The organism is Rhodococcus sp. W8901, from assembly GCF_013348805.1.
Lineage (GTDB): Bacteria > Actinomycetota > Actinomycetes > Mycobacteriales > Mycobacteriaceae > Prescottella.
The window spans coordinates 5,542,837-5,713,496 of the sequence record NZ_CP054690.1; the positions used below are offsets into that span (position 1 = coordinate 5,542,837).

General features: G+C 67.0%; 150 protein-coding genes and 3 pseudogenes. 68 read left to right on the forward strand and 85 right to left on the reverse strand.

Annotation, left to right across the window (positions count from 1 at the left end; genetic code table 11):
- Positions 1 to 350 precede the first annotated feature (350 nt).
- Positions 351 to 2,120 carry a DUF6924 domain-containing protein gene (locus HUN07_RS25845; protein ID WP_174914089.1) on the reverse strand — a complete coding sequence of 590 codons (1,770 nt, stop codon included), beginning with the start codon at positions 2,118 to 2,120 and terminating at the stop codon, positions 351 to 353.
- A gap of 938 nt (positions 2,121 to 3,058) precedes the next feature.
- Here HUN07_RS25845 and HUN07_RS25850 point away from each other — a divergent pair.
- The 6 genes from HUN07_RS25850 (at position 3,059) to HUN07_RS25875 (ending at position 9,510) form a co-directional block, all read left to right on the forward strand.
- Positions 3,059 to 4,150, forward strand: coding sequence for a hypothetical protein (locus HUN07_RS25850; protein WP_174914091.1), 1,092 nt, complete (start codon positions 3,059 to 3,061; stop codon positions 4,148 to 4,150).
- Positions 4,151 to 5,023: 873 nt separating this feature from the next.
- The gene (locus HUN07_RS25855) at positions 5,024 to 6,076 is read left to right on the forward strand and encodes a D-lactate dehydrogenase VanH-O (protein WP_063856707.1); all 1,053 of its coding nucleotides are present in this window, start codon (positions 5,024 to 5,026) and stop codon (positions 6,074 to 6,076) included.
- On the forward strand, positions 6,073 to 7,113 hold the full coding sequence (gene vanO, locus HUN07_RS25860) for a D-alanine--(R)-lactate ligase VanO (RefSeq protein ID WP_063856714.1): 1,041 nt from the start codon (positions 6,073 to 6,075) through the stop codon (positions 7,111 to 7,113). Before HUN07_RS25855 ends, vanO begins: the two co-directional genes overlap by 4 nt.
- On the forward strand, positions 7,110 to 7,718 hold the full coding sequence (locus HUN07_RS25865) for a D-Ala-D-Ala dipeptidase VanX-O (RefSeq protein WP_063856778.1): 609 nt from the start codon (positions 7,110 to 7,112) through the stop codon (positions 7,716 to 7,718). The genes vanO and HUN07_RS25865 overlap by 4 nt, the downstream gene beginning before the upstream one ends.
- Positions 7,719 to 7,750: 32 nt before the next feature.
- A complete protein-coding gene (locus HUN07_RS25870; RefSeq protein WP_147283483.1) occupies positions 7,751 to 8,359 on the forward strand; it encodes a hypothetical protein in 609 nt (202 codons plus the stop codon).
- Positions 8,359 to 9,510, forward strand: a complete 1,152-nt coding sequence (locus HUN07_RS25875) for a UDP-N-acetylglucosamine--N-acetylmuramyl-(pentapeptide) pyrophosphoryl-undecaprenol N-acetylglucosamine transferase (RefSeq protein ID WP_174914093.1) — start codon at positions 8,359 to 8,361, stop codon at positions 9,508 to 9,510. Before HUN07_RS25870 ends, HUN07_RS25875 begins: the two co-directional genes overlap by 1 nt.
- On the opposite strand, the gene vanS-O is transcribed toward HUN07_RS25875, so the two are convergent.
- The 7 genes from vanS-O to HUN07_RS25910 all read right to left on the reverse strand — a co-directional run bounded on the left by vanS-O (position 9,443) and on the right by HUN07_RS25910 (position 17,761).
- A complete protein-coding gene (vanS-O, locus tag HUN07_RS25880; RefSeq protein ID WP_070064533.1) occupies positions 9,443 to 10,543 on the reverse strand; it encodes a vancomycin resistance histidine kinase VanS-O in 1,101 nt (366 codons plus the stop codon). The two genes, HUN07_RS25875 and vanS-O, sit on opposite strands and share 68 nt — an antisense overlap.
- Positions 10,536 to 11,228: a vancomycin resistance response regulator transcription factor VanR-O gene (gene vanR-O / locus HUN07_RS25885; protein ID WP_077043363.1), complete on the reverse strand. Its 693-nt coding sequence runs from the start codon at positions 11,226 to 11,228 to the stop codon at positions 10,536 to 10,538. Before vanR-O ends, vanS-O begins: the two co-directional genes overlap by 8 nt.
- A 1,805-nt stretch (positions 11,229 to 13,033) precedes the next feature.
- Positions 13,034 to 13,567, reverse strand: coding sequence for a hypothetical protein (locus HUN07_RS25890; protein WP_147283484.1), 534 nt, complete (start codon positions 13,565 to 13,567; stop codon positions 13,034 to 13,036).
- A 217-nt stretch (positions 13,568 to 13,784) separates the two neighbouring features.
- Positions 13,785 to 14,765 carry a hypothetical protein gene (locus HUN07_RS25895; protein WP_174914095.1) on the reverse strand — a complete coding sequence of 327 codons (981 nt, stop codon included), beginning with the start codon at positions 14,763 to 14,765 and terminating at the stop codon, positions 13,785 to 13,787.
- Between the two features lie 170 nt (positions 14,766 to 14,935).
- Positions 14,936 to 15,493, reverse strand: coding sequence for a GtrA family protein (locus HUN07_RS25900; RefSeq protein ID WP_174914097.1), 558 nt, complete (start codon positions 15,491 to 15,493; stop codon positions 14,936 to 14,938).
- A 110-nt stretch (positions 15,494 to 15,603) separates the two neighbouring features.
- Complete coding sequence (locus tag HUN07_RS25905; RefSeq protein WP_174914099.1) at positions 15,604 to 16,137, reverse strand: hypothetical protein; 534 nt, start codon at positions 16,135 to 16,137, stop codon at positions 15,604 to 15,606.
- Positions 16,138 to 16,840: 703 nt separating this feature from the next.
- Positions 16,841 to 17,761: an NAD(P)/FAD-dependent oxidoreductase gene (locus HUN07_RS25910; RefSeq protein ID WP_174914101.1), complete on the reverse strand. Its 921-nt coding sequence runs from the start codon at positions 17,759 to 17,761 to the stop codon at positions 16,841 to 16,843.
- A 144-nt stretch (positions 17,762 to 17,905) separates the two neighbouring features.
- Between HUN07_RS25910 and HUN07_RS25915 the strand changes: the two genes are divergently transcribed.
- Positions 17,906 to 18,322, forward strand: coding sequence for a MarR family winged helix-turn-helix transcriptional regulator (locus tag HUN07_RS25915; protein WP_254622683.1), 417 nt, complete (start codon positions 17,906 to 17,908; stop codon positions 18,320 to 18,322).
- Positions 18,323 to 18,520: 198 nt separating this feature from the next.
- Positions 18,521 to 18,949 (forward strand): HIT family protein, encoded by a 429-nt coding sequence (locus HUN07_RS25920; RefSeq protein WP_174914104.1) that lies wholly within the window; start codon positions 18,521 to 18,523, stop codon positions 18,947 to 18,949.
- A gap of 96 nt (positions 18,950 to 19,045) precedes the next feature.
- On the opposite strand, the gene HUN07_RS25925 is transcribed toward HUN07_RS25920, so the two are convergent.
- Positions 19,046 to 19,519 carry a hypothetical protein gene (locus HUN07_RS25925; protein WP_174914106.1) on the reverse strand — a complete coding sequence of 158 codons (474 nt, stop codon included), beginning with the start codon at positions 19,517 to 19,519 and terminating at the stop codon, positions 19,046 to 19,048.
- Between the two features lie 170 nt (positions 19,520 to 19,689).
- Positions 19,690 to 20,706, reverse strand: coding sequence for a methyltransferase (locus tag HUN07_RS25930; RefSeq protein ID WP_217487164.1), 1,017 nt, complete (start codon positions 20,704 to 20,706; stop codon positions 19,690 to 19,692).
- A 188-nt stretch (positions 20,707 to 20,894) separates the two neighbouring features.
- On the opposite strand from HUN07_RS25930, the gene HUN07_RS25935 reads away from it, so the two are divergent.
- Both HUN07_RS25935 and HUN07_RS25940 read left to right on the forward strand, forming a co-directional pair.
- On the forward strand, positions 20,895 to 21,341 hold the full coding sequence (locus tag HUN07_RS25935; RefSeq protein ID WP_114720075.1) for a DUF4362 domain-containing protein: 447 nt from the start codon (positions 20,895 to 20,897) through the stop codon (positions 21,339 to 21,341).
- A gap of 238 nt (positions 21,342 to 21,579) precedes the next feature.
- Positions 21,580 to 21,732 (forward strand): hypothetical protein, encoded by a 153-nt coding sequence (locus HUN07_RS25940; protein WP_174914108.1) that lies wholly within the window; start codon positions 21,580 to 21,582, stop codon positions 21,730 to 21,732.
- A 69-nt stretch (positions 21,733 to 21,801) separates the two neighbouring features.
- On the opposite strand, the gene HUN07_RS25945 is transcribed toward HUN07_RS25940, so the two are convergent.
- Positions 21,802 to 23,667, reverse strand: coding sequence for an APC family permease (locus HUN07_RS25945; RefSeq protein WP_441346790.1), 1,866 nt, complete (start codon positions 23,665 to 23,667; stop codon positions 21,802 to 21,804).
- A gap of 1,134 nt (positions 23,668 to 24,801) precedes the next feature.
- Between HUN07_RS25945 and HUN07_RS25950 the strand changes: the two genes are divergently transcribed.
- From HUN07_RS25950 to HUN07_RS25960, 3 genes are all read left to right on the forward strand, one after another.
- Positions 24,802 to 26,043 (forward strand): fatty acid desaturase family protein, encoded by a 1,242-nt coding sequence (locus HUN07_RS25950; protein WP_114720436.1) that lies wholly within the window; start codon positions 24,802 to 24,804, stop codon positions 26,041 to 26,043.
- Positions 26,044 to 26,353: 310 nt separating this feature from the next.
- Complete coding sequence (locus HUN07_RS25955; RefSeq protein WP_174914110.1) at positions 26,354 to 26,536, forward strand: hypothetical protein; 183 nt, start codon at positions 26,354 to 26,356, stop codon at positions 26,534 to 26,536.
- A gap of 249 nt (positions 26,537 to 26,785) precedes the next feature.
- Entirely contained in the window at positions 26,786 to 26,989 is a 204-nt protein-coding gene (locus HUN07_RS25960) for a cold-shock protein (protein ID WP_114720079.1), read from the forward strand.
- Between the two features lie 87 nt (positions 26,990 to 27,076).
- Here the strand turns inward: HUN07_RS25960 and HUN07_RS25965 are convergent, their stop codons facing one another.
- Positions 27,077 to 27,364, reverse strand: coding sequence for a MerR family transcriptional regulator (locus HUN07_RS25965; protein WP_368077027.1), 288 nt, complete (start codon positions 27,362 to 27,364; stop codon positions 27,077 to 27,079).
- Positions 27,365 to 27,464: 100 nt separating this feature from the next.
- A complete protein-coding gene (locus HUN07_RS25970) occupies positions 27,465 to 27,692 on the reverse strand; it encodes a hypothetical protein (RefSeq protein WP_147283487.1) in 228 nt (75 codons plus the stop codon).
- 620 nt (positions 27,693 to 28,312) lie between these two features.
- Between HUN07_RS25970 and HUN07_RS25975 the strand changes: the two genes are divergently transcribed.
- Positions 28,313 to 28,717, forward strand: coding sequence for a MerR family transcriptional regulator (locus tag HUN07_RS25975; protein ID WP_174914113.1), 405 nt, complete (start codon positions 28,313 to 28,315; stop codon positions 28,715 to 28,717).
- 129 nt (positions 28,718 to 28,846) lie between these two features.
- Here HUN07_RS25975 and HUN07_RS25980 read toward each other — a convergent pair whose 3' ends face one another.
- Entirely contained in the window at positions 28,847 to 29,242 is a 396-nt protein-coding gene (locus HUN07_RS25980) for a hypothetical protein (protein ID WP_174914115.1), read from the reverse strand.
- Positions 29,243 to 29,743: 501 nt separating this feature from the next.
- On the opposite strand from HUN07_RS25980, the gene HUN07_RS27220 reads away from it, so the two are divergent.
- Entirely contained in the window at positions 29,744 to 29,959 is a 216-nt protein-coding gene (locus tag HUN07_RS27220; RefSeq protein WP_254622684.1) for a hypothetical protein, read from the forward strand.
- Positions 29,960 to 30,351: 392 nt separating this feature from the next.
- The gene (locus HUN07_RS25990) at positions 30,352 to 31,008 is read left to right on the forward strand and encodes a hypothetical protein (protein ID WP_174914119.1); all 657 of its coding nucleotides are present in this window, start codon (positions 30,352 to 30,354) and stop codon (positions 31,006 to 31,008) included.
- A 296-nt stretch (positions 31,009 to 31,304) separates the two neighbouring features.
- Here HUN07_RS25990 and HUN07_RS25995 read toward each other — a convergent pair whose 3' ends face one another.
- Together HUN07_RS25995 and HUN07_RS26000 are read right to left on the reverse strand one after the other, a co-directional pair.
- Positions 31,305 to 31,988: a YqeB family protein gene (locus tag HUN07_RS25995; protein ID WP_174914121.1), complete on the reverse strand. Its 684-nt coding sequence runs from the start codon at positions 31,986 to 31,988 to the stop codon at positions 31,305 to 31,307.
- 13 nt (positions 31,989 to 32,001) lie between these two features.
- Positions 32,002 to 32,622, reverse strand: a complete 621-nt coding sequence (locus HUN07_RS26000; RefSeq protein WP_217487165.1) for a TetR/AcrR family transcriptional regulator — start codon at positions 32,620 to 32,622, stop codon at positions 32,002 to 32,004.
- Positions 32,623 to 32,816: 194 nt separating this feature from the next.
- Between HUN07_RS26000 and HUN07_RS26005 the strand changes: the two genes are divergently transcribed.
- Both HUN07_RS26005 and HUN07_RS26010 read left to right on the forward strand, forming a co-directional pair.
- A complete protein-coding gene (locus HUN07_RS26005; protein WP_217487166.1) occupies positions 32,817 to 33,155 on the forward strand; it encodes a hypothetical protein in 339 nt (112 codons plus the stop codon).
- Between the two features lie 4 nt (positions 33,156 to 33,159).
- On the forward strand, positions 33,160 to 33,519 hold the full coding sequence (locus HUN07_RS26010; protein WP_174907161.1) for a hypothetical protein: 360 nt from the start codon (positions 33,160 to 33,162) through the stop codon (positions 33,517 to 33,519).
- A gap of 1,325 nt (positions 33,520 to 34,844) precedes the next feature.
- On the opposite strand, the gene HUN07_RS26015 is transcribed toward HUN07_RS26010, so the two are convergent.
- On the reverse strand, positions 34,845 to 35,492 hold the full coding sequence (locus HUN07_RS26015; protein ID WP_174914123.1) for a flavin reductase family protein: 648 nt from the start codon (positions 35,490 to 35,492) through the stop codon (positions 34,845 to 34,847).
- A 1,151-nt stretch (positions 35,493 to 36,643) separates the two neighbouring features.
- A pseudogene (locus HUN07_RS26020) lies at positions 36,644 to 37,886 on the reverse strand (IS256 family transposase).
- A 454-nt stretch (positions 37,887 to 38,340) separates the two neighbouring features.
- Between HUN07_RS26020 and HUN07_RS26025 the strand changes: the two are divergent.
- Entirely contained in the window at positions 38,341 to 45,015 is a 6,675-nt protein-coding gene (locus HUN07_RS26025; protein WP_174914124.1) for an ATP-binding protein, read from the forward strand.
- 238 nt (positions 45,016 to 45,253) lie between these two features.
- Here the strand turns inward: HUN07_RS26025 and HUN07_RS26030 are convergent, their stop codons facing one another.
- Together HUN07_RS26030 and HUN07_RS26035 are read right to left on the reverse strand one after the other, a co-directional pair.
- Complete coding sequence (locus tag HUN07_RS26030) at positions 45,254 to 46,714, reverse strand: AAA family ATPase (RefSeq protein WP_174914126.1); 1,461 nt, start codon at positions 46,712 to 46,714, stop codon at positions 45,254 to 45,256.
- The gene (locus HUN07_RS26035; RefSeq protein WP_174914128.1) at positions 46,707 to 48,395 is read right to left on the reverse strand and encodes an ATP-dependent nuclease; all 1,689 of its coding nucleotides are present in this window, start codon (positions 48,393 to 48,395) and stop codon (positions 46,707 to 46,709) included. The genes HUN07_RS26030 and HUN07_RS26035 overlap by 8 nt, the downstream gene beginning before the upstream one ends.
- A gap of 339 nt (positions 48,396 to 48,734) precedes the next feature.
- On the opposite strand from HUN07_RS26035, the gene HUN07_RS26040 reads away from it, so the two are divergent.
- Positions 48,735 to 49,109 (forward strand): hypothetical protein, encoded by a 375-nt coding sequence (locus HUN07_RS26040; protein WP_174914130.1) that lies wholly within the window; start codon positions 48,735 to 48,737, stop codon positions 49,107 to 49,109.
- Between the two features lie 51 nt (positions 49,110 to 49,160).
- Here the strand turns inward: HUN07_RS26040 and HUN07_RS26045 are convergent, their stop codons facing one another.
- The 9 genes from HUN07_RS26045 to rpsF all read right to left on the reverse strand — a co-directional run bounded on the left by HUN07_RS26045 (position 49,161) and on the right by rpsF (position 60,884).
- The gene (locus HUN07_RS26045; RefSeq protein WP_174914132.1) at positions 49,161 to 51,710 is read right to left on the reverse strand and encodes a TniQ family protein; all 2,550 of its coding nucleotides are present in this window, start codon (positions 51,708 to 51,710) and stop codon (positions 49,161 to 49,163) included.
- A 16-nt stretch (positions 51,711 to 51,726) separates the two neighbouring features.
- The gene (locus HUN07_RS26050; RefSeq protein ID WP_174914134.1) at positions 51,727 to 52,890 is read right to left on the reverse strand and encodes an AAA family ATPase; all 1,164 of its coding nucleotides are present in this window, start codon (positions 52,888 to 52,890) and stop codon (positions 51,727 to 51,729) included.
- Positions 52,824 to 54,890, reverse strand: coding sequence for a Mu transposase C-terminal domain-containing protein (locus tag HUN07_RS26055; RefSeq protein WP_174914136.1), 2,067 nt, complete (start codon positions 54,888 to 54,890; stop codon positions 52,824 to 52,826). The genes HUN07_RS26050 and HUN07_RS26055 overlap by 67 nt, the downstream gene beginning before the upstream one ends.
- A 59-nt stretch (positions 54,891 to 54,949) precedes the next feature.
- Positions 54,950 to 55,681 carry a TnsA-like heteromeric transposase endonuclease subunit gene (locus HUN07_RS26060; protein ID WP_174914138.1) on the reverse strand — a complete coding sequence of 244 codons (732 nt, stop codon included), beginning with the start codon at positions 55,679 to 55,681 and terminating at the stop codon, positions 54,950 to 54,952.
- A gap of 693 nt (positions 55,682 to 56,374) precedes the next feature.
- Positions 56,375 to 58,693 carry a replicative DNA helicase gene (gene dnaB / locus HUN07_RS26065; protein ID WP_114720440.1) on the reverse strand — a complete coding sequence of 773 codons (2,319 nt, stop codon included), beginning with the start codon at positions 58,691 to 58,693 and terminating at the stop codon, positions 56,375 to 56,377.
- 510 nt (positions 58,694 to 59,203) lie between these two features.
- Complete coding sequence (gene rplI, locus HUN07_RS26070) at positions 59,204 to 59,659, reverse strand: 50S ribosomal protein L9 (protein WP_114720109.1); 456 nt, start codon at positions 59,657 to 59,659, stop codon at positions 59,204 to 59,206.
- 17 nt (positions 59,660 to 59,676) lie between these two features.
- Positions 59,677 to 59,919, reverse strand: a complete 243-nt coding sequence (gene rpsR, locus HUN07_RS26075) for a 30S ribosomal protein S18 (RefSeq protein ID WP_114720111.1) — start codon at positions 59,917 to 59,919, stop codon at positions 59,677 to 59,679.
- Between the two features lie 39 nt (positions 59,920 to 59,958).
- The gene (locus HUN07_RS26080; protein WP_114720113.1) at positions 59,959 to 60,492 is read right to left on the reverse strand and encodes a single-stranded DNA-binding protein; all 534 of its coding nucleotides are present in this window, start codon (positions 60,490 to 60,492) and stop codon (positions 59,959 to 59,961) included.
- Positions 60,493 to 60,596: 104 nt separating this feature from the next.
- Positions 60,597 to 60,884: a 30S ribosomal protein S6 gene (gene rpsF / locus HUN07_RS26085; RefSeq protein ID WP_114720115.1), complete on the reverse strand. Its 288-nt coding sequence runs from the start codon at positions 60,882 to 60,884 to the stop codon at positions 60,597 to 60,599.
- A gap of 185 nt (positions 60,885 to 61,069) precedes the next feature.
- On the opposite strand from rpsF, the gene HUN07_RS26090 reads away from it, so the two are divergent.
- Together HUN07_RS26090 and HUN07_RS26095 are read left to right on the forward strand one after the other, a co-directional pair.
- The gene (locus tag HUN07_RS26090) at positions 61,070 to 62,407 is read left to right on the forward strand and encodes a glycosyltransferase 87 family protein (RefSeq protein WP_174914142.1); all 1,338 of its coding nucleotides are present in this window, start codon (positions 61,070 to 61,072) and stop codon (positions 62,405 to 62,407) included.
- Positions 62,408 to 62,463: 56 nt separating this feature from the next.
- Positions 62,464 to 62,889 carry a DUF2752 domain-containing protein gene (locus HUN07_RS26095; protein ID WP_174914144.1) on the forward strand — a complete coding sequence of 142 codons (426 nt, stop codon included), beginning with the start codon at positions 62,464 to 62,466 and terminating at the stop codon, positions 62,887 to 62,889.
- Between the two features lie 83 nt (positions 62,890 to 62,972).
- On the opposite strand, the gene HUN07_RS26100 is transcribed toward HUN07_RS26095, so the two are convergent.
- From HUN07_RS26100 to HUN07_RS26110, 3 genes are all read right to left on the reverse strand, one after another.
- Positions 62,973 to 64,559 (reverse strand): glycosyltransferase family 87 protein, encoded by a 1,587-nt coding sequence (locus HUN07_RS26100; RefSeq protein ID WP_254622685.1) that lies wholly within the window; start codon positions 64,557 to 64,559, stop codon positions 62,973 to 62,975.
- A 23-nt stretch (positions 64,560 to 64,582) separates the two neighbouring features.
- A complete protein-coding gene (locus HUN07_RS26105) occupies positions 64,583 to 66,721 on the reverse strand; it encodes a transglycosylase domain-containing protein (protein WP_441346836.1) in 2,139 nt (712 codons plus the stop codon).
- Positions 66,722 to 67,253: 532 nt separating this feature from the next.
- A complete protein-coding gene (locus HUN07_RS26110; RefSeq protein WP_174914146.1) occupies positions 67,254 to 67,673 on the reverse strand; it encodes a DUF5318 domain-containing protein in 420 nt (139 codons plus the stop codon).
- Between the two features lie 148 nt (positions 67,674 to 67,821).
- Between HUN07_RS26110 and HUN07_RS26115 the strand changes: the two genes are divergently transcribed.
- The 7 genes from HUN07_RS26115 to abc-f all read left to right on the forward strand — a co-directional run bounded on the left by HUN07_RS26115 (position 67,822) and on the right by abc-f (position 74,797).
- Positions 67,822 to 68,688 carry a DUF1707 SHOCT-like domain-containing protein gene (locus HUN07_RS26115; protein WP_254622687.1) on the forward strand — a complete coding sequence of 289 codons (867 nt, stop codon included), beginning with the start codon at positions 67,822 to 67,824 and terminating at the stop codon, positions 68,686 to 68,688.
- 2 nt (positions 68,689 to 68,690) lie between these two features.
- Positions 68,691 to 69,533: a DUF1707 SHOCT-like domain-containing protein gene (locus HUN07_RS26120; protein ID WP_174914148.1), complete on the forward strand. Its 843-nt coding sequence runs from the start codon at positions 68,691 to 68,693 to the stop codon at positions 69,531 to 69,533.
- 90 nt (positions 69,534 to 69,623) lie between these two features.
- Positions 69,624 to 70,472, forward strand: coding sequence for a DUF1707 SHOCT-like domain-containing protein (locus HUN07_RS26125; protein ID WP_114720129.1), 849 nt, complete (start codon positions 69,624 to 69,626; stop codon positions 70,470 to 70,472).
- On the forward strand, positions 70,469 to 71,134 hold the full coding sequence (locus HUN07_RS26130) for a DUF1707 domain-containing protein (protein WP_254622688.1): 666 nt from the start codon (positions 70,469 to 70,471) through the stop codon (positions 71,132 to 71,134). Before HUN07_RS26125 ends, HUN07_RS26130 begins: the two co-directional genes overlap by 4 nt.
- Positions 71,135 to 71,241: 107 nt before the next feature.
- Positions 71,242 to 71,808 (forward strand): PadR family transcriptional regulator, encoded by a 567-nt coding sequence (locus HUN07_RS26135; RefSeq protein ID WP_022598568.1) that lies wholly within the window; start codon positions 71,242 to 71,244, stop codon positions 71,806 to 71,808.
- Complete coding sequence (locus tag HUN07_RS26140; protein ID WP_114720131.1) at positions 71,801 to 72,898, forward strand: inositol-3-phosphate synthase; 1,098 nt, start codon at positions 71,801 to 71,803, stop codon at positions 72,896 to 72,898. Before HUN07_RS26135 ends, HUN07_RS26140 begins: the two co-directional genes overlap by 8 nt.
- Before the next feature lie 288 nt (positions 72,899 to 73,186).
- The gene (gene abc-f / locus HUN07_RS26145; RefSeq protein WP_174914150.1) at positions 73,187 to 74,797 is read left to right on the forward strand and encodes a ribosomal protection-like ABC-F family protein; all 1,611 of its coding nucleotides are present in this window, start codon (positions 73,187 to 73,189) and stop codon (positions 74,795 to 74,797) included.
- Positions 74,798 to 74,822: 25 nt separating this feature from the next.
- On the opposite strand, the gene HUN07_RS26150 is transcribed toward abc-f, so the two are convergent.
- The 4 genes from HUN07_RS26150 to HUN07_RS26165 form a co-directional block, all read right to left on the reverse strand.
- Positions 74,823 to 75,413 carry a M23 family metallopeptidase gene (locus tag HUN07_RS26150; RefSeq protein ID WP_174914152.1) on the reverse strand — a complete coding sequence of 197 codons (591 nt, stop codon included), beginning with the start codon at positions 75,411 to 75,413 and terminating at the stop codon, positions 74,823 to 74,825.
- Between the two features lie 185 nt (positions 75,414 to 75,598).
- Positions 75,599 to 76,360 carry an SDR family oxidoreductase gene (locus HUN07_RS26155; RefSeq protein WP_174914154.1) on the reverse strand — a complete coding sequence of 254 codons (762 nt, stop codon included), beginning with the start codon at positions 76,358 to 76,360 and terminating at the stop codon, positions 75,599 to 75,601.
- Complete coding sequence (locus tag HUN07_RS26160; protein ID WP_174915039.1) at positions 76,360 to 77,430, reverse strand: phosphotransferase family protein; 1,071 nt, start codon at positions 77,428 to 77,430, stop codon at positions 76,360 to 76,362. Before HUN07_RS26160 ends, HUN07_RS26155 begins: the two co-directional genes overlap by 1 nt.
- A gap of 8 nt (positions 77,431 to 77,438) precedes the next feature.
- Entirely contained in the window at positions 77,439 to 78,671 is a 1,233-nt protein-coding gene (locus HUN07_RS26165) for an acyl-CoA dehydrogenase family protein (protein ID WP_174914156.1), read from the reverse strand.
- A 92-nt stretch (positions 78,672 to 78,763) separates the two neighbouring features.
- Here HUN07_RS26165 and HUN07_RS26170 point away from each other — a divergent pair, with 92 nt between their 5' ends.
- Positions 78,764 to 79,378 carry a TetR/AcrR family transcriptional regulator gene (locus tag HUN07_RS26170; protein ID WP_174914158.1) on the forward strand — a complete coding sequence of 205 codons (615 nt, stop codon included), beginning with the start codon at positions 78,764 to 78,766 and terminating at the stop codon, positions 79,376 to 79,378.
- Between the two features lie 84 nt (positions 79,379 to 79,462).
- Here HUN07_RS26170 and HUN07_RS26175 read toward each other — a convergent pair whose 3' ends face one another.
- The 3 genes from HUN07_RS26175 to HUN07_RS26185 form a co-directional block, all read right to left on the reverse strand.
- The gene (locus HUN07_RS26175) at positions 79,463 to 81,052 is read right to left on the reverse strand and encodes a hypothetical protein (protein WP_174915041.1); all 1,590 of its coding nucleotides are present in this window, start codon (positions 81,050 to 81,052) and stop codon (positions 79,463 to 79,465) included.
- A gap of 162 nt (positions 81,053 to 81,214) precedes the next feature.
- Entirely contained in the window at positions 81,215 to 82,792 is a 1,578-nt protein-coding gene (locus HUN07_RS26180; RefSeq protein ID WP_441346837.1) for a hypothetical protein, read from the reverse strand.
- A gap of 176 nt (positions 82,793 to 82,968) precedes the next feature.
- Positions 82,969 to 85,122, reverse strand: a complete 2,154-nt coding sequence (locus HUN07_RS26185) for a transglycosylase domain-containing protein (protein WP_174914160.1) — start codon at positions 85,120 to 85,122, stop codon at positions 82,969 to 82,971.
- 175 nt (positions 85,123 to 85,297) lie between these two features.
- Here HUN07_RS26185 and HUN07_RS26190 point away from each other — a divergent pair, with 175 nt between their 5' ends.
- From HUN07_RS26190 to HUN07_RS26205, 4 genes are all read left to right on the forward strand, one after another.
- On the forward strand, positions 85,298 to 85,699 hold the full coding sequence (locus tag HUN07_RS26190) for a GntR family transcriptional regulator (protein ID WP_174914162.1): 402 nt from the start codon (positions 85,298 to 85,300) through the stop codon (positions 85,697 to 85,699).
- Complete coding sequence (locus HUN07_RS26195) at positions 85,696 to 86,553, forward strand: ABC transporter ATP-binding protein (protein ID WP_174914164.1); 858 nt, start codon at positions 85,696 to 85,698, stop codon at positions 86,551 to 86,553. Before HUN07_RS26190 ends, HUN07_RS26195 begins: the two co-directional genes overlap by 4 nt.
- Positions 86,550 to 87,608, forward strand: coding sequence for an ABC transporter permease (locus HUN07_RS26200; RefSeq protein WP_174914166.1), 1,059 nt, complete (start codon positions 86,550 to 86,552; stop codon positions 87,606 to 87,608). The genes HUN07_RS26195 and HUN07_RS26200 overlap by 4 nt, the downstream gene beginning before the upstream one ends.
- Before the next feature lie 366 nt (positions 87,609 to 87,974).
- Positions 87,975 to 89,519 (forward strand): MFS transporter, encoded by a 1,545-nt coding sequence (locus HUN07_RS26205; protein ID WP_174914167.1) that lies wholly within the window; start codon positions 87,975 to 87,977, stop codon positions 89,517 to 89,519.
- Positions 89,520 to 89,568: 49 nt separating this feature from the next.
- On the opposite strand, the gene HUN07_RS26210 is transcribed toward HUN07_RS26205, so the two are convergent.
- The 7 genes from HUN07_RS26210 to HUN07_RS26240 all read right to left on the reverse strand — a co-directional run bounded on the left by HUN07_RS26210 (position 89,569) and on the right by HUN07_RS26240 (position 97,499).
- Entirely contained in the window at positions 89,569 to 91,746 is a 2,178-nt protein-coding gene (locus HUN07_RS26210) for a transglycosylase domain-containing protein (RefSeq protein ID WP_174914169.1), read from the reverse strand.
- A 338-nt stretch (positions 91,747 to 92,084) separates the two neighbouring features.
- Positions 92,085 to 92,240, reverse strand: a complete 156-nt coding sequence (locus tag HUN07_RS26215) for a hypothetical protein (RefSeq protein WP_174914171.1) — start codon at positions 92,238 to 92,240, stop codon at positions 92,085 to 92,087.
- Positions 92,241 to 92,290: 50 nt separating this feature from the next.
- Positions 92,291 to 93,106, reverse strand: coding sequence for a carbohydrate ABC transporter permease (locus tag HUN07_RS26220; protein ID WP_174915045.1), 816 nt, complete (start codon positions 93,104 to 93,106; stop codon positions 92,291 to 92,293).
- Between the two features lie 155 nt (positions 93,107 to 93,261).
- Positions 93,262 to 94,353 carry a carbohydrate ABC transporter permease gene (locus HUN07_RS26225; protein WP_174914173.1) on the reverse strand — a complete coding sequence of 364 codons (1,092 nt, stop codon included), beginning with the start codon at positions 94,351 to 94,353 and terminating at the stop codon, positions 93,262 to 93,264.
- A 35-nt stretch (positions 94,354 to 94,388) separates the two neighbouring features.
- On the reverse strand, positions 94,389 to 95,675 hold the full coding sequence (locus tag HUN07_RS26230) for an ABC transporter substrate-binding protein (RefSeq protein WP_174914175.1): 1,287 nt from the start codon (positions 95,673 to 95,675) through the stop codon (positions 94,389 to 94,391).
- A 134-nt stretch (positions 95,676 to 95,809) separates the two neighbouring features.
- A complete protein-coding gene (locus HUN07_RS26235) occupies positions 95,810 to 96,904 on the reverse strand; it encodes an ABC transporter ATP-binding protein (protein ID WP_114720159.1) in 1,095 nt (364 codons plus the stop codon).
- A gap of 100 nt (positions 96,905 to 97,004) precedes the next feature.
- The gene (locus tag HUN07_RS26240; protein WP_174914177.1) at positions 97,005 to 97,499 is read right to left on the reverse strand and encodes a nitroreductase family deazaflavin-dependent oxidoreductase; all 495 of its coding nucleotides are present in this window, start codon (positions 97,497 to 97,499) and stop codon (positions 97,005 to 97,007) included.
- An 86-nt stretch (positions 97,500 to 97,585) separates the two neighbouring features.
- On the opposite strand from HUN07_RS26240, the gene HUN07_RS26245 reads away from it, so the two are divergent.
- The 4 genes from HUN07_RS26245 to HUN07_RS26260 all read left to right on the forward strand — a co-directional run bounded on the left by HUN07_RS26245 (position 97,586) and on the right by HUN07_RS26260 (position 103,256).
- Entirely contained in the window at positions 97,586 to 98,380 is a 795-nt protein-coding gene (locus HUN07_RS26245; RefSeq protein WP_114720161.1) for an LLM class F420-dependent oxidoreductase, read from the forward strand.
- Positions 98,381 to 98,407: 27 nt separating this feature from the next.
- Positions 98,408 to 100,210, forward strand: coding sequence for an ABC transporter substrate-binding protein/permease (locus HUN07_RS26250; protein ID WP_174914179.1), 1,803 nt, complete (start codon positions 98,408 to 98,410; stop codon positions 100,208 to 100,210).
- A 4-nt stretch (positions 100,211 to 100,214) separates the two neighbouring features.
- Entirely contained in the window at positions 100,215 to 100,958 is a 744-nt protein-coding gene (locus tag HUN07_RS26255; protein WP_174914181.1) for an amino acid ABC transporter ATP-binding protein, read from the forward strand.
- Positions 100,959 to 101,162: 204 nt separating this feature from the next.
- Complete coding sequence (locus tag HUN07_RS26260) at positions 101,163 to 103,256, forward strand: PhoX family protein (RefSeq protein WP_174914183.1); 2,094 nt, start codon at positions 101,163 to 101,165, stop codon at positions 103,254 to 103,256.
- 70 nt (positions 103,257 to 103,326) lie between these two features.
- Here the strand turns inward: HUN07_RS26260 and HUN07_RS26265 are convergent, their stop codons facing one another.
- The 6 genes from HUN07_RS26265 to HUN07_RS26290 all read right to left on the reverse strand — a co-directional run bounded on the left by HUN07_RS26265 (position 103,327) and on the right by HUN07_RS26290 (position 108,282).
- Positions 103,327 to 104,118 (reverse strand): SDR family NAD(P)-dependent oxidoreductase, encoded by a 792-nt coding sequence (locus HUN07_RS26265; protein ID WP_174914185.1) that lies wholly within the window; start codon positions 104,116 to 104,118, stop codon positions 103,327 to 103,329.
- A gap of 36 nt (positions 104,119 to 104,154) precedes the next feature.
- Positions 104,155 to 104,889, reverse strand: coding sequence for a glycoside hydrolase family 25 protein (locus tag HUN07_RS26270; RefSeq protein ID WP_174914187.1), 735 nt, complete (start codon positions 104,887 to 104,889; stop codon positions 104,155 to 104,157).
- Between the two features lie 96 nt (positions 104,890 to 104,985).
- Positions 104,986 to 106,323, reverse strand: a complete 1,338-nt coding sequence (ggh, locus tag HUN07_RS26275) for a glucosylglycerate hydrolase (RefSeq protein WP_114720168.1) — start codon at positions 106,321 to 106,323, stop codon at positions 104,986 to 104,988.
- A 16-nt stretch (positions 106,324 to 106,339) separates the two neighbouring features.
- Positions 106,340 to 107,365: a PHP domain-containing protein gene (locus HUN07_RS26280; protein ID WP_174914189.1), complete on the reverse strand. Its 1,026-nt coding sequence runs from the start codon at positions 107,363 to 107,365 to the stop codon at positions 106,340 to 106,342.
- Between the two features lie 36 nt (positions 107,366 to 107,401).
- Positions 107,402 to 107,824 (reverse strand): organic hydroperoxide resistance protein, encoded by a 423-nt coding sequence (locus tag HUN07_RS26285; RefSeq protein ID WP_174914191.1) that lies wholly within the window; start codon positions 107,822 to 107,824, stop codon positions 107,402 to 107,404.
- The gene (locus HUN07_RS26290) at positions 107,821 to 108,282 is read right to left on the reverse strand and encodes a MarR family winged helix-turn-helix transcriptional regulator (RefSeq protein ID WP_174914193.1); all 462 of its coding nucleotides are present in this window, start codon (positions 108,280 to 108,282) and stop codon (positions 107,821 to 107,823) included. The genes HUN07_RS26285 and HUN07_RS26290 overlap by 4 nt, the downstream gene beginning before the upstream one ends.
- Before the next feature lie 113 nt (positions 108,283 to 108,395).
- Between HUN07_RS26290 and HUN07_RS26295 the strand changes: the two genes are divergently transcribed.
- The 3 genes from HUN07_RS26295 to HUN07_RS26305 are packed head-to-tail and all read left to right on the forward strand — an operon-like array spanning position 108,396 to position 109,856.
- Entirely contained in the window at positions 108,396 to 108,758 is a 363-nt protein-coding gene (locus HUN07_RS26295) for a hypothetical protein (RefSeq protein WP_174914195.1), read from the forward strand.
- A gap of 14 nt (positions 108,759 to 108,772) precedes the next feature.
- The gene (locus HUN07_RS27225) at positions 108,773 to 109,144 is read left to right on the forward strand and encodes a hypothetical protein (RefSeq protein WP_254622690.1); all 372 of its coding nucleotides are present in this window, start codon (positions 108,773 to 108,775) and stop codon (positions 109,142 to 109,144) included.
- Positions 109,145 to 109,166: 22 nt separating this feature from the next.
- Positions 109,167 to 109,856, forward strand: a complete 690-nt coding sequence (locus HUN07_RS26305) for an SDR family oxidoreductase (protein WP_174914197.1) — start codon at positions 109,167 to 109,169, stop codon at positions 109,854 to 109,856.
- A 43-nt stretch (positions 109,857 to 109,899) separates the two neighbouring features.
- Here HUN07_RS26305 and HUN07_RS26310 read toward each other — a convergent pair whose 3' ends face one another.
- The 4 genes from HUN07_RS26310 to HUN07_RS26325 all read right to left on the reverse strand — a co-directional run bounded on the left by HUN07_RS26310 (position 109,900) and on the right by HUN07_RS26325 (position 115,038).
- Entirely contained in the window at positions 109,900 to 111,501 is a 1,602-nt protein-coding gene (locus tag HUN07_RS26310) for a long-chain fatty acid--CoA ligase (protein ID WP_254622691.1), read from the reverse strand.
- A gap of 142 nt (positions 111,502 to 111,643) precedes the next feature.
- Positions 111,644 to 112,696, reverse strand: coding sequence for a 3-keto-5-aminohexanoate cleavage protein (locus tag HUN07_RS26315; protein WP_174914199.1), 1,053 nt, complete (start codon positions 112,694 to 112,696; stop codon positions 111,644 to 111,646).
- Positions 112,697 to 112,771: 75 nt separating this feature from the next.
- On the reverse strand, positions 112,772 to 113,599 hold the full coding sequence (locus HUN07_RS26320) for an SDR family NAD(P)-dependent oxidoreductase (RefSeq protein ID WP_174914201.1): 828 nt from the start codon (positions 113,597 to 113,599) through the stop codon (positions 112,772 to 112,774).
- An 80-nt stretch (positions 113,600 to 113,679) separates the two neighbouring features.
- The gene (locus HUN07_RS26325; protein ID WP_174914203.1) at positions 113,680 to 115,038 is read right to left on the reverse strand and encodes an MFS transporter; all 1,359 of its coding nucleotides are present in this window, start codon (positions 115,036 to 115,038) and stop codon (positions 113,680 to 113,682) included.
- 311 nt (positions 115,039 to 115,349) lie between these two features.
- Here HUN07_RS26325 and HUN07_RS26330 point away from each other — a divergent pair, with 311 nt between their 5' ends.
- Positions 115,350 to 116,363 carry an AraC family transcriptional regulator gene (locus HUN07_RS26330; RefSeq protein WP_174914205.1) on the forward strand — a complete coding sequence of 338 codons (1,014 nt, stop codon included), beginning with the start codon at positions 115,350 to 115,352 and terminating at the stop codon, positions 116,361 to 116,363.
- A gap of 22 nt (positions 116,364 to 116,385) precedes the next feature.
- Positions 116,386 to 116,469: pseudogene (locus tag HUN07_RS27230) on the forward strand (short chain dehydrogenase); the annotation flags it as partial.
- Between the two features lie 15 nt (positions 116,470 to 116,484).
- Here the strand turns inward: HUN07_RS27230 and HUN07_RS26335 are convergent.
- Together HUN07_RS26335 and HUN07_RS26340 are read right to left on the reverse strand one after the other, a co-directional pair.
- Positions 116,485 to 117,057, reverse strand: a complete 573-nt coding sequence (locus HUN07_RS26335) for a HutD family protein (RefSeq protein WP_254622693.1) — start codon at positions 117,055 to 117,057, stop codon at positions 116,485 to 116,487.
- A gap of 182 nt (positions 117,058 to 117,239) precedes the next feature.
- A complete protein-coding gene (locus HUN07_RS26340; protein WP_174914207.1) occupies positions 117,240 to 117,611 on the reverse strand; it encodes a nuclear transport factor 2 family protein in 372 nt (123 codons plus the stop codon).
- 163 nt (positions 117,612 to 117,774) lie between these two features.
- On the opposite strand from HUN07_RS26340, the gene HUN07_RS26345 reads away from it, so the two are divergent.
- Positions 117,775 to 119,286, forward strand: a complete 1,512-nt coding sequence (locus tag HUN07_RS26345; protein ID WP_254622694.1) for a lipase family protein — start codon at positions 117,775 to 117,777, stop codon at positions 119,284 to 119,286.
- A gap of 80 nt (positions 119,287 to 119,366) precedes the next feature.
- Here HUN07_RS26345 and leuS read toward each other — a convergent pair whose 3' ends face one another.
- Positions 119,367 to 122,237, reverse strand: a complete 2,871-nt coding sequence (gene leuS / locus HUN07_RS26350; RefSeq protein WP_174914209.1) for a leucine--tRNA ligase — start codon at positions 122,235 to 122,237, stop codon at positions 119,367 to 119,369.
- A gap of 114 nt (positions 122,238 to 122,351) precedes the next feature.
- Between leuS and HUN07_RS26355 the strand changes: the two genes are divergently transcribed.
- Positions 122,352 to 122,747: an SdpI family protein gene (locus HUN07_RS26355; RefSeq protein WP_114720192.1), complete on the forward strand. Its 396-nt coding sequence runs from the start codon at positions 122,352 to 122,354 to the stop codon at positions 122,745 to 122,747.
- Positions 122,748 to 122,774: 27 nt separating this feature from the next.
- Entirely contained in the window at positions 122,775 to 123,782 is a 1,008-nt protein-coding gene (locus HUN07_RS26360) for a DUF1648 domain-containing protein (protein ID WP_254622695.1), read from the forward strand.
- Positions 123,783 to 123,785: 3 nt separating this feature from the next.
- Here the strand turns inward: HUN07_RS26360 and HUN07_RS26365 are convergent, their stop codons facing one another.
- Positions 123,786 to 124,628, reverse strand: a complete 843-nt coding sequence (locus HUN07_RS26365; RefSeq protein ID WP_174914211.1) for a LysR substrate-binding domain-containing protein — start codon at positions 124,626 to 124,628, stop codon at positions 123,786 to 123,788.
- An 84-nt stretch (positions 124,629 to 124,712) separates the two neighbouring features.
- Between HUN07_RS26365 and HUN07_RS26370 the strand changes: the two genes are divergently transcribed.
- The 3 genes from HUN07_RS26370 to HUN07_RS26380 all read left to right on the forward strand — a co-directional run bounded on the left by HUN07_RS26370 (position 124,713) and on the right by HUN07_RS26380 (position 128,248).
- Positions 124,713 to 125,699 (forward strand): bile acid:sodium symporter family protein, encoded by a 987-nt coding sequence (locus HUN07_RS26370; protein ID WP_174914213.1) that lies wholly within the window; start codon positions 124,713 to 124,715, stop codon positions 125,697 to 125,699.
- Positions 125,700 to 125,804: 105 nt separating this feature from the next.
- The gene (locus HUN07_RS26375; RefSeq protein ID WP_174914215.1) at positions 125,805 to 127,196 is read left to right on the forward strand and encodes a glutamate decarboxylase; all 1,392 of its coding nucleotides are present in this window, start codon (positions 125,805 to 125,807) and stop codon (positions 127,194 to 127,196) included.
- A gap of 80 nt (positions 127,197 to 127,276) precedes the next feature.
- On the forward strand, positions 127,277 to 128,248 hold the full coding sequence (locus tag HUN07_RS26380; RefSeq protein WP_174914217.1) for an alpha/beta hydrolase: 972 nt from the start codon (positions 127,277 to 127,279) through the stop codon (positions 128,246 to 128,248).
- A gap of 39 nt (positions 128,249 to 128,287) precedes the next feature.
- Here the strand turns inward: HUN07_RS26380 and HUN07_RS26385 are convergent, their stop codons facing one another.
- The 4 genes from HUN07_RS26385 to HUN07_RS26400 all read right to left on the reverse strand — a co-directional run bounded on the left by HUN07_RS26385 (position 128,288) and on the right by HUN07_RS26400 (position 130,403).
- Positions 128,288 to 128,893, reverse strand: a complete 606-nt coding sequence (locus tag HUN07_RS26385) for a YqgE/AlgH family protein (RefSeq protein ID WP_114720198.1) — start codon at positions 128,891 to 128,893, stop codon at positions 128,288 to 128,290.
- A gap of 53 nt (positions 128,894 to 128,946) precedes the next feature.
- A complete protein-coding gene (locus tag HUN07_RS26390) occupies positions 128,947 to 129,219 on the reverse strand; it encodes a YgaP family membrane protein (protein WP_114720200.1) in 273 nt (90 codons plus the stop codon).
- Between the two features lie 29 nt (positions 129,220 to 129,248).
- On the reverse strand, positions 129,249 to 129,578 hold the full coding sequence (locus tag HUN07_RS26395) for a rhodanese-like domain-containing protein (protein ID WP_114720202.1): 330 nt from the start codon (positions 129,576 to 129,578) through the stop codon (positions 129,249 to 129,251).
- A gap of 126 nt (positions 129,579 to 129,704) precedes the next feature.
- Complete coding sequence (locus tag HUN07_RS26400) at positions 129,705 to 130,403, reverse strand: TetR/AcrR family transcriptional regulator (RefSeq protein ID WP_174914219.1); 699 nt, start codon at positions 130,401 to 130,403, stop codon at positions 129,705 to 129,707.
- A 141-nt stretch (positions 130,404 to 130,544) separates the two neighbouring features.
- Between HUN07_RS26400 and HUN07_RS26405 the strand changes: the two genes are divergently transcribed.
- Both HUN07_RS26405 and HUN07_RS26410 read left to right on the forward strand, forming a co-directional pair.
- A complete protein-coding gene (locus tag HUN07_RS26405) occupies positions 130,545 to 131,492 on the forward strand; it encodes an NAD-dependent epimerase/dehydratase family protein (RefSeq protein ID WP_114720206.1) in 948 nt (315 codons plus the stop codon).
- A 9-nt stretch (positions 131,493 to 131,501) separates the two neighbouring features.
- Positions 131,502 to 132,803: an MFS transporter gene (locus tag HUN07_RS26410; protein WP_114720208.1), complete on the forward strand. Its 1,302-nt coding sequence runs from the start codon at positions 131,502 to 131,504 to the stop codon at positions 132,801 to 132,803.
- Between the two features lie 4 nt (positions 132,804 to 132,807).
- Here HUN07_RS26410 and HUN07_RS26415 read toward each other — a convergent pair whose 3' ends face one another.
- Positions 132,808 to 133,353 carry a hypothetical protein gene (locus HUN07_RS26415; RefSeq protein ID WP_174914221.1) on the reverse strand — a complete coding sequence of 182 codons (546 nt, stop codon included), beginning with the start codon at positions 133,351 to 133,353 and terminating at the stop codon, positions 132,808 to 132,810.
- Between the two features lie 162 nt (positions 133,354 to 133,515).
- Here HUN07_RS26415 and HUN07_RS26420 point away from each other — a divergent pair, with 162 nt between their 5' ends.
- Complete coding sequence (locus HUN07_RS26420) at positions 133,516 to 135,048, forward strand: DUF4185 domain-containing protein (protein WP_174914223.1); 1,533 nt, start codon at positions 133,516 to 133,518, stop codon at positions 135,046 to 135,048.
- A gap of 42 nt (positions 135,049 to 135,090) precedes the next feature.
- Here the strand turns inward: HUN07_RS26420 and HUN07_RS26425 are convergent, their stop codons facing one another.
- The 3 genes from HUN07_RS26425 to HUN07_RS26435 all read right to left on the reverse strand — a co-directional run bounded on the left by HUN07_RS26425 (position 135,091) and on the right by HUN07_RS26435 (position 137,510).
- On the reverse strand, positions 135,091 to 135,363 hold the full coding sequence (locus HUN07_RS26425; RefSeq protein ID WP_174914225.1) for a hypothetical protein: 273 nt from the start codon (positions 135,361 to 135,363) through the stop codon (positions 135,091 to 135,093).
- Between the two features lie 117 nt (positions 135,364 to 135,480).
- Positions 135,481 to 137,190: an alpha/beta hydrolase gene (locus HUN07_RS26430; protein ID WP_174914227.1), complete on the reverse strand. Its 1,710-nt coding sequence runs from the start codon at positions 137,188 to 137,190 to the stop codon at positions 135,481 to 135,483.
- Entirely contained in the window at positions 137,187 to 137,510 is a 324-nt protein-coding gene (locus HUN07_RS26435) for a hypothetical protein (protein ID WP_174914228.1), read from the reverse strand. The genes HUN07_RS26430 and HUN07_RS26435 overlap by 4 nt, the downstream gene beginning before the upstream one ends.
- A 113-nt stretch (positions 137,511 to 137,623) precedes the next feature.
- Between HUN07_RS26435 and HUN07_RS26440 the strand changes: the two genes are divergently transcribed.
- On the forward strand, positions 137,624 to 138,034 hold the full coding sequence (locus HUN07_RS26440; RefSeq protein ID WP_174914230.1) for a hypothetical protein: 411 nt from the start codon (positions 137,624 to 137,626) through the stop codon (positions 138,032 to 138,034).
- Between the two features lie 19 nt (positions 138,035 to 138,053).
- Here the strand turns inward: HUN07_RS26440 and HUN07_RS26445 are convergent, their stop codons facing one another.
- On the reverse strand, positions 138,054 to 138,470 hold the full coding sequence (locus HUN07_RS26445) for a MarR family winged helix-turn-helix transcriptional regulator (RefSeq protein ID WP_254622696.1): 417 nt from the start codon (positions 138,468 to 138,470) through the stop codon (positions 138,054 to 138,056).
- 155 nt (positions 138,471 to 138,625) lie between these two features.
- Between HUN07_RS26445 and HUN07_RS26450 the strand changes: the two genes are divergently transcribed.
- Entirely contained in the window at positions 138,626 to 138,934 is a 309-nt protein-coding gene (locus HUN07_RS26450) for a cupin domain-containing protein (protein WP_254622697.1), read from the forward strand.
- A 46-nt stretch (positions 138,935 to 138,980) separates the two neighbouring features.
- On the opposite strand, the gene HUN07_RS26455 is transcribed toward HUN07_RS26450, so the two are convergent.
- The 5 genes from HUN07_RS26455 to HUN07_RS26475 all read right to left on the reverse strand — a co-directional run bounded on the left by HUN07_RS26455 (position 138,981) and on the right by HUN07_RS26475 (position 143,565).
- The gene (locus tag HUN07_RS26455; RefSeq protein ID WP_174914234.1) at positions 138,981 to 140,054 is read right to left on the reverse strand and encodes a sulfate/molybdate ABC transporter ATP-binding protein; all 1,074 of its coding nucleotides are present in this window, start codon (positions 140,052 to 140,054) and stop codon (positions 138,981 to 138,983) included.
- A complete protein-coding gene (locus HUN07_RS26460; protein WP_174914236.1) occupies positions 140,051 to 140,857 on the reverse strand; it encodes an ABC transporter permease in 807 nt (268 codons plus the stop codon). Before HUN07_RS26460 ends, HUN07_RS26455 begins: the two co-directional genes overlap by 4 nt.
- Positions 140,854 to 141,615, reverse strand: a complete 762-nt coding sequence (gene modA, locus HUN07_RS26465) for a molybdate ABC transporter substrate-binding protein (RefSeq protein ID WP_174915054.1) — start codon at positions 141,613 to 141,615, stop codon at positions 140,854 to 140,856. The genes HUN07_RS26460 and modA overlap by 4 nt, the downstream gene beginning before the upstream one ends.
- 5 nt (positions 141,616 to 141,620) lie before the next feature.
- A complete protein-coding gene (locus HUN07_RS26470) occupies positions 141,621 to 142,028 on the reverse strand; it encodes a TOBE domain-containing protein (protein ID WP_114720232.1) in 408 nt (135 codons plus the stop codon).
- A gap of 67 nt (positions 142,029 to 142,095) precedes the next feature.
- Positions 142,096 to 143,565, reverse strand: coding sequence for a CCA tRNA nucleotidyltransferase (locus HUN07_RS26475; RefSeq protein WP_174914238.1), 1,470 nt, complete (start codon positions 143,563 to 143,565; stop codon positions 142,096 to 142,098).
- Positions 143,566 to 143,676: 111 nt separating this feature from the next.
- Between HUN07_RS26475 and HUN07_RS26480 the strand changes: the two genes are divergently transcribed.
- The 5 genes from HUN07_RS26480 (at position 143,677) to HUN07_RS26500 (ending at position 152,454) form a co-directional block, all read left to right on the forward strand.
- Positions 143,677 to 144,231, forward strand: coding sequence for an NUDIX hydrolase (locus HUN07_RS26480; protein ID WP_114720236.1), 555 nt, complete (start codon positions 143,677 to 143,679; stop codon positions 144,229 to 144,231).
- Positions 144,228 to 146,660 (forward strand): DUF6049 family protein, encoded by a 2,433-nt coding sequence (locus HUN07_RS26485; protein WP_174914240.1) that lies wholly within the window; start codon positions 144,228 to 144,230, stop codon positions 146,658 to 146,660. Before HUN07_RS26480 ends, HUN07_RS26485 begins: the two co-directional genes overlap by 4 nt.
- Positions 146,661 to 147,220: 560 nt before the next feature.
- On the forward strand, positions 147,221 to 150,970 hold the full coding sequence (locus tag HUN07_RS26490; protein WP_174915056.1) for a lipid II flippase MurJ: 3,750 nt from the start codon (positions 147,221 to 147,223) through the stop codon (positions 150,968 to 150,970).
- A 61-nt stretch (positions 150,971 to 151,031) separates the two neighbouring features.
- Positions 151,032 to 151,613 (forward strand): RNA polymerase sigma factor SigM, encoded by a 582-nt coding sequence (gene sigM, locus HUN07_RS26495; RefSeq protein WP_114720242.1) that lies wholly within the window; start codon positions 151,032 to 151,034, stop codon positions 151,611 to 151,613.
- A gap of 64 nt (positions 151,614 to 151,677) precedes the next feature.
- Entirely contained in the window at positions 151,678 to 152,454 is a 777-nt protein-coding gene (locus tag HUN07_RS26500) for a hypothetical protein (protein ID WP_174914242.1), read from the forward strand.
- 7 nt (positions 152,455 to 152,461) lie between these two features.
- Here the strand turns inward: HUN07_RS26500 and HUN07_RS26505 are convergent, their stop codons facing one another.
- Complete coding sequence (locus HUN07_RS26505) at positions 152,462 to 153,082, reverse strand: TetR/AcrR family transcriptional regulator (protein WP_114720246.1); 621 nt, start codon at positions 153,080 to 153,082, stop codon at positions 152,462 to 152,464.
- 92 nt (positions 153,083 to 153,174) lie between these two features.
- On the opposite strand from HUN07_RS26505, the gene HUN07_RS26510 reads away from it, so the two are divergent.
- The 8 genes and pseudogenes from HUN07_RS26510 to HUN07_RS26545 all read left to right on the forward strand — a co-directional run bounded on the left by HUN07_RS26510 (position 153,175) and on the right by HUN07_RS26545 (position 160,929).
- Positions 153,175 to 154,149, forward strand: a complete 975-nt coding sequence (locus HUN07_RS26510; RefSeq protein WP_174914244.1) for an NAD-dependent epimerase/dehydratase family protein — start codon at positions 153,175 to 153,177, stop codon at positions 154,147 to 154,149.
- On the forward strand, positions 154,146 to 155,369 hold the full coding sequence (locus HUN07_RS26515; RefSeq protein WP_254622699.1) for an NADH:flavin oxidoreductase: 1,224 nt from the start codon (positions 154,146 to 154,148) through the stop codon (positions 155,367 to 155,369). Before HUN07_RS26510 ends, HUN07_RS26515 begins: the two co-directional genes overlap by 4 nt.
- A 125-nt stretch (positions 155,370 to 155,494) precedes the next feature.
- Positions 155,495 to 156,608 (forward strand): annotated as a pseudogene (locus tag HUN07_RS26520) (ABC transporter permease).
- 32 nt (positions 156,609 to 156,640) lie between these two features.
- Positions 156,641 to 157,339, forward strand: coding sequence for an ABC transporter ATP-binding protein (locus HUN07_RS26525; RefSeq protein WP_397484504.1), 699 nt, complete (start codon positions 156,641 to 156,643; stop codon positions 157,337 to 157,339).
- 27 nt (positions 157,340 to 157,366) lie between these two features.
- Positions 157,367 to 157,960, forward strand: a complete 594-nt coding sequence (locus HUN07_RS26530) for a TetR/AcrR family transcriptional regulator (RefSeq protein WP_174914246.1) — start codon at positions 157,367 to 157,369, stop codon at positions 157,958 to 157,960.
- 216 nt (positions 157,961 to 158,176) lie between these two features.
- On the forward strand, positions 158,177 to 159,166 hold the full coding sequence (gene trxB / locus HUN07_RS26535) for a thioredoxin-disulfide reductase (RefSeq protein ID WP_174914248.1): 990 nt from the start codon (positions 158,177 to 158,179) through the stop codon (positions 159,164 to 159,166).
- 68 nt (positions 159,167 to 159,234) lie between these two features.
- Positions 159,235 to 159,558 (forward strand): thioredoxin, encoded by a 324-nt coding sequence (gene trxA, locus HUN07_RS26540; RefSeq protein WP_114720255.1) that lies wholly within the window; start codon positions 159,235 to 159,237, stop codon positions 159,556 to 159,558.
- A gap of 168 nt (positions 159,559 to 159,726) precedes the next feature.
- Entirely contained in the window at positions 159,727 to 160,929 is a 1,203-nt protein-coding gene (locus tag HUN07_RS26545) for an N-acetylmuramoyl-L-alanine amidase (protein ID WP_174914250.1), read from the forward strand.
- 48 nt (positions 160,930 to 160,977) lie between these two features.
- Here the strand turns inward: HUN07_RS26545 and HUN07_RS26550 are convergent, their stop codons facing one another.
- The 4 genes from HUN07_RS26550 to rsmG (HUN07_RS26565) form a co-directional block, all read right to left on the reverse strand.
- On the reverse strand, positions 160,978 to 161,676 hold the full coding sequence (locus HUN07_RS26550; RefSeq protein WP_114720259.1) for a GNAT family N-acetyltransferase: 699 nt from the start codon (positions 161,674 to 161,676) through the stop codon (positions 160,978 to 160,980).
- 217 nt (positions 161,677 to 161,893) lie between these two features.
- Positions 161,894 to 163,060: a ParB/RepB/Spo0J family partition protein gene (locus HUN07_RS26555; protein ID WP_174914252.1), complete on the reverse strand. Its 1,167-nt coding sequence runs from the start codon at positions 163,058 to 163,060 to the stop codon at positions 161,894 to 161,896.
- Between the two features lie 2 nt (positions 163,061 to 163,062).
- Complete coding sequence (locus HUN07_RS26560; RefSeq protein WP_174914254.1) at positions 163,063 to 164,070, reverse strand: ParA family protein; 1,008 nt, start codon at positions 164,068 to 164,070, stop codon at positions 163,063 to 163,065.
- A gap of 70 nt (positions 164,071 to 164,140) precedes the next feature.
- Entirely contained in the window at positions 164,141 to 164,821 is a 681-nt protein-coding gene (gene rsmG / locus HUN07_RS26565) for a 16S rRNA (guanine(527)-N(7))-methyltransferase RsmG (protein ID WP_174914256.1), read from the reverse strand.
- A gap of 760 nt (positions 164,822 to 165,581) precedes the next feature.
- Between rsmG (HUN07_RS26565) and HUN07_RS26570 the strand changes: the two genes are divergently transcribed.
- The gene (locus HUN07_RS26570; protein ID WP_174914257.1) at positions 165,582 to 166,508 is read left to right on the forward strand and encodes an esterase/lipase family protein; all 927 of its coding nucleotides are present in this window, start codon (positions 165,582 to 165,584) and stop codon (positions 166,506 to 166,508) included.
- Between the two features lie 50 nt (positions 166,509 to 166,558).
- Here the strand turns inward: HUN07_RS26570 and rsmG (HUN07_RS26575) are convergent, their stop codons facing one another.
- From rsmG (HUN07_RS26575) to rpmH, 6 genes are all read right to left on the reverse strand, one after another.
- Positions 166,559 to 167,245, reverse strand: coding sequence for a 16S rRNA (guanine(527)-N(7))-methyltransferase RsmG (gene rsmG, locus HUN07_RS26575; protein ID WP_174914259.1), 687 nt, complete (start codon positions 167,243 to 167,245; stop codon positions 166,559 to 166,561).
- Between the two features lie 102 nt (positions 167,246 to 167,347).
- Positions 167,348 to 167,911 (reverse strand): Jag family protein, encoded by a 564-nt coding sequence (locus HUN07_RS26580; RefSeq protein WP_114720267.1) that lies wholly within the window; start codon positions 167,909 to 167,911, stop codon positions 167,348 to 167,350.
- A gap of 20 nt (positions 167,912 to 167,931) precedes the next feature.
- A complete protein-coding gene (yidC, locus tag HUN07_RS26585) occupies positions 167,932 to 169,035 on the reverse strand; it encodes a membrane protein insertase YidC (protein WP_174914261.1) in 1,104 nt (367 codons plus the stop codon).
- A gap of 75 nt (positions 169,036 to 169,110) precedes the next feature.
- Complete coding sequence (gene yidD / locus HUN07_RS26590) at positions 169,111 to 169,452, reverse strand: membrane protein insertion efficiency factor YidD (RefSeq protein ID WP_174914263.1); 342 nt, start codon at positions 169,450 to 169,452, stop codon at positions 169,111 to 169,113.
- Positions 169,449 to 169,826 (reverse strand): ribonuclease P protein component, encoded by a 378-nt coding sequence (gene rnpA / locus HUN07_RS26595; protein WP_114720273.1) that lies wholly within the window; start codon positions 169,824 to 169,826, stop codon positions 169,449 to 169,451. The genes yidD and rnpA overlap by 4 nt, the downstream gene beginning before the upstream one ends.
- A gap of 27 nt (positions 169,827 to 169,853) precedes the next feature.
- On the reverse strand, positions 169,854 to 169,997 hold the full coding sequence (gene rpmH, locus HUN07_RS26600) for a 50S ribosomal protein L34 (RefSeq protein ID WP_005516618.1): 144 nt from the start codon (positions 169,995 to 169,997) through the stop codon (positions 169,854 to 169,856).
- Positions 169,998 to 170,660 lie beyond the last annotated feature (663 nt).

Below are 170,660 nucleotides of genomic sequence, written 5' to 3' on the forward strand. Positions count from 1 at the left end.
ACGCCCGAACCGACTGACTTCGTAACGGCTTTCGCGATGTGTCTCAGGAACCCGCCTCATACTCCTCACGTCCTCTCGACCGCGGAACAGTCCCTCGCTGACCAGAGGAAGCCCGAAGCTATCGATTCCGGCCGCCGGAGGCCGGCTGGCCCGAACCGATCTGCCGGAACCGGCCCGAAACTCCTGGCCGAAACTGGTTCACCCGAATCCTCGAACCGATTACCTGCCACCGGGCGCTGTCCTGTTTGACGATGGTCTGTCAGGACGGTGTGCGACGGTTCAGGACCGGCTGCGGCCCGGGCCGCAAAAGCGCGAGGCGCATCGGCTGGTGCCTGGGCCGTGGTCATCGTTCAGTCCTCGCCTGGGCCGACTACCCGCAGCCCCTCGGGTGGCACCTCCCGGACGATGAACTTGTCGTCGATGTCGGTCACGATGGCCACATAGAACACTGGCCGGCCGTCGATTTGAACGTGGCATCCGATGTTGAAGCCCAGGAGTCGGGGGATCCGCTGGAGGACTGGTTCGCCGCCCACGATGTCGCCGTCGGGGTGCAGCCGTGCAGCCTCGGCCAGAATGGCTCGCTGCACGACGTCTCGGTCGATCAGGTCGTCGTCATCGGTCAGCATCGAGAACGATACCGGTTCAGTGCATACGAACGGCACCTCGAGCTTCATCGGTTGCGACACTCCGTCCTGTGGTGCGGGAGGGACGTAGGGTGCGAACGTGATGCGGTACGCCGCGATCGGCCGATGGGAGCCACGGTCGATGACGAACGTCCAGTAGCCGTTGTGTGTCGGCACGGTACCGCGCAGCGCTGGTCCCCCGCTCGAGGTCGCGCCCAGGAACTCGTCGTAGCCGAGAAGTTCAGCGTGCGTTCCATGTTCGGCGTCGCGGGTGTGAGCATGAACCTCGGCCAGTTCGACTTCGAACAGAGACACCGGGTAGCGATACTTCCACCCGGCGATCTGGGCGTGGAACTCCCTGAGGGCGTCAGTATCCAGATCGTCTGCGATCCAGTGCGCGATCTCGCGTGTGGTCACTTCCTCGATGGGACGGACGGGTTCCGGGAATCCACGAAACACTCCGTCCTCGTCGACGCTGTCCGCGAACGATTCGAAGTCCATGTTCGCGATCGACAGGTTGTTCTCCACGCCACACATCTCCGAGGGAATGACGCGGAAGGTTCTTCCACGAGGCCGTTCCGGTTCGTCGGGCCCGGTGTAGACGGCGACGATGGGCATCTCGGGGTTCTTCACCGTCTCGGCGTCGACGAGAAACACGTAGTAGGGCGGCGGTTCGCCGATTGCCTCGAGAAGTCCGTCGACGGTCAACCCGTCGTACTCCGGATTGTCGACGCAGGTGAGGTAGGCGGCGAATTCGGTGTCGCCTTCCTGCGGTACCGGAGCCATGGCTGCTACGGCAATGTCCCGCCAGGCGGCGTCGTCGCTGAAATCTGTACGGATGAGCAGTGACTCGTCCTCGAGATGGTCGGCAAGGACTCGTCCCGTTCCGAGAGTGGCGAGCACCTCCGCTTCGCGGCGATCGTGCTCCTCGATGGCTAGTTCGGCCGTGATATCAGCGGGATCGCGATCAGGTGGGTCGACTGGAACGATCGAGTCCACGATCCGAACACAGTCGTCCCGGTTGATCTCCTGGTAGCTGCGGATTTCGTATGTCCAGTCACCGATGGACTGGCGGTAGCGTTCCGGTGTCGAATCGTTCGGCCACTCGGCTTTCGGTTCGCCGATCGCTGTCACCCATCGGCGCAGTGTGAACTGTGGCGTATACCCGCTGATCGACAGACTCAGTTCGCCGGCGCGAGCATCGCCGGATTGAGGCTGCACGTTTGTCGTCATCGGCAGCCACGTCGGAAGCGCCTGAGGAATCCCGGCCAGAACGCGCTGACGTTCCTCGTGCTCGCGGTGGAATTTCGCGATGTCGTCCTCGGCCGGGCGTGACGGGCCTGTCCATGTGAACAACGTGGGCTCGAATGCGTCGTCCAGGCTGGGGTTTTCGAGCTCCATCCAGTCCTCGCCCTGCTGCCACCGCACTGCGATACCGAGTTCCGCGTCGAACACGTAGGTGACCGTTTCGTTCGCATGCTGGTCGAGGGCGCTCACCTCCCAACCGTCGCGGCCACGAACGCGGACTGCTCTGGGTGCACTCGGTCCGACGAATCGTTGGTCGTCGAACCCGCGAGTTGTCTTGGCAGGAAACACGCCGTAGGCGCGTAGAAGAAGGGACGGCGAGCCAGTACCCATGGTTGCGTAGATGGTGTTGGGGGACTTGACGGCGTGGACCATAGTGCCGTCCTCATCGCGCGACCATCTGTCGGTGGTGTTCTCGATGAAAGTGGGCTCACCGGAGTCGTTCTCGTAGCGCCAAGCCTCCTCAGGCGCGTGCCACACGCGTTCCCGAGATCCGTCTGGCCGGTGGACAGTTCCGCGAGCGGTCCGTCCCATCGTGCCGTAGTTCGAGCCTCGGACCTGTTCCCACGTCGGCGTCATGATCGGAACGTACCCGACGGTATTCTTCGTCGTTTATTGGTGTCCGTACTGCACGCTACAGGGCGACCTTCGAGCTACAGGAGCGATGATCTGCCGCACCTTCGGTCCGAGGAGCACGCTGCCCGCATCCGCTCGCTGGGACTCCCGGAGGTGGTCGTGCGCATCGCCCTCGAGGGGGGGCGAGACCGTGCACCCGGTTCTGCAGAACATGGCCGACTCTGTTTGGGCGCCAGCCTGGTCGATCGTCGAGCGGCACCCCTAACTCGTGCCGTTGTGGAGCAGGGGCACCAACGCGGTGCTCGCCGCGACCGACGGCACCGTGCACTGGTGGAGCGCTCACGTCTGCGCCTACCCTCGAGGCCCGTCGCCGCGGCTCGGGCACCGCACTCACGTCTGTCGTGAGTGCGGGCGCCGTCACCTACGCGCCGCCGTACACCGGACCGGCGCCGCAGCGAGACCGGTGGGCGGGCGGCTTCTCGAATCGGCCGCCACAAAGCGGACCGGCCGGTACGGTCATGCGGCATTGCTCCTCCACAGACAGGACATCTTGTATGAAGCGCACCACCCGACTACTCGCGGGAGCGTTCGCCGCCCTGGCCATGACCGTGGGGCTCACAGCCACGACGACCAACACCGCCGCGGCGGTCGGCACAGACGCAAGTCCACGGGATTACCAGCCGTACGATCCGGCCACAGTCAGCTCGGTCCCCATCGCGTATCCCGGCATGTTCATCGATTTCACCGGCGACATGAGTCCCAAATCTGCCACAGATACCGCGTTGAAATACTGGGGTAAGTACTGCACGCTCGGCGTCGTCGGAACCGATTCGGCAGGCCGAAAGATCGGAATCACCGCAGGTCACTGCAACGAAGCGCAACTGGTGCCGGACCCCGCGAATCCTGGACAGCTCAAAAAGCCCGGACTAGACGCGAACCTGGAACCGTGCACCACCAGCCAGGCGGCCTGCACCTATCCGGACTACCCCAAATACCCCGGTGTCAAACCCGGCACATCCGTTACGAACAACGATCACCCCGTTTACGACTTCAACGCCGTCAAGTATGCGCAGAAGAACAATAAGCCACAGGTGAACCCCATCGGATGGGTCCGTTGGGTAGATGCGAATGGTCTCCTGCCGGACGGCGAGCAGAACCTGGAGACAACCACCGACTACATGGTCATCGAGTTCGCCCCCGAGGTCCAGCTGTCGAGTCAGGTGAGGGACAAGGACGGCAATGCCGCTCGCCAGTCAGGCGGGGGTCTCTTCAAGGTCAATTCGATCTACAGCGGTGCCGGCGGGGCTCCTGCCCTGCCTCCGATTGCCATCGGGCTCAATACTTCCACCTGGATCGAAAACTACGGCGCACGCTCTGACCGCACCCCCGACATCTTCTCGGTCGGGGTTAATCGAGGGGCGGTAGGCGCGGTCAACAACGGCATCATCCGTTCCTACGCCGCCAATAAGAACGGCGATTCCGGCGGGCCTGTTGTTATGAACGGCACCGGCAAGTGGGTCGGAATCACATTCAGTGCGGTTCCCGGACTTGTGTCGCCGTACAGCTCCACGTCCGCCAAGAACATCCTCGACAACCTGAACTCGCGCAACGACGTCGGCAGCGGCTTCGTCATCACCAACAACTGACATCTAGTGTCGCCATGAGCCCCGCAGGACCGCGTCCGGGCCTGCGGGGCTCGTCGCTGTAGCGGCGGCGAGCTGACGACTGTGATGTTCGCGGTCGTCGTCGAGCCGGGCGAGCCTGGATGGGTCTCGCCGGTTCGGGCACCTCAACGAGGCCCTGCCACTTCGGCCTTCTTCGATATCCGTGCAGCCACAACAGATTGAGTCGTTCGACCTTCCCAAGACCCGTGAAGATCTCGTATCGCCATTCGACAGCCGCACACGCCGAGCGGGTCTTGTCCGCCTGCAAGGTGAACTTTTCATCCAGCCGCCGCGGATTCCGCACACCCCATAGGGTTACGGCGCCATCAGCATCGGTAGACAACAGGTCCGGCACGTGACGGAACTTGCGCGGCTCCGTCCAGCGCAGCTCAACCGGTTGCGCAACCAGCCAGGTGATCGAAGACAGCCGATCGAGTCTGCGCAGCAAATCGTGCTCAAGCCCGGACTCGAGCGCGAGGTGCCCACCCGTGGTGGTCGAGAAAGCGGTCGAAGGCAGCGATTCGGTAGATCGGCTCGCTAAAGTAGCGTCGCGTTTCGCTAATCTTCGCTGCAGGTCGACAACAGACAGAAGAGGCTCCGTCGGGGAGTACGCCGCAGCCCGCGCAGACGTAGTGCTCGTCAAGGCCTCCCGCGGGGCCCGCCTTGACGAGGTCGCCGCCGCGCTCACATAACTCGTGAGCGCGAGCTTCTTCAGGCTACGGCGCCGGCGCGGACATCTTGCCGCTGTTTCGTTCCGCGTATGCCGCTTCCGAACGCAACCCCACGGGCGGCATATCGTCCGCATATCGAAAATTGCATACGCGCTGGCAACACCGCGTTGTCTTGACTTTCGGCATGTCCTACAGAGACCTGGGTTTGATCGACAGCGAAGTGATCGCGGAGCGACGCGTCCGAGCGCTCGACGATTCGTCACCCTCGGCCGTCCCGACCACTGGGGTCAGAGTTTTCGGATGCGGTCACGACGAAGCCGTTTTGTTCCGCGAGATGGGAACCCGCCTCGGGATAACGCCAAGCATCACCGAGGAAGCGATCAGTGAAACCAACGCTGAACTGGCGCGTGGCAACCGATGCATCAGCGTGAGCCACAAGACGCAGATCGACAATTCCACGCTGCTGGCGCTGAGCCGAGTCGGAGTGGAGTACATCTCCACCAGAAGCGTCGGGTACAACCACATCGACGTGGAATTCGCGGCGAGCATCGGCATCTCGGTCGGCAACGTCGACTACTCGCCCGACAGCGTGGGCGACTACACACTGATGTTGATGCTGATGACCGTACGCCACGCGAAATCAATTGTCCGCCGCGCCGATACGCATGATTACCGGCTGAATGACACGCGCGGCAGGGAGCTGCGCGACTTGACCGTCGGGGTGATCGGAACAGGGCGCATCGGCACAGCAGTCATCGACCGGCTGCAGGGATTTGGCTGCCGCGTGCTGGCACATGACAGCGGGCCTCACGCCTCCGCCGACTACGTTCCGCTCGATGAACTGCTGCGGCAGAGCGACATTGTCACGCTCCACACTCCACTCACCGCGGACACACACCATCTCCTCGATCGCCAACGCATCGACCAGATGAAGCACGGCGCGTACATCGTCAACACGGGTCGCGGACCGCTGCTCGATACCGAGGCCCTCCTCTCCGCATTGGAGAGCGGCCGGTTGGGCGGCGCGGCGCTCGATGTCGTCGAAGGAGAGGAAGGGATCTTCTACGCCGACTGCAGGAACAGGCTCATCGAGAACAAGGCCCTGGTGCGGCTACAGCGCCTGCCGAATGTGCTGATCAGTCCGCACTCCGCCTACTACACAGACCACGCCCTGAACGACACCGTCGAAAACAGCCTCGTCAACTGCCTGAACTTTGAAAGTGGGAGAACAGCATGAGCAGATTGAAGGTCGGGGTCATCTTCGGAGGGGCTTCCGAAGAACATCCCGTCTCCATCAAGTCGGCGCGAGAGGTGGCAAGAAGTCTCGACACGGAGAAGTACGAACCGTTCTGGATCGGCATCACGACCGGCGGCGAGTGGAAGCTCTGTGACGGCCCCGACGCGGATTGGGAGAATCGCAGCGCCCGTCCCGCCGTGCTGTCACCCGATCGAAGTGTGCACGGCCTGCTGGTCATGGAGCAGGGGGGCTACGAAACCGTGCGCCTCGACCTCGTCTTCCCCGTACTTCACGGCAAGCTCGGCGAAGACGGCGCGATCCAAGGCCTGTTGGAGCTCGCCGGCATCCCCTACGTCGGCTGCGACATCCAGGGCTCGGCTGTGTGCATGGACAAGGCCCTGGCCTACATCGTGGCCAAGAGCGCGGGAATCGCCACGCCGAGCTTTTGGGTTGTCGCGGAGAACGAGAAGGTCGACGCCGATCACCTTCGCTATCCGGTCTTCGTGAAGCCGGCCCGTTCGGGTTCATCTTTCGGCGTCAGCAAGGTCACCCGAGAAGACGAGCTGCCGAACGCGCTGAGCGCGGCGCGACAGTACGACTCGAAGGTCCTGATCGAAGAAGCCGTGGCCGGCAGCGAGATCGGCTGCGCGGTCATGGGTGAACTATTCGGCCTGATCACTGGGGAGGTGGACCGCGTCGACCTCTCGCACGGATTCTTCAGGATCCACCAGGAGGACTCACCCGAAACCGGATCGGAGAACTCGACGTTCATCGTTCCCGCCGACATCTCCGACGAATCGCGCCGGCTCGTCCAAGAGACCGCCAAGGCCATCTACCGCACCCTGGGCTGCAAGGGACTTGCCCGCGTTGACATGTTCCTCACCGACGACGGACGGGTGGTCCTCAACGAGGTCAACACCATGCCCGGCATGACGTCGTACAGCCGGTACCCGCGGATGATGGCCGCCGCGGGACTGCCGATCTCCGACATGATCGACCGGCTCATCTCGATGACAATGCACGGGAAGAAGCGATGAACGACGACTTCGTCTACGTCGACGACTGGGTGCCCGGAGTCCGCTGGGATGCCAAGTACGCCACGTGGGACAACTTCACCGGCAAACCGGTAGACGGCTACCTCGCGAATCGAATCGTCGGCACCCGGGCTTTGTGCGCGGCCCTCGAGCAAGCACGCGAGAAGGCAGCTTCCCTCGGCTTCGGATTGCTTCTCTGGGACGGCTACCGTCCTCGACGCGCCGTCGACAGCTTCCTACGCTGGTCAGAACAGCCGGAGGATGGCCAGACGAAGCAGCGACACTATCCCAATATCGACAGACCCGAGATGCTCGAAAAGGGATACGTGGCAACCCAGTCGGGCCACAGTAGGGGCGGCGCCGTTGACCTGACGCTCTATCACCTTGCGACCGGTGAACTTGCTCCTATGGGTGGCGACCACGACCTCATGGACCCGATCTCACATCATCGAGCGCGAGGAATCAAGCCAATCGAGTCCAAGAATCGTGAGCTTCTTCGTTCCATCATGGAGGACTGCGGATTTGATCGGTACGACTGCGAGTGGTGGCACTACACGCTGAAACGCGAACCATATCCAGATGTCTACTTCGACTTTCCGATCACGTGATGGGTCTCCATTGTGTCTCGCAGTGGGGGCGTTTGGCGAACAACGACGAGGTCGTGATGCGGCGCACCGGCCCATCGGGGCTGGAGGTCTTCTTGCGACACACCGATCCATCGAAACTGTACGACTGGGCCTCCGACGGATACCCCTCGAGCGAGGAGTACCTGTTCTGGTCCCGCAAGGTCTGCGGCTTGGCGTGTCTCCAGTCGCTGCTCCACGGCTGGACTGACGTCCGACTGTCGATGGGCGAACTCCTTGCGCTGGCCGTCGAGTGGGGTTGCTATGTGGTGGAGCCTTCGGGCAAGGTCCACGGCCTGCTCTACAGGCCATTCATGGCGTGGGTCAGCACACAATTCGGATTCGACTGCCAACTGGTCGAGCACACCCCGATTCAGGTATCGGCCCGAGAGCTGCGGCCCGGGCAGGTCATGATCGCTTCGGTATCACCCGAGATTCGCGATCCCAACACCTACGAGCCGCGACGAGGAGGCCATCTTGTGCTGATCTATGCAGTCGATGATGGAGTGGTGCGGTTTCATAACCCGTCGGGCTACTCCCACAATTCAGACTCTGCATCGCTGCCCATGCATGTGTTCGAGCGGTTTCATGCCAACCGAGGAATCTTGGTCAGAGGGGCATCGTGATGCTGGCTGGCGAACCCGCACCGCGCGTCGTTGTCGCGGGCGGCCATTCGGCCGGGCACATAGAGCCCGCGATGAACTTCGCCGACGCGCTGAGCCTGCTGGAGCCCACGGCCGAGATCACCGCGCTCGGCACTGTCCGTGGCCTGGACACCACGCTCATCCCTGCCCGCGGCTATTCGCTCGAACTTATCCCGCCCGTGCCACTGCCGCGCAAGCTGAGCCGCGACCTGCTGCACACGCCGGGCAGACTGCGCGACTCCGTCCGGGCGACCGGAGCCGTACTCGACCGCGTGCGGGCCGAGGTCGTGGTGGGCTTCGGGGGCTACGTGGCCATGCCCGCTTATCTTGCCGCACGCCAGCGGGGAATGCCGATCGTCGTCCATGAGGCGAATGCCCGGCCTGGAGTGGCGAACCGACTGGCGGCCCGGATGACGACCCACGTATTTACCGCCGCGCCCCGTGTCCACCTGGCTCACGCCAGCGCGATCGGCATCCCGCTGCGGCCGGCGATCACCAGGCTCGACCGGGCCGCGCTGCGCGAGGCGGCTCGGCAACGGTTCGGCCTGCGCCTGGACGAGCCGGTACTGATGGTCACTGGCGGTTCGCAGGGAGCTCAAGCGATCAACGCCGCCGTGGCCGGCGCTGTAACAGCGTTGCGGGCGGCCGGCGTGCAGGTGCTGCACATCACCGGGCCACAGCGCATGGTCGAGCCGCCCGACGGCAACCCCGGCGACCCGCCCTACGTCGTCGTCCCGTACGTCGATGAGATGCAGTACGCCTACGCCGCAGCCGACTTCGCGATCTGCCGCTCGGGGGCGATGACGTGCGCCGAACTCGCCGCTGTCGGCTTACCGGCCGCCTATGTGCCGCTGCCGCTGCGCGGCGGTGAGCAGCGCTTGAACGCCGAGGCGGTCGTTGCTGCCGGCGGGGCAGTGATCGTCGACGATGCCGATCTCAACGCAGGATGGATCGAAACCACTCTGATCCCGCTGCTCGCCGATACCGAGCGGAGAGCGGTGATGTCGGCTCATGCGTTGGCAGCCGGCGCACCCGACGTGGGCTCGCTGCTGGCCCGGCACGTGCTTACGGTCGTCGCTGAGCGGCGGGCAGTCGCACTGCTACGGAGAGCCCGCCGGCAGCTCGGGGGCTGAGCGTGAGGGATCCGTCGTGTGCCTGCGTGATGCTCTTGACGATCGCCAGGCCAAGGCCCACCCTCGCATCGTCCCCGCGGGTGCGAGCAGTGCCGCGCTGAAACGGCTCGGTGAGTGTCGAGACCAACTGTGGACTGAGCTTGTCGCCGGTGTTCTCGACCGTGAGCATGACGGACTCGGAGCCGATGGCGGTGCTGATCTGCACGCTGCCGTGCTCGGGGACATTGTGGACGATCGCATTGTGCAGAAGGTTCGTAGTCAACTGCAGCAAGAGTGCGTGTGAGCCGATGACCGGCGCGATGTCCCCGGAGGTCTCGATGCTGACGCCGTGCTTCTCCGCGAACGGGAGGAGTGTCTCGGCGGCTTCTTCCGCGATGAGCGACAGATCGACGTCTTCTCGGCTGAAGGACCGTTGGTCGGTACGGCTGAGCAGGAGCAATGCCTCGGTGAGCTCGATCGCCCGTGCGTTGACAGCGCGGAGGCGTTCGTCGAGCTCGCCGCCGTCGCGGTTCGGATCGTTGCGGGCGACATCGAGAAGGGTTTGTGTGATCGCCAGCGGGGTGCGCAACTCGTGGGAGGCGTTGGCGGCGAATCGCTGCTGCGCGGCGTCTCGTGCTTCGAGCCGTGCGAGCATGGCGTCGAAGGCATCGGCAAGTTCACGGAACTCGTCGTTGCGTCCCTCCAGTTCGATCCGGTACGACAGCGAGCCACTCCCCGCCTCCCGCGCGGCGCGCGTAATGCGCGCCAACGGGGCAAGCATTCGGCCCGCGAGAATCCAACCACCCACAAGGCCGAACACCAGCAAGAACCCGAGCGCCAAGATCGCTGCCGGGACAAACACCACGGGACCGAAGTTGCTCGGGTCGAAGACCCGGGCAAAGTCGGCCAGAGCAGGGAATTGGAAATTCGTGGACCGCCCTCTCAGCAGGAAAACCCAAACCGCCGCAAGGAGCAAGACACCAGCGAGCATGAGGAACCCGGCATAACTGAGAGTGAGTTTGAGGCGAACGCCCAACCCAGGCGCTCTATCCACCGTCGCCCCCGCCTCTGGCGTCCGGTTCGGTATCGATGCGGTACCCGACCCCCGGCACCGTGGCGATCAGCCACGGTTCGCCGAGCCGCTTGCGCAACGTCGAGACCGTGATGCGCACGGCATTCGTGAACGGATCGGCGTTCTCGTCCCACGCCCGCTCCAGCAACTCCTCGGCGCTGATCACACCGCCCTCGGCAGCGACGAGAACTTCGAGCACCGCGAACTGCTTCCGGGTCAGCGCGACGTACCGGCCGTCCCGGTAGACCTCGCGACGGAACGGGTCCAGCTGCAGACCAGCGATCTCCCGCACGGGCGGCCTGCTGTGCGCGCGCCTGCGGTCGAGGGCCCGGAGACGGAGCACGAGCTCCTGCAGCTCGAAAGGCTTGGTGAGGTAGTCGTCGGCACCGAGCTCGAACCCGGAGGCCTTGTCGTCCATCCGGTCCGCGGCAGTGAGCATCAGGATTGGTATGCCGCCACCGGAAGCGACGATGCGCTGGGCGATCTCGTCACCGGAGGGGCCGGGGATATCACGGTCGAGGACGGCGATGTCGTAGGCGTTGACGCCCAACAGATCCAGGGCAGTGTCCCCATCACCGGCGATGTCGGCCGCGATCGCTTCCAGGCGCAGCCCATCGCGGATGGCTTCCGCCATGAACCGCTCGTCCTCGACGACCAACACACGCATGCTCGCCATGTTAGGCGGCCGCGTATATCGCCGGCGTATCAAAAATCGCCTTCGGGCTGGCAACAGCGAGCAGTATGGGCCAGACCGCAGCACGACCGAAGACCAGCAGGACTCCCAGACCGACCATTGTCGGCCTGGTCCTCGTCATCTTCGCTATGACCGTCGGGATCGTCGTAGACCGGTCGGCATCGCCATCGGGGACGACTGGACCTGGTGCAGTGCAGGTCTGAGGTAGCACCAGAGATACGCGGACCGATGCCGATGGCGACATGACTGAATCTGACGGAGCCCTCCCCCGACGGCGCGACAGTTGATCGCCTCCCCACCACGGGCGAGGTCTTCTGCGAGGTCCCCGAAGGTGGCTATCTGATAGAGGTCAATGGCCGTGGGTTCGTCAACTACGGCTGGCCCGAACCACTAATCCAGGCGATGTGTGGCGGATCCGGCTGCGGCCCAACGATGGAACCGCACCGCAGCCGGGTCAGATGTGGGACATGCCCGGATACGGGATCCCCGAGGACAGCCCGCTCCCGAGCCCACAGTGGAGTCGGTGGAATCGGATGAGCCGAAGTGGATCACGGTGTCCGGGCCAGGAAGCGTCAGCCGCACGGTCAAACCGTCCGAACTTTGAGCCGAGTCCGCCGAGAGGGAACGTCGGGCATGGGGCGGCGGTGACCCAATCCCCGAACTGCTTGAGTACGACGGCGGACAGCACCTCGCCAAGTACGACCGCGCCCTCGTGCTCGCACTCATCGACATGGACGACACCCGGCTACGCGAGGTCGCGCGATGGTGCGTCACCAAGGCGTACAAGTTCGCTGGCCTCCCCGACCGACCCTGGACCGCACCCGCATTGGCGACGCTGCACGCCGGTGATCCACTGCCATCGCCGTTCGCCGACCCGGCCACAGCATCCGCACACTTCGAGGCCGAGCGCCGACGAGAAGCGCCGGACCGTGTGAGTAACAGACAGGGCGTGATCTACTCCATCGGGGAGTTCGACCCGTTCGACATGGGTCCGATCAGCCGTCCCGCGTTTTGCGCTCCCCACGATCTTCGCGGCCGCAAAGCCGGACCCGAGGCAGGCCGCGTTCGAGGCGCTTTACGGCGCCTCGGTTACATACCAGGAAGATGCACGCGAACTGCATGGCCAGCTCCGGGCGGCATTCGGGATCGCACCCGGCCAGCCGTAACCGGTATCAGCGAGTCAACGCAACTGGACCGGAGACAACCTCACCTGCTGGTCATTCGGGATGCGTCCGTCTCATCGGATCACAAAACCCCAGGTTCTTGTCTCAACATCTCAACATGTCCGAATTCTGTCTCAAGATTCGGTGTCTGCGGCAGTGTAGGTTCCGGATCTACTTGTCCGAGCCACCTGGGATTTCCAAGATGATCTTCCACGACACTTATCTACGAAATTCCGCGCAAAAATGTCCTTTCCCACAGCCCTGGTCCGAGTCGATGCCAGATCATCGCGGCCACACATACTCCCGGTCTCCACCGTCACCCTTCCGCAATCCCAAGAAACCACCATCGCGGCCGCCACAGGCACTCGGTGCCGGTTCCTGCCACCCCTCCGGGTCTCCGGCAGCCCTGCGATCGGCGCAAACATCGGCTTCCGGCTATGGCGTGGCGGCGCGCGCTCGAACCGACGCGCTCAACTCCGCCATCCACATCGTCACCTCGCGCAAACACGAACACTCCGCACCGGCCGTGCGACATCACAGGTCAGTCCTCAGCTGACCAGCACCAGAGCGCCCCGGTCGATAAGCTCGACCGGGGTGGTTCAGCACGGAGGGCCGCTAGCGGACGAGTGCGATGCCGACGCTGGGGCCGCCGTTCGCAAGCCGGACGAGCGGGCTGTTCCACCACGTTTGCGGCGTCGCGTCGTAGGTGAGTCTTTGGTAGGGCTGTGGGGTTGCAGGTGGGCGCACGTTGACCACGATTGGTTCCGCATCCTGGTGGACGACGGCGAAGCGGTCTGGCGCTGTGGCGCCGACCCCGACGAACTTCGTTGTCGGCGAGTTCAGAGCGTCGATTTCATAGACGCGCCGGTACTCGGTCGCGTATGTCGTGCCCATCTTCGATGCGTAGACGGCCACCTCTTGAATGGCCTCGTAGATCGGGAATCCCGCGTTGCGGGCAGCGACCAGTGTCTGAGTGGTCATTCCTTGTGGGGCGGCGCTGTCGCCGGAGGCGAGGCTGGCTGCTGCAGAGGTGATCGGCGCCAGCAGATCTGCGTTCGGTGTGGCTGCTGCAGGCACGGCCCCACCCACGACCGCCGCTGCGGAAATGGCTGCCGCGGCGAGCAACTGCCTCAATCCACGTGCCTTCATGATGATCTCCCCCCATGTGTTGTGGCGTTGGGTGGCCGCGGGAGACGCTAGCGCCCCTCCCCGCTCCTCCCTCTGATGTCTCGTCACGTCGCCTGACTTCATTACTGACCCTCTACCGAAGGAGGGCCGTACCGGATTCTGCGGATGAGTCCTGTTGACGACTGGCGTACACGACAAAGACCCTCTTCACGGCCTGGACGAGGAAGGTCCCCCGTTGTCAGCTTCCGAACGGGAGGGTGATGCTGCCGGTCCCGGGCTGGGGCGCGGTGGCGTTCACGGGCAGGGACAGAATCTGCCTGTGTCCCGAGTCGGCGATGTAGACGCGGTCGCCGTCGAGGTCGATGCCGCTCAGTCCACGGAAGCCGCTGAACGGCAGGGTTACTGGGGTCGAGGTGCCAGCGGGAACTTTGCGGACCGTTCCGCCCGGTCCGGGCTTGCCGAGAGAGCCGAAACCGCCTTCGTACGTATTCGACTCGTCGACGTAGTACACGTCACCGTCGCGGACGGTCAGACCGGTGAACGTGCTCTCAGCGCCGTACGGGAGGACGGTCGATTCCAGGGCTCCGGCCGGAAGCGTGAACAGTCTCTTCGAGTACATGTCGCTGGCGTAGACGTCGCCGCCATCGACCGCGATCTGGACCGGCCCGCCGTCGAGGCCGCGAAACGGTAGCTCGGTCGGGGTCGACGCCCCCGCGGGCAGTTCGAGGACTCGCTGGTTGAACGTGTCTGCGACGTAGACGTTGCCGTCCTCGACCGCGATGCCCAGCGGCTGGTGCAACCCGGCGAACGGTAGAACCGTCGGCGTCGACTGTCCGGCGGCAAGGAGGAGGACCCGGCCCTGGTCGAGGACGTACACGTTCCCGTTCTCGACTGCGACGGCCCGAACGTCGGTGAGCTCGCCGAGCGGCAGAACGGATGGTGTGGAGGCGCCGGCGGGAAGCACGAGAACTTCCTTGGCGGTGTCACTGTTGTTCGCCACGTAGACGGCACCGTTCTCGGTGGCGACGCCGACGAGGTAGTTGGCCGTCGGAAACGCGAATGCCGTCTGCCCCGGTACCGGTACCCCGATGTCGAGCAGGAAGGACTGAACGGCCACGCCGGCATCGGCGAGTGGATCCGCCGCTGCCGGAGCCGATCCCATCCCCGCGATGACCACCGCGGCTGCGACGCCGACGGCACACTTCTTCACATCAGCCATGCTTCCCCCTCGGTCGAATGGACCACCCCTGGAGTGCGTGACGCTAACCGTATGAGCGACCTGCACATCGCCAATGTCGTTGTGCGGTCGTTGATTGTTACCGACCCTTGACCGGTCGAGGCGGGCTCAGCGGCTGTGGTTGACCGCTGGACACCGTGGCCAGCCCACTGTCATTCCGTTCCGCCGCCCCCGCCGATGCGTTCCGCTGGTTGTGCGATTCCGTCTCCCGGTGCTTGTTCGGTGGGGCTCTGGTGGGGAAAGACGAAGCGGCGCATTGCCCACCACCGGAAGGCTGTCGCCATGAGTGTTCCGATGATGGAGCCGCTGACGAAGTCGGAGATATTATCGACGACGAGCGACACGTGGGGCACTCTCAGGTCGAAGACGTATCTCGCAATCCCGAGCGGGATCTGGTTGATTGCGACGCCGATTCCGGCCACGGTGAAGTACAGGGCGGCCTCGTGATGTCGCGGGCGGCGTGCGCGCTCGGCGAAGGACCATTCTCGGTTCAGGACGTACGACAGGATCGTGGCGACGAGGACCGCGAGCACGTTGGCGGTGACGGGCTTGTCGGTGAGCACCGTCCACTTCAGGCCGAAGAACAACACCACTGTCGTCACGAACGTGATGGCGCCGACGACGAGGAACTTGAGTATTTCCGCGCGTTTGAGCAATCGCGCGACCCAACGATCTGGGAGGTGCTCGATAATCCGTTCCGAAAATTGCATCAGCAGGAGGTCACCTTTCGCGGTAGTCGATGCAACGAGTGAGCTTCCACAAGAAAGCTGAACCGAGGTCCGCGAGCGGGTGCCGCTCGGGATCCTCCCAGCCGGGCTAATCAGCTGCCGAAGGGGACTCCGATGCTCCCTGTATTAAGGCCGGCCGCAGGAGTGTCGACAGGAAGCGCGAGAACACGCTTGTTCTTCTGGTCGGTGATATAGACCTTGCCACCATTGACCGCGATCCCCGCGAGTCCTTGGAATCCTCGGAAGGGCACCACAGTGGAGGACTCCGTGCCGCCGGGGATCTTGCGGACAGTTCCGCCGGGCGGTGTCGGCCCGAATGACCCGAACTCGGGCGTGTACGAGTTGGATTCGTCGGTGACGAACAGATCGCCGTTGTGCACGGCAATCCCGCCGATCATCGCGTCAGCCCTGAAGGGAAGCGTGGTCAGTGTGGCCGTGCCAGCGGCGAGCTTGAAGACCTGGCGGCGGTCGAGATCACTGATGTAGACGTTGCCGTTCTCGACTGCGATGAGCGACGGGTTGTTCGGGGTGCCGAACGGCAGCGTCGTCGGGGCCGATCGGCCGGCTGCGAGCTCGAGTACCCGGTTATTGAAGGTGTCGGTGACGTAGACGTTGCCGTTCTCCACCGCGGGGCGAGTTGTCCCGGAGGCTGGGGTGGGGGACTCCGGGCACATCGCAGGCCGTCTTGCGCCTGGAGCCCCGCCACACCAACGGCGCAGGCTCACTGAAGCGATCAGCTTCAGCACGAGGGGCTCCGACTATCGCCTCTATCGTCACGGCGCCGCTGGCCGGCCGAGCTTTGTGAGGATCAACGGTCAGGCACTTGCGATAGTGGCTGTTCCGCCTGCGAACAGCATTCCGACTATTGCGGCCCGCCGTGGGAGTCCTCGGCGGGCCGCCACAGCCACCACGCCCGCGTCGAAGACGTCCATCACGATGCCAGCTTGCAGCGTCGCACGTCGGACCGTGTTGTCAGGATGTAGTGCAGCGGCGCCCAGAATGATGTCGCGGATTCCGAACGCTTTGATCCAGATCCCTTGGTCGGGGCCGGGATATTCGACCCCGAGTGCCTGGTGGACGGAGCGCGGGGCGAGTGCGGTCGTGGCGCCCCAGAGGATTCGTCCAATGCCTATAGCGGCGAGAACGCGCCTCTCGGCTGACTCAGCAGTCGTCATGGGCGACCGATCCTCTCCATGTTGCTGGCTCATCGTGCCGACACCTTATCGGCGATGCGCTGCAGGGTGTTGTCATATCCAAGGGCTTCGTTGTCGGCGACAGGCGCGGTGACCGCGGCCTCGTTCCAACATGTGTCTCCGGCGCGGCCATCCCTCAGTGGCCGCTCGTATGGTCGAGTGACCGGATGTCCTGGTCGAGCAGGTAGTGGTTTACCGCGATGCCGGCCCGAGCCCCTTGTGCGGCAGCGTGAATGATCTGTGCGGGGGAATCGGCGACGTTCCCTGCGGCCCAGACGCCGGCGACCGATGTCGCACCGGTCTCGTCCGCCGCGATCCAGCCGTCATCGGTCCTCACACATCCCAGGTCGCCGAGTAGGGCATCATTCGGAACGAACGTCGGACCGACGAAAACCGTGGACCTGGATACGTGCTCGCCGTTTGCGAGTTCGATCGTCAGCTCCGATTGATCCTCCCGTACCTGCCGCACACGGCCGTCGACGATCCGGACGCCCCAGCTCGTCAAGCGACGCCGCTCGTCCTCCGAAAGCTCGATGGTGTTCGGGAAGATCGCGACGTCGTCAGACCACAGCCGGACGAGTGCCGCCTGATGCAACGTGAACGCGCGATTCTCCCCGCCGACCACGCCTAACCTGCTGTTCCGCACCTCGTACCCGTGGCAGTACGGGCAGTGAATGACACGATTCCCCCACAGTTCGTCGATTCCTGGGATTGAGGGCAGTACGTCGCGCAGTCCCGTCGCGACGATCACCGAGCGGGCGTGGTGCCCTCTGCCGCCGCTATCCCGCACGGTAAAGCCGCAGCCGTTGCGTTCCTGGACGGAAGCGACCTTCCCCTGAACCCATTCGCAGCCGTAGCGTTGAGCTTCGTCGCGGCCGCGCGTGTTGAGTTCGGTCGGTGCCAGCCCGTCCAGGCCGAGGTAGCCGTGCAGGTGGTTAGCGGGCGCGTTGCGCGTTGCGCCCGCGTCGATCACCAGCACGTGTCGCAGCGCACGCCCGAGCAGTGTCGCTGCGCTTGCCCCGGCGGGCCCGCCGCCGATCACGATCGCGTCATACATGAATGCCCCCTTCACTCTTCGATCCTGCTGGCACGCTAGAATAATTGTCAACTAGTTAACAATGGAGGGTTGATGGGCGATTCGCTCCGCGATCGAACCGAGCAGGCGTGGCGTGGTGCGCGCCCGGACCTAGACACGTCACCGATGGCCGTCGTCGGCCAAGTGCACCGCATCGCGGCGGCGTTGCGCACGTCGGTCGAACAGATCTACGACGAGGCGGGGGTGACCGCGACCGAGGTGGAACTGCTTGTCCCGCTGCGATACCCGACAGATGGGTTGTCAGCTATCCGGCTCGCCGAGCTGCTCGGGATGACCCGCGCGGGCGTGGCCAAGGCGCTCGCGTCGCTCGAAGGCCGCGGTTTGGTCGCTCGTAGGCCGAACCCAGCGGACCGCCGCAGCGCCGTCATCGACCTGACCGATGCCGGACAAGCACTGATCGACGAAGTGTTCCCACGCGAGCTCAAGGTCCACGCCGATATGCTCGCCAATCTCGGTGGCGACCGCGAATCCGTCAGCCGATCGCTCCGACACCTCGCTGACGCCGTGGCACCGCCGGAGTAGTGATCCGGTTGGGCGCGCCGGCCCCAAGCCGTGTGCGATCGCCGTTTCGAATTCCGGGTCGCTATGACTGGACGATCTGTCCTGTCCTGTAAGGCGATCGCTCTACGGCACGAATCAGCGCCCTAGCCTGCGGTTCGGCGCGTAGCCTCCAACTTCGGTGCGCAGCGCCGCGTCTGCACTGCGATAGCGTCGCCCACCATGAGCGATCAGTGCGTGTTCTGCGAAATCGTTGCCGGCAAGGTCCCCCACGCGAAGGTGTTCGAGGATGACATGACCTACGCCTTCATGGACATCAACCCGGCTTCCGACGGCCACCTGCTAGTTGTTCCCAAGCGGCACAGCAAGGATCTGTTGGAGATTCCCGCCGATGATCTGACTGCCGTCACCCTGACCGCCCAACGAATCGCCAAGACGGCCATCAAGGAGCTGGGCGCCGACGGGGTGAATCTTCTGAACTGCTGCGGCGCGGATGCATGGCAAACCGTGTTCCACTTCCACCTGCATGTGGTGCCGCGGTATGTCGACAAAGCGAAGGATCGACTGGTCCTGCCTTGGCAACCGGGGGTCTCGGGCTATGCGGACACGATCACCGCATTGGCTGATCAACTTTCGCCCGCCCTGGATTGAGGGGCTGAAGCTCGGGCGGTCCTTCTCGGTACGAAATCCCCGACGGCGCCGCACAAGGGTGTCCTGTTTGACGATCATTGGTCAGGGCGATTGGTGCTAGTCCTGCTGGAAAAGGTGGTCATAGCCGATGGCGAAGGTGAGGTCGGACGGTTCCACCATCACCGTGCGCCGGTCACCGACCTGCGGTCGCACGCTACCTGTGGGCACCTCACAGCCCGCGTCGAACGTGTCAAAACCCGGGCCACTGATACGGACCGTCAGTTCGGCGATGTCCTGGCCCTCGTCGCTGCCCCGGATCCGGTTGACGGCGAGGATCTCCGCCGTCGCCGCGATCCCAGCGGCCCGGAATCGCTTTTCGTCCCAACGCCACCCGTAAGTACTGACTGCAAGCCCGATTCCGATCGGGAGGGTGAAGACTCCCCACCACAAGCCGGTCGCCAGCGAACCGTCGGCCCACCCGGCAATCGGCCCGGCCAGGATGAGACCACCCGCGATCGAATACGTCATCACCCCGCCGGCGGGACCGATGAGCTCGACCTGTCGCGGCCCCTTCGCGTTCTTGTTGGACACCTCGACACCCTATGTGTGGCACCACGCTTACAACGCGCCGTTCGCTTCCCGGGCTCGGATCCGGCCAGCGGGAAATTCCTGTACGCGGGCTCCCCGCCCCGCCACGTGTCCTGTCGATCGCCGATCAGGACACTCTGCCGGGTCGGGAGATCCAGCGAACCCACGGCGGTTCATCCGTCGGTTTGGTACGCGACGCTGAACTCCACCGCGATACGTCCGTCCGACACTGGGACCGAGGTGTGGAACTCGAGTCCACAGTGGGCGGCAAGCTCGATCAGCTCGTCGACCGTCCTCTCCTTGCCTCCGAAACACATCAGCATGAACAGGTCCATGCCTGTGCCAACGCCGTGCCCTCGTACCGGCTCGACAACCACCACTGAGCCGCTCGGGGTTGCCGCCCGCCTGCACTCGGTCAGGATCTTCCGGGCGTGCTCGTCGTCCCAGTCGTGGAGGATGTCGGAGAGCAGGTAGGCGCCCGCTCCCGCGGGCAACGGGTCGAAGAAGCTGCCGGAAATGGCGCTCGCCCGATCCCCGAGTCCGCCGGCAGCGAACCGTTCGGCGGCCGCGGTCGCCGTGGGCGCCAGGTCCAGGACCCGGCCCTTGACCCCGGGATGGGCGTGCAGAATTTCGCTGAGTAGCTGCCCGTCTCCGCCGCCGACGTCGACGATGTCGGGAAAGCGGCTCCAGTTCAAGCTCTTCGCGATCTGCGGTGCCTGTTCGCGGAACCGCCAGTTCATCTGGGCGTCGAAGGTGCTCCGCAGTTTCGGCTCGGCGTCGAGATCCGCCCAGAAGTCGTGGCCGTACCGGTGCGGATAGGAGGGTGCGCCTGTGGTGACCGTTTCGAGAAGATCGACGAAGGCGAGTTCGGCGCGACCGCCTGCGCAGGTGATGTCGAGCAGGGGTTTGACCCCTTCCGGGGCGTCCTCGCTCATCTGGGCACCGAGGCGCGTGGGCCGGTAACGGGCGGGCTCGGCATCGAGACCGAAGACGCCGATCGTGACCAGGTGGTCGAGCAGGCGGCGCAGTGCCTGTGTCTCCGTTCCGGTTGCAGTGGCGAGTTGCTCTGCCGTTGACCCCTCGGTGCCTGCGTGTTCGACCAGGCTCAGGGTCGCCGCTACTCGGATCGCCATGGGTGTGGCCAGATCAGCCAGCGCCATGATCGACGGTGTTGCCGCTGGTTTGTCCACGGCACAAACCTACTCATGCCGGCGCACCTCCCAGTGAGAAGTGTCCTGTTTGACGATCGCCGAACGGGACACTTGTTCGAGAGCTGCGGAATGGAGTGTGACCTTCAGGGATAGATGGCGGTGATTCTTCAGACGCAAGTGGCGGGCGCCGAGTGCCTAGGCGTCGATGCTGCATCTAATCTGTCGTCATGAGGGCGGGGAAGACGCAGGTAGCGATGCGGTGTGTCCCCTTCGCCATTCTTCTCGCCACCGTCGCCGCGCTTGTCTACTTCAGCCAAGAGCGTCCGTCCACGCCGACGCCGGCCGAAATCATCTGGCGCTCCGCACTGCCGGGTTGCGGCGCCGCGGCGCCGCGCCCGGGGACCGAGTCGCAGGAGCCATTCACCCCGGCGGTGATCGATTGCCTGTCGGGAGGCAGAGAACGCAGTGGCGGCGAGTTCGCGCTCACTTCGTATACGACCGAGGGCGACCCCATCGTGTACTACCTGCGTACCGCGCCCGGCACGAATGACGTCGAGGTGCTGGTCGACTCGTCTCAGGACAAGTTCGGAGGCGGGCCTGGCTGGCGCAGAATCACCTGCACAATCGCCGAACTCTCACCTGACCTGCTGCGCGACTGCATGTCCAGGTACTGAGCACCACGGTGCGGAAGATGTGGGCCCCCGTGATGTCGCACGGTGAAGTTCTGGTCCGCAACCACCGTCGAGGATGGGCAGTTCGAGATCGGGCACGGTCACTGATGGTTCCGCATGGGTGGGCGCCGATAAGTGTAGTTATCGCACCCAAACCGGAAAGCGCCTGGCCGTGCGGTATTCGTGTCCCGGTCGGTCATTACTGTTGTCTCTACCGGAGTTGTCCGGCAGCGTGGAGACCGTGCCGACCCGGATAGCAGTGCAGGTTGCCTGCGTTGCAGCGCTGGTGTCGGTGGGAACGATGCTCCTGCTGGTTGGCGCGTACGGATCCGGGTCGCTGTGCCTGTTCGGCGCGGTCTTCTGGTTCTGGCGCCTGTACCGCGACGCTGTGTGAGTGGAGCGGTCCTCTCTCGCGCCACCGCGACATCTACAGTGCCCGGATCGAACGATGTGAAGGCCGGAGTCATGCGCGCAGCGCCGGGTTGTGGATTGGCGCGACGTGGAAAGTGATCCGACAGACGACGGCGTCGGTGTCCTTCCGCAACCGATGTGCGATCTCGTCGGCTCGGTGCGAGGGAAGAAACTGGTGCCACGTCGTGGCGGGATCGATGGTGGCGATCACCACGAAGGTAGGCCGGCGACCCGACAGGTGTCTGTGGATGTAGTGGGCGAGTGATCCTCCTACGGAGTGGCCAATCTCCTCGATCAGAATCAATCGCACATCTGGATAACGCTTCTGCCATGCTCGTTGCAGTTCCTGTACCGCCTGCGGTCGGGAGCACACGTGGATAGCCACGGGCTCGGCAGTCATGGCGGAAGCCACCGACAGCGCCCGTCGTGTCAACTCGTTGACACCCGAGACCGGCACCAGCACGGTGGCACGGTCGGCGGGGGCCGACTGTGGCATGGTCTGCACCGAAGCGGTGGTGAGTTGTTCGCTGATGTGACTGTAGGCGGCACGTACGCGTTCCATGCCGGCCACCAGCAGGGGCAGCGCGAGAACGATCAGCCACGCCCCCTCGGTGAACTTCATCCCCGCAGTGACAAGCGCCGCGGTCCCGGTCAAGACGGCGCCGACCGCGTTGAGCGTGGCTCGCCACGCCCACCCTGTGCTGCGAACCTCTCGCCAGTGCCGAACCATGCCGGCTTGAGCGATTGTGAAGCCGACGAACACCCCGATCGCGAACAGCGGGACGAGGGCGTTCATGTTGCCGCCGGACCCGATCAGGAGCAGTCCAGCTGCGATCCCGAGTGCGACGACGCCATACCCGTACACGTCGCGTTGGTTTCGACGGGAGAACCGGTGCGGTAAAGCGTTGTCGTCAGCCAAAATTCGCATCAGCGTCGGCAGGCCACCGTAGGACGTGTTCGCGGCCAGCGCCAGCAGTATCACGGTCGCAAACTGGACGACGTAGAAGCCGACACCGTTCCCGAGCGCGGCAGCAGTCACTTGCGAGAGGACAGTCGCGTTCGTCACCGGGACGATGGAGAACTTCTCGATGAGCACCGCTAGGCCCAGCAGCATCACCCCAAGGAGCACCCCCAGAGTGACCTCGGCCCGCTGCGCGTTGGCGACCCGAGGTCTACGGAAGCTGGGGACCGCGTTGGCGATCGCCTCGACCCCTGTCAGCGCAGCACACCCACTTGAGAACGCCTTCAGCAGCAGAAGCACACCAATGGTCTGAGACTGCAGCACCAACTGCTCCTGACTCAGAACGCTCGCCGGTTCGGACCGCCACAACCCCACGATGATCACGGTGAAGATACCGGCGACGAACACGATGGTCGGGGCCATGAACGTGCGCGCGGAGTCCGCGATGCCCCGCAGGTTCAATGCGGTGATACCGGCGAGAATCGCCAGGACGATCCACAGCGTGTGGGGCGCAAGACCCGGGAACGCCGACGTGAGCGCGGCGACTCCCGCGGCGATCGACACCGCGACATTGAGTACGTAGTCGACGATCAACGACGCGGCGGCCGTCAGCGCAGCTCTGTCACCGAGGCGGCGGCGCGCGACGGCATACGCGCCACCCCCGGCGGGAAACGCGGCGATGACTTGCCGATAGGACGCCACCAACACGGCAAGAAGCACTGCAATCGCCGCGGTCACAGGAAGTGTGAAACCGAGCCCGACACCGCCCGCAGCAGCCAGAACCAGGACAATCGCCTCGGGGCCGTACGACACCGATGCCATCGCGTCGAGAGACAGGCCGGCCAGACCCGTAGCGACGGACAGCTTGCGCTTGCCCTCGCCACCATCCGCGGTACCCGTACGGAGTCCGCCTGCCCTGGTGCGACCCGCGTGAACTCGGCGATCCTGCACAAACACGGGCCTCACCGGACACCCCCGGACCGGCGTCGGGACAACGGCGCCCGGTCACTGGCGTGTTCCTTGGCCGCCACATCACCGCGCTGCGAACCGAAACGGTCTACCGGGGTCGCGTCAGCGCTCCCGATTGCTACGGGCGCCGTGCGAGTGACCACTGCCCGGTCGCAGCCATCCCAGCGCGCATTGGCGCGGCGGAATATCAGGGCAATCAACAAGAACGACACGACCACCAGGATCGAAGCGAGTGACTCACTCACGGCATGGCTCCCGCACGAGACAAGCGAAATGGACAAGACCAAGCTTCGGCGGACAGCGGCGGTCGACGAAGAGCCCGGACGCATTCTTGGCGGTATCCATACGCCACCGCGCCCAATGCGTTCGCTGTCGCGTGCATGAGCGGCTCCGTCCAAACCTGGGCCTGGGGATCGAGGCGAGCCTCGGCTCGAAGCAACTCGATGCGCAGATCGGCCGTGTATTCGAGCATTCTGCGAGGGCAGAAGGATGGCCCCCGCGCAGAGGCGGCTTGGAGAACGAGATCGTGCGGATCCTGGCCGAACGGTGGGGTCAGGCGACTGGCCCTACCGAGATGGTGGCGCCACAGCTTGCCGCGATCTCGAACGCTCACGACGCCGCCGCCGTGGTCGTCGGATCCCGCGGACGCTCCGCAAACTCAGGTCACCGTCGCCAGTGCCGATGAGCGCTTTCACCTATCCGTGCAGCAGTCCAGGTGCTCGAGCCGCTCGGTTGGATCGACCCCGGCATCCAAGAATGGGTTCGCACCCGCAGCAACGTTCCGGCTCTACTCCGCGCCCGACCTCGCTGACCGCGGGTGTTCGGATGCGGTTCGGCAGCCGCGGGGGATCTGTCAGCGGCAGGTGATTCGCTCGCTTTCCGGCCATGCCGGGCGATCCGGGGGCGGCGGAACAGAGCCCGTCGAGGAGCGAGCGCATCCGGGCCGTGTCTTTCTGCTGCCGGTGCTGCGTTCTGGGGTGTGACTCGGGTGCGTGCCGCTTGGTGTGACGTCGGTTCGGTCGCACCGCAGTCGAGGCCCGATTTCTCATATCCTTGTACTCAGTGACCTGCGTCGACAGTCGACGCCGGGTGAATCGATCTACCCCAATGGAGGACCCCTGGGTGGCCATCACCAACATCAACGAGTTCGCTCATCTCACCGACGCCGACGTCGACGCCCTCGGACGCGAGTTGGATGCGATCCGTCGCGACGTCGAAGAGTCCCGGGGCCTACGCGATGCCCGCTACATCCGGCGGGTCATCCGCCTGCAACGCTCCCTCGAACTCGGCGGGCGCGCAGTGCTCTTCGGCAGCCGACGCAAGCCCGCGTGGGTTCTCGGCACGGCGATGCTCTCGCTGGCGAAGATCATCGAGAACATGGAGCTCGGGCACAACGTGATGCACGGCCAGTGGGACTGGATGAACGATCCGGAGATCCACTCCACGACATGGGAGTGGGACCAGACCGGGCCGTCCGAGCACTGGAAGCGCGCCCACAACTACGCGCACCACACCTACACCAACATCGTCGGGATGGACGACGACGTGGGATTCGGCATCCTGCGGATGACCCGGGACGAGAAGTGGCGGCCGATCAACCTGCTGCAGCCGATCGCGAACGTGATCTTGGCGGCGACGTTCGAGTGGGGCATCGCGCTGCACGACCTCGAGGCGCAGCAAAAGCGCGAGGGCGTCGACCCGATGCGGTGGAACTCGGGGCCCCACAAGCAGTTCGCAGTCAAGATCGCACGTCAGGTCGGTAAGGACTTCGTGCTGTTCCCGGCGCTGTCGGGCCGGGCGTGGAAGCACACGCTGGCAGCGAACGCGACGGCGAACCTGGTCCGCAATCTGTGGGCGTACGCGGTGATCTTCTGCGGACACTTCCCGGACGGTGCCGAGAAGTTCACCGCCGAGCAGTTCGAGAACGAGACCCGCGCCCAGTGGTACCTGCGACAGATGCTCGGCAGCGCGAACATCGACGCCGGCCCGATCATGGGATTTTTGACCGGAAACCTCAGCTACCAGATCGAGCACCACCTGTTCCCCGACCTGCCGTCCAACCGGTACCCCGAGATCGCGGTGCGGGTGCGCGCGCTGTGCGCCAAATACGACCTGCCCTACACCACCGGTCCACTGACCCGGCAGTACCTGCTGGCGCTACGCACGATCCACAAGCTCGCACTGCCGGACCGGTTCCTCACACGGACCTCCGACGATGCCCCCGAGACGTCGTCGGAGCACAAGTTCCACGCCACCGGTTCGCGGATCGACGCCGACACCGGGCGCCGCCGCGGGCTGGCCTCGGCGCTGCGGGCGCACGCCGAGGCCCGCGTAAAAGCACGCAGGTTCACCCGCGGGAAGTGATGGGGGCCGGGAAGCGCCGGCAGGTCCGGCGAGGATCCCGGCCTCCTTCCGAGGTGGCGCGGAGGACAGAAGTTCGTGGCCGGCTGCCGGTTCTTCGGGCGAGCCGTACAGTGGGGGAAGGCGCCCGGAGACTTGCTTGTTCCCGCGCCGACCTCTTCACACCCCAGACAGTGGTGATCGAGCACACGAGTCAGCCGCGGCGTATACCTGCGTCGGCGGCGGGGCCATCGATATCCTCGCGCGGAGGTGCGCCCGGTCGACCGGGCGCCCGCCGCTTTCGTGCGATACCAACAGATAAAAGGGACACGCCGTGAACAGCAAGCATGATCCGGTCAACGGACGACTTTTCTACGATCCGCGGGCCGAAGCGGAGGGCGATAGCGGCGCGAACCACACGACCACCGAAAAGCTCACCAGTATCGCCACCACTGCTTCTCGCCCGGTGTCGAGAAGCAGCGAGGAGATCCATCGCGCACTCTTCAGCGCCCGATAGTCTTCTGCGGCAACACTTTTCGTCATCTCTATCGCGTCCGACCATAGCGGCGTTCCGGCCGAATGCGGGACTTCCCGTCGAATGTGTGGTTGACTGTGTTTGGTCGTAGTTTTTGTTCGCGTTTTGCCACGCTCGCAAATCCTTGTTGCGGGCGGATGGATCTCCTGTTCAGGAATCGCCGTCGTGTGATACCGGCCCAGCCCTACCCATTTTCGGTAGAGCTGTTGAGCATGACAAGAGGAGAAATACATGGCAGAGGGCACCGTGAAGTGGTTCAACTCCGAGAAGGGGTTCGGCTTCATCGCACCTTCGGACGGTTCCGCTGACGTCTTCGCGCACTACTCGGAGATTCAGAGCGGCGGGTTCCGCAACCTCGAAGAGAACCAGCAGGTGCGGTTCGATATCGGCCAGGGCGCCAAGGGCCCCCAGGCGACCGGCATCACCGTAATCTGATCCACCCCGCTTTCCCCCTCGCGGGGATGTGAGGCAGCGTCGGGCCCCGCCCCCCTATGCAGGGGGCGGGGCCCGACGTGTTTCGCGTTATCGGGAAAACTCCAGCTGCGCAGCCGAATTCGCGAGGAGCGCGTTTTCCTCGATCAGACGTGCGCGGGTGTCTTCGAGTTCGAGGATGCGGGCGATGCCGGTGAGGTTGACCCCCAACCCGACGAGCTCGCTGATCCGTTCGAGGCGCCGCAGGTCGTTCGGGCTGTAGCGGCGGGTTCCCCCCACCGTGCGGTCCGGCGAGATCAGGCCCCGCCGCTCGTACAGCCGCAGAGTCTGCAGGCCCACCCCGGACAGCTCCGAGGTAACCGAGATATCACCCGACACCTGACACGATAGACCGCCCACGCGGGGACTGCCCGGCTCCAGGCGTGCACCGAACCCGGGCCACCGCCGCGTCGCCGAACCTTGTCGGGCGAAGCGTCGTTCAGGGGTGAACGACCCCGTGCAGGTTCTCCACGGCCCGCGCCACGGCGGCCAACTCCGCTCGTGCGGAGTTCATCGCGGCGGCACGACTGAGCGGGACCGCCCGCACCCCGTAATCCCCGGCCGGCCGGCGTCTGCCTGTTCGGGTCACCCGTTCCCGCTCATCGTGCACGCGCTGCCGATCCGCATATACGCGGCGCCAGAACGCTGCATCGAGGGTGAGGGGCATGGGTTCCATTCTGCCAGTGAGCGGTTCACCGAAGCGAACCGGAGGCGGGATATCCGCGGTCCGCCCCTGACTCCGCGGATACGCCACCGCCGGAACCGCTTTCGATGCCGTGACCTGCACATTCGCGCGGGTGACGACTGTCACAGAAAGTCTGTAGCGGCGACTGTAGACAATCCTGATTGCCCGTTGTACTGTTCCTCTTGTCGATACAGAAGGATCCGAGAAGGCAGGTAGAGGACGAACTACCTGCATGAAGGAAAGAACTGGTGAGTAGGGCGGGACGCGTCGAGAAGGTGTGTTGATGTGTTTGTTGAAGGACTCGATGCGTCCCGCCGTCTACCGGGCAGCTAGATCGCCTCGGTGGAGAAATGCAGGGAATGGGTAGTTGCAGGACCTGCGGCGCCGGTGAGTTGGGTGCCGCATCCGGGGTGGTAGCGAGATCGCTGCCCCGGAACGTCGAAGGAAGATCCCCACTTGGGAGGTGGTGCACGGTCAGCTGTTACACGATCGCGTCCCGTCCGCCGAGGCGGGGAACAGGTAAGGATGCCGGCCTGATGGCCGGTCTGGGTAAGTAGATCCCCTCGGGCCCCGGCGCCGTACAGGCGCCGGGGCCCACGTCCGTGCATACGAAAGGCGTCACGCACATTCCGCCGAACCCAGATAGCAGCAGCCCGAACGCCAGCGGCCCTGGAGACAAGTTCGACGACGAGGACTTCCCGGCCTACAGCATGGGCCGGGCCGCCGAACTCCTCGGTGTCACCCAAGCCTTCCTCCGTAGCCTCGACACCGCGAAACTGATCACCCCGCTGCGATCCGAAGGCGGCCACCGCCGCTACTCCCGGTACCAGCTCCGCATCGCCGCCCGTGCCCGCGAACTGATCGACCAGGGCACCCCGATCGAGGCCGCCTGCCGCATCATCATCCTCGAAGACCAACTCGCCGAAGCCCAACGCCTCAACACCGAACTCCGCCAGGCGCAACAACACTCGGGCCAGGCTGAGCCCCCGGCGGATACCACCGACTGAGCATGGCCGGTGACACATGAACGTACTGATGGGGCGATCCGGGAGATTGCTCTGACCGACGTCACCGTTCTTCCGCACCGGCTCGAGGAACCTCGGTGCATGGGCAGCGCCGGATGTCGGTGGGGGCGTTTAGCCTGCAGCTGTGATGCTGCGTGACACCGATGGCGGTGCTGATCCGAGTCTGGCGCCGGTAGCGACAACTCGCACCTCGGCCGCGCCGGTGGCATTGGCGGCCGAATCCGCTGCGCTGGTCAGCCGGGCGGTAGGGGTATCGAAGGCGGAGAACACCCGGCGGGCGTACGTGTCGGATTGGCGGCGGTTCGAGGAGTCCGGTAGTACTCGGTGCCCGACCGGTCGTCGAGTCTGTAGTTCGCGATCCTCGCGGTCGAGTTCTGCCAGCAGCTCCTGCTCGGGAACCTCCTCGCCGGCGAGCCGCAGAATTCTCGCGCTCCATTTCAGGTGCGCGGTCCACTCCTTCGGCGGCGGGCCGACGTAGGCGAAGTTGACGCGTCTCGGTCCGGTCATGTCAGTGAGTCAACCACCTCGCTACGGCTGTCCTATTTGACATCAGTTATGGACACGGGTTTCGGAACACACGTCGGCTCTGGTCGCTTGTGTGACTTTCAGCGATAAGTGGCGCTGTTCTGACGGCCGAAGGTGGCGGAGCTATTGCAGCTACGCTCGTCGACGCCGGATGGACTCGACCAGGTGATTCATGGTCGGGGTCACCCGGTGCGGACGTAGGCTGACAGCATCCTTCGGCCGGCGCCGGGTGTTCGTGACCGGGAGCGGGCCACCAGGCAGGGAGGTCCGTCGATGAGACCACGCCACCGTCTACGCCGAGCATCCATCGTCGCCGGAGCCGGCGTTGTACTGCTTCTCGCGGCACACCCAGCCGCCGCCGCACCGACCGACACTGTCTTCCCCATTCCCGTCGCCGCCCTCGGTCTCAGCGTCGGTTCGAGCGAACTCCCGAGGTCGGGCTACACCTACGTGACCGCCACTACCGATACTGACACTCCGGGAGTGACCCGTTTGGGGCCGTACATCGGTGTCCACGTCCACTGGCGAAACATCTCGACCGGTGCAGCGGGTGTCGCATACCTCGGCAACCGCGACGGCACACTGGTCGAGACCGGTTCCGGGACGGTGGTCGCCGTGGCCACGGTGCCCCAGCCCGATGGGATCTTCTTCCTGATAGTCGTCAGCACACCCGGCGCCGGTGTCTGGACGGTCCCCTGACCGACTCGGCAGCCGCACCCGGACCGTAGCTGGAGCTGCTCGAGGCGTTGAGCGGGGGCCTCACCGGCGTGGCCGCACCGCCGACGCCGGCACACTCCCAGGCTGTTCGCCGACCACGGCCCAGCAGCGGATCGAGGGAACGTCGAGGCTGCCGTACGGGTTTCCGAACGGCGCTGGGTTGATCTGGAACGGAACGATGACCGCGGCGGAGGCGATGGCTGCCGGGGCCAGAACCGAACCGGAGCTTTCGACGCAGCGCCAGGGTGTCCTGTTTGACGATCGCTGAGCAGGCCGCCCGCCGCATGCCCTAGGCGTGGGACCGTCGATGCAGCCGTGGAGAGCGCCGGGCGCCGCTACGCTCGCGGACGCAGGGACGGACTCAAGGGAGCTCGGTGACGAAGATCAGCAGGACAAGAGGGATCCAGGTCGACGGCGGGTGGAGTGTCGACTCCAATGCGTTCGTCGACGAGCACTACAACGCACAGGAGGTGCCGTTCGATGACACCATGCTGTTCACCGCGGTGAACAGCATCACCGGCGAGACGGTTTCCCTCTCCTATGAGAACGCAGCCATCGGCTACTCGCTCGAGCAGATTTTGCTGTCGAGATCGTTGGGCCGATGGATGTACGACGAAGACAGGAGTGTCCACACGACGATCGCAGCCGGCCACGACATCGAGGCCATCTATGGCCTGCTCCCCCGGTTCCTCAACCCACTCAACAAGGACCTGATTCCTCTCCGGCTCTCCAGTTGGACGGTTGTCGTCAACAATCTGACTGAAACAGAAGCTGCGCACCACGACGTGGAACTGGTCTTCTCGGCGACTCATGGGAAGCTCTTCATCGACGTCACTTACACCCGGATCGAAGATCGGCCGTACTGCGTCTACATGGGGATGTCGAAGCATCCCTACACCGAACTCACCTACAAGCTCGACAAGCCGACGACGACGCGGAAGGTGATCCACCTGAACGAGGTGGACGCTGTTGCCGCGTTGATCGACGATTTACTGACGGGACTCGAGCCCTTCTATGCGAGCGTCAGCTGACCATGGACGCCCCGGGCACGGCACTTTGACCTCGCCGGGCGCCTTGTCGCGCAGTCCCTTCCAGCTCGGATGACGAAGGCTCCGCCGGCATGCTCGCGGTACTCCGCCTCTCATACCAGTAGCGGTTCCACCCATGCACGCCCCGGATTCGCGGCCTCAACGTGCGTCCTGTTTGACGATCGGCCTGCGCGACACGAAGAGTGCTGAACACGGAAGGACACCATGGCAGTCCATGGGGGCCTTCCGGGGAAGATGTCGGGTGGTCGTCGCCTTATGTTGCCCGAGTATGGAGGCATCTAAGTCACGCGTCGGTATTCCTGGTGTTTTTTGCGGTCCCGGACGGTGAGGCCCTGTTTCTGGAGACGACGATGGACGTCGGCCGCGGTGTCGGGTTCTTCGTCGGATATGGCTTTTCGGCGTTGGCGAAGAAGGGCGTGGGTCTCTTCGTCGAGGTCGGGGTGCCCGTCGATCCAGCGGGTGAACGTGCCTTCATGTGGATTGGTGTCGGTCCAGGGATAGCCATGTGTGGTGAACGCGGCGACGATCGCCCGGGGGTTCAGGTCGTCGGCGCCCCGTCGTGCAAGTTCGCGCTCCGTCGAGTCGATGAGGACCAGGTCCTTGCCGTCGCGGAACACCGCGCGCACCTTTGATCGAGGAACATACAGTTCGTCCTCGTCATTACTCAGAAGTGCACCGTCGGAATCGACAGTGACGATGAGGGATTCGCCGAGAACGCTGAGAGCGAGCGCGACGCCTGCAGCGACACCGAGGACTGTGAGGACGGGGACCGACCATGTGGTGCTGAGTTCGGCGAGTATTTCGACTGGTCCGGGTACGGCGGGCAGGGTGTTGACCGCCCAGCGAGACACCGGGGGTGCAGCGAAGCCGAGCCCGAAGCCCGCGAGGGTGCAGGCTATGCCAAGCATCCAGGGGACGGCACGGGAGATGGCCACTCTGGTTGCGTTGTCCGCCTCGGTCATGGGTTGTCCCTTCCTAATGTCCGGTGAGGTAGCGCAGAACGATCGTGCGGATGGTGTCGACCGGATTCACTGCATTGGGGTGGTCGGCATACAAGAACGCCGAATCGGTGACTGCCCGAATCCATGTCGCGGTTGCGACGGGGTCGAGCGCGGGGTCGATCCGGTCGCGCGCCCGACCCAGCAGGTGCGTCAGTCCCGCGTTCACGATGACGTCGTCCTCGTCGAGGATTTTGCCGAGGGCAGGATCGCGTCCTACCTGCCGGATTACCTCGACCACGAGTCCCGCTGCGGCGGGATCCCTGGAGGGGGCGACGAGTTCGGCCACCATGTCGAGAATGGCCGCGAGCGGATCGTCGGCGTCGCGGTAGCGGTCTACGAGTGCTCGTGAGTTCGGGAGATCCTGCTCGAAGATCGCCCGGAACGCTCCGCGTTTGTCGCCGAAATAGTGGAACACCGTCGCAGAGCTGACGCCAGCAGCCTTCGCGATTGCTGCCACAGGGGTGGCGTCGAAACCATGCTCGGCGAACAGTGCGGCCGCGGCGTCGGTGATTGCGGCGCGGCGTTGAGCTTGGAGGGCAGGGTCAGTAGTACGGGCCACGCCGCCAGAATAATAATTGATTGACGCATCAGTCAATTAATTTGTGGGTTGATTGCTGAGAGCAAGCTCGTCGACCGCGGGCTGATCGTCGCACTGCCCAGCGAAGATCGCCGGCGCCCGTACGAGATCACCCCGGCCGGGCGGGAGGCGCTGGCGGCGCACCTGGAGAGTTGGTCGCGCGTAGTGAGCACCGGAGGGAGGCGGCTGGGATGGGCATGAGGGATCTGCTCGTGGCACTGCACCCGAAGCCGTGGCGCGAGCGCTACGGCGAAGAGTTCCGCGCACTCCTCGACGACACCGACCTCACCCTGCGCGCCCTGATCGACGTGGTCACCCACGCCGCCACCCAGCAGGTGCGGGCACGCTTGACACTGGTGCTGGTCATCGTGGCGATCGTGATGTCCGCCAGTGTCACCCACCTCGCGCGGCAGGCCGGACTGACGGACAACATCCTGTGGGCCCCCACTACACCGCGCCGAGCGCTGGCGCTGTCGGCCACCCTCGCTCCCTGGGCCGGGCTGCTGGTCCTCGCTTATCGCCGTCACCGCAAGCCGATTGGGAAGGACTGAGCTCGTGTTCATCGCCGTCATTTGCGTCTTTCTCGCGCTTGTGGTCTGCTCAGTGGTGTGTGTGGTCTCGCCGCGGTCCCGGCGCTGGGTCCTCAGAGCGGCCGCGATGCTTGTCGGTGGGCTCCTGGCGATTTACCTGATTGCTCGGGGAATCGCTGAGTTCTTCATCATCGACTACTCCGATCCTGAGAGCTATGCGCAGGACTGGGGCGGCCCACACCTGCTGGGCGTCCTCGCCGTGCACTCTGGTCCCGGCCTGGTCATCCTGGGCGCGGCAGTTACCTACTTCCTTCGGCGCCGCACCCACCTGCGTGCCGCCGTCCAGCAGTCACAAGAGCATCGGTCCGCCGTGCGGCGGGTCTGAGGCCGTGCATCGAATACCGCGTCCCGACCGGTGATCGTCGGTCCTCGACGCTTCGAGCGGTCCAGCCGTGGAAGCCGCCGCAGCAGGCCTGCCATCTTCAGCGACACAAACCGTGCCACTTACCACTGAAAGTCACACAGTCCTGGTTACCCGTCCTGCTAGCTGATCCTGCAAGGGTTCCCTATCCAAGATTTCGGCATAGCGCCGAGTTCACTGCCACACCCAATGAACACACTCGATCGGTCGGACCCACGAGGACGAGGTCGCCGCGCCTCCCTCTCCTGCCTGGCACTCAGTGCCCACGCCCGTTACCGAAACGCGGCCAAAATGGACATATAGGCTGGAATCATGACAAGTGAGGGACATATAGGCCCGGAAATGGCCAACTAGGTCCGGAACCTACAAGATGTAGGTTCCGGATCTAGATGTCCGAGCCACCTGGCACTTTCAAGAACTTCCACGACACTTGTCCTCGAAATTCCGTGCGAAGATGCACCATTCCCACAGCCCTGGTCCGAGTCGATGCCACACCATCGCGGCCATGCTTACTCGCGATCTCCACCGTCACCGCTCCGCGACCGCAAGAGACCGTCATCGCGGACGCTGCAGGCACTCGGTGCCGGTTCGTGCCAAGCATCGTGGTTTCGGGCAGCCGTGCGACCGACCGACAACGATCGCTAGCCCGGCACATTCGGGCGATGACGACCTTCACCGAGGTATGGCGTGCGTATATGCCGCTCCTTCGTGACGTCGCACTGGCTACTGCGGCGGCTGTTCGCCCGCCACAGGGCCTGCTGGATCGACAAGAAGCGGAGAGGGCGACAACCCCCGTGGACAGAGGAGTTGCGCGAGGTCTACTCCCTCCACGACGGAGTGGACGTGCCCGGCATCGTCGGCGCAGACACCCGCTCACCGGCCTCGTCGCTCGGTTCCGCAGCCTCCGCGAGATACGGGCCACCACCAACGGATCCGCCGGCAACACCTGATATCTCCACGCCGAGCAGCAGCGTTCGAAGCGTCGCCAATCCGACACGTACGCCCGCCGGGTGTTCTCCGACTTCGACGCCCCCACCGCCCGACCCACCAGCGCGGACTCGGCGGTCAACCCCACCGCAGGTGCACTTGCGGTGGGGTTGACCGCCACCAGTCCCTGTCTGGGGTCGTCACCACCATCGGTGTCGCGCAGCATTACCCGAGCAGGTTTGACGGTCACACCGACACTCCCGCGGACGACCAGACAACTTCCGCGACTGGGTCGCGATAACTGCAAGACGGGGCCGAGTGATGGTTAACCATGAGTACCATCACTCTGGCCCATAGATCATCTACTCGGACATGAAGGCGATGGACTCTGGCGTTCTCATGCTCGCGGTGGGGGGGTGAACTGTCTTCTCGACGACCGTGAAGTCAAGGTATCCCAGGCGTGCAAGCGGACGCATCTTCTCGATGTCGAGCATACCGTCGGTGAGGAAGTTCTCATCGATGTGGATTCCGATCACCTGGGCGATCAGCAGGTAGGTGGACGACTCAGGTGTGGCACCAGGCAGGAAGATCGATTGCTGAAGCTTGCATTCGAACTGCACCGGGGCTCCGGCCACGAGCGGAGCCTTGATTAGCGTCGACGGGACGGACTCCAGCCCTGCGTAGTCGAACTCACTGACGGCAGGGGGGAGGTCATGATTGGTCATGACGATCTCGTCGAAATGACGCTCGGTGGCCATGCTCCAGCCCAGTTCGCCGGTTGCCATCGCGTTGGCGGCGGTGTCCTTCGGGCGACCGTCCGGTTGGCAGTTCACCGCCACTGAGATCGTCGGCGGGTCCCACGTCACGTTCTGAAATTGACTGTAAGGGGCTAGGTTCGGCACTCCGTTCGCGTCCACCGTCGACATCCAGCCGATAGGTCGCGGCACACAGGACGCCTTGAATGGGTTGTACGGCAGTCCGCTCGATTCGACTTCCGGCCTGTAGAACATCTGCATCTCCTGTCCGAAACCGGCACCATGCCAGCAACCAGCTAACTTCAGTATTTGTAGCAGAGTAGCGACATCAGTCGTTCGATGTTAAACAAAGCGCGCAAAGCTGACTCTTCAGCACAGGCGTCCACGCGACCCAACGGATCCGACCATATGGCGACGGCCGGGCCTAAACGAACGTTCCCGACCGAAACTGAATGAATGCAGTCGATCGTCGCGACACCCCGATGACTGAGGTGTTGATGAGAAGACAGGCGGGATGGATGAATGAACTCACTGGCCGGGCGCGATGAATTGACTAGGTTCATCACCGCCGTTTCGGCGCGGAATCCAGCCCTTCAAATAACCAGTGGGGCTTGATCATCGAGTCGTCAGAAGTAGTCCCCAATCCGGTTCACTGTCCGCGACGGCGCAGCGGTAGAGCTTGCGTTTCACGGCGCGGTTTCCGGTGAGGTCGGCCAGTCGCAGCTCGTTCGGTGCGCGTGCGCGGCGGAGCCTCGCGCAACCAGGTCGTCGGTGGGTCGGCGGGCCTCAACCGGCCTCTTGGAGTCGCTGACGGTCACTCTGATCGACAAACGCCCGCACTCAGAAGTAGATACTGTTATTGAAGTGACCTGGAGCTCACAGGTGGGACTCAGACCAAGTGCGACTTCCAATGCACGGTAGTCGTGTTCGAGGGGCAAAGCTTCGCCGCGACCAGCCAATCGACAAACCTCAGTGGCGGACCGGCGACATCACAGGGGCACCGGCAACGGGCCTCAAAGACGCTTGGCCAAAGATGAGGCGCACCACGGAGGAGCCCCTCGTCTCATCGGGGAAGCAGCGAGCGCAGCGTCAGGATCAGGAAGATTGACATCGCTAGAGCCGAACAACGGGCGACGGCGCGGTGGCCTTCTTCAATGTAGGCAGATCGTTCGGATCTACGAGAGTCTGGATTCACACGAGCAGCTCGAGCTTGAGGCTGCACTTCCCGAGAGTCACACGGGTTTCAGATCGGGGCTACCTGGACCGGGCATCTTCCGATGCTGGGTGCGATAACTACATCTATCGACGGTCACCCACAGAAACCCACGTGAGGATAGTGCCCCGCGGGGTGGTGGACTTCGGATCAGGTTCGACATCGCATAGTGATCAACGAGTCAGGTTGAATGCTAACTGATTTCGAGTGTGGTCGACATCCTCTTGGCGGGTGTGGTGGCGGCGTGTTCCTTCGTGGCGATCACGGCTCGGAGTTCGTCCATGCTGACGTCGGAGACGTAGCGGCGGGTGACCTGCCATTCGTCGTGTTGCTCGATCACCACCGCGGTCGCCAGGCGTAGGAACGCGGCCGGGTTGGGGAAGATCTCCACGACGTCGGCTCGGCGTTTGATCTCTTTGTTGAGGCGTTCGATCGGGTTGTTGGACCAGATCTTCTGCCAGTGCGCCCGCGGGAACGCGGTGAACGCGAGCACGTCGTGTTTCGCGGATTCCATCATCGCCGCGACCTTCGGGAACGATGAGGTGAGGGTGTCGACGACCTGGTCCCACTGGGCGGCGACCTCGACGGGGTCGGTGTGCGCGAAGATAGTTTTGACCGCGGCAAATCACGGGCGGCACGTGCTTCGAGTGCACGGCGCCTTGTAAGTTCCGCATGAAGTGCACCCGGCAGCGCTGCCATGCGACACCGGTGAACTGTTGCGTGACAGCGGCTTTCAAGCCAGCATGGGCATCGGAGACGACCAGGTGCACTCCCGACAGACCTCGGGCCTTCAATCCGATCAGGAACTCGCGCCAGAACTCGAAGGACTCGCTGTCTCCGACGGCGATGCCGAGGACCTCGCGGGTGCCGTCGATCGACACCCCTGTCGCCACGACAAGGGCCTGGGAGACCACGTGCGCACCCACCCGCACCTTGCAATACGTCGCGTCGAGGAACACGTGCGGGAACGTGGTGTGCGTGAGAGTGCGGTCGTGGAATCGGGAGATCTCGGCGTCGAGGCCTGCGCAGACGCGGGAGACCTCGGACTTCGACACTCCAGAGCTCACGCCCAACGCGGCGACGAGGTCGTCGACACTGCGGGTCGAGACGCCGTGGACGTAGGCCTCCATGATCACCGCATGCAGGGCCTTGTCGATCCGTCGGCGGCGTTCGAGCAGCGAGGGGAAGAACGAGCCGGCCCGCAGTTTGGGGATCTTGACCTCGACGTCGCCGCTGGTGGTCGAGATCGTCTTGCTGCGGTGTCCGTTGCGGTGCGTGGATCGGGTGTCGGTGCGTTCGTAGCGGCCGGCGCCGAGAGCCTCGGTGGCCTCGGCTTCGATCAGCTCCTGCAGGCCGGCGCGGATCAGTTCGGCGAACACGGACGCCACATCGGCGCCCTTGAGCGTGTCCAGACGACGCCTAGGCCAGGCCGGCAGCCAAGATGTAGGTTCCGGGCCCACTTTTCACGATCGACCTGCGATCTCCGAGGTTTCCGCGACAGTTGTCGCTGAAATTCCGGGGAAAGATGCCCTTTTCCACGGGCTGAGAGCAATCCTAGAAGCCGGCGGGCAAGACTGGCTATTCTATCGAGACTCGACGCGATGAACCTGTTAGAAGCGGCGATCAACGAGGCACGGAGTGTCACAAGCAGCCAGTGGTCGATCCGCTGGGGACGCAACTGCCGATAGAATCTGTGAGAGCAGAAAGACGCGATGACTACACACCACTCGACCTCGCTACACAGTGACACTGAGGCGCACTATTTCGTCCAGACACTAACCTCGCGTGCTGCACACTTCCACTGCAACATCCTATCCGAACGATCCGACAATGTCAGCGGCGTCCTGCATGATGTAGCGACCACCCTTCGAGAGGACCCATACGCGAATCATGTCGTCAGCTCCGCCGAAAGACCCGATCCCCAGCGACGGTGAACGGAATGCACTGGTCGGATTCAGTGCGCAGTTCGCGCTTGCAGCGAAGATCGTTTACCGATACATACCGGCGTTGCGATGGATTCGTGTCGCAGACCCCAGCGCAGGTGTTGCGGATGACTTTCAATTTGTGGAGGCCGGGCATCGGCACGCGCTGCAAGTCAAGTGGTCACAATTTCCCGGTCCGTTCACGTGGAGTGACCTATTCGGCAGTGTCAAAGGAAAGCCGTCTTTGTTCGCGGGGCTCGCAGAGGCATGGCAGCGCCTCCGAGATGAGTGGGACGGACCCCTCACAGTTCACCTCTGCACGAACAACTTCCCCTCGGTCACGAGACCGGACGCCAAAAGTGTCCTAAAAACCGCTACAGACAGCCAACGGCATTTCGCGGCGTTCTTGTCTCGATCGTTTGTGCCCGTACAAGAGCACCTTCGACTGAACCCGAAGGACGGCTGGGAGCAGATCGCCGTACTTGGCCTTGTTACATCCTGGTCGGATGCGTGGACGATGATTAAGGACAGCACAGGGCTGGCCCAGAACGAACTTACGGACTTCGTCCGCGATTTCGACCTAGCCTTCATTCCACTCGATCAATCAGAACTGTTGTCGCCGCGCGACATCAACGATCAGAACCACCTCGCGGCGACTCTTCAAGGGGTAGTCGTGGATCCCGCCCGAATTGTCGAACTCGACCGATCCGCGCTCATGGCCAGGCTTGACTGGTCCTCACGAACTCGGTACCAGAACCCGCATCGCTTCCCAGTCCCCGTTACCTACGCCGCCAATAGCGTCGCACGCACCGCGCTCGAAGAATCACTAGCTCGTCATAAGAGCGGATATCTTGCGCTCGTCGGACCGCCAGGTTCCGGCAAGTCCACCCTTGTGGAGAAAGTCTCAGTCGCGGGCCGCCTCATTAGGTATTACTCGTTCGTCCCGGATGCTCCAGACCCTTTAAGCGGGCGCGGCGAAGCGCAGAGCTTCCTGCACGATCTTTCTCTGGCGCTAGAGGAAGCCGGCATCTACCGCAGAGGCTTCGGCGCCGACCTTGCCGGGCAACGTGCAGTGCTGGTCGACCAGCTAGATCGCGCCGGAGACAAATACGCCAAGGACGGCACCCGAACCACGATCATCGTCGACGGACTCGACCACATCCCGCGCGAGCAGAACCCGACGCGGTCCCTGCTCGACGAACTTCCCTCCCCTGCCACGCTGCCGCTAGGTGTGTGCATCGTCTTGAGCTCGCAGACCACCTCGATTCTTCCCACACTGGTCCGCGATACATTGACCGGCGACATCGACGGCGCCCGCGTCATCGATGTCCCGCCACTAGCAAACGATGAGGTCGAATCGATCGCGACCATGGCCGGAGTCGCCGACTGGATGCTGCCCGGGCAAGTAAGCGATCTGGTCGAAATCAGCGAGGGCCACCCTCTGGTGCTCACGTACATGATTCAAGACCTACGCACTCTCGAGACCGAACCGAACGACGAGACACGCCGTAACCTTGCCGGCCACATGCTCACGAGCGCCGCCGAACACCGCGGCAGTATCGACCAGCGGTACAGCCACTACCTCGGATCGCTGGCGAAAGACGATGACGCCGTCTTTGCAATTCTGGGCACAGTGTGCAGGCTTCGGATCCCGGTCGACCTCAAGTGGTTGGAAACCTGGGTCGACGCTTCGGCCGTGACGCGGTTCGCAGACCTTACGCACACGTTTTTCCGCCGAGAAGGCAATGAGTGGACCTTCATCCACAACAGTTTCCGCCGGTTTCTGGTCGATCAGACTGCGATGGTCGGTGGACACATCCGCGACTGGCGGTCTCGCGAACTTCACGAGCAACTTGCTGACCAGTGCGCTGCAAGTGCGAACTGGCCCCAGTACCAAGATGAGGAACTCGTACAGCGCTACCTCGCAGGACAATTCCAGAAAGTCCTCGATGCCGCCACCCCTGCGGATCTGCGGGCGAACCTATTCTCCGGCAGACCCTTTGGAGTCGTCCGCGACCAGGCCGTCGTCGTCCTTCGGGCGGCTACAGGAGCCCGCGATTACCGCGCCATGATTCGCTCGCTCATGTTCCTTAACGAATTGCAGCAACGCGACTACGTGATCGATGCGGACACGATGGCAAGAGCCATGAGTACCGTAGACCCGGACCGGGCTGTAGAACACGTCGTTCAGGGCCGAAGCCTGCGCATCAAGACCCCTGCAGCTCTCGAAATTGCTGCTGAACTGGCCGCCAATAACTCTCTCGAATCGGCCGAGTCTATTGTGCGCGCCGCCGGCGGGCTCCAGGGCCTTATTTCTGACCTGGGTCACTCCCACGTGCGACCGCACGAATTGGAGGCGAGTATTGCTGACTGGGCCGAAGTCTCATGGCACCGATCGGGACTTGAGCGCGTACTCGACGAGTTGGACCACTTTCTTCCGTTCCCCGGGCCAATCGTCGAGGCAAACAGCACCGGAACAAGCGGGAGCGACGATCACAGCGCCAACGACGACGGTAGAGACGACCTCAGTGTCTGCGCCGAGGACGCTGTTGCGAACTCCGCCCTGATCAGGGCCGATAGCGAACCTGCTGACGACGCCGATGATGACACGCCTGACAACCCGGCCAGTGATCCGGCAGGCCGCTTTGATGAAGGCGCTGCCAAACCGAGCAAGGACAGCGCAGCGACCGCGGTTGACGGTGCCGGAGGTAGCATCGGGCGGAAGGTCGACGATGACCGCTGGAAAGCCGAGCGCGAAGCACGCGAGGCGAGAGAAACACGGGCAGCAGTCATCTCCGCACGAAACGCGGTTCACGCGCGTTGCGTCGACCTCGCCGACAGCGTCCGCGACATCGAATCATTGTCCCGGCTGGCTGAACGGATCAACGCCGAGTCCAGTCCCGAGTGGCGCGCGCGCATACATGCTGTGGCGGCTCGCACTGCCCTAAAGGACGGGGATCCCGTCGAAGTGCTACGCCAAGTCCAGCTGCTCCTCGCGGTTGAGACCCCCGCCAGCGCTCAGTCTCCGAATTCGAGTCGAGACGAGACACCCATCCCGGCCGCGCAACAAATGAACGTTGACGCGCCCGCTGTCCAGACCGACTCGGTGGGCCAGGTCAAACAGGTCGAGGGGGCCCAGACCGTGATCGACGTCGACCACGACAAACGTTCTGCTGGCGGTGCTGGAGCCGACGGCGCCAGCGACATCGAGGTAGACGAAGAGGAGGCCACCTCTTCGAGCAGACGCCTTCCCCTGACTCTCCGAGTCTTTGCTGCGAACGCGCTTGCAATGTCCGGTCAAGCACGCACCGAGGAGTTCCGCGAACTCCTACCAGCCGAGACGAAACCATCTTGGCCGAGTCTCTTCGGGACCTCGGACGGGTTGAAGCCCTACAAGACGATCCTTCTCGTACTCCGCATGCGCGAACTGCATCAGCTGATCGGCATCTACGACACGATCCCCGAAGCTGGACTCGATGTTCCCGGCCCGGGTCACGACCCGGGCCGCACAAGATTCATTGCAGCAATGACTATTGTCGCTAAACTTGAGGCACAAGCTGCGGCTTTTGCAATGGGTCTCGCCAGCGCACCCGACGTGCCAGCGGTCATAGAACCCGTCATCCGGCTCCTGGAAGTGCCGCACACAACGACACGAAACTGGACCGGGTGGTACCAGATATCCGACGCAGGAATTGAGCTCATCGCCGCGTTGGTGCCCCTGGCCTACCGGTGCGGAGGCGGGTCGCAAGTCGAACGGCTGCTCGCGCGGTTCAAGGCGGCTTGGGACAACCCTGACCGGGCAACCTACTGGCCAGCACGCAGACGCGTTGTGGTTATTCGTGCTGCAGCAGCCTACGTCGAAGCCACCGAATGGTGCCGCACCGAACTAGACGGGGCAGAGGCACTCGTGGTCGACGAGGGCGATCCCTACGGTCGGGCGACCACCTGGCTTGAGTTCGCCAGAGCGCGAACCGATATCGCAGACCACGACAGCGCAATCGCAGCAGTCGAACACGCCCACCGCAACGGATGGGGTCCAGGACAAAGCGACAAAGATTACCAACTGGTGACCTGGCTGTCCTGGTTGACCGAAGCAGCAGATCTCGCTGTCATCGACCGGGCCACCTTTTTGACGGACGCTTGTGCCTACGCTGCCCGGCTCCTCGCCGCCACCGGCGAAGCAGACTGGCAAGCCAGCGAAGCCGCCAGTGACCTCATCATCGCCGTATTCCAGCGAGATGCTGGACTCGCCATCAGTATGGCTGAAGCGCTGTGTGACCGCGGCGTCATTACGGAACCGGACACAATCACAGCTCTCCTCACCGCTGCAGCCCAATGCCCGGACGTAGAACCGGAACTGGTTGCCTCTCTACTGACCGAACTGCTCATGCCGCTCAGTCTCGAGACACCGCATGAAATCGAAAAGGCCCTCCTGGACAGGTGCACAAACGCGGGAGCGCTGACTGAACAATTTGCGAACGCTCGTTCGCTCTGGTCGGTCTCCGACTCCCAGATCGCCGACGAAGGCGTTGCCGCACCAGCCGCAGGCCCGTCGGCCGTTGCAGAAGATGGCCCTGCGCTGCCGCTCGCCACTGTCCTGGGCCAGATGAGGTCCTATCGGGATCCGAACGTCCCGGCGGACACGGCTCGACGCTGGTCGCAGTCGATCGAGCAGTGCAACGGCAGTGTTTCACGTGCTGTTGCAGTCGCCGTCCTCGAGCAGGTGGAACGACTCCATCTTGGCAATCTTGACGCGGCACGAGCCGCAGGTATCGCATCCCGGGCCGGCGCGGCGAATGAGGCTCGAGAAGCGCTCAGTTGCATCCTTGCTCGAACCACTCCCTACGGTTGGCAACGCAATTGGGACGGCGGAAGCCGTATTCAACTGTTCGAGGCCGCTATCCGCGACTGCACAGACGATCTCGTCGACCTTGCGGCACGCGACTTGGCCGGTCTTGTTGCCTCGAAAGCCATTGCGGCTGAATTCTCTCCACGAGACCTTAAACGCTTCGCCGAACTGTTCGGTGGGCCAGAACTGGTCGCAGAGTGCTGGGCTGACATCCGCGACTACCTCGACGTGTTTGTGCCAGCCCACGACGAGCTCGCCGGACTGCGGCCCACCACTTCAAGCCGCCCCGAACTCGAACTCATCACCTGGACGGCACAACACCTCGGACACCCGATCAGGATCATCGACTTCGGTGTCCGTCGGGTGCTCGCCCAGAACTACGCGCAACATCGAACCGATATCGAGCTTGCCCTCGCGGAACCCGTCTCAGCCGGCGGTTGGTTCGCCGAGGCGGCTCTGAACGTCCTCGTCAGGGTCGGCGCCGAAACATCCACTGCCGTAACGGACCCCGCCGTAACCTCGGCGACACCCACAGGGCTGTCACCTGCACTCATCTCCGCTCTAGAAGACGCAGCCGTCAGCAACGATGCAATCAATCGACACCTCGCCTCTCGTGCCCTAATCTTCGAGGGGGTGCAGCCCCCCATCGCCCCCACAGCACAGCTCCCGGCGCTCTACGGAATTGAACTGCCCCCTTTGCCCAAACGTGAGATCCCCGAACTGGATCGTCGCGGCGTCCCATTCGTCGATACCAGCAACCCCCAACAAATCATCGCACCCTACGACGACGCACTACGCTACGTCGCCGACGACGTTGATATCGACGCACACACCCTCTATCACCGAGCCGCATCTCTGGGACAGGCAATGCCCGACCGGTGGACCGACGGCGGACACAATGCCCACTTCGAACGTCTTTCAAGGAGAGGCACCCGGCACGTCTATCGCCCCTGGGCCTATATGGTCGGCCGTCGAGGGTGTGCACGCGTCCTCGCAGAACTTATCGATGCCCAAGTCCTGCCCCGCGGACCGTACTCACTGTGGCTCAGCATCCTCTTCGACGACATCCTGAACTGGATCGCTCCGCATCCACTCGATCCATCGACACCCCTACCTTGGCGCGCACCCGACAGTAAGGACTACGCATCAGAAGAATGGTGCGACCAAACTCAACCCGCAGCCGAACACTACGCCGCACAGTTTGCTGACAACCACGTACTCTGCGAGAACTCCCAATGGCGCTGGCTCACATGGGAAACACCTGACGAGATTCGCCGTGTACGAACCCGGCACGGCAAAGTCAGCACCTCAAAACTCTTCACCGCTAAGCCGGTTCCAATCACTATCGAAACGACTGTCTACAGAGCGACGGATTACCCTGTGTTGCCCGACCTGAGGTGGTCTAACGAAGAACTAGTTGTCGGAGGACGCTCGTATCACTCCGACCCAGAACGACTCGACGAATGGCTCGCCCTCCACCCTGCAGCAGCAGACGCTCTCGGTTGGATCGCGAGCGACACTCCATTCGAGTGGATCGGTAGCGACGGTGACTGGCGTGCCCGGAGCGTCTTCCGCGTCCGAGGACAGCTCAGCCACCAACCACCCTCGGATACCACTAGCGCTGATGTCTGGCAAGTTGTCCTCAGCGACCAGGGATGGTTTGAACTTGCCGCGAAGTTCACCAACCTGCAACGCACCGTCACCGTAAAACGTGTCCTGGAAGCGAACCAGAAAAAACAGCGAGGTCGACTCCAGAAGAGCGCCGCAGTAACCATTGCAGATACCTCAAGCTGATCGGGGGGACTGCGCGCCAGGATGTTCGTGTCGAGGACGACGATTGATGTGCTCACATCGGATGATCCCGCCCGACGTGCGCTGAGCTACCTCGCACGCCAGGCCGAATCTCGAGACGGTCCGCAAACCGGTGCCGAGCAGGCCGGCCAGTTGGACACCCGTGCGCCTGCGTCGCTGCTGACCTCGGTGGTTCATCCATCGTGGTCAGGCTGCCCCCGATGACGCACGTCGGCTGGCTTCAGACCGAGGCGGGGATGGCGGGCCGCGTCGCCATTGGAGCAGCGGGAAGGACGGCCCTGTCGCTGATGATCGTCACCGACTTCGATCCCCGGGTGAGCGCGACGTATAGCTCCTGGGCGCTGTAAGCGGTGGGATTCAGGATGATGACATGGTCGTACTCCAGGCCTTTGACGAGCAGTGGCCTCGACACAACGTGTTTGCTTGGTCGACGCCCAGCGACCCGTGTTTGGTTTCGGATGCGCTGGAGTGCCTCCGTCACCGTGTAGTCGTCGGTCACGGCGATCGACAAGGACCGTGTGATCTCGTTCCATGCCTCACGGCAGTGGATTGTGACACCGGGGAGCTTCCCGAGTAGGTCGAGTGCCGTGCGCACAGCGCTCGTTGTCGGTGTGCTTCGCACTCGGAGCACGGCCTCGTAGGCTGGCTTTAGCTCGTCGCTCCTGGTGGTGAACGACTTTCCGTCGCCGAGTCGGCGCCGCTTCTCGGTCGAGATGTGTTTCGGGATGCCGCTGCTGCAATCGATCGCGAACTTGACGATGGCCTGCGCGACCTCGGCGCCATCCTGCGCATCGATCATCTTCGCCAAAGCAACGGTGACCTTCTCGTCGATGGCTTCCATAACGGAGTACGAACCGCCGAGCTTGCCCGCAGCGTGGACACAGTCGTGGCGGAACTGTCCCAGGACGGCAATGGTCCCGTCGAGCTTGAGCGCGTCGTAACACCGACCGACGAATGTTTGTCCGTCCCGGCGGTGCACCCACGCGACCGGCGCCGAGGTGAGATCTATCGGCTGGCCGTTCATCAAATTGTCGCGGATGTTCACGAGCCAGGCGCCCAGGGGTTCGTGATGGGGCTCCCAGCGGCGCGGTCGATACGCGACTGCAACTGCCGGGAAGTTCGGCAGTACATCGGCATCCCAGTCGACCGGCTGGTGCTTGCCGAAGTTGAACAGGCTCTGGAGGGGGTCACCCAGCACGGTCGTGGGAAGCACCTTGGAGAGTGCTACCGCCAGCTCTTGTTGGCCGGTCAGACAATCCTGGTACTCGTCGATGAAAAGGTTGGAATAGCTGAGCTCTAGCATCCGCCCGACGGCCTTGCTACCCACCGCGCGAGCGGCGGCGTGGTGGTAGTCGCCGGCCTTGCTCCAGTCTGGGGCGGGGGGGACAGCGAGCTGAGCGAGCGTCGGGAAGTGGGCGATCAAGTTGTACGACCACGAATCAATGGTTCGTACAACGACCTGCTCATGCCCGATCCCGAACTTCTTCATCCGCTTCCGGAGGGCATCCACACCAGCATGCGTGTGTGTCAGAACCAGGCTCGTGCCGCCGTTCGCAGCGATCGTGGCCACCGACGCTGCGATCAACTCGGTTTTACCGGCCCCGGCCGGGAGCGTGACCGAGCACGGCGACGAGCCGAGCACCGCCTGTACGGCTACCTGCAGGGGCGGATCATCAGTCATCGGTGGCCCCTGCCCCGTCCAGAGCAGCCGGCGGCTCTGGGACAGCCGGGTAGACGAAAGCGCGCAGCTCACCGAGCACCTTCATCAGGTGCGTGCTCTCCAGCCCTCGCAGGTGGGCGATGACGACTTCGGCAAGGTCCTCGCCACGATCCTCACGCTTGAACCATTCCTTGTCTTTCGCGGTGGCGGCGTCCGCGATGGCCTTGCGCATCGTCAGATCATCGGCACCGGCCTGCATCCGCCATTCGGCAACATTCGTTCCGACGAGCTTCTTGCCGCCTAGTTTCGCGCCGACTGTCGCCTGTATCGACTGCTCCCCCTTGATATCCACGGCAACATCAACGACGGCCTGCAGGCCGTCTGCGGACAGGGTCTGGATTACTTCGTCCTCAAGTGCGTTTCCGAATGTCCAGCGGTACACCAAGACACCGAGAGTCTCGGCATCCGCAACTGACGGATCTATGTTGCGATCGTCGTTGTCGACGAGCATGCAGGTCGGATACCCGAGCTGATGGAAGTTCTGGGCACGCTGTGTCGGTTGGGTTCCGCCCTGGCCGTTGACAAGGACTGTGCCGATCGCGGCTGCAGGAGCTTGATCTGCGGCGATCCGTTGGATGTCCCAGTGGCGGATCATTCCACGCAGGAACCCGACCTCGGTTGCTCCTTCGCCGACCAGCACACGGCGACCCAGCAGCGCGTGAGGGGCGCTGCGGAACGTGCCTTGCACGTTGTCGAGGTCTGGGGACACGGGCTGGCAGTTCGTTGTCCCGGTCCCGTCTGTGTTGACGATGGCGAGGTCGACAGCGCTCAGCGTTGTCACCGTGATGGGCGAGTGCGTGGTCATGAGGACTTGCAGTTCACCGGCGTCAGTGCGCTTCTTCAGATGGCGAAGCGTCTGCGCCAAGCGATGCGGCTCCAGCCCGTGCTCTACCTCGTCTATCGCGATGATCGAACCGCCGTCCATCGCCTCGTCTTGGATCGAAAGGCTGGTAAGCCGCCGCGTGCCTAGTCCGAAACTCGACAGCGGCACGTCGCCGTCGTGCAACATCAAGGCGTGCGAGGACGTTGCCGAACCGGGCTCAAGCCCGGGACGCAGCTCGCCGAACACTGCCGCACCGAAGTTGCCCGCAGACTTCTGCACCGTAGCGGCAGCTATGTGCAGGGCATTGGGATCAGTGCTGAACACTGCTGACCGAGCGTGGCGGTGCGCATCAAGGATCACGGAAGACGCACCCTCACTTCCGGCGGTCAGCCCCGAAAGCGCCGATCCTCGCGCCCAACGCAGGTGGAAGTTCGGCCGTTCACCAAGCCTGAAGAACCCAAACTGCCGCCGCTGGCTCGCGCTGATCGGCCGGACGTCTTCGGACTCGGGTCGGATGATCTCCCAAGTCGAATCGAGCTCTGGGGTGACGGTGAGTCGAACAACCAAACATTCCTCAGCTTCGTCGACGGGATCGTGAACAAGCGTCCCGTCCGGCATGATTCCGGAGCGGTCCTTGCCAAGTTGGTTCTCCTTGACCAGGTTGTCCGGGAGATCGGTGATGACAGCCTCGACGACGATGTTCTTGCTGAGATCGAATCCGTAGAAGTCGGCATCCGTGAACTGGGGGTTGCTGTTCGGGCTAAGCACTAGCCCGATTGCATCGAGGAGCGTCGTCTTTGTGCTGTCGCCGGCACCCACGAGCGCTACCAGACGGCGGTGGATGGCCCACTCCGCTGACTTGATTCCGCGAAAGTGTTCAATCCGGAGTCGACGGAGCATCATTGGGCAACCTCGCTGCAGGGACATTGCTGTGGGGGAGCTGGATTCTTGAAGCGCGCTGAGGATAGCCGTAAACGGGCCAAACCGCCGCAGTATTGGGCAAATAACCCAAAGGCGGCACAGCGGCCGACGACGGCGTGCGAGCGCGGTATCGGGGGATCAAGGGCAGTTCCGGCGTCAAGGTCACCCGGCCGTGGCGCGGCTTCGCCCGAGTATCGTCGCGATTGGGGACGTACGAGTGTGCCGAGGAGTTGGGCGATGGCCGGCGCGAAACCAACGTCAGAGGTTGCCGCACGCCGACTCATCACCGATCTGCGGGAGCTGACGGGTGCGAAACTGGTCGCCTACCTTGCCGGTGCTCGCGACACCCGCGTTGTTAGGACATGGGCGGACGGCACCGGTCCCGTCCCTGATCAGTCAGTCATCAGCCGGCTACAGGCCGCACTGGCAGCAGCCCAAACGGTGGCGCAACGTGACAGCCCTGCCGTCGTACAGGCATGGTTCCTGGGGCGCAATCCGGCACTCGGAGATCGGCCCCCCGCTGAAGTGTTGCGCACCGCCGACGTCGACCGAACACTGGATGCGGTGATCGCGGCCGCGCGGGAGTTTGCCGCGGGCGGCGCCAATTCCTGAGGGGCGTCTGTCTGATGGGATGCATGTTTGCAGCGGACAGAGTCTTGTCGGTCAGCGCGGCGCCTTCTCCTCGATCGCCGCCTGGTACTGCGCGAGAAGGACACCGCCTTCCCTAGTCGGTGTTCCCGCTGCTCGATCCCATAACGGAGATCCTGCTTCGTGTTCGAGACGGGTCAGCTGGACACTCAGGACCGATGCATGGCAACCAATCTCGTCAGCCGCACCTCCCATCGAACCGCGAGCGACGATCAAGCTAAAGCGTTCGAGTCGCGACCATGCTCCGCGCCCCGTGAGGACTCGTCTCAGTGGCGCTCGATAATGGGTGGCTTCTCGTCGAGTGCGGATCGCTTCGATTCTGCTTCCACCGCCGCGTGTTCGGTTCGGGATTCCGTATGCGGCAGTGAGTCGTTCGATCGTCGACTGACTGACATGCGCTTCGGCGGCGATCTGCCCGTGTGTTCGTCCCTCGATGACATAGCGACGGTACAGCCAGTCTCGATCGATGGCGTACCGTGCCTGACCCCCTGGGTCGAGTATGGGCATGTCGAGTTCATGGAGTCGACGCGCAATCAATCTTCGATCGATACCGGTTTTGACAGACAGTTGCCGTACGGACCGCACGCCCCGCGTCGCCCATTGGTCGAGCGCGCTCCGACTGAGCACCGACCGGACCTCACGGTATCGGCGTGACGAGTTCGGAACCGTCCGAGGTTTGGGTTCTTGATAGGGGCGCGGATGGTCGGCGAGTATGCACCGTATGTGTTCACGCGTCGTCCCGAACAGCTCGGCGACGGCCCCGCAGGACGGCACCCCTTCTGCGATGGCGGTGTGGACGGCGTCCACATCGCGCGAGTCGGGATGGGTGCCGGGCAGATCCAGCCCGTCGAGGATGGAGGTCGGGGGCTGCCAGGTGATGGGTTCGTCGGTGATGCCGAGGCTGGCGAGGTAGTCGCGGCCGTAGCCGTGCAGGGCGCCGGCGAGCCGGGCGTCCATACGGTAGACGAACGATTCGTAGTGCATGCGCAGGGCGTTCGAGGGAAGGTAGAAGCCCTTCGGAGCTTGGATCAGTGAGGTTCCGGTGAGGGTCGTGTAGAGGTAGCAACGAGCTGCGCGGAGTTTGGCACCTCGCATACCGGATTCGAGATCGTGGTCCCGGCACAGCGCGAACCAGGTGCGCTCCGGGAGGAGTCGTGGCCCAACCAGTTGGCGTCGCCGTCGGTAGTCGATCACTGGTTCGCTCTCGTCGAGGTAGTCGGCGACGCGGCAGATGGCGTCGAATCCAGCCTTCCCGCTGTTCTGTCGTAGGCGCTGGAGCATGTAGCTCGTGCGCCCCGGATAGTGCGACGACAGTCGCGAGGCATGTTTCTCGAGTTCACGTTCTAGGCTGCCGGGTAGCAGTAGCGCGACGCTCAAAGCTTCCCGAAATATCTCGGAGGTGATCCCAGGGTTGAGCATCAGCGAGATCCTTCGCCAGCAGAGTTCGGGAATCTTGCGGTGTCGTGTCGCCACTGTCGCCGACTGCGTTGGGCGGCGGGGAGTGAGCGAAAAGGCACGTAGGCGTAGGGCATCGACGTGCGCGATGGTGTCTGCGTAGATATCGATGACCGCTGACCGGAGCTCGTCCGTGGCGAAGTTCCAGTCGTCGACGTATTCCAGGGGTGTGGTTGCCGAGCGGGTATCGAGGTCGGCTTTGACGAGACTGCGGAGCGACGGCGTTGGTCGCTGTTGGATGACAGCATCGACGACCTCCACCGCAGCGGTGAGAGCAGCGGCCGCGAGGACAGCATCTTGTTCTGGAAAGAGACCTCTCAGACGTTTGATCCGTCCCGTCGTCCGAGCCTCGGTCAGGGCGGCAGCGAATCGTGCGCCACATTGCCTGACCGACTCCGGCCGCGCCTGTGCCAGGATCCGTCCGCTCACAGTCGCCAGATCAGCCAAGATGGCTCGCGCTGCAGCGTCGTCGGGTTCCTGCGCCTCGATCAGGTCGCTGATCCACCGTTGGGCGGCGAGCACGCGACTGCCGACCCGCAAGGTCGGCGTCTTGGCGCGAGAGAGGTCAGCTCGGCATCGATCCTTCCGTGGTTGCCCCGGGATCTTCGCGGTGCAATGTCCGGGCGCAATGAGGTACCCGATGCCGCGATTTCCGCGGGGAACAGCCCCGCAGTCCGGACACCGGTCGACGAGCAGGCATCGGTGAATCGGGCACGCGAAGGACCAGGACAACCGCCACGAGAGCCGCCATCGTCCACCGGTGTCTTTCAAACACTTCGGGCAGAATCGTCCACCCGTGACCCGTGGCATGAGTTCGAATCGGCATATGCGCCGGTCTCCTTCGACGAGCGTAAGGGCCCGGCCGTCGTATCGCGCGAGGGTCATTGTCTGCAGGGCATCGGTCTCGATCCCCGTCACCCAACTGATGTCCGCGGCTTCACTGGGGAACAGCCGGACGGTGTAGTCGCGATAGGCGTTCCCGCCCGGGATTCCGATGGCAGTCAGTAATTCTCGTGGGAGCACCTGCAGTCGGTGGGCATATGCCGACAGCCAGCTGTCGAGGGACTCGCCGTCGCTCGGCTCGACATGGATCGGGATTGCTCGCAACACCAGCTGCTCCAGCGGCTCATGAGGGAGTGTTAGACACGTGCGATGTCCGTGAGGAGCGGCGGGCGGATGCTCTCTTGCGGCTGGATGTGACCGGGTCACGTGTGGTCAGTAGGCCCTGTTCCATCGCGGATTGCAGGGCCAGCCTTGCCCGCTCCGATGCTTGATCGTTCTTGACCCCGTCGAGCAGCATCACGGTCAGTCGCTCTTCTCCCACGCGCATGGCGCGGTAGCAGCCACGGTTGATCAACGTCATCAGCGATCCGATGTGGCCAGTGCTCCTGGCGAAGAGATAGTCGGACAGCTCGTCGGCAATCATGCCGGGACGGGCCCTGGCCAGGATGACGTTCTTCTCGATTCCCAGGAGAAGACGTCGCCAGTCGGTACGGCCCTTTCGGCTCGACACATCGAAGGGCTCCACAGTCAGCCGGGTCCAGCGGCGGGCTGTCTGGGCGCGGGCGGAAGTCGACGCTGACAGGCCTTCGGTCATGAGACCTCGCGCCTGTAGGTCCACACCGATGTACAGGAATGTGACCGGGAGTTCGTTGGCCAGCCACTTGAAGTGGTTGACCACAGCAAGCCCGTCCTTGCTGTGGGCGTTGAGGAAATGGACGTCATCGACAATGACCAATTGTGTGTCGCAGGAGAGGATGCAGTCCAGCGCCCGAGAAGCGAAGAGGGCCGCTGTGCCGGTGGCTGCGGGATGCCCGTAGAAGTCGCAGATCATGCGGTTGAGCGTGCGCAGGGTGGTGTTCGAGGTCAGACCGACGTGGCAGACGGGTATGCGGTCGTTTCCCTCTTCGGTGCTCGTCCCATGACGTGCGAGTAGCGCGCGGTGGTATGCGAACCCGAACGAGTCGGCGATCGTGGTCTTGCCGAGCCCGGGATACGCATCGAGCGCGATCGCTCCCTTGGCATGCCCGGTGTCCTGGCGGTTGCTGTCGACGATCTCCCACATCGATTCATGTGCCGTCAGCAGTTGGGGTGTCGCCAGGGGCCCGATGTTGGAGTGCCAGTTGCGCCGATTCTCGTCGTAGGCGAAACGGTCGGCGTCGCCGAGGGCGCTAAGTTCCTGCCAGGAAAGGTGGGGCGGGCGGACCCTGGCAGGTGCTTCGGCTAGTCGGAACCATCCTTCCTTGCGGGAGAGGGGGTTGCGTGCTGGGGGCTGTCGGACGGCACCCATGGCGTCACGACCTCCGTTGCATCGTTGTAGTAGTCGTCTGAATCGAGTGGCTCGTCACCGTCGCTCTCGTGGTCGTCGTCGGATGTCAGTCCCCCCATGTGCTCGATGAGAGACCTGACGGGGTTGCTGTCGGCGGCACGGTCGCCAAGGGCAAAGCGGAGGGCGCCGGCCGATGTGTCGTCCAGCATTTGTACGGCGATCTTGTGCTCGCGTCGGTTGAGGGTCGAATCCCGACTCCACTGTTCGAGCAGGTCGGTCAGGGCCAGCCGGTCGTCGGGGAATCGGTCGGGATCGCGCTGCGCGGCCAGCTTCCTCGCGTACGTGAGCGCGTCGAGGCTGAACGGCTGGCGGAGTTCATCTGCATGGATCCACCGGATCTGATGCCAGGTCAGGCGATCGGGATGTTGAAAGTAGATGCGGCTGATGTCGGCCGGGTCGTATCGGATCGGATATTTGCCTTCGTGGGCTCCGGTGTAGGGGCTGGTTCGCTCAGCAAACTCGTAGAGAATGTCGTCGTCGTATTTGAGCCCGTGGAACTCGATGCCGTAGTGGTTGATTCGGCGCCATTCGACGGGCAGGAAGTCGTACACGGTGTCCCGGTTGGTCGGGATCCGCTGATAGCCGGTGGTCGCGACTCCGATGTCGTACATGGCGTTCGGCGACAGTCGAAGACGGGGATCGGCCGGGAGGACGAGACCGTCATGGGGGCGCTTGTGGTAGATCTCGCGAATCCAGCGCCGCATGATCGTTTCCAACTCATCGACGAAGTAGAAGGCGCCGGCCTCTGCGTCCTTGCCGCGGGAGTACAGGTCCGGTCCCATGTAGCCGTCGAGGTACTCGAGCAGACCCTCACGAAGGGTCCGGAACCAGCGTTCGAGGGGGCCTTTGTCGGATCCCTTGTAGGTCCGTACTGGCTGGACCGAGATACCGAACCGCTCCAGCACCGCCCGGATGTGCTGGGAGACGAACACCTTGCCGTGATCGACGACCACACACTCGATGGGTATCGCCGCGCATGCGGCTTTGCCTTCGGGGCCGTCAGTTGGCACCAGCAGACTTTCGGGTAGCCCGATGAACGGCAACTGTGTCGGATCGTCAGCCGATCTCGGGCAGACGACCTCGAATAGCACCGACGCAACATCGGCGGACTTGGTGGACAGCGGCGCCAACCGCAACCCGCAGATGATCCGCCCGTACACGTCCATCGCGGCGGTGAGTTCGGTGTTCACCCACTCGTGAGTCAGCCGGTCCATGGCGTAGACATCCAGGCGAGTCGTATCCAGGATGACGTACTCGCCCAGTCGGGTGGCCCTGAGATGCCCGTACAGGCCTTCCGGCCGCTCAGCTATCTCCCGTCGCCCCTTCGCGCTGCCGTGGAACATGTTCGTCCCGCGCGTGATCTCGTTCAAGGCGTCATAGGCCGTGGTCCTCGCGGGCAGGTCCACCACGCCGGTTCCGTACTCGGCGCACAACCGCGACTCAACTTCGAACAGCACATATTTTTTCGTGTGCGTGGCTTCGTACCTCAGCTCGTCACACACCACCCGGCACATGTCGATCCACCGCTGGTCGAGCGTATCGAGCACGGGGCGAAGTGCGGTGCCACGACGGTCGATCAACCCCGTGGGCCCCTCCCTGCGATACGCCTCCACCCAACGACGAACCGTGCGCACGGACACACCGAGCTCACCCGCCTTCGACTCGCATCGCGCGGACAGCGCGACCCCCGGCGAATACATGGGCCTAGGTTCCCCCGGCTCGGGGTCCTCGCAAAACCCTGATCTGTAGCTCGTGAGCACCTCACGTACATGGCCGACCTTATCCAGCCATGCCGTTCGCTCCCCACCCGTGAGATCGTCAATCAGCACCCCGCAGTCGTCGCCGGCGACCAGTCGCTCGTCGGCGAAAGTCGTGTCCACGTCGTCTACGAGATCATGGATCGACACCACGGCCGCTGTAGTCGTCGAGCGCAACAGAACTCGGTCGGCATGCAGCTCCACGACAGTCCATAACCGCCCATCCCGCTGAACGCGGCTCCCAACGCGAAGAGATGTGGTGCTCAGGCGCACGACGATCCCTCCAGAAATGTGCCGGCGGACAGCGGCTCATCCAGGGAGCATCGCAGATCATGTCTCCATAGCAGATGAAAAACCGCAGGACGCAACGAAACGCGCGTACAGCGACTGCCGAGAAGCTGCTCTGTCTCGGAAATGGTGTGCCCAGGTGCCTCACATCTGATCAAGCCCAGAAGCTCACCCCGCGGGAGTGGACGGCGGAATCCAGCGAGGAACCGTACGTTCGACAGCAACGTCGCATCGCATTCCGACCACACCTCGTGGCGCCAAGCATGTGCAGCAAGAGCATTGGTCACCCAGTCGAATGCCGATCGCACTTTGTCATTCGCGAGGGCTTCGCGTGTCTTGACGTTGACGACCGTCACCGTTCGATCCGCGTGCACAAGGAGAAAGTCAGGAATCTGGCGTCGCACAACCTCCGAACCGGCACTCTCCATAAGCTGGAAAGGTTGCGCAACAATCTCTTCCACGGAGGGGTCGAAGTCCGCCAACAGCAGTCGCGACAACTCAAGTCGCGAATCGTACTGGACATGCGCACGCATCGTCGCCGACCAGTACCAGCCCGGAAAACTCTGCTGGCCGGTGTACCAAGTCAGCGACCGGATGGGTTGGATGCCGGCAAGCTGATCGACCTGGACAGCCGCCAATGGCAGTGTCGACAACCGGCCAGACTCAACCCTGACTCGGAGAGCTAATCCATCCACATAGATGCCCATCACAACGCCTCGACAACAAGCATTTCACCTACTTACCGACGCCGCCACAGCGTGAGGCGTAGCTATCGAATTGAAACACACTAGCCCTCAATGCATTTGGCCCTAACGTGGCCTCTCCGACGGTCTAGCTTGACCTCAATAGGGTTCCGCTGTGAAAATTTGGACCCAACTCAGCGGACGTTAGGGCGGCACTCGAATCGCATCGTCCCGCTACCTTCTCTGCTGTCATCTGACACAACGTCGCGCTCGAGGACGGTGGGTAATCGCCTCATCGTCCGCCCAGCGCGGGAAACCACCGGTTCGACCCCAGGCCAGGGGCGATCAGATCATGACCTCCAGACTGCCCCCACCAGCGCGAGGCATGGTCAGAACCAAGCACATTGACGCTTCCGCCGGACGCCGCAGCACCTCGGCCAGGACGCGTCCCACGAAGACCGATACCAGCTGCCGCCAAGCACCCTTGACGACCGCCCTCGCCAGCCGGGATTTGGCGCCTTGCCACCTCGAAAACGACTGCCGCCGAAGTAGTCGTTGCCTTCGGATCTAGAAGGAATTCCAGACTCGGGCGACACTCAGTGCCTACGCCTGTTACCGAAACGCGACCAAAATGGACATATAGGCTGGAATCATGACAAGTGAGGGACATATAGGCCCGGAAATTGTCAAGTAGATCCGGAACCTACACAAGAGGCCCTACCCCCGCGCCATGTCCACGAACCGCGACAGGTGCAGCTGGTGCGCGACAGTGATGGTCGCGGTCGGACCGCCACGGTGCTTGCCGAGAATGATGTCGGCCTCGCCGCCGCGCGGGTCGTCCCGTTCGAAGGCGTCAGGGCGGTGCAGCAGCATCACCATGTCGGCGTCCTGCTCGAGCGAGCCGGACTCACGCAGGTCGGAAACCTGCGGGCGCTTGTCGGTTCGCTGCTCGGGACCACGGTTGAGCTGACAGATCGCGACCACCGGCACCTCGAGTTCCTTCGCGAGAAGCTTGAGGCTTCGCGAGAACTCGGAGACTTCCTGCTGACGGGACTCGACCTTCTTGCCCGACGACATCAGCTGCAGGTAGTCGATCACGATCAGCTTGATGTCGTGCTTCTGCTTGAGCCGGCGCGCCTTGGCCCGGATCTCCATCATCGTCAGGTTGGGGGAGTCGTCGATGTACAGCGGGGCCTCGCTGATCTCGCTCATCCGCCGCGCCAACCGCGTCCAGTCGTCGTCGGTCATCTTGCCCGAGCGCATGTCCGAGAGCTTGATCTTCGCCTCCGCCGACAGCAGACGCATCACGATCTCGGTCTTGCTCATTTCCAGCGAGAAGATGACGCTGGCCATGCCGTGCTTGATCGAGCACGACCGCATGAAGTCCATGCCGATGGTGGAATTGTGCGTCGGCACCATCGACCGGCCGGCCAGGTACAGGTGGTCTGCGTTGTCGACCTCGACGCACCGCACCGGAACCGAGTCGATCTTGCGGACGTCGACGATGTAGCGCGAGCCGGACCGGGCCGTGCCGTGGCCGGCGCGACGCTCCTTGTGCAACAAAGCCTTCCGCGGCAGGCCGAACACCTCGTCGTCCGTCGCGAAGGTCAGTGTGAATGCGGTCGAGGACGCGTCGGTCCGGCCGTTCACCCGCTTGGTGCTCAGCTGGCAGCGGTAGCCGAGGCTGACGATCAGCTCCTCGACATCACGCACCAGTCGCTCACTGGTCACGCTGAACTGCACCGAGCCACCGTGGGTGACAGTGCCGTCGGTGTCCAGCAGTCCGGCGAGCACGGCCCGCCGCTGCGTCTCCGAGCCACGCAGGTACTGCACCGGAATGTGCTTGTTTCCCAACACTCCGAGAGTGCGCAGCCCGAAGGCCAACGTGTCCGAGGACAGGTCGTATTCGGCCTGCTCGCCCTCGATCCGCATGACGATCTCCGGATCGACAGACTCCGCATCGCCGAGCCACGCACCGAACGAGTACGGGGGTACGGCCAGATCCTGCGCCGGCAGCCGCAGTGGCCGCGTGTTCGTCACCGAATGCGCGCGCTCGCCGTCCAGACTTCGCAGACTCGCCGCGATCTCACCGGTGGTTCGTACGGACTCGTCGGCGAGGGTCTCCGTCAGCCACTGGTGCTGCTCGTCGGCGACCAGGACGGTGCCGTCGGAGAATTCCACCTCGTAGCAGGGGCGGTCGGTCATCACCTCGGTCGCGGCGACGACGGTGGTCGGCTTGCCGTGGGCGTCGATCAACTGGTCACCGACGGCCACCTCACCCATCGTCGTCCAACCGGTGGGCGTCGCGAGCGGGGTGTCGAGGGCGAGCGCCTTGCCCACGCCAGGCCGCGCCGCGACGATGATCATCTGACCGGGGTGCAGGCCGTTGGTGACCTCGTCGAGCTCGGCGAATCCGGTGGGCACGCCGAGGGACAGGCCGCCGCGGCTGGCGATGGAGTCGATCTCGTCCATCGTGGGCTGCAGCAACTCCTCGAGCGGCATGAAGTCCTCGGTGGTGCGACGCTCGGTGACCTCGAAGATCTCCGCCTGTGCACGGTCCACCACCTCGGCGACGTCCTGGCCGTCGGAGCCGGCGTAGCCGTACTGCACGATGCGGGTGCCGGCGTCGACCAGGCGGCGCAGCACCGACTTCTCGGCCACGATCTCCGCGTAGAAGGCGGCGTTGGCCGCGGTCGGCACCGTCTGGGTGAGCGTCACCAGATAGGGGGCGCCGCCGATGCGGCGCAGCTCGCCACGACGGTCCAGTTCGGCGGAGACCGTCACCGGGTCGGCCGGCTCGCCGCGGCTGTACAGGTCGAGGATCGCGTCGTACACCGACTGATGCGCGGGGCGGTAGAAATCGCCCGGCCGCAGGACCTCGAGCACGTCGGCGATCGCGTCCTTGCTCAGCAGCATGCCGCCCAGCACCGACTGCTCCGCGACCATGTCTTGCGGAGGCTGCCGACCGAACTCCTCGCTGGGCTCCTCCGGGGGTCCCGGGTACTCGGAATGACCACGATCATCTACAACCGCCAACGCGACCGCCTTCTCCGCACGAGGCTTTCGATCCCGTCCGAACAACTCGCCGGACGGCACCATTCACACTCTTTGTACCCGTATCCCCCGACAATCTGTCGCCGCCCCGCGGGTGGCTCGAGAGACACGCTCGGCCCGACGGTAGGGGTCTCGAGTACCCCATATCAAACCGGCCTGTGGACAGAGTTGTGGATGAAGTGGGGACGCAGAACCCTCGAGTGTTAACCGGCTGGGGAAATCTGGGGATAACCTGGGGATCGACGAATATCACACTCGACAATCTGCAGGTAGAAGCGGGTTTTTCTTTTCACAACCCTGTGGATGAAGGCCAGTTCGGCGTGTCGCCTAGGTTGACAACCCGGGCGTGTTGGGTAAACAGCCGCCCAATAGAGGTATGTCGCAGGTCACAATACTGGCACCGGGTGGCGAATCTATCCACAGCCCGTCCCCAGCCGACGCGAAGGGCCCCGCGGACCGGAGTCCGCGGGGCCCTTGGAGAGAACGGGTCGACTATGCGCCGACGACGTTCAGGTGGAACTTGGCAGCAACCTCGGGGTGCAGGTTGACCACGATCTGGTGCTTGCCGGTGCTCTTGATGTGAGCCTTCGGCAGCTCCAGGCTGCGCTTGTCGACGACCGGGCCGCCGGCAGCCTTGATGGCGCCTGCAACGTCGGCCGCGGTGACGGAACCGAACAGCTTGCCCGAGTCACCGGCGGTCTTCACCGACAGCGACACACCCTCGAGACCCTCGATGGCAGCCTTGAGCTCCTTGGCGTGGTCGAGGCCACGGACCGCGCGCGCGTCCTGCGCACGACGGATGCCCTCGACCTGCTTCTGGGCGCCACGGGTGGCAACGATCGCCAGGCCGCGGGGGAGCAGGTAGTTACGGCCGTAGCCGTCCTTGACCTCAACGGTGTCGCCGGGCGCACCGAGGTTGTCCACGTCAGCGGTGAGGATCAGCTTCATGTCGTCCCTCCCTTTCCTTAGCGAGCCGTCGAGACGTAAGGCAGCAGGGCCACCTCACGCGAGTTCTTCACGGCAACGGCCACGTCGCGCTGGTGCTGAACGCAGTTGCCGGTGACACGGCGGGCGCGGATCTTGCCGCGGTCGCTGACGTACTTACGCAGCAGCGTCGTGTCCTTGTAGTTGATCTGCGTGTTCTTTTCCTTGCAGAACGTGCAGACCTTCTTCTTCATAACCTTGTCGCGCAGCGGCGGCTTCGGCATGTCTTTCTCCGTTTTCTGGATGTTCCGATCGGGTACGGATCAGAACGGCGGTTCGTCGTCTCCGCCACGGGCGCCTCCGAAGGAGCCCGCCTGCGGCGCGCTGCCCCACGGATCGTCTCCGCCCTGGCTGTAATTGTTGGACGCCGGACGTCCGCCGCCGGATCCGCCGGAGGAGCCACCGAAGCCGCCCCCGCCACCGCCGCCACCACGGTTGGCCTTGTTGACCTTGGCCGTGGCGTAACGGAGCGAGGGGCCGATCTCGTCGACCTCGAGCTCTACGACAGTGCGCTTCTCACCTTCACGAGTTTCGTAGGAGCGCTGCTTGAGCCGGCCGCTCACGATCACTCGCGAGCCGCGGGTCAAACTCTCCGCAACGTTCTCCGCTGCCTCACGCCAGATGTTGCAGCGCAAGAACAGGGCCTCGCCGTCTTTCCATTCATTGGTCTGACGGTCGAAGGTGCGGGGCGTGGACGCGACGGTGAAGTTCGCGACCGCGGCACCCGCGGGGGTGAAACGAAGCTCGGGATCAGCCGTCAGGTTTCCGATGACGGTGATTACGGTGTCGCCTGCCATGTGGTTCCTCCTGCTGTGTGTGGAGTTCCTGTTGTTCCAGAGCCTAGGTGCTGGTACCGACGTCGCCGGTACCGACTGAAACCTGTGCCTGGATCAGACGGGAATCACTTGCCGTGGCGCAGGACCTTCGTACGAAGCACCGACTCGTTCAGACCCAGCTGACGGTCGAGCTCGTTGACGGTGGCCGGCTCGGCGGTGATATCGATGACCGCGTAGATGCCTTCGCTGTTCTTGGCGATCTCGTACGCGAGACGACGCTTACCCCACACGTCGACCTTGTCGACACTGCCGCCATCCTTGCGGACGACATTGAGGAACGTATCCAGCGACGGGGCGACGGTGCGCTCGTCCAGGCTGGGGTCGAGAATGACCATCAATTCGTAATGACGCATAAGACCTCATCACCTCCTATGGACTGTGAAACGGCCACGGACTGTCCGTGGCAGGAGGGTCGTTGCGTCAGCAACCTTTGCAGGGTACACGAGCAGCCTTTGACCTGCGAAATTGGTCCGGACGGTCGCTTCCCGCCGATGTCGCCGATCCCACCGGCCGCCGGGATCGCCCTACGCTGGATTTCATGCGGGCGGCGGCGAACATCCGGACCGGAACGACGGTCACCATCCTCACCGCCTGCCTGCTGACGATGATCCTCGGATACCTCGACAAGTCCCGCTGCATCGGTCCGCCGTTCGGCGCGGACGGCCGCAGCCTGATCTTCGACAGGATCAAGGACCGCGACGTCTGCTACTCCGATATCCAGCTCCTGTGGCTGGGCCGCGGCATCGACCAGCACCTGTTCCCGTACACCGGCGGCATCACCCCGGACGGCGTGCTCACCGGCAGCACCGTCGAGTACCCGGTGCTCAGCGGCCTGCTGATGTGGCTCGGCGGGATCGGCGCCCACACCGACGCCGCGTTCCTGCTGCATTCGGCGCTGCTGCTGGCGCCGTTCGGGCTGCTCACCGCGTGGATGCTCGGACGGCTCGCGGGACGCGCTGCGCTGCTGTGGGCGGCGAGTCCGCCGCTGCTGCTGTACGCGTTCCACAACTGGGAGCTACCCGTCGTCGCGACGTCGGTCGGGGCGATCGCGGTGATGGCCTCGCACCGCTGGTCGCTGCGCACCCGCGCGGCGCTTGCCGCCGTCCTGCTCGGGATCGGGTTCTGCCTCAAGCTCTATCCGGGGTTGTTCGTGCTGCCGCTGGCGCTGTACGTCCTCACCGAGGGCCGGGACCGGAACCGCCTCGACGTCCGGGGCGCCGCCGCGGTACTCGGGGCCGCGGCGGCAACGGTGGTCGCGATCAACGTGCCGTTCGCGCTGACCCACTACGACGGCTGGCGGGCGTCGTTCACGTTCCAGCAGCTGCGCACGGCCGATCTCACCAGCAACAGCATCTGGTACTGGGGCCTGCGGCCACTGATGGGTGTGGACCTGCACGGCTCCGACACCTACAACCACGTCGTGGGCATCGTGTCGCCGCTCGCGCTGTGCGCCGGTCTGGCCCTCGCGGTGTGGCTGGGCTGGAAGCATTTCGAACGCCACGGCAGCTATCCGTGGATCGGCGTGAGCGGCGCGATGCTGTGCGCGTTCCTGCTGCTGCACAAGGTGCACTCGCCGCAGTACACGCTGTGGCTGATCCCCTTCCTGGTGCTGCTGCGGGTGCCGTGGTCGCTGGTCGCGGCCTACCTGGTGGCAGACCTGACGCTCGGCATCGGGGTGTTCCGCTGGTTCGACACCCTCGCCACCCGATCAGACACCGGCACCACCGAATTCGTCGTCAATCTCGGCGTGTGGGGGCAGGCCGCCCTGCTCGTCGTGCTGTTCTTCGTCTTCGTCGGCGCCCCGCTGCGCCGGACGGAGCGCGGCGATCCCCTCCCCACGAGGCCGCCGGCGGCAGTCCCGGCCGCGGCGCCTTGACCGCGCGCAGCCGGACCACTCCGTGTCGGGCTGTCCCGGGGTACGTTTCGGATTCCATGGAGTCCACACCGAAGCGTCTGACGCTCCGCCTCGCCGCACCGGCGGCGGTGGCGGCGGCCGCGGTCGCCGCCTGCGGGTTCGTGCTCTGGGCCGATCCGACGATGCCGGGCGGAGTCATCCCGGTGTGCCCGACGAAGGCGCTGCTCGGAATCGACTGCCCGCTGTGTGGCGGCACGCGAATGCTGTACTCGCTCCTCCACTTCGACCTCTCGGACGCGTGGCGGTACAACGCGTCGGGAGTCGTCGTCGCGGTCCTGCTCCTCGCCGGGTACGGCGTCTGGACCTGGGGCCGGGTTCGGGGTCGACGGGTACTGGACGCGCGGCATCTCCGACGGATTCCGGCAGTCGCGCTCGCTGCGGCCGCGATCTGGTTCGTGCTCAGGAACATTCCGATCGCACCGTTCACCGGCCTGCAGGTCTGATCGGTCACGAAAAGCCCTCCGATCGAACGACTCCCGCGCCCCAGCAGTTCGGCGACAGAGCACGCTCCAGCGGAAGCAGGACCTCACTCGGCGCGCACTGGAACCCGGGGGCGCAGCCATGCCGGCAACCATTTCGGTGGCGCGTCCTCGGCCTGGTCGAGGACGCCGCCGACGGGGTCGTCGATGAAGCCGAACCGCACCAGATCCTCCGACGGCCGGTAGATCTGACGCAGGATCAGTGCGCACAGCGCGAGGACTGCGAGGTCGCGCAGCACGACGGCGCCGGTGAACCACTGCTCGGGCAGTCCCTTGTTGGACACGCCGAGGTAGTACATCATCCGCGGCACCCAGACGAGGGCGTCGATCGTCATCCACGCCAGCAGGATCCGACGGTGGGGGAGGGCGAGGACCGCGAGCGGCACCAGCCACAGCGAGTACTGCGGGCTCCACACCTTGTTGGTGAGCAGGAACCCGGCCACCACCAGGAAGCACAGCTGCGCCACCCGGGGCCGAGTCGGCGCGGTCAGGGCCACCCAGGCGACACCGGCGCAGACCGCGACGAACGCCAGCAGCGACACCGCGTTGAGCACGCTGGGCGCCTCGCCCGCGGCGAGGGGGCCGTCGAAGCCGGCCCACCCGGTGAACGAGGTGATGACGTTGTAGATCGAGTCGGGGTCGGCGCCGCGCTCGGAGTTGAGGCGGTAGAACTCCGCCCAGCCGCGCGGGAACAGCAGCGCGATGGGCAGATTCACCGCCAGCCAGGCTCCGGCCGCGGCCGCGGTCGCCTGCCACCACGGGCGCATCCGTCCCGTACGCAGACACAGCACCAGCAGCGGGCCGAGCAGGAACAGCGGATAGAGCTTCGCGGCGCCGCCGAGGCCGAGGAGGATGCCGGCGAGAACCGGACGTTTGCGCGACCACGCGAGCAGACCACCGGCCGCGAAGGCCGTCGCCAACAGGTCGAAGTTGGTGAAGGCGTGGACGATCACCAGTGGCGAGCAGGCGACGAGCGCCGCGTCCCACACGCGGCGGCCGGCCAGCAGCGCACTGGCCCACACCGTCACCAGCCACGCCGCGGCCAGGCCGAGCGCCACCACGTTGAAGTAGATCGCGACCTGCAGTCCGCCGGGCAGCCACGGGGTCGCGTCCCACGCCTTCGCGACCACCATCGACGCGTACTGGTAGAGCCCGGACAGCACCGGGTACTCCATGTAGCGACGCTGCACGGAGCCGTCGGCGGCCGGCTCCTCCCACCACTTCTTGTACGGGAAGGCGCCCTCGTCGAGATGTTCGGCGCCGTACAGCGGGACGGTGTCGGAGTAACACATCGCCACGTACTGGCGGTTGCCGCTCCAGTCCAATCCCAGCGCGCCGTCGGCGCCGACCGGGCCCTGCTGGATGCAGCCGGCCTTGGTGAACCAACCGAGACTCAGGAACACCACGGCCAGCAGCAGAATCACCCGCATCGGGGTGAAGAAGCGGGTCCGTCCGATCAGCGCGTGCCGACCGACCGGGCCACCGATCGTCGACGACAGTTGTGCCGTCAGCGGATCGGTGTGGCCCGGCACGTCCCGCCAGTCCGCGGAGCGCCGATCCGCAGCGAGCGGCGCCGGCGACACCAGCTCGACGCCGGTGTCGGTCTCGGTGCTGCCCGGTGCGTTGTCGGCCACCCCGCGAGGCTACCGGGAAAGGGCTATCCGACGGGGACCGGCTGCGGGACCGCTCGCTGCTGCCCCTCCGGGGCCGTCGTGTCCGGCGGCTCCTGCCCCGACGTCGGCTCCTCCGGTGACGGAGTGGTAGTCGTGTCGGTGGGCTTGCCCGGCTTGATGCCCGGAATCGGGATCGTCACGCCCGGAAGGATCTCCATGTTGCTCGTGGTGATCTCGAGCGGCGGCGGAGTCGTCGTCGGCGGGGCCGTGGTCGACGGGGGCGCCGACGACGTCTTCGGCGCGGCCGGTGCCGAGTACGCGGGAACTCCCGAGACACCGGCGATCGGATCCGGCGTCGGGAACTTCTCGATGTCGGTGCCCTTCAGCGCACCGTCCATCGTCGCCTTCCAGATGTCCGACGGCAGACCCGAGCCGTAGATCATTCCGCCGTAGCTGTTCTCGATCGGCAGACCCTGCTCGGTACCGACCCACACCGCCGTCGACAGCGACGGGGTGTAGCCGACCATCCACGCGTCCTTGTTGGAGCCGGTGTCACCGAGCTGCGCGGTGCCGGTCTTTGACGCCGACGGACGGCCACCGGCCAGCCCGTGGCCGCGCGAGTACGCCGCGATCGGCGTCATTGCGGCGGTGGTGTTGTCGGCCACCGCGGCGTCGATGACTTCCTCGCCGGTCGGCGTGCCGCGGTCGAGCAGCACGGTGCCGTCGGAGGTGACGACCTTCTGCACGAAGTGCGGCGTGTGGTAGACGCCGGAGGCCGCGAGCGTCGCGTACGCGGACGCCATGTCGATGGGCCGGGACTGGTACTGGCCCAGCACGATGCCGTTGTTCGGTCCGACGCCGCCCGGCTCGGTGAGCGAGGGGCCCACGCCCGGGATGTCCTCGGGGATGCCGGCCTTGTGGGCGATGTCGGCGATGGCCTGCGGGCCGTCGTCCATCTGCAGCATCTGCCGGTAGAAGCTGGTGTTGAGTGAACGCTTGAGGGCCTCGGCGATGGTGCACGTGCCGCAGGACTCGCCCTCGACGTTGCCGATCGTGATGCCGTTGACGGTGAGCGGGCCGCTGTCGTACATCTGCGACAGCGGGATGCCCTGGTCCAGCGCGGCCGCGAGGCCGAACACCTTGAACGACGAACCGGTCTGCAGGCCGGCCTGCGCGAAGTCGTAGCCGCCGCCGTCGGCGCCGCCGTAGTAGGCGCGCACGGCACCCGACTTCGGGTCGACGGACACGACCGCGGTCCGCAGCTCGGACGGCTCACCGTCCATGTACGTCTCGACGGCGTCGACGGCAGCCGCCTGCGCCTGCGGGTCGATCGTCGAGGTGATCTGCAGGCCCTCGGTGTTGAGGTCCTGCTCGCTGATGCCGGCCGCCGACAGCTCCTTCAGCACCTGCTGCTTGATCAGGCCCTCCGGCCCGTTGCCGCCGCTGCCGTTGTCGACCTCGGCGAGAGGAATGACCTGCGGGAACTGGGTGGCGGCACGATCGGCGGCGCTGAGCGTGCCGCTGTCGACCATGCCGTCGAGGACGTAGTTCCAACGCGACTGGGCGCCGGTGGGATTGGTCTCGGGGTCCAGCAGCGACGGCAGCTGGATGACCGCGGCGAGCACGCCGCCCTCGGCCACCGTCAACTGCTCGACCGGCTTGCCGAAGTACGCCTCGGACGCGGCCGCGATGCCGTACGCGCCGCGACCGAAGTAGATGGTGTTGAGGTACGCGGCGAGGATGTCGTCCTTGGACCACTGCTTGGCCATCTTCGACGAGATCACCAGCTCACGCATCTTGCGGGTGAGCGAGCGCTCCGAACCCACGAGCGCGTTCTTCACGTACTGCTGGGTGATGGTGGAGCCACCGCCGGCGCTGTCCTTGCCGAGCACGTTGTCGCGGGCCGCGCGCGCGAAACCGCTGACCGAGAATCCGGGGTTGGTGTAGAAGTTCCGGTCCTCGGCCGAGAGCACCGCGTTGCGCACGTGCTCCGGAATCTGGTCGATCGTGACCTCGGTGCGGTTGCCCTCGGGCGGCACGACGCGGCTGATCTCCGTCGTCCCGTCCGACGCCAGGATCGTCGCGACCTGATTGGTCTTCATATCGCCGGGCTTCGGTACGTCCTCGACGATGTACGCGACCATGAACGTCAGCATCGGCACGATCAGGCCGAGCGCGACCACGGCGTACGCGGTGCGGCGCGCGATCTTCCACTTGCTGGACTTGGTCTTCTTCGGACCCTTCGGCGGCTGACCGCCCGATCCGTCACCGGACTTGCGTGCGGTCGGCGGCGGGCCGGCCGGCGGACGCCCACCGGGACCGCGGCCCCCACCCTGTGCCGGACGCGGTCCCCCCTGTGCCGCACGCTGGCCGCCCTGGGGCGGACGCGGTCCACCCTGCGGCGGGCGCTGGCCTCCCTGCGGTGGACGACCACCCTGCTGCGGCTGCCGTGAAGCCGGGCGACCGCCCTGCTGGGGACCCGGGTTGCGGCGCGGCGCGGGGCCCCCGGGGCCACCCACGGGACGGCCGGGCTGCTGCCCGGCCGGTCGTCCACTCTGCTGCGGGCCGTTCGGACGCCGCGGTCCGGTAGGTCGACCCTGGGGGTTGTTGGGGGAACTCACGTACGAATCTCCAGTAATCGGGTGACTGTGGGCAGTCCTCGGTTGCGTCGGTCGGTGGGCACAGCTGTCGGCTTCCTACGCTGTCGGTTCACTACTACTCACTGGCGGTGCGGCGGCGCGGTGAGGACGTCCTCCTCGGCCGCTTCGGTGCCGGTACCGCACCGAGAACGTAGGACTGGACCAAGTGGTTCCAGCTGCATGTGCGGCACACCTCGACCACATGGACCGAGAATTCCTCCTCGGTCGCGGCCAGACGAACCAGTTCCTCGGGTGTCCGCGCCGAGCCCGACACCGGGCCCAGTTTGTCGCCGAACACCCAAGATACGAGGGTCAACTCTTCCTTGCGACAGATCGGGCACATCACCGAACTGCTGCGGCCGTGGAACTTGGCCGCGCGCAGCAGGTAGGGGCTCGCATCGCAGACTTCGGTCACGCCGGTCCGCCCCGAGTAGACCTCGGCGAGCAGGGACCGGCGCTGCAGCGCGTAGTCCACGACCTGCCGCTGTATCCGCACGGAGACCAGAGTACGTGCGTCACCCGTCGGCGGGGTGTGCCGGGAGGCGCCGCACGTGGGGACGAACACAAGGTCTTGACATGCGACGGTACCGCCGGAAACGGGTGGTGCCGGGCGACCGTCCGAGCGGTTTCCTAAGATCACGACCGTGTCCGGGCAGGCTTCCTCCAGTACTCGTGCGCGCGATATCGATCGCGCGCAGACCTGCGGAGTGCTCGACGCCGGATACAGCGAGGGCCAGCTCGACACGACCGAGCACGACGCCCGCACCGCCGCCGCGATGAAGGCCAAGACGCTCGGTGAACTCGACGCGCTGGTGTCCGACCTGCAGATTCCCGCGCACCTCGTCGAGACCGCACTCCGGACCGCCACCGCACCCCGTCGATTACGGCGCGGGCCGGTGATCGCCGCTGCCATCGCGGCCGTCGCCGTCGTGATCGGGACCGTGTTCTTCGTCGCACGCGACGACGAGACCGCGCAGACGCCCGCCGCGCCGGAGGTCGTTGCCGCTGCCGAGGAACCCGCGCCGCTGCCGGCACCGATTCCGGGCGAGCCCGACGCGATCGTGATCGAGCCGATCGACACGACCACCGTCGAGGGGATCCGGGCTTTCATCGACCGGTACCGCGCCAAGTTCAAGCACACCCTGGTCGATCGCGCCATCTTCTACCCCGAGCGGGCGTCGGTGGACCGCGCGGTCGACGGGGCACCACACCTGTACCAGCGGTACGACTTCATGAACGGGTTCAAGCCGTCGATGACCCCGAGTGGGCGAGGCCCCGACACACAAGCGATCGACCTGGCCGACATCGATCTCGACCGGCTGGCGGCCAACCTCGCCACGGCCCCGGATCGGGTACGGCTCTCGACCGGCCGGATCGGCGACATCGACGTCCGCACCACCGGCGGCGAGGCCGAGGTGGCGATCAGCGTCGAGAGCCCTGACAAGCGATCCGGCAGCGTGTACACGACACTCGGCGGCGACGAGATCGACGTCCGAACTGCGGACAGGTGACGATGACACCGACCGAACGCCGAAACCTCGCGACCTCCCTGCGCCTACGCGCCCGTGACAGTGACCGCGACGGTGTGTGCGAGGTGCTCGACGCGGCGCGCGGCACCGGCCAGTTGTCCGAGGACGAACACCGCGCCCGCCTGGAATCCGCGGCGACGGCACGCACGCTGGGCGATCTGGACCGCCTCGTTCGGGACTTGCAGGTTCCGCGGGAGCTGTCGAATGCGGTTCCTGCCCCACCGCGGGACCGGAGCATGCGGTGGATCGCCGCTCTCGGTATCGCGGCCGTGCTCACGGTGGGCGGGGCCGTGGTCCTGACGCAGTCGGGCGAAGACGCTCCTTCCGCCGCCCCGGGCGTCGCCGCCGTCGATGCGGAATCGTCCGACCTGTTGACGCTCACCGAGATGAACCGCCTGTTCGACACCCTCGAGCAGAAGCTCGGCGGCCTGGAGGTCGACGAGCTGCGCGTGTACCCCGAGCGTGCCGACATCGTTCGCCCCGTCCCGGGAAAGCCTGGCCGGAGCGAGAGGTACAGCTACGAGATCGAATCCGGGAGTCCCACCTTCGACGGTCCCGACGACGGTGGAACCCGCACACCCACCGTTCCGGTGGACCTCGCGGAACTTCGGCCGAACCTGCCCAAGCTGATCGGCTTGGTACGCGGGATCGAGCAGAGCGTCGCAGTGCCGAACCCGGACTCGGTCCATCTGTCGATCGACCGCGACCGCTCCGTCGACATACCGGCCGTCGAGATCCTGGCGTCCAATCAGGACATCGCTGCCAACGGGTGGCTGACCATCGGATTCGACGGCGAGATTCTGGAAGTCCGTAGAGCCGACCAGTAGGCACTTCGTGCTCGATCTTCTCCACCCGTGTAGTTCGTCGGTTCGGACGTGGTTGCACAACAGTCCGAACGGTTTCCTAGGATCACGGACGTGTCCGCCCCCGTCTCCGCCAAAGCCCGCGCGCGCGACATCGATCGCGCCCAGACATGTGGACTCCTGGACGCCGGATACAGCGAGGGGCAACTCGATCCGACCGAGTATCAGACCCGGACCGCGCAGGCCATGAAGGCCAAGACGCTCGGGGAACTCGCCTCTCTCGTCGAGGACCTGCAGATTCCCGAGCATCTCGTCGAAGCCGCACGGGAGGCCACGCCGGCACCTCGCAGACGTGTCCCGGGTCGCGCTGTGGCCGCGATCGTGGTTGCGGTCGTGGCGATCTGCGGAACGGTGATGTACACGAATCGAGGCGACGCCGCGGCGCCCGAGGCGGTCGTCGCGGCCGAACCGGCCCCTGTCGCGCCCGGCGAGCCGCAGCCGATCGTGGTCGAGCCGCTCGATCCTCGCTCACCCGAGGGGATCCGCGACTTCCTGCGCCAGTACGAGCTGAAGTTCGGTGATCTGCAGGTGGACGACGTGATCTTCTACCCGACCTACGTGTTCTTCACCCGGATGTTGGACGGCCAACCGCATCGCGCACAGGACTGGAGCTTCCGCGGCGGGTTCTCGACGGTGCGGGAGCCCGATTCGCGACCCCTGGACACCACCACGGTCGACCTCGCGGCCCTCGACGTCGACCGACTCGCCGAGGTTCTCGCGACAGGACCGGGCCGTGTCGGGATGCCGGCGGCCCAGGTCGAGCACATCTTCGTGCGACCGGATTCGACGGCGGGGGAGGGCCTGGTCAGCTACCTGTTCGAGGACCGCGAGGAACAAACGGGAATGGTGGACACGCGGATGGACGGCACCGTGGTCGACGTCTCGCCGGCCCAGGGGCGATGAGCATGCCGAACCGCCGCACCCCGGACAACCTCGATCGACTCGTCCGAGACCTGCAGGCGCCGCCGGCGCCGAGCGACACCGTCGCGCCGTCGCCACAGCCGCAGAGCACTCGCTGGATCGTCGCGCTCGCGGCGGCCGTCGTCGTGGTGTGCGGCATCGTCGTGGTCACCTCGAATCGGGATCATGCCGGTCCGGCCGGCCCCACGGTGGGCACCGAGCTGATCACCGCGGCGGGGCTCGGGCAGATGCTCGACGACATCGACCGGCAACTGGGCGACTCGGAGGTCGACAGCCTGACGATCTACCCCGACTACGCGTCGATCTCGCGCCCGGTACCCGGTGCGCCCGGTAGCGAGCAGTCGTATCGGTACGAGGACGGACAGCTGACGGACAACGGAAGGTCACCCGGCCGCACCGAGGGCGTACCCGTCGACCTCACCGAGCTCCGCCCGAACGTCCCCCAGCTGATCGGGCTCGTCTACGGCGCCGACCGCACCCTCGGCGTGGCCGACCCGACCCGGGTCTATCTGATCGCGCAGCGCGACGACGACAACGGGCCGGTCGTGAGTATCCACCTGTGGAACGAGACCACGGGCGCGCAGGGCTTCCTGACGGTCGGCTTCGACGGCGCCGTCCGCGAGGTCTACCGAGCCGACCAGTAGGTCTTCCACCTGCTGTTTTCGCTCAACTGTGTGCCCGTATATATCGGTGCGATATAGTTGGCAATCGCATCTGTCGGTTATGTTCGGGACACTCAGGGGGTGTGATCTTGCTCGAGCTCGCAATTCTCGGGCTGCTCCTCGAGTCACCCATGCACGGATACGAGCTGCGTAAGCGGCTGACCGGCCTGCTCGGTGCGTTCCGCGCCTTCTCCTACGGCTCGCTCTACCCGACCCTTCGGCGCATGCAGGCCGACGGGTTGATCGCCGAGGACGCCGGCGCGGACGGCACCGTCAAGCGCCGGGCGCGCCGCGTGTACGAGCTCACCCCCGCCGGTCGGAAGCGTTTCTCCGAGCTGGTGGCGGACACGGGGCCCCAGAACTACACCGACGACGGGTTCGGCGTGCACCTTGCCTTCTTCAGCCGCACCCCCGCCGAGGCGCGGATGCGAATTCTGGAAGGCAGGCGACGTCAGGTCGAGGAGCGCCGTGAGGGTCTCCGGGACGCCGTCGGGCGGGCCACCGGGTCACTCGACCGCTACACCCGCCAGCTCCATCAGCTCGGTCTCGAGTCGAGCGAACGGGAAGTGCGGTGGCTGAACGAGCTGATCGCCGCCGAACAATCATCAACAGCAACAGCACCCAAGAAAAACGAAGGAGAACCCGACCATGGGTGAGAACAGCACCGCGGTGCGCGTAGCCATTGTGGGCGTGGGTAACTGTGCCTCGTCCCTGGTCCAGGGCGTGCAGTACTACAAGGACGCGGACGAGAACTCCACCGTCCCCGGCCTGATGCACGTCAAGTTCGGCCAGTACCACGTGCGCGACGTCCAGTTCGTCGCCGCCTTCGACGTCGACGCCAAGAAGGTCGGGTTCGACCTGTCCGAGGCGATCAACGCCAGCGAGAACAACACCATCAAGATCGCCGACGTCCCGCCGCTGGACGTCCCCGTCCTGCGTGGCCCGACGCTCGACGGCATCGGCAAGTACTACGCGCAGACCATCGAGGTCTCCGACGCCGAGCCCGTCGACGTCGTCGCCGCGCTCAAGGCTGCCAAGGTCGACGTCCTCGTGTCCTACCTGCCGGTGGGCTCGGAAGAGGCCGACAAGTTCTACGCGCAGTGCTGCATCGACGCCGGTGTCGCGTTCGTCAACGCGCTGCCCGTCTTCATCGCCTCCGACCCGGAGTGGGCCGAGAAGTTCCGCGCGGCCGGTGTCCCGATCGTCGGCGACGACATCAAGTCGCAGGTCGGCGCCACCATCACCCACCGCGTGATGGCGAAGCTGTTCGAGGACCGCGGCGTGGTGCTGGACCGCACGTACCAGCTGAACGTCGGCGGCAACATGGACTTCAAGAACATGCTCGAGCGTGAGCGCCTGGAGTCCAAGAAGGTCTCCAAGACCCAGGCCGTGACGTCGAACCTGACCGGCTCGCTCGCCGGCAAGGTCCACGACCGCAACGTCCACATCGGTCCCTCGGACTACGTGGAGTGGCTCGACGACCGCAAGTGGGCGTACGTCCGCCTCGAGGGTCGCGCCTTCGGTGACGCCCCGCTGAACCTGGAGTACAAGCTCGAGGTCTGGGACTCCCCGAACTCGGCCGGCATCATCATCGACGCCATCCGTGCAGCGAAGATCGCCAAGGACCGCGGCCTCGGCGGCCCGATCCTGCCGGCCTCGGCATACCTGATGAAGTCCCCGCCGGTCCAGATGGCCGACGACAAGGCTCGCACCGAGCTCGAGGCCTTCATCATCGGCGCCGAGTAGAACCAGCCGTACAACGCACCTGTGGCGGTGGGTGAGTCTCCGGACTCATCCACCGCCACAGGTGTTTTCGAGCCGGTTTCGGTGTGGCCGCGGATAATCGGTGGCCGGTACGGATCGCCGGTGTTACCTTCGTCGGCATGGGCACACTGAATTCCTAGATCGGGACGCCGCGTCGAGCATGCTCCGCGGCGAGTCCTGGGCGCACGCACCTCCGTTCGGACGGGTCGGTCGTGCGAGGACTCATTCCTCTCGATCACCCGGACCTGTTCCGGGGGCAAGGACCGCACCATGCCCGTCCCTCAATCCTCCCTCCGCGCCGTCTCGAAGCGCTTCGGTGATCGCGTCGTCCTCGACGGTGTCGATCTGTCGATCGCGCCGGGCGAGAAGGTCGGTGTCGTCGGCGACAACGGCTCCGGCAAGTCGACCCTGCTCGCACTGCTGGCCGGACGCACACCCCCCGACAACGGTGACGTCCGCGTCGTCGCACCGGGTGGCGTCGCGTACGCCGCGCAGTCGCTGGACCTGCCCGACGATGCGACGGTCCAGGCGGCGATCGATCACATCCTCCGCGACGTGCGCGCACTGGAAGCGCGGATCCGCGGCACCGAACAGCGCCTCTCCAGCGCCGACGCGGACGAACTGCCGATCCTGCTCACCGAATACACCGATGCCACAAGCCTTTTCGAGGCTGTCGACGGCTACACGGTCGACGATCGGGTCGACGGCGGCCTGCACGCGCTCGGCCTGCCGCACCTCGACCGGTCCCGTCGGCTCGGCACGCTCTCGGGCGGGGAACAGACCCGGTTGGCACTCGCCACGAGTCTGGCCTCGAACGCCGAACTGCTCCTGCTCGACGAACCCACCAACGACCTCGACGACGCCGCCGTCGCGTGGCTCGAGGAGCGTCTGCTCGGCCACCGGGGAACCGTGGTGGCGGTGACGCACGATCGCGAGTTCCTGGCGCGTCTGACGCCGGTGATCCTCGAGGTCGCCGACCGGGATGTCCGGCGCTACGGGGACGGCTACGACGGGTACCTCACCGCGAAGGCGGCCGAGCGGCGACGGCACCTGCAGGAGTACGACGACTGGCGGTTCGAACTCGCCCGCAACGCACGACTCGTCGAGGCGAATGCGTCTCGGCTGGAGGCGATCCCCCGCAAACAGGACAAGGCGGGGTTCGGCCACGGCGCGTTCCGGGCCCGCGGTCGTGCTCACGGGGCGATGGGACGAATCCGCAACGCCAAGGAGCGGATCGAGAGGCTGACACTGAACGAGGTTGCGCCACCGCCGGATCCGCTGCGATTCACCCCGCCGCTGTCCGCGCGGGTCCCGCAGTCGCCCGAGGGCCCGCTGGTTCGGCTGCACGACGTGCGCGTCGGCTCACGGCTGACGGTCCCCGACCTCGAGGTGCGGCCCGGAGGTCGCCTCCTGGTGACCGGCCCCAACGGCGCAGGCAAGACAACGCTACTGCGGGTGATCGCGGGCGAGGTCGTCCCCGACCGCGGCGACGTTCACGCGCCCACGCAGGTGGGATTCCTGCGGCAGACGGGACGTGCATGGCCCGCGACGGCGACGCTGTCGCAGGCGTTCGCCGCCGAGCGACCCGGATACGTGGAGGAGGCGGCCGCGGAACTGCTCTTGCTGGGCCTGTTCCGGCCCGACGATCTGCATCGACCGCTGGCGGATCTGTCGTTCGGCCAGCGCCGACGCCTCGAGGTCGCGCTGCTGGTCACCAGCGGCGCCGACCTGATGCTGGTGGACGAGCCCACCAATCACCTGTCGCCGGCGCTGGTCGAGGAGCTGGAGGAGGCGCTCGACGCGTTCGCGGGCACCGTCGTCCTGGTGACCCATGACAGGCGGATGCGTCGACGATTCCGCGGCGACCACCTCGCGCTGTGACCCGACTACCGGATCAGCGGGCCGGTCACCACGTCGGGTGGACGCCGTTGCTCCGCAGCCAGACCTGCGGATCGACCTGCCGGCCGCTGGGATCCCAGACCTCGAAGTGCAGGTGAGGACCCGTCGACTGACCGCGGTTGCCGACCGTGGCGATCTGCTGGCCCGCGGTGACGCGCTGGCCGACGCTGACGAGGTAGGTGTCGACATGGCCGTACACCGTGATGGTGCCGTCGTTGTGCTGCACGCGGACCCACTGCCCGAATCCGGAGGCCGGGCCGGCCGAGATCACGGATCCGGCGGCGGCCGAGTAGATCGGTGTGCCGATGCTCGCACCGATGTCGATGCCGTCGTGGTGGCTGCCACCGCGCGGGCCGTAGCCGGATGTCAGGGTGCCGGAAACCGGCTGTACCACAGCGGAACTCGAGACCACACTGTGGACGAAGCCGGCCGCGGGGGCCGCGGAGGCGGTGGCGGCGCCGAGCTGCGTCCCTCCGACGAGGAGGGTCCCGGCGATGGCCACGAATGCCGCCGCCTTCCGCGACCGGCGGCCGGCGGCGGACTCGGAGGGGTTGATCTTGCGAACGAAACGGTGCGATGGCTGGTGGTGCTTGCCCATGGGTATTACCTCATTTGTGTCTTGCCCATCGGCCCGAGGAGGGGTGCTCCCATGGGGCCCGTCACAAAAGGGTAACGAAGCTATATCAATCCGTCGAGCGTTATCGAATATTTATCTTGGCGCGTTATAAACCGACCGGTTTCTCGATCCGTGCAGGTCAGGGGGATACCGCCGTCCGCGCCGACCTACGCCATCCTCGACACCACCGACAGCGGCAGCACCTTCATCGCCATCGACACCGGCGACCACGGCCACGCCGGGACGTAGGCCTTGTTCGGTTCCTTCTCGATCGCCGCCGCCAGCGCGCGACAACCGGTCTCGGTGTCGACGATGAACGGCACCTTCTTCACCTTCTCGTTGATCTCGGAGCGGATGAAGCCCGGGAAGATGGTGCTGACGTCGATGCCGGTCCTCGCCAGATCCGCCCGCATGCCCTCACCGAGCGCCGCGACCCCCGCCTTCGACGCCGCGTAGGTGGTGAGGTTGCGCGGCATGCCGCGCATCGCGCTCACCGACGAGATCAGCACCACGTGTCCGGCGTCCCGCGGGCGGAACAACTCGAGCGCCGCCTCGCTCTGCGCGAGGGCACCAAGGAAGTTGGTGCGCGCCGTCGCTGCGTTGGCGCGGAAGTACCCGGTGCCCAACGGTTGCCCCTTGCCGAGGCCGGCGTTGACGATCACCCGGTCCAGGCCGCCGAGTTCCTCGTCGAACTCGGTGAACACGCTGAACACCTGGTCGTGAACGTCGACGTCGAGCTTGCGGATTGCCACCCGGATCCGGGGATGCGCGGCGAGCAGTTCGTCGCGCAACTCCTCGAGCCGCTCGGTCCGGCGGGCCGCCAGCGCGAGATTGCGTCCCCGCGCGGCGAATTCGCGGGCCATCCCGCGGCCGAGACCCGAGCTGGCGCCCGTGATGAGAATGTTCCTGCGTGGCGCGCGGCTGCCCACTACTTGCCCTCCGTCATCGTGTCGATCAGTTCGTTACAGCGAGTGTCCAGGTAGCCCACCGCGATCCAGAAGTGTTCGAACGCCGGGTTGGTGGTCTGCCCGTGGTGGTAGCGGTAGTAGATCTGCTGCGCGATCACCGCGAGACGGAAGAGCCCGAACACCTCGTAGAAGCCCCAGTCGTCGACGGGCAGCCCGGTGCGCTCGGCGTAGTAGTCGACGATCTCGCGGCGGGTGAGCATGCCCGGCAGGTCCGACGGCTGCCGCTTGGTGGCCTGCATCATCGGATGATCGTCGGCCTGCACCCAGTACGCCAGGCTCGAGCCGAGGTCCATCAGCGGATCGCCGATCGTGGCGAGCTCCCAGTCCAGGACGGCGCGGGGCCGCAGGTCGTCGCCGAGCACGATGTTGTCGAGCCGGAAGTCGCCGTGAATCACCCGCGAGGCGACGTCGGCCGGCCGGTTGTCGTCGAGCCACTTCGCGACCCGCGCGAAGTCCGGCACGTTGTCGGTGCGGGCGGCCGCGTAACGCTTGGTCCAACCGGCCACCTGGCGGGCGACGTACCCTGTGCCGCGACCGAACTCCTCCAGGCCCGCCGACGCCGGGTCCACGCCGTGCAGTTCGATCAGCAGGTCGATCACCCGCAGGCACAGCTCACGCGTGTTCTCCGGGGTGAGTCCCAGTTCGGCCGGGGGAGCGGAACGCAGGATGGCGCCCTCGACGCGTCCCATGACGTAGAAGTCGCTGCCGAGCACCGACGGGTCGGTGCACAGGCCGACCATCGCCGGCACGTGCGGGTACACGGGCGCGAGCAGCGACTGGATGCGGTACTCACGGACCATGTCGTGCCCGGACGACGGCTTCGCGCCGGCCGGCGGACGGCGCAGCACCAGGTCGCGATCCGGGTAGCGCAGCAGGTACGTCAGGTTGGACGCCCCGCCCGCGAACTGGCGCACCTCGGGGACGCCTTCGAGTTCAGCGGAGCCGTTGTCCCGCAACCACTGTGCGATGGCATCGACGTCGAACGCGTCCTCGCCGCGGACGGTGCGCGCGTTGTCCGGCAGCGCCGGCATCTTCGGGCTCACTGGTACTTCCCCAGCTCGAAGCGGGCGACCAGACCCTGGTGGACCTCGTCGGGGCCGTCGGCGAGGCGCAGCGCGCGGGCCGCCGTCCACGCACCGGCGAGCGGGAAGTCCTCGGAAAGCCCTCCGCCGCCGTGGATCTGGATTGCGAAGTCGATCACCTGCTGCACCACGCGGGGGGTGGCGACCTTGATCTCGGAGACGGCGGACCGCGCACCGAACAGGCCCTGCGTGTCGAGGAGCCAGGCGGTGTTGAGCACCAGCAGCCGCAACTGGTTGATCGCGATGCGGGCGTCGGCGATGCGCTCGCGGTTGCCCCCGAGGTTGACCAGCGGCTTGCCGAAGGCGACGCGTTCGGTGCCGCGGCGGATCGCGAGTTCGAGTGCGGCCTCGGCCAGGCCGATCAGGCGCATGCAGTGGTGCACGCGGCCCGGCCCGAGCCGGCCCTGCGCGATCTCGAATCCCCGTCCGGGACCGGCGATGATCGCGTCCAGCGGCAGCCGGACGTCGGTGAACGACACCTCGCCGTGCCCACCGGGTTCGTCGTAGAAGCCCATCGTCGAGAGCATCCGCTCGACCTTCACACCGGGGGTGTCCATCGGCACCAGCACCATCGAATGCCGTTGGTGCTTGGTCGCTTCCGGGTCGGTGAGACCCATGAAGATGAGGATCTTGCAGTCGGGGCTGCCGATCCCGGTGCTCCACCACTTGCGGCCGCCCAGCACCACCTCGTCACCGTCGACGATGGCGGTCGCCGCCATGTTGGTGGCGTCGGACGACGCGACGTCGGGCTCGGTCATGCAGAACGCGGACCGAATCTCACCGTCCAGCAACGGTGTCAGCCAGCGCTCCTTCTGCTCGGCGCTGCCGTAGTGGTACAGCACCTCCATGTTGCCGGTGTCGGGGGCGTCGCAGTTGAAGATCGCGGAGACGAACGGCGACCGTCCCATCTCCTCGGCGAGCGGAGCGTACTCGACGTTGGTCAGGCCGGCGCCGAGTTCGGCGTCGGGCAGGAAGAGGTTCCACAGGCCCTGCGCGCGGGCCTCGGCCTGCAGCGCGCGGAACTCGTCGGACACCTGCCACATCGCGGCACCAGGAACGTCGGCGCGCTGCGCGAACGGTGCCACCCGCTCGGCCCGCAGTCGCGCCTCGACGGGCGCGACCTCGGTCGCGATGAACGCCCGCAGTCGATCGAGGTACTCCTTCGACCGCGCGCTTTGTGCGAAATCCATGCCAGCCTCCGTGCCGTCGACTAACTGAGCATTGCTCAGTTGACCTAAACGTAGACTTGCCCCGCAATCAAGATCCTGGACGGTGTCATCTCGTGTCGACCGAAACTGCGGCCCCCCGGCGGCGGCTCCCACCGGAGGAGCGCAAGCGGCAACTCGTCGCGATCGGCCTGCAGGAACTCGCGGCTCGGCCCATCCATGCGCTGTCGATCGACCTGGTGGCCGAGAAGGCCGGCATCTCCCGCGGCCTGCTGTTCCGGTACTTCCCGACCAAGCAGGACTACTACGTCGCCGTCGTCGGCGCGGCCGCCCGGCGCCTGCTGCGCGCCGCGAAGGCAGACCCCGACGACGCGTCCGGTGAACCGCTGAGGACCGTCGTGCACGCGTTCGTCTCGTTCATCGACCGGCACGGCGCGAACTACCAGTCCTTCTTCCACGGCGGCTTCGGCGCCGACCCGCAGATCCAGGAGATCCGCGAACACATGAAGGACACCATGGTCGAGCGCACCCTCGAGGCCACCGACACACAGCCGTCCCCCGAGGCACGGATGCTCCTGCGCGGATGGTGGTCGATGGTCGAGAGCCTCGCCATCGACCGCACGATCGAGCCGGTCTTCACCGTCGACGGCGTCGTCGACCACGCGCTCGCGGCGCTGCCGATGCCGCCCGGGCACCCCGCACCGTGGGAATCGGACCGGCCGCAGACATGACTTCCGTGCCCGCGCCAATTTTGTACACAACCCTCGAAAAGGTACAGAAAGGTACAGATTGGCGCGAGGCCGAAATGTTTGTTCCTAGCGGACCACGAGATCGGTGTCGGTGGCGCTGAGGCTGATCGGCGCGATCTGCTTGCCGCGCATCCAGTCCCGGACGAAGGCGTCCAGGGCGGGGTCGGAGGCGCGGGCGTCGAACGCGGACTGCGGGATCTCGATCGCGCCGACCAGGTGCCGCGGCTGCGCATCCAGTCCGGCACCGCGCGGTGCGAAGCGGAGCCCGTCCGCGGTATGCACGACGACGGGGATGGTCGTGCCGTCCGGCGCGGTCACCGTGGCCGCGCGGGTGGTGGCAACGGGATCGAAGTGGTCGATCGAGATCCGGTAGCCGGACGGGCCGGCGTGCAGGCCCACCTGGTCGAGCAGGCGTGGGTCCAGGATCGAGTACGGCAGCACGCTGTCCACCAGCACCTGGCCGTCCACCCACGCGTCGCGGGAGGGCAGTGACGTGGACAGGTTCCACGGCGCGGGCGGGGCCAGCGTGTCCGATGACCGGTCGAACGGCGAGTTCTCCAGCGGCGCACCGGGCAGGTCCGCTCCGGTTGCGGTGAAATCCCATGACGGCGCGTTCAGGTGCTTGTGCCAGAAGCCGGCGACGCCACCCGACCGGCCGGCCACCCGCAGCTCGCGGGCGTCGGGCCCGACGCCGGTGGAGTGCACGCTGATCGCCGAGGTGATCTCGCCGGGAATCTTGGGCTGACGCTTCCAGTCCTGCGCGGGCAGCTGGATCGCGGCGTACCCCTTGAACCACGACTCGAACGCCGAGTTCGGCGCGGTCGGCTTGCCCGTCTGGTCGTCCCAGCTGTAGCGGAAGAAGATGGAGTCCGAGCCGGTCGCGTCGGGATCGAAGTTCCGCGTGTACATGTCGCCGTACTTGTTCACCACGAACGTCGTCGACGCCGAGGACGACAGCGCAACGGACCGGAACCGGCCGCCCAGCGGGCCGCCGATCTCGTAGCTGTCGTCGATCGGCAGCCACGGGTCGGCGTACGTGATGCGACTGCCGTCGCCCGTCAGCGAGGGCACCATCGTCATCTTCGCCAGCCCGTAGTAGTGCAGGCGGCCCGCGGCGTCCGCGTACGTCTGGTTGTCCCACGGAGAGGCGACGCTCAGCGCCCACTGTCCGGGCGCCCCGCCGAGAAGGCGCTTGCCGCCGCCGGTCCAGATCGGGGCGCCGAACGCCGACGTCCAGTTCCAGGTCAACGGCGTCTGGGATGCGTTGTCCATGGTGTAGATCCAGCCGTCGGCGTCGATCGCGGCCAACTCGTCGTCGTCGGCGGAGATACCGACCAGCCTGCCCCGCAGGCACTCCGGCAACGGCGCGTACCGCCACGCCTCGGTGTTCGATCCGGTCCAGACGCGCGGACGGGTCAGCAGCGCGCCGTCCACCAGCGAGAAGTCCCAGAACTTGTTGAACTGCGTTGTCTGCGTGCGCAACTCGACCGACGATGGCGCGTGGTTGCCGGCGAACAACGGCAGGGTGTCGAGTCCCGCCCGCCAACCCGCCGAGGGCAGTCCCGGCGGCAACTGCGCGGTGCCGACGGGTACGCACGACGCGGGCCCGGACGCCGTCGCAGACGCCGTCGGCGCAGTGGACAACAGTCCGGTCATCACCGCCACGCACACGAGGGGTGCGGCGAGACGAGACGGGGAGCGCTTACTGCGGAGGACACGATCGATCACGTTCTCTGATATAGCAGCTGACCGACCGTTTGTTACATTTCATGTCGACCGTGTGACGCACGCCATTCACGGAGTCGCAAACTCGCCGGGTCAGCGCACTACCAGGTCACTCGCTGTCGCACTGAGAGTGATCGGTGCGATCTGCTTGCCGCGCATCCAGTCCCGGACGAAGGCATCCAGGGCAGGATCGGTGTCGCGGGCGTCGAACACGGTCTGCGGGATCTCGATCGCACCGACCAGGTGCCGCGGCTGATCGTCGAGCCCCGGTCCGCGTGCCTCGAACCGGAGACCGTCGGCGGTGTGCAGCAACACCGGGATCACCGCACCGTCGGGCGCCGTCACCGTGGCCTCGCGGGTGGTGGCAGCGGGATCGAAGTGCGACACCGCAATCCGGTACCCGGACGGTCCCGCCTGCTGGCCGACGGCGTCGAGCAGGCGCGGATCGACCAGCGTGTACGGCAGGCCGGCGTCGATGAGGAACTGCCCGTCGACGAGGGTGTCGCGGGCGGGGAGCGACGCCGACAGATTCCACGGCGCCGGGGGTGCGAGCGTCTCCGCCGACCGGTCGAACGGCGAGTTCTCCAGCGGCGTGCCGGGCAGGTCCGCGCCCGTCGCGGTGAACTCCCATGCCGGCGCGTCCAGATCCTTGTGCCAGAAGCCCGACGCGCCGCCGTCCTGTCGTCCCGCAACCCGCAACTCGCGGGCGCCGGGGCCGACGCCGGTGGAGTGCACGCTGATCGCCGACGTGATCTCGCCCGGAATCTTGGGCTGGCGCACCCAGTCCTGACCCGGCAATTGGATCGCGGCGGTGTCGCGGTCCAGCAACTCCGCGAACATGTTCGGTGCCGTGGGCTTGCCGGACTGGTCGTCCCAGCTGTAGCGGAAGAACACCGAGTCCGAACCGGACGCGTCGAAGTCGAAACTGCGGGTGTACATGTCGCCGTACTCGTTCACGACGAACGTCGTCGACCCGGCCGACGACAGGGCGATCGACCGGAACCGGCCGCCGAGCGGGCCGCCGATCTCGTAGCTCTGATCGTTCGGCAGCCACGGGTCGGCGTAGGTGATACGGCTGCCGTCGCCGGTGAGCGCGGGCACCATCGTCATCTTGCCCAGCCCGACGTAGTGCACGCGGCCCGCGGCATCGGTGTAGGTCTGGTTGTCCCACGGCGACGAGACGCTGAGCGCCCACGTGCCCGGTTCGGTGCCCGGCAGCCGCTGGCCCGACCCGGTCCACAGCGGCGCACCGAAGGCCGAGGTCCAGTTCCAGAACAGCGGAGCCTGCGACACGTTGTCCATCGTGTAGATCCACCCGGCGTCGTCCACGGCGATCAACTCGTCGTCGTCCACCGAGATTCCGACCAGACGGTCCCGCAGACATTCGGGCAGCGGCGCGTACCGCCACGGCTCGGCGTCGGATCCGGCCCGCGGTCGCGTCAGCAACGCGGCGTCGACCAGGGCGAAGTCCCAGAACCGATTGAACTGTGTTGTCTGTGTGCGCAGCTCCACCGACGACGGCGCGTTGTCCCCGACGAACTCCGGGAGACGCTCGAGCCCGTCGCGCCCGCCCTGGGACGGCAACCCGGGTGGCAGCTGAGCGGTGCCGAACGGCACGCAGGCAGCCGGGCGCGTGGTCTCCGCGGCGGCCACCGGCGCCCACGCCAACAGCCCGGCAACTACCGCGACACCGGCCAACGGCGCGCGGAGACGGAAAACCTGGGAGGGGCGCGCGGGCTCAGTCACGGTAACGAGTACACCTTCCGAATCGTGATTCTTCAATCACGGATGCGACACGTATGCACCCGATCTTGACCTGCGTCACGCCCCCACACCCGACCGTCGACTCAGCCCGGCAACGTGATCTTGACCCCGGGCAGGATCTCGATGACGCGACCGCTCGGGGGCGGCGGAAGCTGCGGTGCCGGTGCGGGCGCGGGAGCCGGTGCGGCCGGGGCCGGCGAATTGGCCGTGCTCTGGCCGGACCCCGATGCGCCCGATCCCGCCCCGGTGTACGCCGGGACACCGGCCTGACCACCGATCGGCGCCGGCCAGGGGAACTTCTCGACGTCGGTGTCCTCGAGCGCGCCGTCCATCGTCTTCTTCCAGATGTCCGACGGCAGACCCGAGCCGTACACGGAGCCGCCCCAGGTGTTCTCGATGGCCTTCGCGTCGGCCGTGCCGATCCACACCGCGGTGGACAGCTGCGGGGTGTACCCCACCATCCAGGCGTCCTTGTTCTGCCCGGTGTCGCCGAGCTGTGCGGTGCCGGTCTTCGACGCCGACGGTCGGCCACCGGCCAGTCCGTGGCTGCGCGAGTACGACGCGATCGGCAGCATCGCCTGCGTGACGTTGTCCGCGACCGCCGCGTCGAGCCTGCGTTCACCCTCGGGCGCCGGCCGGTCCAGCAGCACGACACCGTCCGCCGTCACGACCTTCTGCACGAAGTACGGCTTGTGGTACATGCCCGACGCCGCCAGCGTCGCATACGCCGACGCCATGTCGATCGGCCGGGACAGGTACTGGCCCAGCACAATTCCGTTCTCCGGCGAACCACCCTCCTGCGTGAGCGTGGGGTACTGCCATCCCGGCACCGTCTCCGGGATGCCGGCGGCGTGTGCGGCGTCCGCGATCTTCTGCGCACCGTCGTCCATCGCCAACGTGAGGCGGTAGAAGCTGGTGTTGAGGGACCGCTTGAGCGCCTCGGCGATGGTGCACTTGCCGCAGGACTCGCCCTCGACGTTGGTGATGGTCACGCCGTAGACGGAGAGGGGACCGCTGTCGTACATCTGCGACAGCGGGATGTCCTGCTGCAGTGCGGCGACCAGCCCGAACACCTTGAACGAGGAACCCGTCTGGAGTCCGGCCTGCGCGAAGTCGAAGCCCTTGCCGTCGGCGCCGCCGTAGTAGGCGCGCACCGCACCCGACTTCGGGTCGACCGACACCACGGCGGTGCGCAGGTTCTCGGGTTCACCGTCGAGCGTGTCGGCGACCGCGTCCAGCGCGGCCTGCTGCGCCGTGGGATCGATGGTGGTGGTGATCTGCAGTCCCTCGGTGTTCAGATCCTGTTCACTGACACCGGATTCGGCGAGTTCACGCAGCACCTGCGCGCGGATGAGGCCCTCCGGGCCCGGCGCCGCACCTGCATCCGCGAGCGGTGCCGTCGGGAGCACGTCCGGGAACTGCATCGCCCCACGCTCGACGGACGACAGCGCCGACATCGTGACCATGCCGTCCAGCACGTAGTCCCAACGCGCCTTCAACGCTGCCGGATTGCTGACGGGATCGAGGCTCGACGGGCTCTGGATCACCGCAGCCAGCACGGCACCCTCGGCCACCGTCAGCTCGCCCAGCGGCTTGCCGAAGTACGCGTCGGACGCGGCCGCGATGCCGTACGCGCCGCGTCCGAAGTAGATGGTGTTGAGGTACGCGGCCAGGATCTCGTCCTTGGACCACTCGCGCGCCATCTTCGACGAGATCACCAGTTCCTTCATCTTGCGGGTCACCGACCGCTCCGACCCGACCAGCGTGTTCTTCACGTACTGCTGGGTGATGGTGGAGCCACCGCCGGCGCTGTCCTTGCCGAGCACGTTGTCGCGGGCCGCGCGCGCGAAACCGGAAACCGAGAATCCCGGGTTCGAATAGAAGTCGCGGTCCTCGGCCGAGAGCACCGCGTTGCGCACATGACCGGGGATCTGGTCGATCGTGACCTCGGTGCGGTTGCCCTCCGGCGGCACGACGCGGGCGATCTCCGTGGTTCCGTCGGCCGCGAGGATCGTCGACACCTGGTTGGTCTTCATATCGCCGGGCCGCGGCACGTCCGCGTCCTTGTAGGCGACACCGAACGCGATCAACGGGGTGGCGATCAGCAGGACGAGCACGCACAGCGTCACGTACAGGGCGATCCGACGGCCGCGCCGGCGCGGTTTGCGTCGCCGAGCCTTGGTGGCGGGCGGGCCGGATTCCGGACTACCCGCGGCTTCCGTGTTTGTTGAATTCACAATGGAACTTCCGTCTCAATCGGTACACTCGTCCGAATTTTTGCACTGCGCAGCGTCTTCGAGCCGCATTTACCGCGACACGCAGCAACCCCCGCAAACCTCTCGAACAGGTTGACATCGGACGGCGACCAGTGCAACCTCTATTTCACTATTGTTGTAGTGAAATGGAGATTCGATGGTCGAGTTCCACATCAACCGTCGATCCGGGATCCCCGCGTACGTCCAGCTGGTGCTCCAGGTGAAACAGGCCCTACGACTGGGCGACCTGAAACCGGGCGACCGGCTTCCTACCGCGAAGGAGGTGGTCGCCGCCGTGACGGTCAACCCCAACACCGTGCTCAAGGCCTACCGGGAACTCGAGAACGACGGACTCGTCGAAGCCCGGCCCGGACTGGGCACGTTCGTGACCCAGTCGCTGCTCAAACCCGGCATGGCCGAACGGCAGGCCCTGCAGGACGAACTCGCGACGTGGGCGCGGGCGGGCGCGGGCGCGGGCCTCGAACGATCGGACCTCGAGGCCCTGGTTGCAGCGGCATTGGACAGCGAATTCGGTGAGGACACAGGAGAGTTCACATGAGTGAGGCAGACAGCGCACTGACGGTGCGCGACGTACACAAGAAGTTCCGCCACACGGAGGCACTGCGGGGCTGCTCGTTCGACGTCCAGCGCGGCAGCATCACCGCACTCGTCGGCGCCAACGGGGCCGGCAAGTCCACCCTCATGTCCATCGCCGTCGGCCTGCTCGAGCCGGACGCCGGAGAGGTGACGATCCTGGGACATCGACCCGGCCGGAACGGGATCGCGCCCGGGCTCGCCTACGTCGCCCAGCACAAGCCGCTGTACCGCGGATTCACGGTCGCCGACACCCTCATGTTCGGCGAGAAGTCGAACACTCAGTGGGACAACGACTATGCGACCCGGCTCGTGACCGACGCCCAGATCCCGCTGTCGGCGCGCGTGAAGACCCTGTCACCCGGGCACCGCACCCGCGTCGCGCTGGCACTGGCACTGGGCCGCCGCCCCGATGTGCTCCTGCTCGACGAGCCACTGGCCGAACTCGACCCGCTCGCACGACGATCCGTCGTCCGCACGCTCATGGAGGACGCCGCCGAGCGCGGCACCACCATCGTGCTGTCGTCGCACGTCCTGTCGGAGGTGGCCGAGATCGCCGACCAACTGGTGATCCTCGGTTCCGGCCGGGCCCGGCTGACCGGCGCCCTCGACGACCTCCTCGAGGAGCACTATCTGCTCACCGGCGCGGCCGACCCGGCCGGCGTCGTCGGCAGCGGCTCGATCGTCGAGTCGCACCGGCACACCTACCTCGTGCGCGGCGCCCGTCCCACGCCCGGCGACGGCTGGCGCGTGGAACCCCCGAACCTCGACGACATCGTCCTGGCCTACCTGACCACCATCGACGAAGAGGCAGCATGATCTGGGTTACCTGGCGGCAGCATCGAACGACGATCCTGGCCGCGGTCGGTTCGGTCCTCCTGCTCGCGGTCGTCGCGGCGGTCTGTGGCCTCATCGTTCGGGGAACGAACAGCCCGGAGCCGTTCGGCAACTTCTTCGGCTGTGTTCCCGGTGACGGCTCCGCGGCGTGCTGGGCCGAGTCGACGCTCACGATGATCACGCTCGTCACCGTGGCTCTGCCCGTGCTGCTCGGCGTGCTGGTCGGCGTCACGGTCTTCTCCCGGGACATCGAGCACGGCACCCACGTCCTGGGGCTGTCCCAGTCCGTGAGCCGCGCACGTTGGTACTGGACCCGGGTGCTGGTCGTGTTCGTACCCGTGGTCCTCGCCATGGCCGTCCTCGGATCAGCACTCCAGTGGACCCGCACGGCGGCCGTCGGGCCGAACTTCGCCTTCGTATCGTCGAGCAGCTACTTCGGGCACTCCAGTCTCACCTTCCCGCTGTTTCAGTCCACCGGATTGATCGCGGGGGCCTACACGGCCCTGGCACTGATCCTCGGAAGCCTCGTCGGCCTGCTGCTCCGCAACACGCTCGGGGCGATGACGGTGACGCTGATCGCGATGGCGGCACTGCTGGTGGGGTTCCAGGTCGAGGCACGCCCGCAGTACGCGACACCCGTTGTGGAGTCGCAGCCGCTCGGATACAACCGTGCGGTCACCTACACGCCGGACACCGAGGCTGTCTGGACCTTGAGTTCGGGCTATGTCGACGCGGAGGGCCGCGGCGTGGACATGGACTACGCCGCCTGTAGCACGACCGGCTCCGAAAGCGGTTGGGAACAACGCCCCGACGAGACCTTCGCCGAGTACGAGTCGCGCCAGGACGCCATCTACGCCGCGCAGGACCGCGAGTTCACCGCCTGCCAGCGGGCCCAGGGCATCGACCGCTTCGAAACGCGCTACCACCCCGGCAGCCTGTTCCGCCGCTTCCAGTTGACGGAAGCCGCACTGACCCTCGCGCTCTCGGCACTGCTGCTGATTCCGTCGATGTGGGCGGTGCGCCGGCTCCGGCCCTGACCCTTCGACACGAGCAACACTCGAACAAACGCTCGGCACCCGGCCTCCCGGGTGCCGAGCGTTTGTTCGTCGGGGCAATCCGACAAATCACCCAAGGTGGACTCCTTGTGGCACTCAGGCGCTCAATAGCGTTGGTAACGAGTCGAATTCACCGGTACCGACACTCGACGACACCCGGTCGGCAAATGTCCCACTGGGCGGGCATGTGACTGGCGTCACGGTTTCGCGATCAGTGTGATGTGAGAGCGCCGTCGGCCGACCGAAGGTGCCACGGCGGGAACCTGCGCACCCGCCATCTCCGGAGATTTCACAGGACCCGAAAACATCTGGTCCCGTTGCTTATTGGTGTCTGAAAGGATTCCACGGATGGTCACCACCCCGACCGGCGGCCCTGCGCCGTCGCCCACCGACCCGTCGGGTCGGACCCATGAGGAAGGCTGGAGCCTCCGCCTCGTCCTCTCGCTGCTGTCGATCGTGCTTCTGCTCGAACTGCTCGCGGTCAGCTACATGATGATCTCGACGGCCCTGCCGCAGATCTCCGCGCACTACCAGACCACGCAGGGTGCATGGCTGCTGACGGCATTCCTGCTGGTCGGTGCCATGGCGGCGCCGCTCATCGGCAAGCTCGCCGACATGTACGGCAAGCGCAAGATGCTGCTGGCCTGCGTAGGGATCGCGCTCGTCGGTTCGTTCATCTCGGCCATCGCGACGACGTACGCGATGATGATCGCCGGCCGCTGCCTGGCCGGCCTGATGGTGCCGACCCTGTTCCTGAGCTACTCGCTGATCCGTGACGTGTTCCCGCAGAAGACCGTTGCGCTCGCCGTCAGTATCGCCACCAGCGGCATGGGCCTCATCGCGATCGCCGCGCCGTTCCTCACCGGCTGGCTGCTCGACGACTTCGGCTTCCGCTCCATCTTCTGGTTCTTCGTGATCTGCCTCGTCGTGCTCGGTGGCCTGATCCAGCTCACGACGGCCGAGTCGAACGTGCGCCTGCGCTCGCGGATCGACCTCGTCGGCGCGATCCTGCTCGGCGGCGGTATCGCGGGCATCCTCATCGCGGTCAGCTTCGGCCCGTCGTGGGGCTGGACGGACGGCGGCACCCTGGCCTACCTCATCGGCGGCATCGTGCTCCTGGTCGGCTGGGTGGTGTCCGCCCGCATGATCAAGGAACCTCTCATCGACCTCGACGTGCTCGGCAAGCGTCCCGTGCTGCTCACCACGATCAGCGCCGGCGTGGTCTACGGGTCGTCCGGCCTGTTCACCATCCTGCTGCCGATGATGGTCATGACGCCGGCCCTGTTCGGCCTGGGCTACGGCTTCGGCGTCGATGCCGAGGGCTTCGCCCTGTACCAGGTGCCGATCGGCGGCGCCGTCGTCCTCGGTGGTCTGCTCGTCGGCACGCTGGTGGGACGCAACATGCGTCCGCGGCCGCTGCTGGTGACCGGCCTGCTGCTCAACGCCGTGGCCTTCGCGCTGATCGCCCAGACGCACGACACCAAGTCCATCGTCATGATCATCTGCGCGGTCTTCGGTTTCGGTATGGGCATGGGCTACGCCTCGATCCCGAACCTGCTGATCGAGGCCGTGCCGCCGCAACTCCAGGCCAGCTCCGCATCGATGGTGGGCGTCTCGCAGTCGGTGTTCCCTGCCGTGCTCCCCGTCATCGCCTTCGCGGTGATGAACAACTCGCACATCGTGCAGTTCCCGCCGGAGATCCAGGCGACCCTGCAGGGTGCCGTGTTCTACGACAATGCCGGATTCCAGGTGGCCTTCTGGATCGGCGCGGTGTTCGCCCTCGTCGGCGCAGTCGTCGCATTCCTCCTGCCGCGCAACATCGCTCAGATCGAGGTTCCGGCTTCCGCCACTCGCTCCACCCCGGACGGCGACGAACTGGTCGCCGCGGGCTGATCGTCCGACCGACCGGGGGTTCTCCACGTCCCTCAGTCGCAGAATCGAACTAACCCGGGAGCGGGATGGTGACACCCGGGAGGATCTGAATTCCCGGCGGCGGTGCGGGGGCCGGCGCCGGGGGAGGGGGAGCAGGCGCCGGCGCCTGGGGGACGGGTGCCGGCGCCTGCTGCTGCGGTTGTTGCTGCGGCGCAGGTGCATTCCACTGCTGTTGGGGTGCGCCCTGCTGCACCGGCGCCTGCGGAACGGTCTGAGCAGGAGGCGTCCAGGCGGGCGCCTCCTGCGGTGTCTGTGCGGACCGCTGCCGCGTCGGGGCGGATTCGGTGTACTGCTGCTCGGTGGTGGTCGACGACCCGCCGCTCGCGGCGGGTGCGCGTCCCTGCTGACCGCCGGACTGCTGCACCGCTTGCGGTGCCTGGAACTGCTCGTTGGAGGTCCCGGCGAGCGCGCCGTCCATCGTCTCCTTCCAGATGTCCGACGGCAGACCCGCGCCGTATATCGCTCCGCCCCCGCTGGTCTCGATCGCCTTGCCCTCCGCGGTCCCCACCCACACGGCGGTCGACAGCGACGGTGTGAACCCCACCATCCAGGCGTCCTTGTTCTCGCCGGTGTCCCCCAACTGCGAGGTCCCGGTCTTCGCGGCCGACGGGCGACCGCCCGCCAGACCGTGGTTCCGCGAGTACGCCGCGATCGGCGTCATCGCCTGCGTGACGGTGTCCGCGATGGGCGGATCGATCCGCGGCTCACCGGCGGGCGGGGCGTGGTCGAGCAGCACCTGGCCGTCCGAGTTCACCACCTTCTGCACGAAGTACGGCTCGTGGAACGTCCCCGACGCTGCGAGGGTCGCATACGCGGACGCCATGTCTATGGGTCGGGTCTGGTACTGGCCCAACACGATTCCGGTCTCGGGTGGACCACCGAACTGCGAGAGTGTCTCGTGGTCGAGACCGGGGATCTGCTTGGGGATGCCGGCCTGGTGCGCGGCGTCGGCGATCTTCTGCGCCCCGTTCTCCATCGACAGCGTCAGCCGGTAGTAGCTGGTGTTGAGCGACCGCTTGAGCGCCTCGGCGAGGCTGCACGTCCCGCACGTCTCGCCTTCGACGTTCTTGATGGTGAGGTCGCCGACGGTGAGGGGCGCGCTGCTGAACTGCGCGGTCAGCGGCACCTTGTCCTCGAGTGCCGCGATCGCGCCGAAGACCTTGAACGACGAACCCGTCTGCAGCCCGGCCTGGGCGAAGTCGAACCCGGCGCCCTCCGCGCCGCCGTAGTAGGCCCGCACCGCCCCCGACCTCGGATCGATCGAGACGACCGCCGCCCGCAACTGGTCGGGCTGCTTGTCGAGGGTTCGGTTCACCGCGTCCACCGCCGCCTGCTGCGCCTTCGCGTCGATCGTCGTGGTGATCTGCAGCCCGCCGGTGTCGATGTCGCGTTGACTGATCCCGGCGGCAGCGAGTTCGCGGGCCACCTGCGTGCGGATCAGGCCCTCCGGCCCGGGCGCCACGTCGGCCGCCTGCATCGGCGCGACCGGCAGGACCTCTGGGAACTGGGTGTTCGCACGCTCGGTGGCGGCGAGCACCCCCATCTCGACCATGCCGTCGAGGACGTAGTTCCACCGCGCGCGCAGCCCGTCCGGATTGGTCACCGGATCAAGCGCGGACGGACTCTGGACCACCGACGCCAGCACCGCGCCCTCCGCGAGCGTCAACTGCTCCACCGGCTTGCCGAAGAAGGCGTGCGACGCCTCCGCGATGCCGTACGCGTTGCGGCCGAAGTAGATGGTGTTGAGATACGCGCCGAGGATCTCGTCCTTGGACCACTGCCGGGCCATCTTCGCCGACACCACCAACTCGCGCGCCTTCCGGATCACGTTCCGATCGGTGCCGACCAGTGCGTTCTTGACGTACTGCTGCGTGATGGTCGAGCCGCCGCCGGCGCTGTCGCGGCCCAGCAGGTTGTCCCGTCCGGCCCGCAGGAACCCAGAGATCGAGTAGCCGGGGTTGGAGTAGAAGTCGCGGTCCTCCGCCGACAGCACCGCATTGCGGACGTAGCCGGGGACGGCGTCGAGCGGCACCTCGGTCCTGTTGCCCTCGGGCGGCACCATCTTCGCGACGACGCTGGAACCGTCCGAGGCGAGGATCGTGGCCACCTGTTTGGTCTGCATCTGCCCGGGGCTCGGCACATCCGCCAGCAGATACGCCGCGGCAAGCAGGACAATCGGGACGATCATGACTGCCGCGAGGATGCGTATCAGCGTGCGGTGGCGGGATCGAGTCCCACGCTCGGGCCGCTTCGGTTTCTCGGGGTTCGTGCTGCTCGTGGACTTCACGCGCGCAACTTCCGGTCCGCAACTGGCGATCCGACGAGGCCCCCAACCGGGGTCGGTCGAATCCGGTCGTCCTCCGATCGTCGCATCTCACGGCCCGGACGGCACGCGAACGTCGATCAGCCGAGGACGGACCCGGCATACCCGGCGCACCCCGTCATCCCCGCGTTTTGCGCACTTATCGCTCCCGAACGGGCCCCCGGAGGACCGATAAGTGCGCAAAACGCGGGAGGGAGGGAGAGCTAGGTCCGGCGGTGCAGGACGATGACGCCGCCGAGCGCCGCGACGCAGGCGAGCAGCACCAGCGAGGCCGTCACCGACGGCTCGCCGCGCACGATCGGCACGACCGCGGCGAGGAACGCCATGAACGTGAAGAACCCGAGGATGCCGATGAGCATCTCCAGGGGCTGACGGCCCCGCGGCGGCCTAGACAAGACGAGCCGTCATCTCAGCTCTTCACGCCGCCCGCGGTGAGACCGGAGACGATGCGGCGCTGGAACACCAGCACCATGATCACCAGCGGGATCGTCACGATCGTGCCGGCCGCCATGATCGCCGCGTACGGCTGCTCCCACGAGTTGGCGCCCGCGAAGCGCGCGATCGCGACCGTGACAGGCTCGGTCTTCTCCGTCGACAGCAGGCTCGCGAGCATGAACTCGTTCCACGTCGCGATGAACGCGAGGATCGCGGTCGTGAACAGCGCCGGCGCGGCCAGCGGCAGGATCACCAGCCGGAACGCCTGGAACCGGCTCGCACCGTCGATGCGGGCGGCCTCCTCGAGTTCCCACGGCAGATCCGACAGGAACGACGTGAGCGTGTAGATCGTCAGCGGCAGCACGAACGAGATGTTCGGGATGATCAGCGCCTGGTACTGGCCGATCCAGCCGAAGTCACCGAACAACTGGAACAGCGGCGTCATCAGCGCGACCGTCGGGAACATCGACGCGCCCAGGATGATGCCGGTGACGATGTACTTGCCGCGGAACTCGATCCGCGCCAGTGCGTACGACGCGAACACGCCGAGCAGCAGGCCGACGGCCGTCGTGACCACGCCGATGATCAGGCTGTTGACGATCGCGCCGAGGAAGTCGTTGCCCTTGTCCGTGGACAGCGCGGCGCGGAAGTTGTCGAGGGTCAGGTACGTGGGCCACGGCGTCGTGTCGAAGGTGTGGTCGACCTGCCGGAACGCGGTGACGACCATCCAGTAGAACGGCGCCAGACCCCAGATCAGGATGATCGCGACACCGAGGTAGGTGCGTGCCATCTTGCCGCGGTCGGTGCGTCGGCGCGGCTTGGCGAGCACCGTGGAAGTCTCGGCGTCGGCCGGGGGAGCGACGCGGGTGGCGACCGCTGTCGGCACCGACGAGGTGGGTGTCACGGCGTGGTCGTCGAGGTCGTCGGGCTTGCTGTGGCGTCCCATCAGCGATCAGCTCCCTTCCGCTGCTCGTCCTGGGTGCGCACCGCGTTGGCGCCGAGGAACTTCACCATCACGAACGCGACGGCGAAGATCAGCAGGAATATCAGCGTCGACAACGCCGACGCACTCTGGAAGTTGCCTTGCCGGATGTCGGCCATCACCAGGATCGACAGCGTCGTGTTCGGCGTCGCGCCGGACGTGCCGGACAGGATCGCGGGCAGGTCGTACATGCGCAGCACGTCGAGGGTGCGGAAAAGTACCGCGACCATGAGGGCGGGCTTGACCAGCGGCAACGTGATCTTGGTGAACCGCTGCCACGCGCTGGCGCCGTCGACCTTGGCCGCCTCGTACACGTCCTGCGGGATCATCTGCAGGCCCGCGAGGATGAGCAGCGCCATGAACGGCGTCGTCTTCCACACGTCGGCGATGATCACCGCGAACCGCGACGCCCACGGGTCGGTGGTCCACGCGATCGAGGTGCCGAGCAACTTATTGGCGATGCCGTTCTCGGCGAAGATGAAGAACCACAGCTTCGCGGTGACCGCCGTGGGAATGGCCCACGGGATCAGCACGCTCGCGCGGAGCAGGGACCGACCCCAGAAGGTCTTGCCCATGACCGTCGCCATCCACAGACCGAGGAGCACCTCGATCGTGACCGTGACGACGGCGAAGAAGATCGTGACACCGGCGGCGGACCAGAAGTCGTGCGCCAGGGTGCCGGGCGGGCACGTGCCGGCGCCGCCACCGCAGTCCTGCACCAGCCACTGCAGGTAGTGCTTGAAGCCGGCGAACCCGCCCTCGGTGAACCGCCCGGTGTCCGGGTCGATTCCCTTGTTCGCCTGAAAGGACAGGTAGACCGCGCGGATCACCGGATACACGATGACGACGGCCAGGATCACCATGGTCGGCGCGATCAGCCAGATCGGCCGAAAATCGCGTTTCTTACGTGGAGCTACCACCGGTGGTTCGTCATCGTGACCCGTGCGCGGCGTCCCGGGCCCATGCCCGGAAGCGCGACCGCCGTGGTCGGGATCGTCGATCCCGACCACGGCGCGGGCCTCGTCTGCTCGCCTCAGCCCAGCAGAGTCAGCCATCGTGCGTTACCTGATCTCTCGTGTTCGAACGGCGGTTACTTGGCCGCGTTCTTGATCGCCGCGGTCATGTCGGTCGCGGCCTGGTCGACCGTCACCTTGCCGTTGAGGGCGGCACTCGCGTTGTCCTGGATCGCCTTGGAGATGGCGGTGTAGTACGGCGTGACCGGACGCGGCTTGGCGTTCTCCAGCGCAGACTTGAGCGCCGGCAGGTACGGGTACTTGGCGATCAGGGCCGGGTCGTCGTAGACCGACTTCAGGACCGGCGGGAACGACGCGTCCGCGAACGACATCTGATTCTCCTCGTTCTGGACGAACGCGACGAAGTCACGCGCGGTCGCCTTGTTCTTGGAGAAGACGTTGATGCCGTTGTTGTAGCCGCCCAGCGTGGACGCGCCGGCGCCGGTCGGTCCGACGATCGGAGCAACTGCGACGTTGCCCTTCACCTTCGAACCGTCCTTCTCGGCGTTGTCCCACATGTACGGCCAGTTGTAGGCGTACATCGCCTCGCCGCCGACGAACGCGAGGTTGGTCTCCTCCTCGGTGAAGCCCGTCGAGCGCTTCGCGATCTGTCCGGCCTGGTAGGCGTCGACCATGGCCTGCATGCCGGCCTTGGACTGCGGCGAGTCCACCTCGGGGGTGCTGCCGTCGGCGCCGACGACCGCGCCGCCCCACGAGTTGATGAACTGCGTGGTGTTGACGGTCAGGCCCTCGTACTGCTTGAGCTGGGTGACCATGCAGTCCTGGACGCCCTTGTCCTTGGCGACCTGGCAGCTGTCGGTGAGCGCCTTCCAGTCCGCGGGGGCCGTGGGGGTGAGGTCGGTGCGGTAGTACAGCAGCTGCGCGTTGGTGTTCTGCGGCGCGGCGTACAGCGTGCCCCGGTAGGTCGCGGACTCGACCGTCGCCGGCAGCAGCGGCGCGGTGTCGATCGCGAGGTTGCCCTCGAGCGGCTGCAGCCAGCCGTTCGCGGCGAAACCGGCGGTCCAGACCAGGTCGAGAGCCATCACGTCGTAGTCGGCGTTGCCGGCCTGCAGCGACTGCTCCAGCTTGTTGCGCTGGTCGTCGGCCTCACCGGGCAGTTCCTTGAGGGAGACCTTCTCGTCCGGGTTGGCCGCATTCCACTTGTCGATCACCGGCTGCAGCTTGTCGGTGTCGTTCTTGCCCATCGCGAACGAGATCGCACCGCGGCCGTCGAGGTTCTGCTTGACGGCGTCGTCGACGCTGGCGCTGCCGCCGTCGCTGTCACTCGAGCAGCCGGCGATCGCGAGCAGCGCGACGGCCGAAGCCGCGACGGCAACCCGCGTGCGCGTCTTGAAAGAACGCATGGTCCACCTTTCAGATAGACGTCTCCGGCCCTCCACGGACGTGAACTCCGCCGGACCGAGGCATATGTCGCCGCTTACTCTGGCACGGACCGGGACAAATTTCGGTCATTACCCCCGGACTGGATCGGTAAGGGTCACCCGAGCCGGCGGCCGTCGGTGACCGAGAACAGATGCACCTCGGACGGGTCGACGTGCAGGTTCACCCGTTCACCACGGGCCGGAGGGTTGCGCCAGTCCGTCCTGGCGACAAAATTGTGCTCGCCGGGACCACCCAGTCCGGTACGTCCGTAGACGAAGGCGTCGGCGCCGAGTTCCTCGACGACGTCCACGTCGAGCGGGATGCCCGGGCCCCCGGCGGAGCTTTCCGTCACCGGCTCGAGATGTTCGGGACGGATACCGAGCACGACCTGACCCTCGGGGATCTCCGCGATGGTTTCACGGGAAACCGGGATCACCGCGTCACCCAACTGCACGCCACCGTCGGTGAGCGGCAACGTCAGCATGTTCATCGACGGCGAGCCCATGAATCCGGCGACGAACTGGTTGACGGGACGGCTGTAGAGCTCACGGGGCGGCGCGCACTGCTGCAGGATGCCGTCCTTGAGCACCGCGACCCGGTCGCCCATCGTCATGGCCTCCACCTGGTCGTGCGTGACGTACACGGTGGTGGTGCCGAGCCGGCGCTGCAGCTGCGCGATCTGGGTGCGGGTCTGCACGCGCAGCTTCGCGTCCAGGTTCGACAACGGCTCGTCCATGAGGAACACCTGCGGCTGCCGGACGATCGCACGGCCCATCGCGACGCGCTGCCGCTGGCCGCCGGACAGCGCCTTGGGCTTGCGTTCGAGGTACGGCTCGAGGTCGAGCATCTTCGCGGCGTCCTGCACGCGGCGCTTGATCTCGTCCTTGGGCGTCTTCGCGAGCTTGAGCGCGAAGCCCATGTTCTCGGCGACGGACATGTGCGGGTAGAGCGCGTAGTTCTGGAACACCATCGCGATGTCCCGCTCCTTGGGCTCCTGGCCGGTGACGTCGCGGTCGCCGATGAGGATGCGCCCGTCGTACACCTCCTCGAGCCCCGCGAGCATGCGCAGCGAGGTGGACTTGCCGCAGCCCGACGGGCCGACCAGCACGAGGAACTCGCCGTCCTCGATGTGCAGGTCGAGCTTGTCGACCGCGGGAGTGGTCGCGCCGGGGAACAGGCACGTGGTCTTGTCGAATGTCACCGAAGCCATGGTGGAGCGGTCCCTTCACCGGCAGGAACGTGCCGGACGATCCGAGTGAGGGTGCACGGATGTGCGGGCACAGCATAGGCGTCGCAGGGGGCGTGCGGGGTCAGCCGCGCACCGGTCGCAGTCGCACGAAGTGGATGTGCCGGCCCGCCTCCCGGAAGTCGGCCGCGCTGCCGTCGACGTCGAAACCCATCGTGGTGCACAGCCGGAGGCCGAGTTTCGGGTGCTCGGTGCCGTACCGCGCCATGAGGTCGCCGCCCTCCTCGGTTCCGAGGAAGTCGGCCTCGACGTCCACCGTCCGGCGCCCCACCTGCACCCGCGCGCGTGGATGTGCGGTCAGGTTCCGGTACCAGTCGGACTTCGTCCCGAACCCGGCCGCAACGACGTAACCGTCGGGGGCGCCGTCACCGACCTCGTCGTGGTTGACGACATCGAGCACCACCTGCCGCGTCTTGCCGCTGCGCCGGCCGAGATGTTCGAGGAGGAGGAACCGGTGCCCGAGCAGCCCGCCGAGATGCCACCGGTACAGCTGGATCGGCATCCGGAGGAATCGGCGTTTGAAGCCGGTGGGCGACGTCGGGCGTTCGTTGATCCGCACGCCTCCAGTGTGCTCCCCCCATCTCTGTGCGACGGGCCCATGACGGGGATACCGTGAGATGCGAGTCCCGGCGCGAAGGAGCCCCCATGACCCGACCTGTCCGGATCGGCCTGCAGCTGCAGCCGCAGCACGCCCCCGACTACGGCAAGATCCGCGACGCGGTCCTGCGCGCCGAGGACGCCGGGGCCGATGTCGTCTTCAACTGGGACCACTTCTTCCCGCTGTACGGCGATCAGGAAGGCGCGCACTTCGAGTGCTGGACCATGCTGGGCGCGTGGGCCGAGCAGACCGAGCGGGTGGAGATCGGCACGCTGGTGAGCTGCGCCGGCTACCGCAACCCGGATCTGCTGGCGGACATGGCCCGCACCGTCGACCACATCAGCGGCGGACGCCTGATCCTCGGGATCGGCGCCGGCTGGTTCGAGAAGGACTACGACGCGTACGGCTACGAGTTCGGCACCCCCGGATCCCGGATCAAGCTGCTGGGGGAGTACCTGCCCCGCATCACGGGACGTCTCGGCAAGCTCAATCCGGCTCCCACCCGGCACATTCCGATCCTGATCGGCGGTAGCGGCGAGAAGAAGACGCTGCGCCTGGTGGCCGAGTACGCCGACATCTGGCACGGGTTCGGCGATCGGGACGAGTTCGCCCGCAAGTCCGCGATCCTCGGCGAGCACTGCGGCGACGTCCAGCGGGACCCGCACGAGATCGAGCACTCCACGTGGTGGCCGGGCACGGATCTCGCGGCGGCCTACGTCGATATCGGCGTCACGCTGTTCACCGCCAACTGCAGCGGACCCGACTACGACCTGACCAGCCTGCGCGAGGCCATCGCGTGGCGCGACGAGCACACCCCACCGCAACTGTCCGGGCTCGCGTAGCCCGGGACGAAACCCCAGGGGGATTCGATGACCGCCGCCGACCGCCTCGGATCCCGAGCGGTGGCGGTGCTGCTGGTGGTACTGCTGCCCGTGCTGGTGCTGGCGGCGTGCTCGTCCGACAACTCGTCGACCCCGTCGGACCTGTGCTCGCCGCCCGGCCCCGCGAGCGCCACGACCCTGCCGGCCAACCTGGACACCGCTGCCTCCGCGGCCGCGGAGGACAAGTACACGACCCCGAACACGCTGCCGCTCGGCAGCATCGACACGTCGAAGTTGAACCTGGTCAAACCCGGCACCCTCACCGTCGGCACCCTGTCGGACGCCCCGCCGAGCATCTGCGTCAACTCCCACAACGTCTTCACCGGCTTCGACAACGAGCTGTTGCGGTCGGTGGCCCAGAAGCTGGGGCTCGAGATCCAGTTCGTCGGCACCGACTTCGCCGGGCTGTTGGCGCAGGTCGCGGGTCACCGGTTCGACGTCGGGTCGTCGTCGATCACCACCACCGATGCCCGCCGCGAACTCGTCGGGTTCACCAACGGCTACGACTTCGGCTACTTCTCCCTGGTGGTGCCGAACGGGAGTGCGATCAAGGGCTTCTCGGACCTGAACTCCTCGGTGCGCATCGGGGTGGTGCAGGGCACCGTGCAGGACGACTATGTCGTCAACACCCTGCACCTCGATCCGGTGAAGTTCCCCGACTACAACACCGCGTACGCGAATCTCAAGACCGGCCAGATCGATGCGTGGGTGGCGCCGTCGCAGCAGGCGGCGGGCGCGATCGCGCCCGGGGATCCGGCGTCGATCGTGCAGAACACCTTCAGCCTCAACAACTATGTGGGCTGGGCGGTCGCGAAGGGCAACCAGCCGCTGCTCGACGCCCTGAACTCGGGGCTCGACGCGGCGATCGCGGACGGAACATGGGCGCAGCTGTACTCGGACTGGGTGCCGCGCGAACTGCCCGCAGGGTGGAAGCCGGGCAGCAAGGCCGCCCCGCCACCCGTGCTGCCGGACTTCGCGGCGCTCGCGGCGGAGAGGGGAAGCGAGTCCGAACCGGTCGCGGTGCAACCGAAATCGACGCTGCAGCAGCTCGGCGACACGTTCTTCAACTGGGAGCTGTACAAGCGCGCCTTTCCAGACCTGCTCCGCACCGGCCTCCCGAACACCCTGATCCTGGCGCTGTCGTCGGGCATCGCCGGCACGGTGCTCGGCATGCTGCTCGCGGTCGCCGGGATATCCCGGACCCGCTGGCTGCGCTGGCCCGCCCGGATCTACACCGACATCTTCCGCGGCCTGCCCGCGGTCGTCATCATCCTGCTCGTCGGCCTCGGCGTCGGACCGGTGCTCAAGGGGCTCACCGGGAACAACCCGTACTGGCTGGGCGCGGCGGCGCTGTCACTGCTGGCCGCCGCGTACATCGGCGAGATCTTCCGGTCCGGGATCCAGAGCGTCGAGCCCGGACAGATGGAAGCCGCTCGGGCCCTCGGCTTCTCGTATCGACGGTCGATGGTGCTCGTGGTGATCCCGCAGGGCGTGCGACGGGTGCTGCCGGCGTTGATGAACCAGTTCATCTCGTTGATCAAGGACTCCTCGCTGATCTATTTCCTGGGCCTGTTGGTGACCCAGCGGGAACTGTTCGCCGTGGGCCGGGATCTCAACGCCCAGACCGGGAACCTGTCGCCGCTCGTGGCCGCCGGCCTGTTCTACCTGGCGCTCACGATCCCGTTGACGCACCTGGTGAACTACATCGACCGGCGGCTGCGGACCGGACGCGCCGACACCTCGGGCACCCTCGACGACCTCGATCAGGCCATCGTGGTGGAGAGGGGCTGACGGAATGGGCGACATCGTGACCGAGTCGGTGTCCCTCACCGGGACCGGGCTGCACCTGGCGTTCGGCACCAGCAAGGTGCTGCGCGGGGTGGACCTGCACGTCGACGCCGGCAAGACCGTGACCGTGATCGGGCCGTCGGGGTCGGGCAAGTCGACCCTGCTGCGGGTCCTCAACCGGCTGCACGAACCGAACGCGGGCGACATTCTGCTGGACGGACGTTCGGTGCTGGCCGACAATCCGGATCATCTGCGCCAGCGGATCGGGATGGTGTTCCAGCACTTCAACCTGTTCCCGCACAAGACCGTTGCCGACAACATCGCCCTCGGACCCCGCAAGCTGAAGAAGCTGTCGAGGGACGCGGCGCGACAACTGGCGCTCGAACAGCTCGAGTTGGTGGGCCTGGCCAACAAGGCCGATTCCCGGCCCGGAAACTTGTCCGGCGGCCAGCAGCAACGCGTCGCGATCGCCCGGGCCCTCGCGATGAAGCCCCAGGTGATGTTCTTCGACGAGGCCACCTCGGCGCTCGATCCCGAACTGGTCAAGGGTGTGCTGGCGTTGATGGCCGACCTCTCGACCACCGGCATGACCATGGTGGTGGTGACACACGAGATGGGGTTCGCGCGGTCGGTGTCGGACACGGTGATGTTCATGGATCGGGGCGTCGTCGTCGAATCCGGCGTGCCCGACCAAATGTTCGACAAGCCCGCGACTCCCCGTCTGCAGGCATTCCTGTCCGAGGTTCTCTGAGGTGATCCGCGGATGGGGTTCGGACTTCGTGGTTCACCGAGGACGGGCAGCTCACACCCGGCGGCTGAGCAGGAGACACCCAACCTCCGATCGCTGTTGGCCCGCCGTTCACCCGGGCGTCGCCGACGGCTCGTTCCCGGCTTCTACGGTGCGTGCGTTGCCGACGCGTGTCGGCGTTTCCGTTTCCGACTTCGGGAGTCCACGGTGAGCCTCAAACCCCTCGCACTGTTCGTCAAGCACGACGGCATGTCCTCACGTGCGTCGATCACCTGCCAGTACAAGTGCGGAAATGCCTGTGCGCACGACGTTCCCAACGATTCGCCCGGTGAGTACTTCGGCGACATCGTGCGCGGCGCGGTCACCCGCCGCGGAGTTCTGCGGGGTGGCGCGGCGGCCGTCCTCGCGGTCGGCGCCGGCAGCGTGCTCGCTGCGTGCTCCGACGGCACCGCGACCGCCGCCCCCGGTTCGCTCGACACCGGGTCGCTCGGATCCGGTTCCGCGTCCGGCTCCGCCGCCGCCGGCACGAACTTCACGCCGGTCGCGCCCAACAAGCTGGACGCCCTCACGGTCCCGACCGGGTACGAGCAGTCCGTCGTGATCCGTTGGGGCGATCCGCTGTTCGCCGACGCGCCCGCGTTCGACTTCGACAACCAGACCGCCGCCTCCGCCGAGAAGCAGTTCGGTTTCAACAACGACTTCGCGGGCCTGCTGCCGATCGAGGGCCGCCCGCACGCGTACCTGCTGGTGGTCAACCACGAGTACTCCACCGAGCCGTTCATGTTCCGCGGCTACGACAAGGAGAACCCCACCGCCGAGCAGGTGCGGATCGGCTGGGCCAATCACGGCCTGTCCGTCGTCGAGGTGCAGGGTGAGGCCGGATCCGGCCGTCTCACACCGAAGTTCGGCTCGTACAACCGACGGATCACCGCCCTCACCGAGTTCACCGTGACCGGGCCTGCCGCGGGCAGCGCGCTGCTGAAGACGTCCGCGGACCCCACCGGCACCCTGGTGAAGGGCACGCTCAACAACTGCTCCGGTGGCCTCACCCCTTGGGGCACTGTGCTTTCCGGCGAGGAGAACTTCAACCAGTACTTCGCGGGAGCGGCCCGGGTGACCGACCCGACGGCCGCGGCGCACCTCAAGCGCTACGGCGTCGAGGGCGACGCGTCCGAGCGCAAGTGGGAGCGCGTCGACCCGCGCTTCGACGTGGTGGCCGAGCCCAACGAGGTGCACCGCTTCGGCTGGGTGGTCGAGGTGAACCCGTGGGATGCGTCGTCGACCCCGGTCAAGCACACCGCGCTGGGCCGGTTCAAGCACGAGGCCGCGACCATCCACGTCACCTCCGACGGCACCGTCGTCGCGTACAGCGGCGACGACGAGCGGTTCGACTACATGTACAAGTTCGTCTCGTCCCGCAAGATGCAGCCCGGCAACAGCCAGGCCGCGATGCGCCACAACATGACCCTGCTCGACGCCGGAACGCTGTACGTCGCGAAGCTCACCGGCGACGCGCCCGACGCGATCGACGGCTCGGGCACGCTGCCGCCGTCCGGTGTGTTCGCCGGTAAGGGGGAGTGGATTCCGCTGCTGCGCACCGGCGACGACGGCCGTGGCGAGTCGCTCGTCGCCGGCATGAGCGCCGACGAGGTGGCCGTGTTCACCCGCCTCGCGGGCGACAAGGTGGGCGCCACCAAGATGGACCGTCCCGAGGACTTCGAGCCCAACCCCAAGACCGGCAAGGTCTACGTGGCCCTCACCAACAACACCAAGCGCGGCGAGGAAGGCAAGGCGCCCGCCGACACCGCGAACCCGCGCAACAACAACAAGAACGGCCAGGTCCTCGAGATCGACGACCAGCACGCCGGCACGTCGTTCACGTGGAATCTGCTGCTGGTGTGCGGCGATCCCGCGACCGCCGACACGTACTTCGGTGGCTTCGACAAGTCGCAGGTGAGCCCCATCTCGTGCCCGGACAACCTCGCGTTCGACCCGCACGGCAACCTGTGGATCTCCACCGACGGCAACGCCCTCAAGTCCAACGACGGCCTGTTCTCGGTCGTCCTGGAGGGGGACCGCCGCGGCGAGACGAAGCAGTTCCTCACGGTGCCGATCGGCGCCGAGACGTGCGGCCCGATCGTCGACGAGAAGCGCGTCGTCGTGTGCGTGCAGCACCCCGGTGAGACCGACGGCGCCAGCATCGAGTCACCGTCGTCGCACTGGCCCGACGGCGGCACCGCGCAGCCGCGGCCGTCCGTGGTGGCGGTCTGGAAGTCCGGTGGCGGACGGATCGGCCTCTAGCCGCACCCGCGTCCGAACATGCAGATGGGGTGGAGGACTCGCGTCCTCCACCCCATCGCGGTGTCTTCGGTTACGCCTGTTCCACCGAGATTGCACCGGCCAGGTCGGCGATCGAGGGATTGCGTCGCAGCGTCTGCCCGCCGCTCACCTGCACCACCTGGCCCGTGACGAAGGCGGATTCGTCACCGGCGAGCCACGCCGCCACGTTCGCGACATCTTCGGCGACGCCGACCCGCCCGAGCGGGATCTCGCGAAGGTAGAGCGACCGGATCGGCGGGTAGTTCAGCCCGCCACCCGACATCGGGGCGTCCGCGACGCCACCCGGGGCAATGGAGTTCGCCCGGATCCCGCGGTGACCGTATTCGTTGGCGACACAACGGATGACGTGGTCGATGCCGGCCTTGGTACCCATGTAGGCGGCATGGTTCTCGAACATGATCGACGCGGTGACCGAGGAGATCTGGATGATCGAACCGCCGTCCGCCATATTCGCGACGAGTCGCTGGAAGAGTTGGAACGGCCCGGTGAACTGGACCGCCGCCATCTTCTCGAGATCCTCGCGCGTGGTGTCCTCGAACGGGGTCAGCAGACCCCACCCGGTCGCGTTGACGCCGACGTCGATGCGGCCGAGCCGCTCCAGGGCGGTGGCGACGAGCGCGTCCAGGTCCGACTCCGACGTGATGTCACACTGCTGCCACTGCGCGCCGATGTCCTCAGCAACGGACGCCAGCGCGTCCGGGCGCCGACCCGCAATCAGCACTGCGGCACCGTCGTCGACGAAGCGGCGGGCGATCGCGTGCCCGACGTTGCCGGGCGCCACCCCGAGCACGATTGCGGTCTTGCCGCTCAATTTCTTGGTCATGCCGGCCACTCTCCCCGAAAACGGGTCAGCGCGCGGTCAGCTGCCGAAGAAGTTGCGGGCGTACATGTTGATGTCGCCCATCGATCCGCTGTAGACGTTGAGGTCGATGGCGGCGTTGACGCCCGGGATCCGGCCGCTGTCGGTGTACTGCCAGAACGCCCAGTTCCGCCAGCCTCCCGGCAGTGGCCCGGGGGCGTTGCCGCCGTTGTAGTCCGCGATCCACAGCGGGTAGTTCGAGAACTCGGTGGTGTTGGCCATCGCGGTGCGCCAGAAGTTGGGGTACGTGTAGATGATCGGGGTGCGGCCGGTGAGACCCTGCACGGCGTTGAGGTAGCGGCGGGTCCAGTCGATCAACTGCGGTGCCGCGAGGCCTCCGGTGCTCTCGAGATCCAGGACGGGCGGTAGTCCGCCGATCTGGTTGACGGCGAGCGCGTTCGCCGCGAAGAACGCCGCCTGCGCCTCGGGCGAGGCCGACGGATCCGCGTAGTGGTAGGCGCCGCGTGCCACACCCGCGAGCCGCATCGCGATGGAATCCTGCGCGAAGTGCGGGTTGGTGTAGAACAGGCCCTCGGTGGCCTTGACCATCCCGAATTCGTACCCCGCCCCGCGCACCGCCGACCAGTTGATGGGAGCACCGTTCGGGTGCTGCCACGACGCCACGTCGACGCCCTGCGGGTTCGCCACCGCGACGGCGGGTGCTGCGACTGTCACCGCTCCCGCCAGAAGGAGGGCAGCGACACGCGGAAGGGATCGACGACGGTTCCTCGGCATTGCCCGAGACTAAACGACTTCCTCACCGCGCGCGCCGATTTCGATCCAGTGTTCATCTTCTCCCAGTCACTTCACAGGCGCGTTCGAAACCGTGTACTAACCGAGCCAGTCCAGCACCGCGGCCGCCGTCCACGACTGCTGCATGCTGCCGAGGGGTTCGCCAGTGAACGGCTCGTAGTATTCGGCGAAACTGCCGTCGGCGGCTTGCCGCAGCCCCTCCGCCCGCAACATCAACGACCGCTCCGCCCACCCGCGGCGCGCGAACGCCCACGAGAACAACCACGTCATCACCGGCCACACCGGGCCCCGCCAGTACTCGCGGGGCCGGAAATCGCGGGACACGGGCGACGTGGACGGCGGGACCGCGTACCGCAGATCCGGGTGCGTGCAGAAGCGGGGCCCCTCGAACGTGTGCAGCAGGGCCCGTTCGGCGTGGCGATCCAACCCGCCGCACAGCAGCGGTGCGAACATCGCGATCGTCTCGGTACCGATCCACCGACCGGTGCGCACGTCGAAGTCCCGCGCCGCGCCCGTCCGCTCGTCGGTCGTCGCCGCGACACCCTTACGGAAGTGGTCGGCCCAGTAGTGCAGTTCGCGGACATCGGCGTTGGGACGCGAATGCTCCTCCCCGATCACCGCGAGCACGTCGCACGCCAGCGCGAACACGGCACTGACGAACACGTCCTCCACCGCGAAGCTCATCTTCTCGGCCAGCGCGTCGTCGTCGTACCGGACGCTCTTCATCTCCTCGAGCAGCCACAGGTAGCGGTCGTACTCGCCGTTGCTGGGACGCTGCGAGACGTCGGTGACGACCGTGACGTCCTCGCGCCGGTACGGCGGGACGGGACCGGGAATCACGTTGGCGTAGGCGGCATCCCATCGGGGCGAATTGTCCATTCCGGACTCCCAGCCGTGGTAGAGCGTGACGCGGCCGGCGCCGTCGCGATCACGGGCGTGCGCGAGCCACCGGTGCCAACGCATCAGGTCCGGCCACCGCCGGTCCAGGAACTCCTCCGCGACCGCCCGGGTGGTCCGGCCGTGTCGCCGGGAGTGATCGAGGATCCGCTGCACCGCGATCGCGTGCACCGGCGGCTGCATGATGCCGGACGTGTCGATCCCGATCGGCGCGTACCCCGCCAGTTCCCGGCACGCCCAGCGCGCCGGCCCCGGGAAGTACCCGTCCACTCCGTTCGCGAACACGATGTGCGGGATCATTCCGTTGGCCCACTGCGCCGACAGCAACGTGTCGAGTTCGACGACGGCCCGTTCGACGGACAGCGGCGCGAGACCGACCGCGACGAACGCCGCGTCCCAGCTCCACATGTGCGGATACAGCCGCGGGGCCGCGGTCGTCATCGCCCCCAGGTCGTTGCCGCGCAGGAGGTAGGCGGCGCGGGCCGCGAGCTGCGTCGGAGTGAATCCGGGGTCGATCATCGTCCCATTCTGCGACTCACCCGGCGAACGCGCGCGTCCAGGTGAGCAGGTCGTCCGCCGGCCACGTGTTCACGACCCGATCGGCCTCGACGCCGCAGCGGATCGCGCGCTCGCACCCCAGCCCCTGCCAGGCCAACTGTCCCGGCGCGTGCGCGTCGGTGTCGATCGAGAACAGACACCCGATGTCGACGGCCAGATCGATCAACCGGCTCGGTGGATCGCGGCGCTCGGGCCGGCTGTTGATCTCGACCGCGACGTCGTGGTCGCGGCACGCCTGGAACACCTTCTCGGCGTCGAACTTCGACTCCGGCCGGTTACCGCGCTTGCCCTCGACGAGCCGGCCGGTGCAGTGGCCCAACACGTTCACGCGCGGGTTCCGCACCGCGCCGAGCATGCGCCTGGTCATCTCGCCGCGGTCGGCGCGCAGATGCGAGTGCACGCTCGCCACCACCACGTCGAGTTCGTCCAGAAGGTCCGAATCCTGGTCCAGCGCACCGTCATCCAGGATGTCGACCTCGATGCCGGTGAGGATCCGGAAGGGCGACAGCTCCCGGTTGAGATCGCGCACCATCGCGAGCTGGTCCCGCAGGCGCTCGGGCGACAACCCGTTCGCGACCGTCAGCCGCGGCGAATGGTCGGTGAGCGCGCAGTATTCGTGCCCGAGGCCGGCGGCCGTCCGCATCATCTCGTCGATGGGGCTGCCACCGTCGGACCAGTCCGAGTGCACGTGCAGGTCGCCGCGCAGCGCCGGCTGCAGGTCACCGCCGTACCCGATCGGCTCGGCCGCGTCACACAGTTCCCGCAGGTAGTCGGGGACGTTCCCGGACATCGCCTGCTCGACGATGGCCGCGGTCTTCGCACCCAGACCGGGCAGTCCGGTCCACCCGCCGCCGCGCTGACGCGCCTCCCGCTCACTCTCGGTGAGCCCCGCGACCACGTCCGCCGCCCGCCGATACGCCCGCACGCGGTACGTGTCGGCGCGGCCGCGCTCGAGCCAGAACGCGACCTCGCGCAGCGCCTGCACCGGGTCCGGGTTCGCCATGTCTCCATGGTGCCCCGCGAACCGCGGGGACAGGACCTATTCGTCGGTGACGGTCAGGGTGACCTCGATGTTGCCGCGCGTCGCGTTCGAGTACGGGCACACCTCGTGCGCCTTCTCGGTGAGTGCGAGCGCCTCGCCACGGTCCAGGTGCGGCAGCGAGATCTCGAGTGTCACCGCCAGACCGAAGCCACCGGAACCGTTGGGGCCGATACCGACCCGCGCGCCGACAGCGGAATCGGTGGTGTCGGCGTCGGCCTGGCGAGCGACCAGTTGGAGTGCCGAGTGGAAGCACGCGGCGTACCCGGCGGCGAACAGCTGCTCGGGGTTGGTGCCGTTACCGCTGCCACCCATTTCCTGCGGGATCGCCAGATCCAGGTCCAACCGGCCGTCGGACGTGCGGGCGCGGCCGTTGCGACCCTCGCCCGTGGCCAGTGCCTCTGCGGTGTAGACGATGTTCACGATGCCTCTTCTCGGTCGATGTCGAACTCGGTGGAGTGCAGATTTCGACCGACGCCCATGAGGACGTCGCGCAGCCGTCCGAGGTCCGGCCCGCTCAGGCCGGTGGCCCGTGCGAGACGGGCCGGGATGTCGGACGCCCGTGCGCGCAGTGCGGCTCCGGCGTCGGTGAGTCGGACGGTGACCCGTCGCTCGTCGCCGGCCAGCCGCTTCCGGTCGACGAGCCCGGCGACCTCGAGCCGTTTGAGCAGCGGCGACAACGTGCCGGTGTCGAGCTGGAGAGCGTCGCAGATCTCCTGGACGCCGCGCCCGTCCCGCTCCCACAGCACCAGCATCACGAGGTACTGCGGGTAGGTGATGTCCAGGTCGGCGAGCAGGGTCCGGTAGGCAGCAGTGGTGGCACGGGAGGCCGAGTACAGCGCGAAGCACACCTGCCGGTCGAGCGCCAGATCGTCAGTCACACCCCCGAAGGTAGACCACAATAATGTTGTGCACAACATAAATCTGCGCGCTGGGCTCGACGGTGCCATGCTGGAAGCAGAGTGCCGACTCTTCCGGCGCGAAAGGCATGACGATGAGGCATCAGAAGCACGAACAGCGCAATCGGATGCTCGTAGCGGCCGCAGCGGTCGCGGCCGGGCTACTCGGCGGTGCGATCACCGGATGCGACGACAACATCGACTCGAATCCTGGACTACCGACCACCAAGGACGAAACCGAAGAAACCGAAGAAACCGACCCCGAGGATTCGAGCGGACTGCAACAGACGAACTCCTTCGGCTACATCCCCGAACACGAGAGGACCCTCGAGACCGATCCGATCGGACCCGAGGGTGGCAATATCGAGAACGACCCGTTCGAACTGGGTGGTGGCTCGAGCCTCCCCGGCGGCAGCCGACTGCCCGCCGAGGCGACACTCACCACACCCACCGGTTGACGAGGGGCGATGTCATGACAGGACAGGAAGGCCGACGGGAACGGTGGCGGCTCGTGGTCGCCGCAGCGGCCGTGTCGACGGCCCTGCTGGGCGCAGGCGCGATCAGCGTGCTCGCCACTACCGAGGACGCGAACCAATCCTTCCCCCAGATGACCTTCTCCCAGATGCCGCAGACGACGACCGAGGACACGGGGCTGCAACAGACCGATTCCTTCGGCTACATCCCGCAACACGAGACGACGCTGCCGACCAACGGCAACGGCCCGGGCGCGCCGGGGCCGTTCGGCAACGGCCCGTTCGACAATCCGGGTCCGCCGCTGCCGGGCGGCCCGGGACTGCCCGCGCACGCCACCGTCGCGCCGACGCTCACCTCACCCGCGGGATGATCTTCGGTCTAACCTCGAGGGCATGTCCACACCGCACCCGACAGCCCTGATCACCGGCGGTAGCCGCGGCCTCGGTGCCGCGATCGCCCGCGAACTGGCCCCCACGCACCAGCTGATCCTCGGTGGCCGCAGTGCCGAATCGCTCGAACCGATCGCGGGGGAGTTGGGCGCGGCCCCGTGGCCAGTGGACCTCACCGACTACGCCGCGGTGGCCGAAGCGGTCACCGACATCGACCGACTGGACGTCCTGGTGCACAACGCCGGCGTCGCGGACATCGGAACCATCGAGGAGACGTCGGTCGACACGTGGCACCGGACGTTCGAGGCCAACGTCGTCGCGGTCGCCGAGCTCACCCGGTTGCTGCTGCCGGCGCTACGCGCCGCGAACGGGCATGTCGTGCTGATCAATTCGGGCTCGGGACTGCGCGCCAACGCGGGTTGGGGCGCGTACGCCGCCAGCAAGTTCGCGCTGCGCGCGTTCGGGGACGCGTTGCGACTCGAGGAGCCGACGCTGCGGGTCACGTCGATCCACCCGGGGCGCATCGACACCGACATGCAGCGCGCGATCGTCGCCTCCGAGGGCGCCGAGTACGACGCCGGCAAGTTCCTCACCCCGGAAACGGTGGCGGGTGCGGTCCGGAACGCCGTCGAGACGCCCCGGGACGCGCACCCCACCGAGATCGTGCTGCGACCGATGCCGAGTCAGCACTGACTGGCCGCTCCCGCACCTGCCTCGGATATTCACGACCACTGGATCATGCGGTGAACTGCTCGCGCAGATCCCTCTTCTTGAACTTGCCGGTAGCCGTTCTGGGAATGGTGGACACGAACTCGAACCGCTCGGGTAGCTGCCACCGCGCAAACTCACCCGACAGGTGCTCACGGAGCTGCTCCGGGTCCGCGGTCTGGCCGTCCCGGAGCACGAGCACCGCCAACGGACGCTCACCCCACCGCGGATCGGGCACGGCGATCACCGCGGCCTCCGCCACCGACGGGTGTGCCATGAGGTGGTTTTCGAGATCGACCGAGGAGATCCACTCGCCACCGGACTTGACCAGGTCCTTGGAGCGGTCACAGATCCGGATGCAGCCGCGGTGGTCGATGCGGACGATGTCTCCGGTGCGGAACCAGCCGTCAGCCGTGAAACTGTCTGCGCCCGAACCATTGTGGTAGGAAGCCGCCACCCAGGGTCCCCGAACCTCCAGCTCACCCATGGCGACGTCATCCCACTCGATGAATCCGTCGTCCTCGTTCCGCGCTCGGATGTCGAAGAACGGCATCGCGACGCCCTGCCTGGCCCGGAACGCATACTGCTCGTCGGCCGCAGTTTCCCGCAGATCCACCGGGAGGCGGCTGACGGTACCGACCGGCGCGGTCTCGGTCATTCCCCACGCCTGGACGACGGTCAGACCGTGACGGTCATACCCCTCCAGCAGGCTGCGCGGCGCCGCCGCTCCACCGACGATCAACCGGTCGAGATGACGCAGATCCCAACGATGCGGTTCGAAGTCGAGTGCGTCGAGCATCGCCATCCACACCGTCGGCACCCCCGCAGTCATGGTGACCTTCTCGGCCTCGATCAGGTCGAGCACACTGACCGGGTCCAGCTTCGGTCCGGGTAGAACGAGCCGCGCGCCGAGCAGCGCCGCTGCGTACGGCAGACCCCACGCGTTGACGTGGAACATCGGCACCACCGGCAGCAGCGTGTCCTGCACCGAGACGCCCAGAGCGTCGGGCAGTGCCGCGGCCATCGAATGAAGCACCAGCGCCCGGTGCGAGTACACGACGCCCTTCGGTCGACCGGTGGTGCCGGACGTGTAACACATCGCGCCGGCTTGGCGTTCGTCGAGAACAGGCCACTGCATCGGTTCGGCCTCATCGATCAGGCTCTCGTAGTCGAGCATTCCTGCTGGTGCCGCACCGCCATGGGAGACGACGATGACATGGTCGAACTGGTGCGTGAACCGGAACCCGTCGAACACCTCGAGCAGGGACTCGTCGACCACGATCACCCGGTCCTGCGCATCCCCGACGATGAAGGCCAGCTCGTCGGAATGCAGGCGTGGGTTGAGTGTGTGGACTACCGCCCCCATCGCCGGGACCGCGAAGTACATCTCGAGGTGCTCCGCTTGATTCCACAACAGCGTCGCCACCCGGTCACCGTCCCCGATACCGAGACCGGCCAGCGCGGTGGCAAGCCGCCGCGCCCGCCGCGCACACGCCCCGAGAGTGGTCCGGGCAATGCTGCCGTCGGGGCGACGAGAAACGACGTCCTTTCCACTGTGGAAACGCTCGGCGCGCTCGACCACAGCGGTCAGCGACAACGGGTAGTCATCCATGGTCAAGCCATTGATCACGTAAAACTCCTAGATCGGGGATGGGCATTACTCGACGGCCGTAGATCCGGCACTGATCACGGCAGGGCCGGGTGTCCGGAGGAAACACCCGGACACGGGGCACGAGTCGGTTCCGTGCCCCGCTGTGCAACAAGCCGGTGTGCTAGGCGTGGTGGGTGAATCCGACCTGCCCCGGGCGACGGTTCGGCGCGTAGCCGAGCTTGGCGAGGGTCTCGTCGGCGTCCGCGTAGGTGGTGCCGATCTTGTAGATGTCGCGGGCGTCCTTGCCGGTGGCAACCTCCCGTCCGAGTTCACCGGCGATGCGCACCAACTGTTGGATCTGCTGAACCGAGGTCATCTTCTCGCCCTTGCGGCCCCAGATGGTGTCCTCGTTGCCGCAGCGGGTGTGCAGGCCCATCGCGATCGCCATCGTGTTGACGGGCAGCACGCTGCGCATGAGGGACTCCAGGGTCAGGGCCGCTCCGTCCGGGACGCGCTGGATGAAGTTCATGATGTTGTACGGGTTCGGGCCCTCCATGCCGCCACCGATGCCGGTCCAGGTCACGTTCAGCGGGCCGGTGTAGACCCCGCGACGGATGAGCCGCTCGACGCTCTCGAGGCCGGTGATGCCGGTCAGCGCGAACAGGGGCTGGATGCCGGCGGCCTGTAGGCGACGCAGGTGCTCCTCAACCCAGGCCGGTCCGGCCGGGATCGTCATCTCCCGGTACGTCTCCTGCAGTTCCGGACGCGCCAGGGATGTGCCCGCGATGTCGTCCGCGGTCAACAGCTCCGCGATGTTCATCTGGCTGGTGTTGATCGCGATCGTGACCTGGTCCGGCTTGGGGTCGAGCTCGGCGAGCATGTGCCGGGTGTCATCGGAGAGCCACTTCGCCTCGGCGCCTTCACCTTCCGGCGCGAACGAAATCGATCCGCCGACCTGCAAGACCATCTCGGGAACCGCTTCGCGGAGCCGTCCGAGGAGTTCGTTGAACTTCGAGAGCCGCTTTGAGCCCTTGCCGTCGAGTTCACGAACGTGGATGTGCAGTACGGACGCGCCGGCCTCGTAGCAGTCCACCGCCTGCTGGACGTGCTCATCCATCGTCAACGGCAGATCCTCGCGGAAGTCGTCCGGCTCCCACTCGGGACCGTACGGCGCCGCCGTGATGACCAGCTTCTCCTGATTTTCGGGGAAGAGTGCGTCGTCATGGAAATGCATGGTGGTGCTCCTGTCGGAAGTATTGGAAAGTGTTGCCGAGTAAGGGTGTTCGATGAAACCGAGAGTCCGCGGCGATCAGATGACAGCGCCGCCGTTAGGACTGATGACCTGACCGACGAGATAGTGCGTCTCGCCGGCGAGGTAGACGGCAAGAGAGGCGTACTCCTCGGGAGTGCCGAGCCGGCCCACGGGAATAATCTGGTACAGGTTGCGCTTCTGCTCTTCGGTGGCGTTGTCGAGGTACGCCTGGAACGGCGGCGTCAAGACTCCTCCGCAGGCGATGGCGTTGACGTAGATACCCGCGCCCGCGACATCGAGGGCGACGGTCTTGGTCAGGCTCACGACTGCAGCCTTGGCGGCCGAGTAGCCGGGGCTGTGCGTGCTCGCGGTAGAGGTGCCGGCTATCGAGGCGATATTGATGATGCGGCCGTAACCCTGAGGCTCCATCAACTTCAATGCCTCACGGGTGCAGTAGAACACGCCGTGGACGTTGACGTCCCACCACTTGAGCCAGTCCTCGTCGGTGAGGCTGCTGGTGATGCCCATGGACTGGCGCTCCATCGGGGTGGTCACGTAGGCGTAGTGCCGGGCGCGCCGGACCTCGTCGGCGGGCAGGTTCGGCACTCGCGCAGCGTTGTTGACCAGGATGTGGACGGTTCCGAACTGCTCGACGGCCCGGGCGAACATCTCGACCACCTGCGCCTTGGACGAGACGTCGCAGCGCAGCGCCAAGCACTTGCGCCCCAGCGCCTCGACCTCGGCGGAGACTTCCGCCAGCTTGTCCTCTTGAAGGTCACACAGGACGAGATCCGCGCCCTCTCGAGCCATGGCGAGCGCAATCGCCCTGCCCAGACCCTGCGCCGCTCCGGTGACCACGGCGACCTTGTCGAGTAGCTGCTGCATTTCTCTGATCTCCCTCGATGAATGGAATGACAGGGCCGTCACGACGCTCAGACGGCCGACGGAATCGGATGAGCGGGGATCTATCCCGGGGACACGAGCGTGTCCGTGCCGACGGACGATGCCTCGCCGGAGGCCTTCGACTCCACCAAGGCAAGCTGGCGTAGGCCGGCCGGGTAGAGCTTCATGCCGAGGCCCAGGACCACGATGGACACGACGGATGCAAGTGGGACCCACTGCAACGCACCGAGCAGACCCAGCCGATCGGACAGCAGTCCGACGACGAACGGCCCGAGGGCCAGCCCGAAGACGTTGTTCGCGAGTACGCCCACGCCGAGGGCCGAGGCTCGGATCGACGGGTGGGACAGGCTGGCGACGACCGCCGTCGTGGCACCGGAGAATCCGGAGCAGAAGAACGCCCCGACCCCGATCAACACCATCTGCACGGGCCCGTTCGCGAGCTGGAAGCCGACCATCAGGGACGCCATCGCGATGCCGGCGAACGCGATCGCTGCACTCCACCGGCGTTCGGGTCGCCGGCGACCGAACCGGTCGGCAGCGACGCCACAGAGCACCGTTCCGGCGCCGATCAACAGTACGAAGACCGATGCCGCCAACCCGGCATCCGTGGCCGCCATGTCGTGGTAGCGGTTGAAGTAGCTGGGAAGCCAGGCGAGCAGCACACCCGAGACGAAGAACTGGATTCCAGCACCGACGTATGCACAGGTCAACGAGGCGTTCGTGAGCAGGCTCGAAATCGGGGCACGTCCATACCCGGAGGCGGGGGCCCCTGAGATCGGCCGGTCGGCGGCATGACGCGCCAGCCGCTGCTCGTTGACGAGGACCCGGAACAGGATGATCAGACACAGACCGAAGGCCGCCATGACCAGGAAGGCCGCACGCCAACCGAGCCGATCCGCGAGCACGCCGCCGAGCGCGACACCGACGACCGAGCCGAAGAACGCCGCACCGAGGATGGCGCCGCTGAGCGAGGCATGCAGGCGCGGGGCAAAGACTCCCAGCATGACGGCCATGCCCACACTCGCGTAGGCGGCCTCACCGAACCCGAGCAGGAATCGTGCGCCGAGCAGCTGGGAGTAGTTTCCCGCCGCGGCGCACAGGATGGTCGCGACACTCCACAGCACTGCCATGAGGACCACACTGCGGACGCGACCCCAACGGTCGGCGAGCAGTGACATCGGCAGCGCCAACACCCCGACCATCAGGGCTACGACGCTGGTCAGGGCCGCAAGTTGCGAATCCGACAGATCCCACTCCGCCTTCAGCACGGGGAATACGGAACTGAGTACCTGCCGGGACATGTAGTCCGACATCATCAGACCGAAGATCAGGGTGAATACCACCCACGGGAAAACCTTCGAGTGGGCGCCGGTGCCGAGGACCTCTCGGGATGGCGTGGATTCCTGGGGCTCCAGTTCCATGCGTGCTCCTGTTCTTGAAGGGCGCGTTGAGGCGACGCGTCTCGGATGTGGCCGGTTCGGAAAGCTCGCTGCGAACCGGAACGAGGCTGTGGTTGCTCGACGTACGTGTCGGCACGAACGGCAGCGAATCGAAGGCTGTGCGTCAGGCCCTGCCGGGCGTTTTGCACGCTGGGGATCGCCCAGCGAAAGCGACCGCGCTGACCGATTCGACAACTGCGGTGACACAGGTCACGCTATACGGATTGGGGCGAGAACACTTGTCCCGTTGGGACGAATTCTTTGGCAGCTTGGGACAGGGGCTGGGGTAGTCGATGACAGTGGTGAAGGTGCGGAGTTCGGCGCTGACCGGGTACGTCGAGTTGACGCAGTCTCTCGGCGCGGACCCAGATCCGTTCATGCGTGCCGTGGGCATCGACCCGACGGCCTTGGCCACGCCGAATTCATGGCTCCCTGCGGAGCGCGTCGACGAATTGTTGGAGCGAACCGCTCTGGCAACGTCCTGTGTGGACTTCGCGGTCAAGATGGCGGACGGCAGGGGGGTGTCGATACTCGGAGCAGTGGGTTTGGCCGCCAGGGAAGAGCCGGACGTCCGTAGCGCGATCGCGCTCATACTGCGCCACATGCGGGTACACAACGAGGCGATTCAGATTCTGCTCGTCGAGTTGAACGGCCTTGTCTCACTGCGGATCGAGCCCGCACCCGGGATGACACTCGGGCGCCAGTCCATCGAACTGGTCATCGCCTCGTTGGCGCGGATACTCAGCGCGTTTCTCCCGGACGGCTGGCGACCACTGTCCACCTGCTTCGTCCACGAAGCACCGACCACGCTCGATGTCCATCACCGCGCCTTCGGGGCGGGCGTCGCATTCGAACAGGACTTCAACGGTTTCGTGCTCTACTCGAGCGATCTGGACTCCGTCAATCCGTTGTCGGACCCGATGTTCCAGCCCTACGCAAGGCAGTACCTGGACCTGCTCGCGCCGCCGGAAGATGCCTCCGCCGTCGGACGGGTACGCGAGATGATCGAGGCGCTTCTGCCGGGCGGAAGGTGCACTGCCGCCCGGATCGCGCGCAGTCTCGGGATGGACCGGCGAACCCTGCACAGACACCTGTCACAGGCGGGCGAAAACTACTCGTCCGTGGTCGATTCCGTGCGCTCAGATCTCGCGCGACGGTACATCACACGTGGCGACCGTAGCCTCACCGACATAGCGGGTGAACTAGGGTTCTCGGACTTGAGTGCCTTCTCGCGTTGGTTCCGTCGACAGTTCGGCACGAGTCCAACGAAATGGGCTGCACACCAGCACGAAACCAAGTCGGCCTGAGAGGCGGACTCTCAGCACCCCAGTCGCGGGTGCGGTCCGGAACGCCGTCGAGACGCCCCGGGACGCGCACCCCACCGAGATCGTGCTGCGACCCGTATCGCGGTGAGGGCGGCCGTCACCGTCAGGGGCGGCCGAGTGGCGTGATGGTGAGGATCGCGCAGGGATCGGTCATCTCGAAGGCGTCGACACACCCGGCCGGGAGCAGCACGGCCGCCTCCGTCACCGGATCGACGAGAACGACCAGCGCAGCGGGATCGGCGGCCCGGGGCGGCTCCCCGAACCGCATCGTCGCCGTGGCCGCACCACGCCGCACCATGACGTTCAACGCCCGAGTGGGCGCCTCCACCCGGCACCCCGGCGCCCACTCGCCCGGAAATGCGATCGTCTGCAGCGGCGCGACGACGTGGCGCACGACGCCGGTCGCGGCGTCCGGGGCGTCCGGGGCGGCCCCCGGCCCGAACGGCGCTCCGGTCAGTTCGATCGGGACCGCACCGATCGGCATGAACAGTCGGTCGAATCCGTCGATCACCGAGAAGGTCGACGACGTCGGTTCGTCGGCGATGCTCACCCGCCACAGATCGGTCTCGGCGACCACCTGCGTGGTGCCCTGACCGTTGCGCCAGCGCACCGACACCCGGTCGTCGCGAGTGGTGCGACGCGCCGGCGCCCCGAGCGAGTACGGTCCGTCGTTCACAGTTCCTCCGGTGACATCTCACGCCATTACTTGTCCAGTCTTGTATATACAACCCGGAGGCGCCGCGCGCGCCCGGGGGAGCGGCACCCGCGTCGGCCCGTACGAACGACTGGGGTGTGGTCCGGCGTCACCTGGACACCGGGCCACACCCCACCGACAGCGGAGCGGCGTTGGCCGTCTCGTCAGCTGACGATCATGTCCTCCTGCGCCCAGTACGCGCGGGTGCTGGTGATCTTGGCGTCGTCGTCGAACGTCATGACGTCGATGGGCTCCATGACGTAGGTGGTGTCGCCGACCTTCGAGACGGTGCGGAAGTGGAAGGCGGCGCTGTTGCCCGCGACGCGAACCGTCAGCAGTTCCGCGGTCTGGTCCATCGCCTCGATCGCCTTGAAGAAGGCACGGATCTCCTCGACGCCCCGCTTGGGCTCGGTGCCGACCGGATCCTCGACAGTGGCACCCTCGGCGAACAGGGCGGCGACGGCGTCGGCGCTCTTGCTCTCGAGTGCCTTCATGTACGAGGCGACGGTGTGCTTGATGTCTTCTGCGGTTGCCATGGTCGCTGAACCTTTGCTCGTGGAACGAATTTCAGGGTTTTCTCGGCGGCGAGCGTATCCCGGCTCACACACCCGACACATCGCTCGGTCCCGCCCACCGGACACTCCCGACATAGCGCCGAAGCCGCACGAGCCGCAACAATCCGGTGCTAGCGTCCCGCGCATGCCAATCCAGTACGGGGGTTTCTGGGGCCGGATACTCGTCGCTGCACTCGCGGTGGGTGTCGTGGTCGGAGGTGGTACCGCAGGCACAGCCGCGGCCCAATCGAGCGGCAGTGCGCTGCCGAACACCAGCATCGGCGGAGTGGGATCGACCGGCAGTGCGGCCGGACAGGGATTCATCGGACCCGGGTCGCTCACCGACGGCACCGGCTCGGACGGCACCGGGTCCAACGGCACGACGCCGATCACCGGCTCGTGGGGGACGGGGTCTCTCGCCCGGTCCGCGTTCGGTTCCTGGATACCGGGTTCGGTGGACTCGTCGGTGTCGCCACCGGATCTGGCGCCCCCGCAGCTCGATACGCTGCACCAGGAGATGCAGCCCTCGCCGATCGGCGATCCGTTCTTCGACGAGTACCCGCCCGGCCTGCCCGGCATGACGAACGGCCAGGTCATCGAGACCCGCGACGTCACGCCGGTCGCCCGTCTACTCCCACTCGGGCCGGTGCGCGAGGTCCGGCAGATCAAGGTGAAGTCCACCGACGCGCTGGGTGCGCCGTCGTTCGCTACCGCGACCCTCGTCATCCCCGCCGCGGACTGGACCGGTCCCGGCCCGCGTCCGATCCTGGTGAACAACGTGCCGATCAACGGCCTCGGGCGGGCCTGCACCCCCTCCCACACCCTCGCCAACGGGATCACACCATCGACCAACCCCTTCGACTTCCTCCGACCCGTCACGACGAAGGCCGAGGAACGCGGCTACGCGGTTCTCATCCCTGACCATGAGGGCCCGCAGATGGCGTACGCCGAACCGTACGTCGCCGGGCACGCCGTCCTCGACACCATCCGCGGCATGCGGAACGAGTACCCGGCGGAGTTCGGCAGCAGCAAACTCGCGATGATGGGCTACTCCGGCGGAGCGATCGCGACGCACGGCGCGGTCAAGCTGATCGATTCGTACGCACCCGAACTGGCCCCCGACATCGTCGGTGCCGCGTTCGGCGGCGTGCCCGCCGACTTCGAGATGCTCGGGCGCACCATGAACGGCAACCTCGCCAGTGGACTCTTCCTCGCGGCGGTGCTGGGGATCTCGCGGGAGCGGACCCAGATCCTGCCCCTGATCAACAGTCTGGGGCAGCGGCTGGGCATCTCCACCATCAAGGACATGTGCGTGAGCAACCTCGGCGTGATCGGCCTCCTGAACGCACCCGTCGAGGCACTCGCGAACATCAAGGATGCGCTGAATTCCCCTGTCGCGCACGACATCTACAACATCACGAAGATGGCGGGCATCAAGTCCGGTACCCCGCTGTACATCTACAACGGCGGGCAGGACTGGTGGATCCCCGCCCTCGGTGCCCGCAACCTGTACGACGAGCAGTGCGGACTGGGCGTCAATGCCGTGTACCGGCAGGTGCCCGGTGAGCACCTGCTCGGCGAGGCCATCGGCAACCCCGGAGCGTTCGACTGGGTCGACGCCCTCTTCCAGGGACAGCCCGCACCCGACGAGTGCTGAGCGCCATCCATCGCGTTTTGCGCACTTATCGCTGAATCCCGGAGGGTTCAGGAGCGATAAGTGCGCAAAACGCGGGTGGGCTAGAGAACGACGTTGACCATCTTGCCGGGCACGACGATCACCTTGCGGGGATCCTTGCCGTCCAGCAGCGCGACGATCTTCTCGTCCGCGAGGGCGATCTTCTCGATGTCCTCACGGGCCGCGTCGGCGGCGACGCTGATGCGGCTGCGGACCTTGCCGTTGACCTGGATCGGGTACTCGACGGTGTCCTCGACCAGCCACTTCTCGTCGGCGGTCGGGAACGGACCGTGCGCGAGCGACTCGGTGTGACCCAGACGCGACCACAGTTCCTCCGCGAGGTGCGGTGCGATCGGACCGAGCATGAGCGCCAGCGGCTCCACCACCGACCGCGGGGCGCCGCCCGGGTACTCCTTGGTGAGGTGGTTGGTGTACTCGATCAGCTTCGCGACAGCGGTGTTGTCGCGCAGCGCCGCGTAGTCCTCGGAGACACCGGCGATCGCCTTGTTCAGCGCCCGCAGTGTGTCCTCGGACGGCTCCGCGTCGGTGACCCGCAGGTCGCCGCTCTCCTCGTCGACGACGACGCGCCACGCGCGCTGCAGGAAGCGGTGCGCACCGATGACGTCCTTGGTCGCCCACGGACGGGACGTGTCCAGCGGACCCATCGCCATCTCGTACACGCGCAGCGTGTCGGCACCGTACTCGTCGCAGATCTCATCCGGCGCAACGGAATTCTTGAGGCTCTTGCCCATCTTTCCGTACTCGCGCTTGACCTCGGCGCCCTGGTAGAAGAACTTGCCGTCCTCCTCGGTCACCTCGGCGGCCGGCACGTAGACGCCGCGCTCGTCGGTGTACGCGTACGCCTGGATGTAGCCCTGGTTGTACAGGCGGCGGTACGGCTCGCTCGAACTGACGTAGCCCAGGTCGAACAGCACCTTGTGCCAGAACCGCGAGTACAGCAGGTGCAGCACCGCGTGCTCCACACCGCCGACATACAGGTCGACGCCACCGGGATCGTTGGGGCCGTGGATGTCCGGACGCGGACCGGTCCAGTAGGCCTCGTTCTCGGGCGCAACGAACTGCTCGCTGTTGGTGGGATCGATGTAGCGCAGCTGGTACCACGAGCTGCCGGCCCACTGCGGCATCACGTTGGTGTCGCGGCGGTAGTCCTTGAGGCCGTCGCCCAGATCCAGTTCGACGTCGACCCAGTCGGACGCCTTGGCGAGCGGGGGAGAGGGCTCGGAGCTGGCGTCGTTGGGATCGAACGACACCGGTGCGTAGTCCTCGACCTCCGGAAGTTCCACCGGCAGAGCCGATTCCGGCAGCGGATGCGCGACACCGTCGGCGTCGTACACGATCGGGAACGGCTCGCCCCAGTAACGCTGACGCGCGAAGAGCCAGTCGCGCAGCTTGTACTGGATGGTGCCCTTGCCGACGCCCTCCGCCTCGAGGCGCTCGATGACCGCCTTCTTCGCGTCCGCGACGCTCAGGCCGTTCAGGTACTCCGAGTTCACCAGCGGTCCGTCACCGGTGAACGCCGCCTCGGACAGATCGCCGCCGCCGATGACCTCGACGATGTCGAGACCGAACGCGGTCGCGAACTCCCAGTCGCGCTGGTCGTGGCCGGGCACGGCCATGATCGCGCCGGTGCCGTAGCCGGTGAGCACGTAGTCGGCGATGAACACCGGCAGCTTGTGCCCGTTCACCGGGTTGACGGCGTAGACGCCCAGGAAGACGCCGGTCTTCTCCTTGTTCTCCTGGCGCTCGAGGTCCGTCTTCGCGGCGATCGACTCGCGGTACGCCTTGACGGCCTCGGCCGGCGTGGCCGCGTCCCCGGTCCAGCGCGGGTCGACGCCCTCGGGCCACTCGGCCGCCACCAGCCGGTCCACCAGCTCGTGCTCGGGGGCCAGGGTCACGTACGTGGCACCGAACAGCGTGTCCGGACGCGTCGTGAACACCTCGATGTCGTGATGCTGTGCCGAACCCCCGTCGCTTCGCTCGGACCGCGCGGCGAACTTCACCTGTGCACCGTGCGAGCGCCCGATCCAGTTGCGCTGCATGGACTTGACCTTCTCGGGCCAGTCCAGGTACTCGAGGTCGTCGACCAGGCGGTCGGAGTACGCGGTGATCCGCATCATCCACTGCTGCAGGTGCTTACGGAACACCGGGAAGTTGCCGCGCTCGCTGCGGCCGTCCGCGGTGACCTCCTCGTTGGCCAGTACGGTGCCCAGACCGGGGCACCAGTTGACCATCGAATCCGAGTGGTAGACCAGGCGGTACGAGTCCAGCACCTTGCTGCGCTCGACGGCGTCCAGCGAGGCCCAGTCACGGCCGTCGTCGAGAGTGCGCTCACCCGAAGCGAACTCGGCCTCGAGTTCGGAGATGCGGCGGGCCTTGCCCTGCGCCGTGTCGTACCAGGCGTTGTAGATCTGCAGGAAGATCCACTGGGTCCAGTGGTAGAAGTCGACGTCCGTCGTCGCCACGGAGCGGCGCTCGTCGTGACCCAGGCCCAGTCGGCGCAGCTGACGCTGCATGTTCGCGATGTTGGCCTCGGTCGTGGTGCGCGGATGCGTGCCCGTCTGCACCGCGTACTGCTCGGCCGGCAGACCGAACGCGTCGTAACCGAGGGTGTGCAGGACGTTGTGGCCCTGCATCCGGTGGTAGCGCGCGAAGACGTCCGTCGCGATGTAGCCGAGCGGGTGGCCGACGTGCAGACCCGAGCCCGACGGGTACGGGAACATGTCCTGCACGAACAGCTTGTCCGCCGGCACGTCACCGGCCAGCGGGCCCACCGGGTTGGGGGCGTTGAACGTCCCGCGCTCGCTCCACAGGTCCTGCCAGCGCTGCTCGATCCGGCCGGCGAGCTCCGCGGTGTAGCGGTGCTGCGGCGTCGAGTCGTCGGGGGATGAGGCTTGCTGAACTGGCTCGGTCACTGTGGTCGCTATCTACTTGGATGACGGGAATTCCGTCAACCAGGGTAAAGCGTCCGCGGTCCCCCCGAACACCCAGCAACACCAGCCCGCGCGACCGGGTCGTATCGTGTAGGCGTGGTCATCGTCGCTGTCGTGCTTTTCGTCGCCGCTCTCGCCCTCGCCGGTCTGGGCGCCGCCGCACTGACCGGCCGCCTGACGCGCAACCGCTGGGCCGGTGTGCGCACCCCCCAGTCGCTGCGCGACGACGAGACGTTTGCCCTGGCCAACAAGGTCGCGGCCCCGAGCATGCTCGGCGGTGCCGGCGTGCTGGCCATCGGCGGGCTCGCCATCCTGATCCTGCCCACCGTCGCCGGCGTGATCGCGACGATCGTCGTGATCGCCGGGGCCCTGTTCACCGTCGCGGCCGGTGGCGCGCTCGGCTCCAAGGCCGCGGGCGCGGTGCCCGACACCAGTGGCTGCGGCACATCCTGCGGCGCCTGCAGCCTCAAGGGCGCGTGCGAACCCGCCTGATCCGCCGGGCCTGATTGAATCCGGTGTGTGACCACACCCATACCGGACCCCTTCCCGCCACCCGCGCCGGCGCGCGTGATCGATCCGGCCGGCGCCGTCTTCGGTATCGGCGTCCCCGTGCTGGCGGCCGCCGCGGGCATCGCGCTGACATACATGCTCGAACCCCGCCTGCCGGCGCAGATCGCCACGCACTGGTCCGGTGACGGTGGCACGCCCGACGGCTTCATGAGCCCCACGTCGAGTGCGTGGATGGTCGCCCTGATCCTGCTGCTCGTCGGGGGCGGCTGCTGCGCGATCGCGGCGCTCGCACAGGCCCAGTTGATGATGCGCCGGATGATGCTGCTGGTGGGACTCGTCGTCGTGGGCCTCATCCTCGCCGTCGAGGTCGCGATGATCGTCGGGCAGCTCGACGCGACGTCGGTGGTCGACACCCCGCTGCCCACCACCGCGATCGGAGTGGGGGCTGCCCTCGGCGCAGTGGTCGGGTTGCTCGGCGCGTCGCTGCTGCGGGACCACCGCGTCCGCACGGTCGCCACCGAGCCCCCCGCCGCCGTCCTGCCCCGCGGCGCCGTCGAGCTCCCGATCACCGACCAGGTCGGCATGAGCGCCGGTGGGCTCGCCGGGGTCGCGCTGGTGGTCGCCACGCCCGCGATCGGGGTGTCCTACCTGGCCGGGGCGTGGTGGCCCCTGGCCCTGTTCCTGCCCGCGGTGCTGCTGCTGGTCACGCTCCTGCAGTTCCGCGTCGTCGTCGACGCCGGCAGCATCCGTGTGCAGAACCTGGGGATGTCGGCGATCGAGTACGGCACCGACGAGGTCCTCGGCGCCGAGGTCGACGAGGTCCGGCCGTTCCAGGACTTCGGCGGCTGGGGTCTCAAGACGAAGGGCCGCGGCAACTACGGCGTCGTCACCCGGACCGGGCCGGCCGTCGTGGTGACCTTCGCGTGCGGGCACCGGCTCACCGTCACCACCCCGAAGGCGGAGGAGATCGCCGGCGCGCTCAACACGCTGGCCGATCGGCGATTCGCGCGATCCTGAGGATCACAGCGCCGACGCCCGGATCGCCTCCATCAGGGCCGCCTCCGGATCGCTGGGCGTGCTGGCCCGGCCCAGCAGCACGAACTCGACGTCTCCCGGGTCCGGGAGCCCGAACCGCTCGCCGACCGGTCGCAGCTCGGTCGGCAGCAGCGACTGCGCGTGCACGATGAAACCCAGCCCGGCCAGGACGGCCGCGCGCAGCCCCGTCCGGCTGTTGGCCAGGCACGTGATCCGGCTGGGCAGGCGGGCCGTCTCGAGCGCGCCGAGCGCGCACGCGCGGGTGATGCTGGGCGGGGGATAGGCCACCAGCGGCACCGGCGCCGACGGATCCCACTCCGACTCCGCCGTCCCACCCCACACCAGCCGATCCCGCCACACCAGATCGCCGTGCGTCTCGCCGGGCCGACGCATCACGAACGCGAGGTCGAGATCGCCGGACCGCAACTGCGCGTGCACCGTGCGGCTCAGCCCCACCGTGAGCTGCAGGTCCACCAGCGGATGGGTGCGCCGGAAGTCCCGCAGGATCTGCGGCAGTCCCTTCGCGACCAGGTCCTCCGCGGCCCCGAACCGCAGCCGTCCGGTGAGTGTCGATCCCTCGAAGTACCGGCCGGCCCGGTCGTGGGCGTCGAGGATCGAGCGGGCGAACCCCACCATCGCGGTGCCGTCCGCCGTGAGTTCGACGGTGTGGGTGTCGCGGCTCAGCAGGGCGCGACCCGCGGCCCGCTCGAGCCGGGCGATGTGGCCGCTGACGGTGGACTGACGCAGACCCAGGTGCCGGGCGGCCGCGGTGAACCCGCCGGTCTGCTCGACGGCGAGGAATGTCCTGAGGAGAACCGGATCGAACATGCGTCCTGCTTATCACAAATCACGATCGCAGTTAACGGGTTGAACGCCTTTCATGATCGAATTCGCTCCGTATACCGTTGACCGGTGAAGTTTCTGAGCAGGTTCTACATCGATGGATTCATCCTGGCCATCGTCACGGTGGCAATCCTCGGCAGCCTGTTCCCGGTATCCGGCAGCGGTCAGACGGTCCTCGACTGGGCCACCAAGATCGCGATCGGCCTCCTGTTCCTCCTGTACGGCGCCCGCCTGTCACCGACCGAGGCGCTGCAGGGTCTCAAGCACTGGCGGCTGCACTCGGTGGTGTTCGCGTCGACGTTCGTGCTGTTCCCGCTGATCGGCCTGGCGCTGCGGATCCTCGTGCCGACGATCATCACCGACGAGATGTACACCGGCATCCTGTATCTGTGCCTGGTGCCGTCGACGGTGCAGTCGTCGATCGCGTTCACCTCGATCGCGCGCGGCAACGTCGCGGGCGCGATCGTGAGCGCGTCGTTCTCGAACCTGCTCGGCGTGTTCGTCACGCCGCTGCTGGTGATCCTGCTGATGAACACCACCGGCGAGGCGACCGTCGACTTCTCGTCGGTGATCGACATCGTGCTGCAGCTGCTGCTGCCGTTCATGATCGGCCAGCTCATCCGCCCGCTCGTCATCGACTGGCTCACCAAGTACGCCGCCCCCACCAAGCTGGTGGACCGCGGGTCGATCCTGCTGGTCGTGTTCTCGGCGTTCAGCGCGTCCATGAACGAGCACATCTGGAGCACCGTCACGGTCGCGGAGGTGGCCGTTGTGGTCGCGGTGTGCTGCGGACTGCTGGCCGCGGTCCTCGGTATCACGGCGCTCGCGGGCAAGAAGCTCGGCTTCTCGCTGCCGGACCGGATCGTCATCATCTTCTGCGGCTCCAAGAAGAGCCTCGCGACCGGACTCCCGATGGCGTCGGTGCTGTTCGCCGGCCAGCCCGTCGGGCTGATCGTGCTCCCGCTGATGATCTTCCATCAGATCCAGCTCATCGTCTGCGCCGCACTGGCGCAGCGGTACGCCAAACGCACCGACCCGGAATCCGTCACGACCTGACCGGAATCCGGTTCACCCACACGTTCGGCCCGGTTCCGGTTCAATGGAGACGGAGCGAGTTCCAGTACAGGCGTTTCCCGAGCAGCTGTGTTTTCGGAGGCGAACGTGTCGAAGAACCATCACCACCGCGAATCCCGCGACTTGATCGCGCCCGCCTACACCGGCCGCTTGGCGACCGACCCCGTCCCGGCGCTGCGCCTGCCGCACGACTCGATGGATCCACGTGCCGCATACCGCTTCATCCACGACGAGCTGATGCTCGACGGCAGTTCGCGCCTCAATCTCGCGACGTTCGTGACGACGTGGATGGATCCCGAGGCGGGGACGCTGATGGCGGAGACGTTCGACAAGAACCTCATCGACAAGGACGAGTACCCGGCCACCTCGGCGATCGAGCAGCGCTGCGTCAACATGGTGGCCGCACTGTTCAACGCGCCGGACCTGTCCGACACCGACCCGACATCCGCGACCGGCGTCTCCACCCTGGGCTCGAGCGAGGCGGTGATGCTCGCCGGGCTCGCGATGAAGTGGCGTTGGCGGCAGGCCCGCAAACTTGGCGGGCTGGACGCGTCCACACCGAAACTGGTGATGGGCAGCAATGTTCAGGTGGTGTGGGAGAAGTTCTGCCGGTACTTCGACGTGGAACCGGTGTACCTGCCGATGGAGCCGGGGCGGTACGTGATCACGCCCGAACAGGTGACCGCGGCGGTGGACGAGAACACGATCGGCGTCGTCGCGATCTTCGGCACCACGTATACCGGCGAACTCGAGCCCGTCGAGGAGATCGCGCTGGCCCTGGACGCCCTGGCCGCGGACGGCGGGCCCGACATCCCGGTGCACGTGGACGCGGCCAGCGGCGGCTTCGTGGTCCCGTTCCTGAACCCGGAACTGGTGTGGGACTTCCGGATTCCCCGGGTGGTGTCGATCAACGTCAGCGGTCACAAGTACGGATTGACGTATCCCGGCCTCGGATTCGTGATCTGGCGCGACGCCGCACATCTACCCGAGGAGCTGGTGTTCCGCGTGAACTACCTCGGCGGCGACATGCCGACGTTCACGCTCAACTTCTCCCGCCCCGGCAACCAGGTCGTGGGCCAGTACTACAACTTCCTGCGCCTGGGCCACGGCGGCTACCACAACATCATGAAGTCGCTGCGCAGCACCGCAATGTGGTTGTCCGGCAAGCTCGCCGAGGAGGGTGACTTCCGGGTGGTCAGCGACGGCTCGGCCATCCCGGTGCTGACGTTCGAACTGTCCGACGAGCCGAAGTTCACCGTCTTCGACGTCTCGCACGAACTGCGCGCCCGCGGCTGGCAGGTGCCGGCGTACACGATGCCCGCCGATGCCGAGGGCGTCGCGGTACTGCGCGTGGTGGTCCGTGAAGGCTTCAGCGCCGACCTGGCGCGTCTGCTGTTCGACGACATCGTCGAGGTGTGCAAGCACCTGCACCGCGAAGGCGTCGCGATCCACTCCGAGGCTCGGCACTTCGCGCACTGATCGCCGGCAGCCCGGGGACGGTTCGGCCGATCGGGGGCGCGGGTAGCCGAGTGCCGTACCGAGCGAAGGAGAAGAGTCGAATGTCCACACTGCCCGATCCGCCCGAACCCGTACTGGAGACCGCCGCAAAGGAACTGGCGGACGCGACCTCACCGCATCCCCGCATCTACGAGGTTCCACCCGAGCAGGGACGCAAGATCCTCGCCGACCTGCAGAGCGGCGACGGGGTGGACCGGCCGGAAGTCGAGGACGAGTGGGTGGACGTCCACGCCGGACCGCACGGCCGCGTGCGGACCCGGATCCTCCGCCCGGCCGGCGCGTCCGGCGATCTGCCCGTCGTGATCTACATCCACGGCGCCGGCTGGGTCTTCGGCGACGAGAACACGCACGACCGACTGGTTCGGGAACTGGCCGTCGGTGCGGGCGCCGCGGTGGTGTTCCCGGTCTACGACCGGGCGCCGGAAGCGAAGTACCCCGTCCAGATCGAACAGAACTACGCCGTGGCCTGCTGGGTCGCGCAGCAGGGCCGCGAGCATCGCCTGGACACCTCCCGGATGGCCGTGTGCGGTGACTCCGTCGGCGGCAACATGGCGACCGTGCTGGCGTTGATGGCGGCCGACCGCGGCGACGTGGCGCTGTCCGCGCAGGTCCTGCTGTACCCGGTGACCGACGCGAACTTCGAGACCGCGTCGTACCTGCAGTTCGCGGACGGCTACTACCTCACGCGAGACGGCATGAAGTGGTTCTGGGACCAGTACCTCCCCGACCCGGCGCAGCGCGGTGACATCTACGCCTCACCGCTGCAGGGAAGCCCACAGCGGCTCGCCGAGATGCCGACCACGCTGGTGATCACCGACGAGGCCGACGTCCTGCGCGACGAGGGCGAGGCCTACGCCGCGAAGCTGCGCGCGGCGGGCGTGGACGTCACTGCGGTCCGCGTCGCCGGCATGGTCCACGACTTCCTCATGCTCGACAGCCTCCGCGACTGCAGGGCCACCGTCGTCGCCCGCGAACTGGCGATCGCGGCGCTGCGAAAGGCGCTGTCCGGGTAGTCCGTTTCGCTGCGCGGGCTCCCCGGGGCGAGCGTGTCGTCAGTTCAGCTCGATGTCGATGGGGTGCGTCGCGAGGAGCGCGAGGGGGAGTGGCTGCCGACGCAGCACCTGACCCCAGACGTCGGCGCGGGGCGGACTGATCACATCGGACGCCAACGCCGACAACACGATCCAGTCGTCGTGTTCGATCTCGGCGTCGAGCTGCCCGAGCGTCCAGCCGGCGTAACCGGCGAAGATCCGCAGGCCCTCGATCACCGGAGCGATGGGCTCGGGGTCGGCATCGAGGTCGACCATCACGACCCGGCCATCGATCCGGCGCAGTCCCGGGATGCCGGTGATGTCGGCGCCCGTCCGCAGCGTCGCCAGGCACAGCGCGGCGTCACGAGTGACGGGCCCGCCGATGTACAGCGCCTGCGGTTTGGCGGCGAGAGCGGTCCACTGCGGCAGCACCTCCTGCACGGAGGTGTCGCTGGGCCGGTTGAGGACGACGCCGAGACTGCCGGCGTCGTTGTGTTCGATCACGTAGACGACGGTCCGCCGGAACGTCGGCTCGGCGAGGTCCGTCGACGACACCAGCAGGCTGCCCGGCCGCACCGCCGGCTGTGCCGGGGCCGTGCGGTCCTCAGGTTCCTCCGAGTGCGCCACCGGGTCATCATCTCATCGACGGGCCCCGGACGGGAGATTCGAACGCGAACGAATTACGCCGCGTCGGGATCGGGCTGCGCGACCGTCCCCGGCGCGGGCACCGAGCAGGACGCACCGCGCGGCACACCAAGCTTCTGCAGCAGCAGGCTCATCGGGCACCAGCCGACGATCCCGTAGAGCACCAGATTCGCGGACGCGAACGCCGTCAGACCCCGCCACTTGGGCGAGTGCGTGCGGCCGAGCAGCAGGCTCGTGCCCACCACGGATCCACCCAGCAGCGGGACGATGCGTTCGACGGTCCAACCGGAATGCTTCGGCAGTGCCATGTTCGTGTACTCCTCGTGTGACGTGACGGTCAGTCCGGAGTGGTGATCGCGAGGCCGGCGCGGCGCCAGGCGTCGATGCCGCCGCGCACCAGGTAGGTCTCGGCGCCCGCCCGGGCCAGCTGACGCGCCGCGTTCGCCGATCGTCCGCCGGAACGGCAGATCACGACGACGGGTCGACCCGCGACCACGTCGATGCCGTCGTCGATCACCTCGTGCAGCGGCAGGTGGGTGGCACCCGGCACGTGGCCGGCGTCCCACTCCGGACGCGATCGCACGTCCAACAGGACCGCGCCCTCCTCGACGAGGGTCTGCGCCCTGCTCGCGTCGACCGTTCCGTACGACTTTCGAAAGATGCCCACGACGTTCGACCCTAGGGCCACCCTGCTCGCTCACTCCAGACCCCCTGGGGGGGATCCTTTCTCCACCCGCGACTTTATACCCCTAGGGGTATGTCGTCGACGTGTCGTCGGCCACGTTCCGACAGCTCAGTCCAGCCCCAGGATCCGGTCCAGCACCGTCAGGTGGTGCTCGAAGAGCGCCGCCGGATCAGCGAAGGTGTCGGCGCCGTACTGCCCGAACACCTCGAAGTTGATCGCACCGAACAGCGCCGCCCAGGCCATGACGCCGCGCGCGAGCAGCTCGTCGGGCACCGTCAGGCCCATCTCGGCACGGATCCGATCGAGGTCGGCGGACAGCCCCGGGTCGACCGGCGCCGACGACGACAGCGGTGTCAGCACACCCGCCCGGTGCGCCCCCTCGATGATGCCGACCAGCGCGACGATCACGCGCGTACCCGGACCGGTCGTGCGCTCCGCCGGCGCGTGATAGCCGGGGACCGGGCTGCCGAACAGCAGCGCATAGCGGGCGGGCTCCCGGATCGCCCACGATCGCACCGCGTGGGAGAGCGCGTGCAGCCGACCGCGGTGATCGTCGTCCGCCAGCGCATCGACGGCGGCATCCACCTCCGCACCCAGCTCGGTGTAGCCATCGATCACGAGCAGCGTGAGCAGCTCGTCGCGGCTCGCGACGTACCGGTACACCGCCGACGACACGACGCCCAGATCGCGCGCGACGGCACGCAGCGACAACGCGGCCGCGCCCTGTGTCGCCAGCTGCTCCCGTCCGATGCGGGTGATCTCGGCGAGCGTCTGCTCGCGGGCGCGTTCGCGGGGGGTGACCGTCATGCACCCACCCTGCCCGAGAAACGAGAGCACTGTCAACAAAAGAGAGCAGTGCTCTTGACAATGGCCCCGACCCGAGCGCATCGTAGAAAACGAGAGCAGTGCTCTCGATTCCGAAATCCTCTTCGAGAAAGCGAGCACGTGATGTCGAATCTGCAGGTAGTGACCGGTGCGGGCCCCGTCGGCTGGACGGTCGCCGAACAACTCGCCGACGCCGGCTACGACGTCCGGGTCCTCACCCGCTCGGGTAGCGGGCCGGACCATCCGCGGATCGAGCGCCGCAAGGTGGACGTCTCCGACCCGACCGCCCTCGCGGCCGCCCTCGACGACGCCACCGCCGTCTTCCACTGCATCCACGGATCCGCCTACGACGCCCGCGCCTGGGAACGCGAACTGCCCGCCGCCGAGCAGGTGGTGCTCGACGCCGCCGGACGGATCGGCGCGGTCGTGGTGTTCCCGGAGAGCCTGTACTCGTACGGCCGCCCGGACGGCCCGCTGACGGAGGACGGCCCGCGCGACGCGACCACCGGCAAGCTCGGTGTCCGCACCCGTCTACTCGCGGCCCGCGCGGCGCACCGCACACCGACGGTCAGCGTCGTCGCGTCCGACTTCTTCGGCCCGCACGTCCTGACCGCGCATGCCGGCGAGCGGATGGTGCCCCCGGTGCTGAAGGGGAAGACGATCCGGGTGATGGGCCGCGCCGACGTCGCCCACTCGTTCACCTACGTCCCCGATCTGGCGGCGGCCATGATCACCGCAGCGCACGATCCGGACCGGTGGAACACGGTGCTGCACGCGCCCACCGCTCCTGCGGTGACCCAGCGACAGCTGGTGGAGGCGTTCGCGAAGGCCGCGCAGGTGCCGACGCCCACGGTGGGCACGCTGCCCGGGTGGGCGCTGCGGGCGGTCGGGACGGTGCACCGCCCGACCCGAGAGCTCGCGGAGACGCTGTACCAGTTCGAGGCGCCGTTCGTGATGGACTCGCGTCGCAGCGAGGAGGTCCTCGGGCGCGCACCCACCCCGTTGGACGAGGCCGCGGCCGTGACGGTCCGGTGGTGGCGGCAGGAGTTGGCGACGGCGGGCGCCCGATAGGGTCACCATGTGCGCACATGGAATCCGTCGTCTGTCCGACAGACGTGGAGTTCCGCGGCCACCACACTGCGGCACTCACCGGGGCTGGGCCGCCTGACGGCGGTCCGGTTCGCGAGCCAGTTCGGCGACGGACTCTTCCAGGCGGCGCTCGGCGGGGCCATCCTCTTCAATCCCGAACGCGAGACCGAACCGCTCGCCATCGCCGCCGGATTCGCGGTCCTGCTGTTGCCGTACTCGGTGATCGGTCCGTTCGCGGGCGCCCTGCTGGACCGCTGGGACCGGCGGGCGGTGTTGCTGTGGGCGAATCTGCTCCGGGGCAGCCTGATCCTGTTGATCTCGGCGCTGCTGATCGCGGGCGCCGGGGAGACGCCGCTGTTGCTGATGGCACTCGCCGCGATCGGCGTCAGCCGGTTCGTCCTCGCGGGCATCTCCGCCGCGTTGCCGCATGTGGTGCGGCAAAGTTGGCTGGTACCAACAAATTCGGTGCTCGCAACGGCAGGATCGGTGTTCTCGGCGGTCGGGGCCGGGACGGCCGTGGCCGTGATCGCCGGGATCGGCGAGGGCGATCTGGGCTCCGGCGTCGCGGTGGCGGTCGGGGCGCTCGGATCGGTGATCGGCGCGTGGGCGGTGCACGGATTCGGCCGTCGCGCGCTGGGCCCCATGGACGGCGTCACCACCGCACGAGGCACGGTCACCGCCGTCCTGTCCGGCCTGCGCACCGGCGCGACGGCGGTGTGGCAGGCGCCCGGGGTCACCACCGCGATGATCGGAATCGGCGCCCATCGCATCGCCTTCGGCGTCAACACCCTTGTGATGGTGCTGATCCTGCGCGACCCCGCGTCGAGTGGCGCGCTGCCCGGCGGCCTGGCCGGATTCGGTGTGGCCGTGGGGGCGACGGCCGCCGGCATGCTGCTCGCGGCCCTCGCCACCCCCTGGTTGATTCCCCGCCTCGGACGCCCCCGCACCGTGACCGTCGCACTCGCGTTCGCAACCGTCGTCCAGTTCACGCTGATCACGACGCTGTCGCAGCCGCTGCTGCTGGCCGGTGCGTTCCTGCTCGGGTTCGCCGGGCAGACCGTCAAGCTCACCGGCGACGCCGCGATGCAGATCGAGATCGACGACGACCGCCGCGGCCAGGTGTTCGCGCTGCAGGACACCGTCTTCAACATCGCCTTCTGCGCTGCCGTGGCCGCCGCCGCGACGGTGGTCGCTCCCGACGGCCACTCGCTGGGTCCGGTCCTCGCGGCCGGTGGCGTCTACACGCTGGGCCTGGTCGCGATCGCGTGCAACGCGCGCCGCACGGTCGACTGACCGGTCACCGCACGTCCCGCCGGACGGTGTCCACACGGCCGTCGGTGTCGGTATCGCTGAGTTGCACCGACATCCGGCCCGGATCCTCCTCGGCGACCAGCACCGTGTCGAACCGGGCCGGATCCCGCGTCGAGACCAGCACGACGTCGGGTTCGCCGTCGCCGTCGAAGTCGACGAGCGCGTCGTCCGCCGCACCGTCACCGTCGTAGTCGATGCTCCGCCACCCGGCCGGATCGGGTGGTGCGGGAGACCGCGGCGCGGGGACCGGGTGCACGGATTGCTGTGTCCGCGAGACCTGCTGGTCCCAGACGCCGGTGTGCACGGGGTCCGCGAAGTACCGCGCCGGTGCCGCCCCGACGTCCAGCACGGAGCGGTCGGCGGCACCGTCACCGTCGCTGTCCCACATCGCGTCGTCGAACAGGCCGTCCCCGTCGAAGTCCAGACGCACCGCGTCGAACTCGCCGTCGGCGTCGAGGTCGAGATCGGCCAACGAGGTCCACGTGGTGGTCGCACCGTCCCCTGTGCCGAACCAGTACTCGAGTGATCCCATACCTCTGTGGACGCACCGCGACGTGACACGGTTCCGTCACGGTCACCGGGATTGTCGGTGAACACCCCCGCACCTCGGTGCTACCTTTCCTCGAAACACCAGGTAGTGAACGGTTTCGGACCAATCGCCCAGGGGTGAACCATCATCAGACGCCTGACGTCGATGCTCGCCGTCACGGTCGCGGGCCTCGCGCTCACCACCGCCCCCGCACTCGCGGAACCCGCGACGGGGCCCACCAACTCGTGCGGCGAGGCGGGATTCGATCCGTCGGCGCCGGACCCGGAACCGCCGCCGCCGACGTCCCCGCCCGTCATCGGGGTCCCGCTGCCGTACCCGCAGTTCGTCCCCGTCCCACTACCCGATCCCGCCCCCGACCGGACCCGGGTGGCGCAGGATCCCCTGCCGGCGGACCCCTGCCAGGACCCGTGCCCCGACCTCACCGATGCGACCGACGATCCCGGCGGGCCGGACACCGCACCCGGTTCGCCGGGTTCGGGATCGGGCTCCAGTTCGGGCTCGAGTTCGGGATCGGATTCGGGATCCGGTTCGGGTCCGGGATCCGGTTCGATCACCCTGCCGCGCATCCAGATCCAGCCGCGGCCCGAGACCGTCCCGATTCCGGTGCCGGGCGGCGACCCGGGTCCGGATCCGCAGCCCGCACCGCCGCTCGACATCGGCACGATCGACCCCGGGCCCGTCACCGCACCGCTCGGCACCCCGGCTGTGGGGGCGGTGAGTCTGGTGTCGCAGGTGACCGGGCCCGGATCCGAGAACCGCACCGACAAGCGGTGGCAGGTCGACGGCACCGACCTGGGCATCACGTGGGAGAGCCGTCCGGGCGAGGTCGCGGTGGCGTTCGGCGACACGTTCGGCGCGGACTGGCAGCCGCCCGGCGCGAACGGCCGGGACTGGCGCAGCAGCGTGCTCGGGCACAGCACCGACACCGATCTGTCCGACGGCATGACGATCGACAGCATGGTGCAGGACAGTCGCTGTCACGCCGCCGAGATCATCGACGCCCGGCACATCGCGAACTGGGAGACCACCGCCATCCCCACGTCGGGCTTCGCGATCGGCGCCCGCCAGTACCTGAGCTACATGTCGGTGCGCCGCTGGGGCGAGCCCGGCATGTGGGTGACGAACCACGGCGGCATCGCGTACTCCGACGACAACGGTCAGACGTGGACCAAGGATCAATATGCCCAGTGGGACAATATCTTCGGACAGGGCCTGTTCCAGGTGACCGCGATGGTTCCGCAGGGCGACGACGTGTACATGTTCGGCACCCCCAACGGCCGGATGGGCACGATCGGCCTCGCCCGCGTCCCCGCCGGCGAGCTACTCGACACCAGTGCGTACCAGTACTGGGTCGACGGCAACTGGGTCCCGGTGGTGGAACACCTCGCCACATCGCTCGTCTCGGGCCCCGCGGGCGAGCTGTCCGTGCGCTACGACGCCGATCGGCAGCGGTGGCTCATGAGCTACCTCGACCAGGTCGACGGACGAATCCTCCTGCGGCAGTCGTCGAGTCCGCAGGGCACCTGGTCCGACGGCGCGACCCTCGTCGACAGTACCGAGTACCCGAAGACCTACGGCGGTTTCATGCACCCCTGGTCCACACCCGACGAGCTGTACTTCACGATGTCGGAATGGGACAGCTACAACGTCTACCTCATGCGGGCGAAGTTGAACTGACCCGAGCCGACGCGAACCGACCCGGGCTACGTGAACGATGCGTCACCCGGCTCCGGAACCCTGAGCCGGAACGTACCGACCGCTCCCGCCCGGAGCGAGGACGGCGGCGGATCCGACGTAGCCGCCCGGCGGGCACCCCGGGTGCTCGCTCTGCCGGCAGTACTCCGGGGAGATCCGATCGGTGGGGGTCACGGACGTCTCGGAAGTGGTCGACGTGCCGGACGCGGGTGGGGGAGTAGCGGTCTCGTCTTCGCAAGAGGCCACGAGCAGCGGCACGGCCGCCGCGACGAGCAGAGTCTTCCAGCGGCGAATCATCGTTCCCTTCCTTTCGGCGGGACCTGGTTCGACGATACGCCCGGGTTGTCCGCTCGGAGGTGGGCGATTCCCGACGCGCCTCGAGTGCCGGCGGACCCGCTGCGCGGCGGTGGCGACTCAGGTGGTGACGGCCCGCTCCGGCAGATCCGCGATGATCGCGGCCAGGTTGTAGCCGCTGGTCCGCAGGCGTCCGTTGGCACCCGTCCGGGGATACTCGCTGTGGCCGGACGCGCCGTCGCGCGTCACTCCGTCGGGTGTCGTGGCGGCATCGGTCGCGAGATGGGTGAAACCGTCCGTCGCGTACGGTCCACCGCCGAACGGTCCGGGGCCGAACCGGTTGAGACGGGCGATCACGTCACCGTCCGCCGTCATCTCGTACGCATGCCCCGGAACCAGTCCGAGATCGCTCGGCGAGCGGACGCCGACCAGGCCGGGGGAGCCGTAGACGACCAGGTCGTCCACCGGGTGGTGGCCCGGTTCACGCAGCGCCAGACCCGTGGTGACCGAACCGTACGAGTGCCCGATCGCGGTGATGTGCGGATCGGATCCCGTGTGCGCGACGCCGAGGCCGTCGTAGAACCGCGCGAGGTCCCGCGCCCCGGCGCGGGCCCGATCCTCCAGTGCCACAGCCAGTCCACCCCCGATCCGGTCGGTGATGCTGCCCGACATCTGCGGCGTGTCGTAGCCCACCCAGGCGATGATCGCGACCGTCTCGTGTTCGCGTCCGGGCTTGGCGCGCAGCTGGATCCGCGACTCGCGCTGCAGCGCCCCGGCCTCGTCGGCCATCGAACCGAGGGACCCGCGCACGGTGGAGTTCAGCCCCGGCGTGGATACCGCGATGTGATCGGCCGTGTCCGGATCACCGATCGCCACGGCGGCGTGAACCTGCTCGCCGGAGCGCACCTCCAACAGCAACAGCCTCCGGTCCGGGTGCTGCTCGAGCGCGCTCTGTACCGTGTCGATATCGGCCAGCCGACGGCCGACGTCCACGAGTTGCTGTCGCGCAAAGAGCGATTCGAGGTTGTTCGGACTCCGCACCCGATCCGACAGCTCCCGCTGCGTCGCCTCCAGGGCCGCCCGTTCGACCGGCAGACGATCGACGTTGGCCCGGTGGCGCACCGCGGCCGGTAGACCGTCCCGGTTGCCGACGCTCGCGGGCGTGGTCTCGATCAGCATCCGCTGCTGCCCCGTCGTGAGCGCGTCCCACCATGTGCGGTTCGCCTCCGCACTCGCACCGTCCGGGGGCGGCGGAACGGTCTGCACCCCGGCCCATCCGGTGCCCGGATCACCGGCGCGGGGAAGCTGGGCGAACGCGGTGGCGATCAGCGACGTCACCCGGCCGTCGGCCGCGGCGAGTTCGCCGAGTGCAGCCCGGATCATGGTCTGGTGCCGGCGCGCCCGGTGGTCGAGTACCGCCGTCGCCATCGCTGCGCCCGACCCGGATCCCAGTGCGGCCAGGAAGATCCCGGGCGGGACACCGACGGCGCCGTCGTCCGCCACCTCGAATCCCTCCGCCCGGGCCGCGACGACCGCGGCGAGCACGGCGTCCCGCGCCCCGTCGAGTTGCGCCGCACCGGAATTCGCCGCGTCGGCGGCCGCCTGCAGCGCCGACACGGTCCGCGTCGCGATCGCGCCGATCTCCCCGGCCCGCGCCCATGCCGCGTCCCCGGCGACGCCACCCCAGTGATCTCGCGCCCCGTCCACCGCCCGTACGTATCCGTCGATCTGCGCGTCGACGACACGGGCGCACCTCCGCCACCGCGCGCCCTGACCCCGCAACACCGACGGAGCCCACGACTCCGCGAGCGACACCGTCGGAGTCGTCACCGACCGCCGTCCGATCCCCGCAGTCCCGCAACGAGTCCGACGAGAGAATCGGCCTCGGCGGTGTCGGCGCGCGCGTACCCGCCCGCGGCCCTCGCCGTGCTCGCGGACCAGTCGTGCAGCCGGCCGGCGACGACGGCCAGCACGTCCGACACCGCCCTCGATCCCGCCCCGCATGCCCGGCCCACCCGTGATCCCGGCAGTCCGGTGCCGGTTGCCGCCGACTCCGTGCCCGCCCGCGCGTCCGCGATCACGTCCCCGATCGCCGACACGGTCCGCGCGGTCTCGCCGAGCCGGCCCGGATCGACCCACATCTCCGCCATGACACCCCCCTCCGTCCGCATCCCCCGGATCCGTTCCGGACGATACTGCAGCCGTTTCGCGGTATGAGACGATCGCCGCCGGTCACCGACCGCGGATCACGAGGGGAGACGGGATGAACCACAGAGCACCGGGGCACTCGCACGGATGGACCGAAACCGTTGTCGACCAGCAGGATCGGCTGCTGAGTGCCGCGGCGACCCGTCGATCGCGCGCCGAGTCCGCGGACGGGGCCGTCGCGGTCGAGGCCACGGCCGACGGACTTATCCACAACTGGCACATCGGGGAGGAACTGCGGGGTACGGACGTGCGCGAGGTGGTCGCGGCCGTCGTCCGGCTGCAGCACGAGGCGGTGGCCGACGCCCGGGACGAACTGGCCGCGGCCGCCGCCGCGCTGCGCGAGGACCCCCGCTTCCGCGCCGTGGTCGACCGTCACGTCGACGCGATCGATCGGCCGGTCGTGTCCGAGACGACGCCGGACAACGACGGCTACTTCGCGCACCTCACCGTGTGGGATCGCGGCTGACGAATCCGAGTCCCTCGGGTCACCAGACGGGTCGCGGCGTGCCGCCTCTCCCGATCTCCTCGAGCGCACGGACCAGAGATGCCATCGTGTCCGCGCCCAGCACCGCACTCGCCGCATGCCAGCGCGCCAGGGCCGCGTCGGTGGCCGCCGCGGTCACGTCCAGCCCCGCGGAAGTCAGTTGGACCAGCTGCGCCCGGCGATCTTGGGGGTGAGGTTGCTTGTCGACATAGCCGGAGGCCGTCAGCTCGTCGACGATGACAGCGGCCGACTGCTTGGTGATGCCCAGGAAAGCGCCAATCTCACTGACCGTGGCACCGTTCCCGGCAATCCGGACGAACACGAGACCGTGCGCCGGACGCAGCGTCGAATTCCCTTGCACGACAATGGCTTCGTTGATCTGCTCGGCCAGCGTGGACGCGGCGCGCATCAGCAGCATCAGCAGATCGGCACGAGGCTCATCCCTTGACATACCGTCAGTCTACCTGTCCAATAAAGACAGCTAAACTGACGAGAAGGGGGTTCGCGATGCCAGTCCGAAAAGATGGTGACCATCTGACACACCGAATGCACGAGTCTCGATTCCACTCCTACGTGGCACCGTCTCGTGGCAGCCGACAGCTGTGCGCCTGGCGCACAGACCTGGCACCCGGGTCCGACGGTGCCCCGCACACCGTCTCGCACGAAGAGGTCTTCCTCGTGCTCCACGGCTCACCCACAGTCACCCTGGACGGCCGCCGAACTCCGCTCGCCGCCGGAGACGTCGTCCTGGTTCCGGAGGCGGCAACGGTTCAGCTCGACAATCACGGCGACGGCACGGCCTCGCTGTGGGTGACGACATCGGTGGGCCTGACCGCCACCACCGCCGACGGTGGCATCATCACGCCCCCGTGGACTCGATGATCCAGTCGGCGGGCAACATTGCGGGCGCCTTCGGGTGCTGCCCGGTTCACCGCGCCGGGTAGACCGCCACCTCGGTCGCCTTGACGGCGAACCACACGTCGTCGCCGGGGGCCAGATCGAGTTCGGCGACGGCGGTGGCCGTGACGTCGGCGACCAGACCGGCCGAACCGTCGACGTGATCGTCGGTGCGGACACGAATCGCGTGCCCCCGTCCCTCGATCTCCGCGATCCGTACCCGGAAGATGTTGCGGGGGCTGCCTTCCGGATGCTCACGGTGGACTGCGACAGCGGTGGGCGAGAACACCGCAACGGCATGCTCCCCGTCGCCGCACCCGTCCTCGCCGATGCCACTCACCGCCCCCGCGGCGGTGTCCAGGACGCCGTCGCGAATCTTGCCCGACAGCAGGTTGATGCCGGCGATCCGGGCCGCGAAGGCGCTGCGCGGCCGGGTGAGTACCCGGTCCACGGATCCCTGCTCGACGATGCGCCCGCCGTCGAGAACGACGGCCCGGTCGGCAAGCGAAAGCGCGTCCAGCACATCGTGAGTCACGAGGATCGCGGTCCGGTCCCCGGTACGCAGAACCCGGCGCAGCAGGGCCCGCAGCGCCGGCGCGGCGGCGACGTCCAGTGCCGCCATCGGCTCGTCGAGCAGCAGCACCTGCGGGTCGGCGGCGAGCGCCCGCGCCACCGCGACCCGCTGTGCCTGACCGCCGGACAGTTGCCGCGGCCGCCGCGCCGCGAGGGCCGCCGCGTCCACCTCGTCGAGCCACCGCTGCGCCGAGGCATACGACTCGCGCCGCCCCAACCCCGCGCTGCGCGGGGCGAATGCGACGTTCTCTCGGACCGTGAGGTGCGGGAACAGCAGCGCCTCCTGGGCCAGCAACGCCACCGATCGCTGGTGCGGCTGCACCGCAACATTTTTCGAGAAATCGGTGAGCACCCGGTCGCCGAGTTCGACACGGCCGGCGTCGGGCCGCAGCAGCCCGGCCACCACGTCCAGCAGCGTCGACTTGCCGGCCCCGTTGGGGCCGAGCACCGCGAGCACCTCGCCCGGAGCGACGTCGAGCTCGACGTCGAACCCGCGGGCATCGACCCGGGCCCGCACGCTCAACCCGTTCACAGCGCACCGGCCGCGCGACGCGTGCGGGCGCCGAGGACGATGGCGACGGCCACCACCACCAGCACCAACGACAGCGCGACCGCGGCCTCCGGATCGGTCTCCCGCTGCAGGTAGATCTCCAGCGGCAACGTCCTGGTGACGCCCTGCAGGCTCCCGGCGAAGGTCAGTGTCGCGCCGAATTCGCCGAGGGCGCGCGCGAAGGCCAGCACCGCGCCCGAGATCAGTCCGGGCAGCACCAGCGGCAGGGTGACCCGGCGCAGCACCGTCGTGGGTGGAGCGCCGAGCGTGGCGGCCACCGCCTCGTAGCGCCGCCCGGCGGTCCGCAGCGCGCCCTCGAGACTGATCACCAGGAACGGCAGCGCGACGAACGTCTGCGCCAACACGACCGCGGTGGTGGAGAACGCGATCTGGATGCCCGCCACCTCGAGGTGCTGCCCGATCAATCCGCGTCGGCCGAACGTGTAGAGCAGCGCGAGGCCGCCGACGACGGGCGGCAGCACCAGCGGGAGCAGCACCAGCGCCCGCAGCGCCGCGAGCCCGGGAAACGAGCAGCGGGCCGACACCATCGCCATCGGCACCCCCAGCAGCACACACAGCAGCGTGCTGATCGAGGCCGTCTTCAGACTCAGAACCAAAGCGTCCAAGGAGGATTCGGAGGTGACGAGCTCCCAGAAGTTGGGCCAGTCGACCCCGACGAGCATCGCGACCAGCGGCAGCACAACCAGCAGCGCGCCGACGGCCGCGGGAACGTAGATCCAGACCGGCAGACTGGCCGGAACCCGTACCCGCGGCCGCACGGTCACGGGGCGCCGAACCCGGCCGCGGACAGGACCGCACGGCCCTCCGGCCCGGTGACGTACCCGGTGAATTCGCTCGCCACCTCCGGGTTCCCGGAATCCTTCAGCACCACGATCGGGTAGGTGTTGACGACCTTCGTCGCCTCCGGGAACGGGATCTCCGCGACCTTGTCACCTGCGGCGGCCGCGTCGGTGACGTACACCAGCCCGGCATCGGCCTGACCGGTGACGACCTTGCCGAGCACGTCGGTGACCGACGATTCCTCGCTGACGGGAGTGAGGCGGATCCCGGTGGCGTCCTCGATCTTCTGGGTCGCCGTGCCGCACGGCACCTGCGGCGCGCAGACCACCACCTTCACGTCCGGGCGGGCCAGGTCCGCGAACGACGCGATGTTCGCCGGATTACCGGGCGGCACAACGATGGTCAGAATATTGGTCGCGAAGTTCACCGGCTCCGACGCCGTCAACCCCGCCTGGACCGCCTTCGTCATGTTCGCGGTGTCGGCCGACGCGAAGACGTCGCCCGGGGCGCCCTGATCGAGCTGAGCCACCAGGTCGGACGATCCGGCGAAGTTGAACACGACCCGGGTGCCGGGATGCTGGTCCTCGAAACGCTGCCCCAGTTCGGTGAACGTCGACTTCAGCGACGCTGCCGCGAACACCGTGATCGAGTCTCCGCCCTCGGTTCCCGCGTCGGTGGCGCCGCTGCACCCGGCAAGGGCCGTCGTCAGCACCGCGGCGACCGCGACCACCGCACCCCGCATCCACCTCACGACGGGACCCCCGGCGTCTCGACGATCACGGTGGTCGCCTTCACGACGGCCACCGCGATGCTGCCCGGTTCGAGCTTCAGCTCGCGGACGGCCTCGGCACTCATCAGCGAGACGACGGAGAACGGCCCGCACTGCATCTCCACCTGGGCCATCACCCCGTCGGCGACGACCCGGGTGACGAGACCGACGAACCGGTTGCGGGCCGAGCTGCCGACCCCGAGCGGGTTCTCGGGCGTGGGCGCCGCGTTGGCCCGCGCGTACTCGGCGAGCTGCTTTCCGTCGACCACCATGCGGCCGGAGTCGTCCTTGTGGGCGGCGAGGGTGCCGGCGTCGACCCACCGGCGGACGGTGTCGTCGCTGACGCCGAGCAACTGGGCCGCGTCGCGTATCCGGATGTCTGGCATTCCGGGAGTCTAGATCCGCATACGCGGAAGATTCAATCGATTCGCTCCGCGGATGCGTGCTTGCGACCTAGCTCTCCGGCTGCTGGTTCTCCGACTGCTCCGCCCACCACTTCAGCAGCTCGGCCTCGGCCTCGTCCCGATCGAGCGGTCCGCGGTCCAGGCGCAGCTCCTTGAGGAACTTCCACGCCTTACCCACCTGCGGGCCGGCCGGGATGCCGAGCAGTTCCATGATCGCGTTGCCGTCGAGGTCGGGGCGCACCCGCGCCAGATCCTCCTGCTCGGCGATCCGGGCGATCCGCTGCTCGAGGTCGTCGTACGTGGCCTGCAGCGCCGCGGCCCGACGCTTGTTGCGGGTGGTGCAGTCGGCGCGCACCAGCTTGTGCAGCCGCGGCAGCAGGTCACCGGCGTCGGTGACGTAGCGGCGCACCGCCGAATCCGTCCACTGCCCCTTGCCGTAGCCGTGGAAGCGCAGGTGCAGGAACACCAACTGGCCGACCTCGTCGACCATTTGTTTGGAGTACTTCAGCGCCCGCATCCGCTTGCGGACCAGCTTGGCGCCCACCACCTCGTGGTGGTGGAAGCTGACGCCGCCGCCGGGCTCGTTGCGCTTGGTGTCCGGCTTGCCGATGTCGTGGAGCAGCGCCGCCCAGCGCAGCACCAGGTCCGGGTTGCCGTCCTCGAGGTCGATCGCCTGCTTGAGCACCGTCAGCGAATGCCAGTACACGTCCTTGTGCTGGTGGTGCTCGTCGATCTCGAGCTTCATCTGCGGCACCTCGGGCAGCACGTGATCGGCCAGGCCGGTCTCGCACATCACGTTGATGCCGTCGATCGGGTATTCGCCGAGGATCAGCTTGTCGAGCTCGGTGTGCACCCGCTCGGCGGTGATCCGGTCGATCTGCCCGGCCATGTCGACGATCGCCTGGTGCACCCGCGGCGCGAGCGTGAAACCGAGTTGCGAGACGAATCGGCACGCGCGCAGCATCCGCAGCGGATCGTCGTTGAAGGAGATCTCCGGCGCCGCGGGAGTGTCCAGGACGCCGGCGAGCAGCGCATCCATGCCCCCGAGCGGATCCACGAACTCGAACGTGCCCTCCGCATCGATCCGCACGGCCATCGCGTTGACCGTGAAGTCGCGTCGGACCAGGTCCTCCTCGAGCGTCGTGCCGTACTGCACCTCGGGGTTCCGCGTGACGCCGTCGTAGGTGTCGGTGCGGTAGGTGGTGATCTCGATCTGGTCGTTGCCCTTGGCCGCGCTGATCGTCCCGAACGCGATGCCGGTGTCCCACTGGTTGTCGGCCCAGCCGCGCAGGATCGCCTGCACCTGCTCGGGGTGCGCGTCGGTGGTGAGGTCCAGGTCCGTGCCGAGACGGCCCAGGACCGCGTCGCGCACACTGCCACCCACCAGGTACAACTCGTGACCCGCGTCGGCGAACCGGGCCCCGAGCGGGGTCAGCACGTCCGACAGGGCGCTCAGGGTCTCGTGCGCACCGCGCAGCAGTCGGGCACGCCGGTCCGCGTCGGGGGTAGGGGCATTCACGTGAGCAAACCTTACCGAGGTCGACAAATAGCCGGACGTGCATCAGTGACCCTGCACGCACGCTGGCGTGGGAGTCAGGCCGAACGGGCTCTGTCAACTACGATCGATGAGGTGTCCGCCGCCGAACGTGCCAACCGTAACCGCCGCTCCTCGCGGCGTCGCGGCGCGGGCGCGGATTCTGCGACTCCGCACATGCGGACCGTCCGCGAAACCTCCGCCGGGGGACTGGTCGTCGACGGCCTCGGCGGCCCCGAGGACAAACTGTGCGCGGCCCTCATCGGGCGGACCGACCGGCGTGGCCGGCTGCTGTGGTCGCTGCCGAAGGGACACATCGAACAGGGCGAGACCGCCGAACAGACCGCGATGCGAGAGGTCGCCGAGGAGACCGGTATCCGCGGATCCGTCGTCGCATCCCTCGGCAGCATCGACTACTGGTTCGTCACCGAGGGCCGCCGCGTCCACAAGACCGTGCACCACTACCTCATGCGATCGCTCGGCGGTGAGCTGTCCGACGCCGACATCGAAGTCACCGAGGTGGCCTGGGTGCCGCTGTCGGAACTGGACTCCCGCCTCGCCTACGCCGACGAACGCAAGCTCGCCGAGATCGCCGGTCAGCTCATCGCCGAGATGGAACCCTCGCGCGTCAGGGGGACCGACGCGGAATGACAGTGGCATCGCGTCCGGCATGGCGACGATCCGGTGCCAGAGTTCTCACGGCGCTGACGCTCGTCCTGATGATGATCGGCGCCGTCGTGGGCGCCGGGGCCGCGGCCGCCCAACCCACGACGCAGACCCAGCCCGAGTCGACGACCGGGGCGCCGGTGACGAAGTCGCGCGCACAACCGAAGTTCCTCGAACTGCACATCGACGACGTCACCCCGACCGCGGTGACCACCACGACCGACCCGGTGGTGACCGTCCGGGGAACCGTCGCGAACATCGGCGACCGGCCGGTCACCGACGTCGGTGTCCGGCTGCAGCGGGCACCCGCGGTGGGCTCGAGCGAGGAACTGCGCACCTCCCTGGACCTCGATCAGGGCGAGTTCGACGTCGTCGGACCATTCGTGGAGGTGGCTTCCAGCCTCGAGGAGGGTGAACGCAAGCAGTTCACGCTGGCGCTGCCGCTGCGCTCGATCTCCGGGTGGTCGCTCGACATCACCGAACCCGGCGTCTACCCGCTCCTGGTCAACGTCAACGGAACCCCCGCGTACGGCGGGCAGGCCCGCCTCGACGACGCCCGGTTCCTGCTGCCCGTGCTGGGACTGCCCCGAGCAACGGGGACCGCCGACAGCGCGCCGCAGGGCACCGACTCCGGATCGGTGACCGCGCCCGTCCCGCCCGACACGTCCGACCCGCTCGCGGTCACGATGCTGTGGCCGCTCGCCGACCAGCCGCGACTGGCGGCCGGGATCCCGGGCTCCGTGAACGACAAGGTCCGGCTGGTCGACGACGTCCTCGCGGGCTCCCTGTCCCAGGGCGGACGGCTCGAGCAACTGCTCGCCGCCGCCGAGTTCGCCACCGGGCCCGACGTCGACAAGGACAAACGGCTGACCGACAGCGTGTGCCTGGCGGTCGACCCGGACCTGCTGATCACCGTGAGCAACATGTCCGGCGGGTACCTCGTGGTGGACGACCCGGCGAATCCGTCCGGACCCGCGCACGAGGGCGCCGGACGCGACGCCGCGGCCGCGTGGCTCGATCGCCTGGAATCGCTCGCTCACAGCATGTGCGTGACCGCCGTGCCGTTCGCGCAGGTGGACCTCGCGGCGCTGAGCCGGGTCGACGACCCGTCACTCACCGCGAGCGCACTGCAGTCGCCGTCCGACATCGTCGACTCGATCCTCGGGGTCACGTCGCTGCGCAACGTCACCTGGCCGGACTCCGGCGTCCTCGACGACTCGTCGGCGCAGATGCTGCACAGCCGCGGGCCGACCACGACGCTGCTGGCCGCCAACGCGGTGGAGTCCACCCAGTCGTCGGGCAAGACGGTGACGATCGCCGGTGGGGGAGCGGACGCCGTGACCGCCGCGCTGTTCGACGTGTCCGCGGCCGCGGCGCTGGCGGCGGTCGGGTCCAGCCCGCAGACGCCGTCGTACGTGCCCGAGCGGGCGCGCTACAACCTGGACCGGGACTCGCGCACGGCCCGCCTGCAGGATGCGCTGGGCGCGGTGACCTGGTCGTCGCTGCAGAGCCCCGGCACCGCGAGCCGAACGGTCGACCGTTCGATGCTGATCGCGCCGCCGCAGCTGTGGTCCGCCGACGGCGACGAGGCCGCGGCCGTGCTGTCGACGGTGTCGACGCTGCTCCGTACCGGACTGGCGACGCCCCGGCCGCTCGCGAAACTCGCCGAGCAGCGGCCCGCGACACCCGAGATCGCCTCGCTGGCCTACCCCCAGCGCGCGATCGTCGACGGCACCCCCGAATCCGTCGAACGGGGAGTGGGCGCGCAGGCGCCGCGCATCGACGAACTGATGCGGACCCTGGTCGATGATCCGCAGGTCCCGCTGACGCCGACCCGGTTCATGGCGCCGCTGCGCGAGGATCTGGTCCGGGCGATGAGCCTGTCCGGCCGACGCGACCAGAACACCGCGACCACGACCGCCGCCGACGAGGCCGCCCACGTCCGGGTGAGCAACGTGGCGACCGCGATCGACGCCATGTACGCCGCGGTCACGGTCCTCGCGCCGGGCGGGGTGTACTCGCTGGCCTCCGAGCAGAGCCCCCTGTTGCTGGTGGCCCGCAACGACCTCCCCGTCGCGATCAACGTGAAACTGCGCGTCGACGCCCCCGACGAGATGCACGTCACCGACATCGGACCGCAGCAACTACCCCCGCGCGGCAGCCGATCGTTGCAGGTACCCGCGGAGGTCTCCGACTCCCGGACCATGGTGGTCGATTTCTCACTGACCACCGAAAGCGGCCAGAACCTGGGCGAACAGACTTCCGTCACGGTGCGGTCGAACGCGTACGGTCAAGCATTGGCGATAATTACCGCGTGTGCTGGTGCACTCCTGCTGTTCCTCGCCGGGCGACGCCTCTGGCACCGGTTCCGGGGCCAGCCGGATCGAGCCGACGAAGGGTATGAACGTCCATGACCGAGAACTCTCGCGACGAGGGCTATCGGTCGTCGGCGCGGCCGGCGCCGTGGGAACGGGGTCCCCAGCCGACCCAGCAGAACCGTGACCAGCAGGGACAGCCCCCGAGCGATCAGCGACCCGGGCCCCCGCAGGGACCGCGACCGATGCCGCCGGGCGGTCAGCAACCGCCGGCTCGGGGCGGGCAGCAACCGGTGCCCCCGCAGGGACCGCGCCCACCGATGCGTCCGCGCCCCGACCAGCCGGGCGCACCCCGCCAGCCGCAGGGCGCTCCGCGGCCGATGCCGCCGCGTCCGGTACCCCCGAACGGTCAGCGTCCCGTGCCCCCGCAGGGACCGCGTCCGATGCCCCCGAACGGTCAGCGACCCGGGACACCGAGCGGTCAGCGACCCGGGACACCGGGCGGTCAGCGACCCGTTCAGGGCGGCCCACGGCCCACACCTCAGCGCGGTCCCGGTCCGATGCCCCCGAGCGGGCAGCGACCCATGTCACCGGGCGGTCAGCGACCCGTTCAGGGCGGCCCGCGCCCGGTGCCGCAGCAGGTCGGCCCGCCGCGGCCGATGGCCGCACGTCCGGCCGAGGCTCCGGCTCCGGCTCCGGCTCCGGCTCCGGCTCCGAAGACCGAGACCCAGACCCAGACCGCGACCCCCGACGAACCGCAGAAGAAGAGCCTGCTCGCGGCGACGGGATCGATCGCGTTCGCGACGCTGATCAGTCGCGGTACCGGCTTCCTCAAGCAGTTGCTGCTGCTGACCGCGCTCGGCCCGGCCGTGGCCAGTGCGTTCACCGTCGCCAGCCAGATCCCGAACATGATCTCCGAACTGGTCCTCGGCGCGGTCCTCACCGCGATCGTCGTCCCGGTCCTGGTGCGCGCGGAGCGGGAGGACCCCGATCAGGGTGCCGCGTTCGTCCGAAGACTCTTCACGGCGGCGCTCGCGCTGCTGGGCACGGCGGCGCTGTTCGCGACGGCGGCCGCGCCGATCCTCACCACCTACGTCTTCCTACCGGAGGACGGTGAGGTCAACACCGAGCTCACGACGGCACTGTGTTTCCTGCTGCTGCCGGCGATCCTGTTCTACGGCATGTCCGCCCTGCTCACGGCGATCCTCAACACCCGGCAGGTGTTCAAACCCGGCGCGTGGGCGCCGGTGCTGAACAACGTCGTGGTGCTCGGCATCCTGGCGGCGTACTGGCTGGTGCCCGGCGAGATCTCGCTCGACCCGGTGAGCATCAGCGACCCGCACGTCCTGATCCTGGGGCTCGGTGTGACCGCCGGTGTCGTGACGCAGGCGGTGAGCCTGGTGCCCGCGATCCGTCGACAGGGCATCTCGCTGCGTCCGCTGTGGGGGATCGACGACCGGCTCAAGCAGTTCGGCGGCATGGCCGTCGCGATCGTTCTCTACGTGCTGATCAGTCAGCTCGGCATGATGTTCGCGACCCGCATCTCGGCGGCCGCCGACGAGGCCGGCCCCGCGATCTACACCAATGCGTGGCTGCTGCTGCAGCTGCCGTACGGCGTCCTCGGTGTCACGGTGCTCACCGCGATCATGCCGCGACTGAGCCGCAACGCGGCCGCCGAGGACACCCCCGCCGTCGTCGACGACCTGTCCGTCGCGACCCGGCTGACGATGATCGCGCTCATCCCGGTCGTCACGTTCTTCACGTTCGCCGGTCCGCAGATCGGGCACGCGCTGTACGGGTACGGCAACTTCGGCGCCGGCAACGCCGAGCGCCTCGGTGAGGCCGTCAGCTGGTCCGCGTTCACGCTCATCCCCTATTCGCTGGTGCTGATCCACCTACGCGTGTTCTATGCCCGCGAGCAGGCCTGGACGCCGACGTGGATCATCCTCGGCATCACCGGTGTGAAGATCGCGCTGTCGGCGCTCGCCCCGGTGCTGTCGTCCGACAGCCAGCACGTCGTGATCCTGCTCGGCGTCGCGAACGGACTCGCGTTCGTGGCCGGCGCGTTGATCGGCGGCTACCTGCTGCACCGCAGCCTCGGCGACCTGCGGATGGCGAACGTCGGCAAGACGGTGTGGGTGGTGCTGCTCGCATCCGCGGCGGGTGCGATCTCCATGTTCGCGGCGGACAAGCTGCTGGGCCTGGATCGGTTGTCGGAGTCGTTCGGCGGACCCGGCGCGATGATCCGCGTCGCGATCACGGGCGCCCTCATGCTCGTGGTGACGTTCATCCTGATGTGGCTCGCCAAGGTGCCGGAGATCATGGCGATCACCGTGGCCGTCACGCGGAGGATTCCGGGACTGCGCGGTCGAGCCACGGCGGAGGAGGCACCGGCGACGGTGGCCGTCGGATCCTCGTACGAGCCTGATACCGAATTGATTCCGGTCATCCGCGACCTCCCGCGGGCGCTCGATAGACCTGACGGTCTCCCGTACCCTGGACGCAGCGAGGCATACGTCGGCGGGGACTACATTCCCGACGAGTTCATAGAAGGAGCACGTGTGAGCGACGACGACGGTGCCGACAAGCGAACCGGCACGTCCGACGACGTCACTGGCGTCGAGAACGGCAACACCAAGGTGGCAGACGCCGCAACCACTTCGACGAATCCCACGGACGAGCCGTCCGACGCGTCGCCCGCTCCGAGTAACTCGGACGAAAACGACTCTGCAGCAGAGAATTCCGCCACCGCCTTCGATGATGCGGCCGCGAGCCGGGATCGCCGACGTCGTGGCGACCTGAACGTCGACACCGGTGTGTTCTCGATCGGTTCGCCGATGCCGCCGTTGCGCGTGGCCGGCGCCGTCCCGGAACCCCGTCCGCAGCTGCGCGGTCCGCAGCTGATGCCCGGGGCGTCGGTGGCCGGTGGCCGCTACCGCCTCCTCGCACCGCACGGCGGTGCCCGCGGACTCCAGTTCTGGCAGGCACTCGACATCAAGCTCGACCGCGAGGTCGCACTCACCTTCGTCGACGCCGATCAGCGCGCCGAGGGTCCGGCGGCCACCGGACCCGACGGGCCGCAGGCGATCCTGTCCCGGACGCTGCGACTGGGACGGATCAACTCGTCCGGGCTCGCGCGGGTGCTCGACGTGGTCCGCGGTAGTTCCGGCGGCATCGTCGTCGCCGAGTGGACGCCGGGCCGCTCGCTGAAGGAGATGGCGGACACCGATCCGTCGCCGATCGGTGCGGCTCGCGCAGTCCGGGCGCTCGCGGCGGCCGCGGAGGCGGCGCACCGTGGTGGCAGCGCCCTGTCCATCGACGATCCCGACCGGATCCGCATCAGCACCGCGGGCGATGCCGTTCTCGCCTTCCCCGGCACCCTGTCCGACGCCGACCCTGCCTCGGACGTGCGCGGGCTCGGCGCAATGCTGTACGCGCTCATCACCGCCCGCTGGCCGCTGGACGACGGCACCGAGTCGTCGGAAGGCATGCGCCCGGCCGACCGGGACCCGTCGGGTCGCCCCGTCGAGCCCCGCGCGATCCGGCCGGAGGTCCCGTTCGAGATCTCCGCCGTCGCGGTCCGGGCCCTCGGCGGCGACAGCGGCATCCGCGCGGCCGCGACGGTGCAGCACATCCTCGACCAGGCGACGGTCGTCGACCAGAAGACCGATCTCATGCCCGCGCTCCGGCTGGGCCAGCGGGCCCCCGGCAGCGACTCGCACGCACTGGCCGACCCGGAGGCGGTGGCGGCCGAGAAGCAGAAGTCCAACCGCACGCTCATCGCCCTGGTCTCGCTCGGTGCGCTCACCATCGTGGTCCTCGCACTGATCGGGTGGTGGCTCGCGAACCTGCTGGCGGGCGGCAACTCCGACGAACCGTTGACGAACCAGAACCTGGGTCTGACGACGACGGCAGAGGCGCCCGCGACGTCTGCGGAGTCCTCGGCGGCCGCCCCGCCGCCCGCGGCGACGCGTCCGGTCACGCCGGCGGGCGCCGCCGTGTTCTCGCCCCAGGGCACTCCCGACAGTGCCGCGAACGCCGGCCTGGCGATCGACGGCAACCCGGCGACGGCGTGGAGCACCGATGCGTACTTCCAGCCGTTCCCGGCGCTGAAGAACGGCGTGGGGCTCATGGTGACGCTCCCCGAGGCCGCGAACCTGTCCGCCATCCAGATCACCTCGACGAGCCCGGGGACGCAGGTGGAGATCCGCTCCGCACCGGCGCCGAACACCTCGCTCGACCAGACGCGTGTGATCGGCAACGGCACCCTCGAGGACGGCGTGACGGAGATCCCGCTGAAGACGGACGGCGCCACCAAGAACGTCATCGTGTGGATCACCGAACTCAGCACGAAGGGCGGCAAGAATCAGTCCGACGTGGCCGAGGTGTCCTTCACCGCCGCCCCCTGAGCCGGCCGCCGGCGGCGCCCCTACGACGCGTGACGGGCAATTGATCGGCTAACATCCGCCGGTGCGAATCTTCAGGGGGGTCGCCAAAGCTGATTTGTCGGATGCACAACTCTTGGCAGCGCACGCGTCGGGTGACGGGGGCGCGTTCGCGGAGCTGCTGAGCAGGCATTACGACCATCTTTGGCATGTTGCGAGGAGAACGAGCTACACCGTCGAGGACGCGGCCGACGCGCTACAGGACGCGTTGCTGTCCGCGCACCGTACGGCGGGGTCGTTTCGGGAGGATGCGGCCGTGCGCAGCTGGCTGCACACGATCGTGGTGAACGCGTGTCTGGACCGGATCCGGCGGAACCGTGTCCGTCCGACGGTGTCGCTGTCCGCCGACGAGACCGTCGATCCTCGCGACGAGCGTGACCACATCGCCGAGAGCGAGACGGCGATGCTCGTCGACCGGGCCCTGCTGCGGCTGTCGGCGGAGCAGCGCGCCGCGATCGTGGCCGTCGACATGGAGGGTTATTCGGTGGCCGAGGCCGCCGCGCGGCTCGGGGTCCCCGAGGGGACTGTCAAGAGTCGCTGCGCCCGCGCACGGGCCAAGCTGGCGGGACATTTGGAATACTTGCGAGATGTAGGGAACCGATCTTGATCTCCCGGCGTCTGAACTAATTGAAGGCACAATCGTGTCCCGGACATTGCGGGTTGGAGGTGGGATGACGGACCACGACGACGGAGAACCGCTCGGCCCCCCGTTCTCGACGGAGCTTCTCGCCGACCTGCATGCCGACGCTCTGACCGACGACGTGAGCGCCCGACTGTGGCCGCTGGTGCGCCAGGACCCGGACGCGCTCGCCGTTCTGGATTCGCTCGATGCCGTCACCGCCCGACTCGGCGAGGCCGGGCGCGATCACAGCGTCGAGACCCCCATTCCGCAGGACGTCGCCGCTCGCATCAATTCCGCTCTCGGACTGAATGATTCGCAGACTCCACGCAACGTGACGGCGCTGTCCGACGCGCCGTCGCGCCGTCGGATGATCACGTGGATCACCGTGTCCGCCGCCTCGATGGCCGCGGCCGTCGCCGTCGTCTTCGCACTCACCAGCCTGGACGGCTCCGAATCCGCGCCACCGACCGTGATCGCGACGCCCAGCTCGACCGCAGCGGAGCCCGCACCGCCGTCCGCCGTCGATCTCGGCACGGACCTCGACGGCGACCAGGTGCTGGCCCTCATGCGCGAGTCGAGGTCCACGCGGACCGAGACGGGCATCGGGGAACTCGGGAACCCGGCCGTCCGGAGCGCGTGCCTGCAGGCCATCGGGATCGACCCGGCGCGTCCCGTGGTGGGCACCCGGGAAGTGTCGTACCGGGGGAGCGCCGCCGTGTTGATGCTGATCGCGGGCCCCCGTCCGCCCGCCCTCACGGCAGTGGTCGTCGGGTCCGGCTGCGACGCCGGCGCACCGGATCTGCTCGCTCAGACCGAAATCGGCTGAGCCGCAATCAGTTGTCGTCGGCTTGGAGCTCCCGGTCGGCGACGGGTGTCAGCAGTTCCCGGATCCGCGCGCGCAGCTCGGGGGTGTCGTCGTCCTTCGCGATGAGGCTCGAGAAGAGGGCGGCACCGGCGGCCGCCACCAGCACGGCCTTGGCGTCGCGCAGATCCCGCGCCCGGTCCTCCTCGCTGGCGTCGTCGCTGCCGTGCGCGACGAAGAGCGCCGTGGCCGGACCGCTGAACCCCTGCCACAGTGCGGCACGCATGTCCTCGTGGTCACGCAGCGCCGCCAGCAGTCCGGGCAACGCCTCCCGCACATCGGGCCGGGAGAACAGCTGCGCGCTGCCGGTGACGACCCAGTCGATCCAGCCCGCGCGGTCGGTCCCCTCGAACGGCTCGAGGTCCGGTGTCGCGCCCAGCAGGGCATCGAGCACGAGGTGCGCCTTCGACGCCCATCGCCGGGACAGGGCCGCCCGGCTGACGCCGGCGCGGGTGGCGATGGCGCGCAGGCTCAGTTGCTCCCAGCCCACCTCGAGGAGCATCTCGCGGGTCGCGGCGAGGACGTCGGTGTCGATCCGGGGGTCCCGGGGCCGCCCGGTGGGCGGTACGCCGGCAGTTGTCTGTGCACTCATCGCCTTGAATTGTCGGACACCGCGCCGTATCGCGCTATAGGCTCCATTTACGATCCCAGTGGCAACAGAATTGTGGGGCCGGAAGGATGCAGATGAGGATCGCGGTGACCGGCGGGACCGGCTACCTCGGCGCGCACACGACCCGCGCCCTGCTCGACGACGGACACCGCATCAGGCTGCTCGTGCACCCGAACGAGTCCGCCACCGAGATCGTCTCGCTCTTCGGTGACGCCGCCGACCACGTCGAGGTGCGCTCGGGCGACATCCGGGACCCCGAGGTCGTCGCGGCGCTGCTGGACGGCTGCGACGCGGTGCTGCACGCGGCCGGCGTGGTCGGCACCGACAACAGCCGCGAGGCCCTGATGTGGGAGGTCAACACCGCGGCCACCGCGACCCTGCTCACCCGCGCGGCGCTGCTGGGGCTGGATCCGATCGTGCACGTCGCCAGCTACAGCGCGCTGTTCCCGTCGCCGGATCCGGTGATCGGCCCGGACAGCCCGACGGCGCCGGGCCGCAGCGCCTACGGCCGCACCAAGGCCGCGGCCGACCGCATCGCACGCGCGCTGCAGGACGCCGGCGCGCCGGTGGTCATCACGTATCCGTCGAGTGTCGTCGGACCGGGACTGGGCGGCATGCGCGGGGTGACGGCGACCGGGTGGGCACCGATGGTCGCGGCCGGCGCCGCACCGCGGCTGCGGGGCGGCATGCAGATGATCGACGTGCGCGACGTCGCGGCCGTGCACGCCGCGGCGATGCGGCCGGGCCGTGGTCCGCGCCGGTACATGTGCGGCGGCGAGCTGATCGGGTTCAACGAGCTCGTCGACATCCCCGAACGCGCGTCGGGCCACCGAATCCGACGGATTCCTATGGCGCCGAGCATGTTCCGCGGAGCCGGACGGGTCGCCGATCTGATCGGCACGGTACTGCCGGTGAGCGCCGGGTTCAGCTACGAGGCCGCGTGGCTGCTCACCGCGGCCACCCCCACCGACGACTCCCGGACGCTGTCGGAACTCGGATTGACCTGGCGCCCCGTGCGCGACGCCCTGACCGCATCGGTGACACCGTGAATTCGACGCCGCCCACGCCCACGGCCACGCCCGCATCGGCGATCTGGGAGCCGGCCCGGCTGGGCCCGCTGACGCTGCGCAACCGAATCATCAAGGCCGCCACCTTCGAAGGCGTCATGCCGCACGGCCGGGTCACCGCCGAGCTGATCGACTTCCACGCCGAGGTGGCGCGCGGGGGAGCGGCGATGACGACCGTCGCCTACTGCGCCGTCTCGCCGGGCGGACGCGTGCACAACAACACGCTCGTCCTCGACGGGAACACCGGACGGGACCTGCGGCAGCTCACCGACGCCGTGCACGCCGAGGGGTCGCTGGCCTGCGCCCAGATCGGGCACGCCGGCCTGGTCGCGAACCAGCGCGCGAACAAGTCCCGGACGCTGGCGCCGTCGACCCGGATCAGCGCTCCCGCAATGGGTTTGGTACGTGCCGCGACCCGCGACCAGCTCGAGCAGGTGGCCCGGGACTTCGAGAACGCGGCGCGAGTGGCCGTCGACGCCGGGTTCGACGCGCTCGAGGTCCACCTGGGCCACAACTATCTGCTGAGCAGCTTCCTGAGCCCCAACCTCAACAGGCGCACCGACGTGTACGGCGGCAGCGTCGTCGCGCGGTCCCGGTTTCCGCGCGAGGTGCTCGAACGGATCCGCACGGCGGTCGGCGGTTCCGTCGCGGTCACCGCCAAGTTCAACATGGCCGACGGTGTCCCCGGGGGACTGTGGCTGGACCAGAGCCTGCAGATCGCCCGGCTGATCGAGTCGGACGGCCACCTCGACGGGATGCAACTCACCGGCGGCAGCTCGCTGCTCAACGGCATGTACTACTTCCGCGGCGAGGTCCCGATGGCCGAATTCGTTGCCGCGCAACCGAAACTGGTGGGACTGGGACTCAAGGTCTACGGACCGCGGATCCTTCCGACCTACCCGTTCGAGGAGGCCTTCTTCCTGCCCCTCGCCCGGCAGTTCCGCGAGGCGCTGTCGATGCCGCTGATCCTGCTCGGCGGCATCAACGATCTCGACACCGTCCGCACCGCACTCCACGACGGCTTCGAGTTCGTCGCCATGGCACGCGCGCTGCTCCGCGATCCGTACCTGCCGGAGAAGTTCCGACGCGGGCTCGCGACCGAGGGACTGTGCATCCACTGCAACAAGTGCATGCCCACGATCTACACCGGGACGCGGTGCGTCGTGCGCGAGGCGCTGTGGGAGAACACCCGGGCCCGATAGCCGGGCGAGAGCAACGTCACCGAACTTACCGACAGCCCGTTGGTATATTTACCGACAGGCCGTCGGGAAGATTGGAGTTCCCGCGTCGGCTACATCGACAGATCACACCGACCAGGAGTTCACAGATGTTCCTCGCCCTGCGGGAGCTACGGTTCGCGCGATCCAGATTCGGCCTGATGGGCGGTGTCATCGCCCTCATCTCGGTGCTGATGGTGCTGCTGTCCGGGCTGTCCTCCGGCCTCGTCGAGGACGGCGTCTCGGGCCTGAAGGCCATGCCGGTCGACGGGTTCGCATTCAACGAAGGCACCAAGACCGACTCCGCGTTCTCGCGCAGCGTCGTCACCGACGAGCAGGTCGACGCGTGGCGCGCACAGCCCGGCGTCGCCGAGGCCCAGCCGTTCGGCAACATGCTCGTCAACGCCCACAACGACAAGGACGTGCCGGTCGATTTCGCGCTCTTCGGCGTCCCGGCCGACTCGTTCCTCGCCCCGTCCGCCGCTCGAGGCGCCGGACTGGGCGAGCCGAACGGCATCGTCATCAGCAAGAGCGCCCTCGACGCCGGCGTCGACCTCGGTGACACCATCACGATCGATCGTCTCGGCACCGAACTGAAGATCGTCGGCGTCACCGACGGCAAGCAGACGTTCGGCCATGTCGACGTCGCCTACCTGCCGATCGACACGTGGCGCGAGTTGCACTCCGGCGTCCGTCCCGGCGAGCCCGTGCCCGCGCAGGCGATGACCGAGTCCACCGCCGTCGCGTTGCAGGCACAGCCCGGCGCCACGCTCGACTACGCCGCGGGCGACGTCCACCGTCGCGCTCGAGGATTCGTTCGCGTCGTCACCGGGCTTCAGCGCCGAAACCATGACCCTGGACCTCATCAAGGTGTTCCTCTACGCCATCTCCGCGCTCGTCGTCGGCGCGTTCTTCACGGTGTGGACGATCCAGCGCAAGCACGAGATCGCGGTGATGCGCGCGATGGGCGCCTCCACCGGATACCTGCTGCGCGACGGCCTGGCGCAGGCGTTCATCCTGCTGCTCGGCTCCGTCGCAGTGGGCGCGGCGGTCGGCTACGGCTTCGGCTCGCTGATCGGCGGGGGAGTGCCGTTCCTGCTCGAACCGGCGGCCGTCGCGGTCGCCGCGGTCCTGCTGACGGTCCTCGGACTGGTCGGCGCCGCGATCGCGATCATCCGCATCGCCTCGGTCAACCCGTTGAACGCGCTGGGAGGCCAGCGATGAGCGCCCGGCGAAGCAGCGCACAGGAGAACACCGTGAGCACGACCGAAACCGCAATCGAGACCGCCGCCCTCGACATCGTCGACGCCAATCTGCGTCTCGGTGACGGCGAGCAGACCGTGACCGCACTCGACAAGGTGAGCCTGACCGTCCGGCCGGGCGAGATGGTCGCCGTCGTCGGCCCGTCGGGCTCGGGCAAGTCGAGCCTCCTCGCGGTGGCGGGGGCGCTCACCACACCGGACTCGGGCACCGTCCACGTGGGCGGCCGCAACCTGCTCGATATGAAGCGCGCCGAGGCGGCGAAGTTCCGGCGGGCGCACATCGGGTTCGTGTTCCAGAGCGGCAACCTCATCCCGTCGCTCACCGCCGCCGACCAGTTGCGGCTGGTGTCGCATCTCGGCAACAGCAAGGGCCGCACGTTCCGCGACCCGATCGCGCTGCTCGAGCAGGTGGGTCTGGGTCACAAGGTCGACCGACGCCCCGACCAGCTCTCGGGCGGTGAACGTCAGCGCGTCGGCATCGCCCGCGCCCTGGTGTCGTCGCCGTCGCTGCTGCTGGTCGACGAGCCGACCGCCGCCCTCGACCGGGCCCGCAGCCACGAGATCGTGCAACTGCTGGCGCGTGAGACCCGGGAGTCGCGCGTAGGGACCGTCATGGTGACCCACGACTACGATGTTCTCGACTATTGCGACCGCGTGGTCGAGATGACGGACGGGCGACTCGAACCCCGGTAACCGAGACGAGTGCGAAGAGGAGGGCGCGTGCCGCGGATCAGTGCACCGACTGTCGGTGAGCATCGAGCCGCGCAACAGCGTGCCCTCCTCGACGCCGCTCGGGAGGTCCTCGCCGAAGGCGCCACGGAGATCCCCCCGTTCGGCGAGGTCGCGGCCCGCGCCGGACTCGCGCGCTCGAGCATGTACCAGTACTTCCGGTCCCGGCAGCACCTGCTCGAGGCGCTCATCGAGGACTCCTTTCCCCGGTGGTCGGCCCGGGTCACCGCCGAGATGTCCGACGCCGGCGGCCCCGATCAGCGGGTGCTGGCCTACGTCGACGCGAACCTGAAGCTGGTGGCCGAGGGGGAGCACGCCATCGCCACGGCGCTGGCGCAGATCGCACCGGGTCCCGAACTCGACGCCAAGAGCCGCGCGATGCACGCGGACCTCGTCACTCCGCTGTCCGACGCGCTCGCCGAACTCGGGGTGCCGGACGTGGCGGCGACGTCCGAACTCGTCAACGCCGTGCTGCACGCCGCGACCCGCCAGGTGGAGCGGGGCGAGGACGTCGATCATGTCCGACGCACCACCGCGGCCCTGATCCGCCCGTTCGTCACCGACCTCGCCGGCCGGCCGGAGTGACGGTGGGGGGAACTATGACTCGTTCCACACGTCCGGTTCCACGTGAAACGTTCGACAGCGCCGGTGCCGTGCGGCTCACGGACGCGGGGAACAACACCCATTAATCTGTTGTTGACCTGACCGACTCCGCGAGCTGCGCCGCCACCGGCGGAATCGCGCGAGCAGCAGTGAACCACCGCATCGCACGACTGCATCACAGGAACAGGAAAGGCCCGCATGACTACTCCGACCACGGTCCGTGACCTCATCATCGTCGGCTCCGGACCCGCCGGATACACGGCCGGCGTCTACGCCGCCCGTGCGGAGCTCGAGCCCCTGCTCTTCGAGGGCACCCAGTTCGGCGGCTCGCTGATGACCACCACCGAGGTGGAGAACTTCCCCGGCTTCCGCGAGGGCATCATGGGCCCGGACCTGATGGACGAGATGCGCGAGCAGGCCAAGCGCTTCGGTGCGGACATCCGCACCGAGGACGTCGAGGAACTCGAGCTCGACGGCCCGGTCAAGAAGGTCGTCGTGGGCGGCGAGACGTACTACGCGCGCGCCGTCATCCTCGCGATGGGCGCCGCCGCCCGCTACCTGGGCATCCCCGGCGAGGAACGCCTCCTCGGCCGCGGCGTCAGCGCCTGCGCCACCTGCGACGGCTTCTTCTTCCGCGACCAGGACATCGTCGTGGTCGGCGGCGGCGACTCCGCGATGGAGGAGGCCACCTTCCTCACCAAGTTCGCCCGCAGCGTCACCCTCGTGCACCGCCGCGAGGAGTTCCGCGCGTCCCGCATCATGCTCGAGCGCGCCAAGGCGAACGAGAAGATCCGCTTCGTCACAGGCGCCGAGCCGGTCGAGGTCCTCGGCGAGAACAGCGTCACCGGCCTGGTCGTGCGCGACACCGTCACCGGCGAGCAGTCCACGCTCGATGTGACCGGCATGTTCGTCGCGATCGGTCACGACCCGCGCAGCGAGCTCGTCAAGGGCCAGGTGCAGCTCGACGACGCCGGCTACGTCAAGGTGCAGTCGCCGACCACCGCGACCTCGACCGAGGGCGTCTTCGCCGCCGGCGACCTGGTGGACCACACCTACCGTCAGGCGATCACCGCCGCCGGCACCGGCTGCGCCGCCGCGATCGACGCCGAGCGCTGGCTGGCCGACCAGGGCGACATCACCGGCAATACCCTCGCCGCCGCGGGCGAGCCCGTCGCCGTCGACGCCTGAGTCGGTCCCGCACCACCCGATCCGAGCACTGTCCCGATCCGCGCACTTCCAGGTCCCAGGAGGATCCCGTGTCGAACACCATCACGATCAACGACGACTCGTTCAAGCAGGAGGTTCTGGACTCCGACAAGCCCGTGCTCGTCGACTTCTGGGCCACCTGGTGCGGCCCGTGCAAGATGGTCGCCCCCGTGCTCGAGGAGATCGCCGGTGAGCACGGCGACAAGCTCACCGTCGCCAAGCTCGACATCGACCAGAACCCGGGCGCGGCCCGCGACTTCCAGGTCATGTCGATCCCCACGATGATCCTGTTCCAGGGCGGCAAGCCCATCAAGACCATCGTCGGCGCCAAGGGCAAGGCGGCCCTCCTCAAGGATCTCGCCGACGTCCTCTGACCTGAATCCGTTCCGCTCCGCCCGGTAGGCACCGAATGTGTCACCGGACAGGCCACAGTGTGACCCGACTGGCGCTACAGCCTTGTCACACTGTGGCCTACTGGATTGCTGAAATCCGGGGGCGGTCTGAGAGAATCGATCGACGTCCGCAACGAAAGGCCCGCGAGCATGCAGCTACTCCGTCACGGCGATCACGGCCCCGCCGTCGCCGAGATTCGGGGTACCTTGACCGGCCTGGGCTTCCTCCACAACGGGGTAGCGGAGACGCAGCGTGAGGCCGTCAACGGCTCGCACTGGGTGGCCCCGGACGCCGTGTTCGATCACCACCTCGATTCCGCCGTCAGAGCCTTCCAGCAGCAGCGTGGCCTGTTGGTCGACGGGATCGTCGGTCCCGCGACGTACCGCTCGCTCAAGGAGGCGTCGTACCGCCTCGGCGCCCGCACCCTCATCTATCAGCTGTCCGCGCCGCTGTACGGCGACGACGTCGCCGCCCTGCAGACCCGTCTGCAGGACCTCGGCTTCTACGTCGGGCGGGTGGACGGCTACTTCGGCCCGCAGACGCACGAGGCGCTCAGCTCGTTCCAGCGAGAGATCGGCATCGCCGCCGACGGCATCTGCGGCCCCGCGACCCTGCGGTCGCTGGAACTGCTCGGCACCCGGGTCTCCGGCGGTTCGCCGCACGCGATCAGCGAGGAGGAGCTGGTCCGCCGGTCCGGCCCGCAGCTCAGCGGCAAGCGGATCGTCATCGATCCCGGTCTGGGCGGCGCCGACACCGGTCTGATCGTCTCGACCCCGCACGGCCCGATGAGCGAGGCCGAGATCCTGTGGGATCTCGCGAGCCGGCTCGAGGGTCGCATGGCGGCGACCGGGATGGAGACGTTCCTGTCCCGCCCGCCGCACGCCAACCCCAGCGAGGCGCAGCGCGCCGAGACGTCCAACGGCTTCGACGCCGACCTGATGATCGCGCTGCGGTGCGACAGCCACACCAGCCCGTCCGCGGGCGGTGTGGCCAGCTTCCACTTCGGCAACTCGCACGGCTCCACCTCGATGATCGGCCAGATCCTCACCGGCTTCATCCAGCGCGAGGTCGTGGCTCGAACACCTATGCAGGACTGCAGAACTCACGGACGCACCTGGGATCTGTTGCGGCTCACCAAGATGCCTACCGTTCAGGTCGACATCGGATATCTCACAAATGATTCCGATGTTTCGGTGCTGACGAACCCGCGTTACCGCGACACCATCGCCGAGGCGATCCTCGTCGCCGTCAAGCGGCTGTACCTGCTCGGGCAGGACGACGCGCCGACCGGGACGTTCACGTTCGCCGAACTGCTCGCCGAGGAACTGTCCGGCGTGGAGCGGGCCCGGTAGCGGTTCCACGGCGCCACTCGGCGTTGCCGGAACCACCCGGAATGGGCCCTAGTGGGCCCCCACAGGGCTTCGTTCGCCGATATCGACCAGTGACAGGGCCGCGACCTCCAGGAGCCGCTCCAGGGCCGCCTCGACGTCCGCCTTCCACAGGTGGTCCCGATCGAGCTCGAGCCGCAACCGCGGGAACCGGTGATGGGGTGCGACCACCTCGAATCCGACGTCCGTCAGGAAGTCGGCGCTGATCATGCATTCCTGGGGCGAACACTCGCGGGCCGCGGTCGCGGTGGGGACGTCACTGGGGGAGGAGTCGAGGTCGGGTCGGATCCCGAAGGCTTCGAGCGCGCGGACACCGCGACGGACCAGATCGCCGACGGCTGCCTGGATGAGCGTCGACCCCAACTCGAACTCGTCACCGGTCGGTTCCAGCCGCATCGTGGTCAGCAGGATCGCGTCGGCGCTCACCGGCGAGGTGGGGAAAAGGTCGGCCCGGGGCACCATGTTCGGTGGGGCGTACAGGGCGCAGCCGGCCGGTTTGTCGTCGACGAGGGCGACCTGGCCGCACGAACCCCACTCGAGCATGACCATCGACAGCCATGCTTCCTTCTCGAACTCGGGGTCGTGGAAACCACTGAACTCTCGGGAGCTGCGAACCGCGGCGGGATCCATTTCCCAGAAGACGCATCGCCGCGCGTGCGAGGACAGCTTGTCGAGTCCGTCCAGTGTGAGTGACGTGACGCTAGTCGACACTGTGTAAGCCAGCCTCCATGCTCGCCCCTCCTCGACGGAACTATCCCCTCCAGAATAGGGGATAGTTCCGTCGGCGGCCCGGCGACGATGTCCGGCTCATGAATCAGCCTGTGGAGCAGACTCTTTCGGAGACCCGTGACCCCGCAGCGTGAGACTCGTCGACCATAACGTCACAGTGACGTTATGGTCGACGGTTCCCGGAGCCGGTGAAACGCGATCAGTTACCGCTCTGCTTCTCCATCATGCCCACGATGCGCTCCAGATCGTCGACCGAACCGAACTCGACGACGATCTTGCCCTTCCGCTTGCCGAGACTCACCGTGACGCGAGTGTCGAACGAACTCGACAGCCGCTCGGCGACGTCCTGCAGACCCGGCATCTGGATCGGCTTCCGCTTCACCGGTGGGGTAGGGGAGGGGCCCTCGCGATTCGCGAGCATGACCGCTTCCTCCGTTGCCCGCACCGACATGCCCTCGGCCACGATGCGGGCCGCGAGCACCTCCTGCGCGTCCGCTCCCGCCTCGAGGGACAGCAGCGCACGGGCGTGGCCCGCGGACAGCACACCTGCCGCGACGCGGCGCTGCACCGGGATCGGGAGCTTGAGGAGTCGGATCATGTTCGTCACGACCGGACGCGAGCGTCCGATCCGTGCCGCCAACTCCTCGTGGGTGACCTCGAACTCCTCGAGCAACTGCTGATACGCGGCCGCCTCTTCGAGCGGGTTGAGCTGCACCCGATGGATGTTCTCCAGGAGGGCATCGCGCAGCAGCGTTTCGTCCGTGGTCTCGCGGACGATCGCGGGGATCGTCTCGAGGCCGGCGATCTGGCTCGCCCGCCAGCGGCGCTCGCCCATGACGAGCTGGTACTGCTCGGGGCCGATCCGCCGGACGACGATCGGCTGCATCAGTCCGAACTCGCGGATCGAGTGCACCAGTTCGTTCAGCGCCTCCTCGTCGAAGACGTGGCGGGGCTGCTTGGGGTTCGGCTCGATCAGGTGCGGCGGGATCTCGTGGTACACCGCACCGGCGGGGGAGAGGGGCTCCTCGTCGGTGCGGACCGCGGGTGCCGGAGTCGGGGCGCTCGCGACGACATCCGCGGCCTTCGCGGCCGCGGCCGGCTTCGCCGGGGTCTTGGCCGGGGCCTTCGCCGTGGCCTTCGCTGCGGTCTTCTTGGCGGCCTTCGGCGCGGCCGCGGTGGCCCCCGACTCCGCTGCGTCCGCCGGGGGATCCACGGGATCCTTGGTGGCGACACCGGCGGCCGGCGCCGACGTCCCGATGATGACGTCCGCGGCCGCGTTCCCCAGTCCCGGTCCACCGTTGGCCGGTCCCGTCGGGATCAGCGCCGCCAGCCCGCGGCCGAGCCCGCCCTTACGTGTCTGCGCCATCTCTACTGCTCCTGCGTCGTGGTGGTCATCCCGCGTGCCGCGAGTTCTCGGCCGGCGTCGAGATAGCTCATCGCCCCCCTCGATCCGGGGTCGTAGTCGAGGACCGTCATCCCGTAACCGGGAGCCTCGGACACCTTCACACTGCGGGGGATGATCGCACGCAGCACCGCGTCGCCGAAGTGCTTGCGCACCTCCTCGGCCACCTGGTCGGCCAGCTTGGTGCGGGCGTCGTACATCGTCAGCAGCACGGTCGAGACGTGCAGTTCCGGATTGAGGTGCGCCTGGACCAGTTCGATGTTGCGGAGCAACTGCCCGACGCCCTCGAGCGCGTAGTACTCGCACTGGATCGGGATCAGCACCTCCTTCGCGGCGACCATCGCGTTGACCGTCAGCAGGCCCAGCGACGGCGGGCAGTCGATGAGGATGAAGTCGACGTCGATGTCGGCGAGCGCCTTCTCCGACAGCGCGTTCTTGAGGCGGTTCTCGCGCGCCACCATCGAGACGAGTTCGATCTCCGCGCCGGCCAGGTCGATCGTCGCGGGGATGCAGTAGAGGCGTTCGTTGTGGGGGCTCTGCTGGATCGCTTCCTTCGCGGTCACCTCACCGAGGAGCAGTTCGTAGCTCGACGGCGTCCCCGACGTGTGGGGGACACCCAGCGCGGTGCTCGCGTTGCCCTGCGGATCGAGATCGACGACGAGGACGGTGAGCCCCTGGATCGCCAGCGCCGACGCCAGATTCACCGTGGAGGTGGTCTTGCCGACGCCACCCTTCTGGTTGGCGATCGTGAACACCCGACGATGCGACGGCTTCGGCAGAGTCACCGAACCGGGATGGAGCACCTGACTCGCACGCTGCGCGGCGGCGCCGATCGGCGTGTCCGCGAGGGAGATACCGGCGTAGGGGGAGTGGGCGAGGCTCTGGTCTCGACTGCCGCCGGTCGATTCGGGCGGGGCCGCAGTTTCACGTGAAACCGTTTCCCGTGAAACGGCGGATTCAGGTCCAGCCGACATCTACTGCTCCTTCACTTGATGACCACTCATGACGCAATTCTCAACCCTCGAGCTCTCGAATGCCGGTAACTCAGCGGTGCCGGCGACCGTGTTGCGCGACTCGTTCCGCGCTCACCACGATCGTCGGCACCGGCAACACATCGACACCACACTCGACGACCTCCAGCTTGCCAGCACCCAACCGACCAAGGGAAGCGCGATCCCGGGAAATCTCCTCCGCCGCACTCGAACCCTTCAACGCCAGCATCCGGCCACCGACCCGCACCAACGGCAACGACCACCGCGCCAACTTCTCCAACGGCGCCACCGCCCGCGACGTCACCACATCGGCGCCGCCGACCTCCTTCACCACCCCCGCCTGCTCGGCGCGCCCCCGGACCACGGTGACGTTCGACAGCCCCACCGAATCCACGAACTCCTGCAAATACACCGACCGACGCAACAACGGCTCCACCAACGTCACCCGCACATCCGGCCGCGCAATCGCCAACGGAATACCCGGCAAACCCGCACCCGACCCCACATCGACCACCGACTCGTTCGCCCCCACCAACTCACCCAACACCCCACAATTGAGCACATGCCGCACCCACAACCGCGGCACCTCACGCGGACCGATCAACCCCCGCACCACACCATCCGACGCCAACGACGCGTGATACGCCTCCGCCAACGACGCCCGCTCACCGAACACCCGAGCCACCGCACCGACAACATCCCACTGCTCATCAACCAGTTCCACGTGAAACATCCTCCCCAACCCACCACCACAACAACAAACTCTGGCACCAGTTCTCGACACCACGACCGAAGGTGGGGGAGGGGGGCGGACACGTCGCCCGCGCCGGATGCTCGACGCCTGCCAGCCCAGTTCCCTGACTCGACCGCATGGACGGCGGCACTGTTCCACGTGGAACAGTGCCGCGCCGCCGTTTCACGTGGAACACCGCGAAGCCGGCCCGGCGACACCCGCCCCCTCGACGATGATCCGGGCCCGACGTGCAGGCGGCCCAGCCTGGTGGCACGACATCACTTCGGTCGCGGACGGCGCACGGCCCCCAGCGACCTGGTGACGCATCGGGTCGCCTCCTGCGAGAGCCCTGCGATCGACGCCCGGATGATTCACGTGAAACATCGCCACCGTGACCAGTCCGCACGCCCCGACGGGAGCGGGATAACCGAGAGCTGAGCCGCGCGCTCCGCGGTCACCACACCGATCGACCTCCGCGCACCCGTGAGGGGCGCCGCGCGGATCGGATTCGAAGCCCCGAGATCCGCCGAACCCCGAACCTGCTGTCACAGTGACGAAATGAGCCGGCATGACCGGGTGGGGGCTCACGCCAGCACTGTCGCCCATATCCGACAGATCGGCTCTTCTGTTGCCGCGCAGTATGATTCACCTGAACAACCCGGAATCGCGGCTTTCGTGACGCTCACCGCCTCGCTCGCGTAGCGTTCCGGCACAGGGACGCGATCAGGGGGGCGGGATGGTAATCGGTAAGAGAATCCGCATGGGGTGGCGGGCCACGGTCGTAGCGGCGGTACTTGCCATCGGCTCGGCTCTGTCGACGGGACCGGCCGGCGCCGAGCCGTTCCCGGTGCCGTACAACCTCTTCGTCCAGGACGAGTTCACCAACCCCGGCGGCTCGGCCGCCGGATCCAACGACTGGTCCTGCCGGCCGACCCCGGAACACCCGAACCCCGTGGTGCTCGTGCACGGCACCGGAGCCAATCGACTCAACATGTGGACCACGTTCGCGCCGCTGCTCGCCAACGAGGGCTACTGCGTCTTCGCGCTGACATTCGGCAACTACGCCGATCAGCCCTATCCGGTCAGCGCGATCGGGGGCATGGCGCGCGCGGAGGACAGCGCGGCCCAGATCGGTGACTTCGTGGACGAGGTGCTCGCGGCGACCGGCGCGGCACGTGTGGACATCCTGGGTATCTCGCAGGGATCGGTCGTGCCCAACTACTTCGTCAAGTACCTCGGCGGCGCAGCCAAGGTCGACAAGTACGTCTCACTCGGTCCGGCTTGGAACGGCAGTGCACTCACCGGACCGGACGGTGGCGCAACGATTCTCGGTCTCGGCACCGACGACGCCCGTGGAGTGCTGCCATTTTGCCAGGCGTGTCTCCAGTTCCTGCCTGCATCGCAGTTCATCGCGAAACTGCACGCCGGTGGCCTGTATGCGCCGGGGGTGACCTACACCAACATCATGACCCGCTACGACGAACTGATCCTGCCGTACACGAGCGGCTATGTGGAGGCACCGAACGCGACCAACATCGTGGTGCAGGACGGCTGCCCGTCGGACTTCTCGGACCACCTGGCGCTCGCGGCATCCCGCGTCGCGGCCGGCCACGTGCTCAATGCGCTGGATCCGGCGCATCCGCGGCCGGTGCCGTGCGTGTTCGTCGCGCCGTTCGTCGGCGGCTGATCGGAACCGTCCCGCACCATCCCTCGGTGGGGGAGGGGAGGGGTCCGGTGTCAGTTGCGGTGACCGCGATGCCGATGGTGCGCGACTCGTTCCGCGCTCACCACGATCGTCGGCACCGGCAACACGTCGCCGCCGCACTCGGCGACCTCCAGCTTGCCAGCACCCAGCCGCGCCAGCACGGCACGGTCGCGGGAAATCTCCTCCGCCGCACTCGAACCCTTCAACGCCAGCATCCTCCCACCCACACGCACCAACGGAAGCGACCACCGCGCCAACCGCTCCAACGGCGCCACCGCACGCGACGTCACCACATCGGCGCCGCCGACCTCTTTCACCACGCCCGTCTGTTCCGCACGCCCCCGGACCACGGTGACGTTCGACAGCCCCACCGAATCCACGAACTCCTGCAAGTACACCGACCGACGCAACAACGGCTCCACCAACGTCACCCGCACATCCGGACGCGCAATCGCCAACGGAATCCCCGGCAACCCCGCCCCCGACCCCACATCCACCACAGACTCACCCGCCCCCACCAACTCACCCAACACCCCACAATTGAGCACATGCCGCACCCACAACCGCGGCACCTCCCGCGGACCGATCAACCCCCGCACCACACCATCAGACGCCAACGACGCGTGATACGCCTCCGCCAACGACGCCCGCTCACCGAACACCCGAGCCACCGCACCGACAACATCCCACTGCTCATCAACCAGTTCCACGTGAAACATCCTCCCCAACCCGCCACCACAACAACAAGAGAAAGGCCGAGGGGATCTCAGTCCTGGGACTGAGATCCCCTCGGCCTCTGCACCGACGTCAGCCGGGTGCGATCAGTCCTTCAGCACGACCACGCGACGGTTGGGCTCGGCGCCCTCGCTCTCGCTGGACACACCGTCGACCTTGGCGACGGCGTCGTGCACGATCTTGCGCTCGAACGGCGTCATCGGGGTGAGTTCCTCGCGCTCGCCCGAGGCCAGAACACGCTCCGCCGCGGCCTTGCCGAGCTCGCTCAGCTCTGCGCGACGTCCGGCACGCCAGCCGGCCACGTCGAGCATGAGGCGGCTACGCACACCGGTGGACTGCTGGACCGCGAGACGGGTCAGCTCCTGGAGGGCGTCGAGCACCTCGCCCTTGCGGCCGACCAGCTTCGACAGATCGTCGCCGCCGTCGATACTCACGACCGCACGGTCGCCCTCGACGTCGAGATCGATGTCGCCGTCGAAGTCCAGGACGTCGAGCAACTGCTCGAGGTAATCGCCGGCGATCTCGCCTTCCTCGATCAGTTCGTCCTCGGTGTCGGTGTCCGCGTCCGTGTCCACGTTCTGCGTCTCGAGTACCACGTCTGTGCCCTCCCTGTTCTCACCGGCCCGGGCGGTGTCCTGCTCACTGGTCATGGTCGTTCTCTTTCTGGAGGTCAGCGCCGCTTGCGCTTGTTGCTCTTGGGGCGGTTCGCTGCCGGCCGCGGTTTCGGCTTGGGGCGCTGCTGCCCGGTCGATCCACCACCCGATCCGGTTCGTTCGTCAGCCGACGACTCTCCGGTCTCCGACGTCTCCGCATCGGTGGACTCGGCGTCGATGACCGGGGAGGACGGGGCGGCCTTCTTCTTCTTGTCGAGCGACGGACGTGCACCCGGCTTGGGCGCGTTCTCGGCACGACGCTCGAGCGCAGCCTGCTTCTTTGCGTCCTCCTCCGCGTCGATCTTGCGGAAGACGAGGTGCTGCTGACCGTAGGTCCACGCGTTGTTACTCACCCAGTAGAGCAGGATCGCGATGGGGAGGAAGGCGCCGAATACAAGAACACCTAGAGGGAACACCCACAGCGCGAGCTTGTTCATGATCGCCGACTGCGGGTTGGCCGCCGCGGTGGCGCTCTGACGCGCGACCGAGGCACGCGAGTTGAAGTGCGTGGCGAGAGACGCGATCACCATCAGCGGAACCGCGACCGCAACGACGTTCGCAACGGTCGGCACGGTGCCGTAGGCGCCGAACGACTCGAGCGTCTCCTTGGGCATCGTGATGTAGGACGAAATCGGGGCACCGAACAGACGGGCACTCAGGAACGACTGGACGTCGGTGGCGCTGAACCAGTAGTTCGCGGTGTTGGCGTTCTCCTCGACCGACATGCCGAGACCGCCGGTACCGGTACCGGTGCGGTTGAACGAGCGCAGGACGTGGTACAGGCCGATGAACACCGGCGCCTGCAGCAGCACCGGCAGACAGCCCATGACGGGGTTGAAGCCGTGTTCCTTCTGCAGCTTCTGCATCTCCAAGGCCATCCGCTGGCGGTCCTTGGAGTACTTCTTCTGCAGCGCCTTGATCTGCGGCTGCAGCTCCTGCATCTGCCGCGTGGTGCGCACCTGCTTCACGAACGGCTTGTAGAGGATGGCGCGCAGCGTGAAGACCAGGAACATGACGGACAGCGCCCAGGCGATGCCGTTGTCGTCGCCGAGAACGGCGCCGAACACCTTGTGCCAGACCCACAGGATCCCGGACACCGGATAGTAAATGATGTCGAGCACGGCTCTAAGTACTCCTCTGTTCGTCCACGTTCACCACACCGTGGTGTTGGGCAAGTATCGGGCGAGCGCGGCGCATCATTCCTGGCTCGCATGGTGGTGGATGTGTCGTCCTCGACGTTCCGGGACGGGATCCCACCCACCAGGGTGCCAGGGCGCGCACTTCACAATCCGCACGACAGTGAGCGCCGAACCCTTCACCGCACCGTGGGTGCGTAGCGCGTCGACCGCGTACTCGCTGCAGGTCGGTGTGAACCGACAGGTCGGCAGGCGGAGTGGGGACACATAGGTTCGGTACAGCTCGATGAGGAAGATCAGGACGCGCGCGGGAAAGTTTCGCAGCGTCGTCCAGAGGGTACCCGCGAACGACGAAGAGCGCGGACCGGAATCGGTCCGCGCCTCATCGAGTTCGCTACTCATGCCGGATCACCTTCGTCAGCCAGCAGATCCATCTTTCGGAGCACGGACCGCAGCTGCTTGTCGAGTTCCCGGGAAGTCGCGGTCGCCGAACCAGGCAACGCGCGAATCACAACGTCGGTGTCGACGGGAACGGTCTCGACCAACCCGGCACAGATATGACGAAACCGGCGGGCGACTCGATGTCGAATCACCGCCGGCCCGACAGCCTTGCTGACGACGAGCCCGAAACGGGGACCGTCGATACTCACCAGGGTGTCGGTCGAGCCACGCTCGAGAGCGTGGACGACCAGATCTCGTCTACCCATTCGACGTCCGCCACGCACCGTCGCGGAGAAATCCGAGCGACGACGCAGGCGGTACGGCTCAGGTAACACCCCGAGCTCCTGAAGTCGGTATCGAAATCAGGCGGTGAGCTCGGCGCGGCCCTTACGGCGACGCGCCGACACGATTGCACGACCCGCACGGGTCCGCATACGAAGACGGAAGCCGTGAACGCGCGCGCGGCGGCGATTGTTCGGCTGGAACGTCCGCTTGCCCTTGGCCACGGTCAACACTCCTCGAAGCTCGGTGACGCCGGTCGGCGTCGGTCTAACATTTCAAATGGAAAATCTGGTGATCACACGAGAGCGCTGGGGCGCGACCTCTGGCCAGCGCACATCCTCCACCATCGGGTGACTGTTCGAGGGTACTGATCGCCACAGGCAAGGTCAAACCGGATCGGTCTCGAGACCTCGAGAGATCCTCGACCGGGATCCGCGGCGGGGCCGAACGCGCCAATTGCGTGGAATCGCCGTGCAGGAACCGACCGATTGTTACCGTCCCTGCATGGCACAGCCGAAGCCCGGATGCTCGCGTCGCACCGTGGATCTCGCCCGCTGCGAATCAGCCTTCCCCCTGCGACGCTCGAGAATCGGGACTGTAAGGCAACTAACATCACCACGCGCGGCCCGTGTCGACGCCGGCAGTGCCGGCACTTCCCCCGCCTGAGCGCATACCACCAGGTGACAGCCTCGAGTATTCGGTACGCGCCGAATGCCGAGTGGACGAACCCCGCACTCGAGCGTTGTCCACATCTGTGGATAATTGTGTGGAAACACAGCTCGGGTGGCATATTCGTTGCCCAGTAAGGGGTCCAGCCTCACCGGGGGGAGCTCAACCGACAACCACGGCGACGGGCCGTTCAGGCCCGCATACGGGGAGGACACACA

Bases quoted from the DNA above. Each gene is read 5' to 3' on its own strand.
- HUN07_RS26425 (WP_174914225.1), bottom strand. From the start codon at position 135,363: ATGATTCGCCGCTGGAAGACTCTGCTCGTCGCGGCGGCCGTGCCGCTG.
- HUN07_RS26200 (WP_174914166.1), top strand. From the start codon at position 86,550: ATGATCTGGGTTACCTGGCGGCAGCATCGAACGACGATCCTGGCCGCG.
- HUN07_RS26485 (WP_174914240.1), top strand. From the start codon at position 144,228: ATGACAGTGGCATCGCGTCCGGCATGGCGACGATCCGGTGCCAGAGTT.
- trxB (WP_174914248.1), top strand. From the start codon at position 158,177: ATGACTACTCCGACCACGGTCCGTGACCTCATCATCGTCGGCTCCGGA.
- HUN07_RS26415 (WP_174914221.1), bottom strand. From the start codon at position 133,353: ATGGGATCACTCGAGTACTGGTTCGGCACAGGGGACGGTGCGACCACC.
- HUN07_RS26120 (WP_174914148.1), top strand. From the start codon at position 68,691: ATGACACCGACCGAACGCCGAAACCTCGCGACCTCCCTGCGCCTACGC.
- HUN07_RS26365 (WP_174914211.1), bottom strand. From the start codon at position 124,628: ATGTTCGATCCGGTTCTCCTCAGGACATTCCTCGCCGTCGAGCAGACC.
- HUN07_RS26220 (WP_174915045.1), bottom strand. From the start codon at position 93,106: ATGGCACGCACCTACCTCGGTGTCGCGATCATCCTGATCTGGGGTCTG.
- HUN07_RS26040 (WP_174914130.1), top strand. From the start codon at position 48,735: ATGGCCGGCGCGAAACCAACGTCAGAGGTTGCCGCACGCCGACTCATC.
- HUN07_RS26345 (WP_254622694.1), top strand. From the start codon at position 117,775: ATGCCAATCCAGTACGGGGGTTTCTGGGGCCGGATACTCGTCGCTGCA.
- modA (WP_174915054.1), bottom strand. From the start codon at position 141,615: ATGCGGGGTGCGGTGGTCGCGGTCGCCGCGGTGCTGACGACGGCCCTT.
- HUN07_RS26330 (WP_174914205.1), top strand. From the start codon at position 115,350: ATGACAGTGGTGAAGGTGCGGAGTTCGGCGCTGACCGGGTACGTCGAG.
- HUN07_RS26555 (WP_174914252.1), bottom strand. From the start codon at position 163,060: ATGGCGCAGACACGTAAGGGCGGGCTCGGCCGCGGGCTGGCGGCGCTG.
- HUN07_RS26420 (WP_174914223.1), top strand. From the start codon at position 133,516: ATGCTCGCCGTCACGGTCGCGGGCCTCGCGCTCACCACCGCCCCCGCA.
- HUN07_RS25935 (WP_114720075.1), top strand. From the start codon at position 20,895: ATGAGGGCGGGGAAGACGCAGGTAGCGATGCGGTGTGTCCCCTTCGCC.
- HUN07_RS26195 (WP_174914164.1), top strand. From the start codon at position 85,696: ATGAGTGAGGCAGACAGCGCACTGACGGTGCGCGACGTACACAAGAAG.
- HUN07_RS26230 (WP_174914175.1), bottom strand. From the start codon at position 95,675: ATGCGTTCTTTCAAGACGCGCACGCGGGTTGCCGTCGCGGCTTCGGCC.
- HUN07_RS26190 (WP_174914162.1), top strand. From the start codon at position 85,298: ATGGTCGAGTTCCACATCAACCGTCGATCCGGGATCCCCGCGTACGTC.
- HUN07_RS26150 (WP_174914152.1), bottom strand. From the start codon at position 75,413: ATGGGCAAGCACCACCAGCCATCGCACCGTTTCGTTCGCAAGATCAAC.
- HUN07_RS25915 (WP_254622683.1), top strand. From the start codon at position 17,906: ATGGCCGTCGTCGGCCAAGTGCACCGCATCGCGGCGGCGTTGCGCACG.
- HUN07_RS25865 (WP_063856778.1), top strand. From the start codon at position 7,110: ATGAACGACGACTTCGTCTACGTCGACGACTGGGTGCCCGGAGTCCGC.
- HUN07_RS26060 (WP_174914138.1), bottom strand. From the start codon at position 55,681: ATGGGCATCTATGTGGATGGATTAGCTCTCCGAGTCAGGGTTGAGTCT.
- HUN07_RS26265 (WP_174914185.1), bottom strand. From the start codon at position 104,118: ATGACCAAGAAATTGAGCGGCAAGACCGCAATCGTGCTCGGGGTGGCG.
- HUN07_RS25995 (WP_174914121.1), bottom strand. From the start codon at position 31,988: ATGACCGAGGCGGACAACGCAACCAGAGTGGCCATCTCCCGTGCCGTC.
- HUN07_RS26175 (WP_174915041.1), bottom strand. From the start codon at position 81,052: ATGACCGGACTGTTGTCCACTGCGCCGACGGCGTCTGCGACGGCGTCC.
- HUN07_RS25910 (WP_174914101.1), bottom strand. From the start codon at position 17,761: ATGTATGACGCGATCGTGATCGGCGGCGGGCCCGCCGGGGCAAGCGCA.
- HUN07_RS25960 (WP_114720079.1), top strand. From the start codon at position 26,786: ATGGCAGAGGGCACCGTGAAGTGGTTCAACTCCGAGAAGGGGTTCGGC.
- HUN07_RS26580 (WP_114720267.1), bottom strand. From the start codon at position 167,911: ATGACCAGTGAGCAGGACACCGCCCGGGCCGGTGAGAACAGGGAGGGC.
- HUN07_RS26295 (WP_174914195.1), top strand. From the start codon at position 108,396: ATGAGGCATCAGAAGCACGAACAGCGCAATCGGATGCTCGTAGCGGCC.
- HUN07_RS26445 (WP_254622696.1), bottom strand. From the start codon at position 138,470: ATGCTGCTGATGCGCGCCGCGTCCACGCTGGCCGAGCAGATCAACGAA.
- ggh (WP_114720168.1), bottom strand. From the start codon at position 106,323: ATGATCGACCCCGGATTCACTCCGACGCAGCTCGCGGCCCGCGCCGCC.
- HUN07_RS26440 (WP_174914230.1), top strand. From the start codon at position 137,624: ATGAACCACAGAGCACCGGGGCACTCGCACGGATGGACCGAAACCGTT.
- yidD (WP_174914263.1), bottom strand. From the start codon at position 169,452: ATGAGTAGCGAACTCGATGAGGCGCGGACCGATTCCGGTCCGCGCTCT.
- HUN07_RS26545 (WP_174914250.1), top strand. From the start codon at position 159,727: ATGCAGCTACTCCGTCACGGCGATCACGGCCCCGCCGTCGCCGAGATT.
- HUN07_RS26510 (WP_174914244.1), top strand. From the start codon at position 153,175: ATGAGGATCGCGGTGACCGGCGGGACCGGCTACCTCGGCGCGCACACG.
- HUN07_RS26080 (WP_114720113.1), bottom strand. From the start codon at position 60,492: ATGGCAGGCGACACCGTAATCACCGTCATCGGAAACCTGACGGCTGAT.
- HUN07_RS26380 (WP_174914217.1), top strand. From the start codon at position 127,277: ATGTCCACACTGCCCGATCCGCCCGAACCCGTACTGGAGACCGCCGCA.
- HUN07_RS25895 (WP_174914095.1), bottom strand. From the start codon at position 14,765: ATGGCTGATGTGAAGAAGTGTGCCGTCGGCGTCGCAGCCGCGGTGGTC.
- HUN07_RS26570 (WP_174914257.1), top strand. From the start codon at position 165,582: ATGGGGTGGCGGGCCACGGTCGTAGCGGCGGTACTTGCCATCGGCTCG.
- HUN07_RS26470 (WP_114720232.1), bottom strand. From the start codon at position 142,028: ATGCCAGACATCCGGATACGCGACGCGGCCCAGTTGCTCGGCGTCAGC.
- HUN07_RS26505 (WP_114720246.1), bottom strand. From the start codon at position 153,082: ATGAGTGCACAGACAACTGCCGGCGTACCGCCCACCGGGCGGCCCCGG.
- HUN07_RS26015 (WP_174914123.1), bottom strand. From the start codon at position 35,492: ATGTTCTACAGGCCGGAAGTCGAATCGAGCGGACTGCCGTACAACCCA.
- HUN07_RS26405 (WP_114720206.1), top strand. From the start codon at position 130,545: ATGTCGAATCTGCAGGTAGTGACCGGTGCGGGCCCCGTCGGCTGGACG.
- HUN07_RS26140 (WP_114720131.1), top strand. From the start codon at position 71,801: ATGGGTGAGAACAGCACCGCGGTGCGCGTAGCCATTGTGGGCGTGGGT.
- HUN07_RS26245 (WP_114720161.1), top strand. From the start codon at position 97,586: ATGACCCGACCTGTCCGGATCGGCCTGCAGCTGCAGCCGCAGCACGCC.
- rpsF (WP_114720115.1), bottom strand. From the start codon at position 60,884: ATGCGTCATTACGAATTGATGGTCATTCTCGACCCCAGCCTGGACGAG.
- HUN07_RS26130 (WP_254622688.1), top strand. From the start codon at position 70,469: ATGAGCATGCCGAACCGCCGCACCCCGGACAACCTCGATCGACTCGTC.
- HUN07_RS25920 (WP_174914104.1), top strand. From the start codon at position 18,521: ATGAGCGATCAGTGCGTGTTCTGCGAAATCGTTGCCGGCAAGGTCCCC.
- rplI (WP_114720109.1), bottom strand. From the start codon at position 59,659: ATGAAGCTGATCCTCACCGCTGACGTGGACAACCTCGGTGCGCCCGGC.
- HUN07_RS25875 (WP_174914093.1), top strand. From the start codon at position 8,359: ATGCTGGCTGGCGAACCCGCACCGCGCGTCGTTGTCGCGGGCGGCCAT.
- HUN07_RS26030 (WP_174914126.1), bottom strand. From the start codon at position 46,714: ATGACTGATGATCCGCCCCTGCAGGTAGCCGTACAGGCGGTGCTCGGC.
- HUN07_RS26165 (WP_174914156.1), bottom strand. From the start codon at position 78,671: ATGGATTTCGCACAAAGCGCGCGGTCGAAGGAGTACCTCGATCGACTG.
- rpsR (WP_114720111.1), bottom strand. From the start codon at position 59,919: ATGCCGAAGCCGCCGCTGCGCGACAAGGTTATGAAGAAGAAGGTCTGC.
- HUN07_RS26490 (WP_174915056.1), top strand. From the start codon at position 147,221: ATGGCCGCACGTCCGGCCGAGGCTCCGGCTCCGGCTCCGGCTCCGGCT.
- HUN07_RS26255 (WP_174914181.1), top strand. From the start codon at position 100,215: ATGGGCGACATCGTGACCGAGTCGGTGTCCCTCACCGGGACCGGGCTG.
- HUN07_RS26205 (WP_174914167.1), top strand. From the start codon at position 87,975: ATGGTCACCACCCCGACCGGCGGCCCTGCGCCGTCGCCCACCGACCCG.
- HUN07_RS26400 (WP_174914219.1), bottom strand. From the start codon at position 130,403: ATGACGGTCACCCCCCGCGAACGCGCCCGCGAGCAGACGCTCGCCGAG.
- HUN07_RS25855 (WP_063856707.1), top strand. From the start codon at position 5,024: ATGTCCTACAGAGACCTGGGTTTGATCGACAGCGAAGTGATCGCGGAG.
- HUN07_RS26340 (WP_174914207.1), bottom strand. From the start codon at position 117,611: ATGGCAACCGCAGAAGACATCAAGCACACCGTCGCCTCGTACATGAAG.
- HUN07_RS25890 (WP_147283484.1), bottom strand. From the start codon at position 13,567: ATGAAGGCACGTGGATTGAGGCAGTTGCTCGCCGCGGCAGCCATTTCC.
- HUN07_RS26320 (WP_174914201.1), bottom strand. From the start codon at position 113,599: ATGCAGCAGCTACTCGACAAGGTCGCCGTGGTCACCGGAGCGGCGCAG.
- HUN07_RS26435 (WP_174914228.1), bottom strand. From the start codon at position 137,510: ATGGCGGAGATGTGGGTCGATCCGGGCCGGCTCGGCGAGACCGCGCGG.
- HUN07_RS26090 (WP_174914142.1), top strand. From the start codon at position 61,070: ATGCGGGCGGCGGCGAACATCCGGACCGGAACGACGGTCACCATCCTC.
- HUN07_RS26280 (WP_174914189.1), bottom strand. From the start codon at position 107,365: ATGGCGAACCCGGACCCGGTGCAGGCGCTGCGCGAGGTCGCGTTCTGG.
- HUN07_RS26500 (WP_174914242.1), top strand. From the start codon at position 151,678: ATGACGGACCACGACGACGGAGAACCGCTCGGCCCCCCGTTCTCGACG.
- vanR-O (WP_077043363.1), bottom strand. From the start codon at position 11,228: ATGCGTGTGTTGGTCGTCGAGGACGAGCGGTTCATGGCGGAAGCCATC.
- HUN07_RS26160 (WP_174915039.1), bottom strand. From the start codon at position 77,430: ATGCCGGCGCTGCCGGACAACGCGCGCACCGTCCGCGGCGAGGACGCG.
- HUN07_RS25980 (WP_174914115.1), bottom strand. From the start codon at position 29,242: ATGACCGGACCGAGACGCGTCAACTTCGCCTACGTCGGCCCGCCGCCG.
- HUN07_RS27225 (WP_254622690.1), top strand. From the start codon at position 108,773: ATGACAGGACAGGAAGGCCGACGGGAACGGTGGCGGCTCGTGGTCGCC.
- HUN07_RS25900 (WP_174914097.1), bottom strand. From the start codon at position 15,493: ATGCAATTTTCGGAACGGATTATCGAGCACCTCCCAGATCGTTGGGTC.
- rsmG (WP_174914259.1), bottom strand. From the start codon at position 167,245: ATGTTTCACGTGGAACTGGTTGATGAGCAGTGGGATGTTGTCGGTGCG.
- HUN07_RS26025 (WP_174914124.1), top strand. From the start codon at position 38,341: ATGTCGTCAGCTCCGCCGAAAGACCCGATCCCCAGCGACGGTGAACGG.
- HUN07_RS26390 (WP_114720200.1), bottom strand. From the start codon at position 129,219: ATGGCACTGCCGAAGCATTCCGGTTGGACCGTCGAACGCATCGTCCCG.
- HUN07_RS25850 (WP_174914091.1), top strand. From the start codon at position 3,059: ATGAAGCGCACCACCCGACTACTCGCGGGAGCGTTCGCCGCCCTGGCC.
- HUN07_RS26305 (WP_174914197.1), top strand. From the start codon at position 109,167: ATGTCCACACCGCACCCGACAGCCCTGATCACCGGCGGTAGCCGCGGC.
- rsmG (WP_174914256.1), bottom strand. From the start codon at position 164,821: ATGTTTCACGTGGAACTGGTTGATGAGCAGTGGGATGTTGTCGGTGCG.
- HUN07_RS26250 (WP_174914179.1), top strand. From the start codon at position 98,408: ATGACCGCCGCCGACCGCCTCGGATCCCGAGCGGTGGCGGTGCTGCTG.
- HUN07_RS26325 (WP_174914203.1), bottom strand. From the start codon at position 115,038: ATGGAACTGGAGCCCCAGGAATCCACGCCATCCCGAGAGGTCCTCGGC.
- HUN07_RS26095 (WP_174914144.1), top strand. From the start codon at position 62,464: ATGGAGTCCACACCGAAGCGTCTGACGCTCCGCCTCGCCGCACCGGCG.
- HUN07_RS26050 (WP_174914134.1), bottom strand. From the start codon at position 52,890: ATGGGTGCCGTCCGACAGCCCCCAGCACGCAACCCCCTCTCCCGCAAG.
- HUN07_RS26225 (WP_174914173.1), bottom strand. From the start codon at position 94,353: ATGGCTGACTCTGCTGGGCTGAGGCGAGCAGACGAGGCCCGCGCCGTG.
- abc-f (WP_174914150.1), top strand. From the start codon at position 73,187: ATGCCCGTCCCTCAATCCTCCCTCCGCGCCGTCTCGAAGCGCTTCGGT.
- HUN07_RS26560 (WP_174914254.1), bottom strand. From the start codon at position 164,070: ATGTCGGCTGGACCTGAATCCGCCGTTTCACGGGAAACGGTTTCACGT.
- HUN07_RS26210 (WP_174914169.1), bottom strand. From the start codon at position 91,746: ATGATCGTCCCGATTGTCCTGCTTGCCGCGGCGTATCTGCTGGCGGAT.
- HUN07_RS25970 (WP_147283487.1), bottom strand. From the start codon at position 27,692: ATGCCCCTCACCCTCGATGCAGCGTTCTGGCGCCGCGTATATGCGGAT.
- vanO (WP_063856714.1), top strand. From the start codon at position 6,073: ATGAGCAGATTGAAGGTCGGGGTCATCTTCGGAGGGGCTTCCGAAGAA.
- HUN07_RS26315 (WP_174914199.1), bottom strand. From the start codon at position 112,696: ATGCATTTCCATGACGACGCACTCTTCCCCGAAAATCAGGAGAAGCTG.
- HUN07_RS26270 (WP_174914187.1), bottom strand. From the start codon at position 104,889: ATGCCGAGGAACCGTCGTCGATCCCTTCCGCGTGTCGCTGCCCTCCTT.
- HUN07_RS26215 (WP_174914171.1), bottom strand. From the start codon at position 92,240: ATGCTCATCGGCATCCTCGGGTTCTTCACGTTCATGGCGTTCCTCGCC.
- HUN07_RS26235 (WP_114720159.1), bottom strand. From the start codon at position 96,904: ATGGCTTCGGTGACATTCGACAAGACCACGTGCCTGTTCCCCGGCGCG.